The 227,302-nt window shown below is 69.1% G+C and carries 213 protein-coding genes, 3 tRNA genes, 3 rRNA genes, 3 pseudogenes and 2 riboswitches (2 of these 224 only partly in view); of the genes and pseudogenes, 86 read left to right on the top strand and 136 right to left on the bottom strand.

What is annotated here, in order from left to right; translation table 11 throughout:
• Nucleotides 1–1,853: the 3' portion of a winged helix-turn-helix domain-containing protein gene (locus FHG54_RS12905; RefSeq protein WP_233437771.1), read on the top strand. 406 nt of this gene lie to the left of the window's left edge; 1,853 of the gene's 2,259 nt are visible here — the last part of the coding sequence; the start codon falls outside the window, past its left edge; the stop codon is at nt 1,851–1,853.
• A 25-nt stretch (nt 1,854–1,878) separates the two neighbouring features.
• On the opposite strand, the gene FHG54_RS12910 is transcribed toward FHG54_RS12905, so the two are convergent.
• A complete protein-coding gene (locus FHG54_RS12910) occupies nt 1,879–2,226 on the bottom strand; it encodes a carboxymuconolactone decarboxylase family protein (RefSeq protein WP_139417631.1) in 348 nt (115 codons plus the stop codon).
• Nucleotides 2,227–2,297: 71 nt separating this feature from the next.
• Nucleotides 2,298–3,512 (bottom strand): AI-2E family transporter, encoded by a 1,215-nt coding sequence (locus FHG54_RS12915; protein WP_168197177.1) that lies wholly within the window; start codon nt 3,510–3,512, stop codon nt 2,298–2,300.
• A 248-nt stretch (nt 3,513–3,760) separates the two neighbouring features.
• Here FHG54_RS12915 and helR point away from each other — a divergent pair.
• Nucleotides 3,761–5,964: pseudogene (gene helR / locus FHG54_RS12920) on the top strand (RNA polymerase recycling motor ATPase HelR).
• Between the two features lie 23 nt (nt 5,965–5,987).
• Here helR and FHG54_RS12925 read toward each other — a convergent pair.
• Entirely contained in the window at nt 5,988–6,311 is a 324-nt protein-coding gene (locus tag FHG54_RS12925; protein ID WP_139417633.1) for a DUF7882 family protein, read from the bottom strand.
• 33 nt (nt 6,312–6,344) lie between these two features.
• Nucleotides 6,345–7,229: an SDR family oxidoreductase gene (locus tag FHG54_RS12930; protein WP_139417634.1), complete on the bottom strand. Its 885-nt coding sequence runs from the start codon at nt 7,227–7,229 to the stop codon at nt 6,345–6,347.
• A gap of 197 nt (nt 7,230–7,426) precedes the next feature.
• Here FHG54_RS12930 and FHG54_RS16385 point away from each other — a divergent pair, with 197 nt between their 5' ends.
• A complete protein-coding gene (locus tag FHG54_RS16385; RefSeq protein WP_168197178.1) occupies nt 7,427–7,591 on the top strand; it encodes a hypothetical protein in 165 nt (54 codons plus the stop codon).
• Nucleotides 7,592–7,594: 3 nt separating this feature from the next.
• On the opposite strand, the gene FHG54_RS12935 is transcribed toward FHG54_RS16385, so the two are convergent.
• The 6 genes from FHG54_RS12935 to FHG54_RS12960 form a co-directional block, all read right to left on the bottom strand.
• The gene (locus FHG54_RS12935) at nt 7,595–7,792 is read right to left on the bottom strand and encodes a hypothetical protein (protein WP_139417635.1); all 198 of its coding nucleotides are present in this window, start codon (nt 7,790–7,792) and stop codon (nt 7,595–7,597) included.
• A 105-nt stretch (nt 7,793–7,897) separates the two neighbouring features.
• Nucleotides 7,898–8,611 (bottom strand): DUF1345 domain-containing protein, encoded by a 714-nt coding sequence (locus tag FHG54_RS12940; protein ID WP_139417636.1) that lies wholly within the window; start codon nt 8,609–8,611, stop codon nt 7,898–7,900.
• 136 nt (nt 8,612–8,747) lie between these two features.
• Nucleotides 8,748–8,824 (bottom strand) — tRNA-Met (locus FHG54_RS12945).
• 68 nt (nt 8,825–8,892) lie between these two features.
• On the bottom strand, nt 8,893–9,768 hold the full coding sequence (locus FHG54_RS12950; RefSeq protein WP_168197179.1) for a class I SAM-dependent methyltransferase: 876 nt from the start codon (nt 9,766–9,768) through the stop codon (nt 8,893–8,895).
• Nucleotide 9,769: 1 nt separating this feature from the next.
• A complete protein-coding gene (locus FHG54_RS12955) occupies nt 9,770–12,679 on the bottom strand; it encodes a UPF0182 family membrane protein (RefSeq protein WP_139417638.1) in 2,910 nt (969 codons plus the stop codon).
• A gap of 59 nt (nt 12,680–12,738) precedes the next feature.
• Nucleotides 12,739–13,854, bottom strand: coding sequence for a YlbL family protein (locus FHG54_RS12960; protein ID WP_139417639.1), 1,116 nt, complete (start codon nt 13,852–13,854; stop codon nt 12,739–12,741).
• A 180-nt stretch (nt 13,855–14,034) separates the two neighbouring features.
• Between FHG54_RS12960 and FHG54_RS12965 the strand changes: the two genes are divergently transcribed.
• Nucleotides 14,035–15,396, top strand: a complete 1,362-nt coding sequence (locus FHG54_RS12965; protein WP_233437772.1) for a zinc-dependent metalloprotease — start codon at nt 14,035–14,037, stop codon at nt 15,394–15,396.
• 819 nt (nt 15,397–16,215) lie between these two features.
• Here the strand turns inward: FHG54_RS12965 and FHG54_RS12970 are convergent.
• Together FHG54_RS12970 and nudC are read right to left on the bottom strand one after the other, a co-directional pair.
• Entirely contained in the window at nt 16,216–18,030 is a 1,815-nt protein-coding gene (locus tag FHG54_RS12970; protein ID WP_139417640.1) for an ATP-dependent helicase, read from the bottom strand.
• Nucleotides 18,015–18,965, bottom strand: coding sequence for an NAD(+) diphosphatase (nudC, locus tag FHG54_RS12975; RefSeq protein WP_139417641.1), 951 nt, complete (start codon nt 18,963–18,965; stop codon nt 18,015–18,017). The genes FHG54_RS12970 and nudC overlap by 16 nt, the downstream gene beginning before the upstream one ends.
• 92 nt (nt 18,966–19,057) lie before the next feature.
• On the opposite strand from nudC, the gene FHG54_RS12980 reads away from it, so the two are divergent.
• Nucleotides 19,058–20,332, top strand: coding sequence for a phosphotransferase (locus FHG54_RS12980; protein ID WP_198165860.1), 1,275 nt, complete (start codon nt 19,058–19,060; stop codon nt 20,330–20,332).
• On the opposite strand, the gene FHG54_RS12985 is transcribed toward FHG54_RS12980, so the two are convergent.
• Both FHG54_RS12985 and FHG54_RS12990 read right to left on the bottom strand, forming a co-directional pair.
• Complete coding sequence (locus tag FHG54_RS12985; protein WP_139417642.1) at nt 20,242–23,541, bottom strand: ATP-dependent DNA helicase; 3,300 nt, start codon at nt 23,539–23,541, stop codon at nt 20,242–20,244. The genes FHG54_RS12980 and FHG54_RS12985 overlap by 91 nt on opposite strands.
• Nucleotides 23,538–26,660, bottom strand: a complete 3,123-nt coding sequence (locus FHG54_RS12990; RefSeq protein ID WP_139417643.1) for a UrvD/REP family ATP-dependent DNA helicase — start codon at nt 26,658–26,660, stop codon at nt 23,538–23,540. Before FHG54_RS12990 ends, FHG54_RS12985 begins: the two co-directional genes overlap by 4 nt.
• Before the next feature lie 93 nt (nt 26,661–26,753).
• Between FHG54_RS12990 and FHG54_RS12995 the strand changes: the two genes are divergently transcribed.
• The gene (locus tag FHG54_RS12995) at nt 26,754–26,978 is read left to right on the top strand and encodes a DUF3107 domain-containing protein (RefSeq protein WP_139417644.1); all 225 of its coding nucleotides are present in this window, start codon (nt 26,754–26,756) and stop codon (nt 26,976–26,978) included.
• A 1-nt stretch (nt 26,979) separates the two neighbouring features.
• On the top strand, nt 26,980–27,285 hold the full coding sequence (locus tag FHG54_RS13000) for a hypothetical protein (RefSeq protein ID WP_139417645.1): 306 nt from the start codon (nt 26,980–26,982) through the stop codon (nt 27,283–27,285).
• 43 nt (nt 27,286–27,328) lie between these two features.
• On the opposite strand, the gene FHG54_RS13005 is transcribed toward FHG54_RS13000, so the two are convergent.
• Nucleotides 27,329–28,048 carry a ferritin-like fold-containing protein gene (locus tag FHG54_RS13005; RefSeq protein WP_232333737.1) on the bottom strand — a complete coding sequence of 240 codons (720 nt, stop codon included), beginning with the start codon at nt 28,046–28,048 and terminating at the stop codon, nt 27,329–27,331.
• A gap of 143 nt (nt 28,049–28,191) precedes the next feature.
• Here FHG54_RS13005 and FHG54_RS13010 point away from each other — a divergent pair, with 143 nt between their 5' ends.
• Nucleotides 28,192–29,724: a DEAD/DEAH box helicase gene (locus tag FHG54_RS13010; protein WP_139417647.1), complete on the top strand. Its 1,533-nt coding sequence runs from the start codon at nt 28,192–28,194 to the stop codon at nt 29,722–29,724.
• Nucleotides 29,725–29,742: 18 nt separating this feature from the next.
• Here the strand turns inward: FHG54_RS13010 and FHG54_RS13015 are convergent, their stop codons facing one another.
• The gene (locus FHG54_RS13015; protein WP_139417648.1) at nt 29,743–30,612 is read right to left on the bottom strand and encodes a PHP domain-containing protein; all 870 of its coding nucleotides are present in this window, start codon (nt 30,610–30,612) and stop codon (nt 29,743–29,745) included.
• A gap of 53 nt (nt 30,613–30,665) precedes the next feature.
• Here FHG54_RS13015 and FHG54_RS13020 point away from each other — a divergent pair, with 53 nt between their 5' ends.
• Nucleotides 30,666–31,685 (top strand): endonuclease/exonuclease/phosphatase family protein, encoded by a 1,020-nt coding sequence (locus tag FHG54_RS13020; RefSeq protein ID WP_139417649.1) that lies wholly within the window; start codon nt 30,666–30,668, stop codon nt 31,683–31,685.
• Nucleotides 31,686–31,711: 26 nt separating this feature from the next.
• Nucleotides 31,712–33,283, top strand: a complete 1,572-nt coding sequence (locus tag FHG54_RS13025; protein WP_198169827.1) for an aminopeptidase P family protein — start codon at nt 31,712–31,714, stop codon at nt 33,281–33,283.
• Between the two features lie 15 nt (nt 33,284–33,298).
• On the opposite strand, the gene FHG54_RS13030 is transcribed toward FHG54_RS13025, so the two are convergent.
• Together FHG54_RS13030 and FHG54_RS13035 are read right to left on the bottom strand one after the other, a co-directional pair.
• Nucleotides 33,299–33,640 carry a TIGR02611 family protein gene (locus FHG54_RS13030; RefSeq protein ID WP_232331449.1) on the bottom strand — a complete coding sequence of 114 codons (342 nt, stop codon included), beginning with the start codon at nt 33,638–33,640 and terminating at the stop codon, nt 33,299–33,301.
• Between the two features lie 63 nt (nt 33,641–33,703).
• Nucleotides 33,704–34,489, bottom strand: coding sequence for a general stress protein (locus FHG54_RS13035; protein ID WP_232333735.1), 786 nt, complete (start codon nt 34,487–34,489; stop codon nt 33,704–33,706).
• Nucleotides 34,490–34,567: 78 nt separating this feature from the next.
• Here FHG54_RS13035 and FHG54_RS13040 point away from each other — a divergent pair, with 78 nt between their 5' ends.
• From FHG54_RS13040 to FHG54_RS13065, 6 genes are all read left to right on the top strand, one after another.
• Nucleotides 34,568–35,896, top strand: coding sequence for a magnesium transporter MgtE N-terminal domain-containing protein (locus tag FHG54_RS13040; RefSeq protein WP_139417651.1), 1,329 nt, complete (start codon nt 34,568–34,570; stop codon nt 35,894–35,896).
• The gene (locus FHG54_RS13045; protein WP_139417652.1) at nt 35,883–36,401 is read left to right on the top strand and encodes a DUF1003 domain-containing protein; all 519 of its coding nucleotides are present in this window, start codon (nt 35,883–35,885) and stop codon (nt 36,399–36,401) included. Before FHG54_RS13040 ends, FHG54_RS13045 begins: the two co-directional genes overlap by 14 nt.
• Nucleotides 36,388–37,581, top strand: coding sequence for an Mrp/NBP35 family ATP-binding protein (locus FHG54_RS13050; RefSeq protein WP_139417653.1), 1,194 nt, complete (start codon nt 36,388–36,390; stop codon nt 37,579–37,581). Before FHG54_RS13045 ends, FHG54_RS13050 begins: the two co-directional genes overlap by 14 nt.
• Before the next feature lie 4 nt (nt 37,582–37,585).
• Entirely contained in the window at nt 37,586–38,494 is a 909-nt protein-coding gene (locus tag FHG54_RS13055; RefSeq protein ID WP_139417654.1) for a hypothetical protein, read from the top strand.
• Nucleotides 38,495–38,592: 98 nt separating this feature from the next.
• Nucleotides 38,593–38,880, top strand: a complete 288-nt coding sequence (locus tag FHG54_RS13060) for a hypothetical protein (RefSeq protein ID WP_139417655.1) — start codon at nt 38,593–38,595, stop codon at nt 38,878–38,880.
• A 26-nt stretch (nt 38,881–38,906) separates the two neighbouring features.
• On the top strand, nt 38,907–39,284 hold the full coding sequence (locus FHG54_RS13065; protein WP_139417656.1) for a hypothetical protein: 378 nt from the start codon (nt 38,907–38,909) through the stop codon (nt 39,282–39,284).
• On the opposite strand, the gene FHG54_RS13070 is transcribed toward FHG54_RS13065, so the two are convergent.
• Together FHG54_RS13070 and FHG54_RS13075 are read right to left on the bottom strand one after the other, a co-directional pair.
• The gene (locus FHG54_RS13070) at nt 39,268–40,818 is read right to left on the bottom strand and encodes a pyridoxal phosphate-dependent decarboxylase family protein (RefSeq protein ID WP_233437773.1); all 1,551 of its coding nucleotides are present in this window, start codon (nt 40,816–40,818) and stop codon (nt 39,268–39,270) included. The two genes, FHG54_RS13065 and FHG54_RS13070, sit on opposite strands and share 17 nt — an antisense overlap.
• Nucleotides 40,815–42,206: an MFS transporter gene (locus tag FHG54_RS13075; protein WP_139417657.1), complete on the bottom strand. Its 1,392-nt coding sequence runs from the start codon at nt 42,204–42,206 to the stop codon at nt 40,815–40,817. Before FHG54_RS13075 ends, FHG54_RS13070 begins: the two co-directional genes overlap by 4 nt.
• An 81-nt stretch (nt 42,207–42,287) precedes the next feature.
• On the opposite strand from FHG54_RS13075, the gene FHG54_RS13080 reads away from it, so the two are divergent.
• Nucleotides 42,288–43,838 carry a succinic semialdehyde dehydrogenase gene (locus FHG54_RS13080; protein WP_139417658.1) on the top strand — a complete coding sequence of 517 codons (1,551 nt, stop codon included), beginning with the start codon at nt 42,288–42,290 and terminating at the stop codon, nt 43,836–43,838.
• 17 nt (nt 43,839–43,855) lie between these two features.
• Here the strand turns inward: FHG54_RS13080 and FHG54_RS13085 are convergent, their stop codons facing one another.
• Nucleotides 43,856–44,248 carry a twin-arginine translocase TatA/TatE family subunit gene (locus tag FHG54_RS13085; protein ID WP_139417659.1) on the bottom strand — a complete coding sequence of 131 codons (393 nt, stop codon included), beginning with the start codon at nt 44,246–44,248 and terminating at the stop codon, nt 43,856–43,858.
• Nucleotides 44,249–44,341: 93 nt separating this feature from the next.
• On the opposite strand from FHG54_RS13085, the gene FHG54_RS13090 reads away from it, so the two are divergent.
• Nucleotides 44,342–44,974 carry an O-methyltransferase gene (locus FHG54_RS13090; RefSeq protein ID WP_139417660.1) on the top strand — a complete coding sequence of 211 codons (633 nt, stop codon included), beginning with the start codon at nt 44,342–44,344 and terminating at the stop codon, nt 44,972–44,974.
• An 85-nt stretch (nt 44,975–45,059) separates the two neighbouring features.
• Here FHG54_RS13090 and FHG54_RS13095 read toward each other — a convergent pair whose 3' ends face one another.
• From FHG54_RS13095 to dapE, 3 genes are all read right to left on the bottom strand, one after another.
• Nucleotides 45,060–45,233 (bottom strand): DUF3117 domain-containing protein, encoded by a 174-nt coding sequence (locus tag FHG54_RS13095; protein ID WP_067875042.1) that lies wholly within the window; start codon nt 45,231–45,233, stop codon nt 45,060–45,062.
• A 141-nt stretch (nt 45,234–45,374) separates the two neighbouring features.
• A complete protein-coding gene (locus tag FHG54_RS13100) occupies nt 45,375–46,607 on the bottom strand; it encodes a hypothetical protein (protein WP_233437774.1) in 1,233 nt (410 codons plus the stop codon).
• A gap of 25 nt (nt 46,608–46,632) precedes the next feature.
• Nucleotides 46,633–47,730 carry a succinyl-diaminopimelate desuccinylase gene (gene dapE / locus FHG54_RS13105; RefSeq protein ID WP_139417661.1) on the bottom strand — a complete coding sequence of 366 codons (1,098 nt, stop codon included), beginning with the start codon at nt 47,728–47,730 and terminating at the stop codon, nt 46,633–46,635.
• A 34-nt stretch (nt 47,731–47,764) separates the two neighbouring features.
• Here dapE and FHG54_RS13110 point away from each other — a divergent pair, with 34 nt between their 5' ends.
• The 3 genes from FHG54_RS13110 (at nt 47,765) to FHG54_RS13120 (ending at nt 52,175) form a co-directional block, all read left to right on the top strand.
• Complete coding sequence (locus FHG54_RS13110; RefSeq protein WP_139417662.1) at nt 47,765–48,409, top strand: TMEM175 family protein; 645 nt, start codon at nt 47,765–47,767, stop codon at nt 48,407–48,409.
• 66 nt (nt 48,410–48,475) lie between these two features.
• Nucleotides 48,476–49,441 carry a 2,3,4,5-tetrahydropyridine-2,6-dicarboxylate N-succinyltransferase gene (gene dapD / locus FHG54_RS13115; protein WP_139417663.1) on the top strand — a complete coding sequence of 322 codons (966 nt, stop codon included), beginning with the start codon at nt 48,476–48,478 and terminating at the stop codon, nt 49,439–49,441.
• A gap of 181 nt (nt 49,442–49,622) precedes the next feature.
• Nucleotides 49,623–52,175 (top strand): penicillin acylase family protein, encoded by a 2,553-nt coding sequence (locus FHG54_RS13120; RefSeq protein WP_139417664.1) that lies wholly within the window; start codon nt 49,623–49,625, stop codon nt 52,173–52,175.
• Here FHG54_RS13120 and FHG54_RS13125 read toward each other — a convergent pair.
• From FHG54_RS13125 to FHG54_RS13145, 5 genes are all read right to left on the bottom strand, one after another.
• Nucleotides 52,160–53,470 (bottom strand): citrate synthase, encoded by a 1,311-nt coding sequence (locus FHG54_RS13125; RefSeq protein ID WP_232331452.1) that lies wholly within the window; start codon nt 53,468–53,470, stop codon nt 52,160–52,162. The genes FHG54_RS13120 and FHG54_RS13125 overlap by 16 nt on opposite strands.
• A gap of 182 nt (nt 53,471–53,652) precedes the next feature.
• Nucleotides 53,653–54,768 (bottom strand): succinyldiaminopimelate transaminase, encoded by a 1,116-nt coding sequence (gene dapC, locus FHG54_RS13130; protein WP_139417665.1) that lies wholly within the window; start codon nt 54,766–54,768, stop codon nt 53,653–53,655.
• A 2-nt stretch (nt 54,769–54,770) separates the two neighbouring features.
• Nucleotides 54,771–55,091, bottom strand: coding sequence for a ferredoxin (gene fdxA / locus FHG54_RS13135; RefSeq protein WP_056658762.1), 321 nt, complete (start codon nt 55,089–55,091; stop codon nt 54,771–54,773).
• Nucleotides 55,092–55,128: 37 nt separating this feature from the next.
• On the bottom strand, nt 55,129–55,530 hold the full coding sequence (locus FHG54_RS13140) for a DUF6113 family protein (protein WP_139417666.1): 402 nt from the start codon (nt 55,528–55,530) through the stop codon (nt 55,129–55,131).
• Nucleotides 55,527–55,976, bottom strand: a complete 450-nt coding sequence (locus FHG54_RS13145; protein ID WP_139417667.1) for a hypothetical protein — start codon at nt 55,974–55,976, stop codon at nt 55,527–55,529. Before FHG54_RS13145 ends, FHG54_RS13140 begins: the two co-directional genes overlap by 4 nt.
• Before the next feature lie 153 nt (nt 55,977–56,129).
• Between FHG54_RS13145 and FHG54_RS13150 the strand changes: the two genes are divergently transcribed.
• Nucleotides 56,130–56,939, top strand: coding sequence for an enoyl-CoA hydratase/isomerase family protein (locus tag FHG54_RS13150; protein ID WP_139417668.1), 810 nt, complete (start codon nt 56,130–56,132; stop codon nt 56,937–56,939).
• A gap of 297 nt (nt 56,940–57,236) precedes the next feature.
• Here the strand turns inward: FHG54_RS13150 and FHG54_RS13155 are convergent, their stop codons facing one another.
• The 6 genes from FHG54_RS13155 to FHG54_RS13180 form a co-directional block, all read right to left on the bottom strand.
• Nucleotides 57,237–57,929 (bottom strand): M23 family metallopeptidase, encoded by a 693-nt coding sequence (locus FHG54_RS13155; RefSeq protein ID WP_157008573.1) that lies wholly within the window; start codon nt 57,927–57,929, stop codon nt 57,237–57,239.
• Nucleotides 57,930–58,319: 390 nt separating this feature from the next.
• On the bottom strand, nt 58,320–60,224 hold the full coding sequence (gene typA / locus FHG54_RS13160; protein WP_139417670.1) for a translational GTPase TypA: 1,905 nt from the start codon (nt 60,222–60,224) through the stop codon (nt 58,320–58,322).
• Between the two features lie 234 nt (nt 60,225–60,458).
• Nucleotides 60,459–62,225: a dipeptide ABC transporter ATP-binding protein gene (locus FHG54_RS13165; RefSeq protein ID WP_139417671.1), complete on the bottom strand. Its 1,767-nt coding sequence runs from the start codon at nt 62,223–62,225 to the stop codon at nt 60,459–60,461.
• Nucleotides 62,222–63,175 (bottom strand): ABC transporter permease, encoded by a 954-nt coding sequence (locus FHG54_RS13170; RefSeq protein ID WP_139417672.1) that lies wholly within the window; start codon nt 63,173–63,175, stop codon nt 62,222–62,224. The genes FHG54_RS13165 and FHG54_RS13170 overlap by 4 nt, the downstream gene beginning before the upstream one ends.
• Nucleotides 63,165–64,094, bottom strand: coding sequence for an ABC transporter permease (locus tag FHG54_RS13175; RefSeq protein WP_139417673.1), 930 nt, complete (start codon nt 64,092–64,094; stop codon nt 63,165–63,167). The genes FHG54_RS13170 and FHG54_RS13175 overlap by 11 nt, the downstream gene beginning before the upstream one ends.
• 181 nt (nt 64,095–64,275) lie before the next feature.
• Nucleotides 64,276–65,898 (bottom strand): peptide ABC transporter substrate-binding protein, encoded by a 1,623-nt coding sequence (locus tag FHG54_RS13180; protein WP_139417674.1) that lies wholly within the window; start codon nt 65,896–65,898, stop codon nt 64,276–64,278.
• A 206-nt stretch (nt 65,899–66,104) separates the two neighbouring features.
• Between FHG54_RS13180 and FHG54_RS13185 the strand changes: the two genes are divergently transcribed.
• The gene (locus FHG54_RS13185) at nt 66,105–66,869 is read left to right on the top strand and encodes a CPBP family intramembrane glutamic endopeptidase (protein WP_139417675.1); all 765 of its coding nucleotides are present in this window, start codon (nt 66,105–66,107) and stop codon (nt 66,867–66,869) included.
• On the opposite strand, the gene FHG54_RS13190 is transcribed toward FHG54_RS13185, so the two are convergent.
• Nucleotides 66,815–67,294, bottom strand: a complete 480-nt coding sequence (locus FHG54_RS13190) for a hypothetical protein (protein ID WP_139417676.1) — start codon at nt 67,292–67,294, stop codon at nt 66,815–66,817. The genes FHG54_RS13185 and FHG54_RS13190 overlap by 55 nt on opposite strands.
• Before the next feature lie 105 nt (nt 67,295–67,399).
• Between FHG54_RS13190 and FHG54_RS13195 the strand changes: the two genes are divergently transcribed.
• Complete coding sequence (locus FHG54_RS13195; protein ID WP_139417677.1) at nt 67,400–67,687, top strand: hypothetical protein; 288 nt, start codon at nt 67,400–67,402, stop codon at nt 67,685–67,687.
• Between the two features lie 22 nt (nt 67,688–67,709).
• Here the strand turns inward: FHG54_RS13195 and gcvP are convergent, their stop codons facing one another.
• From gcvP to FHG54_RS13220, 5 genes are all read right to left on the bottom strand, one after another.
• The gene (gcvP, locus tag FHG54_RS13200; RefSeq protein WP_139417678.1) at nt 67,710–70,598 is read right to left on the bottom strand and encodes an aminomethyl-transferring glycine dehydrogenase; all 2,889 of its coding nucleotides are present in this window, start codon (nt 70,596–70,598) and stop codon (nt 67,710–67,712) included.
• A 15-nt stretch (nt 70,599–70,613) separates the two neighbouring features.
• The gene (gene gcvH / locus FHG54_RS13205; RefSeq protein WP_139417679.1) at nt 70,614–70,985 is read right to left on the bottom strand and encodes a glycine cleavage system protein GcvH; all 372 of its coding nucleotides are present in this window, start codon (nt 70,983–70,985) and stop codon (nt 70,614–70,616) included.
• Nucleotides 70,986–71,017: 32 nt separating this feature from the next.
• Complete coding sequence (gene gcvT, locus FHG54_RS13210; RefSeq protein ID WP_139417680.1) at nt 71,018–72,208, bottom strand: glycine cleavage system aminomethyltransferase GcvT; 1,191 nt, start codon at nt 72,206–72,208, stop codon at nt 71,018–71,020.
• Nucleotides 72,209–72,372: 164 nt separating this feature from the next.
• Nucleotides 72,373–72,467: riboswitch (glycine riboswitch) on the bottom strand.
• Nucleotides 72,468–72,530: 63 nt separating this feature from the next.
• Complete coding sequence (locus tag FHG54_RS13215) at nt 72,531–74,501, bottom strand: multicopper oxidase family protein (RefSeq protein WP_233437915.1); 1,971 nt, start codon at nt 74,499–74,501, stop codon at nt 72,531–72,533.
• Nucleotides 74,502–74,552: 51 nt separating this feature from the next.
• The gene (locus FHG54_RS13220; RefSeq protein ID WP_139417682.1) at nt 74,553–75,041 is read right to left on the bottom strand and encodes a DUF6220 domain-containing protein; all 489 of its coding nucleotides are present in this window, start codon (nt 75,039–75,041) and stop codon (nt 74,553–74,555) included.
• Nucleotides 75,042–75,295: 254 nt separating this feature from the next.
• Between FHG54_RS13220 and FHG54_RS13225 the strand changes: the two genes are divergently transcribed.
• From FHG54_RS13225 to FHG54_RS13250, 7 genes are all read left to right on the top strand, one after another.
• Nucleotides 75,296–75,997, top strand: a complete 702-nt coding sequence (locus tag FHG54_RS13225; RefSeq protein ID WP_139417683.1) for an NUDIX hydrolase — start codon at nt 75,296–75,298, stop codon at nt 75,995–75,997.
• Nucleotides 75,994–77,331: a quinolinate synthase NadA gene (nadA, locus tag FHG54_RS13230; protein ID WP_232333731.1), complete on the top strand. Its 1,338-nt coding sequence runs from the start codon at nt 75,994–75,996 to the stop codon at nt 77,329–77,331. Before FHG54_RS13225 ends, nadA begins: the two co-directional genes overlap by 4 nt.
• A gap of 1 nt (nt 77,332) precedes the next feature.
• Complete coding sequence (gene nadB, locus FHG54_RS13235; RefSeq protein ID WP_139417685.1) at nt 77,333–78,895, top strand: L-aspartate oxidase; 1,563 nt, start codon at nt 77,333–77,335, stop codon at nt 78,893–78,895.
• Nucleotides 78,895–79,749 carry a carboxylating nicotinate-nucleotide diphosphorylase gene (nadC, locus tag FHG54_RS13240; protein WP_139417686.1) on the top strand — a complete coding sequence of 285 codons (855 nt, stop codon included), beginning with the start codon at nt 78,895–78,897 and terminating at the stop codon, nt 79,747–79,749. Before nadB ends, nadC begins: the two co-directional genes overlap by 1 nt.
• Entirely contained in the window at nt 79,746–80,891 is a 1,146-nt protein-coding gene (locus FHG54_RS13245) for a cysteine desulfurase family protein (protein WP_139417687.1), read from the top strand. The genes nadC and FHG54_RS13245 overlap by 4 nt, the downstream gene beginning before the upstream one ends.
• The gene (locus FHG54_RS16390; RefSeq protein ID WP_157002424.1) at nt 80,888–81,043 is read left to right on the top strand and encodes a hypothetical protein; all 156 of its coding nucleotides are present in this window, start codon (nt 80,888–80,890) and stop codon (nt 81,041–81,043) included. Before FHG54_RS13245 ends, FHG54_RS16390 begins: the two co-directional genes overlap by 4 nt.
• Before the next feature lie 189 nt (nt 81,044–81,232).
• Nucleotides 81,233–82,756 (top strand): DHA2 family efflux MFS transporter permease subunit, encoded by a 1,524-nt coding sequence (locus tag FHG54_RS13250; protein WP_415858810.1) that lies wholly within the window; start codon nt 81,233–81,235, stop codon nt 82,754–82,756.
• Between the two features lie 91 nt (nt 82,757–82,847).
• On the opposite strand, the gene FHG54_RS13255 is transcribed toward FHG54_RS13250, so the two are convergent.
• Nucleotides 82,848–84,590 (bottom strand): substrate-binding domain-containing protein, encoded by a 1,743-nt coding sequence (locus tag FHG54_RS13255; protein ID WP_139417688.1) that lies wholly within the window; start codon nt 84,588–84,590, stop codon nt 82,848–82,850.
• A gap of 189 nt (nt 84,591–84,779) precedes the next feature.
• Between FHG54_RS13255 and FHG54_RS13260 the strand changes: the two genes are divergently transcribed.
• Entirely contained in the window at nt 84,780–85,427 is a 648-nt protein-coding gene (locus FHG54_RS13260) for a phosphoribosyltransferase (protein WP_139417689.1), read from the top strand.
• Between the two features lie 28 nt (nt 85,428–85,455).
• Here FHG54_RS13260 and FHG54_RS13265 read toward each other — a convergent pair whose 3' ends face one another.
• Together FHG54_RS13265 and FHG54_RS13270 are read right to left on the bottom strand one after the other, a co-directional pair.
• Complete coding sequence (locus tag FHG54_RS13265) at nt 85,456–86,271, bottom strand: putative protein N(5)-glutamine methyltransferase (protein ID WP_139417690.1); 816 nt, start codon at nt 86,269–86,271, stop codon at nt 85,456–85,458.
• Entirely contained in the window at nt 86,268–86,711 is a 444-nt protein-coding gene (locus FHG54_RS13270) for a nitroreductase family deazaflavin-dependent oxidoreductase (protein ID WP_139417691.1), read from the bottom strand. The genes FHG54_RS13265 and FHG54_RS13270 overlap by 4 nt, the downstream gene beginning before the upstream one ends.
• A 174-nt stretch (nt 86,712–86,885) precedes the next feature.
• Here FHG54_RS13270 and FHG54_RS13275 point away from each other — a divergent pair, with 174 nt between their 5' ends.
• Entirely contained in the window at nt 86,886–87,383 is a 498-nt protein-coding gene (locus tag FHG54_RS13275; RefSeq protein ID WP_139417692.1) for a hypothetical protein, read from the top strand.
• A gap of 52 nt (nt 87,384–87,435) precedes the next feature.
• On the opposite strand, the gene FHG54_RS17145 is transcribed toward FHG54_RS13275, so the two are convergent.
• The 4 genes and pseudogenes from FHG54_RS17145 to FHG54_RS13290 all read right to left on the bottom strand — a co-directional run bounded on the left by FHG54_RS17145 (nt 87,436) and on the right by FHG54_RS13290 (nt 90,617).
• Nucleotides 87,436–88,209 carry an ATP-binding cassette domain-containing protein gene (locus FHG54_RS17145; protein WP_420837428.1) on the bottom strand — a complete coding sequence of 258 codons (774 nt, stop codon included), beginning with the start codon at nt 88,207–88,209 and terminating at the stop codon, nt 87,436–87,438.
• Between the two features lie 363 nt (nt 88,210–88,572).
• Nucleotides 88,573–89,037, bottom strand: a pseudogene (locus FHG54_RS17150) (ATP-binding cassette domain-containing protein); the annotation flags it as partial.
• 115 nt (nt 89,038–89,152) lie between these two features.
• Nucleotides 89,153–89,731, bottom strand: coding sequence for a GNAT family N-acetyltransferase (locus FHG54_RS13285; RefSeq protein ID WP_139417694.1), 579 nt, complete (start codon nt 89,729–89,731; stop codon nt 89,153–89,155).
• 25 nt (nt 89,732–89,756) lie between these two features.
• A complete protein-coding gene (locus tag FHG54_RS13290; RefSeq protein WP_139417695.1) occupies nt 89,757–90,617 on the bottom strand; it encodes an Fpg/Nei family DNA glycosylase in 861 nt (286 codons plus the stop codon).
• A 349-nt stretch (nt 90,618–90,966) separates the two neighbouring features.
• Here FHG54_RS13290 and FHG54_RS13295 point away from each other — a divergent pair, with 349 nt between their 5' ends.
• Nucleotides 90,967–91,587 carry a hypothetical protein gene (locus tag FHG54_RS13295; RefSeq protein ID WP_139417696.1) on the top strand — a complete coding sequence of 207 codons (621 nt, stop codon included), beginning with the start codon at nt 90,967–90,969 and terminating at the stop codon, nt 91,585–91,587.
• A gap of 93 nt (nt 91,588–91,680) precedes the next feature.
• Here FHG54_RS13295 and FHG54_RS13300 read toward each other — a convergent pair whose 3' ends face one another.
• The 4 genes from FHG54_RS13300 to FHG54_RS13315 form a co-directional block, all read right to left on the bottom strand.
• A complete protein-coding gene (locus FHG54_RS13300; RefSeq protein WP_139417697.1) occupies nt 91,681–93,048 on the bottom strand; it encodes a hypothetical protein in 1,368 nt (455 codons plus the stop codon).
• A gap of 81 nt (nt 93,049–93,129) precedes the next feature.
• On the bottom strand, nt 93,130–93,651 hold the full coding sequence (locus FHG54_RS13305) for an RNA polymerase sigma factor (protein ID WP_139417698.1): 522 nt from the start codon (nt 93,649–93,651) through the stop codon (nt 93,130–93,132).
• Between the two features lie 101 nt (nt 93,652–93,752).
• Entirely contained in the window at nt 93,753–94,625 is an 873-nt protein-coding gene (locus tag FHG54_RS13310; RefSeq protein WP_139417699.1) for a DNA-formamidopyrimidine glycosylase family protein, read from the bottom strand.
• A gap of 131 nt (nt 94,626–94,756) precedes the next feature.
• Complete coding sequence (locus tag FHG54_RS13315; RefSeq protein ID WP_139417700.1) at nt 94,757–94,939, bottom strand: CsbD family protein; 183 nt, start codon at nt 94,937–94,939, stop codon at nt 94,757–94,759.
• Between the two features lie 337 nt (nt 94,940–95,276).
• On the opposite strand from FHG54_RS13315, the gene FHG54_RS13320 reads away from it, so the two are divergent.
• The 3 genes from FHG54_RS13320 to FHG54_RS13330 all read left to right on the top strand — a co-directional run bounded on the left by FHG54_RS13320 (nt 95,277) and on the right by FHG54_RS13330 (nt 97,792).
• The gene (locus FHG54_RS13320; protein ID WP_139417701.1) at nt 95,277–96,548 is read left to right on the top strand and encodes a glutaminase; all 1,272 of its coding nucleotides are present in this window, start codon (nt 95,277–95,279) and stop codon (nt 96,546–96,548) included.
• An 18-nt stretch (nt 96,549–96,566) separates the two neighbouring features.
• Nucleotides 96,567–97,154 carry a hypothetical protein gene (locus tag FHG54_RS13325; protein WP_139417702.1) on the top strand — a complete coding sequence of 196 codons (588 nt, stop codon included), beginning with the start codon at nt 96,567–96,569 and terminating at the stop codon, nt 97,152–97,154.
• Nucleotides 97,155–97,336: 182 nt separating this feature from the next.
• Nucleotides 97,337–97,792 carry a class I SAM-dependent methyltransferase gene (locus tag FHG54_RS13330; protein ID WP_233437775.1) on the top strand — a complete coding sequence of 152 codons (456 nt, stop codon included), beginning with the start codon at nt 97,337–97,339 and terminating at the stop codon, nt 97,790–97,792.
• A gap of 540 nt (nt 97,793–98,332) precedes the next feature.
• On the opposite strand, the gene FHG54_RS13335 is transcribed toward FHG54_RS13330, so the two are convergent.
• The 6 genes from FHG54_RS13335 to FHG54_RS13360 form a co-directional block, all read right to left on the bottom strand.
• Entirely contained in the window at nt 98,333–98,752 is a 420-nt protein-coding gene (locus FHG54_RS13335) for a PIN domain nuclease (protein WP_139417703.1), read from the bottom strand.
• Nucleotides 98,743–98,967, bottom strand: coding sequence for a type II toxin-antitoxin system VapB family antitoxin (vapB, locus tag FHG54_RS13340; protein ID WP_139417704.1), 225 nt, complete (start codon nt 98,965–98,967; stop codon nt 98,743–98,745). The genes FHG54_RS13335 and vapB overlap by 10 nt, the downstream gene beginning before the upstream one ends.
• 187 nt (nt 98,968–99,154) lie before the next feature.
• The gene (locus FHG54_RS13345; protein ID WP_233437776.1) at nt 99,155–99,793 is read right to left on the bottom strand and encodes an alpha/beta fold hydrolase; all 639 of its coding nucleotides are present in this window, start codon (nt 99,791–99,793) and stop codon (nt 99,155–99,157) included.
• 400 nt (nt 99,794–100,193) lie between these two features.
• Entirely contained in the window at nt 100,194–100,451 is a 258-nt protein-coding gene (locus tag FHG54_RS13350) for a type II toxin-antitoxin system RelE family toxin (RefSeq protein WP_139417705.1), read from the bottom strand.
• A gap of 12 nt (nt 100,452–100,463) precedes the next feature.
• On the bottom strand, nt 100,464–100,706 hold the full coding sequence (locus FHG54_RS13355) for a type II toxin-antitoxin system prevent-host-death family antitoxin (RefSeq protein ID WP_139417706.1): 243 nt from the start codon (nt 100,704–100,706) through the stop codon (nt 100,464–100,466).
• A 137-nt stretch (nt 100,707–100,843) separates the two neighbouring features.
• Nucleotides 100,844–101,602: a MerR family transcriptional regulator gene (locus FHG54_RS13360; protein WP_139417707.1), complete on the bottom strand. Its 759-nt coding sequence runs from the start codon at nt 101,600–101,602 to the stop codon at nt 100,844–100,846.
• A gap of 42 nt (nt 101,603–101,644) precedes the next feature.
• Here FHG54_RS13360 and FHG54_RS13365 point away from each other — a divergent pair, with 42 nt between their 5' ends.
• On the top strand, nt 101,645–102,133 hold the full coding sequence (locus FHG54_RS13365; protein WP_139417708.1) for a DUF6194 family protein: 489 nt from the start codon (nt 101,645–101,647) through the stop codon (nt 102,131–102,133).
• 76 nt (nt 102,134–102,209) lie between these two features.
• On the opposite strand, the gene ychF is transcribed toward FHG54_RS13365, so the two are convergent.
• Nucleotides 102,210–103,283 carry a redox-regulated ATPase YchF gene (gene ychF / locus FHG54_RS13370; protein WP_139417709.1) on the bottom strand — a complete coding sequence of 358 codons (1,074 nt, stop codon included), beginning with the start codon at nt 103,281–103,283 and terminating at the stop codon, nt 102,210–102,212.
• Between the two features lie 25 nt (nt 103,284–103,308).
• On the bottom strand, nt 103,309–104,106 hold the full coding sequence (locus FHG54_RS13375; protein WP_233437777.1) for a class I SAM-dependent methyltransferase: 798 nt from the start codon (nt 104,104–104,106) through the stop codon (nt 103,309–103,311).
• 126 nt (nt 104,107–104,232) lie between these two features.
• On the opposite strand from FHG54_RS13375, the gene FHG54_RS13380 reads away from it, so the two are divergent.
• Nucleotides 104,233–104,850: an exonuclease domain-containing protein gene (locus FHG54_RS13380; protein ID WP_139417710.1), complete on the top strand. Its 618-nt coding sequence runs from the start codon at nt 104,233–104,235 to the stop codon at nt 104,848–104,850.
• Nucleotides 104,851–104,911: 61 nt separating this feature from the next.
• Nucleotides 104,912–106,273 carry a DNA recombination protein RmuC gene (locus FHG54_RS13385; protein WP_139417711.1) on the top strand — a complete coding sequence of 454 codons (1,362 nt, stop codon included), beginning with the start codon at nt 104,912–104,914 and terminating at the stop codon, nt 106,271–106,273.
• A gap of 105 nt (nt 106,274–106,378) precedes the next feature.
• On the opposite strand, the gene FHG54_RS13390 is transcribed toward FHG54_RS13385, so the two are convergent.
• From FHG54_RS13390 to FHG54_RS16970, 4 genes and pseudogenes are all read right to left on the bottom strand, one after another.
• Nucleotides 106,379–107,758, bottom strand: coding sequence for an MFS transporter (locus FHG54_RS13390; protein ID WP_233437778.1), 1,380 nt, complete (start codon nt 107,756–107,758; stop codon nt 106,379–106,381).
• An 82-nt stretch (nt 107,759–107,840) separates the two neighbouring features.
• Complete coding sequence (gene glpX / locus FHG54_RS13395) at nt 107,841–108,842, bottom strand: class II fructose-bisphosphatase (protein ID WP_139417712.1); 1,002 nt, start codon at nt 108,840–108,842, stop codon at nt 107,841–107,843.
• 184 nt (nt 108,843–109,026) lie between these two features.
• Entirely contained in the window at nt 109,027–109,563 is a 537-nt protein-coding gene (locus FHG54_RS16965; protein WP_338025682.1) for a fructose-bisphosphatase class II, read from the bottom strand.
• A 167-nt stretch (nt 109,564–109,730) separates the two neighbouring features.
• Nucleotides 109,731–110,189 (bottom strand): annotated as a pseudogene (locus FHG54_RS16970) (fructose-bisphosphatase class II); the annotation flags it as partial.
• A gap of 26 nt (nt 110,190–110,215) precedes the next feature.
• Between FHG54_RS16970 and fbaA the strand changes: the two are divergent.
• Entirely contained in the window at nt 110,216–111,247 is a 1,032-nt protein-coding gene (gene fbaA / locus FHG54_RS13410) for a class II fructose-bisphosphate aldolase (RefSeq protein ID WP_139417715.1), read from the top strand.
• Nucleotides 111,248–111,254: 7 nt separating this feature from the next.
• Nucleotides 111,255–111,899 carry a DUF6264 family protein gene (locus FHG54_RS13415; protein ID WP_139417716.1) on the top strand — a complete coding sequence of 215 codons (645 nt, stop codon included), beginning with the start codon at nt 111,255–111,257 and terminating at the stop codon, nt 111,897–111,899.
• A gap of 32 nt (nt 111,900–111,931) precedes the next feature.
• Here the strand turns inward: FHG54_RS13415 and FHG54_RS13420 are convergent, their stop codons facing one another.
• Nucleotides 111,932–112,972, bottom strand: coding sequence for a 4-hydroxy-3-methylbut-2-enyl diphosphate reductase (locus FHG54_RS13420; protein WP_139418466.1), 1,041 nt, complete (start codon nt 112,970–112,972; stop codon nt 111,932–111,934).
• A gap of 88 nt (nt 112,973–113,060) precedes the next feature.
• Between FHG54_RS13420 and xseA the strand changes: the two genes are divergently transcribed.
• The 5 genes from xseA to FHG54_RS13445 all read left to right on the top strand — a co-directional run bounded on the left by xseA (nt 113,061) and on the right by FHG54_RS13445 (nt 117,341).
• A complete protein-coding gene (gene xseA / locus FHG54_RS13425; protein ID WP_139417717.1) occupies nt 113,061–114,314 on the top strand; it encodes an exodeoxyribonuclease VII large subunit in 1,254 nt (417 codons plus the stop codon).
• 1 nt (nt 114,315) lies between these two features.
• Nucleotides 114,316–114,564, top strand: a complete 249-nt coding sequence (locus FHG54_RS13430) for an exodeoxyribonuclease VII small subunit (protein ID WP_139417718.1) — start codon at nt 114,316–114,318, stop codon at nt 114,562–114,564.
• Complete coding sequence (locus FHG54_RS13435) at nt 114,564–115,205, top strand: DUF4245 domain-containing protein (RefSeq protein ID WP_139417719.1); 642 nt, start codon at nt 114,564–114,566, stop codon at nt 115,203–115,205. The genes FHG54_RS13430 and FHG54_RS13435 overlap by 1 nt, the downstream gene beginning before the upstream one ends.
• Before the next feature lie 25 nt (nt 115,206–115,230).
• Nucleotides 115,231–115,872, top strand: coding sequence for a carbonic anhydrase (locus tag FHG54_RS13440; protein WP_139418467.1), 642 nt, complete (start codon nt 115,231–115,233; stop codon nt 115,870–115,872).
• 98 nt (nt 115,873–115,970) lie between these two features.
• The gene (locus FHG54_RS13445) at nt 115,971–117,341 is read left to right on the top strand and encodes a class II fumarate hydratase (protein WP_233437916.1); all 1,371 of its coding nucleotides are present in this window, start codon (nt 115,971–115,973) and stop codon (nt 117,339–117,341) included.
• A 212-nt stretch (nt 117,342–117,553) separates the two neighbouring features.
• Here FHG54_RS13445 and FHG54_RS13450 read toward each other — a convergent pair whose 3' ends face one another.
• The 3 genes from FHG54_RS13450 to FHG54_RS13460 all read right to left on the bottom strand — a co-directional run bounded on the left by FHG54_RS13450 (nt 117,554) and on the right by FHG54_RS13460 (nt 121,097).
• Entirely contained in the window at nt 117,554–118,900 is a 1,347-nt protein-coding gene (locus tag FHG54_RS13450) for a PhoH family protein (RefSeq protein ID WP_232331541.1), read from the bottom strand.
• Between the two features lie 207 nt (nt 118,901–119,107).
• Nucleotides 119,108–120,226: an aminotransferase class V-fold PLP-dependent enzyme gene (locus FHG54_RS13455; RefSeq protein WP_139417720.1), complete on the bottom strand. Its 1,119-nt coding sequence runs from the start codon at nt 120,224–120,226 to the stop codon at nt 119,108–119,110.
• 85 nt (nt 120,227–120,311) lie between these two features.
• Nucleotides 120,312–121,097 (bottom strand): isoprenyl transferase, encoded by a 786-nt coding sequence (locus FHG54_RS13460; RefSeq protein ID WP_139417721.1) that lies wholly within the window; start codon nt 121,095–121,097, stop codon nt 120,312–120,314.
• Nucleotides 121,098–121,170: 73 nt separating this feature from the next.
• Here FHG54_RS13460 and trhA point away from each other — a divergent pair, with 73 nt between their 5' ends.
• Nucleotides 121,171–121,974, top strand: coding sequence for a PAQR family membrane homeostasis protein TrhA (gene trhA, locus FHG54_RS13465; protein WP_139417722.1), 804 nt, complete (start codon nt 121,171–121,173; stop codon nt 121,972–121,974).
• Between the two features lie 19 nt (nt 121,975–121,993).
• Here the strand turns inward: trhA and FHG54_RS13470 are convergent, their stop codons facing one another.
• A complete protein-coding gene (locus FHG54_RS13470) occupies nt 121,994–122,320 on the bottom strand; it encodes a hypothetical protein (RefSeq protein WP_139417723.1) in 327 nt (108 codons plus the stop codon).
• 114 nt (nt 122,321–122,434) lie between these two features.
• Between FHG54_RS13470 and FHG54_RS13475 the strand changes: the two genes are divergently transcribed.
• Complete coding sequence (locus FHG54_RS13475) at nt 122,435–122,845, top strand: DUF4307 domain-containing protein (protein WP_168197181.1); 411 nt, start codon at nt 122,435–122,437, stop codon at nt 122,843–122,845.
• 119 nt (nt 122,846–122,964) lie between these two features.
• Entirely contained in the window at nt 122,965–123,456 is a 492-nt protein-coding gene (gene greA / locus FHG54_RS13480) for a transcription elongation factor GreA (RefSeq protein ID WP_139417725.1), read from the top strand.
• Nucleotides 123,457–123,492: 36 nt separating this feature from the next.
• On the opposite strand, the gene ilvA is transcribed toward greA, so the two are convergent.
• Together ilvA and FHG54_RS13490 are read right to left on the bottom strand one after the other, a co-directional pair.
• Nucleotides 123,493–124,737 carry a threonine ammonia-lyase gene (gene ilvA / locus FHG54_RS13485; protein WP_198165943.1) on the bottom strand — a complete coding sequence of 415 codons (1,245 nt, stop codon included), beginning with the start codon at nt 124,735–124,737 and terminating at the stop codon, nt 123,493–123,495.
• Between the two features lie 4 nt (nt 124,738–124,741).
• Entirely contained in the window at nt 124,742–125,962 is a 1,221-nt protein-coding gene (locus FHG54_RS13490; protein WP_139417726.1) for an AI-2E family transporter, read from the bottom strand.
• A 105-nt stretch (nt 125,963–126,067) separates the two neighbouring features.
• On the opposite strand from FHG54_RS13490, the gene FHG54_RS13495 reads away from it, so the two are divergent.
• The gene (locus FHG54_RS13495) at nt 126,068–127,309 is read left to right on the top strand and encodes a winged helix-turn-helix domain-containing protein (RefSeq protein WP_139417727.1); all 1,242 of its coding nucleotides are present in this window, start codon (nt 126,068–126,070) and stop codon (nt 127,307–127,309) included.
• On the opposite strand, the gene FHG54_RS13500 is transcribed toward FHG54_RS13495, so the two are convergent.
• From FHG54_RS13500 to FHG54_RS13510, 3 genes are read right to left on the bottom strand one after another with little or no spacing between them, the layout of a single operon-like run.
• Nucleotides 127,221–127,949, bottom strand: coding sequence for an HAD family hydrolase (locus tag FHG54_RS13500; protein WP_139417728.1), 729 nt, complete (start codon nt 127,947–127,949; stop codon nt 127,221–127,223). The two genes, FHG54_RS13495 and FHG54_RS13500, sit on opposite strands and share 89 nt — an antisense overlap.
• Before the next feature lie 53 nt (nt 127,950–128,002).
• Nucleotides 128,003–128,878: a M48 family metalloprotease gene (locus FHG54_RS13505; RefSeq protein WP_139417729.1), complete on the bottom strand. Its 876-nt coding sequence runs from the start codon at nt 128,876–128,878 to the stop codon at nt 128,003–128,005.
• Nucleotides 128,879–128,887: 9 nt separating this feature from the next.
• Entirely contained in the window at nt 128,888–129,454 is a 567-nt protein-coding gene (locus FHG54_RS13510) for a LemA family protein (protein WP_139417730.1), read from the bottom strand.
• A gap of 164 nt (nt 129,455–129,618) precedes the next feature.
• On the opposite strand from FHG54_RS13510, the gene FHG54_RS13515 reads away from it, so the two are divergent.
• Both FHG54_RS13515 and FHG54_RS13520 read left to right on the top strand, forming a co-directional pair.
• Entirely contained in the window at nt 129,619–130,404 is a 786-nt protein-coding gene (locus FHG54_RS13515; protein ID WP_233437779.1) for an ABC transporter ATP-binding protein, read from the top strand.
• Nucleotides 130,401–131,135 (top strand): ABC transporter permease, encoded by a 735-nt coding sequence (locus FHG54_RS13520; protein ID WP_139417732.1) that lies wholly within the window; start codon nt 130,401–130,403, stop codon nt 131,133–131,135. The genes FHG54_RS13515 and FHG54_RS13520 overlap by 4 nt, the downstream gene beginning before the upstream one ends.
• Here the strand turns inward: FHG54_RS13520 and FHG54_RS13525 are convergent.
• From FHG54_RS13525 to FHG54_RS13540, 4 genes are read right to left on the bottom strand one after another with little or no spacing between them, the layout of a single operon-like run.
• Nucleotides 131,110–132,489, bottom strand: a complete 1,380-nt coding sequence (locus FHG54_RS13525) for a D-arabinono-1,4-lactone oxidase (protein WP_139417733.1) — start codon at nt 132,487–132,489, stop codon at nt 131,110–131,112. The genes FHG54_RS13520 and FHG54_RS13525 overlap by 26 nt on opposite strands.
• Nucleotides 132,490–132,544: 55 nt before the next feature.
• Nucleotides 132,545–133,792, bottom strand: coding sequence for an amino acid deaminase/aldolase (locus FHG54_RS13530; RefSeq protein WP_139417734.1), 1,248 nt, complete (start codon nt 133,790–133,792; stop codon nt 132,545–132,547).
• A complete protein-coding gene (locus tag FHG54_RS13535) occupies nt 133,792–135,072 on the bottom strand; it encodes an MFS transporter (protein WP_139417735.1) in 1,281 nt (426 codons plus the stop codon). The genes FHG54_RS13530 and FHG54_RS13535 overlap by 1 nt, the downstream gene beginning before the upstream one ends.
• The gene (locus tag FHG54_RS13540; RefSeq protein WP_139417736.1) at nt 135,069–135,665 is read right to left on the bottom strand and encodes a TetR/AcrR family transcriptional regulator; all 597 of its coding nucleotides are present in this window, start codon (nt 135,663–135,665) and stop codon (nt 135,069–135,071) included. The genes FHG54_RS13535 and FHG54_RS13540 overlap by 4 nt, the downstream gene beginning before the upstream one ends.
• A gap of 86 nt (nt 135,666–135,751) precedes the next feature.
• Between FHG54_RS13540 and FHG54_RS13545 the strand changes: the two genes are divergently transcribed.
• Together FHG54_RS13545 and FHG54_RS13550 are read left to right on the top strand one after the other, a co-directional pair.
• Nucleotides 135,752–136,678 carry a Ppx/GppA phosphatase family protein gene (locus FHG54_RS13545; protein ID WP_139417737.1) on the top strand — a complete coding sequence of 309 codons (927 nt, stop codon included), beginning with the start codon at nt 135,752–135,754 and terminating at the stop codon, nt 136,676–136,678.
• A gap of 132 nt (nt 136,679–136,810) precedes the next feature.
• Nucleotides 136,811–137,251, top strand: coding sequence for an iron chaperone (locus FHG54_RS13550; protein ID WP_139417738.1), 441 nt, complete (start codon nt 136,811–136,813; stop codon nt 137,249–137,251).
• Between the two features lie 23 nt (nt 137,252–137,274).
• Here FHG54_RS13550 and FHG54_RS13555 read toward each other — a convergent pair.
• The 10 genes from FHG54_RS13555 to FHG54_RS13600 form a co-directional block, all read right to left on the bottom strand.
• Nucleotides 137,275–137,348: transfer RNA gene (locus FHG54_RS13555), tRNA-Leu, on the bottom strand.
• A gap of 70 nt (nt 137,349–137,418) precedes the next feature.
• Nucleotides 137,419–138,825 (bottom strand): NAD(P)/FAD-dependent oxidoreductase, encoded by a 1,407-nt coding sequence (locus tag FHG54_RS13560; RefSeq protein WP_139417739.1) that lies wholly within the window; start codon nt 138,823–138,825, stop codon nt 137,419–137,421.
• Nucleotides 138,826–138,874: 49 nt separating this feature from the next.
• Nucleotides 138,875–140,119: a S8 family serine peptidase gene (locus FHG54_RS13565; RefSeq protein ID WP_233437780.1), complete on the bottom strand. Its 1,245-nt coding sequence runs from the start codon at nt 140,117–140,119 to the stop codon at nt 138,875–138,877.
• Between the two features lie 83 nt (nt 140,120–140,202).
• On the bottom strand, nt 140,203–140,757 hold the full coding sequence (locus FHG54_RS13570) for a DUF501 domain-containing protein (protein WP_139417740.1): 555 nt from the start codon (nt 140,755–140,757) through the stop codon (nt 140,203–140,205).
• The gene (locus FHG54_RS13575; protein WP_139417741.1) at nt 140,754–141,293 is read right to left on the bottom strand and encodes an FtsB family cell division protein; all 540 of its coding nucleotides are present in this window, start codon (nt 141,291–141,293) and stop codon (nt 140,754–140,756) included. The genes FHG54_RS13570 and FHG54_RS13575 overlap by 4 nt, the downstream gene beginning before the upstream one ends.
• 76 nt (nt 141,294–141,369) lie before the next feature.
• Nucleotides 141,370–142,650 (bottom strand): phosphopyruvate hydratase, encoded by a 1,281-nt coding sequence (eno, locus tag FHG54_RS13580; protein ID WP_139417742.1) that lies wholly within the window; start codon nt 142,648–142,650, stop codon nt 141,370–141,372.
• A gap of 309 nt (nt 142,651–142,959) precedes the next feature.
• Nucleotides 142,960–144,249, bottom strand: a complete 1,290-nt coding sequence (hisS, locus tag FHG54_RS13585) for a histidine--tRNA ligase (RefSeq protein WP_139417743.1) — start codon at nt 144,247–144,249, stop codon at nt 142,960–142,962.
• Between the two features lie 59 nt (nt 144,250–144,308).
• Complete coding sequence (locus FHG54_RS16400; protein ID WP_157002394.1) at nt 144,309–144,749, bottom strand: DUF6841 family protein; 441 nt, start codon at nt 144,747–144,749, stop codon at nt 144,309–144,311.
• A gap of 112 nt (nt 144,750–144,861) precedes the next feature.
• Complete coding sequence (locus FHG54_RS13595) at nt 144,862–145,539, bottom strand: nucleoside triphosphate pyrophosphohydrolase (RefSeq protein WP_139417745.1); 678 nt, start codon at nt 145,537–145,539, stop codon at nt 144,862–144,864.
• Between the two features lie 70 nt (nt 145,540–145,609).
• Complete coding sequence (locus FHG54_RS13600) at nt 145,610–146,269, bottom strand: LysE family transporter (RefSeq protein ID WP_139417746.1); 660 nt, start codon at nt 146,267–146,269, stop codon at nt 145,610–145,612.
• 165 nt (nt 146,270–146,434) lie between these two features.
• On the opposite strand from FHG54_RS13600, the gene FHG54_RS13605 reads away from it, so the two are divergent.
• A complete protein-coding gene (locus FHG54_RS13605) occupies nt 146,435–147,634 on the top strand; it encodes a Na+/H+ antiporter NhaA (RefSeq protein WP_139417747.1) in 1,200 nt (399 codons plus the stop codon).
• A gap of 212 nt (nt 147,635–147,846) precedes the next feature.
• Nucleotides 147,847–150,054, top strand: coding sequence for a sialidase family protein (locus FHG54_RS13610; RefSeq protein ID WP_139417748.1), 2,208 nt, complete (start codon nt 147,847–147,849; stop codon nt 150,052–150,054).
• Nucleotides 150,055–150,118: 64 nt separating this feature from the next.
• Here FHG54_RS13610 and mfd read toward each other — a convergent pair whose 3' ends face one another.
• On the bottom strand, nt 150,119–153,811 hold the full coding sequence (mfd, locus tag FHG54_RS13615; RefSeq protein ID WP_139417749.1) for a transcription-repair coupling factor: 3,693 nt from the start codon (nt 153,809–153,811) through the stop codon (nt 150,119–150,121).
• Nucleotides 153,812–153,934: 123 nt separating this feature from the next.
• Here mfd and FHG54_RS13620 point away from each other — a divergent pair, with 123 nt between their 5' ends.
• Entirely contained in the window at nt 153,935–154,624 is a 690-nt protein-coding gene (locus tag FHG54_RS13620) for an RNase H family protein (protein ID WP_139417750.1), read from the top strand.
• A 23-nt stretch (nt 154,625–154,647) separates the two neighbouring features.
• On the opposite strand, the gene pth is transcribed toward FHG54_RS13620, so the two are convergent.
• From pth to FHG54_RS13635, 3 genes are all read right to left on the bottom strand, one after another.
• Complete coding sequence (gene pth, locus FHG54_RS13625) at nt 154,648–155,277, bottom strand: aminoacyl-tRNA hydrolase (protein WP_139417751.1); 630 nt, start codon at nt 155,275–155,277, stop codon at nt 154,648–154,650.
• Between the two features lie 133 nt (nt 155,278–155,410).
• Entirely contained in the window at nt 155,411–156,043 is a 633-nt protein-coding gene (locus tag FHG54_RS13630; RefSeq protein ID WP_168197182.1) for a 50S ribosomal protein L25/general stress protein Ctc, read from the bottom strand.
• A 245-nt stretch (nt 156,044–156,288) separates the two neighbouring features.
• Nucleotides 156,289–156,861, bottom strand: coding sequence for a gluconokinase (locus FHG54_RS13635; protein WP_233437918.1), 573 nt, complete (start codon nt 156,859–156,861; stop codon nt 156,289–156,291).
• Between the two features lie 190 nt (nt 156,862–157,051).
• On the opposite strand from FHG54_RS13635, the gene gndA reads away from it, so the two are divergent.
• Genes gndA through FHG54_RS13655 form a run of 4 tightly spaced genes read left to right on the top strand, consistent with a single transcriptional unit; the run spans nt 157,052 to nt 159,545 of the window.
• Nucleotides 157,052–158,464, top strand: a complete 1,413-nt coding sequence (gene gndA, locus FHG54_RS13640) for an NADP-dependent phosphogluconate dehydrogenase (protein ID WP_233437919.1) — start codon at nt 157,052–157,054, stop codon at nt 158,462–158,464.
• A gap of 11 nt (nt 158,465–158,475) precedes the next feature.
• Entirely contained in the window at nt 158,476–158,829 is a 354-nt protein-coding gene (locus FHG54_RS13645; protein ID WP_139417754.1) for a YidH family protein, read from the top strand.
• A gap of 9 nt (nt 158,830–158,838) precedes the next feature.
• The gene (locus FHG54_RS13650) at nt 158,839–159,177 is read left to right on the top strand and encodes a DUF202 domain-containing protein (RefSeq protein ID WP_139417755.1); all 339 of its coding nucleotides are present in this window, start codon (nt 158,839–158,841) and stop codon (nt 159,175–159,177) included.
• Nucleotides 159,174–159,545 carry a hypothetical protein gene (locus FHG54_RS13655; RefSeq protein ID WP_139417756.1) on the top strand — a complete coding sequence of 124 codons (372 nt, stop codon included), beginning with the start codon at nt 159,174–159,176 and terminating at the stop codon, nt 159,543–159,545. The genes FHG54_RS13650 and FHG54_RS13655 overlap by 4 nt, the downstream gene beginning before the upstream one ends.
• 28 nt (nt 159,546–159,573) lie before the next feature.
• On the opposite strand, the gene FHG54_RS13660 is transcribed toward FHG54_RS13655, so the two are convergent.
• The 4 genes from FHG54_RS13660 to FHG54_RS13675 form a co-directional block, all read right to left on the bottom strand.
• Entirely contained in the window at nt 159,574–160,092 is a 519-nt protein-coding gene (locus FHG54_RS13660) for a hypothetical protein (RefSeq protein ID WP_139417757.1), read from the bottom strand.
• Nucleotides 160,093–160,112: 20 nt separating this feature from the next.
• Nucleotides 160,113–161,090, bottom strand: coding sequence for a ribose-phosphate diphosphokinase (locus FHG54_RS13665; protein WP_139417758.1), 978 nt, complete (start codon nt 161,088–161,090; stop codon nt 160,113–160,115).
• Nucleotides 161,091–161,128: 38 nt separating this feature from the next.
• A complete protein-coding gene (gene glmU / locus FHG54_RS13670; protein WP_139417759.1) occupies nt 161,129–162,571 on the bottom strand; it encodes a bifunctional UDP-N-acetylglucosamine diphosphorylase/glucosamine-1-phosphate N-acetyltransferase GlmU in 1,443 nt (480 codons plus the stop codon).
• A gap of 68 nt (nt 162,572–162,639) precedes the next feature.
• Nucleotides 162,640–162,711, bottom strand: a tRNA-Gln gene (locus FHG54_RS13675).
• Between the two features lie 115 nt (nt 162,712–162,826).
• Here FHG54_RS13675 and FHG54_RS13680 point away from each other — a divergent pair.
• A complete protein-coding gene (locus tag FHG54_RS13680; protein ID WP_139417760.1) occupies nt 162,827–163,318 on the top strand; it encodes a MarR family winged helix-turn-helix transcriptional regulator in 492 nt (163 codons plus the stop codon).
• 100 nt (nt 163,319–163,418) lie between these two features.
• The gene (gene aztD / locus FHG54_RS13685) at nt 163,419–164,657 is read left to right on the top strand and encodes a zinc metallochaperone AztD (RefSeq protein ID WP_139417761.1); all 1,239 of its coding nucleotides are present in this window, start codon (nt 163,419–163,421) and stop codon (nt 164,655–164,657) included.
• Nucleotides 164,658–164,718: 61 nt separating this feature from the next.
• Here aztD and FHG54_RS13690 read toward each other — a convergent pair whose 3' ends face one another.
• The 5 genes from FHG54_RS13690 to FHG54_RS13710 form a co-directional block, all read right to left on the bottom strand.
• Nucleotides 164,719–165,378: a methionine ABC transporter permease gene (locus FHG54_RS13690; RefSeq protein ID WP_139417762.1), complete on the bottom strand. Its 660-nt coding sequence runs from the start codon at nt 165,376–165,378 to the stop codon at nt 164,719–164,721.
• Nucleotides 165,378–166,406 (bottom strand): methionine ABC transporter ATP-binding protein, encoded by a 1,029-nt coding sequence (locus FHG54_RS13695; RefSeq protein WP_139417763.1) that lies wholly within the window; start codon nt 166,404–166,406, stop codon nt 165,378–165,380. The genes FHG54_RS13690 and FHG54_RS13695 overlap by 1 nt, the downstream gene beginning before the upstream one ends.
• A 33-nt stretch (nt 166,407–166,439) precedes the next feature.
• Nucleotides 166,440–167,357: a MetQ/NlpA family ABC transporter substrate-binding protein gene (locus FHG54_RS13700; RefSeq protein ID WP_139417764.1), complete on the bottom strand. Its 918-nt coding sequence runs from the start codon at nt 167,355–167,357 to the stop codon at nt 166,440–166,442.
• Nucleotides 167,358–167,537: 180 nt separating this feature from the next.
• Entirely contained in the window at nt 167,538–169,385 is a 1,848-nt protein-coding gene (locus tag FHG54_RS13705) for an ABC-F family ATP-binding cassette domain-containing protein (protein ID WP_139417765.1), read from the bottom strand.
• A 12-nt stretch (nt 169,386–169,397) separates the two neighbouring features.
• Complete coding sequence (locus FHG54_RS13710) at nt 169,398–170,288, bottom strand: SDR family oxidoreductase (RefSeq protein WP_139417766.1); 891 nt, start codon at nt 170,286–170,288, stop codon at nt 169,398–169,400.
• 67 nt (nt 170,289–170,355) lie between these two features.
• On the opposite strand from FHG54_RS13710, the gene FHG54_RS13715 reads away from it, so the two are divergent.
• A complete protein-coding gene (locus FHG54_RS13715; protein ID WP_139417767.1) occupies nt 170,356–171,030 on the top strand; it encodes a TetR/AcrR family transcriptional regulator in 675 nt (224 codons plus the stop codon).
• Between the two features lie 67 nt (nt 171,031–171,097).
• Here the strand turns inward: FHG54_RS13715 and FHG54_RS13720 are convergent, their stop codons facing one another.
• The 7 genes from FHG54_RS13720 to rsmI form a co-directional block, all read right to left on the bottom strand.
• The gene (locus FHG54_RS13720; protein WP_139417768.1) at nt 171,098–172,030 is read right to left on the bottom strand and encodes a 4-(cytidine 5'-diphospho)-2-C-methyl-D-erythritol kinase; all 933 of its coding nucleotides are present in this window, start codon (nt 172,028–172,030) and stop codon (nt 171,098–171,100) included.
• Nucleotides 172,031–172,039: 9 nt separating this feature from the next.
• Nucleotides 172,040–172,636, bottom strand: coding sequence for a hypothetical protein (locus FHG54_RS13725; protein ID WP_139417769.1), 597 nt, complete (start codon nt 172,634–172,636; stop codon nt 172,040–172,042).
• 21 nt (nt 172,637–172,657) lie between these two features.
• On the bottom strand, nt 172,658–173,530 hold the full coding sequence (rsmA, locus tag FHG54_RS13730; RefSeq protein WP_139417770.1) for a 16S rRNA (adenine(1518)-N(6)/adenine(1519)-N(6))-dimethyltransferase RsmA: 873 nt from the start codon (nt 173,528–173,530) through the stop codon (nt 172,658–172,660).
• Nucleotides 173,527–174,435, bottom strand: coding sequence for a TatD family hydrolase (locus FHG54_RS13735; RefSeq protein WP_139417771.1), 909 nt, complete (start codon nt 174,433–174,435; stop codon nt 173,527–173,529). The genes rsmA and FHG54_RS13735 overlap by 4 nt, the downstream gene beginning before the upstream one ends.
• 22 nt (nt 174,436–174,457) lie before the next feature.
• A complete protein-coding gene (gene metG, locus FHG54_RS13740) occupies nt 174,458–176,017 on the bottom strand; it encodes a methionine--tRNA ligase (protein WP_139417772.1) in 1,560 nt (519 codons plus the stop codon).
• Between the two features lie 10 nt (nt 176,018–176,027).
• Nucleotides 176,028–177,140: an NADP-dependent oxidoreductase gene (locus FHG54_RS13745; protein WP_139417773.1), complete on the bottom strand. Its 1,113-nt coding sequence runs from the start codon at nt 177,138–177,140 to the stop codon at nt 176,028–176,030.
• 122 nt (nt 177,141–177,262) lie between these two features.
• A complete protein-coding gene (rsmI, locus tag FHG54_RS13750; RefSeq protein WP_139417774.1) occupies nt 177,263–178,087 on the bottom strand; it encodes a 16S rRNA (cytidine(1402)-2'-O)-methyltransferase in 825 nt (274 codons plus the stop codon).
• A 51-nt stretch (nt 178,088–178,138) separates the two neighbouring features.
• On the opposite strand from rsmI, the gene FHG54_RS13755 reads away from it, so the two are divergent.
• Complete coding sequence (locus FHG54_RS13755) at nt 178,139–179,800, top strand: dolichyl-phosphate-mannose--protein mannosyltransferase (RefSeq protein WP_139417775.1); 1,662 nt, start codon at nt 178,139–178,141, stop codon at nt 179,798–179,800.
• 44 nt (nt 179,801–179,844) lie between these two features.
• Here FHG54_RS13755 and FHG54_RS13760 read toward each other — a convergent pair whose 3' ends face one another.
• Nucleotides 179,845–180,981, bottom strand: coding sequence for an epoxide hydrolase family protein (locus tag FHG54_RS13760; protein ID WP_139417776.1), 1,137 nt, complete (start codon nt 180,979–180,981; stop codon nt 179,845–179,847).
• Nucleotides 180,982–181,283: 302 nt separating this feature from the next.
• Here FHG54_RS13760 and FHG54_RS13765 point away from each other — a divergent pair, with 302 nt between their 5' ends.
• The gene (locus tag FHG54_RS13765) at nt 181,284–182,051 is read left to right on the top strand and encodes a YeiH family protein (protein ID WP_233437781.1); all 768 of its coding nucleotides are present in this window, start codon (nt 181,284–181,286) and stop codon (nt 182,049–182,051) included.
• Between the two features lie 9 nt (nt 182,052–182,060).
• On the opposite strand, the gene FHG54_RS13770 is transcribed toward FHG54_RS13765, so the two are convergent.
• From FHG54_RS13770 to FHG54_RS13800, 7 genes are all read right to left on the bottom strand, one after another.
• A complete protein-coding gene (locus FHG54_RS13770; protein WP_139417777.1) occupies nt 182,061–183,623 on the bottom strand; it encodes a class I adenylate-forming enzyme family protein in 1,563 nt (520 codons plus the stop codon).
• A gap of 39 nt (nt 183,624–183,662) precedes the next feature.
• Nucleotides 183,663–184,628 carry an NAD(P)-dependent alcohol dehydrogenase gene (locus tag FHG54_RS13775; protein ID WP_139417778.1) on the bottom strand — a complete coding sequence of 322 codons (966 nt, stop codon included), beginning with the start codon at nt 184,626–184,628 and terminating at the stop codon, nt 183,663–183,665.
• Nucleotides 184,625–185,644: an NAD(P)-dependent alcohol dehydrogenase gene (locus tag FHG54_RS13780; RefSeq protein WP_139417779.1), complete on the bottom strand. Its 1,020-nt coding sequence runs from the start codon at nt 185,642–185,644 to the stop codon at nt 184,625–184,627. Before FHG54_RS13780 ends, FHG54_RS13775 begins: the two co-directional genes overlap by 4 nt.
• On the bottom strand, nt 185,641–185,886 hold the full coding sequence (locus FHG54_RS13785) for a helix-turn-helix transcriptional regulator (protein WP_139417780.1): 246 nt from the start codon (nt 185,884–185,886) through the stop codon (nt 185,641–185,643). Before FHG54_RS13785 ends, FHG54_RS13780 begins: the two co-directional genes overlap by 4 nt.
• Nucleotides 185,880–186,311, bottom strand: coding sequence for a hypothetical protein (locus FHG54_RS13790; RefSeq protein WP_139417781.1), 432 nt, complete (start codon nt 186,309–186,311; stop codon nt 185,880–185,882). The genes FHG54_RS13785 and FHG54_RS13790 overlap by 7 nt, the downstream gene beginning before the upstream one ends.
• Nucleotides 186,312–186,401: 90 nt before the next feature.
• Nucleotides 186,402–186,725, bottom strand: coding sequence for a DMT family transporter (locus tag FHG54_RS13795; RefSeq protein ID WP_139417782.1), 324 nt, complete (start codon nt 186,723–186,725; stop codon nt 186,402–186,404).
• 27 nt (nt 186,726–186,752) lie between these two features.
• Nucleotides 186,753–186,825, bottom strand: a riboswitch (guanidine-III (ykkC-III) riboswitch).
• A gap of 26 nt (nt 186,826–186,851) precedes the next feature.
• Nucleotides 186,852–187,148 carry an antibiotic biosynthesis monooxygenase family protein gene (locus FHG54_RS13800; protein ID WP_139417783.1) on the bottom strand — a complete coding sequence of 99 codons (297 nt, stop codon included), beginning with the start codon at nt 187,146–187,148 and terminating at the stop codon, nt 186,852–186,854.
• 77 nt (nt 187,149–187,225) lie between these two features.
• Between FHG54_RS13800 and FHG54_RS13805 the strand changes: the two genes are divergently transcribed.
• Both FHG54_RS13805 and FHG54_RS13810 read left to right on the top strand, forming a co-directional pair.
• Nucleotides 187,226–188,521, top strand: a complete 1,296-nt coding sequence (locus FHG54_RS13805) for an O-acetylhomoserine aminocarboxypropyltransferase/cysteine synthase family protein (protein WP_139417784.1) — start codon at nt 187,226–187,228, stop codon at nt 188,519–188,521.
• Entirely contained in the window at nt 188,518–189,126 is a 609-nt protein-coding gene (locus FHG54_RS13810) for a CoA-binding protein (RefSeq protein WP_139417785.1), read from the top strand. Before FHG54_RS13805 ends, FHG54_RS13810 begins: the two co-directional genes overlap by 4 nt.
• Nucleotides 189,127–189,144: 18 nt before the next feature.
• On the opposite strand, the gene FHG54_RS13815 is transcribed toward FHG54_RS13810, so the two are convergent.
• From FHG54_RS13815 to FHG54_RS13830, 4 genes are read right to left on the bottom strand one after another with little or no spacing between them, the layout of a single operon-like run.
• Complete coding sequence (locus tag FHG54_RS13815) at nt 189,145–189,990, bottom strand: ABC transporter permease (protein ID WP_139417786.1); 846 nt, start codon at nt 189,988–189,990, stop codon at nt 189,145–189,147.
• Complete coding sequence (locus tag FHG54_RS13820; RefSeq protein ID WP_232333727.1) at nt 189,987–190,931, bottom strand: ABC transporter ATP-binding protein; 945 nt, start codon at nt 190,929–190,931, stop codon at nt 189,987–189,989. The genes FHG54_RS13815 and FHG54_RS13820 overlap by 4 nt, the downstream gene beginning before the upstream one ends.
• A 34-nt stretch (nt 190,932–190,965) precedes the next feature.
• Entirely contained in the window at nt 190,966–191,457 is a 492-nt protein-coding gene (locus FHG54_RS13825; RefSeq protein WP_139417788.1) for a Clp protease N-terminal domain-containing protein, read from the bottom strand.
• A complete protein-coding gene (locus FHG54_RS13830; RefSeq protein ID WP_139417789.1) occupies nt 191,450–191,701 on the bottom strand; it encodes a hypothetical protein in 252 nt (83 codons plus the stop codon). Before FHG54_RS13830 ends, FHG54_RS13825 begins: the two co-directional genes overlap by 8 nt.
• 123 nt (nt 191,702–191,824) lie before the next feature.
• On the opposite strand from FHG54_RS13830, the gene FHG54_RS13835 reads away from it, so the two are divergent.
• On the top strand, nt 191,825–192,256 hold the full coding sequence (locus tag FHG54_RS13835) for a GNAT family N-acetyltransferase (protein ID WP_139417790.1): 432 nt from the start codon (nt 191,825–191,827) through the stop codon (nt 192,254–192,256).
• An 18-nt stretch (nt 192,257–192,274) separates the two neighbouring features.
• On the opposite strand, the gene FHG54_RS13840 is transcribed toward FHG54_RS13835, so the two are convergent.
• A complete protein-coding gene (locus FHG54_RS13840) occupies nt 192,275–193,051 on the bottom strand; it encodes a GNAT family N-acetyltransferase (RefSeq protein ID WP_168197183.1) in 777 nt (258 codons plus the stop codon).
• 310 nt (nt 193,052–193,361) lie between these two features.
• Between FHG54_RS13840 and FHG54_RS13845 the strand changes: the two genes are divergently transcribed.
• The 4 genes from FHG54_RS13845 to FHG54_RS13860 all read left to right on the top strand — a co-directional run bounded on the left by FHG54_RS13845 (nt 193,362) and on the right by FHG54_RS13860 (nt 197,174).
• A complete protein-coding gene (locus tag FHG54_RS13845) occupies nt 193,362–194,042 on the top strand; it encodes a GAF and ANTAR domain-containing protein (RefSeq protein WP_139417792.1) in 681 nt (226 codons plus the stop codon).
• Between the two features lie 174 nt (nt 194,043–194,216).
• Nucleotides 194,217–194,867: an ANTAR domain-containing protein gene (locus tag FHG54_RS13850; RefSeq protein WP_338025683.1), complete on the top strand. Its 651-nt coding sequence runs from the start codon at nt 194,217–194,219 to the stop codon at nt 194,865–194,867.
• A gap of 154 nt (nt 194,868–195,021) precedes the next feature.
• A complete protein-coding gene (locus FHG54_RS13855; RefSeq protein WP_139417794.1) occupies nt 195,022–195,669 on the top strand; it encodes a hypothetical protein in 648 nt (215 codons plus the stop codon).
• Between the two features lie 101 nt (nt 195,670–195,770).
• Nucleotides 195,771–197,174 (top strand): L-serine ammonia-lyase, encoded by a 1,404-nt coding sequence (locus FHG54_RS13860; protein ID WP_139417795.1) that lies wholly within the window; start codon nt 195,771–195,773, stop codon nt 197,172–197,174.
• A 12-nt stretch (nt 197,175–197,186) separates the two neighbouring features.
• Here the strand turns inward: FHG54_RS13860 and FHG54_RS13865 are convergent, their stop codons facing one another.
• Entirely contained in the window at nt 197,187–198,083 is an 897-nt protein-coding gene (locus tag FHG54_RS13865) for an SDR family NAD(P)-dependent oxidoreductase (protein WP_139417796.1), read from the bottom strand.
• Between the two features lie 119 nt (nt 198,084–198,202).
• Between FHG54_RS13865 and FHG54_RS13870 the strand changes: the two genes are divergently transcribed.
• A complete protein-coding gene (locus FHG54_RS13870) occupies nt 198,203–198,697 on the top strand; it encodes a MarR family winged helix-turn-helix transcriptional regulator (protein WP_139417797.1) in 495 nt (164 codons plus the stop codon).
• A 66-nt stretch (nt 198,698–198,763) separates the two neighbouring features.
• Here FHG54_RS13870 and FHG54_RS13875 read toward each other — a convergent pair whose 3' ends face one another.
• The 3 genes from FHG54_RS13875 to FHG54_RS13885 all read right to left on the bottom strand — a co-directional run bounded on the left by FHG54_RS13875 (nt 198,764) and on the right by FHG54_RS13885 (nt 201,694).
• On the bottom strand, nt 198,764–199,318 hold the full coding sequence (locus tag FHG54_RS13875; protein WP_139417798.1) for a rhodanese-like domain-containing protein: 555 nt from the start codon (nt 199,316–199,318) through the stop codon (nt 198,764–198,766).
• 147 nt (nt 199,319–199,465) lie between these two features.
• Nucleotides 199,466–200,731, bottom strand: coding sequence for a M18 family aminopeptidase (locus tag FHG54_RS13880; protein ID WP_139417799.1), 1,266 nt, complete (start codon nt 200,729–200,731; stop codon nt 199,466–199,468).
• Nucleotides 200,732–200,758: 27 nt separating this feature from the next.
• Nucleotides 200,759–201,694: a DnaJ domain-containing protein gene (locus tag FHG54_RS13885; RefSeq protein ID WP_139417800.1), complete on the bottom strand. Its 936-nt coding sequence runs from the start codon at nt 201,692–201,694 to the stop codon at nt 200,759–200,761.
• A 102-nt stretch (nt 201,695–201,796) separates the two neighbouring features.
• Between FHG54_RS13885 and FHG54_RS13890 the strand changes: the two genes are divergently transcribed.
• Together FHG54_RS13890 and FHG54_RS13895 are read left to right on the top strand one after the other, a co-directional pair.
• Nucleotides 201,797–202,225: a DUF1761 domain-containing protein gene (locus tag FHG54_RS13890; RefSeq protein ID WP_139417801.1), complete on the top strand. Its 429-nt coding sequence runs from the start codon at nt 201,797–201,799 to the stop codon at nt 202,223–202,225.
• A gap of 126 nt (nt 202,226–202,351) precedes the next feature.
• On the top strand, nt 202,352–202,681 hold the full coding sequence (locus FHG54_RS13895) for a hypothetical protein (protein ID WP_139417802.1): 330 nt from the start codon (nt 202,352–202,354) through the stop codon (nt 202,679–202,681).
• Here FHG54_RS13895 and pnuC read toward each other — a convergent pair.
• From pnuC to FHG54_RS13930, 7 genes are all read right to left on the bottom strand, one after another.
• Complete coding sequence (gene pnuC, locus FHG54_RS13900; protein WP_139417803.1) at nt 202,632–203,315, bottom strand: nicotinamide riboside transporter PnuC; 684 nt, start codon at nt 203,313–203,315, stop codon at nt 202,632–202,634. The two genes, FHG54_RS13895 and pnuC, sit on opposite strands and share 50 nt — an antisense overlap.
• A complete protein-coding gene (locus tag FHG54_RS13905) occupies nt 203,312–203,734 on the bottom strand; it encodes a DUF3054 domain-containing protein (protein ID WP_139417804.1) in 423 nt (140 codons plus the stop codon). The genes pnuC and FHG54_RS13905 overlap by 4 nt, the downstream gene beginning before the upstream one ends.
• A 4-nt stretch (nt 203,735–203,738) precedes the next feature.
• Nucleotides 203,739–205,682, bottom strand: coding sequence for a thioredoxin domain-containing protein (locus FHG54_RS13910; protein WP_139417805.1), 1,944 nt, complete (start codon nt 205,680–205,682; stop codon nt 203,739–203,741).
• 154 nt (nt 205,683–205,836) lie between these two features.
• Nucleotides 205,837–205,953, bottom strand: a 5S ribosomal RNA gene (gene rrf / locus FHG54_RS13915).
• A 220-nt stretch (nt 205,954–206,173) separates the two neighbouring features.
• Nucleotides 206,174–209,281 (bottom strand): 23S ribosomal RNA (locus FHG54_RS13920).
• Nucleotides 209,282–209,772: 491 nt separating this feature from the next.
• Nucleotides 209,773–211,298 (bottom strand): 16S ribosomal RNA (locus FHG54_RS13925).
• Together the 16S, 23S and 5S rRNA genes form the textbook arrangement of a ribosomal RNA operon.
• Before the next feature lie 657 nt (nt 211,299–211,955).
• Entirely contained in the window at nt 211,956–212,774 is an 819-nt protein-coding gene (locus tag FHG54_RS13930; protein ID WP_139417806.1) for an aldo/keto reductase, read from the bottom strand.
• 155 nt (nt 212,775–212,929) lie between these two features.
• Between FHG54_RS13930 and hrpA the strand changes: the two genes are divergently transcribed.
• A complete protein-coding gene (gene hrpA / locus FHG54_RS13935) occupies nt 212,930–216,916 on the top strand; it encodes an ATP-dependent RNA helicase HrpA (RefSeq protein ID WP_139417807.1) in 3,987 nt (1,328 codons plus the stop codon).
• A 40-nt stretch (nt 216,917–216,956) separates the two neighbouring features.
• Here hrpA and FHG54_RS13940 read toward each other — a convergent pair whose 3' ends face one another.
• From FHG54_RS13940 to FHG54_RS13950, 3 genes are read right to left on the bottom strand one after another with little or no spacing between them, the layout of a single operon-like run.
• Nucleotides 216,957–217,709 (bottom strand): amino acid ABC transporter ATP-binding protein, encoded by a 753-nt coding sequence (locus FHG54_RS13940; RefSeq protein ID WP_139418473.1) that lies wholly within the window; start codon nt 217,707–217,709, stop codon nt 216,957–216,959.
• A 59-nt stretch (nt 217,710–217,768) separates the two neighbouring features.
• The gene (locus FHG54_RS13945; protein WP_139417808.1) at nt 217,769–218,761 is read right to left on the bottom strand and encodes an amino acid ABC transporter permease; all 993 of its coding nucleotides are present in this window, start codon (nt 218,759–218,761) and stop codon (nt 217,769–217,771) included.
• Nucleotides 218,761–219,654 carry an ABC transporter substrate-binding protein gene (locus FHG54_RS13950; RefSeq protein WP_139417809.1) on the bottom strand — a complete coding sequence of 298 codons (894 nt, stop codon included), beginning with the start codon at nt 219,652–219,654 and terminating at the stop codon, nt 218,761–218,763. Before FHG54_RS13950 ends, FHG54_RS13945 begins: the two co-directional genes overlap by 1 nt.
• A 141-nt stretch (nt 219,655–219,795) precedes the next feature.
• Between FHG54_RS13950 and FHG54_RS13955 the strand changes: the two genes are divergently transcribed.
• The 8 genes from FHG54_RS13955 (at nt 219,796) to FHG54_RS13985 (ending at nt 227,034) form a co-directional block, all read left to right on the top strand.
• A complete protein-coding gene (locus tag FHG54_RS13955) occupies nt 219,796–221,004 on the top strand; it encodes an MFS transporter (RefSeq protein WP_139417810.1) in 1,209 nt (402 codons plus the stop codon).
• A 25-nt stretch (nt 221,005–221,029) separates the two neighbouring features.
• The gene (locus FHG54_RS13960; RefSeq protein ID WP_233437782.1) at nt 221,030–221,863 is read left to right on the top strand and encodes an aldo/keto reductase; all 834 of its coding nucleotides are present in this window, start codon (nt 221,030–221,032) and stop codon (nt 221,861–221,863) included.
• 116 nt (nt 221,864–221,979) lie between these two features.
• Nucleotides 221,980–222,930: a DUF4349 domain-containing protein gene (locus tag FHG54_RS13965; RefSeq protein WP_139417811.1), complete on the top strand. Its 951-nt coding sequence runs from the start codon at nt 221,980–221,982 to the stop codon at nt 222,928–222,930.
• Nucleotides 222,931–222,939: 9 nt separating this feature from the next.
• A complete protein-coding gene (locus tag FHG54_RS13970; RefSeq protein WP_139417812.1) occupies nt 222,940–224,100 on the top strand; it encodes an acyl-CoA dehydrogenase family protein in 1,161 nt (386 codons plus the stop codon).
• 76 nt (nt 224,101–224,176) lie between these two features.
• Complete coding sequence (locus FHG54_RS16405; RefSeq protein ID WP_157002035.1) at nt 224,177–224,353, top strand: hypothetical protein; 177 nt, start codon at nt 224,177–224,179, stop codon at nt 224,351–224,353.
• Nucleotides 224,354–224,361: 8 nt separating this feature from the next.
• Complete coding sequence (locus FHG54_RS13975; protein ID WP_139417813.1) at nt 224,362–225,243, top strand: metal-dependent hydrolase; 882 nt, start codon at nt 224,362–224,364, stop codon at nt 225,241–225,243.
• 44 nt (nt 225,244–225,287) lie between these two features.
• Nucleotides 225,288–225,782 (top strand): cation:proton antiporter regulatory subunit, encoded by a 495-nt coding sequence (locus FHG54_RS13980; RefSeq protein WP_139417814.1) that lies wholly within the window; start codon nt 225,288–225,290, stop codon nt 225,780–225,782.
• Nucleotides 225,783–225,792: 10 nt separating this feature from the next.
• Nucleotides 225,793–227,034, top strand: a complete 1,242-nt coding sequence (locus FHG54_RS13985; RefSeq protein ID WP_139417815.1) for a cation:proton antiporter — start codon at nt 225,793–225,795, stop codon at nt 227,032–227,034.
• 12 nt (nt 227,035–227,046) lie between these two features.
• Here the strand turns inward: FHG54_RS13985 and FHG54_RS13990 are convergent, their stop codons facing one another.
• Nucleotides 227,047–227,302, bottom strand: the 3' end of a protein-coding gene (locus FHG54_RS13990; protein WP_420837429.1) for an LLM class flavin-dependent oxidoreductase. Its footprint extends 800 nt past the window's final position; the window shows 256 of its 1,056 coding nt (coding positions 801–1,056); its start codon lies off the right edge, out of view; its stop codon occupies nt 227,047–227,049.

Below are 227,302 nucleotides of genomic sequence, written 5' to 3' on the forward strand. Positions count from 1 at the left end.
CCCGAGCGCCGTTCGTGTTGATGATCGATGACCTGCACGAGATCCGCGACCCCGCCTGCATCGACGTGCTGAGCGTGGTCTTCGCGGGCATCCCCGCCGGATCCCAACTCGTCGTCGCCAGCCGCGGCGAGCCACGGCACCTGCCCCGTGCCCGCGCAGCGGGCGACGCCTTCGAGATCACGGTGAGCGATCTCACGCTGGATGCCGCCGGAGCCCAGTCGGTCTTCGCGAACACGAACCTGCCCCTCACCGACGACGATGCGCTCGAACTCGTCGAACGCACGGAAGGCTGGCCGGTCGGCGTCGTGCTCGCCGCGGCGATCGCGCGCGACGGCGACCGGCCGCCGACCACCGTCTCGGGCGATGACCGGTACATCGCCGACTACCTCTATCGGGAATCGCTCGTCAGTCTGCCGGAAGACCGCCAGCGATTCCTCCGGCGCACCGCGGTGCTCGATACGTTGTCGGCACCGCTCTGCGACGCGATCCTCGAGACCTCCGACGCCCAGCAGGTGCTCGGGGAACTGGATGCATCGAACGCCTTCATCGTGCCGCTGGATCGCAGTCGCGGTTGGTATCGATACCACGGGCTCTACCGCGAGTTCCTCCTCGGCGAACTCCGTCGACTCGAACCGAAGTGCGTACCAGACCTCCTGGCACGCGCGGCGAACTGGTTCGAGTCGCAGGGTTCGCCGGCGATGGCCATCGAGCTGCTGCTCGACCAGCCGACAGAACGCGCCCGAACGGCCCATCTCGTTGCCGCCACGGCCCTGCAGAGCTATCAGGCAGGGCAGCTCACGACCGTGCAGCGTTGGATGCGGACCATCGGTGATCCGGCGATCGAGGCGTACCCGCCGCTCGCCGTGTTGACGGGATGGGTCATGGCGCTGTCGGGGCAGACGACGGAGGCTGCACGATGGGCCTCGATCCTCGAGCACGCCTCCTTCGAGGAGAAGCCCGGCGACGGGTCGGCCTCGTTCGACTCGGCCAGGGCCATGCTCCGCTCCGCCATGTGCCAGGCCGGGCCCGAGCAGGCGCTCGCCGATGCGGAGTTCGCCGCTGCTGCGGAGCCGAGCTGGAGCCCGTGGCGCGACCTGGCACTCCGGTTGCTGGGCGAAGCCCGCCTCCTGGTCGGCGACCTCGTGGGCGCCGAGACGGCGCTGCGCGAAAGCACGGTCATCTCGACGGCGACCGGAAACACTGACGGGGTGATCCTCTGCGAAGCCGAACTCGCCGTGCTGGCCATGGACGACGGGCGGTGGGACGAGGCCGCCGGCCACGTGAGGGCGGCGAGCGACGCCATCGACGAGCAGCACATGCACGACTACGCGACCGCAGTGCTCGCGTTCACGCAAGCGGCACGACTCGCACTCCACCGCGGAGACCTCACGGCAGTTCGACGAGAACTCACCCGAGCGATGCGCGCCCGCCCCGCCAGCACCGCGGCGATACCCATGATCGCGGTTCGAGCACGGCTTCAGCTCGCCAAGCTGTTCTGGTCGACGGCCGATCACGCGACCACGCACCATCTGCTGCGTGAGATCGACGACATCCTCCTTCGCCGCCCCGACCTCGGCACGCTCGTCGAGCAGGTCGATGAGTTCCGTCGTCTCGTTGCAGTGAGCGAGCAGCAGGGCGACGGCGGCGGTCCGCCCCTCACCCCGGCCGAGCTTCGATTGCTGCCGTACCTGCAGACGCACCTCTCCGTGCGGGAGATCGGCGATCGGCTCTTCGTCTCACGCAACACCGTCAGCTCCGAGCTCGGATCGATCTACCGCAAGCTCGGCGTCTCGACACGGAGCGAGGCGGTGGATCGAGCGACAGGACTCGGGCTGCTCGGCTCAGGACTCTGAGCCGGCTCCGGGTTCCGACCCGGTTCTACCGGGTGTCGGCTTCGCCGAGCACGTCGTCGATGTCGAGGTCGTGGCCGAGCGCCAGTGCGACCTTCGGCGCGGCGGCGACGACGAGCGGCAGTCCGACGATGGGAATGACGCCGAGCAGCACGTCCACGATCTGCGTCGCCGTCGTGCCCGAGCTGATCGCCGCGTCGACCTGCGCCCCGAACGACGGCTCGGCCCCGCCGACCGAGACGAGGGCGGCGATTCTGGCGAGCGCCAGCGACTTGGAATCGAGTCGGCCCTCGACCCCCGCGACATCGCCGACATCGGTCTCGGCGAGCCGCTCGTCGTTGATCGCGAGCCGCCGGAGCCGGTCGGTGTAGTCCATCTCATCCCCCTCTGCTCGCCGTCGACGCATCCGCCTGACAGCCAACCCCCGGCACCCCAGTGCCGCATCACCTACAACGGATGATTCGCCGCCGCCGACTTCGCCGATTTCGCCGACTTCCGCTCCAGGCGCGCCGCCTTGGTCTCGGCGTCGGCCGCGGCCATGATCTGCTTCGTCTCATCGAGCTCGCCGAGCATCGGGCGCATCCACGCCATCGACGGATTGGAGTCCACGAGCATGAGCCGCACGAGCAGGCTGAGGGGAATGGCGAGGATCGCCCCGATCGGGCCGATCACCACAGCCCAGAACAGCACTGAGAAGAAGGTGATCGTCTGGCTGAGACTCACCGCCTTGCCGACGACCCGGGGCTGGATCACCGACTGGATGACGGCATTGATGACGCCGTAGACGATGATGACGGCGATGACGGTCGGCCAGCCCCCGACGAGCGCTCCGAAGATGATCGGCGGGATGATCGCGAGGAAGTACCCGATGTTCGGGATGAACGAGCAGATGAAGGCGAGCAGGCCCCAGATGAACGCGCCCGGCACCTGGAGGATGAGCAGGGCGATCCAGTTGATGACACCCTGCACGAGTCCGAGCACGGTGGTGACGACCATGTAGCGACGCACGTTGTCGCCGTAGTTCACGAATCCCGAGACGAGGAGCGGACGGATCGGCTGCAACTGGCGGTGGAGGTGCGGCAGGAACGCCGCGTCCATCGCCATGAGCAGCAGCATCGTGAAGATGACCACGAGCCCGGACACCCACCCGGTGAGTCCGCCGACGAGCCCGCCGAGGAACCCGATCAACGTCGACGGATCGAAGTCGGCCGCCATCGCGCTCACCTCGCCGGAGTCGATGCCGATCGAGTTGAGCCAGGTCGCGACGGATGTGCCGAAGGCCGCGATCTGGTCGCCGAAGTCGGCCAGCAGAGTGCCGAACTGACCGATCGCGATGAGGATGGCATAGCCGAGGGCCACGAGCAGCAGCGTCACCGCGAGGATCACCGATCCGGTGGCGATGCCCCTCGGCACCCCTCGACCTTCGAGCCACAGCCGCAGCGGGTGCACGCAGATCGTCAGCACGAATGCCAGGAAGACCGGGGCGAAGATACCTGAGATGGCGGCGAGACCGAAGATCGCGACCGTGCCGCCGCCGATGCCCATGAGGATGAAGGCGTTCCGGTGGGTGTCACGAACCGCGGTCGTTTCAGGTGAGGCTGCAGACGCATCGCGGCCGCCCGGCGCCGTGTCGGCCGCCGATCGCTTCTTCGTCCACCACATGAGGACTCCGATCCGCGTGTCGCGGAGGCGCGCACGCGAGCACACCGTACGACCGGTCGGAGCCGTAGTCATCACCCAGACCAGATGAAAGTGAACCTGACCGAGTGAGAGCGAAACGGGGCGGGTGGAGGCGAAACGATGAGGGCCACCCGTGCCCTCCACTTTCAGGATATCGCGTGCATGGGGTCTTGCGGCAAGGCCCCCTCTGTGGCGCAGACTGGGCGACCGAACCGGTGGCATCCGCTCACGTGACCAGCGCGTCGAATCGAAAGGAGCAGGCTCTGACTTCCAGTGTGTTCGATCTGCCCGACCGCCTCGCACCCAAGGCAGACCGGTCGCTCATCGCCGACGACGAACTCCATTTCGCCGCAATCGCCGAAGGACTCGAGCGCTCGATCGCCGAGGTCGGCGAACGCCTCGACGTCGTTCGCCGGCAGCCGGAGAGCCACGGTCAGGCCGCGCTCGATCGCGACCTCGAGGTCCATCGGCTGAGCGGACGCCTGCGAACCCTGCGCCGCTTCGGTCTCGACCTGTGCCTCGGCCGCGTCGTCGGCACGGATGCCGGGGAGCCGGTGTACATCGGCAGGCTCGGCCTCACGGGCCCCGACGGTCGACGGCTGCTCATCGACTGGCGCTCCCCCGTCGCCGAACCCTTCTTCGGCGCAACGCACGGCGACCCGATGGGGCTGACGAGCCGTCGGCGATACCGATGGACCCACGGCCGCATCACCGACTACTGGGACGAGGTGTTCACGCCCGATGCACTCGCCGGGCACGCCGCGCTCGACGACCAGTCAGCGTTCATCGCGAGCCTCGGCAGCGCCCGCTCGGGCCGAATGCAAGATGTGCTCGGCACCATCCAGGCCGACCAGGACGCCATCATCCGAGCAGGATCTCGCGGCGCCCTCGTCGTCGACGGCGGCCCCGGCACCGGCAAGACGGTCGTCGCGCTGCACCGCACGGCCTACCTGCTGTACTCCGACCCGCGGCTCGGCCACCGCCGCGGCGGGGTGCTGTTCATCGGCCCGCATCAGCCGTACCTCGACTATGTGGCCGACATTCTGCCCGGCCTCGGCGAGGAGGGTGTGGAGACCGCCACCCTCCGCGACCTCGTGCCCGAGGGCGCCGACGCCGCGATCGAAGCAGACCGGGCGGTCGCCCGCGCGAAGTCGTCGGTCGAGCTCGTGCGAGCCGTCGAGGCGGCGGTCGCGTACTACGAGCGGCCGCCGTCGACGGGTATGACCATCGAGACCCCGTGGGCCGACGTGTGGGTCGACGCCCGCGACTGGCAGGAGGCGTTCGATGCGCCGGAGCCGGGAACGACGCACAACGAGGCACGACTGCAGGTCTGGGAGGAGTTGCTGGCGATCCTGAGCGATCGCGGAGACGACGATGAGGTGGAGACCGAGCAGCTTCGCGCCTCGCTCGCGGAAAGTCGCGAGCTGCGCATGACCTTCAACCGCGCCTGGCCCGTGCTCGATGCGGCCGGCGTCGTGGCCGATCTGTGGTCGGTGCCCGCCTACCTGCGGCGCTGTGCGCCCTGGCTTGCGGACGAGGAGATTCGAGTGCTGCAGCGCCAGGCGCCTCGCGCGTGGACGGTCGCCGACCTCCCGTTCCTCGACGCGGCACGGCAGCGGATCGGCGACCCGGAGTCATCCCGCGACCGGCGTCGGCGTGAGGGCTGCGGCCGCCGCACAGCGCGAGGAGATGTCGCACGTGATCGACAACCTGCTCGAGGCACAGGTGCACGACGACGGCGAGGGCGTCATGACGATGCTGCGCGGGCAGGACGTGCAGTATTCGTTGATCGACGAGGCCGAGCTGCCGAGCCGCGATCCCGATGAACTCGCCGGCCCGTTCGCCCACATCGTCGTCGACGAGGCTCAGGAGCTGACGGACGCCGAGTGGTCGATGGTGCTCGCCCGTTGCCCATCGCGCAGCCTGACGATCGTCGGCGACCGGGCCCCAGGCCAGACACGGATTCACCGAGTCGTGGCGGGAGCGCCTCGCGCGAATCGGCCTCGACCACGTCGCACTCGCGAGTCTGGCGATCAACTACCGCACGCCCGAAGAGGTCATGAGCGAAGCGGAGCCCGTCATCAGAGCGGCGATTCCCGATGCCAACGTGCCGAGGTCTGTGCGCAGCAGCGGCATCCCGGTCGCCCACGGGTCGGTGTCCGAGATCGACACGGTGCTCGAGGGCTGGCTCGCCGAGCACGCCGAGGGCACGGCGTGCGTGATCAGCAGCGACGGCGTCCGCGAGGAGACGGACGGCCACGGGGCATCCGCTCGCATTCGCTCGCTCACCCCCACGCTCGCGAAAGGTCTCGAGTTCGACCTCGTCGTGCTGATCGACCCTCAGTCGTTCGGCGACGGCATCGAGGGGGCGGTGGATCGCTACGTCGCGATGACCAGGGCCACCGGGCGGCTCGTCGTGCTCACGAGCACGTGACGAGCTCGGGTCGGCGCGGCCGTTCAGTCGATCTGGAACGACTCGGATTCTGCCGGCTCCGGCACGTGCTGGAGGCCGCCGGTGCTGCTGGCCGACGCGATGAGATCCTCGATCCAGAGCCGGTTCAACGCCGGCGGCCGGTTGCCGCTGAAGACGAACTGCACCGGAATCGACTCCTGGAGCCACATCGTCGTGCGCCCGCTGCCTCGTTCGACGCCGTGCTCCCACGTGAACGCGAAGCTCTCGGACCGACGCAGCTTGGTGATGATGGCCACCCTGAGATGCGCCAACGTGCGATCGTCGATGTCGAATTCACGCAACGACGTGCCGTAGATGAGCTTTCCCATGCATCGAGAATACGTCGAACGAAGCCCCGCAGATCACAGCCCCCGACCGCCGGTCACCGGAAGGATCGCGCCCGAGACGTACGAGGCGTCCTCCGACGCGAGGTACACATAGGCGCCCGCGAGCTCGGCAGGCTGACCGGCCCGGCCGAGCGGCGTGTCGTGACCGAACTCCGGTACCTTGTCGGGCCATCCGGTCGCAGGGATCAGCGGCGTCCAGATCGGTCCGGGTGCAACGGCATTGACGCGGATGCCCCGCGGCCCGAGCTCCTCAGCGAGCGCCTTCGTGAAGGCGACCAGTGCCGACTTCGTCATCGCGTAGTCGACGAGACGCGACGACGGGTCGAATCCCTGGATCGAGGTGGTCGTGATGATGCTCGCGCCGGCCGCCATATGGGGCACCGCAGCGCGCGCGAGGAACACCGGCGCGAAGAGGTTCACCCGCATCACCGACTCGAAATCGTCAGTGGGGATCTCATCGATGCCGCCACGGTCTCGCTGGTGGGCGGCGTTCAGAACGAGCAGGTCGAGTCCGCCGAATGTCGAGCGCGCCCGTTCGATCACGTGCTCGCAATGAACCTCCGATCGCAGGTCACCGGCAAGCAGGAGTGCCGATCGCCCGGCCTCTTCGATCCAGCGTGCCGTCTCCTCGGCGTCATCCGATTCGCTCTCGAGAAAGGAGATCGCGACGTCGGCTCCCTCACGAGCGAAGGCGATCGCGACGGCCCTCCCGATGCCGGAGTCACCACCGGTGATGAGCGCCTTCCGCCCGACCAGACGACCGGCTCCCCGATAGCTCTGCTCACCGTGATCGGGCCGCGGCGCCATCTCTTCGGTGCTGCCGGGCGGGAACTGCTGCTGTCTCGGAAACGGACCGGCAGAATACTTCGTCGTCGGGTCGATGAGTCCGGAACGCGCCATGGGCTTCCTCCTCTACTCGTCTCGTCGATGTTCGTTCCTTGGTCACGCTACGGGCGAGCCTGCAAGCGCGACAGGGGTTGACAGCGCCTCAGCGCACCTCGGGATGTCAACCCCTTTCCGGGAACCCGGCGATCCCATAGCGTTCACTACATCCCGGGTCAGTCTGCTGCCCGGGAGCGACAACCGAAGGAGTCCCCATGAACATCCTGTTGATCATCGTCATCGTCGTCGCCATCATCCTCGCGATCACCGGCGGTCTCGTGCAATCGCTCCAGTTCCTGCTGTGGGTCGGTCTTGTACTCCTTGCGATTGCGGTGATCGCCTGGCTCATCCGAATGATCGCGGGACGCAACAGCGCGTGAGCGCTAGGGTCGCCGAGATCCGTCGGGGTCGTCGCGTTCCGGCCGAGCGTCGGTCTGGTTCGCTCCGATCTCTGCGCCCGCACCCTCGCCGTGAGCCGGATCGCCACTCTCATCCTGGCTCGTGACGGCGTCTTCGGGGAGCTCGGAGTCCACGTAGGCTCCGGGCTCTTCATCGGGTAGTCGGTCGTTGTGTGTGGACATGACTGGCCTCCGTCTCTGTCGTGGTCATGGTTTCCACCACCGTCGCATCCGTCTGGCACGCACTCAAGGGCTTGACATGCCGGTGCGGGCCTCACTCGAGCCGACTCAGTTCGAGAGGAAGACCACCGTGATCAGCATGGCGATGATGAAGGTGCTGAATGCGAACGCGATGAGGGTCTGCCCCGTCACGACTCGTCGGGCGAGCGTCGTCAAGATCGAGACATCGGAGGACGAGAAGGTCGTGGCGATCTGCGCCGACAGGTAGAAGTAGTCCGCAAAGACCGGCTGCGATTCATCACCGGGAAACTCGAGGCTCGGTACCGCCGCGTTCAGTCGCGCGTAGTGCACGGCGTATGCGTACACGGTGACCAACCACGCGGAGACAACGACCCCCACACCGAGCCCGTTCGCGACGGGGCTGTCGATCAGACCGGGAGACGCCAGGAGCAGGGCCACCGAGGCGAGGGCGAGAATCGCCCAGTGCACGTTGAGCGTCGGGCCCGCACCCGACAGCCTCGCCTCGAAGAGTTCGCGTCTGCGAGTCGGGGTGGTCGCCGTGATCCAGGCGTGCAGTGTCGCTGCGTCGCGGCGCGCGAAGACCCTCTGCGTCAGCACGGCGTACGTGACCGAGTAACAGATCCAGAACACGAACGACGTGACGACGACCGAGTCGGTCGAGAACCTGAAGTCGACGATGACGTGGGAGATCACGAACACGAGCACGGTGACACCCGCGGCGATGGCCATCGAGGTCCAGTTGCGCCGGGCATCGGATGCGAGCGCCGGCACACCTGACCGCGTGGTCTTCGTCACGATCACGGCCGGATCCCCATGCCGCAATTCTGCAGGGGCGGCACCCGCCCGGTCAACGAACCGCGCCGACTCATCGACGCCATGCGCCAAGCCGCTCGCGCACAAGAAAGGCCCGGTCAGAATTGCTTCTGACCGGGCCTCATGGTTGCGGGGGCAGGATTTGAACCTACGACCTCTGGGTTATGAGCCCAGCGAGCTACCGAACTGCTCCACCCCGCGGCACAAGAAGAAACTCTAGCACGAGATCTGAGCCCGTGCGAATCGAGCACGGCACGGTCGGCCCAGCTTCAGCTCTCGGCTACAGCAGCCTGCGCGCGCGGCACTGCGACGAGCTCGAACGAGAGTGGAAGCCACTGCTCGGCCGGCCAGCCGAACATGCCATCGCCGAGCTCGACCGTCGCGGGGAAGATGCGCCACGGCACCCGGTAGTGCTCCGTGAAGGTCTCGACCTCGAGGCCGGCGCCGCGAAGCGCCTCGAAGATCTCACCGAGCGGATGCATCCACTCCCAGGTGCGCGCATTGACGAGCGCGGCCTCAGGGTCGGCGTAGTCGCTCGCATCGTCGATGATGTCAGGTGTCTCGTTCACGTAGGGGTAGGCGAACGACGGCAGGCCGCCGGGCCCGCCGTCGCCGTCGAATACGAACGCCGCCGGATGACCGTCGGCGAAGTGGAAGCGGCCGCCGGGCTTCACGAACCACGACACGATGCGTGCCCACTCCGCGACATCCGGAAGCCACCCGATCGTGCCCCACGACGTGAACACGAGGTCGAACGACTCCGGCTCGGGAAGCATGTGGCGGGCGTCGTAGACGTTCGCCTCGATGAACCGGGCACGGTGCGAGAGACCGAGCTCTTCTGCCATACGGCGCGCCTCGACGACGGCCTGCGACGAGAAGTCGATGCCGACGACCGTGGCCCCGAGATTCGCGAGCGACAGCGTGTCGGAGCCGAAGTGGCACTGCAGATGCAGCACGCGCACGCCCTCGAGCCCGTCGGGGTAGAGACGCTCGATCGTGTCACGCACGATCGGGTCGAGCACGTCGCCGCCCTCGCGGAGGCGCGTGCGGTCGTACATCTCCGATGCGACGTGCACGGCGACACGTTCGTTCCAGTTCGCGAGATTGTCGTCGAGCCACTCGCCGCTGCGCAGGTCGACGCCCACGTCAGGGCTCCTTGGTGGCTTCGAGGAGCTGTGCGATGATCTCGGCGAGTTGCGCATCGGCGGCACCGTATGCAGCCCAGTCTCCTTCGGCGAGTGCCGCCTGCTTGTTCTTCAGCGCCTGCGAAGCCTGATTCAGCAGCGCCTGCACCTCGTCGCTCGGGGCTTCGGGGGTCGTCGGCTCCTCGCCGTCGCCCTCGTCGGGCGGTGTGGGCGTTGTTCCCGGCTCCACCTCGTTGTCACCCGCGTCGGCACCGGAGTCGCCGCCGAAGAGCACGTCGAGCGCGAGGTCGAGCGTGTCCTGGAACGCGATCTGGTCGCCGAACGCCACGAGCACCTTCTGCAGCAGCGGGTAGCTCGTATTGCCGGTCGATTCGACGTAGACGGGCTGCACGTAGAGCAGGCCGCCACCCACGGGCACCGTCAGCAGGTTGCCGTTGATCACGTTCGACTGGCCCTGTTTCAGCAGGTTGAGCGATTGCGAGACGGTCGGGTCGGAGTTGAATTTCGCCTGTACCTGACCCGGCCCGGGCACGTTGTCGTCTTCAGGCAGTGTCAGGAGCCTGAGCTTGCCGTAACCCTCTGCGCGTTCGCCGTCTTCGCTGCCCGCATCGGCGTCGACGGCGAGGTAGCCGCGCAGCACGTTGCGGCTCTGATCGCCGCGAGCCTCTGGAATGAACGTCGAGTAGAGCGAGTAGCTCGGCGCTTCCTGACCCGGCATCTGCATGGTCAGGTAGTAGGGCGGTTGCAGCAGCGTGCTGGCGGCGTCGGCCGTCGGGTCCTTCGGAGTCGTCCACGCGTCTTCACGCGAGTAGAACGGAACCGCCTCGGTGACGTGGTAGCGACCGAGCACTTCGCGCTGCACCTTGAAGAGGTCTGACGGGTAGCGCACATGGCTGATGAGGTCGCCCGACATCTCGCTCATCGGCTCGATCGTCGTCGGGAAGATCTTCTGCCAGGTCTGCAGGATCGGATCCTCGTCGTCCCACGCATAGAGCGTGACCGAGCCGTCGTAGGCGTCGACGGTCGCCTTCACAGAGTTGCGGATGTAGTTGACCTCGTCGAAGGCGAGCGTCGGCGCCTCAGTCTCGCTGTCGGCGATCGCATCGCTCATGCTGACCTTGTTGGAGTACGGGTACTGGTCGGAGAGCGTGTACCCGTCGACGATCCAGACGAGCTTGCCGTCGACGACCGAGGGATACGTGTCGGAGTCGAGGGTGAGGTACGGGGCGACCTTCTGCACGCGCTCGATCGGGTCGCGGTCGTAGAGGATCTGCGAATCGGTCGTGACCTGGTCGGAGAGGAAGATCTGCTCGGACTGGAACTTCAGCGCGTAGACGAGCTTCGTGAAGGCGTTGTCGAGCTTCGGTCCGCCCTCGCCCCGGAACGTCGTCTGGGTCTGGTCGCCCCCCTCGGAGCCCGACGGATAGTCGAGTTCGATCGGCTTCGCATCTTTCGGAGCCCCGACGATCGAGTACGCGGGCGAGTCCTCGCCGAAGTACACGCGCGGCTGGAAGTCGCCGAGCACGCCGGATTGCGGGATGCCCGACTGGAGGAACACCGGCTGGCCGTCGACCGAGCGCTGGTTGCCCGCGGCGGCGACGAGGCCGTAGCCGTGCGTGTAGACGAGGTGCGAGTTGAACCAGGTCTCGGCGTCGCCGAGGCCCGAGAGGTTCACGTCGCGAACCGCCACGACCATGTCTCGCGTTGCGCCGTCGATCTCGTACCGGTCGACATCGAGCGCCGACGGGAACTGGTAGTACTGCCGGAATTGCTCGAGTTGTTCGAACGCGGGGCTGATGACGAGCGGATCCATGAGTCGGATGTTCGCGGTCGTCTCAGCGTCTTCGCGGAGCGCGCCGGGTTCGGCGTCGGTCTTCGCCTCGAACGGGATCTGCTCGACGTCGGCGACGCCGTATGCGTCTCTCGTCAGGTCGATATTGCGCTGGATGTACGGCTCTTCGAGCGAACGGGCACTCGGGTCGACCTGGAAGCGCTGGACCACCCACGGGTAGAGCGAACCGATGAGCAGGCTCGAGACGACGAGCAGCGCCGTGCCGACGAGCGGCAGGCGCCATCGGCCCATGATCGCGGTGATGAAGAAGAGCACCGCGACGACGGCCGCGATCGCCGCGAGGATGCCGCGGCCGGGGATCGTGGCATGGACGTCGGTGTAGGAGGCACCTGTGATGAGCGAGCCGGTCTCGGTCACCGTCGCATACTGGTCGAGCCAGATGCTCACCGCCTGCAGCAGCAGATAGATGCCTGCGGTCACGGCGATCTGAATGCGGGCCGACTTCGAGATGACGACCTCGCGGCCGCTCACGCGGAGCGCGCCGTAGAGGTAGTTCGTCGCGATGACGAGCAGCACCGACAGCAGCACGACGGCGGAGGCGAAGCCCACCACCGAGCGGTAGAACGGCAGTTCGAACACGAAGAAGCCGACGTCGAACCCGAACTGCGGGTCGGTCGTGCCGAATGGCGTGCGATTCAGCCAGGCGAGCGTGAGCTCCCAGCGGGTGGAGGCGGAGACCCCGGCGAAGATGCCGAGCACGACGGGGATGCCGTACATCGCGAGCCGCCGCAGGGGCTCGAAGACCTCTTGATACCGGTCGAGCTGCGAGTTCAGCTTCGCGTAGACCGGCCGCGAGCGGTAGGCGATCTGGATGGATCCCCACACTGGCAGCGCCATGGCGAGGAACCCGACCAGGAAGAGCACGATGCGCGCGATCCACTCCGTCGTGAGCACCGAGAGGAACCCGAGCTGGTCGTACCAGAGCACATCGGCGTAGATTCCGGCGAAGGCGAAGAACGCGATGACGAGCACGCCGACGACGCCGATCGTGATCGCGATCGGGGCGCGTCGACGCCTGACCCTCGGTTCTTGCGGCTGTGCTGACACTCTCGGCCTCATGCTCGGTCGGGATGGGATCGGGATTCCATCCTATGGTCGGGTTCCTTTGAATGAGCTGTTCACTCGGGGCACGACGGATATGACCCGGTGACGTCGCCGTCGGCGACGTCTTCGACGATCGTCCGCGCCTGGTCGAGCGTCGAGACGGCGAACACGGTGACGCCGTCGGGCACATGACCGGTGACCTCGTCGCAGTTCGACTCGGGAGCGAGGAACCAGCGGGCCCCTGCACCCTCGGCAGACCAGAGCTTCTGACGGATGCCGCCGATCGGCCCGACTGCGCCCGCGGAGTCGATCGTGCCCGTTCCCGCGATGATCTCACCGCCCGTCATCGGGCCGCGGGTGAGCTTGTCGACGATGCCGAGCGCGAACATCATGCCGGCGCTCGAACCGCCGACGTCGTCGAGCTGCAGCTCCACGTCGATCGGGAACTCGTAGTGCATGCGCACGCCCACCCCGATCACGGTGGCGCCGCCACGGTCGACGGGCGTCACCTCGACGGTCTGCGGCTCACCGTCGCGGATGATGTCGATCTGCGCCGGAGCATCCGTGCCGTGCTCGCGCACCGCCGCCTGCAGTTCGCCGATCGAGTGCACCTCGGTGCCGTCGAGGGAGACGATCACGTCGTCCGCCTCGAGGATGCCGTCGGCGGGCGAGTCATCGAGGAGCCCTGCGACGGTCACCTCACGCGGAAAGTCGTGGCCCAGTTCGACGAGTGCGGCGGCGATCGCATCTTGTTGCGAGTCGACCATGGCGATCTCGTTCTGGGCGTCGCGGTCTTCGGACGTGACGCCGGGCGGGAAGTACACCTCGATGGGGGCGACCGAACGCGTTCGATCGAACCACGCGCCGATCACCTCGAGCCAGCTCGGCGTGCGGCCGGGGCGCCCGAGCACCGAGACCGTGAGCAGGTTGAGCTCGCCTTCGGTGGGATACGTGGTCTCATCGGGGATCTCGATGAGCGGCACCTCTTCGCCGTCGCCGTTCTCGGCGACGCCGAGGGTGTCGTAGACGGGGCCCGGTTGCGCGAACACGTAGGGGGACGGAATGAGCACGAACACGATGCCGATCACGATCGCGACGGAGAGGGCGATCCATCCGATGCGCTCGGAGAGCGGACGTCGCTCACGGCTCGTTCGCGGCGCCGACGACGGCTCGTCGGAGAAGAGGGCCATCCGTGTTCCTTCCGAGGCGACGGGTTCGTCGCAATCGCGCGCGCCGGGGCCGGCGCTGTTCGCGATGGGCGGACACCCGGAACGCCCAGCCTAGGCCATTTCCCAGACACTGTGCCGCGTCTCGGCGTTACGGTTGAACCTGACGCGACTGGGAGGTGGCCGGAGTGGCCGATCGGCAAGATGAGCCCGACGACCGGAACCCCCGAAGACGAGTTCCGCGAGATGCTGCGCGAACTGCTCTCGGGTGCCGGCGACATCGACCCGTCGAGCCTCGCCGGCGCCGCGGGCCTGCCCAATGACCCGGCGAGCATCGCCGCGCTGTTCTCGCAGCTGCAACAGGCGATGAACAAGGCCGATGACGGCATCGACTGGAGCGTCGCCCTGCGACAGGGCGAAGAGCGCGCCGCGGCCGGTCAGCTCCAGATCGACGATGAGGCACGCGCGAAGTTCGATCAGGCCTTCCAGGTGGCTTCGCTCTGGCTCGACGAGTCCGTCGACTTCGGCGCGCTGCCTGGCACCCCCGAGGTGCTCACCCGGCGCGCATGGGTCGCAGCGACGATGCCGATCTGGTCGCAACTGGCCGAGCCGGTCGCCCTCTCCATCTCCGACGCCCTCACGAGGGTCATGAGCGAGCAGGCACCCGAAGAGATGCGGTCGATGATCGAGGGGGCGAGCCGCATGATGCGCGGCGTCGGTGGAGCGCTCTTCGCGATGCAGCTCGGTCAGGTCGTCGGTCAACTCGCCACCGAGGTCGTCTCGGGCGGCGATGTCGGCATTCCGCTCCTCGATGACGGCCGGGCGGCGATCCTGCCGCAGAACGCGGCCGAATTCGGCAACGACCTCGACATCCCGACCGACCAGATCGAGCTCTACCTCGCGGTTCGCGAGCTCGCCCACGCGCGACTGTTCCGGCACGCCCGCTGGTTGCGCCTGCACCTCATCACCGCGATCACGGCGTTCGCGCGCGGCATCGACATCGACACCGAACGACTCGAGGAGCTCGCCGAGGGCTTCGACCCGTCGAACACCGAAGAACTGCGCAACGCCGTCGTCAACGGGGCGCTCATCCGCGGCAGGAGCGAATCACAGCAGGCCGCACTCGCCCGCCTCGAGACGATGCTCGCGCTCGTCGAGGGCTGGGTCGACGCGGCGACCGCCGACGCCACGGCACGCCTGCCCAAGTCCGACGCGATCGCCGAGTCGATCCGTCGTCGCCGGGCGTCGGGCGGGCCGGCGGAGTCCGCATTCGCGACCCTCGTCGGCCTCGAGCTGAGGCCGCGGCGGCTCCGGGAGGCCACTGCGATGTGGCGCGCCGTCACCGACGCGGTCGGCGTCGAGGCGCGCGATGCGCTCTGGTCGCACCCCGACCTGCTGCCGACCGCCGAAGACCTCGACGATCCGGCCCGACTCGTGGCCCGCCTCACGGGTACCGACAGCGCCGAAGCCGAGGCCGACGACGAGTTCGACCAAGCGCTCGAGCAACTCCTCCGCGGCGAGACGCCCGCAGCGCCGGGCGAAGACGGCGAAGAACCGGCGAGCTGACCGGTCATCCGGCGCGCAGACGGCGCTCCGCCTGTGGAAGGATTCCGCGACGAAGCGCGCCGTTCGGGCATGCTCTCGTCATGTCTCCGCGCATCGACCCGCGCCTCCCCGTCGTGTGGCGCTCCCCCACCGAGATGCAGCTCGGCACGACTCCGCGTGTCGTGCTGCACGACCCGGGCGAGTTCGAGCACGGGCTCATCACCGCTCTTCGCCACGGGGCGGCTCCGGCGACCCTCCAGACGATCGGCACCGGGCTCGGCGGGTCCCCCGAGGCGGTGCGCGCACTCCTGAAGACGCTCGCGCCCGCATTCGAACCGGATACCGCGGGCAGAGCGGCGGGCACGAGCAGAGCGGAGGCCGAAGCATCCGCTCGATCGCGACGAGTCGCCATCGACGCGCCACGTGAGATCGGCGACCGCCTCGCCGAGCACCTCGCAGTGCTCGGCCACGAACCGGTGTCCGCCATCGACGCCGACCCCGCCGAGACGGCACTCGCGGTCGTCGCGGCGACCTGGGTGATCTCCCCCGCGCGCCACCTGCCGTGGCTGCGCGGCGATGTGCCGCACCTCGCGGTCGTGTTCGACGACAACGGTGCCCGCATCGGCCCGCTCGTCGAGCCTGGCGACGGCCCGTGCCTGCGTTGCCTCGAACTCGCGCGCCGCGACGACGACCCCGCATGGCCCGTGATCGCGGCCCAGCTCGCCGGCCGCCCGGCAGCGAGCTGCACCCCTCGAGCCGTGCACGACGTCGTGTCGCTTGCGGCGTCCCTCATCGACGACCGGCTCCACCACGCGCACAACCCCCTTCGGGAGTCGTCGGTCAGGCCGGGGCGCCCGGGCGAGGCCTCGGCGCCGACGGCGCACCGGTGGCACTCCGAGTGCGGGTGCCGAGCTCTTGCAGGAACCTCGACGGCTCCCGTTCGCCTCGATAGCCGCCGCCCTGACGCGGCCAGCTCAGCTCGAGGCGCCGCCGTGCCCGCGTGATGCCGACATAGAGGAGGCGTCGCTCCTCGTCGATCGCGTCGAAGCCCTGTGCATATGCGATCGGGAGCATGCCCTCGGTGAGCCCGACGATGTGCACCTGGCCCCACTCGAGGCCCTTGGCCGAGTGCAGGGTCGCGAGCGTCACCGCGGCGACCGTCGGCTCGTGCTGCGCCTCGGCGCGGGCTCGCAGCTCATCGGCGAACGCTCGGAACGTCGTACCGGGCGGCGCGTCGTCGACGAGCCGGGCGATCGCGTTCAGCGACTCCCAGCGGGCGCGCACCGCGCCCGGGCCCTCGGGAGCCTGCGTGCTCCACCCGAGTGCGCGCAACACGTCGCTGACCGACTTGAAGAGCGGCTCGCCGGCGATCGTGAGGGCGGCGGCACGCAGCGCGTGCACCGCCTCGCGCACCTCGGGTTGGTCGAAGAACCGCGAGGCGCCGCGCACACGCGACCCCACCCCGACCTCTTCGAGCGCTCGCTCGAGGATCGCCGACTGCGAGTTCACGCGCATGAGCACGGCGATGGATTCCGGAGCGACGCCGGCGTCGATGCTCGCGCGAATGCGGGTCGCGACACCGCGTGCTTCGGCGAGGTCGTCGGCGTATTCCGTGATCGTCGGCTCGGCGTTCGGCTTCGGCGCGGCGGTGGTCGGCTTCGTCGTGGACCGCGACGTCGTCGCCGTGGCATCCGTCTCAGAAGAGACCGCCTCGAGCCGCAACGCGCCTGCCCTTCCGCGCATGAGCCGGTTGGCGACGCCGACGATCTCGCTCGTCGAGCGGTAGTTGCGTTCGAGACGCACGACCGTGGCGCCCTCGAAGCGGCGCTCGAAGTCGAGCAGGTACTCGGCGCTCGCCCCGGCGAACGAGTAGATCGTCTGGCTTGCGTCGCCCACGACGCAGAGGTCGCGTCGTTCGCCGAGCCAGAGCTCGAGCAATTGCTGCTGAGCAGGTGAGACATCCTGGTATTCGTCGACGATGAAGTGCCGATAGCTCTCGCGCACGTGCATCGCGACGGATGCCTCGGACTCGATCATTCCCGCTGTGGCGAGCAGCACGTCTTCGAAGTCGAGCGTGCGCCGTTCGTCTTTCAGCGACTCGTAGGCGTCGACGACCGCGAGGAACTGCTCGGCGGTGAGCTTGCCCGGCGCACCGCGGGTGGCGAGCCGCGTCGTGTAGCTCTCAGGCCCGGCGCACGAGACCTTGCGTCTCTCGATCTCGGCCGCGACGTCGCGCAACGTCGCCGTGTCGACTCGGACCTTGGCGCGCTCGGCGGCCTGCCCGAGCAGACGCCCCTTGAACTCGAGCACGCGAGGCGCGTTGCCGCCGACGACGATCGGCCAGAAGTGGTTGAGCTGCGCGAGGGCGGCCGCATGGAACGTGCGCGCTTGCACGGCGCCCGCGCCGAGAGTGCGCAGCCGCGCGCGCAACTCGGCCGCGGCCCGCGAGGTGAAGGTGAGCGCCATCACGCGAGCGGGATCGTACGTGCCCGACGCCACTCCGTACGCGATGCGATGCGTGATCGCACGGGTCTTCCCGGTGCCGGCGCCGGCGAGCACGCAGACCGGCCCGAGCAGCGCTTCGGCAGCGACTCGCTGCTCCTCGTCGAGCGCATCGAGCAGGGGGTCGGATGCCGCGGTCACGACGTCGCCCATGCGAGCCCCACTCCCTCGGGGTCGATGGGCCGGCCATACCAGCGTTCGAGCAACCAGCGTGCGATCGACGTGCCGCCCGGCAGGCCGATCTCGGCCCGCGCTGCGGTGATCTCTTCACGGGAGAACCAGCGCAGGTCGAGGATCTCCTCGCCGTCGGGCACCGCCGACGACGGCTCGGCCCCCGCCGCGATGCGGGCCGTGAAGCCCAGCATGATGCTCGCCGGAAACGGCCATGGCTGCGAGGCGACGTATTCGACCCGGTCGACGAGGATCCCGGCCTCCTCTTCGATCTCGCGCACCACCGCGGCCTCGAGCCCTTCGCCGGGCTCGACGAAGCCGGCGAGCAGCGAGTAGCGGTTCGCCGCCCACAGCGCGTTCGAGCCGAGCAGCACCCGATCGTCGTCGTCGGTCACGAGCACGATGACGGCCGGGTCGGTGCGCGGGAAATGCAGGCCGTCGTCGATGGTGCAGCGCCGCGCCCATCCGGCTTGCACGGGCACCGTCGCGGCGCCGCAGCGACCGCAGTACCCATGGCGTTCGTGCCAGTTCGCGAGCGCGACCGCCGGGGCGACGAGACTCAGATCGCGATCACCCAGCACCCCGGCGGCCTCGCGGAGCCCCTGCCACCTGGCCGCTTCGGGTTCGATCGACGCCGCGGCATCCGCGCCGAAGACCCGAAGCTCGAACCGCGAGCCGTCGTCGCGTCCGAGATAGCAGCGCAGAGTCGAAGCGGGAAGATCGCCCGGGCGCAGGAGCTCGAGGAGCGGCGCCGACCCCTCGACGCGCTCGGCGAGGAGCACCCGCCCCCGGTGCAGCGCGACGACGCGCGTCGAGGGGTCGGCGTCGAGCGACGGCTCGAGCCCGGGGTCGGCGCGCGACACGGCATCCCGGTCGATCGTCGAACGCGCGAAGACCGGCGGTGTCGGTTCGATCACGTGCCACCCCTCGATGCCGGGTCGGAGTCGGAGTCGGCCGGAAGGCGTGGCGGTCGCCCGCCGCCGCGAGTTGCCTGCTTAAGCTGATTGCCATGGCCAGACCTCCTCTCACTCTAGCCGCGTTGGCCACGGCGGCGGTGCCCGGACTCGAGGTACGGGCGGTGCGCGCACTGTCTCGCAAGAGCCACGGCGCCTTCGACGCGGTACTGCTGCGAGACACCGATGACCGCCTGCTCGTGCTGCGGGTGCCCCGCTCGCAGGGCGCCGAATCCGAGCAGTCGGCCGACCTCGTGGCGCTGCGCGCACTCACCACCGGCATCCGTTCGCGCCTGCCGTTCGACGTTCCCGAGTTCGTCGGCCAGGCGCCGGTCGACGGCACCCGCGCCGTGGTCACGAGCTACGTTCCCGGCGCCGCCCGCACCGCCGACGAGCTCACCGAGCACGACGGCATCGCGACCTCGGTCGGGCTCGCGCTCGCCGCGGTGCACGCCCTGCCGACGGGATTCATCGCCGACGCGGGTCTGCCCAGCCAGACCGCCGACGAATCGCACGACGGCGTCGTCGACCTCATCGGCCGGGCCGCCGACACCGGCCACCTGCCCGCCGCGCTCCTTCGGCGCTGGGAGGAGGCGACCGACGACGCCGCGCTCTGGCGTTTTCGCCCGACCGTTGTGAACGGCACGCTGGCCGCCGACTCGCTCCTCGTCGACGGCGACGCCGTGACCGGGCTCATCGGTTGGTCCGCGCTCGCGCAGGGAGACCCCGCGCGCGACCTGAATTGGCTGCTCACCTCGCGGGGCGACTCCGCCGAGCGAGCCCTCGACGCGTACTTCGGTGCGCGATCCGGCGAAGCCGACGCGCACTTGCCGCAGCGCGCGCTGCTGTATGGGGAACTGGAACTCGCCAAGTGGCTGCTGCATGGCGTCGAGACTCACGACGAGGCGGTCATCGCCGACGCCGTGGGGCTGCTCGACGGACTCGTCGAGAGCGTGCATGATCGGTCCAGCGAACCCCTGTCGCCCGAGACCGGGCCGATCCTCACCGTCGGCGACGTCGAACGGATGCTCGATGAGACGCCGCGAGGGAGCCGGCCGCGCGAGAACGGCTCGAACCTCCTCACCGACAGCTACGACTTCTCCGAGCTCGAGCGCCGTGAAGCCGGCGAACGCGACACCGCGCCCTTCGACGCCACCGCGCCGATCCCCCTCGATCTCTCGGATTGGGGTGATGCAACGCCCGGCGCTGCGGACCCCGTCGCGTCGGACCCCGGCGACGGTCAGCGCGACACCGACGGGGATACCGATGGCGACGCCGGTTCGGATGCCGCGACCGACGCCCAGGCCCGGCGCAACGCCGCCTCGTCGTAGATGGCGTCGGGCCTGATGACCCGGTCGTCTTCGACGAAATAGAACACCGCGTCGATCGTGTCGGGCGAGGTGCCCGCCCACTTCGCATACGCGAGCCGGTAGAGCGCGAGTTGCGTCTGCTTCAGTTCGAGATCATGCGCGTCGCGCGGCGCCTTGCCCGTCTTCCAGTCGACGACCTGATGACGGATGCCGCGCCGACCGAGCTCGCTCGACGGGTCGACGTCGTACACCGCATCGAGCTTGCAGACGAAGACGTTGTCGCCGATCGGCAGGTGCAGTTCGATCTCGACGGCAGAAGGCCGTCGGCCGCCCCACTCCGACGCCTCGAACGTGGTCTGCAGTTCGCGCAGGCGCTGCGCGGTCGGGTCGGCGACGCGTTCGTCGAGCGGAACGACCGATGCGAAGTACGCCTCGGGGTCGTCGAGCGCGTCGATCGCCCCGGCCTCGATCTCACCCGTCGACCGTTGCTCGACCCACTGGTGGAACAGGGTACCGATGCGGGTCGCCCGGTACGGCCTCTGCGGCATCGGCCTGCGCAGCTGCCCGGCGACGGCCGCGGGGTCGTCGACGTAGTCCTTGAACCGCGAAGCGGGCACTCGCACCGGCACCTCGACGCTGCCTGGCCCTTCGGCGCGACGACGACGCTCTTCGAGGAGCAGCCGGATGCGATCGGCCAGCACCGGGCCGATGCCCTCGCCACTCGGCCGATCGGCTGCAGCTCGCACCGCGTCGGCGGCGGCGGTCACCGCACGACGGCGCGCGCCGAGCGGGTCGAGCGGCCAGCTCACACGCTCGGCCCCGCCGACCCGCGGGTTCTCGTCGTGCTGTGAGGCGACCGGCAACGCCCCGGCCTCGATCACTCCGGCGATCACGAGTTCGCGCAGGAACGGGCTCGGCATGCGCGGCGCCTTCTGGCTCGCCCACCACGACCCCGACAGCAGCAGATCGCCGCGCGTGCGGGTGAGAGCCACGTAGGCGAGGCGTCGCTCCTCTTCGGCATGACGCAGCTTGTTCTCTTCGGCGAAGTCGCCGACCGCGCGGTCGAACTCGGCCTGGCTCTGGACGCCGCGCCACTGGAGCTCTGGCAATTCACCGGCGTCGCCCTTGAACTCGAAGGGCAGCTCACCGAACGACAACCACCCCTTCGACGAGCGCGGCTTCGAGGGGAGCTCGTCGCCGACCATGCGCGGGATCGCCACGACGTCCCACTCGAGGCCTTTCGAGCCGTGGATCGAGAGCACCTGTACGGCGCCGGGCTCTGGCTCGTCGTGACGCGGCGCCAGCCGGTCGCGCTGCTCGGCCTCGGTGAGCCAGCCGAGGAACGCGCCGAGCGTGGCGTGTTCCGAGACCTCGGCGAAGCCCGCGAGCAGCTCGTCGAATGCCTCGAGGCTCGGCGCCCCGAGCGGCTGCGACGCGTTCGCTGCGACCTCGATGTCGAGCAGCAGCTCTTGCTGCACGAGGCTGACGAAGTCGATGAGGCCGAGACCGGCCCGGCGTCGCAGCGATTGCAGCTGCGCGCCCGCCCGCCGCATGCGGGCGAGGCCGATCTCGCTGAAGCCGGCCAGCGCGGAGTGCGAGTCGGGCGCCACGAGCAGGAAGTCGAGGGCGTCGACGATCGACGGCGATTCGTCGGGCGCGATCGATGCGCGGAGCCCCGCCCGTACTTCGTCGCCGAGCCGCCGTGCGCCGAGATCGCGGTCGGCGAGCCACTTCGCGAGCGAGTGCAGCGCGGCGAGGTCGGCCGGGCCGATGCGCCAGCGGGCACCGCCCAGCACCCGCACGAGTTCGGAGCCCGCGGTGGGATCGTTGAGCACGCGCAGCACGCAGACGAGGTCGGCGATCACGGGCTGGTCGAGGAGGCCCGCCATGCCGAGCACGTGCACGGGAACGCCTCGGGCGCGGAGGGCCGCAGTGAAGATGCCGACGCTCGTGAAGGTGCGGCAGAGCAGCGCCCCGCTGCGATGTGCGGCCTCGTTCGAAGCACCGCTCGCCGCGCTTCCGCCGCGACCGAGGCGCTCGGCGAACCATCTCGCCACGAGATCGGCCTCCTGCTCGATCGTCTCGGCCCATGCCGCCTCGAGCCGGCCGTGCTGTGCGAACGGCGACGCAGCGAGCGGTGCCTTCGGGATGCCGGCGTCGAGCGGCAGGATCAGCGTGTTCGCGCCCTCGAGGACGACCTTCGGGTTGCGCCAGCTCGTGGACAGGTCGTAGACGGCGGCATCGCGGCCGGGTGCGAAGTCACGGCCGAAGCGCGCGAGGTTCGCGGCGCTCGCGCCGCGCCATCCGTAGATCGACTGGTCGGGGTCGCCGACCGCCATGACGGCCTGCTCGCCGAACAGCCTGGAGAGCAGGCGCGTCTGCACGACGCTCGTGTCTTGATATTCGTCGAGCAGCACGGTGCGATAGCGCTCGCGGTGCCCGGCGACGACCTCGGGGTGGCGCTCGCAGATCGCGAGCGCGAGCGCGACCTGGTCGGAGAACTCCACGAAGCCCCGCTGCTGCTTCGCCGCCGCATAGGCGTCGGCGAGCTCGAGCAGCGGCGGCAGCGCTCCGACGACGCCGAGCGCGTCGACGAACGACGTGAAGTCGGTGCGCTTGCGCGGCGCCTCGATCGGCAGCCCCTCCATCGCGAGGAAGTCGCGGGTCATGGCCCGCACATCGCGGCTGTCGGCGACGTTCTCGGCGAGCGCGCGACTGAGCGAGAGCACCGCACCGGTGACCTTGTCGAGCGAGGCGTCGAGTTCGACGAGGCGTTGGTCGGCCGATGCCGCGACGACCGACCGTGCCAGCTGCCAGGCGGATGCCTCGCCGAGCACGGCCGCGTCGGGCTCGCGCCCGATGAGCATGGCGTGTTCTCGGTAGATCGCGCTCGCGAAGGCGTTGTACGTGCCGACCGACGCGGATTCGAGCGGATCGAGCGAGACGTCGGCGATTCCGAGCGAGACGAGCTGCGCGATGCGCTCGCGGATGCGCTCGGCGAGCTCGGCCGCGGCCTTGCGGGTGAAGGTGAGCCCGAGCACCTCGGATACGTCGACATGGCGGTTGGCCAGCAACCAGACCACGCGATTGGCCATCGTCTCGGTCTTGCCGCTGCCCGCCCCCGCGACGACGATGCTCTGGCCGCGCGGGTCGGCCTCGATCACGGCGCGTTGCTCGGCGGTGGGCGCGTGCAGCCCGAGCCGCACGGCGATGTCGGCGGCGGCGATCATGCCGACACCGCCGGCACGAGGTGCACGCGGTACTGCCAGGCGCCGAATCTCGAGCGGAAGCCGAGTTCGGCCGGCCCCTCGAACTCACTGCCCGACATGGTGCGGGCGACGTTGCCGAGTCGCTCGCGGAACTCCGACTCTGCGGCGTCGTCGAACGGCTGCTGGGCGCGTTCGGTGAAGGCGTTGCCGCGCGTGGGCTTTGCGAGGTAGACGAGCTTCGCACCGCCGAGCGCGCCGCCGCTGGGCACTTCGCCGGCGCGCGCCGCCATCTGGTAGGCCGCGAGTTGCGGGTGCGCAGCGGTCTCGGCTGCAGACGGCGGCGTTCGGCCGGTCTTCAGATCGACGATCACCGTGGTGCCGTCGGCCGAGGCCTCGACACGGTCGATCGTGCCCGAGATGCGCACCCGGTCGACGACGAGCGTGAACCGCCCCTCGGCGCCGAGCAGCACCTTGCCGTCGTCGACGAAGTTCGCGAGATAGTCGGAAGCCCCTTCGGTCATGCGCCGCGCGCCGCGGAGTTCGCGTTCGGCCACCCACCCGGCGTCGAAACGCAGTTCGCGCCATCGCTCTTCGACGGCGGACCACAGGGTCTCGATGCTCGTGTCGCCGTCGTCTCTGGCGCCGGCCTCTTCGACGACGGCGTGCACGATCGTGCCGATCGAGGCGGCGAGACCCGACGGCGGAGAGGCCACGTGGTCGATGAACCAGCCGAGCGGCGACTCCTCGGCGCGATCGATCTGCGACGGCGACACCGAGACGAGGGCTTCGGGGTCGCCCTCGAGGTCGACGAGCGGCGCCGTGGTCGATGGCCCGGCGAGTCCGTACCACTCGTCGGGGTGCGCTCCGGGCACGCCCTGTTCGGCGAGCAGGGCGAGTGCTGCCGGGGCCTCGCCGCCGCCAGAGCTCGTCACCTCTTCGCGGAGGGCCCCGACGAGACCGCGCAGGTGCAGCGGGCGACGGCGGCCCGACTTGATGCGCTCGCTCGCGTACCCCATGAGCATCGAGGGCTGTTCGTCGTCGTTGGCAGTGCAGCTGAGCACGAGCTGCCGGCTCGCCCGCGAGGCGGCGAGCGCGAAGAGTCGCAACTCGTCACCGCGCACCGACGCCCGCGCCTCCGCGACCGTCTCGGTGGCCGGCAGGGGGGCACCGGAACGCGCTGCGGCGACGACGCGCGGGAGATGTGCCGCATGCAGGAGCGTGCCGCGAGGACGGAGATTCGGCCACACGCCGTCTTGCAGACCGGCGATCACGACGACCTCGAACTCGCGACCGATCACCGCGGGCGGCGTCGTCACGACGACGCTCTCGGCCGAGCGTTGCGGCGCGAGCGAGTCTTCCGGCAGCTCACTCGCGAGCACCTCGTCGACGAACCGCACGGTCGGGGCGTCGGGCTCGCGTTCGACGAACCGCTGTGCCGCCGCGAAGAGCGCGACCGCGGCGTCGAGCGCACGGTTCGCCTCTTCGGCGAGCACGCCCGTGCCGGCGGCCTGCGTCGACCACTCGGCAGCGAGTCCGCTGCCCTCCCAGATCGACCAGAGCACCTCTTCGATCGTGCCGCCTCGATGCGCGACGCCGCGAGCGGTCGCGAGCAGCTTCGACAGCCGCGCCGCACGGCGTGCAGGGGCCGCGTCGATCGTCTCGAACCCGCCCGGCGCGGCGATCGCCTCGACGAGCAGCTCGTCGGCCGTGCGCGTGCCCTCGTTCGCGAGTTCCTCGTGCCGCAGCGCGAGCCGAAGGCGCCGCAGCCCCACACTGTCGAGGCGGCCGATCGGCCCGGTGAGCACGGTCACCGCGAGCTCGGGGGTCAGCGGCTCACGATCGAGCACGAGCGAGGCCGCGGCGAGCAGCGCCGCCGCCGCGGGAGCGTCGCGCAGTGCGGTGCGGGCGGCGTTGCCGGCGGTGGGCACATCGGCGAGCGCCAGCCCGCGCTCGAAGCCGGGCACGTCGCCCCCTGAGCGCAGCACGACCGCCATCGACGACCACGGCACGCCGCCCAGGAGGTGACGCTCGCGCAGCACCGCGGCGACGGCCTGGCACTCCGCGGCGTGCGAGGGCGCTTCGATGCCGAGCACCGCGGCGAGTGGATCGACATCGGCTGTCGCGTCAGCATCGATCGCCGGTGCGGCGTGCACGGCCGAACGGTGCGTTCCGCCGAGTGCGGTGCCGATGTGGCCGCTGACCGACTGCACGATCGACCGCAATTCGGGTCGGCCGCGGTGCACGACGGGCAGGTCGAGGCGCTGCACGGCGCCCGCGCCGAGCACCGAACCGAGCGAGCCCAGGAGTTCGGCGCACCCTCCGCGGAACCCGTTGGAGGCGACGTCGGGGTCGCCGAGCGCGACGACGGTGACGCCGCGGCCGGCGAAGGCGCCGAGGAGCGCTGCGGTCGCCTCGGTCGCCTCTTGGGCGTCGTCGACGACGATGAGCCGCAGTCGCGCGAGTGCACCGAGGGCGGCGGCCGCCGTGGGATCCGTCGTGCTCTGCCGTACGATCGCCGCGGCGAAGGCGCCGAGTTCAGACGAGTCGTACTGGTTCGGGCGCAGTTGCGCCTTCACCTCGTCGTACTCCTCGAGGAATGCCGCGGCCGCGACCCACTCGGGCCGGCCGGAGCGCTCGCCGAGCGCGGCGAGCGCGGGGGCGTCGACACCGTGCTCGACGGCCCGCATGAGCAGGTCGCGAAGCTCGGAGCGGAAGCCGCGGAGCACCCGCACCTCTGGCGTGAGCGGATCGGGCCACGACGGCCCGAAGCCGTCGCGGATGCCGCCCTCGAGCAGTTCGCCGATGATCTGGTCGTGCTCGGCGCCCGTGAGCAGCGTCACGGGCACCCCCGTGTACGCCCGCACGAGCTGGAACGCGATCGAGTTCGCCGTGCGAGCGAGGGGGCCCCTCGTCGTGACGCCCAGTCGCACCGCGAGCCGGTCTCGCAGCGCAGTCGCCGCGACGCGCGTCGCCGAGAGCACGAGCACCTCGTCGGTGGCATGGCCGAGGTGCTCGATGCGATCGGCCGCGAGCTCGATCGAGAACGTCGTCTTGCCGCTGCCCGGGGCGCCGAACACGGCCGCGTGCGTGCCTGCCGCGAGCCGTGAGACGGGGGCATCGGATGTCGCGGTGACCTGCATGCCGGCAACGCTAACGGGTTCCGCCGACAGTGAACGGGCACGGGCCCGGCCGGCCCGTGTCGTAGTGTTGGCGCAACAGTAGAAAGGTGCACCGTGGACGTTCGCATCGGCATCCAGAACTCCCCCCGTGAGCTCGGCTTCGAGACCTCGCAGTCGGCCGCAGAGGTCGAGCAGGCCGTCGCTGCGGCGCTCGCCGGCCAGTCGGCGCAGCTGACGCTCACCGACGACAAGGGCGCCCGGTACGTCGTGCCCGCCGCCGCACTCGCCTACGTCGAGATCGGCTCCGAGGAGTCGCGCCGCGTCGGCTTCGTCGCCTGACATGGAGCTCATCTTCATCGTGGTCGGCGGCGCCATCCTGGGCTTCGCGATGCAGTTCGTCGTGCCGCAGCGCCACCTCCGCGGCGTCGCGGTGAGCGGGTCGATCGGCGCCGCCGTCGCCGCCGTCGTGTGGGTCGCGCTGACCTGGCTCGGCTGGCCATGGGACGGCGGATGGATCTGGGTCGTCTCCCTCGTCGCATCGGCCCTCGTGCCGGCTGCGGTGCTGTACCTCATCACACCACGCCGTGAACGGGGCGACACCGCGCTCTTCGAGCGACTCTCCCGCCCGGGTGTCGCGCGGGCCTGACCCCTGGTGAGGCACGCACCCCGACGAACGGGGCCGCGACCGCTCAGGCCGTGAGCCCGAGCGCGTCCATGCGGCGCGTGTGCGCCGCGATGAGCTCGGTGAAGACGGGCTCGACGTCGGCACCTCGGTCGCGGGAATCCGAAGCGCGCAGCGCCGATCGGGCCATCAGCAGCGTGTCGCCGACGAGGCTCCTGCCCCAGAGGGCGAGACGGTCCGAGAGGCCGGGCTCGACCTGCGATTCGATCGCGGCGAACAGTTCGTCGTGCAGCACCGCCCCCCACTCCGCCTCGTCGAGGATCACGCGCACGCGTGCGGAAAGCTCGCGGGGCAGCCCCTCGGCCAGACGCGAGAAGTAGTCGTCGAGCATGCCGGAAGTGACGTGGATGCCGAGCAGCAGCTCGTACCAGTCGGCTCCGGCGCTCGCCTGGCGGAATCGGTCGACGGCGGGAGCGAACGGGGCCATCACCTCTTCGGGGACGACCTCCAGCCGGCGGATCTCTGCGACGAGCGCGTGATGCTGCTTCAGCGCGATGCCGGCAGCGCGACTGAGCCCGGCCTTCGAGGCAAGCGAGGGCGCCGTCGCGACAGCACGCGCGAGGGACTCGAAGAACTCGAGCTGGATGTAGGCGGCCTGGCCGAGGAACGGCACCGGATCGGGCACGAGCTCCGTGAAATCGACCTTCGCGAGATCGGCCGGTGCGACCCGCGGGCGCCGCCGAGCAAGCTCAGGGCGCGGGATGCGCCGATTCGACCAGAGAACCACAGCAGACAGCTTACCGAGGCCTTCACGAGGTCTCGGATAGGGTAGAGGGTGCATGCGGGCGATGGATCCGCAGCCGTGCGCCTGGGGTTGAGAACGGGGCGCGCATCCGACCGCCACCTCGAGCACCACGAACAGGCAGACTTTTGACCACTTTCACCGACCTCGGCATCGCGCCCGACATCGTCGACGCCCTCGCCGGGAAGGGCATCATCGATGCCTTCCCCATCCAGGAACAGACCATCCCCCTCGCCCTCTCGGGCCAGGACATCATCGGCCAGGCGAAGACCGGCACCGGCAAGACCTTCGGATTCGGGCTGCCGATCATCCAGCGCCTCGGCGACGACCCCGAGCCCGGCGTCAAGGCGCTCGTCGTCGTGCCGACCCGTGAGCTCTGCGTGCAGGTGACCGAAGACCTCGAGCTCGCGACATCCGAACGCTCCACCAAGATCGTGTCGATCTACGGCGGCAAGGCCTACGAGGGACAGATCGAGCAGCTCAAGGCCGGCGCGCAGATCGTCGTCGGCACCCCCGGGCGCCTGCTCGACCTCGCCTCGCAGCGCCTGCTCTCGCTCAAGAACGTGCAGGAGATCGTGCTCGACGAGGCCGACAAGATGCTCGACCTCGGCTTCCTCGCCGACATCGAGAAGATCTTCGCGCAGACCCCCGCGGTGCGCCACACGATGCTCTTCTCGGCCACCATGCCGGGCCCGATCGTCGCGCTCGCCCGCCGCTTCATGTCGAAGCCCATCCACATCAGGGCGACCGACCCCGACGAGGGTCTCACGCAGGCCAACATCAAGCACCTCGTCTACCGCGCGCACTCACTCGACAAAGACGAGGTCATCTCGCGCATCCTCCAGGCCGAGGGGCGGGGCAAGACCGTCATCTTCACGCGCACGAAGCGTGCGGCGGCCAAACTCGTCGAAGAACTGAACGACCGCGGCTTCAACGCCGCCGCCGTGCACGGCGACCTGAACCAAGACCAGCGCGAGCGCGCCATGGCCGCGTTCAAGGCAGGCAAGAAAGACATCCTCATCGCCACGGATGTCGCGGCCCGCGGCATCGACGTCGACGACGTCACGCACGTCATCAACCACACCATCCCCGACGACGACAAGACGTACCTGCACCGCGCCGGTCGCACCGGCCGCGCCGGCAAGACGGGCATCGCCGTGACCTTCGTCGACTGGGACGACCTGCACAAGTGGGCGCTCATCAACCGTGCCCTCGAGTTCGGTCAGCCCGAGCCGACCGAGACGTACTCGTCGAGCCCGCACCTGTTCACCGATCTCGACATCCCGGCCGGCACCAAGGGCCGTCTCAAGCCGTCGTCGGCCGTCGCACCGACCCGCTCGGCGACCGCCGGTCGCAACGAAGGCGGCCGCTCCGGAGGGCGACGCTCCGAGGGGCGTTCCGAGCGATCGGATGCCGGTACCGAGCGCGCACCCCGCACCCGCAGTCGCAACCGCACGCGCGGCGGCAAGCCGGCCGGCGAGACGTCGACCGCTGCGACCGAGTCGGCGAACGCCGATGCCGCGACCGAGCTCGCCGTGAAGGAGCCCGGCACGGGCACGCACGACGGCAAGGGCCACGAGCACCACGACGGCAACGCCGCTCCCCCGCGCCGCCGCCGTCGTCGCGGCCCGCGCACCGGTGGCAGCACGCCCCAGGTGTGACGTCACGGCCCGGTTCGGCTACGGCAGCACCGGCGCCGATCCCCGGCCCTCGGCGATGATCGCCTCGACGACGTCGGGGTCGGTGCGGCACTGGCCGAGGCTGTTCGGCTTGCCGGTGCCGTGGTAGTCGCTCGAGCCCGTGACGCGAAGCCCGAAACGCTCGGCGAGGGCTCGCAGCCGCGGCTTCGCATCGGCGCGGTTCTCGGGGTGCTCGATCTCGAGCCCGAAGAGGCCCGCCTCGACGAGCTGCTCGAGTCGCGCGGGCGGAATGACACGCTCGGCGCCGCGGGTGCCCGGATGCGCGAGCACCGGCACGCCGCCCGCAGCGCGGATGAGCCGCACGCCCGTCAGCGGATCGGGCGCGTAGTGCGGCTGCGCGTAGCCCGCTCGCGGGTGCAGGATGCCGTCGAATGCCGCCGAGCGTGAGGCGACGTGGCCGCGGGCGACGAGCGCGTCGGCGATGTGCGGCCGGCCGATCGTCGTGCCCTCGACGGTCTGGGCGAGCACGTCGTCCCAGGTGAGGGCGTAGTCGCGGCCGATGCGGCGCACGATCGCCTCGGCACGGTTCAGCCGCGATTCGCGGATGCGCGCCGTCTCGGCGATGAGCGACTCGTCGAACGGGTCGATGAGGTACCCGAGCAGGTGCACGCTCGTGTACCCCTCACGGGTCGAGAGCTCCATGCCGGGAATGAGTGCGACGCCGGTCTCGGAGACGGCAGCAGATGCCTCCACCCAACCGCTCGTGGAGTCGTGGTCGGTGAGGGCGACGCCCCAGAGGCCGGCGCGTGACGCCTGCCGCATGAGTTCGGCCGGCGCTTCGGTGCCGTCGGAGACCGTCGAGTGCGTGTGCAGGTCGGCTTCTCCCGCGTCGACGGTGGTTTCCGGCATCCCCTCATGCTAGTCGCGGCATTCTCACGGTCAGCGCCCCTAGTGTGGATGGAATGCTCCCCCGCATCCTCGGCTGGGCCATCGTGCTCGGCACCGCCGTCATGGCGCTCGTCCTCCTCTGGCCGCAGGCGTTCGGCCTGCAGAACCAGTGGGTGGCCGCGCACATCGTCGCGCTTCGCGGCACGGCGGCCGCGGGCGGGATCGTCGCGCTGCTCCTCTTCCTCCTCCTCGCGCTCGCGCGGCCGCTCCGCGTCTTCGCGTTCGCGATGGCCGCGGTGTTCGCGCTCTTCGCGGCAGGCAACATCACGGTGCTGACCGCTCGCGGCTTCGGCGGTTCGACCTCCGAGGCCGGCGCCGACTCGGTGACGGTACTCTCCTGGAACACGCTGGGCGAGGTGCCCGATGCGTCGACGATCGCGGGCCTCGCGCTCGAGCGAGGTGCCGACATCGTGGTGTTGCCCGAGACGACCGAACCGCTCGGTGAAGAGGTCGCGATCGCGATGCGCGAGGGCGGCAACCCCATGTGGGTGCACACGGCCTCCTACGACGACATCGCGAAGGCCCGCTCCACGACGATCCTGATCAGCCCCGACCTCGGCGACTACGAGGTCGTCTCGGCGAACGCGCCCGGCCCGCCGGGCAACACGAACACCGTGCCGAGTGTCGTCGCCGACCCCGTCGACGGTGACGGCCCGCGCATCGTCGCCGTGCACGCGGTCGCACCGATCCGGTGGGAGCTGCGCAACTGGCGCAGCGACCTCGACTGGCTCGCTGAGCAGTGCGCCGGCGACGACGTCATCATGGCCGGCGATTTCAACGCCACGGTCGATCACTTCGCCGGTCACGGCATCGACGGCGGTGACCTGGGGCGATGCACGGATGCCGCGGCGCACGCCGGCGCAGCGGGCCTCGGCACGTGGCCGACCGACGTGCCGCCGTTCTTCGGCAGCCCGATCGACCATGTGATGGCGACGCCGAACTGGAGCGTCGAGGCGTTCGAGATGCTCGAGAGCCACGACGACGCCGGCAGCGACCATCGGCCGGTCGTGGCGACGCTCGTCGCGGCCGATTGACAGGAGGCGGTGCGAGAATGGTCGGCATGGCGAACACCAGCGACACCTCGACAACTGAGACGGCGGCTCCCGCGACGACCGAGAGCGACGAGAGCGGTCGCAACGCGAACCGTTCGACGACACCCGGCTCCGAGGGCTTCAAGAACTTCATCGGCAGCGGCTGGGCCGAGCGCGACGAGACCCTGCCGCAGGCGCGCGAGCAGGCGTCGTTCGCCGCTGCACGCCGGGCGAAGGTCTCGGCGGCGTTCACGGGCCGGCGACTCATCGTGCCCGCCGGCGACATGAAGCAGCGCGCGAACGACACCGACTACCCGTTCCGCGCCCACTCGGCCTTCGCGCACCTGACCGGTTGGGGCTCCGACTCCGAGCCCGGCGCCGTGCTCGTCTTCGAGCCCACGACCGACGGCCACGAGGCCACCGTCTACTTCCGCGAGCGCGCGGGCCGCGACTCCGAGGAGTTCTACGCGAACCCCGCGATCGGCGAGTTCTGGATCGGCCCGCGACCCTCGCTCGCACACGTCGCCGCCGACCTCGACCTCGCGACCAGGGGGCTCGAGGAGTTCGACCGGGTCATCGACGCCGTCGACACGGCGACCCTCGTGGTTCGCGAGGCCGACGCATCCGTCACCGAACGCGTCGATCACGCGCGAATCCGCTTCGCCGCCGAGCAGGCGCTGTCGACGAATGCCAGCGACGCTCCGTTCTCGCTCGAGGTCGGCGGTTCGCACGAGCCCGACGCCGAGCTCGCCCAGTCTCTCTCCGAGCTTCGGCTCGTGAAGGACTCGTTCGAGATCGCCGAGATGCGTGCCGCGATCGACGCGACGCAGCGCGGCTTCACCGAGGTCATCGAAGAGCTTCCCCGCATCACCGCAGAGGTTCGCGGCGAGCGCGTCATCGAGGGCGTCTTCGCGACACGCGCCCGGCTCGACGGCAACGACGTCGGGTACGGTTCGATCGCCGCCGCCGGCCCGCACGCGACCGTGCTGCACTGGACCCGCAACGACGGCCCCGTCGTGCCCGGCGACCTCGTGCTGCTCGATGCGGGCGTCGAGATCGACAGCTACTACACGGCCGACATCACCCGCACGTTCCCGGTGAACGGCACGTTCTCCGACGTGCAGCGTCAGGTCTACGAGGCCGTGCGCGAAGCTGCCGATGCGGCCTTCGCGATCGTGCGCCCCGGCATCGTCTTCCGCGAGGTGCACGCCGCGGCGATGCAGGTCATCGCCCGCAAGACCGCCGAGTGGGGCTTCCTGCCGGTCTCGGCCGAGGAGTCGCTCGAGCCCGACAACCAGTTCCACCGCCGCTACATGGTGCACGGCACGAGCCACCACCTCGGCCTCGACGTGCACGATTGCGCGCAGGCGCGACGCGACATGTACATGGACGGCGTGCTCGAGGCCGGCATGGTCTTCACGATCGAGCCCGGTCTCTACTTCCAGCCCGACGACCTCACCGTGCCGACGGAGTTCCGCGGCATCGGCGTGCGCATCGAAGACGACATCCTCGTCACCGCCGATGGCGCCGAGAACCTCTCGGCCGGCATCCCCCGCACGGCCGACGAGGTCGAGGCGTGGGTGCGCGGCGCCGCCGACTGACCGACGACGCGGCGGTCAGGCCGTCGGGCGAGCGGCCCGGCGCGCCTGCCACCACGCCCAGAAGCGGGCGAGATGGCGCTTGACGAACGCGGCGACGCGCTTCGCCCAGGCGAACTCGGTGCCGAGAACGGCGAGGCCGAGGAAGACGATGAGCCACCCGGGCCCCGGCAGCGGCACGAGCAGCAGGCCGAGGGTCGCGATGAGGCCGCCGAGCACGGCGACGACGATGCGGTAGGCACGGCGCAGGCCCGGCCTGCCCTCGATGCGCCGGCGGACGCCGCGGAGCAGCCGCATGATCGGCCGGTCGGGTCGCTCGCCCTCGGCGATCTCCGCTGCGATCTCGTCCTGCGTCACCATGCGGTCACGCTATATCGCGAGTCTGGGACTCAGCCTCGAATCCGGGCGAGGGCTCGCCGGCGCTCAGCGACCGGACGCCGGCGGCTCCGATGCCGGGGGTTCCGATGCCGGCGGCTCCGATGCCGGTTGCTCGGTCGACCCGGAATCGGATCCGTCGCCATCGGCCTGCGGTGCAGCGGATGCCGCGTCGTCGGCGCCGGGCGTCGGCGCGAGCTCCCCGTAGCGCGGGCGAGCGGGCGCCTGCGAGGAACGGGCGGCCTCTGCGGCGGCGCGCTTCGCGGCATCCGTCGCCTCGCCGTAGCTGAGCGGCCGACTGCCGTTCTCGAGCGGAGCGGACGTGGCGGGCCGCTCGGGGGCCGGTGCATCGACGCCGAGCACGCTGCGGGCGCGATCGATGTGCGCGTTCGCGGCGATGATCGCGTAGCGGGCCGCGAGCACCTGCCCGACCGAGGTGAAGTCGCGGCGACGGCGGTTCAGCGAGTACGAGACGACGCCGAAGATCACCCCGAACCCGGCGCCGATGAGCACGGCCGAGATGAGGATGCCGACCGAGGCGCCGGTCGGCGCGAAGATGAAGAACAGGAGGCCGAGGAATGTTCCGAGCCACGCGCCCGACAGCGCCCCTGCGGCGGCGGCGCGGCCCCACGTGAGCTTGCCCGTGATGCGCTCGACGCTCGTCAGGTCGGTGCCCACGATCGCGAGCTCCTTCACGGGGAACTCGGCTTTGGCGAGCGTGTCGACGGCGGCCTGCGCCTCGGCGTAGGTCTCGAAGCTCGCGACCGTCTCCCCCTTGGGCATGGTCGGATATGCTCGGCCCACTCGGCCGCCGAACGGCGATTGACTACTCACCCGGCCATTCTTCCACGATGCACGCGTCGGAAGCCGGGAAGGCGCCTCGCACGCGGCATCCGGGACTAGGTTGGAACCGTGAGTGCCACGAGAGTCTTCGTCGCCCGACTCGCCGGGTGCGCCGTATTCGACCCCGCCGGTGATCGGGTCGGCAAGGTGCGCGACGTCCTCGTCGTGTACCGCAAGAACGACCCTCCGCGCGTCGTCGGCCTCATCGTCGAGATTCCCGGCAAGCGCCGCGTGTTCCTCTCGATCGGCCGGGTGACCTCGATCGGCGGCGGGCAGATCATCACGACCGGCCTCATCAACCTGCGCCGCTTCGAACAGCGCGGCGGCGAGGTGCGCGTGATCGCCGAGATGCTCGGTCGCAAGGTCGCGTTCACCGACGGTTCCGGGGACGCCACGATCGAAGACGTCGCGATCGAAGAGCTCGAGCCAGGCGAGTGGCAGGTCGACCAGCTCTTCGTGCGCCGCCCGAAGGGAGCTTCGCCGTTCTCGAAGGGCCAGTCGGCCTACGTGACGTGGCGAGAGGTGCGCGAGCTCACGACCAGCGGTGAGGCGCAGTCGGCCGAGCACCTCATCGCGAGCTATTCCGAACTGAAGCCCGCCGACCTCGCCAACACGCTCCTCGATCTGCCGGTGCAGCGCCGTCAGGAGGTCGCCGAAGAGCTCTCCGACGACCGGCTCGCCGACGTGCTCGAAGAGATGCCGGAGGCCGACCAGGTCGTGATCCTCGCCGGTCTCGGTGACGACCGGGCCGCCGACGTGCTCGACCACATGCAGCCCGACGACGCCGCCGACCTCATCGCGCAACTCCCCGAAGAGCGCGGCGAGCACCTGCTCGAGCTCATGGAACCCGAAGAGGCCGACGATGTGCGCTTCCTCCTCTCCTACGGGCCCGACACCGCCGGCGGTCTCATGACGACCGAGCCGATCATCGTCTCGGCCGACGCGACCGTCGCCGAGGGACTCGCGCTCATCCGCCGCCACGACCTGCCGCCCGCTCTCGGCGCCGCGATCTGCGTGACGCTGCCGCCGTACGAGCCGCCCACCGGGCGATTCCTCGGCTTCGTGCACTTCCAGCGCATGCTGCGCTATCCCCCGCACGAGCGCCTCGGCACCCTCATCGACCAGGGCCTCGAGCCTGTGCGTGCCGACACTTCGGCCGCCGAAGTCAGCCGCATCCTCGCGAGCTATGACCTCGTCTCGGTGCCCGTCGTCGACGAGAAGCATCGACTCGTCGGGGTGGTGACGATTGACGACGTGCTCGACTACCTCCTGCCAGATGACTGGCGAAGTCATCCCGAAGACGCCGAGGTGGGGCGCCGCGCAGCCGCGCGTGCCCAGATGACGACGGGGAGCATCCCCATCCCACACGGAAGGAGGGCGGGAGATGGCACGCGCTGACGACGAGCGTCGATTCGACACCCCGAAGGGCACCCGCCGCTCCAGGTCCTTCCGCGGCTCGGGCGACAGCGACCGCTTCGGTCGCTTCACCGAGTGGGTCGCGCGCGGCATGGGCACCCCCGGGTTCCTGCTCGGGCTTTCGGTGTTCGCGATCGGCTGGATGGGGTGGAACACCTTCGCCCCCGAGGAGTTGCGGTTCGACTCGTTCGCGATCGGCTTCACCGCCCTCACCCTGATGCTCTCCCTGCAGGCCTCGTACGCCGCGCCCCTCATCCTGCTCGCGCAGAACCGCCAAGACGACCGCGACCGCGTGCAGATCGAGCAGGACCGCCAGCGTGCCGAGCGCAATCTCGCCGACACCGAGTACCTCGCCCGCGAGGTCGTGGCGCTTCGCCTCGCGATGAAAGACCTGGCGTCGCGCGACTTCATCCGCTCCGAGCTGCGCTCGATCATCGAGGAGCTCGACCGACGCGACGAGGAGGAGGCGGAGCATGCCGGCCGCTGAGCCCGGTGCCACAGACCCGGCCGCGCTCGAGGCGGCCGTGCGTTTCGCGCTCACCGGCGTCATCGACCCCGAGATCCGCAAGCCCGTCACCGATCTCGACATGGTCGATCACGTCGTCGCCCTCGACGGTGGTCGCGTCGAGGTCGGTATCCGCCTGACGATCGTCGGATGCCCCGCCTCCGACCGCATCGAACGCGATGTGCGAGCGGCCGCCGAATCCGTCGTCGGCGACGGCAACGCCGAGGTCGTGCTCTCGGTCATGACGCCCGAGCAACGCTCCGCCCTCACCGAACGCCTCCGCGGCGGCCGTGCTGCGCGCGGCAACCCCTTCGGGCCCGGCAGCCTCACCCGGGTCATCGCGGTCACGAGCGGGAAGGGCGGGGTCGGCAAGTCGACGATCACCGCGAACCTCGCCGTCGCGCTCGCGGCCCGGGGTCTCTCGGTGGGGCTCGTCGATGCCGACGTGCACGGCTTCTCGATCCCCGGGCTTCTCGGTCTCGTCGACGATGCCGGCCTCGCCGCCCGGCCGACGCGGGTCGACGAGATGATCCTGCCGCCCGTCGCGCACGGGGTGAAGGTCATCTCGATCGGCATGTTCGTCGAACCGAGCGAAGAGGGCGGGCGCGCGTCATCCGTCGCCGTCGCCTGGCGCGGGCCGATGCTGCACCGCACGCTGTCGCAGTTCCTGACCGACGTGTACTTCGGCGACCTCGACGTGCTGCTCGTCGACCTGCCGCCGGGCACAGGCGACGTCGCGATCTCGCTCGGGCAGTTGCTGCCCAACGCCGAGGTGCTCGTCGTGACGACCCCGCAGCCCGCGGCAGCCGACGTCGCCGAGCGTTCTGGGGTCGTCGCGCGACAGACGGGGCAGAAGCTCGTCGGTGTCGTCGAGAACATGGCCGGGTTCGCACAGCCCGGCGGCGAGGTCCTCGACCTCTTCGGCGCCGGCGGGGGCGCGATCGTGGCCGAACGTCTCTCGGAGGGCCAGCCCGTACCCGTGCCGCTCCTCGCGAGCGTGCCGCTCAGCGTGGCCCTTCGCCGCGGCGGCGACGAGGGCATCCCGGTCGTGCTCGCAGAGCCCGATGACCCCGCTGCCCGCGCGATCGAGCAGATCGCCGCGCAACTCGCCTCGGTGCCGCGCTCGCTGGCCGGCCGACGTCTCGATGTCACCGTGCGGTGAGCGGATGTCTCGCGCCCGTCTGAACCGTCGACGCGCGAGCTCCGTCGCCGCCGCCTTCGCTGCCGCCCTCGCGCTCGCCGCGTGCACCCCCGCGGCGACACCCCTGCCCGAGGGGCTCTCGGCGCAGGTCAAGCAGGGCCGGCTCGATGTCGAGGCGCGCCGACTCGTCGTTCGCATCGAGAACGCCGGCGGTGTGCCGGTCACGGTCGAGCGGCTCGAAATCGCCTCACCGAGCTTCACCCCCGCCATGGTGCGCGACGAACCCTTCGAGGTCGGAGCCGACGACGCACTCGAGATCCGGGTGCCGCTCTCCGAGACCGACTGCGCCCCGAGCGGCGGTGACGCCGACAGCAGCGACGTCGCGGCGCCCGTCGCGACAGTCGTCCTCGACGTCACGACCGAGTCCGGCGCGGCATCGGGCGAACTCACGGCAGACGACCCCTTCGACACGCTCGCACGGGTCGTCGCCGCCGACTGCCTCGCCGAGTCCGTCGAGCGCGTCGCTGCGATCGTGATGCCCGAGCACCTTCGCGTGATCGGCAGCGGCACCGAGCAGCGCGCGTTCATCGACGTCGAGGTCGTGCCCGCGGCATCCGCCCGACCGTCTGATGACGTCGAGGGTTCGTTCGTGATCGACCGCGTCCACGGCACGACCCTCCTGAGTGCAGAGAGTGGGGCCGAATGGCCGCTCGGCATCGAGGTGGCCGCCGGCGGCGATCCCGTCACGATCACGCTGCCGGTTCGGCCCGCCCGCTGCGACGCGCACGGGGTCGCCGACGACAAGCGAGGCACGATCCTGCCGTTCGAGATCCGCACGAGCGATGGGCGAGCGGGCCGGCTCGACCGTTCATCGGGCGACGCGCTGAAGGCCGAGCTCTACGCCTACTACGGCGAGCGGTGCGGGCTGCAGTGACGGCAGCGACCCTGCAGCATCCTCATCAGCGCACTCGAACCGGTGCTCGAACCGGCGCTCGGACCCGTGCTCGGACCCGTGCTCGATAGAATCCCGGAATGAGCACGACGAACCCTGATCCCGCCCCGCTCTCCGACGAGTCGCGCGCCCAACTGCTCAATGCCGAGGTGGCGAGATACGCGCAGCGCGGATGGACCGTGCAGTCCGTCGTCGCCGGTCAGGCCGTGGTCTCCAGGAACAAGCGCATCGGCTGGTTCTGGAACCTCATCCTCGTGCTCCTCACCGGCGGCCTCTGGCTGATCTACGTCGTCTATCGCGCGCTCAACCGCAAGGTGCTCACCGTCGTCATCACGGTCGACGCCGCGGGGCGGATCCGCACGAGCTGATCGCCGCAGCGGCGAAGGAGGATTCCATGGCGATTGCTGCCGACTGGATCGAGCATCGGCGAGGCGACGGCGAACTGCTCGGGTGGATGCGACCCGACGGTGAGGGCTTCGTCGTCATCGACCTGCTCGGCCGCCCGTTGACCGATGCCGTCGACTGGCTGAGCGCTGAAGAGACACTCGAGGCGACCGGTATCGGCTACCTCGCCGAACTCTACGAGCTGCGGCTCGACGACGGGCGCTGGATTCGCGTGCGCATCACCGAGGCCTCCTCGACGGTGCTCCGCGTGAAGAACGACGACTTCGGCGCGATCGACGTGCCGACCGTCGAGTACGAGCTGCCATTCCCGATCGACGACCGGCTCCGCCCACTGACCGGTGAGCGGGCGTTCATCCTCGATCCCTGACCGGCTCCACGACCCGCGCGAGCAGCTCGATGAGCAACCGCTCGGTGAGCTGGGGCGGCAGCTCTTCGACGAGCGCCAGCACCGGTGCGAGCGTGTCGGGCAGGGCGCCGGCCGAACCCGTGGTCTCGTCATCCGGAGCGACGCCGCCGAGCAGCCCGAACGCGCGCAGGAGACCTGCCGCGCTCTCCGAGTCGAGACCGGCGGATGCTCCGGCGAGCGCGTCGAGACCGCCGGGCACCGAGTCTGCGAGCGCTGCAACGAGAGCCGCCCCGTCGACGGCCGGCTCGCCGCGCACGGCGTCGGCCGCGGCGACGAGTGCCTGCGACAGCTCGCCGACCACGGTCTTCGTCACGGGTGTCACCGTGAGGTGGGTCGTGTGCGGCAGGCGCGTGCCGTCGGCCTGGGTGAGGGCGGGTTGCAGTTGCAGGTGCCAGCCGGCCGCGCGCGCGGCATCCGCCCAATGGTGCGGGTCGACCCGGCGGCCGGCCGGCACCGACTCGTCGGTGGCGACGGCGAAGAGCGGGCCCGTCGGCTCGCCGACCACCGTCAACCCCTCGATGCCCGCGACGACCTCGCGCAGCGCGCCGGTCGCGCGCGCCGCCTGCGCGGTGAGGCCCGTGAATCCGTCGTCGCCGAGCGCCTCGATGATCGCCCACGCCGCGGCGAGCGGTCCGGCGGGCTTCGAGCCCATGAGCGTCGGGTTCACGACGGGGTAGCCCGGCCACGCGGTCGTCGCGAAGTACTGGAACCGCTGCCGATCACGCCCCCTCGTGAGCAGCACCGAAACGCCCTTCGGCGCGTACCCGTACTTGTGCAGGTCGGCTGAAAGGCTCGTGACGCCGGGCACCGACAGGTTCCACGCCGGCAGTTCCTCGGGCCAGAAGGCGAGTGCGAAGCCGCCGATGCACGCGTCGACGTGCAGGGCGATGCCCCGCCGGGCGGTGATCGCCGCGACATCCACGACCGGGTCGAGCGCCGCGAACGGGTACGACGGCGCGCTCACGACCACGAGGGCCACGTCGTCGCCGAGCCGCTCCTCGATCGCCGTGGCCGAGACGGCGCCCGTCGCCGGGTCGACGGGCACGAGATCGAGCTCGAGCCCGAAGTACTCGGCCGCCTTGTGGAACGCGGCGTGCACGGTGACGGGAGCGACCACCCGCGGCACCCGTGGCGTGCCCGCACGAACCGAACGCCACAGGTCGCGGGCCGACTTGACCGCGAGCAGGCAGCTCTCGGTGCCCCCCGAGGTGACCGAGCCGGCGATCTCGTCGTCTTCCGCCCCGCCGAGCACCCGCCGTGCGAAGCCGACGACGCCGACCTCCATTGCGGCGACGGAGGTGAACGTCGTCGGGTCGAGGCCGTTGACCGGCTGCACGAGCCTCGCGGCATCGGCTGCGAGCTCGTCGAGTTCGGCGAGGCCGGAGTCGTACACGTACGAGAGCACCCGGCCCCCGTGCGTCGGTGCGTCGGCAGCGCGCAGCGCCTCGAGTTCGGCGAGGATCTCAGGTGCATCGCGACGAAATCCGTGCATCATGCCACCGTCTCCGCAGTCGGTGCGACGGCGTCGGCCTCGATATCGCCGCGCCGGAGCGGGTACCTGCGCAGCGCCACGAGGCTCGCGGCCACGAGCAGCGCGGGGATCACGCTGAAGCTGATCGCGATGCCCGCGATCGCGGCCGGCGACTGGGTCACCGTCTGGGAGCCGGTCGACTCCGCGTAGCCCGTCATCGCGAGCACGATCGTGAGCACCGTGGCGCCGAGCGCCATGCCGGCCGTCTCGCCGGCGGTCCAGACCCCGCCGAAGCTGCCGGCGCGGCCGATGCCGTGCGTGCTGGCGTCGTGCGAGATCACGTCGGGCAGCATCGCCATCGGCAGCGACTGCATGCCCGCATAGCCCGCGCCGGCGAGCGCGACGGGCACGTAGACCCAAGCCCCGGGCCCCCAGATCATGCCGACGAGGCTGAGCGCCGCGAGGCCGAAGAGCGTGCTCGCGAGCGCGAAGCCGCGCTCTTTGCCGACGCGGGCTGCCACCGCCTGCCAGACCGGCGCGAAGAGCACGGCCGGGCCGATGAGCGCCACGAAGAGCAAGGTGACCGCTCGCTCGTCGCGGAGCACCCAGGTCGCGACGAACTGGGCACCGGCGAGCATGAGTCCGGTCGCGAGTCCCTGCAGCACGAATGCGGCGAGCAGCGCGCGGAACGCGGCGCTCCGCCGCAGCGCTGCGAAGCCCTCGGCGTAGCCGGCACGGATGTCGCGGCGCGGCGCGGCATCCGTCGATGCACTGAGCTCGGGCGCACCGGCCTTCGCAGCCGTCGTCGCGGCGACGAACATGCCCGCGCCGATCACGAGGCCCGCGACGAGCGCCATCACGAGGTACCCCGTGCGCTCGTCGTCGAAGGCCGCCCGCACCTCGGGGCCGCCGGCGCCGAAGAGCAGGATCGCGAGCGTGAGCACGACGACGCGCCAGGTGAGCAACCGCGTGCGGGCGTCGTAGTCGGCGGTGATCTCGGCCGGCAGCGCGACGTAGGGCACCTGGAAGATGCTGAACGCCGTGGCCGTCGTGAGGAAGGCGAGGAACACCCAGATGCCGGACGCCCCGGGGTCGAGTCCGGCCGGCACCGCGAAGGTCGCCGCGAATCCGACGGGCAGCGCGAGGGCGCCGACGATCATCCAGGTTCGGCGCGTGCCGGTGCGCGCGAGCGCTCGGTCGCTGCGCTCGCCGATCCACGGGTCGATCACGACATCCCACACCTTCGCGGCGGTGACGACGAGTCCGGCGACCAGTGCGGTCACCCCGAGCGTGTCGGTGAGGTAGTACACGAGCACGAGGCCGGGCAGTGTGGCGAAGCCCCCGGTGCCGATGGATCCGATCGCATAGCGGGTCACGACACCGCGGGACAGGGTTCGCTCCGATGCGGCCATGGAGGCAGTGTACTCACCCCCGACGGGCCGCATTCGGTCTCGCCGGAGAGCGAAGTGGGTCATTTGACCTAGACTGTGCGCATGCGTGCCCAAACCGTCTCCCCCGCCCTGTTCGCGAGCCTCGACGACGATGTCGTCGCTTCGGGCTCCGAGACCGTCTCCGTGCCGACCCCGTCAACGGGCGAGACTCTGCATGAACTGCCGCGTTCGAGCGCCGACGACGTGCGCGACGCCTTCGCCCGAGCACGTCTCGCACAGCTCGCGTGGGCCCGCGTCGGCTTCGCCGAACGCCGTCGCGTGCTGTTGCGGGCGCACGACCTCATCTTGGAGCGCCGCGAGATGCTGCTCGACCTCATCCAGCTCGAGAGCGGCAAGACCCGCGGCCAGGCGTTCGAGGAGATCTTCGCGGCGGTCTCCGTCACCCGGTACAACGCACTCGCGGCCCGCAAGGTGCTCCGCAGCCGCCCCGTTCGCTCAGGCCTGCCGACCGTTGCGACCAGCCGGGTGCGATACCGCCCGAAGGGCGTCGCGGGCGTCATCACGCCGTGGAACTTCGCGCTCAGTCTCGTCGCGATGGACGTCATTCCCGCGCTCGCCGCCGGTTGCGGCGTCGTGCAGAAGGCCGACGACCAGGGCGCCCTCTCGATCCTCGCGCTGCGACGCGCCTTCATCGACGCCGGCGTTCCCGCCGCGCTCTGGGCGGTCGTCGCCGGGCCGGCGGCCGAGGTCGGCGAAGCGCTGACGGATGTCGCGGACTTCATCTGCTTCACGGGCTCGACGGCCACCGGCCGCACGATCGGCGAGAAGGCGGGCCGACGCCTCGTCGGCGCCTCGCTCGAACTCGGCGGGAAGAACGCCCTGCTCGTGCTCGACGATGTCGACCCCGGGCAGGCCGCGGCGAACGCCGCGCACGCCGCCTTCTCTGCCATGGGCCAGCTCTGCGTCTCGGTCGAGCGCATCTACGTGCAGCGGAAGGTCGCCGGCCCGTTCCAGCGTGCGCTCATCGAGCGACTGCGGGCAGCTCGGCTCGGCTCGGAGCTCGACTTCGACGCCGACTTCGGATCGCTCGCGAGCGCCGCGCAACTCGCCCGGGTGCAGGCGCATCTCGACGATGCGGTCGAGAAGGGCGCCGTGGTGCTCGTCGGCGGCAAGCACCGGCCCGACATCGGACCGTGGTTCTTCGAGCCGACGGTGCTCACCGGCGTCACGCCGGACATGCTCGTGTACGCCGAAGAGACCTTCGGGGCGATCGCCTCGCTCTACCTCGTCGATGGCGACGACGAGGCTGTGCTCGCGGCCAACGCGGGCGACTACGGCCTGAACGCCGCCGTCTTCACGCGCTCCGCCGGCCGGGCGCGCCGTGTCGCCGACGCGATCGAGGCCGGCAGCGTCAACATCAATGAGGGGTACCGCGGCTCGTTCGCCTCGGTCGCCGCGCCGATGGGCGGCGTCAAGCAGTCGGGCCTCGGTCGGCGCAATGGCGAGGCGGGTATGCTGCGCTTCGTCGAGCCCGTCACGATCTCATCGACGACCGGCCTGCTGCAGCTGCCGCGCACGGGGCGGGAGTACGAACAGCAGGCACCGCTGCTCATGCTGCTCGCCCAGGCGCTGAAGGCACTGCGGCTGCGCTGAGCGCCCCGCAGGGCCGCTCAGGTCGCTTCGGAGTCGAAGGGTGCCGGCTGCTCGGGACCGAGCGGTTCGCGCCCCCGCTTCTGCTGCAGGTAGGCCGAGTTCTCGCCCGCAGAGGTTCGTGCCACCGTGGGCGTCGGGGCCTCCTCGGCGAACGGGTCGACGTCGGTGAGCGCCTCGCGGATGATGCGTCGCGGGTCGTACTGGCGGGGGTCGAGCTTCTTCCAGTCGACGTCGTCGAAGTCGGAGCCCATCTCGTTGCGCATGCGGTCTTTCGCGCCGTTGGCCATGTCGCGCAGCGATCTGACGAGCCGGCCGAGTTGCGCCGCGTAGTGCGGCAGCCGCTCGGGCCCGAGCAGGAAGACGGCGATCACCCCTACGATGAGGAGCTTCTCGAACGTCAGACCGAACACCCATACAGGATAGTCGGCGGCGAGGCGACTGGGAGACACGCCGTCGGCACCCTAGGCTGAGGGACTGAGAGAGATGCATCCGGGAGACGCCACGTGACCGATCACGACCTGAACTGGAAGTACGTCGACGACTCGGTCGCCGTGCCCGAATCGATCGCAAGGGCTCGCCTGCAATCGCTGGAGCTCGGCATCGATCCGGTGTCGCCGGCCATCGGCGCGCAACTCGCCGTGCTCGCCGCGGCATCTCGCGCCGAGTCGATCATCGAGGTCGGCACCGGTGTCGGCGTCTCTGGCCTCTGGATGATGCAGGCGGCCCGGCGCGCCCTCCTCACGTCGATCGACACCGAGACCGAGTATCAGCAGCACGCCCGGCAGCATTTCGCCGACGCGGGCGTCGCGGCCGCGCGTGTGCGGCTCATCGCCGGTCGCGCGAGCGAAGTGCTGCCGCGCATGAACGAGAGCTCGTACGACATCGTCTTCATCGACGCCGACGCCCCGTCGGTCATCGAGTATGCGGAGCACGGCCTTCGCCTGGCCAAGCCCGGCGGCATCGTGCTCGTCGCGCGTGCGCTCTGGAAGGGCCGGGTGTCCGACCCCGCGCGCCGCGACGAATCGGCGAACGCCTACCGCTCGCTCATCTCGGAGCTCGCGACGTCGACGGCCGTGGCCACCGCGATCTCGCCCGCCGGCGACGGCCTGCTGCAGATCGTCAAGCTCGGCGTCTGAGCTCCGGCCGCCGCACAGCGCAATCGAGACCGCACAGAGCAATCGAGCCCCGAGGGATCTCGGGGCTCGATTCGAGTGACGTGACTCAGGCGGGATTCACGACGCCGCCGAGGACGTCGTAGAGCTCCTTGGCCTCAGCATCGTTCACCGAGACGACGAGGCGCCCGCCACCCTCGAGTGGAACTCGAACGATGATGAGTCGACCCTCCTTCACGGCCTCCATCGGCCCATCTCCGGTGCGTGGCTTCATGGCCGCCATTGAGCTCCCCTTTCGTGGCTGAGATTCCATTATCTGCCAATGCGGGCGTTGCTGAGAAATCGCCGCGAGCCTGTGGACAACCTGATCGTCGACTTTCCACAGCTCGACGACGTTTCACACGGGCGCGGACACCCGCTCCGATCAGGGAGGCGTCCAGTCGCGGCCGTCGATCCCCCACGCGATGAGCAGCCAACCGAGCTGCAGCAGCAGGGAGAGCGCGACCATCCCCCAGCGATAGCACCGCGCCCGCGGCTGCGCCACGGCACCGACGAGCGGGAACATCGGCGCGAGAAGCCGGAAGGTGCTCGACTGCGGAAAGAACACTGCGAGCAGGTACAGCGCGTAGCTCGCGAGCCAGAGCCGCAGGTCGACCCCGAGACGCCGCACCGCCGGCAGGAACAACGTCACCGCGAACGCCACGATGAGTACGACCACGACGATCGTGCCGAACGGCTGGCCGAGCCACCAGTCACCCGACTGGAACCACGCGGTGAACGGCACGAGCTCCTGGTACCCGATGTAGGCCGAGCGCCACGCGAGTTCGGTCGCGGTGTAGCCGTGCAACTCGCCGGTCGCCGCCCACACGATGCCGGGCCACGCGAGCCCGATGAGCCCGGCGAAGACGGTCACGGATGCCGCGAGCACCCGTTCCCGCATCGGGAACGGGTCGCTCCTGCGCGTGTACCAGCGCCAGACCCAGTGCAGTCCGAGGGTGAGCGCGAATGCGAGCGCCCCCGGCCGCGTGAACGCCCATACGGCGAGCACCGGCACGAGCCATCCGTATCGTCGATCGACGAGCAGGAGCAGCGCGAGTGCGAGCCACAGGAGGCCGAGCGATTCGGCGTACCCGAACTGCATGATCGGCGAGACGGGTGCGACCGAGAAGAGCACGACGGCGAAGAGCGCGCGGTCGGGTTCGAGGAAGCGCGACATGAGCCGGTGGGTCACGAGCGCGGCTCCGAGACCCGCGGCGAGCGACACGACGACGGATGCCACGTTCCACGGCACCCCGAGCCAGGTCACGACGCCGACGAGCACCGGGTAGACCGGAAGGAACGCCCATGCGTTCTCGGCGACCTGCCCCGCCTCGGTCAGGGGCAGCTCACTCGGGTACCCGCCGAGCCAGATGATCTGGTACCACCGGGCATCCCAGAGGTTCGCGTAGTCGAAGTAGTCCGGTCGCGCGGCCGTCCACGGGTTCGAACCCTGCACGCCCGCCAGCACGAGCACCATGACCGTCGTGATCGCGCGGGCACCGAGGAAGATCAGGGCGACCTTCGCCCACCACGGCGCGAGCCGCCAGCGCACGCGCGGCGAGCGGCGCGTGGCGCGGAAGGGGTCGGGGTCGCGAAGAGCGGCCGACGACGTGCTCATGCGTTCCCCGTTCGGATCGCGCCGCTCAGGCGGTGACGCCGGTCAGCCAGGCGCGGAGCGCCGTCTCGGTGTGCCGGATCTGCCGGACATCGACCCGTTCATCGTCGGCGTGCGCCTTGAGGGGGTCGCCGGGGCCGAAGTTCACCGCCGGGATGCCGAGGGCGCTGAAGCGAGCGACATCCGTCCAGCCGTACTTGGGGCGCGGCTCTGCGCCGACCGCGCGCACGAACTGCTGCGCGAGCGGATCGTCGAGTCCGGGCCGTGCCCCTTCTGCGCTGTCGACGATCGCAACGTCGAAGCCGTCGAAGAACGAGGTCACGAGGGCGGATGCCTCGGCCACGCTGCGGCTCGGCGCGAAACGGTAGTTGACCGTGAGCACGGCCTCGTCGGGAATCACGTTGCCCGCAATGCCGCCCGAAACGAGCACGGCGTTCAGCCCCTCGCGGTAGGCGAGCCCGTCGACCTCGACGGTCTCGGCCTCGTACTCCGCAAGCCGCGTGAGCGCCGGAGCGAGCTTGTGGATGGCGTTCTCGCCCACCCAGCTGCGCGCCGAGTGCGCCCGCAGCCCGGCGGTGCGCACCTCAGCGCGGAGGGTGCCGTTGCAGCCGCCCTCGACCTGCCCGTTCGACGGTTCGCCGAGGATCGCGAAGTCGCCGGCGAAGAGGTCGGGCCGGTTGCGCGAGAGTCGGCCGAGTCCGTTCAGCGATGCCGCGACCTCCTCGTTGTCGTACCACATCCACGTGACGTCGACGACGGGTTCGGTGAGCTCGAGCGCGAGCTTCAGCTGCACCGCGACGCCGGCCTTCATGTCGACCGTGCCGCGCCCCCACAGGTAGTCGACGCCGTCTTCGGTCTCGAACCGAGTCGGCACGTTGCCGTTGATCGGCACGGTGTCGAGGTGGCCGGCGATCACGACCCGGCGCTCGCGACCGAGGTTCGTGCGTGCGACCACGGTGTCGCCGTCGCGGAACACCTCGAGGTGGGACGCCCCGGCAAACGCCTGTTCGACGAGGTCGGCGAGCAGCGTCTCATCGCCCGACACGCTCGGCACATCGCAGATCGCCTGCGTGATGGCGACGGAATCGGCGGCCAGGTCGAGCGTGAGCGGCGTGTGGGCGGGCATCCCCCGAGTCTAGGCGTCCGAGTAGGCTGAGCGCGTGATCAGGCGGCGGCAGCACCCGGATGCGACTCAGGCCACCACGCGCCTCGAGGCGTTCACCGACGGCGTGTTCGCGATCGCCGCGACGCTGCTCGTGCTCGACCTCACGACCCACGCCCTCGGCGAGGTCGACAGCGACGCCCAACTGTGGGCGGCACTGGGCGGCATGTGGGAGCTGTTCCTCAACTTCGGGGTCAGCTTCATCGTGCTGTGCCTGCTGTGGATGACCCATGTGCAGCAGTTCGAGAGCATCGCCCGGGTCGACGCCGTGATGACCTGGCTCAACAACGGCCGACTGCTGTTCGTCGTGCTCGTGCCCTTCACGACCGGTGTCGCGACCGAGTACTCGGAGTACTACGCCGGGCGCATGCTGATGCCCATCACCTTCTTCCTCGCCATCCTGTTCAGCTGGCTGCAGTGGCGCTGGGCCGTGCACCACCGCAGCGACCTGATGCCCGACCTTCCCGAGCAGGATGTGCGCACGCTCGATCGCGGATCCCTCAGCGCGGTCATCCTCGCCACCTCGGTGGTGGTGCTGTCGCCGTGGCTCGGATCCGCGGCGTTCCTGATGTTCACCCTCGACAGTCTGCTCACGCGGGCGTTGCGCACGCGCAGTGCCGGAGCCGGGACCACGACCGGCTGAACGACGGCGTCACGCGGAGTCGCCTTCGTGAGTCACACGTGCCCACTGCCTCGATACGCTTGACGCATGCCCGCGAACGATGCTTCCACCCCTCCCGCCCGCACCGCCCACGGCGCCGGTCTCGCAACCGTCGCGGCCGACGGCACCGTGCTCGACGCGTGGTTCCCGAACCCCGAGCTCGTGGGCGAAGGCGGCGCCGAGGCATCCGCTCTCGCACCTGCCCACCTCGAACTCGCCCGGCCCGACGACCGACGCAACGTCACCGTCGAGGCCGTCGACTTCACGATCGATCTCGACGCAGCCCCCGACGGCACGGCCGACGCGTACCTGCGCCTGCACCTGCTCTCGCACCTCGTCGTGCGGCCGAACACGATCAACCTCGACGGCATCTTCGCGCACCTGCCCTCGGTCGTGTGGACGAACGGCGGGCCGGTGCATCCCGACGACTTCACACGACTGCGCCCGGCGCTCCAGCGTGCCGGAATCCACGCCGAGGGGCTCGACAAGTTCCCGCGACTGCTCGACTACGTCACACCCGACCGCGTGCGCATCGCCGACGCCGCCCGCGTGCGACTCGGCGCGCACCTCGCACCCGGCACCACCGTCATGCACGAGGGCTTCGTGAACTTCAACGCCGGCACGCTCGGGGCGTCGATGGTCGAGGGGCGCATCTCGCAGGGCGTCGTCGTCGGCGACGGCAGCGATATCGGCGGCGGCGCATCGATCATGGGCACGCTGTCGGGCGGAGGCACGCAACGCATCGAGATCGGCGAGCGCGCGCTGCTCGGCGCGAACTCGGGCATCGGCATCTCGATCGGCGACGACAGCGTCGTCGAAGCGGGCCTCTACGTCACGGCGGGCACCAAGGTCGTGCTGCTCGGCGGCAAGGGCGAGCGGCCGAGCACGGTCAAGGCGGTCGTGCTCTCGGGAGTGCCGAACCTGCTGTTCCGCCGCAATTCGCTGAACGGCCAGGTCGAGGCCCTCTCCCGCTCGGGCGACGGCGTGCAGCTGAACACCGCTCTGCACGCGTAGCAGCTCCGGGCACGCGACCCGGCCCGGCACTCCCACATCACAGCCCTGCAACGACCGCCCGCAACGGCGGTCGTCTCCGCTACAGTTGTTCACTCGGGCCGCCATGGGGCGGCCCTCTGCTTGCACATCACGAAGGAGTGGCGTGGGTACCGACGCATCGCGAACCAGTCGGCATCGAGTGATGAAATTCGTCATCGGCCTGCTCATCACCGTGCTCGTGCTCGCGATCGTCGCGGCCGGACTCGGCTGGTGGACCGTGCATCGTTCGTTCCCGACCCTGAACGGCGCCGTCGACGTTCCGGGGCTCGGCGCCGAGGTGACCGTCATCCGCGACGATGCCGGCATCCCGCAGCTCTACGCCGAGACCGACCACGACCTGTTCTTCGCGCAGGGCTACGTGCACGCGCAAGACCGCTTCTGGGAGATGGACTTCCGCCGGCACGTCACCTCCGGGCGCCTCGCCGAGCTCTTCGGAGAATCGCAGGTGGGCACCGATGCATTCATCCGCACCCTCGACTGGCGGGGCATCGCAGAACAGGAGTACGAGGCGCTCGCATCCGCCCCGAAGGCGTACTACGACGCATACGCCGAGGGGGTCAACGCCTACCTCGGCGAGCGCAGCGGTGCCGACCTCTCGCTCGAGTACGCGGTGCTCGGGCTGCAGAATCCCGGCTACTCCCCCGAACCGTGGACGGGCGTCGACTCGATCGCCTGGCTGAAGGCCATGGCGTGGGATCTCCGCTCGAACCTCGGCGACGAGATCGACCGCGCGATGCTGTCGACCGCGCTGCCGCCCGAAGAGGTCGCCCGCCTCCATCCCGAGTTCCCGTGGGGCACCATGCCGACGATCGTCGGCGAGCAGCCGGCAGCAGCGCCCGCCGGGCTGTCGTCGACCCGGCTTCCGGGCGACGTCGACGCCTCCGAGACGGATGCCGCCGCGGCATCCGCGCCCGTGTCCGACTACGTCGCGGCCCTCGCCACGCTGCGCGCGACGATCGACGGGGTGCCCGAGCTGCTCGGCCCTGAGGGCGGTGACATCGGCTCGAACTCGTGGGTGGTGTCGGGCGCGCTGACCGAGTCGGGCCTGCCGTTGCTCGCGAACGATCCGCACCTCGGGCCGACCATGCCGTCGATCTGGACCCAGATGGGCCTGCACTGCGTCGAGATCACCGAGACCTGCGGCTTCGACGTCGCCGGGTTCTCCTTCTCGGGGCTGCCCGGAATCGTCATCGGCCAGAACGCCTCGATCGCGTGGGGCTTCACCAATCTCGGGCCCGACGTCGCCGACCTCTACCTCGAACGTCTCGACGGCGACTCCTACGAACTCGACGGGGCGCTCGTGCCGCTGACACTCCGTGAGGAGACCATCGAGGTCGCGGGCGGCGATCCCGTCACGATCACGGTGCGCTCGACCGATCGCGGCCCGATCGTGACCGACATCAGCACCGACTTCGGCGAGGTCGCGGCGCAGTTCCCCGCGGCATCCGGCCAGCCCGACGGCACGTACGAGGTCTCGCTCCAGTGGACCGCGCTGACGCCGGGCACGACCGCCGGCGCGATCTTCGCGCTCGACCGGGCGCAGGACTGGAACGGGTTCCGCGCGGCCGCCGCGCTCTTCGACGTGCCGGCGCAGAACCTCATCTACGCCGATGTCGCGGGCAACATCGGCTATCAGGCTCCCGGCCGCATTCCCGTGCGCACGTCCGGCGACGGCACCCTCCCCGTGCCGGGGTGGACGAGCGAGAACGGCTGGTCGGGCACGATCCCCTTCGATGAGCTGCCGTCGGTGCTGAATCCGGCGGCCGGCTACATCGTGACCGCCAACAACGCGGCCGCGGGCCCCGACGGGCCGATGCTCACGAAGGACTGGGACTACGGGTACCGAGCCGCGGGTATCGACCGCCTGATCCGTGAGCGCATCGACTCGGGCGAGAAGTTCACGGTCGACTCGCTCGCCGAGATCCAGCTCGACACGGCGGATGCGAATGCCGAGGCATTCCTGCCGGTGATCGCCTCGCTCGAGGTCGACGGTGATGCCGCCCGTGGCGCGGAGCTGCTCGGCGGCTGGAACGGCAACGCCGATGTCGACAGCGCACAGGCGGCCTACTTCGCCGTGTTCTGGCGCACGCTGCTCGATGACATGTTCGGCGAGTTGCCCGAGGCCGCCCTTCCGCAGGGCGGCGACCGATGGTTCAACGTCGTCGGCACCCTGCTCGGCGAGCCCGACGCGGCGTGGTGGACGAACGAAGACCTCGGCGTCGCCGGCCGTGACGCGATGATCGCGAACGCGCTCGACGCCGCGTGGAAAGAGGCCGAGCAGCGCATGGGGTCGAACCCCGACTCGTGGCGATGGGGTCGGCTGCACACGCTGACCCTCACGAACCAGAGCTTCGGGGAATCGGGCATCGCACCGATCGAGTGGCTCTTCAATCGGGGCCCGTACGAGCTCGGCGGCGGCTCGGCGATCGTGAATGCGATCGGCTGGGACGCGAGATTCGGCTACGCCGTCGACTGGGTTCCCTCGATGCGCATGGTCGTCGATCTGGCCGACCGCGACGCTTCACGCTGGATCAACCTGACGGGCGCCTCGGGTCACGCGTTCCACGCGAACTACGCCGATCAGGCACCGCTCTGGCAGCGGGGCGAACTGCTCGACTGGCCGTTCACCCGCGAGGGCGTCGAGGCCGACGCACGCGACACGTTGACGCTGCAGCCGGCTCAGGCCGAGGGGTAGTGCCGCTCGGGCTCCCCGATGTAGAGCTGCTGCGGGCGGCCGATCTTCGTCTGCGGGTCGAGGTTCATCTCGCGCCAGTGGGCCATCCAGCCGGGCAGGCGGCCGATCGCGAAGAGCACGGTGAACATGCGCGTCGGAAAGCCCATCGCCTTGTAGATGACACCCGTGTAGAAGTCGACGTTCGGGTAGAGCCGCCGCTCCTTGAAATAGTCATCTTGCAGGGCGAACTGCTCGAGCTCCTTCGCGATGTCGAGCAGCGGGTCGGCGACGCCGAGCCCGGCGAGCACCTCGTCGGCCGACTGCTTGACGATCGTCGCGCGCGGGTCGTAGTTCTTGTAGACGCGGTGCCCGAAGCCCATGAGCTTCACGCCGTCTTCCTTGTTCTTGACGCGCTCGACGAACTTCTCGACCCCTTCGCCGGAGTCGCGGATGCGGCCGAGCATCTGCAGCACCGCTTCGTTCGCACCGCCGTGAAGCGGGCCCGAGAGCGCCTGGATGCCGGCGGAGATCGAAGCGTAGAGGTTCGCGCCGGTCGATCCGACGAGTCGCACGGTCGACGTCGACGCATTCTGCTCGTGGTCCTCGTGCAGGATCAGGAGCCGGTCGAGCGCGGTGGAGAGCACCGGATCGACGCCGAACGGCTCGGCCATGTTGCCGAAGTTCAGCTTCAGGAAGTTGTCGACGAACGACAGCGAGTTGTCGGGGTACAGGAAGGCCTGGCCGATCGACTTCTTGTGCGCGTAGGCCGCGATCACGGGCAGCTTCGCGAGGAGGCGGACCATGGTGAGTTCGACCTGCTCGGGGTCGTTCGAGTCCGTCGAGTCCTCGTAGTACGTCGAGAGCGCAGACACGGCGCTCGAGAGCACCGACATGGGGTGCGCGGTGTGCGGCAGCGACGAGAAGAAGCGCTTGAGGTCTTCGTGCAGCAGCGTGTGGCGCCGGATCTTCTCGTCGAACTCGCCCAGCTGGTCGGCCGTCGGCAGTTCACCGTAGATGAGCAGCCACGCGACCTCGAGGAACGTCGAGTTCGCCGCGAGTTCTTCGATCGGGTAGCCGCGGTAGCGGAGGATGCCCTGCTCGCCGTCGATGTAGGTGATCGCCGACCGCGTCGATGCGGTGTTGACGAATCCGTAGTCGAGCGCGGTGAGGCCCGTCTGCCTTGTCAGCGTCGACACGTCGATGCTCGAGTTGCCCTGCACCGCGCGCTGGACGGGCAGCTCGGCCGTCGTACCGCCGTAGCTGAGGGTCGCGGTCTGAGGGGTCTGTCCTGCCGCATTCTTCACGACGTCGCTCACGGCGCCTCCTGTGATCGTCACTAGCGCGGTCACCTGCCTTCCGGTCGCGGCCCTCAGGGCGGCCGCGGCCCGATTACAGCCTAGACGGGCGCCGGGCCAACTGTCGCACTCGCCAACAGATCGCCGCTTCCGTTGGTGGGAATCACAGCCGCAGGCCTCGCCTCAGCACGAACGAGCGGATGTCACGCCGGTGCGGCAGCTCGGAGCCGCTCGGAGGCGGCCGAGATGCGCTCGTCGGTCGCGGTCAGCGACAGCCGAACATGTTCGGGATGGTGGGGGCCGTAGAAGATGCCGGGGCCGGCGACGATGCCGAGGTCGGCGAGCCGCCCGATCGACTCCCAGGCCGCGCGGCCCTCGGTCGCCCAGAGATAGAGTCCGGCCTCGCTGCGATCGATGCGGAATCCGGCTGCCTCGAGCGCGGGCTTCAGCAGGTCGCGGCGTGCGCGGTATCGCTCCTTCTGCTCTGCCACGTGCACGTCGTCGCGGAGCGCGGCGATCATCGCCGCCTGCAACGGTTGCGGGAGCATGAGCCCCGCGTGCTTGCGCACGGTCGTGATGCGCCCGATGACGGCTGCGCACCCCGCGATGAAGGCGGTGCGGTACCCGGCCATGTTCGACTGCTTCGACAGCGAATAGGCGACGAGCACCTGGTGACGGCTCTCGCCGACGACCCGCGGGTCGAGCAGGCTCGGAGCCGGGGCATCCGCCCACTCGCCCTCCCACCCGAGCTCGGCGTAGCACTCGTCGCCGACGATGATCGCGTCGAGTTCGAGGGCACGCTCGCGTGCGGTGCGCAGTTCGTCGATCGTGAGCACCCGGCCGTCGGGGTTGCCTGGGCTGTTCAGCCAGACGAGCTTCGTCTCGGCGGGCCACTCGGCCGGGTCGTCGGAGGCCATCGCCGTGGCGCCGACGAGCACGGCGCCCATCTCGTAGCTCGGGTACGCCGCCCGCGGGTGCACGACGACGTCGCCCTCGCCGAGTCCGAGCAGGAACGGCAGCAGTGCGACGAGCTCCTTGGAGCCGACGGTCGGCAGCACATTGGCCGACGTGAGCCCGGTGACACCGCGGCGACGGGCGAACCAGTCGATGATGGCGCTGCGCAGTTCGTCGGTGCCGATCGTCTGGGGATAGGCGTGGGCATCGGTCGCGTTCGCGAGCGCTGTTCGCACGAGCGCCGGGGTCGGGTCCACCGGCGAGCCGATCGACAGGTCGACGACACCGTCGGGATGCACGGCGGCGCGCTCACGGAACGGCACCATGAGGTCCCACGGATAGTCGGGCAGCTCGCCGCGCGCCATGCTCAGTGCGCCTGAGGAGGGAGCACCGCGATCACGGGGTGATCCTTCGGGATGACGCCGATCTTGGCGGCACCGCCGGGCGATCCGATGTCGTCGAAGAACTCGACGTTGGCCTTGTAGTAGTCGGCCCACATCTCGGGCAGGTCGTCTTCGTAGTAGATCGCCTCGACCGGGCAGACCGGTTCGCACGCCCCGCAGTCGACGCACTCGTCAGGGTGGATGTAGAGCGAGCGTTCACCCTCGTAGATGCAGTCGACGGGACACTCGTCGATGCAGGCGCGGTCTTTGACGTCGACGCACGGAAGGGCGATGACATAGGTCACGGTGTTCGCTGTCCCTTCGAGAGGATGGGACTCCAGTCTAGGCGTCGCGCAGGGTCTCGGCGTCGCGCGGCCGGGGCTTCGGCAGCTTCGGCCAGGCGACGACGAGCACCGCGATGAGCGCAGGCGCGATCGACCACACCGTGCCGGTGAGGTCGCCGACGATGAGCACCGAACCGCCCGGACCCGGAAGTGTGAGCACGGCGACCGCGACGACGATGCCGGCACCCGCTGCTGCGGCGGCCCCGCGCCCGCCGGCGACGAGCCTGATTCCGAGCAGCAGGCCCGCGACGCCGACGAGGGCGGCGACGAGCCCCCACGGAACCGCGATCTCACCGATGGTCCACGACGTGCGATGCCCGACCGTGCCGAGTGCGCCGTAGAAGAGCCCGATCAGGAACGCGACGACGATCGTGCCGATGCGGCTGCCGCGACTCGTCATTTCGTCTGTGGCGTGACCGTGTACGAGACCGCCTCGCCCTCACCGGCCACGAGCACGAAGTACTCGCCGTTCGAGTACACGACGGCGCTCGCGCCCTCACCCGACAGTGTGGTGTCTTCGGTGAAGCCCGCGGCCTCGAGCTTCGCCGCCGCGTCGGCGACGGGGTCGGCCGCGGTCGACGCGATCATCACGATCCAGCCTTCGCTGCCGCCCGCGCCGGCGGCGAAGGTGATGTCGCCGTCGACGAGTGCGACCGATTCGGGAAAGCCGTCCGGCAGTTCGCCGCCGAGGCTGACGTCGCCGCCGGTGGCGCCCTCGACGGCGTCTTCGACGCCCTGCTCGACGAGGTCGGCCGGGTTCGGGAAGCAGGCGGAAAGACCCGTCACGGCGAGCGCCGCGATCAGCGCGGCAGCGCCCAGACGACGGCTGGTGGTGGACTGTCGCATGGTCGACTCCTCGTATGCAGTGGTCTGGTATCGGGGCGTGCACGGCGCGCATCGAGGCATCCGATGGCCCCTTCAGGAATTCTATCGGGCACGCGGGGCGGATGCCGTAGCGTGGAGCGCGACACGGAACGGGCCGTGCGGAGAGGATCGACGATGGCCGAGCCCAGCACCCAGGAGAACGGGCCCGACGTGCGCGTCGAGCGCGACGGCGGCATCGCGATCGTGACGATCGACCGGCCGAGGGCGCTGAACGCGCTCTCCCCTGAGGTGCTCTCCACGATCCTCGGCACCTTCGAGGCGCTCGCCGCCGAGGGCAGCGACGTACGCGGGGTACTGCTGACCGGCGCCGGCGGACGCGCCTTCGTGGCGGGCGCCGACATCAGGGCGATGGCGCAGTTCACACCCGAACAGGCTGAAGAGACGGCCCGACTCGGTCACCGGGTCGCCGCAGCGATCGAGGGGCTCGCTGCCCCCGTCATCGCGTGCGTCGACGGCTTCGCACTCGGCGGTGGCCTCGAACTCGCGCTCGCCTGCGACTTCATCTACGCAACGGATGCCTCGAGCTTCGGGCAGCCCGAAGTGCATCTGGGGCTCATCCCGGGGTTCGGCGGCACCGTGCGTCTCCCCCGTGCCGTCGGCCTGGCCAGGGCGAAGGAGCTCATCTACACCGGACGACGCATCGACACGGCCGAGGCCCTCGCCATCGGACTCGTCGCTCGGTCGTTCGCCGATCGCGAGTCGCTCTTCGCGGGAGCTCGGGCGACGCTCGACGAGGTCGGCGCGAACGCCGCACCCGCGGTCGGTCTCGCCAAGCGCGTGCTCGTCGACGCGGCCGGCCGGCGCACCGAGTCGGCGACGGAGCTCGAAGTCGCGGGCTTCGGCGACGCATTCCGCACACAGGACATGCGCGAGGGCGTCGCGGCCTTCGTCGAGAAGCGCGAGCCGGAGTTCACCGGCGCCTGAGCCGCGCACGCACGCACTGCTTCCGCGCGACGCACCTTCCTCGCGCGCACGCGCGCCTTCCGCGCACGCACCTCTTCCGCGCGCACGCACCTCTTCCGCGCGCACGCGCGCCTTCCGCGCGCACCCATGTAGGACGAAGCCACCTTTGTAGGACACACCGATATCGGCGCGTCCTACACAGCGCTCTTCGTCCTACAGTCCTCTAATCACCGGCCAGCTCTGCTGACCAGTCCCACAGCTGCTGACCAGTCCCGCGTCTGCTGACCAGTCCCACAGCTGGGCGGCCTGAGCCGCGCGTCAGCCGAGGCGGGCCGACAGCCAGGCGAAACCGTCGAATCGCACGCCATCCTCGCCGAACATCTCGAGGTGCAGGTGCGGGCCGGTCGACTGACCGGTCGAACCCACGAGCCCGATGACCTGGCCGGCCGTGACCTGTTGCCCGACCGAGACGGTCATCGACCCGATCTGCATGTGCCCGTACGAGCTCGTGATGAGTTCGCCGCCGATGTTGTGCTGCACCTCGATGTTGACCCCGAGTCCGCCGCCGTTCTCGGTGGCGAGCACCACGACGCCGTCGGCGATCGACATCACGGGGGTGCCGTTGCCCGGGTTGAAGTCGACGCCGTCGTGATTCGTCGAGCAGCCCGAGCACGGGGCCGCACGCGGGCCGAAGCCGCTACTGCGGTTCTCAGGGGTCAGCACCGGCCAGACGATCGTGTCGGTGTCGACGAGTGCGACGTTGCCGAGACTCGCGACCTCCGACACGATGGGCGGCGGCGCCGCCACGACGTCATACGGTTCGGCCGCCAGCTGCGACATGACACCCTCGCCGCCGACCTCGACCGTCTGCGGGGTGTACTCGATCGTGTCTTCGGCCGGGGCATAGACCGAGGCGCGGGCCTCCGTGTCGGTCGCTGAGACCGCGAGTGACGGCAGGCTCGTGGCGACCATCATGGCCGCGGCGAACGACATTGCGATGACTGAGAACATCGGCCGCAGCGAGCGCCTCGGGCGATGCGCGCGCACCGCGGAGGGTGTGCCGCCGGGTCCGGTCGGGTCATGCGGTGCGCCGGCGACGGAGCGGCGGGCGGTGCGAAGGCGGGAGGGGCTGGGGGCGGCCGCGCGGCGGCCGTGCTTGGGGGGAATCATATGGGGGTGCGTTACGTATTTTCCGAGTCGAGTGCGAGACAACCTCAGTTACGGTACGGATCGATTCTGAGAAAAGCCTCAGATGCGCATGCATAGAACCTGCGAGCGGCGCACTCAGGTGCACTCAGGTGCACACAGGTGCACCAGGCACACGCAACGCACACCGAGACAACAAGCGGATGCCGCCGGGCCGATCAGCCCCGCGGCATCCGCTCATGCAGAAGTCGTGTGTCAGCCCTGCTTCTTCAGGCGCGACGTCGCACGTGCACGCGCCGTGGCGTCGAGCTCGACCTTGCGGATGCGCACGGCGGCCGGCGTGACCTCGACGCACTCGTCTTCGCGGGCGAACTCCAGGCACTCCTCGAGCGAGAGTTGGCGCGACGGCGTCATCGACTCGAAGGTGTCGGCGGTCGACGAACGCATGTTCGTCAGCTTCTTCTCTTTCGTGATGTTGACGTCCATGTCGTCGGCGCGGGAGTTCTCGCCGATCACCATGCCCTCGTAGACCTCTTCGGTGGGATTCACGAAGAAGGTCATGCGCTCCTGCAGGGCGATGATGGCGAACGGGGTGACCACACCGGAGCGGTCGGCGACGATCGAACCGTTGTTGCGGGTGACGATCTGACCGGCCCACGCGTCGTAGCCGTGCGAGATCGCGTTGGCGATGCCGGTGCCGCGCGTGGTCGTCATGAACTCCGTGCGGAAGCCGATGAGCCCGCGGCTCGGCACGATGAATTCCATGCGCACCCAGCCGGTGCCGTGATTCGACATGTTGTCCATGCGCCCCTTACGGGCGGCGAGCAGCTGGGTGATCGCGCCGAGGTACTCCTCGGGAGCGTCGATCGTGAGGTGCTCGTACGGCTCGTGGGTCTTGCCGTCGACCTGCTTCGTGACCACCTGGGGCTTGCCGACCGTGAGTTCGAAGCCCTCACGGCGCATCTGTTCCACGAGGATCGCGAGCGCGAGCTCGCCGCGGCCCTGCACCTCCCACGCGTCGGGGCGGCCGATGTCGAGAATCTTCAGCGAGACATTGCCGACGAGCTCTCGGTCGAGTCGGTCCTTCACCATGCGGGCGGTGAGCTTGTGGCCCTTGACCTTGCCGACGAGGGGCGAGGTGTTCGTACCGATCGTCATCGAGATCGCCGGCTCATCGACCGCGATGATCGGGAGCGCGCGCACATCGTCGGCGTCGGCGAGGGTGTCGCCGATCATGATGTCCTCGAATCCGGCCACGACGGCGATGTCGCCGGGGCCGGCACTCTCGGCCGGGTAGCGGTCGAGGGCCTTCGTCAGGAAGAGCTCGGTGACGCGAACATTCTGCACGGAGCCGTCGTGCTTGACCCAGGCAACCGTCTGGCCCTTCTTGATCGTGCCGTGGAAGACTCGGAGCAGCGCGAGACGACCGAGGAAGGGTGAAGCATCGAGGTTCGTCACGTGCGCCTGGAGCGGGTGCTCGTCGTCGTACGTCGGCGCGGGGATGTGCTGCAGAATCGACTCGAAGAGCGGCTCGAGGTCGTCGTTGTCGGGCAGCTCGCCGTTGCCGGGCTTGTTATGGCTCGCGGCGCCGTTGCGCCCTGAAGCGTAGACGACCGGCACATCGAGGATCGCGTCGAGGTCGAGGTCGGGCACGTCGTCGGCCATGTCGGAGGCGAGGCCGAGGAGCAGGTCCTGGCTCTCGGCGACGACCTCGTCGATGCGCGCATCGGGGCGGTCGGTCTTGTTGACGAGCAGGATCACCGGCATGCGGGCCTCGAGGGCCTTGCGGAGCACGAAGCGGGTCTGCGGCAGCGGCCCTTCGCTCGAGTCGACGAGCAGCACGACGCCGTCGACCATCGACAGACCGCGCTCGACCTCGCCGCCGAAGTCGGCGTGACCCGGGGTGTCGATCACGTTGATCGTGATCGGACCGTCGGCAGCGTGCGTGCCCCTGTACGAGATCGCCGTGTTCTTGGCGAGGATCGTGATGCCCTTCTCGCGCTCGAGCTCGTTCGAGTCCATGGCGCGCTCTTCGACGTGCGCGTGCGCGTCGAAGGAGTTCGTCTGGTTGAGCATCGCGTCGACGAGCGTGGTCTTGCCGTGGTCGACGTGCGCGACGATCGCGACGTTTCGCAGGTCATTCCGGGTGGCGTTGGCCATGTTTGGTCCTCGGGGTGCCGGCCGCCCGTCGCCCCCGAGCACGAGATCAGCGCACGGAGACAGCGTGGAAGCGCTGAGATGAAGGTCTGTGGGGAGCGCAGGATGCCGCAGTCACGGCGTGCGCCCATCCAGCTTACAGGGTCGGGCGACCGCGAAGCTGAGAACGCACGTGCGCCCGGCCTCCGATCCACTCGGAGCCGGGCGCTCGCGTACTGCTGTACGCCAGCTCGGCGTCTAGGCTCCGAGCTGGATGTTCGCACCGGGGATCGCCGCGAGGAGATCTTTCGTGTACTGCTCCTGCGGGTGGTCGAACACCTCGTCGGTGGTCGCCGACTCGACGATCTTGCCGCGCTGCATCACGCAGACCCGATCGGCGATGACGCGCACGACGGCGAGGTCGTGGGTGATGAAGAGGTACGTCAGACCGAGTTCTGCCTGCAGATCGGCGAGCAGGCGCAGGATCTGCGCCTGGACGAGCACGTCGAGCGCGGAGACCGCCTCGTCGAGCACGAGGATCTCGGGCTTCAGCGCGAGCGCACGCGCGATCGCGATGCGCTGACGCTGTCCGCCCGACAGCTCGTTGGGATACCGGCCGACCAGCGTTCGCGGCAGCGACACCTGCTCGAGCAGCTCGAACACACGCTCCCGGCGGGAAGCGTTCGTGCCGACTTTGTGCGTGAACAGCGGCTCCGAGATGGTGTTGCCGATGTTGCGAAGCGGGTTGAGCGTGCCGTACGGATCCTGGAACACCGGTTGCATTCGACCGCGGAGCTCGAACAGCTCTTTGCCGCTCGTGGCCGCGAGGTCCTTGCCTCCCACGACGATCTTCCCGCTCGTGGCATCCTCGAGCTTCAGCAGCAGCTTCGCCACGGTCGACTTGCCCGAGCCCGACTCACCCACGAGCGCCATGGTGGTGCCCTTGGGGATCTGGAACGAGACCTGATCGACCGCGGTGAACTCGCCCGAACCCCGGATCTTGAAGACCTTGGTGAGGTCTTCGACCACGATCGCCGGCGGAGCGGATTCTGCAGCGGCGAGCGCTTCGGCGCGGGCTTCCGCCGTTGCGAGCAGGTCGATCGAGTCACCTGCCGCACTCGCTGCGTCGTCGGACATCGAGGACTCGGCCGCCGAGATCGATCCTGTTGCCTGGATGCGGCGCGAGGCGAGACTCGGCGCCGCGGCGACGAGTCGCTGCGTGTACGGATGCTGCGGGTTCTGCAGGATCTGGGCCGACGGGCCGGATTCGACGATTCGGCCCTTGTACATCACGACGAGCTGCTCGGCGCGTTCGGCCGCGAGGCCGAGGTCGTGCGTGATGAACAGCAGCGTCGTGCCGAGCTCGCGGGTGAGCGACTCGAGGTGATCGAGGATGACCCGCTGCACCGTGACGTCGAGCGCGGAGGTCGGCTCGTCGGCGATGAGCAACTGCGGGTTCGCTGCGAGGCCCATGCCGATCAGCACGCGCTGGCGCATGCCGCCCGAGAACTGGTGCGGGAACTGCTTGAGCCGCCGGTCGGCGTCGTGGAGACCCGCCTGCTTCAGCACCTCGATCGCGCGCTTCTTGACCTCTTTGCGCCCCGTGGCGATGCCGTTCGCCTGGATGGCCTCCTCGACCTGGAAGCCGATCGACCACACGGGGTTGAGGTTGGACATCGGGTCCTGCGGCACGAAGCCGATCTTGCGGCCGCGGATCCCCTCCATTTCCTTCGCCGACGCCTTCGTGAGGTCTTGGCCGTCGAGGAGGATCTGGCCGCCCGAGATGTGGCCGGTGCCGGGCAGCAGGTTGATGATCGCGTGCGCCGTGGTCGACTTGCCGGAGCCCGACTCACCCACGATCGCGAGGCTCTGCCCCCGGTACAGGGTGATGTTGGCGCCGTCGACAGCCTTGAGCACTCCGTCTTGGGTGTTGAACCCGACCTGCAGGTTCTTGATCTCGAGGAGCGGCCGCTCCTCGCCGGCCGAGCTGTCGTGCATGCCGGCTCCGTTCGTGGTCTCGCTCATCGCTGGGCCCTCGCCTTCGGGTCGAGCGCGTCACGGATGACCTCGCCGAGCATGATGAAGCTCAGCACGGTGATCGACAGCGCGATGGAGGGCAGGATCAAGGTCTGGGGTGCCTGGCGCAGGTCGTTCTGCGCCGCCGAGATGTCGTTGCCCCACGACATCGTCGTGCTCGGAAGGCCCACGCCGAGGAAGGACAGACTCGCCTCGGCGACGATCGCCGCCGCGAGCGAGAGCGTCGTGATGACGATGACCGGCGCGATCGAGTTCGGCAGCACGTGGCGGAGCAGGATCCTGAACTTCGAGACGCCCAGCGCGGTGGCCGCCATCACGAAGTCGGAGTTCTTCACCCTGAGGATCTCGGCTCTCAGCACACGTGCCGTGGATGGCCAGGCGAAGAGGCCGATCGCGAGCGAGATCACCCAGACGCTCGCGTACTTCGACATCACCGACATGACGACCACTGCGGCGAGGATGTAGGGGATCGAGAAGAAGATGTCGCCGATTCGCGAGAGCACCGAGTCGATCCATCCGCCGTAGAAGCCGGAGAATGCCCCGAACACGATGCCGAGGAAGGCCACCAGGAAGGTCACGATGAGACCGACTGACAGCGAGGTCGACGTGCCGTGGATGATGCGCGAGTAGATGTCGCAGCCCTGTTTCGTGAAGCCGAGCGGATGGCCCGCGGTCGGCCCGCCGTTGCTGTTGGCGAGCTGGCAGTCGTTGTTCGGGGGAACCTGCGTGAACCAGTTCGGGAACAGTGCGACGACGACGACCAGCACGATGAGTGCGGCAGAGATCCAGAACATCGGGCGCTTGCGAACGTCGGCCCAGGCATCGCGCCACAGGTTCGACGGCTTGCCCTCGGTCTTGACGGAGTCGATCGCGACGAGCGGCGTCTCTTCGAGCGGAGCGACGAAGTGCTCCTGATTGGGTCGGGTCTTACTTGGCATAGCGGATCCTCGGGTCGAGAACGGCGTAGAACAGATCGATCAGCAGGTTCACCACGAGATAGATCAGCACCATGATGGTGACGAAGGCGACGACGGTCGGGTTCTCTCCCCGGATGATCGCCTGGTAGACGGTGCGGCCGACACCCGGCACGTTGAAGATGCCCTCGGTGATGACGGCGCCGACCATGAGCACACCGAAGTCCACCGCGAGGTAGGTCACCACGGGGATCAGCGAGTTGCGAAGGATGTGCACGGGGACGATGCGCCGGCGGGAGAGGCCCTTGCTCGCGGCGGTGCGAACGAAGTCTTGACCCTCGGTCTCGATGACTGACGACCTCGTCAGTCGAACGATCTGCGCGAAGCTGCCGGTCGCGAGTACCAACGCCGGTAAGACGAGCTCAGACCATGGCGCACCGAACCCGACAGTGGGCCGGAACCACCCGAGCTGGATGGCGAAGACGTACTGGGCCACGAAGCCCACGACGAAGATCGGGACCGAGATGAGCATGAGGCTGACCACGAGGGCGCTCGCATCGAAGATGCCGCCCTTGCGCAGGCCCGAGACGAGGCCGACCGAGATGCCGGCGACCATCAGGAAGAAGACCGAGAGCATCGCGAGCCGGAGGGTCACCGGAAAGGTCTGCGCGAGGATATCGGCCACCGGCTGACCCGAGAACGAGACGCCGAGGTCACCGCGAAGGATGTTGCCGAGGAAGAGCAGGTACTGGACGATGAACGGTTTGTCCAGGTTGTACCGCGCCCGCAGCTCCTCGACCACGGCCGGGGGCGGGGTCTTGTCGCCGAAGAGCCCGACGACGGGGTCGCCCGGCATGGCGAAGACCATGAAGTAGATCAGGAAGGTGGTGCCGAGCAGCACAGGGATCACCTGCAGCAGTCGGCGCACGATGTAGCCGGCCATTGATCAGGCCCCGCAATTCGTGGATGTTGACATGTCGAAGAAACCTCACCGCTATGCGAGTTCGTCACACGATGCTACGCCGATCGGGTTCGCATCGGGTGAATACGTGGGGATGGGGCGGCAGCCGATCGGCTGCCGCCCCACAGGTGACTCAAGAAACCCGAGTCGACCTGAACGAGAACTACTCGCTCTTGGTGATCTGGTAGTAGAGCGGTACCGAGTTCCATCCGTACTGGACGTTCTCGACCTGCTCGCTCCACGCTCCGTTGACGGTGCGGTACCAGAGCGGGATGGCGGGGAGGTCCTTGAAGAGGATCTCCTGCGCCTGCTGGAACTTCTCGTTCGCGGCATCGATCTCAGTCTCGGCGAGACCCTCGGTGAGGAGGGTGTCGAACTCGGGGTTCGAGTAGTCGCCGTCGTTCGAGCCCGCACCCGTGCCGTAGATCGGTCCGAGGAAGTTGAACAGCGCCGGGTAGTCGGCCTGCCAACCCGAGCGGAACGGGGTCTGGATAGCGCGGTCGGTGACCGAGGTGCGGAACTCGGCGAAGGTCGGGAACGGGTTGCCCGATGCCTCGATGCCGAGGTTGTTCTTCAGCTGGTTCGCCACAGCGTCGACCCAGGCCTGGTGGCCGCCGTCGGCGTTGTACCCGATCTGGAATGTTCCCGTCCAGGGCGCGATGGCGTCGGCCTGAGCCCAGAGGTCTTTGGCTGCGTCAGCGTCGAAGTCGAGCACGTCGGAACCGGGGATCTCTTCGGAGTAGCCGTCGATGACCGGCGACGTGAAGTCATGGGTAGCCGTAGCGGCGCCCTCGAAGATCACATCGGTGATCTCTTCACGGTTGATCGCCTTCGAGATGGCAGCGCGGCGGAGTTCACCCTCTTCGCCCGAGAAGTGCGGCAGGCGAGCCGGGATCGTGAACGACTGGAAGATGGCCGCGGCCTGGTTGACCGAGCGGTCGCCGAACTCGTCTTCGTACGTGCCGAGCGCGCTCGGCGGAATCTGGTCGACCACATCGACGTTGCCGCCCTGGAGGTCGGCGTACGACGCGTCCTGCGTGGCGTAGAAGATGATGTCGAGTCCGCCGTTGGCGGGCTGGCGGGGGCCCTGGTAGTCGGGGTTCACGACGAGGTCGATCTTCTCGTTGTGCTTCCAGGCGCCTTCGCCGTCGAGCATGTACGGGCCGTTGCCGATCGGGTTCTCGCCGAAGGCCTCGAGGTCTTCCCATGCCGACTCGGGCAGCGGGAAGAACGCCGAGTAGCCGAGGCGCAGCGGGAAGTCCGACTCGGGCTGCGACAGCGTCACCTCGAAGGTCAGGTCGTCGACGACCACGAGACCCGGCAGTTCGGGCACGTTGACGTCGTAGCTGAAGCCCTCGATCGACTCGAAGAAGTAGCTCGAAAGCTGGGCGTTGTCGAGCGCCGCGCCGTAGTTCCACGCGTCGACGAACGAGTTCGCCGTGACCGGCTCGCCGTTCGAGAAGGTCTGATCGGCTTTGATCTTGATCGTGTAGTGCTGCGCGTCTTCGGTCTCGATCGACTCGGCCATGTCGTTGACGGGGGCGCCGTCGGCGTCATAGAAGATCAGGCCCGCGAAGATCGAGTCGAGGATCTTGCCGCCGCCGACCTCGTTCGTGTTGGTCGGGATCAGCGGGTTCTGCGGCTCTGAGCCGTTCGTCGTGATGATGGCGGTGGAGCTGCCGGACTCGTCTGTAGCGCCGGTGTCGCCGCTGGTGCAGCCCGAGAGCGTGAGCGCTCCCGCAGCCGCAAGAGCAATGGCGACCACGCCAATTCTCTTGATCTTCAATGTTCCTCCTGTGGGATGTGCGTCGACAGCACGGCTTCTGGCCGCACTGGAGCGCTGGTAGATCGAGACTATGAAGCGCGCCACCTCGAAGCAAACCAGAACGGCAAACCGTTACCCACGCGCAACCTAGCGACGCCCCGTCCGCCGGAAATCGCCGCGGCCCCGCAGCATTCTTGCGTTCGGATCGCTCATGCGAGGATTGCCGCATGTCTTCCGCGGCGCGCCTTCGACTCGAGGTCGGGATCGTGTTCGGTCTCTCGCTCGGTGCCTCCGCCGTCTACTCGATCGTCTCGATCGTGGCGAAGTTGACCGAGGAGACCCCGCTCGGCGAGCAGACCGTCGCCCTGAACCCCTCACGTGCGCCGCGTGAATGGCTCGACTTCACCTACCAGTTCCTCGACGTCTTCTTCGGCCTCTTCGCCGTCGCGCTCGTGCTGTACCTCTTGTGGGCGCCAGGCACGAATCCGTTCCGCCGCATCGGGCTCGACCTGTCGAGACCCGGCCGCGACGCGGCATCCGGAGTGCTGCTCGTGCTCGCCATCGGCGTGCCCGGTCTCGCCCTCTACGCGCTCGGCCGCGCGCTCGGCCTCACTGTCGCGGTGGAGGCCTCACCGGCCGACTGGTTGTGGTGGACGGTGCCGGTGCTCATCTTCCGAGCGCTCGAGGCCGCGCTCGTCGAAGAGGTCATCGTCGTGGGCTACCTCTTCACGAGGTTCAGGGAACTCGGTGTCGGACCATGGGCGACGATCGTGTCGAGCGCGCTGCTTCGCGGCACGTACCACCTGTACCAGGGCATCGGACCGTTCTTCGGCAACGTCGCGATGGGGGTCGTCTTCGGCTGGTGCTACCAGCGCTGGGGCCGCACGATGCCGCTCGTCATCGCGCACTGGATCCTCGACATCGTCTCCTTCGTCGGCTACCCGCTCGCGGTGGGCTGGTGGCCGGGGCTCTTCACCGTTTCGACCGGCTGAGAGCGACGATTCGCGTGCCCCGCGCGCAGCGTGCGCGGCACATGCTCGCTTCGGCCGAGCACGACCACGGTCGCGGGCATCGGCGGCAGCGCTTCCTCGGCGGCCTCGACACGCAGGTCGGGATCGGTGCCGCGCACGCGCGCCAAGTCGAGCCCGCTGCGCCGCGACGGTGTGCAGACCGTCGAGTAGTAGCCCTCGTCGCCGAAGGCGCCCCCGCCGAAACCGGTGATCGACTGGGCTCTGCGCAGCGCCTCGGCGGTGGCCGGGTCACGTCGCTCGAGGAGACCCGCGCGCTGCTCGAGCCCGAGGCCGCGGCCCGCGAGCACCGTGGTGCCCACGAGCAGCCCCACGAATCCGAGGGTGGCGACCACCCCGATGAAATCGACGAACATCATGCCCCCTGCTTCGAGAGAACCGGGTGCCATGACGGAACCCGCTGAGAAATTCGAGAGAACCTCAGTGTACTCCCGGGGGTTGCGAACGGGGTGGCCCGGATCCGCCGATTCGCGAGGCTCGCGAGGCTCGCGAGCATGGAGGAGTCCTCAGTCGAGGGCACAGGATTGAACGGAACCATGCTCCTCGCCCAAGCCCTCGCCGTGGGCCTCATCGCGGCCCGCGCGACCGACCGCCGCTTCGGCATCGACCGGGCAGCACGACGAGAGGCGCAGCGCCGCGAAACCGAGGTGCTCGCGGCCGAACGGCGCTTGCGCGCGCCTCGCGCCAGGCGACACACCCTTTCTCAGGAACCGCCCCCCGAAATCGCACTCTTCTCAGGAGAAACGGGCCGGTTTCAGCCGAACCGGCCCGAAGACTCCTGAAAAAAGTGGATGCGGGGTGAGGTCAGGCGAAGGCCTCGATGGGCGGGCAGGCGCAGACGAGGTTGCGATCGCCGTAGGCCTGGTCGACGCGGCGCACGGGCGCCCAGTACTTGCCCCGCACGAGCGAGTGCACGGGGTAGACCGCCTGCTCGCGCGTGTACGGGTGCGTCCACTCCCCCGTGATGACCGACTCCGCGGTGTGCGGCGCGTTCACGAGCGGGTTGTCGTCGGCAGGCCACTCACCCGAGGCGACGGCATCGGCCTCGGCCTTGATCGCGACCATCGCCTCGACGAAGCGCTCGAGCTCTGCCAGGTCCTCCGACTCGGTCGGCTCGACCATGAGCGTGCCCGCGACGGGGAACGACATGGTCGGCGCGTGGAAGCCGTAGTCGACGAGGCGCTTCGCCACGTCGTCGACGCTCACGCCCGTCGCGGCCGTGAGCGGGCGCAGGTCGAGGATGCACTCGTGCGCGACGAGGCCGTTGTCGCCCGTGTAGAGCACCGGGAAGTGCTCGCGCAGCCGCGATGCCACGAAGTTCGCCGCGAGCACCGCGGTCGCGGTCGCCTGCTTCAGGCCCTCCGAGCCCATCATTCGCACGTACGCCCACGAGATGGGCAGGATCGACGGGCTGCCGTACGGCGCGGCAGAGACCGGTCCGCCGCCGTGCACGAATCCGCCCGAGTGGTCGGCACGCTGCGCCATCGGATGCCCCGGCAGATACGGCGCGAGGTGCGCCTTCGCCGCGACCGGGCCGACGCCGGGGCCACCGCCGCCGTGCGGAATGCAGAACGTCTTGTGCAGGTTCAGGTGCGAGACGTCGCCGCCGAAATCGCCGAACCGCGCAAAGCCGAGCAGCGCGTTGAGGTTCGCGCCGTCGACGTAGACCTGGCCGCCCGCGTCGTGCACCGCCTGCGCGATGTCCTTCACCTCGTGCTCGTACACGCCGTGCGTCGACGGGTAGGTGATCATGAGCGCGGCGAGGGTCTCGGCGTGCTCGGCGATCTTCGCCCGCAGGTCGTCGAGGTCGACGTTGCCGAGCGCGTCGGTCGCGACGACGACGACCCGCATGCCGGCGAGCACTGCGGATGCCGCATTGGTGCCGTGCGCGCTCGAGGGGATGAGGCAGACCGTGCGCTCGTCTTCGCCGTTGGCGTGGTGGAAGCCGCGGATCGCGAGGAGGCCGGCGAGCTCGCCCTGACTGCCCGCGTTCGGCTGCAGCGACACGGTGTCGTACCCCGTGACCTCGGCGAGCCAGGTCTCGAGCTGCTCGATGAGGCCGAGCGACCCGACGGCGTCGGCCGCTGGCGCGAACGGGTGCAGGTTCGCGAAGGCGGGCCAGGTGACGGCCTGCATCTCGGTGGCCGCGTTGAGCTTCATGGTGCACGAGCCGAGCGGGATCATGCCCCGGTCGAGTGCGTAGTCGCGGTCGGCGAGCTGCTTCAGGTACCGCATCATCTGCGTCTCGGACTGATGCGTGTTGAAGACGGGGTGCTCGAGATAGGAGGAGGTGCGTCGGAGCGCCTCGGGGATGGCGTTCGGCAGCGAGCCGCTGCCGGCACGGAACGGCGCGTCGTCGAATCCGAAGGCGCGAACGACCGCCTGCAGGTCTTCCCAAGTGGTCGTCTCGTCGACGGAGACCTGCACGGTCGCGTCGTCGGCCTCCCACACGTCGATGCCCAGCGCTCGGGCGCGCTCGACGACGTGCTTCGCAATGCCCGGCACATGCACGCGGAGGGTGTCGAAGTAGGCGTCGTGGGCGACGTGCTGCCCGATCTCCTCCAGCCAGCCGGCGAGCAGGCGCGCTTTCGCGGCGACCTGCGTCGCGATGTGGCGGATGCCCCGGGGCCCGTGGTACACCGCGTACATCGACGCCATCACCGCGAGCAGCACCTGCGCGGTGCAGATGTTCGAGGTCGCCTTCTCGCGGCGGATGTGCTGCTCACGGGCCTGCAGGGTGAGGCGGTACGCCGGCGCGCCCGCGACGTCTTTCGAAACGCCGACGAGGCGCCCGGGCAGCTGACGCTCGAGCCCCGCGCGCACGGCCATGTAGCCGGCGTGCGGGCCGCCGAATCCCATCGGCACGCCGAAGCGCTGCGAGGTGCCGACGGCGATGTCGGCTCCGAGCTCACCGGGGCTCGTGATGAGTGCGAGCGCGAGCAGGTCGGCGGCGACGACGACGAGGCCGCCCTGCGCCTTCGAAGCCGCGATGACGGATGCCGGGTTCCACACGCGGCCCGAGGCGCCCGGGTACTGCACGAACAGACCGAAGTGCTCGCCGAGGTCGGCGACATCGGTCGCTTCGCCCAGGTCGGCGACGACGAGCTCGATGCCCACCGCCTCGGCGCGCGACTCGAGCAGCGCGAGCGTCTGCGGAAACAGGTCGGCGTCGACGATGAAGCGGTTGGACGTCGACTTCGATGCGCGCCGAGCGAGGAGCATGCCCTCGACCACCGCGGTGCCCTCGTCGAGCATCGACGAGTTCGCGGTGTCGAGCCCCGTGAGGTCGCACACGAGGGTCTGGAAGTTGATGAGCGCCTCGAGCCGGCCCTGCGAGATCTCGGGCTGGTACGGAGTGTAGGCGGTGTACCAGCCGGGGTTCTCGAGCACGTTCCGCTGGATCACCGCGGGTGTCACGGTGCCGTAGTACCCGAGCCCGATCATCGAGGTGCGAACGGTGTTCTGCGAGGCCAGCGAGGCCAGTTCTTCGAGCGCCTCGCGCTCGGTCGCCGCGGGGGGGATCGCCGAGTTCAGCACATCTCCCATGCGGATCGACGTGGGCACCGCGGCGGCCATGAGGCTATCGAGCGAGTCGTAGCCGAGCTCGGCGAGCATGAGCCCGTGGTCGCTCGGGCTGGTGCCGATGTGGCGTCGCCCGAAGGCGTCGAGGTCGAAGGCGGAGGAGACGGTCATGTGGTTCTGCGGTCCTTACTCGCCGACGAGGGCGCGGTACTCGTCGTGCGTGAGAAACGTCGGAAGGCTCGAGGTGGCCACCTTGATGAGCCAGCCCTCGCCGAACGGGTCGCTGTTGACGAGCTCTGGCGCGTCGACGACGGCCTGATTGGCCTCGACGACCTCGCCGTTGACGGGGGCGAAGAGCTCGCCGACCGATTTCGTCGACTCGATCTCGCCGACGACGGTGCCCTCGGTGACCGTCGTGCCGGCCGCCGGCAGGTCGACGTAGACGACGTCGCCGAGCTTGTCGGCGGCGTAGTCGGTGATGCCGATCGTGGCGACGTCGCCGTCGACGGCGATCCACTCGTGTTCTTCGGTGTAGTGCAGTGCGGTCGTGTCGGTCATGGCGTGCTCCTTGCGATGAGTTGGTTGCCGAGTCAGGCGGTGCGCTTGTAGAAGGGGAGGGCGACGACGGATGCCGCGACGCGCGTGCCCCTGACGTCGACGTAGAGTTCGCGGCCCGGTTCGGCGGCGTCGGGCGCGACGAACGCCATGGCGATCGGGTGGCCGAGCGTCGGCGACAGTGCCCCGCTCGTGACCACCCCGACGCGGGCGGCCGAAGCGTCGGCACCGTCGAAGACCTCGTAGTCGGCGCGTGCCGCGCGGCGGCCCTCCGCGGCGAGGCCCACGAGCACCGGGGCATCCGCTGCAGGCCCCTGCTCGATGGCCTCGCGGCCGACGAACGCATCGGGCTTGGCGAGCGCGACGACACGGCCGAGACCGGCCTGCACGGGCAGGATGTCGCGACTCAGCTCGTGCCCGTAGAGCGGCATGCCCGCCTCGAGGCGGAGCGTGTCGCGGCTCGCGAGGCCGCACGGCGTCACTCGCGGCCCCCCGGTCTCGGCGAGCGCCTCCCACAGTCGAGCAGCACGCTCGGGGGCGAGGTAGAGCTCGAAGCCGTCTTCGCCGGTGTACCCGGTGCGTGCCACGAGCACGGGTTCGCCCTCGAACGTGGCGGGGAAGGCGCGGTAGTACTTGAGGGCGTCGAGCTTCGCGTCGAAGTCCGCTTCATCGTTGCCCGGCCCGTCGACGCCGAAGCCGGGGGTCTCGAGCAGCACCGATCGCGCGTCGGGTCCCTGAATGGCGATGAGCGCGATGTCGTCGCTCTCATCGGAGACGATCGTGTCGAAGCCCGCCGCGCGAGCGCGAAGCTCTTCGGCGACGACCGCGGCATTCGAGGCGTTCGCGACGACCATGAACCGGTCGTCGCCCGTGCGATAGACGACGAGATCGTCGATGATGCCGCCGTCATCGGCGAGCAGCAGCGAGTATTTCGCCTGCCCGATCTCGATCGCCGAGAGCCGGCCCGCGAGCGCATGGTCGAGGGCAGCGGCCGCACCCGGCCCGATGAGCACGATCTCGCCCATGTGCGAGAGGTCGAAGAGCCCGGCGGAGCTCCGCACGGCACGGTGCTCGGCAAGGTCGCTCGAGTAGCGCACTGGCATCTGCCAGCCGGCGAAGTCGGTGAAGCTCGCGCCGGCCGCGCGGTGCACGGCGTCGAGCGGGCTGCGCCGCTCGGAGACGTCGGCGGATGCCTCGGGGCTTGCGGTACCGGGTTCGTTGGTCACGAGAGTTCTCCAGACGTGCCGGCGCGAACCGGCGTGGTCACGGTCGCGGAAGCGACACCGTGTGGGAACTCCCCCTCTGTCATGAGCCTGAGAGTTTCACGCGATCGCGCTTTCACCGTGGGCGGGAGGCCGCAGGCGTGCGGATTCCACTTTTCAGAGCGGCCTCTGTCATCGCGGTGTAGTGACCTGAGAGATTGGCGGGGAGGCTTGCTCCTTCGGTGCCGGCTCGAACTGCTGCCGGCTCTCCCGCGACGCGTCGATGGCCCGGTATGAGATTGTGCTCCGATCCTAGCAGCGGGGCACCGGATGCCGCGTGGCTCTCTCACTCCGGACGATTCGCGTGTGCGCCCCCGTGTTCGAACGGCGTCGTGACACCCGTATAGGCGAGCGACATCATCATGCCCTGCGCGGCGTGCTCGAGGTCGTGGCAGTGGTCCATCCAGATGCCGGGGTTGTCTGCGCGGAGCGCGAGCTCCCAGACCTCACCCGGCCTCACGTCGACCGTGTCGAGCCAGAGCGGCGCCCCCGTCGCGGCCTCTCCGTCGCGAGCGAGCACGAGCACGTGGTGGCCGTGCACGTGCATCGGGTGCACGTCGAAGCCGCGATTGGCGACGGTGATGCGCATGAGGTCGCCCTCGTGCACGACGAGCGGCTCGATGTGCGGGAAGACCTGCCCGTTGACGGTGTATGCGTAGATCGGCGCACCGCCGACGAACCGCGGCATGCGGTCGAGCACGAGCACGCCCTCGGCGGTGAACGGTCCGAGCTCGGGCCGGGCCGCGTCGCCGTAGGCGAGCAGATCGAGCTCCGGTGCGGCCTCGATCTCCGAGGGCGCCCCCTCCGAGGTCGATGTCGCGTCGTCGCCGGGCGGCACGAACGAGATCACGGATGCCTCGGAGGCATCCGTCTCGAAGCGCACGGGCGCTTCGGGCATCGTGAAGACCAGGTCGGCGCGGGCGCCCGCGCCCAGGCGCAGCGCCTCGCCCCGCACCTCGGCGCCGCCCTCGACATCGAGGCCGTCGACCGCCGAGATGCGGAACGGCGCACCGGCGACGAGCACTCGCAGGGGCGAGCGATCGGTGTTCGCGACCCGGAGCCGCACCGTGCTGCCCGGCTCGGCGTCGATCTGCTGCGGCCCGTCGATCTCGCCGAGGAACACGGCGCCGCCCAGCGTGTGCACCGGCACCGAGAGATCGAGGTCTTCGGCGACGCCGCCCGCGGGTTCCACGACGAGCATCCCGTAGAGACCGCGCCGCACCCCCTCCGATCCGGCCTGGTGCGTGTGGTACCAGTACGTGCCGGCGGTGTCGGCGACGAACCGGGAGGTGAAGGTGCCGCCGGGCGCGACCGCGTTCTGGGTGACGCCTGCGACGCCGTCTTCGCCGTTCGGCACGTCGTAGCCGTGCCAGTGCAGGGTGACGCCGCGCTCGATGTCGCGGTTCGCGAGGGTCGCCTCGACGAGATCGCCTTCGGTGACGCGAAGTTCCGGGCCGGGCAGGGAATCACCCCCGAAGCCCCACGCCTCGACCGAGTCGCCGCCCGCGAGTTCCACCGTGTGATGTGCAGCCGTGAGTTCGAAGCGACGCACCTCGCCCGGGGCATCCGCCGGTGTTCGGAGCGTCTCGACCGAGCGGGAGGCGACGGCGCCGTCGTTCGCATCGACCACGGCGGCGGCGCCGTGCCCGTGCCCAGTGCCCGCCTCGAGGGTCGGCGCGGCGGTGTCGGAGAGCCACGACCAGCCGATGCCGGCGACGAGCAGGAGCGCCAGGAACCCCGCGAATCCGGCGACCGCACGCCGGCCGCGATGCGCGAGGAGCGCCCAGGTGAGACCGGTGCCGAGTGCGACCGCTGCGAAGAGCAGGAGCGCCGCGACGGGTTGCGGCGGGTAGCCGATGAGCCAGGTGGCGAGCGCCGCGGCGGCCATCGCGTAGCCGCCGCCGAGCACCAGCGTGCGACCGGCCACGGGCCGCCGGCCGGTGAGCCACCACACGAGTCCGAGCACTCCGGCCGCGAGCCCGATGAGCTGGAGCGGGAGGGCGATGACGATCTTCTCGCCGGCGAACCACCAGCCTCGGCCGGCGAGCACCAGCGCGAGGGCCACGGCGCCCGCGAGAGCGAGGGTGCCGCCCGCGACGAACGCGAGCACCGGCATCCGCTCACGGGGAGTGCGTGCCGATCGCCGACTCCTCGGCGTTGCGTCATCCGGCGCCGGCCCGACGGCGCTGAATCCGGCGGCGAGCCAGAGTGCAGCGCCGGCCAGGCCGGCGACGGCTTGCAGCAGCAGGAGTGCCACGTTACTCAAGAGAGAGGATCCTCGCTGCCTGGACCTTCGCCCCGTGACGGATCAGGCGCGCGGAGCGGTGACGGTGTCATCGACCGGGCCGGTGCCGTCGACGGCCGAGTCGCCGGGCTTCGCCGGTGCACCCTCGCGCACGAGCCGGTGGGCGCGCACGATCATCAGAACGCCGAGGAGCAGCACTGCCGTGCCGATCACGCCGTGGAGCGACAGGAACAGGGTTGCGCTGAGCGGCACGGGCTCGCCGGGCCCCTCGAGGCCGAAGATCACCCCGGTGAGGATGAACAGCACGGTCTGGAAGAGGATGAGCACGAGCGGCAGCACGCTGAGCCAGATCGTGCGCTTGCCCGCCCGCGCGAGCGCGGCGCTCACGATCAGCAGGATCGCGAGGATCGGCAGCACGATGCGGCCGTTCGTGCCGTGCCAGGCGAAGAGCTCGTCCTCTGGGTTCGAGAACACCCCGACGGCGGCGAAGTAGAGCTGGAGGACGACGGCGGCGGTGAACAGCCACGCCACGATCTGGAACAGTTTGCGCATCAGGCGATTCCTCTCAGGAATGACCGGCGCACACCGTGAACGCCGGGACTGCACCATGCTGGCGCCCGTAGGGCGGCGTCACCTCAGTGGTAGTACCGATGTCATCGCCGCGGCGATCCCCCGTTCGGGGTACGCAGACACCCCTCGACCGGCTCAACGCCCGCGCCGGGACGACTGGCGTTCTGGTCACGCTGACTGTAAGCTGCCGTCGGACCTGGTTCGAGTCAGATTGACTCGAAGATCGGAGGTGATGGATGCCACCGCACGACGCCGCCGCTGTGCGCCTCGCCGTCTCGACCGTGATCTTCGCGCTGCGCCCCGACAGCTCGGGCCGGCCGGTGCTCTGGACCCCGCTCGTGCGCCGCACCCGCGACCCGCAGCTCGGTCTCTGGGCACTGCCGGGCGGCTGGCTGCCGCCCAACGAGGAACTGGAGGCCGTGGCCGCACGCACGCTGCGTCTCACGACCGGCCTCGCGCCCACCTATCTCGAACAGCTCTACACCTTCGGCGAGGTCGACCGCTCCCCCGGCGTCCGCGTGGTCTCGGTCGTCTACTGGGCACTCGTGCAGAGCGACGAGGCCGCTCGCGCCGTCGCTGGGCCGAACGTGCGCTGGGTGCCGGCCGACACGCTGCCCGCGCTCGCCTTCGACCACAACCGCATCGTGGAGTACGGCCTCTGGCGTCTGCGCACGAAGCTCGAGTACGCCCAGATCGCGCACGCCTTCCTCGGCGAGACCTTCACGCTCGCCGAGCTGCGCGAAGTCGTCGAAGCCGTGCTGCAGCGCCCGCTCGACCCGGCGAACTTCCGCCGCACGATGCTCGCCTCGGGCCGGCTGCGAGAGACCGGCGAACGAATGGCCGGCGCCCGGCACCGGCCGCCGAAGCTCTATCGCTACGAGACCGCCGCCGCGGCGCAGACCCGTGAACCGTTCATGAAAGAGAGGCCGGCATCGTGAACCCCACGACCGAGCAGACCAGAGCCGCGGCATCCGTCGACCGCACCATCAGACTGATCACGGCCGGGGCCGCCGCCGGCGAGTCGTGTTCGCCCGAGCTCGCCAAGGGGCCGTGGGAGTTCGACGCGGGCCCCGTCGCCTACGGTCCGGGCTCGTCGATGAGCGACGTCATCCCGACGGGATCGCCGCGCCAGGGCGCCCTTCCCGAGGCGTACCGCACGGCGTCCGCCGATGAACTGCACGCACGCATCCGCGCCGCGAAGGCGACGCTCGGCGACCGTGTCGTGGTGCTCGGCCACTTCTATCAGCGCGATGAGGTCATCGAGCACGCCGACTTCGTCGGCGACTCGTTCCAGCTCGCGAACGCCGCACTCACCCGGCCGGAGGCCGAGGCGATCGTCTTCTGCGGGGTGCACTTCATGGCCGAGACGGCCGACCTGCTCGGAGCGCCCGGGCAGGCCGTGATCCTGCCGAACCTCGCCGCGGGCTGCTCGATGGCCGACATGGCCGACGAGAGCTCGGTCGAAGAGTGCTGGGAGCAGCTCGAGTCGGTCTACGGCGACCTGACGGCGGTCGACGCCGACGGCAGGGTTCCCGTCATCCCGGTCACGTACATGAATTCCTCGGCCGCGCTCAAGGGCTTCGTCGGGCGACACGGCGGCATCGTCTGCACCTCCTCGAACGCCCGCACCGTGCTCGAGTGGGCCTTCGAGCGCGGGCAGCGGGTGCTGTTCTTCCCCGACCAGCACCTCGGTCGCAACACTGCGAAGGCCATGGGCGTGCCGCCCCGGCAGATGCCGATGTGGAACCCCCGCAAGGCGCTCGGCGGCAACGGCGCGGGCGAACTGGGCGAGGCCCGCGTCATCCTCTGGCACGGCTTCTGCTCGGTGCACCGGCGCTTCACGGTCGACCAGATCTCGCAAGCGCGCATCGACCACCCCGGCGTGCAGGTCATCGTGCACCCCGAGTGCCCCATGCCGGTCGTCGATGCAGCGGATGCCGCCGGCTCGACCGACTTCATCGTGAAGGCGATCCAGGCCGCGCCGGCCGGCTCGACCTTCGCGATCGGCACCGAGATCAACCTCGTGCAGCGCCTCGCGGCCGAGCACCCGCAGCACACGATCTTCTGCCTCGATCCCGTGGTCTGCCCGTGTTCGACGATGTACCGCATCCACCCCGGCTACCTCGCATGGGTGCTCGAGGAACTCGTCGAAGGCCGCGTCGTCAACCGCATCACGGTCGGCGACGAGGTGGCGGAGCCGGCGCGAGCGGCACTCGAGCGGATGCTCGCGGCGAAGCCGCCCGTGGCCGCGCAGCCGGTCGCCGGAGCCTGAGATGGCACGCGTGCTCGTGATCGGCGGCGGCATCGCCGGGCTCTGGGCTGCGGTCAAGGCCACCGATGCCGGGCACACGGTCGAGCTCGTCACGAAGACGGAGCTCGCCGAGGGCAACACGCGCTACGCGCAGGGCGGTATCGCCGCGGCGCTCTTTCCCGACGACTCGGTCGAGCGCCACTACGCCGACACGATCGAGTCCGGCGCGGGCCTCGCCGATCCGGCAGCCGTGCGGGTGCTCGTCGAGGAGGGCCCCGACCGGGTTCGCGACCTGATCCGCTTCGGTGTCGCGTTCGACCGGGGCGAGTCGGGTCTCGAGCGTGGCCTCGAGGCCGCACACTCGCGCGCGCGCATCCTGCATGCCGGAGGCGATGCCACCGGGGCCGCGATCGAGCACGCCCTCGTCGGCACGGTGCGACGCCGCGCCGTCGCGATCGACGAGCAGACGATGCTCGTCGACCTCATCGTCGAGGGCGGCCGCGTGGTCGGCGCACGACTGCTCGCGGCATCCGGAGCACTCATCGAACGCCGCGCCGACGCGGTCGTGCTCGCGACCGGCGGCAGTGGATGCCTCTATCGGCATACGACGAACCCGGCCGTGGCGACCGGTGACGGCGTGGCCGCAGCCTGGCGTGCCGGCGCGCGCGTCGCCGACCTCGAATTCACCCAGTTCCACCCGACCGCACTCGCCGCACCGGGCACGCCGCTCATCTCCGAAGCCGTGCGCGGCGAGGGCGCGGTGCTGCGCGATGCGAGCGGACGCCGCTTCATGCTCGACGTCGACCCGCGCGGCGAGCTCGCTCCGCGCGACGTCGTGGCCCGTGCGGTCTGGCGGCGATCGCTCGAGCAGGGCGGAGCGCCCGTGCTGCTCGACGCGACGGCACTCGGCGGCGAGATGCTCGCACGGCGCTTCCCCGGCCTCGACGCCGTCGTGCGCGCCGCGGGCTTCGACTGGGCGCGCGAACCCGTGCCCGTGACCCCCGCCGCGCACTACGCCATGGGCGGCGTCGCGACCGACCTCGACGGGCACACGAGCCTGCCTGGCCTCTTCGCGATCGGTGAGGTCGCCCGCACCGGTGTGCACGGGGCGAACCGGCTCGCGTCGAACTCGCTGCTCGAGGCGGCCGTCTTCGCCGAGCGCGCCGTACGGGCCCTCACCACCGGAACCACCGGAACCACCGGAACCACCGGAATCACCGGAATCACCGGAGCGTCGGAGTGCCGCCTCCTTCCGGACCACCGCGAGGTCGGGGGTTCGGCGAGCGCTTCCGGCTGTTCCGGCGCATCGCCGGTCGACCGCGAAGAGCTGCAGCGGCTCATGTGGCGCTGCGTCGGGCTCGAACGCGACGAGGCGGGGCTCTCCGAGGCATCCGCTCGACTCGAAACCTGGCGCGCACCCGAACTGCACGACCGATGCAGTGCCGAAGATCGCAACCTGCTCGATCTCGCACGACTCACCGTCGCAGCCGCACGCGCTCGTCGCGTGAGCTGCGGCGCGCACTTCCGCACCGACGATCCCGCGGTCGCCCCGCTCCCCGCCCAGCTCGACCGAGAGGCCGCCTGATGACCGACGCGCGAGAGATCGACCGGATCGTGGGGGCCGCCCTCGACGAGGACGCCCCGTGGGGCGACCTCACCTCCGAGACGCTCATCCCCGCCTCCGCCACCGCGACCGCCGAACTCGTGACGCGCGAGGCCGGCGTGCTCAGCGGCATCGAGGTGTTCGCAGCGGCGTTCCGGCTCGTCGACCCCGCGGTCGTCGTCGAGCGTCTCGCGACCGACGGCGAACCGTTCGAACCGGGCGCGGTGCTCGCCCGGGTCAGCGGCCCGGCCCGCGGCATCCTGCGCGCCGAACGCGTCGGTCTGAACCTCGTGCAGCGCATGTCGGGCATCGCGACGCTCACCGCCCGCTACGTCGCCGAGACGGCCGGCACGCGAGCGCGCATCGTCGACACGCGCAAGACGACGCCGGGGCTGCGCAGCCTCGAGCGCCAGGCGGTGCGCGACGGCGGCGGCCGCAACCATCGCCGCTCGCTCTCCGACGCGGTGATGGCGAAGGACAACCACCTCGCGGTGCTCACCGCGGGCGGTCACGACCTCGCCGCCGCGCTGCGGGAGGCACGCGATCGGATGCCCCACACCGCCCACCTCGAGGTCGAGGTCGACCGGCTCGAACAGGTCGAGGCCGTGCTCGCCGGCGGCGCCGACACCGTCATGCTCGACAACTTCACGCCAGACGAACTGCGGGCGGGCGTCGCGCTCATCGCCGGGCGCGCGGTCGTCGAGGCCTCCGGCGGCGTCTCGCTCGAGACCGTGCGCGAGATCGCCGCGACGGGCGTCGACGTGATCTCGGTCGGCGCCCTCACGCACTCGGTGCGCTCACTCGACCTCGGCCTCGACGTGGTGGTCGAGACGTGATCTTCCTCGACCATGCGGCGACGACGCCCGTGCGCCGGGAGGCACTCGAGGCGATGTGGCCGTTCCTCGCGGGGTCCTTCGGCAACCCCTCGAGCCACCACGCGCTCGGCGACGAGGCGTCTCGCGCACTCGCCGCCGCGCGCGCCAGTGTCGCCGCGGTCGTCGGCTGCCGCCCCGGAGATGTCGTCTTCACGAGCGGCGGCACCGAGGCCGACAACCTCGCGGTGAAGGGCCTCGCCCTCGCGAACCCACGCGGGCGTCACCTCGTGATCTCGCCGATCGAGCACGAGGCGGTGCTCGAGTCCGCAGCGTACCTGGCGCGCGTGCACGACTTCGAGATCTCCGAGGTCGCGGTCGACGCCGGCGGCCGCGTCACTCCCGAGGCGCTCGCCCGGGTCATCCGGCCCGACACCGCCCTCGTCTCGGTGCAGCTCGCGAACAACGAGATCGGCACGGTGCAGCCGATCGCCGAGCTCGGCGCCGTCGCGCACGCCGCCGGAGCGCTCATGCACACCGACGCCGTGCAGGCGGCAGGCTGGCTCCCCCTCTCGATCGACTCGCTCGGCGTCGACGCCCTCTCGCTCGCCGGCCACAAGGTCGGCGCCCCGAAGGGCACCGGGGCGCTCGTCGTGCGCGGCCGGCTCCAGCTCGAGCCGGTGCTGCACGGCGGCGGGCAGGAACGCGGCCGCAGGTCGGGCACCGAGAACGTCGCCGGTGCAGTCGCGTTCGCCGCCGCGCTTCGGCTGGCCGAGGCGGAGCGAGCGGATGCCGCAGCCCGCGTCGCCGCACTCGGCGCCGAGTTCACCGCCCGGGTGACGGCCACGGTGTCAGCCGCGCAGACGACCGGAGATCCCGAGCACCGCCTGCCGGGCACGGTCTCCTTCGTCTTCCCGGGTACGAGCGGCGAGGCGGTGCTGCTCGAACTCGAACGCGACGGCGTCATCTGCTCGAGCGGCTCGGCGTGCGCCGCGGGCAGCGACGAGCCCTCGCACGTGCTCACGGCGATCGGATTGCCGGCCGAGCTCGCGCAGACGGCGGTGCGGTTCACGCTCGGCGCTGCGACGACGGCCGACGAGCTGACGGATGCTGCGGCATCCGTCGCTCGTGCCGTGTCGGCGGTACGCGGTATCCTGGCAACATGAGCGATTCGACACCGGCCCGCGACGACGCGACGCCTGAAGCCGACGAAGCCGCTGAGCAGCGTCTCGAAGACGAGCTCGCTCCCGAAGAGGAGCTGCTGAGAGGCCTGCTCCCCGATCCGGCTCCGACCGACGGCCCGGCACCGGCCCCGTAGGCCGTCCGACCAGGCCGGCCGCCCGACCGGGATTCCCGCCCGACCTTCGCGAGCCGGTACGCGCGGTTCCATGCGTTCCGATCGATGTCGGAATCCGGGAATAGCGAGTCACCCGGCACGGGTTGACCAAACGTACTCGACGCAATTCCCCGGCGCAGCTGTGCGCTGACTTCGATTGGACCACCTTCCTTGACTGAACGCGCCGTCCCCGAACTCCGTGACCCCGGAACCGCCCATGCCGGCGATTCCGCGACCCACGAACACCACGAACACTCCGATGTCGAGGCGCTGCACGGCGCCCGCAACAACCGGGTCATCTGGCTCCTGCTCGCCGCCTCGTTCGTCGTCATCCTCAACGAGACGATCATGGGCGTCGCCATCCCGCATCTCGTCGACGACCTCGATATCTCCCTCTCCGCCGCCCAGTGGCTCACCACCGCCTTCATGCTGACGATGGCCGTCGTCATTCCGATCACGGGCTTCCTGCTGCAGCGCTTCGCGACACGGCCGATCTTCATCGCCGCGATGAGCCTCTTCTCAACCGGCACGCTCATCGCCGCACTCGCCCCGGGCTTCGAGGTGCTGCTCCTCGCCCGAATCGTGCAGGCCAGCGGCACGGCCATCATGATGCCGCTGCTCATGACGACGCTCATGACCCTCGTCGCCCCGAGCGATCGCGGCCGACTCATGGGTCGCGTCTCGATCGTGATGTCGGTGGCACCGGCGATCGGGCCGACGATCTCGGGCCTGATCCTGCATTCCCTCTCCTGGCGGTTCATGTTCTGGCTCGTGCTGCCGATCGCGCTCACCATGCTCGTCATCGGCATCCGTCGGGTCGAGAACGTCAGCGAGCCGCGCGTGATCCCGATCGACGTCTTCTCGGTCGTGCTCTCGGCGTTCGGCTTCGGCGGACTCGTCTACGGACTCAGCCTGATCGGCGCCGAGACCGCCGGCAGCGCGCTCGGCGCAGCGCCCATGTGGATCGCCCTCGGGGTCGGCGCCGTGGCGATCGCCGCGTTCATCTGGCGTCAGCTCGTGCTGCAGCGCACCGATCGCGCGCTGCTCGACCTGCGCACCTTCCGCTCCGGCAACTTCGCGATCTCGATCGGCCTCATGACGATCATGATGGCGGCGCTCTTCGGCACGATCATCCTGCTGCCGATCTACCTGCAAGACGTGCTGCACCTCGACTCGATCATGACCGGGCTGCTGCTCCTGCCGGGCGGGCTGACCATGGGCCTCCTCGGGCCGATCGTCGGTCGCCTCTTCGACCGGCTCGGGCCGACTCCGCTGCTCGTGCCTGGCTCGATCATCGTGAGCGCAGTGCTCTGGTCGCTCACGCTCGTGACCGATACGACGTCGCCATGGCTCCTCCTCGCGGCGCACATGGCGCTCTCGGCCGGCCTCGCATTCATGTTCACGCCCCTGTTCACCTCGGCGCTCGGGTCGGTCCAGCCGAAGCTCTACTCGCACGGATCCGCGCTCGTGGGCACGGTGCAGCAGGTCGCCGGTGCCGCAGGCACCGCGCTCTTCGTGACGATCATGGCGGCGCAGTCTCTGACGGCGTCGACCGCGGGGGCGACGGTCGAGGCCGCTGCGGCATCCGGCGTCCGCTCGGCGTTCCTCGTCGGGGCGATCCTCTCGCTCGGGGCCATCGTCGGCGCATTCTTCGTGCGCAAGCCCGCCGACATGATGGAGGGCGCGTCGCACTGACGCGCTGCGGCGACACGCGGTTGCGCTGACCGCAGACCACGACGGGGGTCCGGCATCTGCCGGGCCCCCGTCGTCGTTCAGTCGACCGGTGTCAGCCGCAGTTCGGCCGACAGCTGCGCTGCGTGAGCGCGTCGACCAGCACGACGCCGAGGTCTTCGGGTTTCGTGGCCGAGTACGCAGCCCCCTTCGTCGCCTGGGTGATGCGTTGCATCGCGTCGAGGTCGATCTCGGGTCCGATGCCGATCATGATGACGGGCACCGGCTTCGTCGGGTCGTCGATCTTCGCAAGTTCGGCGAGCAGCGTCTCGAGGTCGATGCCGTTCTCGTCTTCGTTCTTGCCGTCGGTGAACAGCAGCACGGAGTTGACCTTCTCGGGGTCGTACGTCTCGCGCACTCGCTGCACGGCGGCGAGCGTCGTGTCGTAGAGACCGGTCGCTCCTCCGAGCCGCGCCGGCAGCGACTGGATGACGCCGGCGATCTGCTGGGAGTGCGCGGCGTCGCCGAGCGGTGCGATCGGCGACAGTTCTTCATAGTCGAGTTCGCCGTTTCGCGCGGTGGAGAAGACCCACACGCCGAGCTCCACCTCGCCCGAGAACTTCTGCATCGCCCCGACGGCCGCCTGCTGGAAGATGTCGATGCGGCGCAGGCCGTTCTCGGCGGGCTCCTCCATCGAGCCCGACACGTCGATCACGGCGAGCATGCGCGAGCGCAGGGTGAGCACCGACCAGCTGCGGAGGATCTCGAGCTGCGCGGCTCCGTCGAGCGCCGTCTGCGCCTCGGGCGCTTCCGCCCCGAGACCTGCGATGTCGAGTTCGCCCGAGCCGTCGGGCGCGCGGAAGCCGGCGGCGGCGAACGTCTTCGCGCTGTCGCGAACGGCCGCCTCGAACGCATCGAGCAACTCGGCCTTCGACGCATCCGCCGATTCGGAGTCCGCCGAATCCGAGGAGTCCGCCGAATCCGAGGAGTCCGCCGATTCGGAGCCCCCCGCGGCATCCGTCGCGGTCATGCGCACGAAGGGGTAGTCGAGCGAGACCGTGCCGTCGACGGGATAGGCGGCGACGAGCGACTCCGTGGGGTCGTCGAGGTTGTACGCGGCGACCTGCGCCTCGGTCGTGACGACCACGACGGGCTCCTGCCCGGCACTGGCAGCGCCGAATGCGGCGCTCGTCGAAGCAGGGATGGACTTGCTGAGGGCGACCATGGCGCCGGCGAACTGGCGCGGGTCTTCAGGTGCGGAGTGGGCGCGCAGCGTGAGCAGGCCCGCGAGACTCGCAGCGGATGCCTCGGGGTCGGGCAGGATCGTCGGCAGCGTGCCGCCGAGCACCCGTGCCCAGCTCACCGGTTCGGCCGCGATCTCGGTGGCCTTCGTCGACGCGCCGGCGAACACGACCGGCGACGTGGCGATGGACTCGCGCGCCTCGACCGCCGGCTGCGACTGGCCGAGTGAGGAGGCGGTCGCGTTCATACGGTCGAGCCAGACGCTCGAATCGGGAACCCAGACGTCGGCGTCCATGCCCCCAGATGCGGCGACTGCAGCGGTGTCCGCGGAGTCCTGTGCGGTGATCTCGGTCGACACGCACAGCTCGGAGTCCTGATCGAACTCCTCGGCGATGTCGGTGAGCGCCGGCGCGATCGAGGTGTCGGCGACGACGACGAGTTCCTCCGGCTCGGCGCAGCCCGTGCCGGCCGAAGCGAAGAGCGGGTTCAGGTAGTCGCCGACCCACAGGAAGACGCCGCCGGCGACGACGCCGACCACGACGATGGCTCCGATGATGGACAGGATGAGCTTGCGGCCCGGCTTCTTCGCCGATGCCGCGACGGTATGACGTCCCACGGGCACTCCAAGCCGACGAGTGGGGGTCTCGTCGAATCCTCGGTTCGGGTTCCCCCAGATGGGGGAAGGATTGGTTCAGTGTAAACGACGAGTTCCCAGAAGCGAATTTCACTCGGATTTCGCGTATCGGCCACGTCCTTCGCCCTCTTGGCGCCGCGGCACCTCGGTGGCAGCATTGAAGGGAGCGACATGGAGCACTTCACCGATCGGGCCGACGCCGGCCGGCGGCTCGCCGAGGCACTCGGCGCGGTCGACCTCACGAGGCCGGTCGTGCTCGGCCTGCCGCGCGGAGGGGTGCCCGTTGCCGCCCCGGTCGCGGCAGCGCTCGGCGCGCCGCTCGACGTGCTCGTCGTGCGCAAGCTCGGGGTGCCCGGGCAGCCCGAGGTCGCGATGGGAGCCATCGGCGAGCAGGGTGCTCGGGTGCTGAACGAGGACATCGTCGATTCGGCCTTCGTCTCCCCCGGCGAGCTGCGCGACATCGAGCGCGTCCAGCGCGCCGAGCTCGAGGCGCGAGTGAAACGGTTCCGCGGCGGCGCACCGCCCGTGCCGCTCGCGGGCCGCACCGCGCTCATCGTCGACGACGGCGTCGCGACCGGTGCGACGGCGCGGGTCGCGGCACACGTCGCGAAGGCCCGCGGCGCCGATCAGGTCGTGCTCGCGATGCCGGTCGGGGCGCCCGACGCCGTCGGCTCGCTCGCCGCGGACCCCGCCATCGACGAGATCATCTGCCTGTCGATGCCGCGCGGCTTCATGGCGGTCGGCATGCATTACCTCGACTTCGCACAGACGAGTGACGAACAGGTCGCGTCGCTGCTCACCGCAGCACGCAGAGGGTGAGGTCGGCGAACGAGGTCGGCGAATGGGGTCAGCGCACGCCGATGACGATGGTCGCGTCGGCCTCGGCATCGTGCATGATGCGGGCGACGAGTCCGCCCTTCTCGAAGAACTCCGCCGCGACCGGCGCCTGACGCTCGCTCGTCTCGATCAGCAGTGCTCCGCCGGGCGCGAGCCATGAGCGGGCGGATGCCGCGACCCGGCGATGCACGTCGAGCCCGTCTCCCCCGCCGTCGAGGGCCATGCGCGCCTCGTGGTCGCGCGCCTCGGGAGGCATCATGGCGATCGCCTCGCTCGGCACATACGGCGCATTGACGGCGAGCACGTCGATGCGGCCGCGGAGTTCGGCGGGCAACGCGTCGTAGAGGTCGCCCTCGACCACGACGCCGCCGAGCGGCTCGAGGTTCAGTCGCGCCGCCTGCACGGCGACGGGATCGAGATCCGCGCCGACGAGGTGCACGGTGCCCGCGGCATCCGCCATCGCCGATGCAACCGCCGCACCGATGGCGCCGGCACCGCAGCAGAGATCGACGACGACCGGGATGCGCGCGTCGTCACCCGCCGCCGGTGCCACGGCGGCGAGCGCCGCGAGACGCGCAGCCTCGCGCGCCAGGAACTCGGTACGGCGCCGCGGCACGAAGACGCCAGGCAGCACCCGCAGGCGCAGGCCCGCGAACTCCGCCCAGCCGAGCACCTGCTCGAGGGGCTCTCCCGCGACCCGGCGCTCGACGAGTGCCTCGAGCTCAGCGCCGCCTGCTTCGGCCTCGAGCAGGGCCGCCTCGTCTTCGGCGAACACGCAGCCGGCCGCGCGCAGGCGCGACACGATCTGGATCTCCGTCGGCGTCACTCGAGGTGCAGCCTGACCATCGGTATCTCGGGATGGGCCTCGCCGGTGGCATCCTGAATCGAACGCTCGAGCACCGCCCACGTCGCTGGGCGCCGCTCACCGTACCGCTCGAGCAGGCGGCGACTCTCCTCGGTGCCGAGGAGCTCGGCACGCGCCGGCACCCGGCGGCGCCACCCGATGCTCACTCCGCAGCGGGGTTCGGCCTCGAGGTTCCGGTACCACTGCGCACGCGTGCCGAAGCCCGAGGCGACGACGACGCGATCGGGCGCCTCGCGGTCGGCCGCCTCGATGACCACGAAGCGCGATTCGCCGCTCGTGCGACCGCGATGCTCGAGCAACAGCAACCGGCCGCCGAAGATGAATCCGAATCCCGCCCGGAAGATCGCGATGGGCAGGCGCGCCATCCATCGCGTCGTCAGAAACGTCGCGCCGATATCCATATGCATCAGCCTCTCACGTTGTCGGAGCGGGTCGCGGGAGAGCGCCGCGACGAGACTGACTGAGTAGACCACCCGGCCGGATGATTCCGCACCGCACCCGGTTCCGCAAGGCGTTGCCCGCAACGAGTCCGGCGTGCTTGTCTGAACGAAACCGACCTGAGGAGGCGGATCACTGTGGACACCAGCACGATCGTCTGGATCATCATCGGGGTCGTCGTCATCATCGCGATCGTCGTGGTCGTCGTCATGATGACGACGGGCCGGCGCCGCAGGGAGGCTCGAGTCGAAGCCGAGCGTCGGCAGGCCGCCGACCTGCGGCAGAGCGCGGCCGAGACCACTGCGGCCGCGCAACAGCGTGAAGCGGATGCCGCGAGGTCTGCGGCCGATGCCAAGCAGGCCGAGGCCGAAGCCACGCAGGCGAGGCTCGATGCCGATCGTCTCGCCAGAGAGAGCACCGACAACCGCGCCGACGCAGCCGGTCTCCGCACCGAGGCCGACGATCGCCTGAAGAAGGCCGACACGTTGGATCCAGACGTCGAGACACGCGACCAGACCGATGCGACACGCGACCACACCGATGCGACACGCGACCGGACCGATGACGCGGCGCGCGACCGGACCGATGCGGGGCGCGACGACGACCGCCGCCCCGGAGGTGCGACTCCGCTATAGGCGAGCGCGTTGTCGTCATTGCGCTCGACCGAGCGACGGCCTGTCTCGAAGCTCAGTGGTCGGTGACCCGCCCCGCTTCGACGTGCCAGCGGCGGTCGAGGCGCACGTGCTCGAGCATTCGGCGATCATGCGTGACGAGCAGCAGCGTGCCCTCGTACGACTCGAGCGCCTCCTCGAGCTGTTCGATCGCGGCGAGGTCGAGGTGGTTCGTCGGCTCGTCGAGCACGAGTACGTTGACGCCGCGCCCCTGCAGCAGCGCGAGCCCGGCGCGCGTGCGCTCGCCCGGTGAGAGGGCATCGACCGGCCGGAGCACGTGATCGGCCTTCAGCCCGAACTTCGCGAGCAACGTGCGCACCTCGCCGCTCGAGAACTCGGGCACGAGTGCTTCGAAGGCTTCGGCGAGCGGCGCATCCCCGGCGAGCTGGGTGCGAGCCTGGTCGATCTCCCCGATCGCCACGGATGCCCCGAGACTCGCCCTGCCGGCATCGGCCGCACGCCGTCCGAGCAACAGCGACAGCAGTGTCGACTTGCCGGCGCCGTTCGGGCCCGTGATGCCGATCCGCTCCCCGGCGTCGACCTGCAGGGAGACCGGCCCGAGGGTGAAGTCACCCTGCCGCACCACCGCCTCGTCAAGGGTTGAGACGACCGAACTCGACCGCGGCGCCCGACCGATCGTGAACTCGAGCTGCCACTCCTTGCGCGGCTCCTCGACCTCGTCGAGCCGCGCGATGCGGCTCTCCATCTGCCGCACCTTCTGCGCCTGCTTCTCGCTCGACTCGGAGGCGGCCTTCCGCCGGATCTTGTCGTTGTCGGGCGACTTCCTCATCGCGTTGCGCACGCCCTGGCTCGACCACTCGCGCTGCGTGCGAGCACGTGAGACGAGGTCGGCCTTCTTCGCCGCGAACTCCTCGTAGTCGTCGCGTTGCTGACGTCGGGCCGTGGCCCGTTCCTCGAGATAGGCGTCGTAGCCGCCGCCGTAGATGCGGTTCGAGTGCTGGGCGAGATCGAGCTCGAGCACTCGAGTGACCGAGCGAGCGAGGAACTCGCGATCGTGGCTGACGAGCACGACGCCGCCTCGGATTCCGCGCACGAACGCCTCGAGCCGCTCCAGTCCGTCGAGGTCGAGGTCGTTCGTGGGCTCGTCGAGCAGCACGAGATCGAAGCGCGAGCAGAGCAGTGCCGCGAGGCCGACCCGAGCGGCCTGCCCGCCGGAGAGCGAGGTCATCATGGATTCGCCTGAGAGCAGCGCGTCGCCGCTGAGGCTGACCCCGAGCTCGGCGAGCACCGCCGGCAGCCGCTCGTCGAGGTCGGCCGCCCCCGAGGCGAGCCATCGTTCGAGGGCCGCAGAGTACTCGTCGGCCGGATCCGGGGCGCCGGGCGCCGCGGCATCCGTCGACCCCAGTGCCAGCGCCGCCGCATCGAGGCGAGCGGATGCCTCGGCCGCCCCGGTGCGTCGCGCGACGTACGCGGCGATGGTCTCGCCTTCGACCCGCTCAGGCTCCTGCGGAAGCCAGCCGACGAACGCGTCGGCCGGCGAGAGGTGCACGGTGCCGGCCTGCGGTTCGAGTTCGCCGGCGAGGATGCGAAGGAGCGTCGACTTGCCCGCGCCGTTGACGCCGACGACGCCGACCACGTCGCCCGGGGCGACCGTGAGGTCGAGGCCGTCGAAGAGTGCACGGTGGGCGTAGCCACCGGCGAGGCCCTGGGCCACGAGTGTTGCGGTCACCGGTCAACTGTAGTCAGCCGGCTGTGAGGCACCGCATCGGGAGTCAGCGTGACGCCCGCCATTCCTCATCGAGGATGGCGTACGTCAAGCCATCGATCCATCCGAGCTCTGCGTGCCACGAGTCGCGCACACCCTGCTGCTCACGTCGCATGCCGAGCTTCTCCATGACACGCCATGAGGCGACGTTGTCGGCGTAGCAACCGGCAGTGACCCGATGCACTCCGAGCTCGCCGAATGCGAGGTCGAGCAGCGCGCGGGCGATGTCGGTGGCGTAGCCGTTGCCGGCGTGCGCTGGATCGAGCATGTACCCGATACCCGCCTCGGCGCGGCGCCATGGGCCCTGATCGACGTGGCTCTGGCCCATGCCGTCGGTGATCCAGAGCGAACCGGTGCCGATGACCTCGTCTCCGATGACGGCCACGGCGGAGTGATCGTTCGGGTCGTCGACGCCGCCGAGCCAGTTCGCACGGAAGACCTCGGGATCGACCTGCGTGCGGAGCAGCCACCGGATGACCTCCGGGCGGTTGCGCCATTCGAGGATCTGGTCGAGATCGGCGTTCGTCGGTTGCCGCAGCGTCACCCGCCCGGCTCGGCGCGGCCATCGCACGTCGGGAGTCGTCATGCCTCCTGCATATCAGAGTCGCCGGCTACTTCACGAGCCGGGAGAGCACGCGATCGGCGAGCGGCTTGCCGCCCGTCTGGCAGCCCGGGCAGTACTGGAACGTCGAGTCGGCGAAGATCACCTGACGGATCGTGTCGCCGCACACCTCGCAGGTCTCGCCGGTGCGCCCGTGCACGCGCATCGCCCGGCGCTTGGCGTCTTTGAGTTCGGCAGGCGGGCGACCGGATGCCGCGGCCACCGCCTCGGCGAGTGTGTCGCGCATCGCGTGGTAGAGGTGCTCGACCTGCTGGGCTGTGAGCTTCGCCGCGAGCGCGTAGGGCGACATCTTCGCCGCGTGCAGGATCTCGTCGGAGTACGCGTTGCCGATGCCCGCGAGCACCGATTGGTCGCGCAGCACCCCCTTGATCTGCGTGCGGCGCCCCTCGAGCACGGCGGCGAAGTCGGCGAGCGTGAAGTCTGATGCAGTGGGATCCGGCCCGAGCCGCGCGATGCCCGGCACCTCGGCCGGATCGCGCACCACGTACACCGCGAGCGACTTCTTCGTGCCCGCCTCGGTCAGGTCGAATCCCGAGCCGTCGTCGAGCCGGACCCGCAACGCGAGCGACGACCTGCCGGGCTTCACGAGCGTCGACGGCACCTCGTCGTACCACCGCAGCCAGCCGGCGCGCGCGAGGTGGAAGACGAGGTGATGCCCGCCCGTGTCGAGGTCGACGAACTTGCCGTGCCGACGCACCCGCTCGATGCGCTCACCCTCGATGGCCGACAGCGGCGGGTCGAAGGTCTTGAGCGCCGAGATCGCCGCGACCCGAAGTGACGCCACGGCGTGCCCGGTCGCCCGCCCGTCGAGGAACGCGACGAGCGCCGTGACTTCGGGAAGCTCTGGCACACGACCATCGTGCACCCGACAGACGACATCGGCACCGGCGCGTCTCCCTTTCGCCGATCGTCACTGGCAATAATGACGTTTCATGATTATTACGGACTGTTTTCGATCAACTCTTGACAGATCGTTTCACGATCGTGCAAAGTGACGGAACACACTTGATCATTCATACGGCATCGACGCCGGCCACGCTTCTGTGCGGTCGCGAGCGCCGTGAAGGAGCTCGCGCATGATCCAATCGCCTGTCCTGCAACGGTCACTGCTGACCGGTGCACTCCCCGACGGGCCGTTCGCCGCCACCTCATCGGCGGAACCACGTCAATCCCCCATCCCCACCACGAGGAGAACTGAAATGAGCAAGTCTGGATTCGTCGCCCGGTGCGCCGCGGTCACGGTCGGATCGATGCTGCTGGCCGGCGTCGCCGGCATCGCGATGGCAGCCGAGCCCGACGATGCCGGCGTCGACGTCAACGTCTCGATCGCCGAGATCAACGAACCCGGCGTCCTCGCCATGAGCGTCGCCGACACCACCACCACCCTCACCGAAGAGGGCTCGACGGCGACCGTGCGCCAGTTCACCGGCACACTGCCCACCGTCACCGTCACCGACACCCGCACCGCCGACGAGATCCCCGACGACGCCTTCTGGTCGGTCGTGGGCTCCTCGACCGACTTCACCGGCGACGCCGGACAACCCACCATCGGCGCCGGGCACCTCGGCTGGGCCCCGAACCTCATCGACGGCGGCAGCTCCGGCCAGGTCTCCCAAGGCGAGCAGGTCGACACCGTCCTCGACTCCGGACCCGACAACGTCGGCCTCGTCGACCAGGAGCTGCTGGCCATGGCCTTCGACTCCGGCGACATCGCCGCCGAAGGACAGTGGACCGCGAACGCGAGCCTCTTCCTCCGCACCCCCGCAACCGTCGCCGCCGGCGACTACACCGCCCGCCTCACCCTCTCCCTCTTCGAATAAGAAGCACGAGCTTCGAAGCGGAGCACGAGAACGCCCGAGACCGGGGCCGTGGATGGCAACCTCCACGACCCCGGTCTCGTCGTGTGAGGAGTGCTATTCGAAGTCGAGTTCGGCGTCTGCAACCGCGACGACCGACCACGTGCCGCCGTCGGCGTCGGTGAACTCGTACGCCGGAACGACGAGCACGCTGCCGTCTGGCTGCCACTGGCTCGAGAGCCCGAGCCGCACGCCGACGATCTCGACGTCGTTCACGGGCCACGCGAGGGTGCTTCCGGCCGCCGGGGTCGCGGGCGGCTCGGTCGGCGCCGCCCACTCCTCGACCATCAGATCGGTCGGCGCACCCTCCCCGGCGAACGGCATGGCGGTCATCTGCGCGCCGAACCGCGGGTCGGAGAGCCGCTCGAACCCGGCTTGCTCGCTGACGATGTCGTAGTCGCCGATCGAGACGAGCTCGGCGAGCGCCCCCGAGGCGCTGACGATGCCGGCCTGTGCGAGGTCGAGCGTCCACGCCTGGTCGATGCGCTGCCCGTCGACGACGGGCCATGCCTGCGCCATCCGCGTCACCGCGCCCTCCCACGTCTGCGAGGTGTACTCGAAGGCGTCGGCGTCACGCCCGGTCGCCGCGATGAGCGACCGCAGTGCATCGATCGCCGCCGCCTCGCTCGGCAGCTCGGAGGCCGGCGGCTGGCAGGCCGGCATCTCGGGAATGGTCATCTCCGGTGCGGCCGGTTCGGACGCACCCTGCTCGGGTACAGCCTGCTCGGGCACGGCCGGCTCGATCGCTGCCGGCCCGCAGCCCCACGGGTTGACCTGCGGGTTCGAGTACGAGAAGCCGAGTGTGCCGTCGAGCGAGACGTAGAGGGTCGGGCCGGTGCCGTCGGGCGAGCCGACCGTCCAACTGCCGTTCTTCGACTCCGGGGTACCCCCGACGCCGAGCGCCGCAGCCAGCTCGGCAACGGTCTCGGTGTTCGATGCACCGCGTGCATCGAACGCGTACGCGGCGGCCGAGCCTCCGGCAGTGGAAAGACCCGAGGCGCTGAAGCTGTTACGGCCGAGTCCGTAGGGCATCATCATGCTGCTGACGCCCGGTGCGGTCGTCATGCGGCTGCCGGCGTCGAATGTCGCCGCCTCCTGCTGCGTCGGGCCTCCCTGGGCGCCGCTCATCGGCAACGAGATCGGCGGTGCGGCAGAGAGCTCGGGTTGCCCGCCCGTCATCGCGCCCAACCCGAACCCGGCGCCGCCGACGATCGCGACCGAGGCCGCGACCGCAGCGATCACGGGCCAGCGCGGGCGGCGGCGCGCCCGCGCGGCGGTGAGATCGGCGACCTCGACCGGGGCCGCCGACACCCCCGTCGCCTGCGCGATGACGTCGTCACCGAACTCCGCACGTGGTTCGACCCCTGCAGCGGGGTCGGCGGCGCGCAGCCGCGCAACCGGGTCGAGCTCGTTGTCGTCGTTCATGTCGAACACCCTTCGTGCGTGCGGTTCACTTGGGGATATGTGCCGGGGCGGCCGAACCTTGCAGCGCAGGTACGACCACGCTCAGAACGACATCCGCTGGCCCCACGCCTCGCGGAGGCGCTTGCGGGCGCGTGAGAGCGCAGCATCCGCTCCGGAACGGGAGATGCCCAGCACCTCAGCGAGTTCCTGACCGTCCAGCCCCTCCCAGGCATGCAGCATCAGGATGCGACGGTCGCGCTCGCCGACGCTCTCGAGCGCGCCCCGCAGCTCGGCGTCGAAGAGCGCGCTGAGTTCGGGGTCGTGTTCGATCCGCACGCTTCCGCTCTCGGGCACCTCATCGACGGGGAGGTCGACGTGCTTCCGGCGTGCGTTCGCGAGCGTGAATCCGGCGGTGCGGTAGAGCCACGGCAGCACCGCCTCGCGCGGCACGTCGGCACGGCGACGCCACGCCGTCGCGAAGACCTCGGCGGCGAGATCCTCCGCGTCCTGGCGCGGGCCTCGGCGGGCGAAGTAGCGCACGAGGGCGGTCGAGTGCTCGCGAACGACCGCGGTGAACCACGCGGCATCCGCGCTCGTCACCGACTGGACTGCGGGCTCGGGCATCGCCACCTCCTCGGCTGCATCTGCGCGGGCTGCGGTGCTGGCGATCCTCACACCGGGTATGTGTCGCGTCAGCCGCGAGTCTTGCATGGCACGAGAACGAACTATTCCGCGGCGCGCAGCGGCAGTCGCTCCCCGCCCGTCTGGCACGTCGGGCAGTACTGCGCCGTCGTGCCCCCGAACGAGAAGTCGGCCACGGTGTCGCCGCAGACCGGGCAGGCAGCACCGGCCCGGCCGTGCACCCGCATCGAGGCGACCTTCGTCGCTTTGAGCTGATCGATCGGCACTCCGCGCTGACGCTCGATCGCGCCGGCGATCGTGCCGACCGTCGCATCGAACAGGCGATCGAGTTCGACTTCGGTCAGCGATGCGGTGTGCGCCACGGGCGAGATCTTCGCGAGGTGCAGGATCTCGTCGGAGTAGGCGTTGCCGATGCCCGCAAGCGACTCCTGCTCCTGCAGCACGGCCTTGACCTGCTTGCGTCGCCCGGCGACGACGCGGTCGAAGTCGGCGCGTGTGAAGCCGGCGTCGGCGGGGTCGGATCCGAGTTTCGCCACTGCGGGCACCTCGCGCGCCTCATCGACGACCCAGCAGCCGAGCGACACCCAGTCACCGGCATCCGTCAATTCGACGACGGTGCCATCGTCGAAGGTGAACGCGACGAGCGTGGGCGGGGCGTCGCCATCGGTGCTTGCATCGTCTCGGGCGACGGATGCCTCCGCAGCGCCGCTCGCGTATCGTGCCCAGCCGTGACGGCCGAGCGACACCACGAGGTGCTGCGCATCGCCGACGTGGAGGTCGACATGCTTGCCGTGACGTGCAGCGCCGGTCACACGTTCGCCGCGAAGCGATGTCGGCGGGCGGGCGCGCGTCTTGGCGGTACGGAACTCCACAACGTCGACGTCCGTGATCTCACGGCCCGCCAACCGCTCGCCGAGATTCTCGACGAGCGCCTGCACCTCGGGCGACTCGGGCATGCCGCCAGCTTCGCACAGCGGCCTGCGGCGTGGTAGCCAACGGCGCGGGTGTCGCGCCCCCAAGCGCGACACCCGCTCCCCCTGCAGACTCACACCTCGGGAGGCGTGGTCTGGCCTTCAGTCGTGCGGCACTACCTGGTGCCGTCCTTGAAGGCGTCCTTGGCCTTCTCTGCTGCCTGCTTCGCGTCAGCCTTGACCTGGTCGCCCTTTCCTTCGGCTTCGAGGCGCTCGTTGTCGGTCATCTTGCCGATGCCCTCTTTGGCCTTGCCCTTGATTCGATCAGCGGTGTTGCCGAGATCGTCCTTGGCACTCATGGCGTCCTCCTCCGTCGGTTCGGCTCCTTCGCACCTGTTCGGTGCGTCGACTCTTCGACGGTAGGCCCGCGGGTTCGTGCTCGACAACGGGTTGACAGTGGGGCGGCGGGCGCCTACGGTCGCGCGGATGCCGGTGGGTGCCGACGGGCGCTTCTCGCCATTTGGCATCGTTGACGGCACGTCCACTGAACATCTGGACAGAACCAGTCGACGAAACAAGGATTGAGGCATGACGACACCAGCGATTCCCGACGGTGACAGACTCGCCAAGATGACCATTCGCGAAGGCTGATTCCACGGCCGACTCGCGCTGACCGCACCTCGACGAGAGATGAGCATGCAATCCCCGATCACCGAGTATCTTGCCGACATCATCGCCGCGACGAACCACGTCGATTCCGGGGCGGTCGCCGACTACATCCCCGAGCTCGGTGCGGCCGATCCGAACCGCGTCGCGGTCGCGATGAGCACAGTGAACGGCACGGTCTACGCCAGCGGCGATGCCGAGCACCGGTTCACCATCCAGTCGATGTCCAAGCCGTTCGCCTACGCGTTGGCGATCGAGACCCACGGGCTGGAGACGGTTCTCGATCGCATCGGCGTCGAGCCCAGTGGCGAAGCATTCAACGAGCTGTCGTTGGACCCCGAGACCGGCAAACCCCGCAATCCCATGATCAACGCCGGAGCGATCACAACCCACTCGCTCATCGGCGACGACGAAGATGCGTGTGTCGATCGGATGCTCGCGCTGTTCTCACGCCTCGCTGAACGCCCGATCGAGATCGACGAGGTCGTTGCCGCCTCTGAACTCGAGACCGGCGATCGCAACCTCGGACTCGCCTATCTGTTGCACGCTTCGAACGCCCTGCGGCAAGATCCCCGAACAGTCGTCACCGGCTACATCCGCCAATGCGCGGCATCGGTGAACGTGCGCGACCTCGCCCTGATGGCTGCCACGCTCGCGAACGGCGGGGTGCAGCCGAACACCGGCGAACGAGTCTTCAGCAGGATGGGCACCAGGCACCTGCTCAGCGTGATGACCTCGTGCGGCATGTACGACGCCGCCGGAGACTGGCTGACCACGGTGGGGATTCCCGCGAAGAGCGGGGTCGCCGGCGGCATCATCGGCGTCCTCCCGGGACAAGTCGGCGTCGCCGTCTTCTCGCCACGCCTCGACGCGCACGGAAACAGTGCACGAGGCGTCGAGATGATGAAGCTGCTCTCCGACGACCTCGGCTTGCATCTCATGGAAGCGAGCCGGCCGGCGCGGTCATCGTTGCGCGAGACGCGAACCACCTCGGTGGACGGACGACCGGCGACGGTCTACGTGCTGCAGGGTGACCTCGTGCTCAGCAGCATCGAGTCGCTCGTGCGGGAGCTCATCGACAACCCACCCCCGACCGAGCTCGTGGTCTTCGACATGAGCCGCGTCGACGAGGTGCTGCCGGTGGCCCGCCGAACCTCAGCTGAGACGGCAGCCAAGCTCATCGACGAGGGGCATCAGATCGCCCTCATCGACCCTGAGAACACCATTCCCGGCTTTCGCGACAGTCATGGGCGCGCGGTCGAGCGCTGGACGAGCGAGCACATGGATGCAACGGATCGATAGAACAACGGAACGAGAACTATGCCGTCGCACGACGCACGCCGCCCAGAGGCCCACATCCGACTTGACAAGGTGCTCGATGCGGCGAGGGTCGTTTCCGAGCGAATGAAGATCCCGGCTGAGATGATCACCTTGCACGGCCGTCTACGCGACGCCACCTTACCGGAAGGCGCGACGCTCCAAGGGCCCGGCCAACATACGCTTCGTTGGGGAGCGTTCATGCTCGCCTACGCCCCCTTGGAGGCATTCTTCAACGCGGTGCTGCCACCGACAGACAACCGCCCGATGCCACTGAACGTCGATAAGATCCGCCAAACTGCACAGCGGGAACACGATGTGTCGCTCTTCACGAAGCGGTGGAGCCTGTGCACGCTCGTGCCGCCGACGGCGCCTGAAAGCGGTCAGTACTGCGAATGGCGTCGCTATCGGGGCACTGAGGAGACACGAACGTACCTCGCTGATATGAAGTCGCTCCGCGATCGTCTCAGTCACGGCGCAGATCCGTTCTCATCGACCAACCGTTCCGGGGCGATGTGGTCCACCCAGAAGGGTCCGTCACTCCGAATGATGGGGGTTGAGGTTTCCTGCAAGCGAGTTGCGATGTCGTGACCCACACGATCGAGGCCTACGGCGGTGCGATCGAGCAGGTCCCCGCGTGGCCGCGACCTGATCGCTTCGAAGGGATGCCCCCGCTCCCGCCCGACGGCTACACGTTTCGTACACCCTTGCATTCGAAATCCGAAGGTTGAGTCAATCATCACTGTCTCGAAGGTGCGTGACGCGTACGGTGCGTGACGCGTACGGTGCGCGATCAGCGGAATACATCGAGCTGTTCGGCGGGATCGACGCCGCGGCCGAAGCGGATCGGACCGCTGTGCTCGCATGGGCGCCGCTTTCGGATCGGACAGGCCGAGCACCTCGACGTCGATGACGAAAGCCTCGGCGGCATCCTCGCGTGGTACTCCCTCATCCACATCGATCCAGCGCTCATCAACTCCGCCCTGACCGAGTTCGCACGTGGCCTCCGCCCGGGCGGCGGGTTGGCACTCGGCTTCTTCGAGGGGCCGGAACTCGCATCGTTCGACCACGCCGTGACGACGGCCTACTACTGGCCGCTGGAGCTCTTGTCCGCGCGCATCGAGGCGTGCGGGTTCACGGTCACCGGGGCAGACCGGCGCACCGCTCCCCACGCGCGCACGCATGGCTTCATCACTGCCATTCGGAAGCCGCACAGCACCAACGGTTGACCACCGCACCGACCGCGATCGAGGATGATCCCGCATCGCCGCAGGCCCGGCCCTCGAACCTCTCACCCGCGTCCCTGAGAATGGAGTTGAACACGTTGCCGTACTGGTTGACGAGTCCGCAGCTGCTTCGAGTCTCTCGCGAGAGCATCGTCCACGATGCGACGATCGAGTGGCAGCTGATCGAGGACTACCGCTGGGCGGTGCCAATCGTGTGCCCAGCGTTCGGTACGGCTGAAGCTCGAGCGAACGACGCGTTCGAGGCATTGTGCCTCGTGCGCGAACAGTTGGAACCGTACGGGTGGCGAATCGGCCTCGCCGGATCACAGGTGGACGTGTGGCCCAGCGGCATGGCCCGGGACCAGGGAGCGGATCGGGTGGGAGCACTCGCTGACGATCCTGAAGGACCGGATCCGGCACACAGGGAGATCCAGGCACACGAACCAGACGTTGATGCGGAACGCGACTACACGTTGAAGCGGAACTCCACCGGGTTCCGGCACGTACGGCCGTCTCATAACCTGATGGCACGACCCAGACGAGTCAGACCAGTGCGAGCGTCTCCACGGGCTGCCCGGTGACCTCAGCAATGAGCTCGAAGTCCTTGTCAACGGCCAAGACCGTCAGCCCAGCCTTCTCCGCGGTCGCTGCGATGAGCAGATCCGGGATGGACGGGGCGCGATGCTGGCCACGGTCGGCAAGGAGCATCTGCACCTCGAAGGCGCGGTCCTCCATCGCGGGTGTGAGGTGCTCGATCGGCATGAGCGACAGCGGGGGCAGCCCGAAAGCCTCGCGACCTGCTTGACCTGAACGGGCAGAGAAGCCAAGTTCGAGCCGCGTCACCGGCGAAAGACGCAGCAGCCCACGCTCGATGCGCGAGTTCCACTCAGCCAAGCTCTCCGCTTGACCTCCCTGCATGCGCACGTATGCCGACTTGTCGACCAGCCAGCTCGTCACCGCCACGCCGCATCCATCACGTCAGGATCGGCAAGGTCCTCGAACGCCGCCGCCGAGCGACTCCAGTCATCGGCAGTGACCGTCGCGGCGACCGGAGTCGAGGCGTCCTGCTCGAGTCGCCGACGAAGGAACTCGTTGCGCGATAGTCCGAGGGCCGCCGCCTCAGCATCGATGTGCTCGACGGCAGCCTCACTCAGTCCACGGATCAGCACGTTCGACATCGTGACCACCTCCAGAAAAATGATATCGCGATATCACTCGCGGAGTCGAGCGTCGCCCGTCCGAACAGCAAGCCAGTGCAGTTCATTGATCCCGTCTGACGCACCTCGCGCGGCATGAAGGTCACAGTGCACAGGGCGCAACTAGACGTTGAAGCGGAACTCCACCACGTCGCCGTCGATAACAACCTCAGTTGAGCCAGCGGGTGAGCACGTCGATCCACTCGTCGAAAGCGTCGAGGTGGGCATCATGACTGCCACCACTGAGGTCGACTCGAACAGTGGAGGGTCGGCGACGCACGAGCTCATCCTTGGCGGATGCCGAGAACATGCCCTGAGACGCGAATTTCGCGAGCGTGGGCACCTTCAATCCCTCCCATTCGGGCCAGCGCGACTCGTGCACAGCCTCGAGCGTGCGTTGCACGATGTCAGCATCGAACCGTGGCATGAGCCCCTGCTCGGTGACCTCGAGGTCAGCGATCCACGCGTCGACGATGGCATCCTCCCCGAGAAATGACCGCGCCGCGGCATCTTCCGGAAACGGTGTGGGCCACGAGGCGAACCAGCGTCCGATCGCGGCAGCCTCTTCCGGATCGTCGCTGCCGGCGACATGCCCCTCGAGCATCACCAGGCTCCGGACGCGGTCGGGTTGCATGACTGATGCGAGAAAGGCCGTGTGCGCGCCCATCGACTGACCGACGAGGACACACCCCTCCCCCGGCGCGAAGGCGTCCATGACTACCACGACATCGCCTACGAATGCGGCACGCGACAGATCATCCGGCCTGCGCGTACTCCGACCATGGCCACGCTGATCAACCAACAGCACGCGAGTCCCTTGAGCGCTCGCCCGGTCGACAAGAGCTCCCGAGAGCTTCCTGCCAAGCCGTGAAGCAGAAGCACTACTGACCCCTCACCACCGAGATCCGTGACAGAGATCGTCACTCCACGATGATCGAGCATTCGTGTGGTCACCCCGCTCATCGGCGAGCACCCTCAGCTGTGGTCGCAGGACCGGCCGAGGCGATTCGCCGACAAAGCCGTTCACCCACACGACGGCATCGTCGACCGGGTGCAGTACATCCACGCCTTCAGCGGCCTCCGATACAGCGGATGCCATTGCTCCGCTGCTGCAATCACCGGCAGCCAATGCTGTTGCCGCTGGTACTCACAAAGCCGTACGCAGGTATCCCGGATCAGCTTGCCTTCGGTCTGCTCGCGTGGTCGCGTCATCGATAGACCTCCCGGCGGTGACCGACTCGCAGCACCAGGACCACAAGCTCATCATCCTGGACGTCGTAGATGATCCGGTAGTCGCCGACGCGAATGCGGAACTCGCCGTCACCGCCGCTCAGCTGCAGACTTCCCGGCGGACGAGGATCTTCTGCGAGCTCTTGGATCGCAGCCTTCAGGCGTGCAGCAACCTGTGGATGAAGCCCACGAAAGGTCTTCGCGGCTCCCCGCGCGATGATGATCCGGTACGTCACGTCAGCCCGGGATCAAAGCCCAAGCTCTTCCATCAGTTCTTCGAAAGGAACACGAGGCTCCTCGCGCGCTTCCGCTGCCGCGCGAATGTCAGCCTGGTCCTCCAGCGCCTGCATGGCACGGTCGAAGAACTCGGGCGACACGACGACAGCACGACGACCCGCACCGCGGGAGGTGATCTCGACAGGCTCACGCTGCGCAGCGGCGATGTAGTCGCTCTGCTGGCTGCGGAACTGGGAAAGAGTCGCTGAAGTCATGTATCTATCGTACGACTTGTACAAGTTGTACGCAAGGTTCGTGCATGCCCTCGAGTGCCTCAGAGGTTGAACCGGAACGCGACTACACGTAGAACCTGAACTCCACCACGTCGCCGCGGTTAGCAAGCCGGAGGTGACTAACCACAGTGACTCATGGCGTTGCCCGGGGCAGGCGATTCCAGCAGCTCAGCGAGATCCGCGCCGGCTCGAAGAAGCGCGACCGAGCGAGCGGCGATGTTGCTCAGCTGACTGCGGAGCGCCTCCCGGGCGTCGGTGGCGCTGTCGAGGTCGCGGAGGGAGACCATGACGCCGTGGATCGCGGGAATGCGGTAGCCACCCGCGCGAAGGGCAGCGACGACCCGTGCATCCCTCACAGCACCCGGCGGGTAGCACCGCACCGACTGAGACCCGCCACGCTCGGGCGCGACCAGCCCTTCCGCCTCCCAGAAGCGGAGCGTCGAGGCGCGCACGCCGAGAGCAGCGGAGAGTTCCGTGATGCTCATCGAGTCGCCCGGAACGACGGGCGGCTCGTCTGCGCTTTCATCGACGATGGAGTCCAGTGCGCGAAGCGCAGCGAGAGCGTCCTCTCGCTGCCGCGCAAGACCGACGTGGAGCACCACGATCCGGGCGACGGCTTCGTCGTGGGGCAGGCGTCGGATGTCTTGCATCGTTGCGCGCGCGGCCACAGGACCGACCGAGATCGCGAGGTCACGGTAGGCACGCAGCGCGGTGACATGAATCCGGGTGAACCGCCGATACCCGTTGCTCTGTCGAGCAGATGACGGAATCACTCCCAAGCGCTCGAGGTCGCGAATCTGTTGCACCGAATAACTGGAAGCTGCGGCAACCTGACTCGTCGTGTACCACTCAAGCTCCGAGCCAGTCGTTCGCGCCACGTGGACAACCCTCCATAAGCACTTCAACTCCACACTTGAAGCATGAACATGACACAGATCCTCTCAGAGATCCGAACCTTCGACGGCCTCCTCGAACTCGCCCCGCTGCCAGGGAGCGAGCATCCGACGGTCTCGTGGGGCGACCACTTCTTCTACTACGCCCCGGACGGCCAGGTGCCGCGCAACCGTCAGCCCTACGCGACGATCGTCACGAAGAACTACCCGGACGACGAAGAAAGCCGACTCGACGACGAGGACCGGTGGCGACTGAACATCCACGTCGGAACGAACATCTTCACCGACCTCCTCGGCCACCAGCCTGACGAGATCGACGAAGCCGCTGTGGATTACAGTGTCACGGACACGTTCCTGCCGCACCCTCTGTACGGCACATACGGGTGGGTGTGCATCGTCAACCCGGCCGACGCCACCACCGAACGAGCTTTGGAGGCTCTGCGCATCGCCCATCAGGACGACCAGCGACGCGTCGAGCGCCGCCAGAGCCGAGGCGACGCCTCGCAGAACGGGTAACCGTGGTCGCCGACAACACGCTCGCCAAGCTGTGGGTCATCGCCTCAGCTCCGGGTCCTCGGCGGCCCACAGAGGTTCAGTTCGAAAAGCGGAACTCCACCACGTCGCCGTCGTGCATGACATAGTCCTTGCCCTCCATACGAGCCTTGCCCTTGGCGCGGGCCTCGGCGACTGAACCGGTCTCGACGAGGTCGTCGAACGAGATGACCTCGGCCTTGATGAAGCCGCGCTCGAAGTCGGTGTGGATGACGCCGGCGGCCTGCGGCGCCTTCGCCCCCTTCGGGATCGTCCAGGCGCGCGACTCCTTGGGCCCCGCCGTCAGATAGGTCTGCAGGCCGAGCGTGTCGAACCCGATGCGGGCGAGCTGGTCGAGGCCCGACTCATCCTGCCCCGTCGAAGCCAGCAGTTCCGCGGCGTCGGCCGGGTCGAGGTCGATGAGCTCCGACTCGATCTTCGCGTCGAGGAAGACGGCCTCTGCGGGCGTGACGAGCGCCGCGAGCGCGGCCTTCTTCGCGTCATCCGTCAGCACCGCCTCGTCGACGTTGAAGACATAGATGAAGGGCTTGGCCGTCAAGAGGCCGAGTTCCCTGATGGGTGTCAGGTCGACGGATGCCGCGGAGAGCGGCGTGCCCTTCTGCAACTCCTCCTGCGCGGCCTTCGCCGCTTCGAGCACGGCGGGGTCGATCTTCTTGCCCTTGAGTTCCTTCTCGTATCGCGGGATGGCGCGCTCGAGGGTCTCGAGGTCGGCGAGGATCAGCTCGGTGTTGATCGTCTCCATGTCGGCCTTCGGGTCGACCGCGCCCTCGACGTGCACGACATCGTCGTCGGTGAAGCCGCGCACGACCTGAGCGATCGCATCGGCCTCGCGGATGTTGGCGAGGAACTTGTTGCCGAGGCCCTCACCCTCCGAGGCGCCGCGCACGATGCCGGCGATGTCGACGAACGACACGGCAGCGGGCAGGATGCGTTCGGAGCCGAAGATGCCGGCGAGCGTCTCGAGCCGCGGGTCGGGCAGGTTCACCACGCCGATGTTCGGTTCGATCGTCGCGAACGGATAGTTCGCCGCGAGCACCTGGTTCTTGGTGAGGGCGTTGAACAGGGTGGACTTGCCGACGTTGGGCAGGCCGACGATGCCGATAGTGAGAGCCACGGGGGTCTATCGTACCCGGGCGCGCCTAACCGGGCAGCCGCGTGCGGTAGCAGTGCGTGACGTACGGCACTTCGAGCTCGTCGGCGCCCGCGAGGTCGGGATGGGTCTCGAGGAGTGTCTCGAGGGCTGCACGCGTCGCATCCTGCTCGGCACCGGACGCGGTGATGTAGTACGAGCGCGAGCGCACCAGATCGAGAAACCGCCGCCGAGACATCCGCTCGACCCATTCGACCGTGTATTCCTCGATGGCGCCGAACGGCGGCCCGACCGCGACGTACGTCTCGAAGGTGGTGCTCGCATCGCGGCGTTCGTGCATGATCTCGCCGGCCTGGCGCAGCCAGTCGGCACGGATGTCGCGGCTGTTCCACGCGAGTCCCAGCACGCCGCCCGGCCGCAGCACCCGTGCGATCTCGGGGATCGCCCGCGAGGGGATGAACCAGTGCCACGCCTGCCCGGCGACCACGGCGTCGACCGCACCGTCCCCCAGGGGGATGTCCTCGGCCGTGCCGAGGATGCGCGGCACGCCGGGCACCGCGGTTTCGAGTTCGTCGAGCATCTCCTCGACCGGATCGACCGCGATCACCTCGCGGTCGAGGGCGACGAGCGCCTCGGTGAGCTTGCCGGTGCCAGCACCGAGGTCGAGCACCCGCGTCGCGTCGCCGATCAGCCAGGCGATCGCGTCGGCCGGGTACCCGGGCCGGGCCCGGTGGTAGACGGATGCCGCGGCGCCGAACGAGCGCGCACTCTCTCGCGTCGCGGGGTCGGCCGGGTCGGCGACGAGCCCGGGTCCGGGGGTCGCTCCCGCGTCTTCGTGCATTCTCATGCTCCGCTCCCTGAGCTCATCCCCGCTCCACCACCGCCATTCCATGCCCTGCCGGGGCATCCGTCAACCTCGGTGTTCTCGGCGCGGGCACCCGGCCGTGTCGGGCGGGCATGCGACGATGCCTGTGTGCCAGTGGACTTCACCGCGATCGACTTCGAAACCGCCAATTCCTCTGGCGCCTCCGCGTGCTCTGTGGGAATGGTGAAGGTGCGAGACGGCCGAGTCGTCGAGCGCGAGCATCGCTACATCCGCCCGCCCTTCCCGCACAATGAGTTCTCGGAGTGGAACGTGCGCATCCACGGCATCACCCCCGAGCAGGTGGCCGATGCCGACGACTGGTCGGTGCACCTGCCCGCGCTGCGGGAGTTCGCCGGCGACGACCTGCTCGTCGCACACAACGCCGGCTTCGACATGGGCGTCATCGCCAAGACCTCGACGGCGCTCGGCCTCCCGGTGCCCGACTTCCGCTACCTCTGCAGCCTGCAGGTCGCCCGGCGCACCTACCACCTCGACTCCTATCGCCTGCCGGTCGCGGCGATGGCGGCGGGCTTCGAGGGGTTCTCGCATCACGACGCCCTCGCCGACGCCGAGGCGTGCGCCGCGATCATGGTGCACGCCGCTGCACGCCACGACGCCGACGACCTCGAACGGCTCGCGCACATCACCCGGGTGAAGGTCGGCGCGATCGGGCCCGTCGCCACGCACGAAGACCGGGCGGCGCACGGCCCGATGGCGCTGCAGTAGGGTCTCGAGACCCTCCGGCGTCGTCACCCACGATGTCGGCGGCTCCTGCGACACTGTCGACATGGACATCTTCGCCCTCATCATCGGCCTCCTGACCGGCGGCGCCATCGGTGCACTCGTCGTCGCGCTGCTCATGCAGCGTCGCACCGCGCGTTCGGCCGCCGAGGCGCCGATCGCCGAAGATCCGGCGCTCATCGAGGCGCGTCTGCAGGCGCAGCTCGCCGAGGTGCGCGCGGGTGAAGAGGCCGCGAAGTCACTGCTCCGCGAAGAACTCGCCGCCACCCAGGCGACCGCCGAGGCGCTCCGCGAGCAGATCGTCGCCGCCCAGCACCAGCAGCGTGAGATCGTCGAGCAGCACCGCACCGAGCAGCAGGCGCGTGAAGCGCGCGAGGCCGCCGAGAGCAAGGTGCTCCAGGCCCTCGCACCGGTGAAGCAGTCGCTCAGCGACATGCAGTCCAAGGTCACCCAACTCGAGTCGCAGCGCAGCCTGCAGCACGGCGAACTCAGCCAGCAACTGAAGTCGGCCGCCGAGTCCGAAGAGCGACTGCGCTCCACGGCGGAGTCCCTGGCCTCTGCGCTGCGTTCCAACAGCACTCGCGGGGTGTGGGGTGAGACCCAGCTTCGCAGTGTCGTCGAGGCCGCCGGCCTCATCGAACGGGTCGACTTCGATGTGCAATCGAGCATCTCGAGCGACTCCGGCCACGGTCGCCCCGACATGGTCGTGCGTCTGCCCGGCGGCAAGTCGATCGCCGTCGACGCGAAGGTGCCGTTCAACGCCTACCTCGAAGCGAGCCAGATCCCAGCCACCGCTGGAGGCGCCGATGGCGCGCAACGGGCGGAGTTCATGAAGCAGCACGTCGCGGCCGTGCGCGCACACATCACCGCGCTCGGCTCGAAGGGCTACTGGAACGGGCTCGAGGCCTCCCCCGAACTCGTCATCGCATTCATCCCGAGCGAGTCGCTCGTCTCCGCGGCGATGGAGGCCGACCCGACCATCATGGAGTTCGCGTTCTCGAAGCGGGTCGCGCTCGCCTCGCCGGTCACGCTGTGGTCGGTCCTGAAGACGGTCGCGTTCTCGTGGCAGCAAGATGTGCTCACGAACGAAGCGAAGACCTTGTTCGACCTCAGTCGCGAACTGTACTCGCGCCTCTCGACGACAGCGGGCCACATCGAGAAGCTCGGCCGCACCATCGAGCGCAGCGTGAAAGACTACAACGCGTTCGTCGGCTCACTCGAGCGCCAGGTGCTGCCCACCGCGCGCAAGCTCGGTGCGCTCGACGAGTCGAAGGTGCTCGCGCCGCTCTCGGGCATCGAAGAGGCACCGCGCGAACTCACGGCGTACGAACTCGTCTCCACCACCGGGGCCGACCTCGACCCCGAACTGCGCCGCCAGCTCGATGCGCCTGCAGATGAGCAGCACTGACGAGCAGCACTGACGAGCAGCACTGACGAACGGCCCTGACCAGATCCGACGAGCCGGCCCGCCCATCGGTGGGCCATGAGACCCGCGCCCCGGTCGATCGGTGGATCATCCGGCTTCGGAGTCTGCGCGCATACCGCCGTCAGATCGAGGTACCTCATCGACGGGCGGCTCGAATCCGGCCGCCGCTCCGGCACCGGTCACGGGTTCGGTGTCGACGGTCGCGTCGAGCGGGTGTGCGAGCTCGTCTCGGCCGAGACGGGCGAAGGCGAGCGTGCCGATCGCGAGCAGCGGCGACACGAGTCCCGCGATGAGGAAGGCCGGCGCGATGCCGATCCACTCCCCCACAGGGCCGGCGACGGCCATCGAGATCGGCATGAGTGCGAGCGAGACGAAGAAGTCGAGGCTCGACACACGCCCGAGCATCGAGGGCGGCACGCGACGCTGCAACAGTGTGCCCCAGACGACACTCGCCCCCGAGAACAGCAGTCCGCAGATGAACAGGGCTGCGACCATCACCCAGAGCCACGAGGTGAAGCCGATGATCGCGAGCGGGAGCCCGCCGAACCCCCAGGCGAGGATCATCAGCGTGAGGTAGCGCCGGGGTAGCCGCATCGAGGCGACGGCGAGCGAGCCGATGGCCCCGCCCACGCCGAACGCGGCGAGCGCGAGCGCGAACGCGCCCGCACCGCCGCCGGTCTGATCTTTCACTGCGAACGGCAGCAGCACTTCGACCGGGCCCATGATGACGAACACGAGCAGGATCGAGAAGACGAGCGTCGCGAACAACCAGCGGGTGCGCAGCAGGTACGAGAAGCCGTCGCGCAGGTCGATGAAGGTCTGGCGCACCGGATGCACCGACGGACCATCGATCTCGCGCCGCACGGCGGTCGTGCGCATGACGCCGAGCACGGCCGCCGCGACCACCTGCAGGCCGGCGACCACCGCGAAGGCGAGCCACGGCCCCTGGACCGCGATGAGTGCGCTCGCCACCGCCGGGCCGGCCGCATTCATCGCCGTCGGGCGAAGCACGCCCTCGATGCCATTGGCGGCGAGCAATTGCTGCTCGGGCAGGAGGGCAGGCAACCACGCCGAGTACGCGGGGTAGAAGAACCCGTCGGCCAGACCCAGTACGAACGAGATGACGGCGAGATGCCAGACTTCGACGACCCCGGTGATGGCGAGGAACGTGGCGACCGAGAATCCGGCGCCCCGCACGACCTCGACCATGAGGAGGATGCGGCGCTGCGGGATGCGGTCGGCGGCGACACCGCCGAAGAGCACCGCGAGCACGAGCCCGAGGCTCGATCCGACGGCCACGAACGAGAGGTCGATGGGCGTGCCCCCGAGCTCGACGACCTGCCAGACCGCGGCGACGATCCACGCCCCTGCGCTCAGGAGCGACGCTGCGAGGGCAGCAGTGAGCAGCCGGTACTGCCCCGAACCGAACGGCATGAGTGCGCGCGGAAGTCGAGCGGTGGTGGTCACCCGTCCATCATGGCGCGGGCCGACGTCATCGGCGCTGCGCCGGGAGCGAACGCCTCAGGCGGATGACCACTCGCCATGGAGCTCAGAGCACGTCGTCGACGAGCCACTTCTCGACGAGGTGGTCGGCCCGCACGCGCCGGATCGTGCCCGACTTGCCGCGCAACACGATCGACTCGGTACGGATGATCGGCCCCTTGCGCGAGACGCCGTCGACGAGTTCGCCGTCGGTCACGCCCGTCGCGACGAAGAAGGTGTTGTCGCCCCTCACGAGTTCGTCGAGTTCGTAGACCTGGTCGCAGTCGAGGCCTGCGGCCTCGCCGCGAGCTCGTTCGGCGTCGTCGCCCGGGGCGAGCCGCCCCTGCATGAAACCGCCGAGCGCCTTGATCGCACACGCGGTCGTGATGCCCTCGGGGCTGCCGCCGATGCCGACGCACATGTCGATGCGCGAGTCGTAGCGCGCCGCATTGATACCGCCGGCGACGTCGCCGTCGCTGATGAGACGGGTGCCGGCGCCGGCGGCGCGGATGTCGGCGATGAGCTGCTCGTGACGCGGGCGGTTGAGCACGGCGACCCGCATCTCGCCGACCTGCTTGCCCTTGGCCGCGGCGAGCGCCCGCAGATTCTCGCCGATCGGCCGGCGGATGTCGACGACGCCGATGCCCGCGGCATCCGTGACGATCTTGTCCATGTAGAAGACGGATGACGCGTCGAGCATCGAGCCGCGATCGGAGACGGCGATGACCGAGAGCGCGTTCTGGCGCCCGGCGGCGGTGAGCGAGGTGCCGTCGATCGGATCGACGGCGATGTCGCAGGCAGGCCCGCGGCCGTTGCCGACCCGCTCGCCGTTGAAGAGCATCGGCGCTTCGTCCTTCTCGCCCTCGCCGATGACGACGACGCCGTCGAAGTTCACCGTGCCGAGGAACGCGCGCATCGCGTCGACGGCAGCCCCGTCGGCGCCGAGCTTGTCGCCTCGACCGACCCAGGGGTACGAACGGATCGCGGCGGCCTCGGTCGCCCGAACGAGTTCGAGTGCGATATTGCGGTCGGGGTGCAAGAACAGACTTGCGGTGTCGGTGCTCACCATGGCGGGTCCTCCGGGGTGGATCGGTTGCGGCCCTGTTCCGACCGCGGCGTCGGTTCAGTTCGAGACTAACGATGGACGCCGTCGCGGCGGCCGGGAACGGAGCGAATCGCGGTGAAAGATCGTGCATTCTTACGATTCGACGTGAATCGCACGACGACGGTTCGTGTGGAATCGCGCATGCGCCTCAGGTGCCGGAGTGGTGCGCCTCAAGCAGGTCGGCCCATCCGCTGTGTCGGCCACCGGCCGCCCACCAGTGCACGCGCACGCCCGCCGCCATCGCCCGCGCACCGGGAAGCCGGATCCCGATCTCGCAGTCGGTGACCGCCGCGACGAGCAGCTCTGCTGGCGTCGAGCACAGCGCATCGAGGTCGAACACGCCATCGAACGCGGGCCGGCCGGCTCCACCGAGGTGGGCGAGCACCCGGCTCCGCTCGCCGGCCGACTGCGGCGCGAACCGGGCGAGCATCGAGCCGCCGAGCGCCCGAGCGCCGGCTGCGACGATGACGCCTTCTGGTGCGCCGCCGATGCCGATCACCGCGTCGAGGCCGGGAACGCCGCGCTCGCGTTCGTCCGCAGCGCGAGCGCTCGCGGCGGCGCCGTGCAGTGCACGCAGGCTCCGCTCGACATCGCCGTGCTCGAACACCTCGACGGCGGCGCCCGCAGCACGCACCGGGCGATGTGGTCGCGGTTCCGGGGGCCGGTCCTGCACGGCGACTCGCACGGCCGACGGCGCGACGCCGCGCAGCTCGGCCGCCGGGCCACGAGCGACGGCACGGCCGCGAGGATCGCGTCGGCCGAGGCATCCGCTGCGGTGATGCCCGGCACCCAGGTGACGAGCTTGTCGAGGTAGTGCGCGGGGCCGAGGTCGAAGAATCCGCCGCGCGGCACGGCGGCGATCACGGCCATCGCGCCCGGAAGACCTGCCGCGGCGAGCCGCGTGCCGTCGACCGGGTCCACTGCGATGTCGATCGCGGGATGGCCCGCTGCACCGGCCGCATCCACCGTGCCGGCCGCCACCGCGCCGACCGCCACCGCGCCCGCCGGGCCTGCCCCGAAGCGCTCACCGAGGTGGAGCATCGGCGCGTCGTCCTTCTCCCCTTCGCCGACGACGACGCGGCCGTCGACCGCGGCGCCGGTGAGTGCGGCCCGCATCGCAGCGACCGCCATCGCATCGACGGCATCGCCGTTCCCCGAGCCGAGCAACGGGAGGACTGCGCCGGCGGCTGCGACGACCGCACGGCGGAACGGCGCGGCGTCGGGCGCGGGGAACGCGGCATCAGAAGTCGGCACCGTCCCATCCTGCCGTGATCCTGAGTCACCCTCGCAACTCGGTAGACTCGACGTCACACCCCATCGTCGTTCGAAGGAGCACCATGCCCATCGCCACCCCCGAGCAGTACGCCGAGATGCTGGACACCGCGAAGGCCAAGGGCTTCGCGTTCCCGGCGTTCAACGTCTCCTCCTCGCAGACGCTCAACGCGGTGCTGCAGGGCCTCACCGAGGCGGGCTCCGACGGCATCATCCAGGTGACGACGGGTGGCGCCGACTACTTCGCCGGGCACACCGTCAAGGCTCGCGCCACCGGCGCGCTGGCGTTCGCGAAGTTCGCACACGAGGTCGCGAAGAGCTACCCGATCACGGTCGCCCTGCACACCGACCACTGCCCGAAGCCCGCCCTCGCCGACTTCGTCTTCCCGCTCATCGAGGCTTCTGAGGCTGAGGTCAAGGCCGGCCGCAACCCGATCTTCCAGTCCCACATGTGGGACGGCTCGGCCGTTCCGCTCACCGAGAACCTCGAGATCGCGCAGGAGATCCTCCCCCGCATGAAGGCGATCAACGCCGTGCTCGAGGTCGAGATCGGCGTCGTCGGCGGCGAAGAAGACGGCGTCAAGCACGAGGGATCGAACGAGGCCCTCTACACCACGCTCGACGACGCGATCGCGACCGTCGAGGCGCTCGGCCTCGGCGAGCAGGGTCGCTACATGGCCGCCCTCACCTTCGGCAACGTGCACGGCGTCTACGCGCCCGGCAATGTGAAGCTGCGCCCGGCGCTCCTCAAAGAGATTCAAGACGGTCTGCAGGCGAAGTACGGCACGGCCGCGAAGCCGCTCGACCTCGTCTTCCACGGCGGCTCGGGCTCGACCGACGCCGAGATCGCCGAGGCCGTCGCCAACGGCGTGGTGAAGATGAACATCGACACCGACACGCAGTACGCGTACACGCGTGCGATCGCCGACTACATGTTCAAGAACTACGACGGCGTGCTGAAGGTCGACGGTTCGGTCGGCAACAAGAAGCAGTACGACCCGCGCGCCTGGGGCAAGGTCGCCGAGACCGCCATGGCCGCCCGCGTCGGCGAGTCGACGCGTCAGCTCGGCTCCGCTGCCCAGTCGATCAGCGCATAAGGCACGGATGTCGCAGAACGAGGCCGCTCGAACGCCCGACGAGTCGGGCGACACCGCAGCGACGCACGGCACGGCGGCGACCCCGCCTGCCGCGTCGTCGGCGTCCCGCGACGAGCGGCCTCGTCCGCAATACGGCGAGTACGCCCCAGAAGGGTGGACGTGGACGCCGCCCGTCGATGAGCGCGCGGCGGCCAGCACCGAGCCCGCGATCGCGGCGCCCGTCGCCGCACCGGCAACGCCTGCCTCAACGCCCGCGGCGTCGGCCCGCCCGGTCGACCGAGCGTGGACCATCACGCTGCTCATCTTCGGAGTGTTCGGCGCGCTCTACAACGGCCTGGTGCTCTTCCAGCTCCCGTCGACGGCCCTCGAGTCGGCGAAGCTGTCGGCGTCGATGCTCGGTGTCGATGCTCCGGCCGACTTCGTTCCCGGCCCGGCCGTGCCGACGTTCATCTTCGTCGGCATCGCCCTGCAGGTCGTGTTGTGGATCGGAGCCCTGCTCTGGTCACGATCGCGCCTGCGCGCCGGTCGCACCGCGTGGTGGATCCCGCTTCTCGCCGGCGTCGCGGCGTTCGTCGTGGTGCTGGTCGTCGGCATGCTCGTGTTCGCGAGCGACCCCGGCTTCCTCCAGTCGCTGACGCCCGCTCAGCTCTAGCTCGGCCGAGCCGGATCTCGTCAGGCGCGGAATCAGCGCTGCGCGCGGCTGCGCCCGCCGATCGCACGAGCGTCGGTCTTGCCGGCGAGGTCTTTGCGCAGCTCTTTCGGCAGCGAGAACATCAGGTCTTCTTCAGCCGTCTTGACCTCGGCGACCTCTCCGTAGCCGGCATCGGAGAGGGCATCGAGCAGCTCTCTCACGAGCTCTTCCGGCACGGATGCCCCGCTCGTCACGCCGACCGTCTCGACGCCGTCGAGCCACTGCTGCTCGACTTCGCTCGCGAAATCCACCCGGTAGGCCGCCTTCGCGCCGTACTCGAGCGCGACTTCGACGAGCCGCACACTGTTCGAGCTGTTGGCCGAACCCACCACGATCACGAGATCGGCGTCTTGCGCGACCTTCTTGATGGCGACCTGGCGGTTCTGGGTGGCGTAGCAGATGTCGTCACTCGGCGGATCTTGCAGGTTCGGGAACCGCTCGCGCAGGCGGCGAACGGTCTCCATGGTCTCGTCGACCGAGAGCGTGGTCTGCGAGAGCCACACGACCTTGTCGGGGTCTTGCACCTCGATGTCGTCGACGTCGTCGGGGCTGTTGACGATCGTCACGTGGTCTGGCGCCTCGCCCGCCGTTCCCTCGACCTCTTCGTGGCCTTCGTGACCGATCAGCAGGATCTCGAAGTCGTCGCGTGCGAAGCGCACGGCCTCGCGGTGCACCTTGGTCACGAGCGGGCAGGTCGCGTCGATCGCGTGCAGGCCTCGGTCGGCGGCGGAGTTCACGACGGCCGGCGAGACGCCGTGCGCGCTGAAGACGATGTGGGCGCCCTCGGGCACCTCGTCGACCTCTTCGACGAAGATCGCACCCAGCGCTTCGAGTTCGGTGACGACGTGGATGTTGTGCACGATCTGCTTGCGCACGTACACCGGGGCACCGTAGTGCTCGAGCGCCTTCTCGACGGCGATCACGGCTCGGTCGACGCCGGCGCAGTAGCCGCGCGGCGCAGCGAGCAGCACCCGCTTCTGTCCGGGGACCGGGTTATCCTTGAGCCGGCCGCGCACGCCCGGAACTCTTGGCATGCCGAGGCCGATTCGAGGGGTGTCCGTAGTGCTCGTCACGGTGCCCATCCTACGCGGCTGAAGCGTACTGACGGCTGGGAGGCCAGACATGACGGATGCACCGGCGACACGCGATGCTCCGTGGCCGGTCGCGCTCCTCTCCGGCAACCTCAAGCAGTACATCGATCGGCTCGGCACGGTGTGGGTCGAGGGCGAGATCACGCAGTGGGGCGTCTCCGGCGGCAACGTCTACGGCAAACTGAAAGACCTCGACGCCGCGGCGACCCTGTCATTCCAGGTGTGGTCGTCGGTGCGCGCGCGGTTCTCCGAACAGTTCAAGCAGGGCGACCGGGTCATCGCACTCGTGAAGCCGAACTGGTGGGTCAAGGGCGGCTCGCTGTCGATGCAGGTCTTCGAACTGAAGCACGTCGGCCTCGGCGATCTGCTCGAACGCCTCGAGCGCCTGCGCGCACAGTTGACGGCCGAAGGGCTGTTCGAGGCGGCGCGCAAGCGCCGGCTGCCCTTCCTGCCGGGCGTCATCGGTCTCATCACCGGCAAAGACAGCGACGCTGAGAACGACGTGCTTCGCAACGCCCGCCTGCGCTGGCCCGCCGTCGAGTTCACAGTCGTGCACGCCGCCGTGCAGGGCGACCGCACGGTGCCCGAGGTCGTGGCCGCGATCGAGCGGCTCGACGCCGACCCCCGGGTCGAGGTCATCATCGTCGCGCGCGGAGGCGGCGACTTCCAGAACCTGTTGGGGTTCAGCGACGAGCGCGTCGTGCGCGCGGCCGCCGCGGCATCCACGCCCATCGTCTCGGCGATCGGGCACGAGGCCGATCGGCCGCTGCTCGATGACGTCGCCGACCTGCGGGCCTCCACCCCGACGGATGCCGCGAAGCGAGTGGTGCCCGACGTCAACGAAGAGCTCGTGCGCGTCGAGCAGGCCCGCGCACGGCTCGGCATGCGACTGCAGGCGATCCTCTCCCGCGAGATCGACCGCATCGGTCACCTGCGTTCACGCCCGGCGCTCGCCGAGACCTCGTGGATCGTCGACCGACGCGCCGAAGACCTCACCCGGTGGGTGGCGCGCGGAGCCGAACTCGTCGAGCGCACGATCGACCGTCAGACGCACCGGGTCGCCGAACTGCGCGGGCACCTGCGGGCCCTCTCGCCGCAGGCCACGCTCGACCGCGGCTACGCGATCGTGCAGGGCGACGACGGCCATGTCGTGCGGGGCCCGGCCGGGGCGCCCGACGGCGCAGAGGTCACGGTCACGCTCGCCGACGGCGCGTTCGCCGCGGTCTCCCGCGGGGCGGTGCCCTCGGTGCACTCTGCCGAAAGCCGCGTCGCCGATGCCGAATAGAATGGACGTCATGCCAACCCCCGCGGAAGTCTCCGAGCTGAGCTACGAGCAGGCGCGCGACGAACTCGTGCAGGTCGTCGGCGAGCTCGAACAGGGTTCGGCGACGCTCGAGCAGTCGCTCGCGCTGTGGGAGCGCGGTGAAGCCCTCGCCGCCCGCTGCGAGGAGTGGCTGATCGGTGCGAAGGCGCGTCTCGACGCCGCACGCGCCGGCGCATCGCCGGGCGCTTCCGCCGACGGCGGTGCCCGCTGATGGCGACCCGCCCGCCGCGGGTGGTCGCCGAACTCGGCCGGCCCGAGACCCCCGAAGAGACGTCTGCCCGCAAGGCGGAGAACTCGCGCAACCACCGACAACGGCAGACGCTGCGCAACCTCCTGCTCGCGCTCGGTGCGAGCCTCGCGGTCATGCTCCTCATCGTGCTGATCGTCCCCCGCAGCGACACCCCCATCGAGCCCGATGTCGACGTGGCATCCATCGCCCAGCAGGCCCAGGTCGCGAGCAACGACCCGCTCGCCGTGCCTGACCTGCCCGGCGGCTGGCGCGCCAACGCCGCCGAGCTCCGGGTCAGCCAGACCGACGAGGTGACCGCATGGTACGTGGGCTACCTGACCGCTGAAGACGAGTACATCGGCTTCTTCCAGGGACTCGACGCGAACCCGACCTGGGTGGCCGGGCTCCTCGAGCGCACCCTCGCCGCGGGCACCACCACGATCGACGGAGTCACCTGGACGGTCTACGACAACCGCGACTCGACCGACGACGTGGGCAACGCCAGGTACGGTCTCACCACCGAAGCCGGCGACAGCACGTTCGTGCTGCTCGGCACCGCGACCCCCGAAGAATTCGAGACCCTCGCGTCGGCGCTCACGCCGACGATCGACGAGCAGAACTGAAAGGCACGACGTGACTCCGAAGCCGATTGATCGCCCCACGACGCCGGCGGAGACGTGGCGCGAGCTGCGACGCGGCAATGAGCGGTTCACCGCGGGCGCACCGGAGCATCCGCGTCAAGACATCGATCGCCGTACCGCGCTGGCCAACACCCAGGCCCCACTCGTCGCGGTCTTCGGATGCAGCGACTCACGCCTCGCGGCCGAGATCATCTTCGACGTGGGCCTCGGTGATGCCTTCGTGGTGCGCAACGCCGGCCAGGTGGTGACACCATCGGCGCTCGGCTCGCTCGAGTACGCCGTCGGCCTGCTGAACGTGCCGCTCATCATCGTGCTCGCTCATGACCAGTGCGGTGCAGTGCGCGCCGCGATCGACTCGCAGGCGGCCGACGCGCCGCCCCTGCCCCCGCACATCGCCGGCCTCGTCGAAGCGATCGTTCCGGCGGTGCGCAAGGTCGCCGGCGCCGACGACGGGGCGGTCATCGAGTCGGCGCACGTCGACGCCGGATTCGTCGGCCGCGAACACCTGCGCAACACCGTCACCGGGCTCGTCGACGGTTCCGAGATGATCAGCGACGCGATCGCAGCGGGTACGCTGGCTATCGTCGGCGCGAACTACCGACTGTTCGAAGGTCGCGTCGAGACCGACATCGTCATCGGCCGCATCTGACGCCGTCACCCGGCACGCCGCAGACCGGCACTCGCAGAACCGAAGGGGAGCACACCGTGGTGGACAACGCCGCCGACTATCGCATCGAGCACGACACGATGGGCGAGGTGCGGGTGCCCGCATCGGCGCTCTACCGGGCACAGACCCAGCGAGCCGTCGAGAACTTCCCGATCTCGGGCGCGGGCCTCGAGCCCCAGCAGATACAGGCGCTCGCACGCATCAAGAAGGCCGCCGCACAGGCGAACGCGCAGCTCGGCGTGCTCGACTCCGCCATTGCCGAGGCGATCGAAGGCGCCGCCGACGAGGTCATCGCCGGCGTTCACAACTACGCCGAGCACTTCCCGGTCGACGTGTATCAGACCGGCTCCGGCACCTCGTCGAACATGAACATGAACGAGGTGCTCGCCACCCTCGCGACGGGCCGGCTCGGCAGCGCGGTGCACCCCAACGACCACGTGAATGCCTCGCAGTCGTCGAACGACGTCTTCCCGACATCCGTGCACATCGCGGTCACCGCAGCACTCATCGACGAGCTCATCCCGGCGCTCGACCATCTCGCCGTCGCCCTCGAGGCGAAGGCCGCACTGTGGGCCGGCGTCGTGAAGGCCGGCCGCACCCACCTCATGGACGCGACCCCGGTCACGCTCGGCCAGGAGTTCGGCGGCTACGCCCGCCAGGTTCGGCTCGGCATCGAGCGCGTGCGCACCGCCCTCCCCCGCGTCGCCGAGGTTCCGCTCGGCGGCACGGCCGTCGGTACCGGCATCAACACCCCGGCCGGTTTTCCGCAGCTCGTGATCTCACTGCTGCAGGCCGAGACCGAGCTCCCGATCACCGAGGCCGCCGACCACTTCGAAGCCCAGGCCAACCGCGACGGACTCGTCGATGCCTCCGGCGCGCTGCGCACGATCGCTGTGAGCCTCACGAAGATCGCGAACGACATCCGCTGGATGGGCTCCGGCCCGAACACCGGTCTCGGCGAACTGCGCATCCCCGACCTGCAGCCCGGCTCCTCCATCATGCCCGGCAAGGTCAACCCCGTCGTTCCCGAGGCAGTGCTCATGGTGTGCGCACGCGTCATCGGCAACGACGCGACGATCGCGTGGGCCGGGGCATCCGGAGCCTTCGAACTCAACGTGCAGATTCCCGTCATGGGCACGGCGCTGCTCGAATCGATCCGCCTGCTCTCCAACTCGGTGCGAGTGCTCGCCGACAAGACCATCGACGGCCTCGAGGCCGACGTCGACCGCACGACCGCCCTTGCCGGCATGTCGCCGTCGATCGTGACCCCGCTCAACAAGCTCATCGGCTACGAGGCGGCGGCGAAGATCGCGAAGCACTCGGTCGCAGAGGGCGTCACGGTGCGCGAGGCCGTGATCGCCCTCGGCCACGTCGAGCGCGGCGACCTGACGGTCGAGCAACTCGACACAGCCCTCGACCTGCTGTCGATGACGCGCCCGCCGCAGGCCTGACCCCGGGCGAATCGCCGCGCGTCTCACCCCGGGCGAATCGCCGCGCGATCGCACACTGTAGGACGAACGCGGCAATGTAGGACGCCGCCACGTGCGGGCGTCCTACATTGCCGTCATCGTCCTACAAACCCCCTGGCGCTGCCACGATCTGACGCCCGAACGATCGACGCCCCAACGGCCTGGCGCCCGAACGCCCTGACGCCGTGGCGCTCCTACGCCAACTCGTGGCCGTCGAGCATCTCGGAGACGAGTGCCGCGATCGCCGAGCGCTCCGATCGACTGAGCGTGATGTGGGCGAAGAGCGGATGCCCCTTCAGCGTCTCGATCACGCTGGCGACGCCGTCGTGGCGGCCCACCCGCAGATTGTCGCGCTGGGCGACGTCGTGCGTGAGCACCACCCGCGAGTTCTGGCCGATGCGGGAGAGAACGGTGAGCAGCACGTTCCGCTCGAGCGACTGCGCTTCGTCGACGATCACGAACGCGTCATGCAGCGAACGACCGCGGATGTGCGTGAGCGGCAGCACCTCGAGGATGCCCCGGTCGATGACCTCTTCGAGGACGTTGTCGGAGACCACCGACCCCAGCGTGTCGAACACCGCCTGGCCCCAGGGGTTCATCTTCTCGCCCTGGTCGCCCGGCAGGTATCCGAGCTCCTGGCCGCCGACCGCGTACAGCGGGCGGAACACCATGATCTTCTTGTGCTGCTGCCGTTCGAGCACCGCCTCGAGTCCGGCGCACAACGCGAGCGCCGACTTGCCGGTGCCCGCGCGCCCGCCGAGCGAGAGGATGCCGATCTCGGGGTCGAGCAGCAGGTCGATCGCGAGCCGCTGCTCGGCCGAGCGCCCGTGCAGTCCGAAGACCTCGCGGTCGCCGCGCACGAGCCGCACCTCGCGCTCGCCGACGACCCGGCCGAGCGCGGAGCCCCGATCGGAATGGATGACGAGCCCCGTGTTGATCGGCTGCTCGAGATCGGCGCCGACCGTCAGTCGCTCCTGCTCGTAGAGCTTGGCCATGTCGACCGAGCCGAGGTCGAGTTCGGCCATGCCGTTCCAGCCCGAGTCGATCGCGAGCTCGTGCCGATACTCCGCGGCGTCGAGGCCGATCGAGGCGGCCTTCACGCGCAGCGGCAGATCTTTCGACACGACCGTCACTGCAAGGCCCTCGCTCGCGAGGTTGAGCGCACACGCGAGGATGCGGGAGTCGTTGTCGGAGAGCCGCAGACCCGACGGCAGCACGCTCTGGTCGGTGTGGTTCAGTTCGACGCGGAGGGATCCGCCGTCGCCCACCGTGATCGGGAAGTCGAGTCGCTCGTGCTCGATGCGCAGCTCATCGAGGATGCGCAGCGCCTGCCGGGCGAAGTACCCGATCTCGGGGTCGTTCCGCTTGGCCTCGAGTTCCGTGATCACGACGACGGGCAGCACGACGGCGTGCTCGTCGAAGCGGAACAGTGCCTTCGGATCCGAGAGCAGCACCGAGGTGTCGAGCACGTACGTGCGCTCCTGCTGTGCTGCCGCGGCCCCCGCCGCGAGATCGGTCGACTTGGAGGTAGAGAGTGACACGCCAGCTCCCGCCCCGAGCAAAGCTCGGCATTCCGCGCCGGCGGTGATCCTCCCACGAGCGGTTCACGAGCCGACTCGAACAGATGATTTACCTGTTGAGCCGAACCTACGTCCGTCTCGCGAGAACGCGGGAAGCGACACGCGGCAGGTCATCTCCCGTTCACATTCGAACAGCGGATGCCACGTGCCCGAGTCCGTCGACGCGTATCAGTAGCTCGCCGCCGTGGCGTAGGAGACGAACGCGGCGCGCAGCATCTCGAGCGTCTCCTCGGAGGTCGCGGCGTGCACCGAGAGCCGGATCCGCCCCTGCCGCATCGTCGCCGTGACGCCGTGGTTGTGCAGCGAGGCGGTGAGCAGGGTGACCTGCTCGGCCGGTGGTTCGAGCACCACGATGCCCGCGCGCTCGCGCTCGTCGCGCGAAGAGACGACGGCGATCGCGAACTCGTCGGCGAGCTCGATGGTCTGGCTGACCCGCACGGCCATCGCGGCGTTGATCTCGGCGACGCCGACGTCTGCGATCTCCTCGAGACTCGCGGCGAACCGGGCCTCGGCGACCGGGTCGGGGTTCGAGATACGGAAGGCGCGCGCGTCGGACGCCGGCGGCGGCACCTCGCCCCATGGCTCCTCCGTCTCGGTGCCCGTGAAACCCGAGAACACCGGTGTCAGCTGCTCGAGCGCTCGCGCAGAGAGTGCCATGAACCCGGTGCCCCAGCCCGCGCGGCACCACTTCTGGCCACCGGTCAGCACGACGTCGGCGACCTCCCACGGAGCGTCGACGACACCGAAGCCCTGGATCGCATCGACGATCAGCAGTCGATCGCCGATGACCTGCCTGATGCCCTCGATGTCGCAGAGATAGCCCGAGCGTGAATCGACGAGGCTCACCGCGACTGCGGCGACATTCGATTCGAGCTGCCGGCGGATCTGCCCGGGGGTCACCTTGCCGTGGTCGGTCTCGAGCCACACCGGTTGCACGGTGTGCAGCGCCTCCTGCGCCCGCACCGCCGCGATCGGCAGGCTCGGGAACTCGCCGGCCGACAGCAGCACGCCGCCGGTGAGGCCGAACATCGCATGCATGATGCCCGTCGTCGTGTTGGACTGGAACACGATGCGGTCGGCCGGGAACCCCGTCACGGCCGACGCCGCGGCTCGCACCCGCGCGTCCTGCTCATCGAATTCGTCGAGGCTGCCGTGACGGGCACGCTGCAGCAGCTGGATGAAGACGAGCGACTCCTCGGCCGCGTCCGTCGAGAGCGGGCCCACCCGGCCGTAGTCGAGGTAGCCCGGTTCCTGGGTGAACCCCGAGGTGAAATCGTCGATGGTCACGTGTGCGTACCCCTTTCGTCGAGGCTGAGTCGATCGAGTCTGGGTCGATCGGCGGACAGCGTCTGCCGGAACATGGCGGTCCGGGTCATCCGCCGAATCTGCGATGGCGTCTGGTGTAGTCGCGAAGGGCGCGCAGGAAGTCGACCTTGCGGAGGTCGGGGCCGAGTGCCTCGACGAAGTAGAACTCGCTGTGCGCCGACTGCCAGAGCATGAAGTCGCTGAGCCGCTGCTCGCCCGAGGTGCGGATGACGAGATCGGGGTCGGGCTGCCCGCCGGTGTAGAGGTGCTCGCCGATGAGGTCGGGCGTCAGCCGCTCCGCGAGGTCTTCGAGGCTGCGGCCCTCGGCGTGGTGCGACGCGACGATCGAACGCATCGCGTCGGTGATCTCCTTGCGGCCGCCGTAGCCGACGGCGAGGTTCACGTGCAGGCCGCGCTTGTCGGCGGTTCGGTGCTCTGCGGCATCGAGCGCCGCGACGAGCGGCTCGGGGAGACCGGTATCCGACCCGACATGCTGTACGCGCCAGTCGCGGTAGTGCGAGAGCTCCTCGGCGAGTTCGGCGATGATCTCGATGAGGTCGGCGAGCTCGGCGCTGGGCCGGTTGCCGAGGTTGTCGCTCGAGAGCAGGTAGAGCGTGACCGTCTGGATGCCGGCGTCGTCGCACCATTCGAGGAACTCGCGCATCTTCGCCGCACCCGCACGGTGCCCGTGGGCAGCGGTGTCGTAACCGAGCTGCTTCGCCCAGCGCCGGTTGCCGTCGATGATCATCGCGACATGACGCGGCATGGCCTCGGGGTCGAGTCCGCGCCGGAGCCGGTTCTGATAGAGGCGGTAGAGGATGCCGCGACCGAGGGGCTGATCGCTCGTCTGCACGGGACTACGCTACCCCTCCGGCGCATCCGACGCTCACAGCCGGCCGTGACCGGCGAGGTCTTACGCTGTGACCATGACCTCGAAGCGCCGCCACGCATCACGCGATGCCGTGGAAGACCTCTCTCGCCCCGTCGCCGAGGACGACCCGAGCGACCTCGCGGTCACGCGTGACGAGCACGGCTCCGACCTGCCGAACATCCCGCTGCTCGACGACTCGCTCTCCCACGCCGAAGAGGTCAAGCCGAGCTGGCGTGGCTGGATCCACGCCGGCACCTTCCCCGTGACGATCGCGGCGGGCATCGTGCTCATCGTGCTCGCCGAGGGCGCCCCTGCGAAGTGGGCCTCCGCCGTCTTCGTGCTCTCGTCGATGCTGCTCTTCGGCAACTCGGCGCTCTACCACCGATTCGACTGGCAGCCGAAGACCAAGCTCCTGCTGAAGCGCATCGACCACGCCAACATCTTCCTGCTCATCGCGGGCACCTACACGCCGCTCGCGATCCTCGCCCTTCCGCCCGACAAGGGCTGGCTGCTGCTCGGCATCGTCTGGGCGGGCGCGCTCGCAGGCATCGGCTTCCGCGTGTTCTGGATCGGTGCACCGCGGTGGCTCTACGTCGCGCTCTACCTGTTGCTCGGCTGGGCGGCCGTCATGTACCTCGGCGACCTGCTCGCCGCGAATGCCGCGATGATGGTGCTCGTGATCGTCGGCGGCCTGCTCTACACGGGCGGCGCGATCGTCTACGCACTCAAGAGACCCAACCCGTGGCCCGGGGTCTTCGGCTTCCACGAGATCTTCCACACCTGCACGGTGCTCGCCTTCATGTGCCACTGGACGGCGACCCTGCTGATCGCGATCGCGCCGGTCTTCCACGCCGGCTGAGCGTCTCGCGAGACCTCGATCAGCGAGCGGATGCCTCGTCGGGGCCCTGATCGGACGGTCGGGGCTCGGAGGAGCCCTGGTCTTCCGGCGGCAGCGCGCCCGAGGCATCCGTCATCTGGCCGTCGGCCTCGGCCATCTCGGCATCGCGCGCCTCGGCCGCGAGCCGCTCGCGCACGTCGATGCGGTAGTTCGTACGGCGGATGCGGCGGACCATGTCGAGGATCAGCAGCAGCACCACGAGCATGATGAGGAACGTGATCACGAATCCCCAGATGCCGGGAGTCACCGTGTCGGGGTCGAACTCCTCGTCTTGCGCCAGGAAGGTCAGGGCGGGCAGAACGAGCATCGGGACTCTCTTTCACGCTTGCACGGATTCACGCCTGCACGGGCGGGTTCTCAGCCTCACGTGGCGCGTTAGGCTTGAGGTCAAGCCTAGACGATCGACCCCGAGGAGCCCGCGGTGACTGCGCCCCAGCACGACGCGCTCGACGCGCGCTACGGGCGCACCCGCTCGCATCGCACCCGCGACCGGCTGCTGCTCATCGGCGGTGCCGTCGCCTTCGCGATCGTGCTCGTCGCCTGGGTGATCTGGGCCGGACTCGACGGTCAGAAGCCGCAGATCGAGGTCACCGACACGGGTCACCGCCTCATGAACGACGAGCGCGCGGTCGAGGTCAGCTGGAACCTCTCGGTGCCGCCCGGCAACGAAACCGCCTGCGTCGTGCAGGCGCTCAACGAGGATTTCACCGTCGTCGGCTGGAAGGTCATCGAGGTTCCCGCTTCGGAACGACACATCCGCACGCTCACCGAGACGGTGCGGGTCGCTCAGGAGGCCAACACCGGTTTGATTTACGAATGCTGGCTCACCTAAAATAAGAGATTCGCTCCGACGACCGTCGGGGCGTCACGTCTATCCGGCGTGCGGCAGCGAACATGCAGCCGCGCCGGAAGCCGGACTCGGGCCGGCAACCCAGACACGGAGTGTGCATCATGGCGCAGGAAGCCACCGTCACCTGGCTCACCCAAGAGGCCTACGACCGCCTCGCAGCGGAGATCGAGCAGCTCTCCACCAACGGCCGCGAAGAGATCGCCAAGCGCATCGAAGCCGCGCGCGAGGAGGGCGACCTCAAGGAGAACGGCGGCTACCACGCCGCCAAAGACGAGCAGGGCAAGATGGAGGCGCGCATCCGTCAGCTCAAGGAGCTGCTCCGCACCGCCGAGGTCGGCGACGCTCCGGAGTCCACTGGCGTCGTCGAGGCCGGAACCGTCATCACCGCGATCATCGCCGGTGACGAAGAGACCTTCCTCATCGGCAGCCGCGAGATCGCGGGCGACTCCGAGCTCGATGTCTGGAGCGAGCAGAGCCCGCTCGGTGCAGCGATCCTCGGCCTGAAGATCGGCGAGAAGACCAGCTACACCGCGCCGAACGGTCGCGAGATCGCGGTCGAGGTCACTGGCGTCGAGACCTGGGGCGGCCAGTAGTCGGTCGGCGCCCGACGTGAGCTGCGCTGCGGCCGACTACTCGTTGTAGACGACGGGCTCGTATCCCGCTCGCCGCAGCACCTCGACGACCTCGGTGCGGTGCTCGGGCCCGCGCGTCTCGACCGAGAGCTGGAGCTCGACCTCCGAGATCTGCAGTCCCGACCCGTGGCGGGTGTGCAATACCTCGATGACGTTCGCGTTCGCCTCGGCGAGGAGCTCGGCGATGCGTGCGAGCTGGCCGGGGCGGTCTGGCAGGCCGATGCCGAGCGTGAGGTACCGGTCGGATGCTGCGAGCCCGTGCGCGATCACGCGCTGCATGAGCAGGGGGTCGATGTTTCCGCCGGACAGGAGGGCGACCACCGGCCCGTCGGAGGCGATCTGGCCCGTCATGATCGCGGCGACTGAAACCGCGCCGGCGGGTTCGACGACGAGCTTCGCGCGTTCGAGGAGCACGAGGAGGGCGCGGGCGATGTCGTCTTCAGAGACCGTCACGATCTCGTCGACCGCCTCGCGGATGATCTCGAAGTTCAGCTCACCGGGTCGGTAGACGGCGATGCCGTCGGCGATCGTCGGCACGACGGGCACCCGCTGCGGGGAACCCGCCGCCAGGGATGCCACGTACGGCGCCGCGTTCTCAGCCTGCACCCCGATGACGCGGATCGTCCGCCCGAGCTGCGCAGCACGCTGCTTGACGGCGCTCGCGATGCCCGCGGCCAGGCCTCCCCCGCCGATCGGCACGACGATGGTCGCGACATCAGGGGTCTGCTCGAGGATCTCGAGACCGAGCGTGCCCTGGCCTGCGATCACGTCGGGGTGGTCGAACGGCGGAATGATGACGGCCCCGGTCTCGTCGGCGAACGCGGCCGCCGCTTCGAGCGTCTCACCGACCGAGTCGCCGCGAAGCACGACATCGGCGCCGTAGGCACGGCTCGCCTCGAGTTTCGGCAGCGCGACGCCGACCGGCATGAAGATGGTCGCGCTGATGCCGAGCTCGCGGGCGGCGAACGCCACGCCCTGGGCGTGGTTGCCGGCAGAGGCGGCCACGACCCCGCGAGCACGCTCCGCCTCGGTCAGCGCCGCGATGCGGTGATAGGCGCCGCGGAGCTTGTAGGAGCCCGTGCGCTGCAGGTTCTCGCACTTCAGGTAGACGGGTACGCCGAGCTGTCTCGCGAGGAATCGGGACGACTCCATCGGCGTCTGGCGGGCGACGGCCGACACGATCGCACGGGCGCGCTCGAAATCGTCGAGGCCGGGCCCTGCGATCGTGGTCGTGGTCGTCACTGGCTCATTCTCCTCGTGTGTAGGCGGGGCGTTGCGGCACCGTGCGCCAGAGCGCCGATCGCACCGGCGGCGGCGGATCGGCGTCGTTCTTCCACGACCCGCTCGCGACCGAGAGGATCATGACGTTCAGGACGGCGGCGACCGGCACGGCGAACAGGGCGCCGGGGATGCCGGCGAGGAGCGATCCCGTCGCGACGGCGACAACGACGCCGAGCGGATGCACCTTCACGGCGGTGCCCATGATGAGCGGCTGCAGTACATGACCCTCGACCTGCTGCACGAGCAGCACGATGCCGAGCATCACGAGCGCGATGACGGGGCCGTTGTAGACGAGCGCGACGAAGACCGCGAGCGCGCCCGTGACCACGGCTCCGACGATCGGGATGAACGAACCGAGGAAGACGAGGATGGCGATCGGCACGGCGAGCGGCAGGCCGAGGAAGAAGGCACCGAGGCCGATGCCGATCGCATCGATCGTGGCGACGAGGATCTGCACCCGCACGAAGTTGCCGAGGGTGGCCCAGCCGGCCTGGCCCGCGGCGTCGATCGCCGCGCGCCCCCGGCGCGGGAAGATGCCGACGATCCAGTTCCAGATGCTGCGACCGTCGATGAGGATGAAGAGCGTCGCGAACAGCGCGAGGAGCATGCCCGCCAGGAAGTGGCCGAGGCTCGAGCTCAGCGAGAGCGCTCCGCTCACGAGCAGGCCGCTGTCTTGCTGCACCGAGCTGATCACCTGCGCGACGACGTCGTTGAGCTGCTGCTCGGTGATATGCAGCGGCCCCTCGAGCAGCCACTCCCGGAATGCGTCCCAGGCGACGAGCGACTGCGCTGCGAGCTCGTCTGAGCCCCGCACGATCTGCGAGATTCCGAGGGTGAGGAGGCCCCCGACCACGATGAGGGCGGAGAGCATCGCGGCCGTGACGGAGAGCCACTTCGGCCAGCGGTGCTTCTGCAGGAAGCCCGAGAACGGCACGAGCAGCGCGCCGACGAGCACGGCGACGAGGATCGGGATGACGATGAGCCGCAGCTGGATGATCAGGAAGACCAGCACGGCGAGCACGCCGCCGATGAGCAGCAGCCGCCACGACCAACCGGCCGCGAGCCGCACCCCGAACGGAATGCTGCCCGTGACGTCGCGCGGGGCGGCCTCCGGCCGCTGCGCGGCCGGTGACGTCGTCGACGTGCGCGACAACCGGCGTCGTTTCCGCGCCGAGGGGTCTGTCATCGTCCCAGTCTAGGCGGGGCATATGGCCGGGGCCGCATGGGCAGCGGATGCCGCGGGCTCACCGTTTCCGGCAGTGTCGGTCGTTCCCGCTATCGTCGACGGCAAATGGTCGACATCGTCAGTACAGCCCTCGCCCGCCGCATCGCACTGGCCGCGCAGGGGTTCGCGCGCCCGCTCCCCGCGGCCCCCGGCACACGCGCCGTCAACGGGGTCATCGATCGACTCTCCCTGCTGCAGATCGACTCGGTCAACGTGTTCGAGCGCAGCCACTACCTGCCGGCGTTCAGCCGGGTCGGCGCCTATGACCGCGCCGCGCTCGACCGCATCACCACCGGGCGCCGGGGGCGCATGGTCGAGTACTGGGCGCACCAGGCCGCCTTCATCCCCCGTGAGCTCTGGCCGCTCTTCCACTTCCGCCGCGCGGCGTTCCGTGCCAATGGCAGCGATTGGGGCGGGTGGGTCGCTCAAGACGCCCCGCTGGCCGAGTGGCTCAGGGCCGAACTCGCGGCGAACGGCCCCATGCGGGCGAGCGAGATCGAGCACGACGCCAACGAACGACGGGGGCCGTGGTGGGGCTGGTCCGACGTCAAGCGCACGCTCGAGATGATGTTCCGCACCGGCGACGTCGTGTGCGTCGAGCGGCGACGTTTCGAACGCGTCTACGCGCTGCCCGAGCAGGCGCTGCCCGGCGAACTGCTCGACACCGCCCCGCCCGAGGCCGACGCGGTGCGAGAGCTCGTGGCGCTCGCGGCATCCGCTCAGGGCATTGCGACCGAGGCCGATCTCGCCGACTACTGGCGCATGAAGCGTGCCCCCGTGCGGCAGGCCATCACCGAGCTCGAAGAGGCCGGAGTGCTGCTGCCGGTCGAGGTTCCCGGGTGGAAGACCGGGGCGCGTCAGACACCGGCCTGGTTGCATCGCGACGCGAAGCGGCCGCGCCGCATCGAGACCGCCGCGGTGCTCTCGCCGTTCGACCCGGTCGTGTGGTTCCGTCCGCGCACCGAGCGGCTGTTCGACTTCCACTACCGCATCGAGATCTACACGCCCGAGCCCGACCGCAAGTTCGGGTACTACTCGCTGCCCGTGCTCATGGACGACCGCGTGGTCGGTCGGGTCGACCTGAAGAGCGACCGGCAGGCCGGGGTACTGCGCGTGCAGTCGGCCTGGGCCGAGCCGGGGGCGCCGGCCGACACCGCAGCACGGCTCGTGCCGGTGCTGTGGCGAGCAGCCGCCTGGCAGGGTCTCGACGACGTGACCGTCACCGGGCGGGGTGACCTCTCCCCTGCCCTTGCTGCCGAGCTCGGCGCAGACGATCCAGCAGCGACGGCAGCTCACCCATGGCCGTGAACGTCGTCACGGCGCCGGCCGCGACCAGTGCCGCCGGTGACGTGCTCGTCGGGCCGTCCGGGGTGAAGCCGAACACCGACGCACCCGCTGCGACCCCGGCGGTCACGCCCGCGACCGAGTCCTCGACCACGGCCACCGTTGCCGGATCGACGCCGAGCGAGTCGGCCGCCGCGAGGTAGACATCGGGAGCCGGCTTGGTTCGCGCGACCTCCATGCCGCTGAAGACCCGGTTCCCGAACGCCCTGTCGAGCCCGGTCGCACGGAGCTGGAACTCGACCTTCGCACGGTCGGCGCCGGTCACGCACGCGAAGCGATCGCCGACCCGCTCGCGAACCCCCTCGATCGCCTCGAAGATTCCGTCGACGGCCTCCAGCCCGCCGCGCAGTGCCTCGTTCCGTCGTTCTCGGAACTCGTCGAGCCATGCCTCGTCGATGCGAACACCGGTGTGCTGCTCGATGATCCGCCACTCGTCTTTCAGCCCACGCCCGATGAAGCGCCTGACGCACTCCTCGTCGGTGATCTCCCAGCCGAGCTCGTGCAGCATCCCGTGCAGGACTCGGTTGGTGATGGGCTCGGAGTCGACGAGAACTCCGTCGCAGTCGAAGAGCACGGCGGAGAACGGGGCGTGGTGATCTGACATCGCGCGACCACACTACCGCTCCGGGCGGCACCTGCCGCCCGGGCTCGCACAGCCTAGAACGCGCCGCCCATCTGCTCGAGTCGCTTGATGCGCTCGGCGATCGGAGGGTGCGTGGCGAAGAGCTTGTCCATGACGCCGGGCTTCAGCGGGTCGGCGATCCAGAGGTGCGCCATCGACGAGTTCTGCCGCTTCATGGGGCGCCCGTAGGCTTCGAGCTTCTCGAGGGCGCTGGCGAGCGCGTCGGGGTGCCTGGTGGTCATCGCGCCCGTGGCATCCGCGAGGTATTCACGCTGGCGAGAGACGGCGAGTTGCACGAGGCTCGCGACGAGCGGGGCGATGAGCATCGCGACGAGACCGAAGATCATGACGATCGGGTTGCCGTTGTTGTTGCCGCGACCGAAGAACGCCATGCGCACGAGCATGTCGGAGATGAAGCCGACGGCGACGACGAGGCCGAACACGATCATCGAGAGCCGGATGTCGTAGTTGCGCACGTGGCCGAGCTCGTGGGCCATGACGCCCTCGAGCTCGGCGTCGTCCATGATCTCGAGGAGGCCGGTCGTCGCTGCGACCACCGCGTGCTCGGGGTCACGGCCGGTCGCGAAGGCGTTGGGCGCGGGGTCTGAGATGACGAACACGCGCGGCATCGGGGTGCCGGTCGTGATCGAGAGGTTCTCGACGGTGCGCCAGAGACGCGGGTGATCGGCCTTCGAGTGCAGCTCGACCGCTCCCGACATCGAGAGCGCCTGCCGGTCGGCCGTGAAGTACTGGAACAGCGCGTACGCGCTCGCGATCACCACGGTCACGATGACGATCGTGATGTTCTGGTAGATCGCCGCCGCCAGCCATCCCAGCCCGCCGATGATGGCGAGGAAGAACAGGATGATGAAGACCGTGTTGCGCTTGTTCTTGGCTATCGCGCGGTACAACGCCGACCCTTAGAACTGCACGCGCGGCGGTTCTGCGATCGCCGCGGGCTCCGTGACTTCGAAGAAGTCGCGCTCGTGGAAGCCGAGGCCGCGCACGAACAGGGTGTTCGGGAAGACCTTGATCTTCGTGTTGAGCTCGCGCACGCCGCCGTTGTAGAACCGTCGGGACGCCTGGATCTTGTCTTCGGTGTCGACGAGCTCGGCCTGCAGCTGCAGGAAGTTCTGGCTGGCCTGCAGCTGCGGGTACGCCTCTGCGACCGCGAAGATCGACTTCAACGCCTGCTGCATGTGGTTCTCGGCGGCACCGGCTTCGGCCGGGCCCTGCGCCGACAACGTCTCGGCGCGCGCCTTCGTGACGGACTCGAAGACCGATCTCTCGTGCGCGGCGTAGCCCTTGACCGCCTCGATGAGGTTCGGGATCAGGTCGGCACGACGCTTCAGCTGCACCGTGATGTCGCTCCACGCCTCGTCGACCCGCACGTTCAGCGTGACGAGGGAGTTGTAGGTCGCCCAGAGGTAGATGCCGATGATCACCACGAGCGCGACGACGATGATGACGGGGATGAGCCATTCCATGGCACGGACTCCTAAGCGCTGAGCGATGTTTGCTGTGAGGTCGAGTGTACCGAGCAACCCTCGGTGCGAGCTGGGCTTCCCATGAGACTCGGAGGAAACCGGAGGGGCCTCTCCGGGCGAATACGGCGTTGACAGCGTGGCGCACGCGGCGAATGATTCAGCACATGACGACGAATTCGGATGCCGCGGCCGCAGCAGCGCCCGGCGCCGCGGTCATCGTGCAGAACCTGACGGTGGTTCGCGGCGCCACGCCGGTGCTCGACCGGCTCTCGCTCGCCGTGCCACGCGGCCGCATCATCGGGCTGCTGGGTCCGAGCGGCAGCGGAAAGACGACGCTCATGCGTGCGATCGTGGGCGTGCAGATCGTGAAGTCCGGCACGATCGAGGTGCTCGGCCTCCCGGCGGGGAGCCGGCCCCTCCGCACCCGCATGGGGTACGTCACCCAGCAGGCGAGCGTGTACGACGACCTCTCGGTGCACCAGAATCTCGCGTACTTCCGTCGCATCCTCGGCGCACCGGCATCCGATGTCGACCGCGTCATCGAACGCACCGAGCTCGGCGCGGTCGCCGGCCGACTCGTGGGCTCGCTCTCGGGCGGGCAGCGCAGCCGGGTCTCATTGGCCGCTGCGCTGCTCGGCGCACCGCAAGTGCTCGTGCTCGACGAGCCCACCGTCGGGCTCGACCCGGTGCTCCGCGTCGAATTGTGGGCGCTGTTCCGCAGCCTCGCCGACGACGGGGCGACGCTCCTCATCTCGAGCCACGTCATGGACGAGGCGAAGCGGTGCGATCGTCTCCTGCTCCTCCGCGAGGGTGCGCTGCTCGCCGACGACACCGTGCAGGGCGTACTGCAGGTGACCGGCACCGATGACGTCGAGCAGGCGTTCCTCCGCCTCATCGAGCGAGGCGAGCCCCACCTCCGGCCCGCGAGCGAACCGGAGCCGCTGCGATGAACCTCTCACGCACGTTCGCGACCGCCGGTCGCGTGCTCGGCCAGATCCGCCACGACCCCCGCACGATCGCGCTCCTCCTCGTGGTGCCGAGCCTGCTCATCGGCCTCGTCGCCTGGATCTTCGTCGACACCGACCTCTTCACCGACATCGGCCCGGCGATGATCGCGCTCTTCCCGTTCATCGTGATGTTCCTCGTCACGAGCATCTCGACGCTCAGGGAACGCCGCAGCGGCACCCTCGAACGGCTCCTCTCGATGCCGATGGGCAAGGGCGACTTCATCCTCGGCTACGCGCTCGCGTTCGGTCTCCTCGCCGTGTTCCAGACGGCGATCGCCGTGTCGTTCGCCGTCTGGGTCTGCGGGCTCGAGATCGAGGGCTCGATCTGGCTGCTCTTCGCCGTCGCGGTCGCCGACGCCCTGCTCGGCACCTCCCTCGGACTCCTCGCGAGCGCGTTCGCGCGCTCGGAGTTCCAGGTCGTGCAGTTCATGCCGCTCATCGTCTTCCCGCAGATCCTGCTCGGCGGCATCTTCATCCCGCGCGATCAGCTGCCCGAAGCGCTCGAGGTCATCAGCGAGTGGCTGCCACTGAGCTTCGCGATCGATGCACTGCAAGCCGTCGCTGCCGACTCCGAGAGCGCGGCGTGGATCGCGGCGAAGCTCGCCGTGATCATCGCGTGGATCGTCGGGTCGATCGTGCTCGGCTCGGTCACGCTGCGCCGGCGGACTCCCTAGCCGTGTCGTCGGCAACGATGTCGGCCGCGACACCGTCGCCGAGCACGTGATCGAGGTAGGCGTTCGAGAATCGGCGATCGGGATCGAGCTCATCGCGCACCCGCAGGAAGTCGTCGAACCGGGGGTACACCTCGCGCAGCGACTGCGCGTTCTGGGTGTGCAGCTTGCCCCAGTGCGGCCGGCCGCCGTAGCCGCGCATGATCTCCTCGACGCCCGCGAAGTACTCGCGGTGGTTCTCACGGAAGTAGCGGTGCACGGCGATGTAGCCGCTCTCGCGCCCGTACGCGGTCGAGAGCCAGTTGTCGTCGGATGCGGCGGCACGCACCTCGATCGGAAAGCTGATGCGCCAGCCCTTCCGCTCGATGAGCGCCCGCACCTCGCGGAACGCGTCGGGCACGGCTTCGAGCGGCACCGCGTACTCCATCTCACGGAACCTCACGCTGCGGTGCGTCGTGAACACGGCGGGCGAGAAGTCGCTGAAGTCGCGGTCGCCCGAGTGCCTCGTGACCGCCTCGGTCAACCTGGCGAGTGTGGACGTCGTGCCGGGCGCCACGCGACCGGTCGCGGCCACCGCCCGGAAGAGCCCGTTGGCGAGCACCTCGTCGTCGAGCCACCGCGACGCACGGCCCAGCGGACGGCGCGGCGCGTCGCCCGGAAGTCGCGTGTTGGTCTTGGTGAGCGCCGTGGCCGTGTGCGGGAACCAGTAGAACTCGAAGTGGTCGGCGTCGCGAACGAGCTCATGCCAGTGGTCGAGCACTTCGTCGATGGGCCTCGGCCGCTCGACGGCGTGCAGCACGTACCGCGGCACGAGCTGCAGGGTCACGTCGACGAGCACGCCGAGCGCTCCGAGGCCGAGGCGAACGGCGGGCAGCAGCTCTGGGCGCTCGGACTCACTGACGGTGATGAGCTCGCCGGTACCGGTCACGAGGCGGGCGGCGACGATCTGAGTTGCGAGGCCGCCGAACCCGAGACCCGTGCCGTGCGTGCCCGTCGAGGTCGCCCCCGAGATCGTCTGACGGTCGATGTCGCCCATGTTCTCGAGGGCGAGGCCGTAGGGCGCGAGCAGTTCGGGCAGTTCGTGCAGGCGAGTGCCTGCGCCGAGAGTGACCCGGCCCGTGGCGGCGTCTGCGTCGAGCACGCCGCTGACGCCGGTCATGTCGAGCTGCACGCCGGGCGTGACCGCGATGCCGGTGAAGCTGTGGCCCGATCCGACCGGCTTGATGCGCAGGCCGGAGGCCGCGGCGGCCGCGACCGCCCGCTGCACTGCCTCGGCGCCGGCCGGACGCTCCACGCGGAGGGGGCGCACCGCCTCCGTGCGACTCCAGTTGCGCCACACGGCTCCCGTCGCGGTCATTCGATCGTCCTCTCCACGCGTTCCTGCTCGCTGCGCCCGTCGGCTCCTGTCTCTGTCACAGGAACGCCTTCCCCTCGCCCCGATAGCTCGGGATGGTATCGACGACTTCGCCCGCATCGACCAGGGCGAATTCGTTCAGATGTTCTGCCAGCTCGCCCGACTTCGTATGGCGCAGCCACACCCGGTCGCCGACCTTCATGCGCCGGGCCGCCGCGCCGCTCACCGGGCTCTGCACCTCTCCGGCCATCTCGCGCGGCTCCAGCACGAGCCCCTCCGGCCAGGCGATCTTCGGGAGCCGGTCAGGTGCGGGCGGGCCTGAGGCGATCCAGCCACCGCCGAGGATCGTCGCGTGATCGCGGCTCGGTCGGCGCACGATGTCGAGCGCCCAGGCGGCGGCGGGTGCGGGCGTGAAGTGCTGGTATCCGTCGAAGAGGTGCCCGCCGAAGATGCCCGACCCTGCCGCGATCTCGGTCACCGAGGCATCCGCCGCCGTGGCCTCGAGCGAGCCGGTGCCACCGCCGTTGACGAACTCGAGCGGGGCGATCTCGCGCACGGCGGCCACCGCGCGGCCGCGGCGTTCACGCAGCTCGGGCATCGAGCGCGACTGCATCCAGCGGTTCACGGCACCGTCGATCGGCCGGCCGGCCGGACGGTTCACGACTCCGGCGATCTGCGCCTCGTAGGCCATCATGCCGACGAGTTCGAAGCCGGGTCGCTTCACGATGTACGCGGCGAGCGCTGCGGCGTCTTCCGGCGCGTGCACCGGCGACCGGCGGACGCCGAGGTGGCCGAGCAGCGGCGCGTTCCACGACGCGTCGAGCTCGAGGCACACGCGAATCGATTCGCGCCTGCCCGGCGGCAGCACCGCGTCGACGAGGTCGAGCTGGGCCGGCGAATCGACCATGAGCGTCACCCGGCGGGCGAGCTCGGGATCGGACGCGAGCCTGCGGATGCTCGCCCGCTCGGCCGTCGGATAGCCGACCACGATGTCGTCGACCGCCTCGGCGAGCCAGAGCGCCTCGGAGAGCGTATATGCGAGCACGCCGTGGTAGCCGGGCATCTCGAGCAGCGCTTCGACGATGCCGCGCACGCGCAGCGACTTGGATGCGACGCGGATCGGCGTGCCGTTGGCGCGCCGCAGCATGTCGAGCGCATTGTGCCGCAGCGCACCCAGGTGGAGCGCGCCGACGGGAGCGTCGAGGTGCGCGGTGGCGGCGGTCAGCGACGGCCAGTACCGTTCGGGCCGCAGCCAGTCCGCGGCATCCGTCGCCGGCGTGCCGGTCTTGAGGAGATCGATGGTCATCAACGTACGCTCCTGACCTGGGCAACGGCGAAGGCGCCGGCGAATGAGAACGCCGCGCCGAGGAGGAAGACGAGCATGAACGAGCCCGAGACCACGACCGCGGCGGCGCCGATCATCGGGGCGATCGCCTGCGGCACCGCCGAGGCGATGTTCATGATGCCGAGGTCCTTTCCGCGTGATGCGGCGTCGGGCAGCACCTGGGTCGCGAGGGCCTGGTCGACGGAGAGGAAGCAGCCGTAGCCGAGGCCGAGGAGCCCCGCGGCGACCATCGCGACCGTGAGGTCGGGGAAGAGGCCGAGCATCAGCGCCGCGATGCCCTGCAGCGCCGAGGCGATGAAGACGAACAGCTTGCGGCGGCCGAGCCGGTCGGAGAGCTTGCCGAGCAGCAGCGAGGCGCCGATCACGAACACCATGTAGATGAGCGTCAGCACGATGAGGTTGTCTGCTGCGTTGGCATCGTTCAGCTGGAACATCAGGAAGTAGAGCAGCAGGCTCGTGCCGAGCGCGTTGCCGACTGAGACGAGCACGCGGCTGAGCAGGGTCCAGCCGAAGTCGGGGTGCTTGCGAGGGCTGATCCAGAACCCGGTGAGCATGCCCTTCGCGGTGACCCGCTCGCGCTCGATCGGTGCGAGCGGCTCGTCGGCGCGGAACAGGAACGGCACGGTCAGCACGACGAGAATCACCGCGAGCAGCACGTAGCCGAGCGAAGCGTCGGTGACGAGCTCGGTCACGAGCACGAGACCGACGATGATGCCGACCGCCTGCGGCGCAGACATCCAGCCCGAGACGAAGCCGCGCTGATTGACGGGCACCTGGTCGGAGATCGTCGCGGTGAGCGCGGCGGTCATGATGCAGAAGCCGACGGATGCCGCGACCCACGTCGCCCCGATCGCCCAGATCTCGGTCTGCACGCCGAGTGTGACGAGCGAGAGGCCGAAGACGATCGCGCCGATCGCGATCCACGGCCGACGACGGCCGAACCGCGAGGTCGTGCGGTCGGAGATCGCACCGGTCAGGGGGTAGGCGATGATCGTCGCGATCGCGGCGATGCCCGAGATCGTGCCGAACGCGACGACGCTGTCGACCCAGTTCTCGGGTTGGAGCTGCGCATCGATCTGCGCGGGGAGCAGCAACTGCACCGGCGTGAGCTGAGCCATCCAGATGCCGAGCCAGACGGTCGCGAACGAGGCGATCCAACCGGCGGAGACGCGGCGGACCGGCTCGCCGAGCGCAGCGGTCGTGGGATGCGCCGCAGGGGACGCGGAATCGAGGCTCGTCATCGGGGCTCGGCCATTCTCGAGAGGGCGTCGGCGGCCGCGTGCGCGATCGCCCGTGCGACATCGTCGTCGCGGGTGACGAGCCACGTGAGAGTGAGCCCGTCGGTGAAGGCGATGAGCACCCCGGCGACCTGCGCGACCGGTGTGGTCCACACCGCGCCCGCGAGTTCGGCGGCCGCTTCGAGCGATCGGCCCGCGAGCTCGGAGTATCGGGCATACTGCGCAACGGCGAGCGGGTGCCGCTCGGGCGACCGCAGCGCGTACTGGGTGAGCTCGAGCATCGCCTGCTCGTGCTCGGGATCGGCGCGGAGGTGATCGAAGTAGCGCAGCAGGCCGGCCTCGAGGGTCTCGCGGAGGCCGAGTCCCTGGAGGTCGCTCGGCAGCACCGCCTCCTGCTCGCTGGCGACGACCGTCGTGATGAGCTCGTCGATGAGCTCGTCGCGCGAATCGAACGCGTAATGGAAACTCGCGAGCGACATGCCGGCCTCGGCCACGATCGCTCGGGTCGTCGCGTGCGCGATGCCGCGCTGCGACACCACACGCAGCGCCGCCTGCACGAGTGCAGCGCGCCGCTCGGAAGCGGGAATGCGGGCCATGCGTCTCCTCTCGACACCTTCGACGACTGAAGTGGGACAAACGTCCCAGTTGCCTAAGTATGCACGAAAACCGTTACTCTCGCAGCATGCGCCTCGGAGTCCTCGACGTCGGTTCCAACACGGTGCACCTGCTCGTCGTCGAAGCGCACGCCGGCGCGCGCCCCATTCCGACAGCCTCGCACAAGTCGGTATTGCGCCTCATGCGCTATCTCGAACCCGACGGCTCGATCAACGCCGAGGGCGTTGCCGCGATCCTCACCGCGGTGGGCGGCGCGGCATCCGCTGCTCGCGAGGCCGGGCTCGACGAACTGCTCGCGTTCGCGACCTCCGCCATCCGCGAAGCCGCGAACGGCGAGGCAGTGCTCGATCTCGTCGAGCGTGAGACCGGCGTGCACCTGCAGGTGCTCTCGGGCGACGACGAGTCGCTGCTGACCTACCTGGCGGTACGCCGCTGGTACGGCTGGTCGGCCGGGCGCCTCCTGGTCTTCGACATCGGCGGCGGGTCGCTCGAGCTCGCGCAGGGCATCGACGAGGTGCCGGATGTCGCGCGGTCGCTCCCCCTCGGCGCCGGGCGCTCGACGATCTCCTTCCTGCCCGACGATCCGCCCTCGCCCGAACAGGTCGCACGGCTGCGGGCCCACGCGCGCGACGTGCTCGCAGAGGCCGTCGAGCCGTTCGCGTCCCTGCCCTCGCCGAACCACGTCGTCGGCTCCTCCAAGACGATCCGCTCGCTCGCCCGGCTCGCCGGCAGCGTCGAAGACGGCTTCGGCGACTCCGAGCGCAGCATCCTCACCCGTGATGGGCTCGACGATTGGACGCCGCGGCTCGCGAGGATCCCCGCCGACGCCCGGCCCGCTCTGCCGGGAATCACCGCCGACCGCACGTTCCAGATCGTCGCGGGGGCGGTCGTGCTCTCCGAGACGATGCGCGCCTTCGGCGTCGACGAGCTCGAGGTCTCACCGTGGGCGCTCCGTGAGGGGCTCATCCTCAGGAGACTCGACCGGCTCGTCTGAGGCGCTCGACCGATCAGGAGTGCGCCCGATCGATCAGGAATGGAGAAGCGCTCGGGCGCGGCATCCGAATAGCCTGAAGTCGACGCCCCGCTCATCGCGCGGCACGGAGCGAGAACCGGAAGGATCACGACGATGGCGAAGACCGACACCTCCGACGGACTGAGCAAGGAAGAACGCGACGCGGTCAAGCAACGCGCCAAGGAGCTTCGCGAGCAGCAGAAGGCCGGCAAGAACCGTGCAGCAGGCGAGAAGGCGGTGCTCGACGCGATCGCCGCACTCGAACCCGAAGACAAGCCGCTCGCCGAGGGGTTCTACAAGGTCGTCAGCGAGGTCGCGCCCGCGCTCGTGCCCAAGACGTACTACGGCATGCCCGGCTTCGCGAACAGCGACGGCAAGATGCTCGTCTTCATCCAGCCCGCCAAGAAGTTCACGACGCGCTATGCGACGATCGGGTTCGAAGACCGCGCGAACCTCGACGACGGCGACCTGTGGCCCGTCGGTTTCGCGGTGCGCCGCTGGACGCCCGCAGTCGAGGCAACGGTCACCGAACTCGTGCGCAAGGCCGTCGGCTGACGCTGCTCACGCCGCACCGTCGGTGCTCCCGCTGGGACTCGAACCCAGACTGAAGCGAGTTTAAGTCGCCTGCCTCTGCCGATTGGGCTACGGGAGCGCGGCGCCGCCCGGAAGGGCGGCGCCGCGTCACAGCATAGCGGCGCATCACGGCGCCGTCCGGGTCGTCGCTACTTGGCGGCGACCGCCTCTTTCTTGGCCGAAGCACCCGATTTCGCGGCGGGCGCGGCCGTCGGGGCAGGAGCCTCGACCGCCGGGGGCTTCGGACGTGCGGCGAACAGCTCGAACTGCGCTCGCGGCTGCTGCACGGCGCTCAGCGAGACGATGTCACGGCCGAGCCAGAAGTTGTTCCACCAGCCCCAGAACACGCGGAACTTGCGCTCCCAGCTGGGCATGGCCAGACCGTGGTAGCCGCGGTGCGCGAACCAGGCGATGAGGCCCTTCAGCGCGAGCTTGCCCGACTGGAACACGCCCGAGCCGATGCCGAGACCGGCGACCGCACCCAGGTTCTTGTGGAAGTACTCCTTCGGCTCCTCACCTCGGAGCACGGCGACGATGTTCTTCGCGAGCAGCTTGCCCTGGCGCACGGCGTGCTGTGCGTTCGGCACGCAGTAGCCGCCGACGCCGCCGCCGCTGAGGTCGGGCACCGCCGAGATGTCACCGGCCGCCCAGGCGTCGGCCACGAAGTCCTCGTCGTCGCCGACGCGGAGGTCGGCGCGGGTCTTGATGCGACCGCGCTCTTCGACGGGCAGGTCGCTCGAGCGCACGATGGCGGGGTTCGCCATGACCCCGGCCGTCCAGACGATGAGGTCGGTCTCGAAGCTCTCGCCCGTCGACAGTTCGATGACGCCGTCGACCGCGCTCGTGAGCTGCGTGTCGAGGTGGATCTCGGCACCGCGCTGGGCGAGGTGCTTGATGACCCAGTGGCTCGTCTCGAGCGAGACCTCGGGCATGATGCGCCCCATCGCCTCGATGAGGTGGAAGTGCGTCTCATCGAAGGTGAGCTGCGGGTAGTACTCGAGCAGCGAGCTCGCGAACGAGCGGAGCTCGGCGAACACCTCGATGCCCGCGAACCCGCCGCCGACCACGACGAAGGTGAGCAGGCGCTCGCGCTCGGGACCGGGGGGAAGGTTCGAGGCCTTGTCGAAGTTCGTGAGGACGCGGTCACGGATGGCGACCGCCTCTTCGACCGACTTGAGTCCGATCGCGTTGTCGGCGATGCCCGGGATCGGGAAGGTGCGCGAGACCGCGCCGCCGGTGACGACGACGACGTCGTAGTCGAACTGCCACGGTTCACCGAACTCGGGCGTGATCGTCGCAGTCTTCGCCGCGTGGTCGATGCGGGTGACCTTCGCGGTCACGACGTTCGTCTTCTTCAGGTGCCGGCGCTGCGCGACGACCGAGTGACGCGGCTCGATCGAGCCGGCTGCGACCTCGGGCAGGAACGGCTGGTACGTCATGTAGGGCAGCGGGTCGACGATCGTGACCTCTGCCTCGCCGTTACGCAACCACTTCTCGAGCTTCCACGCCGTGTAGAACCCCGCATAGCCACCGCCGACGATGAGAATCTTGGGCACGGTGAATGGACTCCTCAGTTTCGGAATGTGCGGGCTGAATTTCGTGCGATCACTGCTCGCGATTGCGGACAGTCCGCCTGGTATGCCGAGTGGCGCCGATGCCCAACAGCGCTGCTAGCGTACCAAACCCTGCAACAAGTGAGAGCGGCACGGTGATGTAGGCGAGCGTCCACTGCGTCGGAAGCAGTGTCTGACCGCCGTCGGAATGGGGTAAGGGAGGATCGGCGACCGGCACGATCGGTTGCGTCTCGCCACTCTGGTCGGGCGCCTCGACCTCCGCTCGACGGTGCAGAGTGATCCAGTCCGCAAGGGAACCGAGCGGGTTCTCGTCGACTTTCGGCACGTCGGTCGTCAGCGCGACGACCGGGTCGATCAGGCCGTACCCGTAGAGCGCGCTCGGCACCTTCTGGCCGTTGGGGTCGGCGGTCTTGATGAGTCGATTGATGACGTTGGCCGCGTCGAGCTCGGGGAACTCCGACCGGATCAGGGCGACGAGGCCCGACACGATGGGCGCGGCGCCGCTCGTCCCGTCCCACTGCACATGGCTGCCGTCGGGCAGGATGCCGACGAGATCCTCGCTCGGTGCGGCGACGGCGATCGAAATGCCCTGTGAACTCGCGTCGAAGCTCGCATTCTTCGCCTTGTCGACACCAGCGACCGCCAGCACGCCGGGGATCGTCGCGGGTGCACCCACCTGGCTCGTGCCGCTGCCGCGGTTTCCCGCCGCCGCGACCACGACGACGTCGTGGTCGAACGCGTACATGAACGCGTCGTCCCAGCTCTCGGGCCAGTCGGGAGTGTTCCGCGTCAAGGACATGTTGATCACGTCGGCGCCGTTGTCGACCGCCCAACGCACGGCCTCGGCGATCTGCTCGTCGTTCGACTTCACCGCCCCCGTCTCCTGACCGAAGGCCACCGAGACGGTGAGCAGGTCGGCCTCGGGGGCGGTGCCGATCACGCCGCTGCCCTCCCCCGTGCCTCGACCGGCGATGAGTCCGGCGACCATCGTGCCGTGCGTCGAGTCCTCGCCGACCGGGGTCTGCCCGTCGGGAGTGCCGAGGCCCGAGACATCCGTGCCGCCGACGACCGCACCGCGAAGCTCGGCGACGTTTCCGTTGACGCCCGTGTCGATGATCGCCACGGTGACGCCCTTGCCGCGCGAGGTGTTCCACGCAGTGGTGAAGCCGTAGTCGGTGAGCCAGTACTCGTAGTCGCGCACGAGGTCGGCGCGCGCGGCGCCGCCTCCGGCGAGCGCGAGCATCGTCGCTGCCGCGATGGTCGCCAAGGCCTTCACGACGAAGGACGCCTGCTTGCGGGCGCGCGGGGCGCGATCCGAACGCGCGCGGCGTTCGGATCGGCCCGGTCGCGATGTCAGGATCACCCGGCCGGCCCTCCGGCGGCCTCGGCGACAGGCGCGTCGTCGACGCCGTAGTCGGGGCAGCGGCAGACGTCGGGCGACCAACTCGAACGCTCGAGCGCGATGTCGCCGATCGGGTTCGCACCGGGGCCGGCCGCGAGAGAGTGCGCAACGAGTGCGTGCAGGCACTTGACGCGGCTCGGCATGCCCCCCGCGGAGATGCCGTCGAGCTCGGGCACGACGGCGATCGAATCGCGGTCGGCGAGGTAGTCGCGGTGGGCCCGGTCGTACGCGCCGGCGATCTCGGCGTCATTCGCGAGCAGGTCGGTGCACTCGACCATGAGCTGCGCGGCCTCGAGGAACGACATCGCCGCAGTCGCCGCTTGATGCGAGAGGTAGTAGAAGGTCGGGAACGGCGTGCCGTCGGAGAGACGCGGGGCGGTGGCGACCACCGTCGGCGCCCCGCACACGCACCGGGCGGCGATGCCGACGACGTCACGGGGTTCGCGCCCGAGCTGCGCCGTGACGATGCGCAGATCGCGCTCGCTGACCGGTTCGAACGGCGGGCGGGTCATCGGTTCTCCTCGGCGGCTGGCGCGGCTGGCGGGGTCGTGGACGCCGGATCGACAGCCGGCGCTGCGTCGGGAGCGAGCCCCGCGGTGAGCACCGAGTCGAGGAGCGTCTGCATCCAGTCTCCCTTCGATTCGGTCACCTCGGCCGAGACCCCCGCTGTGGTGTCCGTCTTCGCCGCTGCCGTTCGGTCGTCGATGACGAGGTAGCTCACCTCGCCCGGCATCACGTAGTACAGACGCTCGCGCGCCTGGGTCACGATGAACGTGTCGTCGTTCCAGCGCTCGCGTTCGTCGCGAAGCCGCTGCACCTCCTCCTCCTGCGCGGAGACGGCGGCGCGAAGCTCGGCGATCTGCTGCCGTTGCTGTGCGAACGCCGCGATGGTCGGCGCGAGCACCACGACGGCGAGCACGAGCACTCCCATCATGATGAGGGAGAAACCTGAGAAACGGATGCCGCTGAGCCAGCCGGCACCGCCGGAACCGCCGGAACCGTCGGGCCGTCGTGGGGCGCGGCCGGAGCGACCGGTCTCGTCTGGCATCGCCCCTCCTCATCGTCTGGCCCGGAGAACAGCGACGGGGGCGGCCACTCGGCCGCCCCCGTCACGCGTCTGCTGTCTAGGCCGTGTAGCGAGGGAACGCCGTGCGGCCGGCGTACACCGCAGCCTCACCGAGTTCCTCTTCGATCCTCAGAAGCTGATTGTACTTGGCGACCCGCTCACTCCGGGCGGGCGCGCCCGTCTTGATCTGACCGCAGTCGGTCGCGACGGCGAGATCGGCGATCGTCGTGTCTTCGGTCTCGCCCGAGCGGTGCGACATGACGGCCGTGTAGCCCGAGCGCTGCGCGAGCTTCACGGCGTCGAGCGTCTCGGTCAGGGTGCCGATCTGGTTCACCTTGACGAGGATCGAGTTGCCGGTGTGCGTGGCGATGCCCTGGGCGAGGCGCTTCGGGTTGGTGACGAAGAGGTCGTCGCCGACGAGTTGCAGCTTCGTGCCGAGCTCGGCCGTGAGGGCGGCCCAGCCGTCCCAGTCGGACTCGTCGAGCGGGTCCTCGATCGACACGAGCGGGTACGCGGCTGCGAGCTCGGCGTAGTACGCGTTCATCTCGGCAGAGGTGCGGTCCTTGCCCTCGAACTTGTAGACGCCGTTCTCGTGGAACTCGCTCGCCGCGACATCCAGGCCGAGGGCGATGTCGGTGCCGAGCGTGAAGCCGGCCTTCTCGATCGCCTCGGAGATGAAGTCGAGTGCTGCGCGGTTGTGCGCGAAGTCGGGAGCGAAGCCGCCCTCGTCGCCGAGGCCGGTCGAGAGGCCCTTGGCCTTCAGCAGGCTCTTCAGCGCGTGATAGGTCTCAACGCCCCAGCGGAGGCCCTCGGAGTAGGTCGGGGCGCCGATCGGCAGCACCATGAACTCCTGGATGTCGACGCCGGTGTCGGCGTGCGCGCCGCCGTTGATGATGTTCATCATCGGCACGGGCAGCACGTGGGCGTTGGGGCCGCCGAGGTAGCGGAAGAGCGGCAGGTCGGCGGAATCGGCCGCGGCCTTGGCGACCGCGAGGCTCACGCCGAGAATGGCGTTGGCGCCGAGGCGGCTCTTGTTCTCGGTGCCGTCGGCTTCGACCAGGGCGGCGTCGACGAGGCGCTGGTCGGCGGCGTCGAGGTCTTCGATGGCCGGACCGAGGTCGTCGAGCACGGCGTCGACGGCCTTCTGCACGCCCTTGCCGAGGTAGCGGTCGTTGTCGCCGTCGCGCAGCTCGTACGCCTCGAAGGCACCGGTCGATGCGCCCGAGGGCACCGCGGCGCGAGCGAGCGAGCCGTCGTCGAGCAGCACCTCGACCTCGACGGTCGGGTTGCCGCGCGAGTCGAGAATCTCGCGAGCGCCTACAGCTTCGATGAATGCCACAGTGAACTCCTCTGTGATGGGTGGGGTGGGCAGCGGACGACTCCGTCGTGATCCGCTGTCAGTCTAGTAATGCTCACACCCGCTAGTAATGCTCACACCCGGACTTCATTTCGCCCCGCTCTCCCCCTCCCCTCTCCCCTCGCGTATGTAGGACGAAGCGCGCTCTGTAGGACGCAACGCCGCCAACGCGTCCTACCAACAGCCGGTTGTCCTACAAAGCCGAAGTGCGACCGACGCCTCGACCAGGGTGCGACCGACGCCTCGACCAGGGTGCGACCGACGCCTCGACCAGGGTGCGACCCGGCGCCCCTACGCGGAGAGTTCGCGGAACGCGAGCGACGCGGCTTCCGTCGTCTCGGCGCCCACCTGCGCGAATGCGTCGAACCCGTCGGCGGTGACGCGGTCGAGCAGGGCGCGCAGGTTCTTGACCCGGCGTTCGAGGCGCACGCGGGTTCCGGATGCCACGAGCTCGCGCTTCAGCTCGAGCAGCCGCCCCGGCGCGACATCCACGTCGTAGACGAGCACCACCGCGCGCGGGCGCTCTTCGTCGCGCACGGCGAGCAGGTCGACGATGCGCTCGAAGCCGATCGAGAAGCCGCACGCGGGCACCTCCTGGCCGAGGAAGCGCCCGATCATGCCGTCGTACCGCCCCCCGCCGCCGAGGGAGTAGCCGTGGTCGGGGTGGGCGATCTCGAAGATCGTACCCGTGTAGTACCCCATGCCGCGCACGAGGGTGGGGTCGAACTCGATCGCCGCGTCGGGCAGGCTCTCGCGCAGCGCGAGCAGTTCACCGTACGCATCGAGGTCGAGCCATGAGGGCGCGGGCGCACCCTGCCCACTCTGCGACGACTGGCGATCGGCCAGGTGCCAGTCGGCGGCGGTGAGCGCCTCGAGTTCGGCCGCGACATCCGCGTCGCCCGTGACGATGCCGAGCCCCGCGAGCTCGGCCGCAACTCCCTCGGCACCGATCTTGTCGAGCTTGTCGATCGTGATGAGCGCACGTTCGCGGAGCTCATCCGGAACGCCCCACGATCCGAGGATTCCCGCGAGGATGCGCCGGTCGTTGAGCCGGATCGTGCAGCCGCCGAGACCGAGCGCATCGAGCGTCGCAACGGTCGCGGTCAGCAGTTCGAGTTCCGCGAGCGGCCCGGCCTCGCCGATGATGTCGATGTCGCACTGCACGAACTGCCGGTAGCGGCCCTTCTGCGGCCGTTCGGCACGCCACACCGGCGCGATCTGGATCGCCCGGAACACCGGCGGCAGCGCCGCGCGGTGCGTCGCATAGAACCGCGCGAGCGGCACGGTCAGGTCGTAGCGCAGGCCGAGGTCGGCGAGCGAGAGCGCGTCGCCGGATGCCGCGGCGCGCTCGAGGTCGTCGGTGCCGAGCGCGCGCTTCATGACGGCGAAGGCGAGCTTCTCGTTGTCGCCGCCGAGTCCGGCGTGCAGCCGAGAGGAGTCCTCCATCACGGGCGTTTCGATCTCGTCGAAGCCGTGCGCCGCGTAGACGCCGCGGATCACGCCGAGAGCGTGCTCGCGACGGGCCTTCTCGGCGGGGAGGAAGTCGCGCATACCGCGCGGAGGGGTGACGGATGCGGCCATGCCGACCATTCTTCCAGCACGCGGGCGTCGGTCGCGGCGCGCCGGTCGGGGCGTGCGCCTCAGCCCGCGTCGAGCTCGATGCCCTTGGCCGCCGCCGCGCGGCGCAGTGCGTCGGCCTCGTCGATGCCGACGCCGACGTAGATGCGCAGTCCGTCGGCGTCGTCGCGCACGACGTACTCGACGTCGGTCGTGACGACGAGCTCGTCGTTCGCATCGAGGTAGCTCCATCGCACACGCACCATCGAGATGACCTCGGTGAGGGCGCTCACCGCACGAACCTCGGGCACGATCGATTCGAAGCCGAGCCGACGATAGAGCGGAAACGACGAGGAGAGGCCGGCCGCCATGTCGGCACGGCTCTCGAGGGCGCCGGCGAACTCGTCGGTGATGACCATGCCGGGCAGACCCCAGAGCCGCGCGGTCGCCTCGGCGTCCAAGTCGCGCTGCGCCTCGGCGTAGCGGTCGAAGAACTCCTCGAGCCGCCAGTCCTCGATGCCCATGGATCCCCCTCCGACGTCGATGTCTCGTCCGAAGGTACGCCCGCGGGGCGGCATCCGCGAGCCCCGCACCGGCGCGTCAGGCGCCGCGTCCGGCGGCGCGTCAGCCAGCGCGTCAGCCGGCGCGCGGCGCCTCGGCGGCGCGCACCTCGTTCTCGAGCCCCCGCACGACGACACGCAGCGCGCGCTCGGCATCGAGACCCTGCACGCGAGCGGAGGCCACGAGCCCGAGCAGCGCCGCGCCGAGTTCCTCCTCCGTCGCGGGAGAGAGCGGCGCGGGCGCTGCGCTCGGGGCCTGCGCCGTCGCATGCGTCACGCCGACCTTCTCGGCCTTGCCGAGCACCTTCTGCGCGAGCGCGAGCGCGGGCATACCTCGCGGGATCCCGTCGAGCACGCTCGTGCGGTGCGGCTTCTCGTCGGCCTTCAGGTCGTCCCAGAACGCGACCACGTCATCGGCCGTCTCGGCCTCGCGGTCGCCGAAGACATGCGGATGCCGCGACACCATCTTGGCCGTCATGTGGCGCGCGACGTCGTCGATGTCGAAGCGTTCGCCGTCGGTGTTGGCCGCGAGGTCGGCATGGAAGAGCACCTGATAGAGCACGTCGCCGAGCTCCTCGATCATCTCCTCGCGACTGCCCGACTCGATCGCGTCGATGAGCTCCCAGCTCTCCTCGACGAGGTACTGCACGAGGCTCGCGTGGGTCTGATCGGCATCCCACGGGCAGCCGCCCGGGGCACGGAGCAGGGCAACCGTGTCGATGAGTTCGTCGAGTCCGGAATGCGCAGCGCCCATACCGGCAGCCTAGGTGCACCCCGCCGCGAGGGCATCGGCGAACACGTGGCGCCGGCGCGCTCAGGCGTGCTCAGTGCACGACGGCGAGCAGGACGCCCACGATGATGAACAGCACGCCGAATACGCCGTTGAGCGTGCGCTGGCCGCGCACCGAACGGGTGAACCGCCGCAGGCTGTGCGCTGCAACCGCGAAGAAGCCCCACATCACGATCACGTCGACCACCACGACGGTCAGGCCGACGACCAGGTACTGCGGCAGGAGCGGCAGTTCCGGGCGGATGAACTGCGGCAGGAATGCGAGGAAGAACACGATCGCCTTGGGGTTCAGGAGGTTCACCCAGAGGCCGCGGCGGAACATCGACCAGCGCGACTCGGCGCGCGCGTTCCGCGCCCGCCCTGCGGCATCCGCCGTGCTTTCATCCTCGCCCTCGTCGACCGGCGGCTGCGGCTTCGCGAGCAGTTGCCGGATGCCGAGGTAGACGAGGTAGGCGGCGCCCGCGTAGCGGATGACCTCGAATGCGACCGGCGAACCGGCGACGAGCACGCCGAGGCCGGCCGCGACGATCAGGATGTGCACGATCAGCGCGGCCTGCTGCCCGATGATGCCCCAGATCGAACGCCGGAACCCCGCGTTGAGGGAGTTGCCCATCGTGTTGATCGCGCCGGCGCCCGGGGTGAAGCTGATGACGAAGCAGGCTGCGAGGAGCGTCGCCCAGAGCGAGAGGGTCACCGCACCAGCGTAGGCGCGGCGATCGGCCCTGACCGTCCGTCGCCCGTAGACTGCCGGGAGGAGTGCCGGGAAGTCTGGTCGGCCGACGGGAGACCGTCGTCACCGCCTCGCCGACCTCGTCCGTGCTCCCGCAGCTCGTGCACGCGACTTCCTTGGAGTCCACACATGAACTTCCTCCGCTCCGAGCGCTGGGCAGCCGCCCTCCTCCTCATCGCCGCCGCGCTCGGCCTGCTGGTCGCGAACCTCTCGTTCGGGCCGGCGCTCATCGAGCTGAAGGATGCGCACCTCGACCTGCCCTGGCTCGGCCTCGACCTGTCGGCGGGTCACTGGATCAGCGACGGCCTGCTCGCGATCTTCTTCTTCATCGTCGCGGTCGAGCTGAAGCGCGAACTGGTCATCGGCGAGCTCAACACCCTGTCGAAGGCGCTGCTGCCGGCGATCGCCGCGGGCGGTGGGGTCGTCGTGCCTGCCCTCATCTTCCTCGCGTTCACTGCGGGCACCGAGACGGCCGACGGATGGCCCATCCCCACCGCGACCGACATCGCCTTCGCCCTCGGCGTGCTCGCCATGTTCGGCACGTGGATCCCGACCCGAGTGCGGGTGTTCCTCCTCGCGCTCGCGGTGCTCGACGACCTCATCGCGATCCTCATCATCGCGTTCTTCTTCACCGCCGACGCGAACCTCGCGTCGATCGGCTTCGCGGGCATCGCGATCACCCTGTTCGGCGCGGTGAGCCGCATGATGAAGCCGCGATCGGCGTGGATCCTCGCGCGCCGGCCTCAGTGGCCGATCGTGCTCGTACTGATCGTGCTCGGCGCGCTCGCCTGGTACTTCGTCTTCCAGTCCGGCGTGCACGCGACGATCGCGGGTGTCGCGCTCGGCCTCGTCATGGCGCGTCGCCCCGGCGGGCGTGCAGTGCATTCGCTCGAACCGTGGTCGAACGGCGTGATCCTGCCGCTGTTCGCCTTCTCGGCTGCGATGGTCGCGGTGCCCCAAGTGACCCCGAGCGAGCTCGACCCCGCGTTCTGGGGCATCCTCATCGGATTGCCGGTCGGCAAGATCATCGGCATCATGCTCGCGGGCGGCCTCGGCGCACTCGTCATACGGCGCAGCTCGGGCACCTCGCTCACCCTCGGCGACCTGTTCGTCGTCGGCGCGCTCGGCGGAATCGGCTTCACGGTGTCGCTGCTCATGAACGAACTCGCCTTCGCCGGGCTGCCCGAGGTCGCCGATGAGGGCACCCTCGCGGTGCTGCTCGGTTCTGGCGTGGCGATCGTCGTCTCGGCCGTCGTCGTGAGCCTGCGCTCGCGTCACTACCAGCGGCACGGGGGCCACGCGGGCGTGGGCGGCGCATTCTCGCGCTGAGCCGCGCACCGTCGGAGCGGGCGGTGCCACGTCATCGAGCGACATCCTCTTGACCGCCTCCTCGCACGCCACTATTGTTCGAGTCGGACGTGTGACATCAGACGTCCCAACAGCTCGGCAGTGTCGCTGGCGGCCATCCCGCATTCGGGGGTTTCGACCGCGCCGGTCACCGGCGACACGCGCTCGAGCCCGCACCGACCGGAAGGAACGGAATGACCGGATATCTGAGCAGAGCAACGCGGCCCATGCTCGCCCTGGCTGCCTCCATCGCGATCGTGGGCGGTGTCCTCGCCCCAGCGACCTCGGCGTCCGCGGCGCCCGCACCGGACTACGACATCGCCCCGGCGACCGGCGGCCCAGGGACCTACACGGAGCAGCAGCTCGCGACCAACGGGCAGGGCGGGTTCCCCAACTACCGCATCCCCGCGCTGACGGTCACGAACAGCGGCGACGTCCTCGCGTCCTACGACGGCCGCCCGACCGCCGCGGACTCACCTGGGCCCAACTCGATCCTCCAGCGACGTTCCGCCGATAACGGGGCCACCTGGGGCGCGCAGGAGGTCGTCTCGGCAGGAAAGGCGACCGCGCCGATCGAGGGCTACTCCGATCCGAGCTACATCGTCGACCGCGAGACCGGCACGATCTTCAACTTCCACGTGAAGTCCTACGATGCCGGCTTCGGCAGCTCCCAGCCGGGCGTCGACCCGGCGGCGCGCAACGTCATCCATGCGAACGTCGCATCATCGACCGATGACGGGCAGACGTGGTCGCACCGCACCATCACCGCCGACGTCACGGCAGATCCGGGATGGCGCTCACGCTTCGCCGCTTCGGGCCAGGGCATCCAGTTGAAGTACGGCGAGCATGCCGGCCGCCTGCTGCAGCAGTACACGATCATCAATGGATCCGGCCAGTTCCAGGCCGTCTCCGTCTACTCCGACGACCATGGCGAGACCTGGCAGGTCGGTGCGCCGGTTGGCACCGGCATGGACGAGAACAAGACCGTCGAACTCTCCGACGGCCGCATCCTGCTCAACTCCCGCGACTCCGCCCGCTCCGGCTACCGCAAGGTCGCATACTCGACCGACGGCGGCGTCACGTACGGCCCGGTGACCATCGACAACGAGTTGCCCGACCCGACCAACAACGCTTCGATCGTCCGCGCCTACCCCAATGCGGCACAGGGTTCCGACGAGGCCAAGGTGCTGCTGTTCTCGAACGCCGCGTCCACGTCATCACGCACCAACGGCATCGTGCGCATCAGCTACGACGACGGAGAGACCTGGCCGCAGGCACGCGTCTTCCAGTCGGCAGGCATGGCCTACTCGACGCTCGCAACGCTGCCCGACGGCAAGATCGGCCTGCTCTACGAGCCTGACGGCGGCAACGGCGGCATCCGCTTCGCCAAGTTCGACCTCGACTGGCTCCTGGCAGCGCCCGTCACCCAACCGGGCGCCATCGAGGTCACGGGCGGCACCGTGACGAACCCGAAGACCGGCGCCTACGTCGTCGGCGACATCGTCAACTACACGTACCGGGTTGCGAACCTCTCGAGCGCGATCACGACGGTCTCCCCCACCGGCAACCTCGAGCGCTTCGACCCGGCCGCCGGGGCACCGAACTGTCGCTACCGCAACCTCCCGGCGAACGGCTCGTACACCTGCACTTCGGCTCGGCACACCGTCACGCAGGCCGACCTCGACGCCGGATCCTTCACGCCCGTCACGACGTGGACCTCCACCTCCGGCGAGACCGTCACGACCGTGGAGCACTCGGGCCAGACCCTGTACTTCGGGGTGCCGGGCACGATCACCGTCGACGGCGGCGAGCTGGCCGACCCGCAGGAGTTCTACGCGGTCGGCGACGTGCTGCGCTTCAACTACACCGTGCTCAACGCCTCGAACGCCGTGACCAACGTCGTTCCGACCGGCAACCTGGCCGGCCTCGACCCGGCGCAGGGCACGCCGAACTGTCGCTGGCTGAACCTCGCCGCGGGCGGGTCGTACACCTGCACCTTCGCCCACCATGTGGTCACGCAGGCCGACCTCGACGCCGGATCCTTCACGCCCGTCACGACGTGGACGTCGACGTCGGGATCGGACGTGACCGTCGTGCCGCACACCGGCGCGACCGTCGAGCTCGGCGCGCAGCCGTCCGCCGTGGAGGTGACGGCGAGCAGCCGCTGCCTGGCCGGCAAGGTCTACCTCGCGGTACGTGCGAAGAACGTCGGTGACGAAGCGGTCGACATCACGCTGCAGACGACGTTCGGCGAGCGCAGCTTCGCTGCGGTGGCGCCCGGTGCGTCCGCGTTCCACGCGTTCGCCACCCGTGCGGCCGCCATCGACGCGGGCGCTGCCAGCGCCACCGCGGCCGATGCCGCTGCCGTCGACGCCGAGTACGCGGCACTGAGCTGCCGCTGACGCCGACGCTCGGTCGGTGCGGCGCGTGATGCGCTTCGGGGTGCGTCCGGCTCCCTGAAGCGCATCACGCGTTCGCGGTCGCGGCGTCCGCCGCCGGTGTCTCGGGCATCGGGAAGATCGCCGTGATGAGCCGCGACACCCAGTCGATGAGGTCGGCGTCGCCCGGCAGTTCACCGTTCGTCACGGGGAACGGCACGAGGATCACGTCGTTCTGCGCGAAGTGCTTGGCACCCGGATACATGCGCTCGAGTCGCACGCGGCGGGAGTCGGGGATGCCGGCGGGCGCGATGCGCAACTTCGAGCCCGTGGCGATGACATCCGAGAGCCCGGCACGCTGGGCGTCACGGCGGAGCCGTGAGATCGCGACGAGGTGCTCGACCTGCTCGGGCGGCTCGCCGTACCGATCGACGAGTTCGTCGAGCACCTGGTCGATCTGCCCGTCTTTGGCGGCCGGCCCGCTCGCCGCCGAGAGCTTCTGGTAGGCCTCGAGGCGCAGGCGTTCGGAATCGACGTAGTCGTCGGGAATGTGCGCATCCACGGGCAACTCGAGCCGGAGCTCGGTCTGTCCGGTCGCGACGTCGCCGCGGAAGGCCGAGACCGCTTCACCGATCATCCGCAGGTAGAGGTCGAAGCCGACGCCGGCGATGTGTCCGGCCTGCTCGGCGCCGAGCAGGTTGCCGGCACCGCGGATCTCGAGGTCTTTCAACGCCACCTGCATGCCGCTGCCGAGTTCGTTGTTGGCGGCGATCGTCGAGAGCCGGTCGTGCGCGGTCTCGGAGAGCGGTTTCGCGGGGTCGTACAGGAAGTACGCGTAGGCACGCTCGCGCCCTCGGCCGACGCGGCCGCGAAGCTGGTGCAGCTGCGAGAGCCCGTACTTGTCGGCACGGTCGATGATGATCGTGTTCGCGTTGGAGATGTCGAGCCCCGTCTCGATGATCGTCGTCGAGACGAGCACGTCGAACTTGCGCTCCCAGAAGTCGACGACGATCTGCTCGAGCACGTGCTCGTTGAGCTGCCCGTGAGCCACGGCGATGCGCGCCTCCGGCACGAGTTCGGCGAGCTGCGCCGCGACGCGATTGATCGAGGAGACCCGATTGTGCACGAAGAAGATCTGACCCTCGCGCAGCATCTCGCGGCGGATCGCCGCGGCGACCTGCTGCTCGGAGTACGGCCCCACGAAGGTGAGGATCGGGTGGCGATCCTCGGGCGGGGTGGCGAGCGTCGACATCTCGCGGATGCCGGTCACCGCCATCTCGAGCGACCGGGGGATCGGCGTGGCACTCATCGCGAGGATGTCGACGTTCGTCTTCAGCTTCTTGAGCGCGTCCTTGTGCTCGACGCCGAATCGCTGTTCCTCGTCGATGATGACGAGGCCCACGTCTTTGAACTTCACCTTCTCGGTGAGGATGCGATGGGTGCCGATCACCAGGTCGACCGTGCCGTCGGCGAGCCCGGCGATCGTCTCGCGCGCCTCCTTGTCGCTCTGGAATCGGCTGAGCGCGCGCACGTGCACGGGGAAGCCCGCGAATCGATCGCTGAACGTCTCGAGGTGCTGCTTGACGAGCAGCGTCGTCGGCACGAGCATCGCGACCTGCTTGCCGTCTTGGATCGCCTTGAAGGCCGCGCGCACGGCCACCTCGGTCTTGCCGAAGCCGACGTCGCCGGCGAGCAGCCGGTCCATGGGGATCGACCGCTCCATGTCGGCCTTGACCTCGTCGATCGTCTGCACCTGGTCGGGCGTCTCGGTGAACGGGAACGCCTCTTCGAGCTCGTGTTGCCACGGCGTATCGGGCCCGAACGCGTGCCCCTTCGACGCCATGCGCGCCGAATAGAGCTTGACGAGCGAGACGGCGATGTCGCGCACGGCCTTGCGGGCGCGGCCCTTGGCCTGAGCCCAGTCGCTGCCGCCCATCTTCGAGAGCGACGGCGCCTCGCCGCCGACATAGCGCGAGAGCAGATCGAGCTGGTCGGTCGGCACGAAGAGACGGTCGCCGGCGTGCCCGCGCTTCGACGGCGCATACTCGATGACGAGGTATTCGCGCACCGCCGTGGGCTGCTGCGCCATGCCCGCGGTGCGGCTCGGACCGGTCGGCCGCGCCCCCGTGGCGACCTCGCGCTGCACCATCTCGATGAACCTGCCGATGCCGTGCGTCTGGTGCACGACGAAATCACCGGTCTTCAGTTGCAGCGGGTCGACGACGTTGCGCCGCCGGGCCGCGAGCTTCTTGCCCTGACGCGCATCGTAGCCGGCCGCACGCCCGTAGAACTCGGACTCGGCGATGAGCCCGAGTCTGACTTCGGGCACCTCGTAGCCGTGGGCGGCGTCGGCCTGCACGAGGTAGGCGACGCCGGGTTCGAGCTCGGTCGGCACGTCGTCGACGATGCGGGCCGCGAGGCCTGCTTCTGCGAGCACGTCACGAGCGCGCTCGACGAGACCGTGACCGGCGGATGCCACGACGAACGTCCACCCGTCACGCAGGCGTTCGGCGGCGTGATCGATGGCCCCGGCCACGTTGCCCTGGAAGCTCGGCATCGCGTTCGCCGCGAGACGCACCGTGGCGGAGGCACCGGTCTCGCTGGAACCGGTCGCTCCGCCGGCAGCAGCGGCCACGACCTCTGCGGCGTCGCCCATGTCGAAACCCGAGAAGTTCCACCACACGCGCTGCGGGTCGGGCTCGCCCGGGGCACTGAACAGCGCGGCATCCCGAAGCCGGCGCACCGTCAGGAAGTCGCCGGCCGCGAGGTCGATCGGTGCGGCGGCGCCGACGGTCGCGGCATTCCACGCCGCCGCGAGGAACTCGCGGTTCGTCTCGCCGAGGCTGACCGCACGCCCGGCGACGCGCTCGGGCTCGAGCACCGCGACCGCTGCGCCCGGCGGCAGGTAGTGCGTGAGTGGCACGAGCCGCTCGAGCAACGCCGGGGCGAGCGACTCCATGCCCTCGACCGGGATGCCCTCTGCCACCTTCTCGAGCAGCCCGGCGAGGCTCGGGAACTCGTGCACCATCTCGCGGGCGCGCTGCCGCACGGGCTCGGTGAGCAGCAGCTCGCGACTCGGCGGGAGCGCCACACGCTCGACGGCGTCGGGGAGTGAACGCTGGTCGGCGACCGAGAACGCGCGCAGCTCTTCGACCTCGTCACCGAAGAACTCGACGCGCACTGGGTGATCGGCGGTCGGCGGGAACACATCGAGGATGCCGCCGCGCACGGCGAACTCACCGCGCCGGCCGACCATGTCGACGCGCGCATATGCGAGGTCGACGAGCTGTACCGCGAGCTCGGCGAGGTTGTAGCCGCGCCCGCCGGCGACCAGCTCGATGGGCTCGAGCGACGCGAGATTGTCGGCGAGGGGTTGCAGCGCGGCCCGCACCGAGGCCACGACGATGAGCGGATGCCGCGAACCCGCGAGCGCCCAGTCGTGCATGCGCCGCAGGGCATGGAGCCGCCGGCCGACCGTCTCTGCCGAGGGGCTGAGACGCTCGTGCGGCAGCGTCTCCCATGCCGGGAACTCGATGAGTTCGGCTTCCGGCAGGTACGGAGACAGCGAGGCCCGAAGCGACTCCCCCTCGCGGCTCGTCGCCGTGATGGCGAGCAGCGCGGGCGGGAGGCCCGCCTCGGCGCGACGCTGGAGGAGGCCGGCGAGGAGCGGCGCGTCGAGCCCGGCCGGCGCCGAGAAGTCTGCGTTCCTCTGGGCCTCAGCGAGTGCGGCGTCGACGGTTTCGGCGCGCGAAAGCGCCGCGAGAAAGCCCTGGAGGTTCACCCGTCGAGTCTACGCGGCCCCTCCGATGCCCACGCCGGTCGTTCCGTCCTCGCCTCGCAACCGCCTCAGCTGCTACGGCCGATACGATGGGCGCCGCAGACGAAACACCAGGAGGTCCTCCGCATGATCACCGCCGCCGCCGATGGATCGGCGCTCGGAAACCCCGGCCCTGCGGGTTGGGCCTGGTACGTCGACGACGGCTGCTGGGCGGCCGGCGGCTGGAAGCACGCCACGAACAATCAGGGTGAGTTGAAGGCGGTGCTGGAGCTGTTCCGCGCGACAGCGCACCTCGACGAAGAACTTCTCGTGCTGTGCGACAGCCAGTACGTGATCAACGCCGTCACGAAATGGATGGCGGGCTGGAAGCGCAAGGGCTGGCGCAAGGCCGACGGCAAGGCCGTGATGAACGTCGAGCTCCTGCAGGAACTCGATGCCGAGCTCGCGGGGCGTCGATACCGCTTCGAATGGGTGCGGGGGCATGTGGGGCATCCGCTCAATGAAGCCGCCGACGAACGCGCACGCGGTGCGGCGACCTCGTTCCAGCGCGGCGCCGACGTGCCGAACGGTCCGGGCTGGAACATCGAATGCGAATCCGCCGTCTCGAGCGACCCAGCGGCGGGGCCCGCACCGGCCTCCGAATCCGTCGACGGCGACGCGCCGGATCTCGACGATGCGCTCTTCAGCCTCGACGAGGAGCCAGAGGCCTGGCACACCGTCACCCTCGCACTCTCGACCGAAGACATCGACCGGCTTCGGGTTCGCGCCCAGGCCGAGGGCCTATCGCCCGAAGAGTTCCTCCGGGGACTCATCTGATCGGCCTCGACCGACGTCCACGCTCAGCTCGGCGCGTGGAACCGCTGCTGCGCGGCGACCAGTCCGAGGTCGGCGACCGCCTCGACGGCATCCGCGGCATCCGACAACAGGTTCGGCAACGCCGAACGCTCGGTGCTGGAGAAGTCTTTCAAGACGAAGTCCGCGGCGTCCTGTCGGCCGGGCGGACGGCCCACACCGACACGCACCCGTGTGAACTCGTTGCCGATCGCCTTGGCGATATCGCGTAGGCCGTTGTGCCCGCCGTGCCCACCGCCGTGCTTCAGCCGCACGGTGTCGAACGGGATGTCGAGTTCGTCGTGCACGATGATCAGACGTTCGGGCCCGCGCGCGTAGAACTTCAGGAGCGCCGAGACCGGACCGCCCGAGGTGTTCATGTAGCCGTTCGGCTTCGCGATGACGAGCTTCGGGCCGCCGGGGCGGAGGAACCCCTCCGCGACGCGCGAGGGCGTCTTGTGGGTCTTGAACGAGGCGCCGAGGCGGCTCGCGAGTTCGTCGGCGACCATCTGGCCGACGTTGTGCCGATTGCCCGCATACTGCGCGCCGGGGTTGCCGAGCCCGACGACGAGCCAGGTGTTCTCGGCCACGGCGTCATCTTCTTTCGGGCGGGGGCGCAGTCGGTCGAAGAGTCCCATGGGTTCCTCCGATCGCCGGCATCATGCGAGAGCTGCAGGTGCGAGAGCCGCACAACAGCACGGGGCCTGCGGCCCCGCAATCCGAGCGTACCCGGATGCGGCGGCGCAGGCCCGTGCCTCGTGTGCTGTCGCCCTACTCGGCCGACTCGGCGGCGGCTTCTTCGCCCGCGACCTCGGTCGCCTCGCCCTCGACGGCCTCCTCGGCAGGCTCCTCGCCGAGGTCGACCTTCTGCGGGATGTGCACGTTGACGACGAGCGACTCGGCGTCGGAGACGAGCGTCGCGCCCTTCGGCAGCTCGACCGCGGCGGCGAAGATCTGGGTGCCCTCTTCGAGGCCCTCGACGCTGACGACGACGTTCTCGGGGATGTGGGTCGCCTCGACATCGAGCAGCAGCGTGTGCAGGTCGAGGTCGGCGATCGTGCCGGGGGCGGTCTCGCCCTCGAGGTGCACGGGCACCTCGACCTGGACCTTCTCGCCGCGCTTGATGACGATGAGATCGAGGTGCTCGATGATCTGGCGCACCGGGTCCTTCTGCACGTCCTTCACGAGGGCGAGCTGGCTCTTGCCGTCGATCTGCAGATTGAGCACCGCATTGGCCTTACGCAGGAGCAGGCCGATCTGGTGCGCGGGCAGCGCGATGTGCGTCGGCTCGGTGCCGTGGCCGTAGAGCACTGCGGGGATCTTGCCGGCGACGCGAAGCTTGCGCGCCGCGCCCTTGCCGAACGAGTCGCGCGCGTCTGCGATGACCTTGTTGTCTTCATCCATGATGTCTCTCCTTGCGGGCTCACGGCCCAGATCGGGTGTCTGTTGTTCTCGACTCGAACGCGCGCAGTCGAACTGCACTGAAGCGTGAGGAAAAGCCGTGGAGCCTGCTCCTACCGCGTCGATCACGGATGCCGACTCCGGTCTCGCGACCGGCGCGTGGCATCCCTCGCCGAAGTCCAATGGACGAGTTTACAACGCTTCGGGCGATTGTGCTGACACCGGCGCACTCATCGCCACTCGCACCGTCAGCCGATCGGCCCCATCGTCAGTCGCGAAACGGCATCGTCGAGGATCTCGGCGACCGGCCGGTCGATCTCGACCGCGATGCCCGGTTCGTCGGGTTCGAGCCGCTCGAGCGCTGCCAGTTGCGAGTCGAGCAGGCTCGTCGGCATGAAGTGGCCCGTGCGCCCTTCAGTGCGAGCAGCAAGCACGTCGCGGGTTCCGTACAGGTGCACGAACCGCACCTGCGGTGCGCTCGCGAGAATCATGTCGCGGTAGGCGCGCTTCAGGGCGGAGCACGCGACGACGAGGCCGGTGCCGGCACGGCCTGCCTGCGCGAGTGCGGCCCCGACGGCCTCGAGCCAGGGCCGGCGATCGTCGTCGTCGAGCGGGATGCCCGACGCCATCTTCCGGACGTTCGCGACGGGGTGCAGGTCGTCGGCGTCGGCGAACGGCACGCCGAGCTTGCGCGCCAGCAGCACGCCGATCGTGGACTTGCCCGCCCCTGAGACGCCCATCACGACGATGGCTGGCGCCTCGTGCCTCGACTCGGTCGACGCGGTGGACTCCGCTCGACTCTGCTGCTCCATCTCGATCATCACCTACCGGAGGGTCTTCGGCCGTTCTCGCCAACGTTAGCGTGCCGGCACGCACCTCGACCCGTTCCGTCTCCCGGCGCAACAGTGAGCCGCGCTCACAGTACGCTGGAGGCGACCCCAACCCCGCTCGAAGGAGATATTCGTGCCTGAAACCGCATCTGCAAACATCGGCGTCGTCGGCCTCGCGGTCATGGGGTCGAACCTCGCCCGCAATCTCGCGAGTCGCGAGGGCAACACCGTCGCCGTGTTCAACCGTTCGCCCGAGCGCACTCACACACTGACGAGCGAGCATCCCGAAGCCGGGTTCGTGGCATCCGAGAGCTACGACGACTTCGTCGCCTCGCTGGCCAAGCCCCGCACGGCGATCATCATGGTGCAGGCGGGCAAGGGCACCGACGCGGTCATCTCCGAGCTGGCCTCGCGATTCGAGCCCGACGACATCATCGTCGACGGCGGCAATGCGAACTTCCACGACACCATCCGCCGCGAGCACGACATCGCGCCCACCGGCATCCACTTCGTCGGTGCCGGCATCTCGGGCGGCGAGGAGGGTGCGCTCAACGGCCCGTCGATCATGCCCGGCGGCTCGGTCGAGTCGTACAAGACGCTCGGCCCGATCCTCTCCTCGATCGCCGCGGTCGCCGAGGGCGAGCCCTGCGTCACCCACGTCGGCACCGACGGCGCCGGCCACTTCGTCAAGATGGTGCACAACGGCATCGAGTACGCCGACATGCAGCTCATCGCCGAGGCCTACGACCTGATTCGCCAGGGCACGGGCAAGTCGCCCGCCGAGATCGCCGACATCTTCGCCGCGTGGAACACGGGCGAGCTCGAGAGCTACCTCATCGAGATCACCGCAGAAGTGCTGCGCCAGACGGATGCGGCGACCGGCGAGCCGCTCGTCGACGTCATCCTCGACGAGGCCGGCGCAAAGGGCACTGGCGCCTGGACCGTGCAGAACGCCCTCGACCTCGGTGTGCCGACCTCGGGCATCGCCGAGGCGGTCTTCGCCCGCAGTCTCTCCTCGAAGCGCGCGCAGCGCGACTCGGCATCCGACCTGCCCGGCCCGGCCGAGGCCTGGAAGGTCGCCGACGCCGACGCCGACGCGTTCATCGAAGACGTTCGCCTCGCGCTCTACGCCTCGAAGATCATCGCCTACTCGCAGGGCTTCGACGAGATCATCGCCGGCGCCGAGCAGTACGGCTGGAAGGTCGAGAAGGGCGACATCGCGAAGATCTGGCGCGCCGGATGCATCATCCGCGCACGATTCCTGAACCGCATCGCCGAGGCCTACGCCGACGACCCCGCGCTCGTCGCGCTCGTCGTCGCCCCGTACTTCCGCGACGCCGTAGCGGGCGCGCAGGAGGCGTGGCGGCGGGTGGTCGTGATCGCGGCGCAGTCCGGCATCCCGACGCCCGCGTTCTCGTCGTCGCTCGCCTACTACGACGGCCTCCGTGCACAGCGCCTGCCCGCTGCACTCATCCAGGGCCAGCGCGACTTCTTCGGCGCTCACACCTACCAGCGCGTCGACCGTCCCGGCGTCTTCCACACGCTCTGGTCGGGCGATCACTCGGAGATCGAGACCACCCCGTCCTCGCACTGAGGCGGCCGGCCATGCGCGACCCGAAATGGCGTGACGAGGGCGACGAGCCCGACTACCGGTTCACGCTCGCCAACGAGCGCACCTTCCTCGCCTGGATCCGCACCGCGCTCGCGCTCCTCGCGGGCGGCGTGCTGCTGCACCAGTTCGCGACCGAACTGGATCCCCGGCTCGTCGTCACCGTGCTGTCGACCGGGCTCGGCGTGGTCGCCGCCGTTCTCAGCGTCATGGCCTACACCCGCTGGCGCGCGAACGAGATCGCGATCCGCAGCGGTCGCCCGCTGCCGTTCAGCTGGGTGCTGCCCGGTCTTGCCGCGGTCTGCCTCCTGACGAGCGCCGTGCTCGTCGTCCTGCTCCTCGTCACCTGATCGCCTGACATGGCCGCGCACAGCATCCCAGCCACGGGCGATCCGGGCCTCCAGCCCGAACGCACCGCGCTCTCCTGGAGCCGCACGGCGCTGGCCCTGGCCGTCAACGCGCTGCTCTCGCTTCGCGCGGGATTCGTCGTCGGCGAGCCGTGGCTCGTCGTCGTCGGGGCCGTGCTGTTCGCGGCATCCGGGGCCGCGGTGGCGGTCGGCACGGTTCGCCGCAGGCAGCTGGCCGGCGATCGGCTCGTGATCACTCCGCCGCGCTGGGCGCTCGAGGGCGTCGCGGCGGCGACCCTGCTCGCGAGCCTCGGCGGCATCGCCTCGATCTACGCGGGAGGCGGCGCATGAGCGAGCCGCATCCCGAGCTGATGGGCGACGACGGCGACGACGAGGCGCGGGGCCCCGTCTACGGTGAGCGACGCCGCCGGGTCATCCGCGTCACGGTGCTGGTCGCCATCGGAGCGATGCTCCTACCCATCGTGCTCTCGATCTTCGGCACCGCCCAGTCGGCCGCGCAGCGAGCCTGCGCGGTGTACGCCGCCCAATTCGACTCGGATGCCGCGGGCGGCCGCGTCGCGTTCGAGCTGTTCGCTCGCGGCGGGCCGGGTTGGCAGTGCTTCTCGGTCACCGCGAACGGCGGCGAGACCCTCATCGCCGTGCTCGGACTGCTGCCGGGTGCGCCTCGCCCGATCGGTCCCGACGAACGCGACGTCTGACGTCAGTGGGCCTGCGACCCGTCGCTGCTCACCCTGCGGAAGCCTCGTCGGGGAACACCCGCTTGTACTTGCGACCGTCGGGCAGCTCGACCGTCTCCGCGCGCAGGAGTCCGCGCGTGACCCGCTGGTAGATCGCCTGCGGCGTCACGCCGAGCTTCGCCGCGGCCTCCGCGACCGAGAGCCCGGGCAGCTCGGTCGGCGCGCTCGAAGGGCGGTCGCGCTTGCGCTTGCGGCTCGCCTCGTGCCGAGCGGCGATCTCGTCGTCGTCGCCCGCCCAGCGGTACTTCGCCGCATTGGGGCTGAGGCCCGCGGCGTCCGCGATCTGGCTCCAGGTGCGCCCGGCGCCCAGCGCGTCGCGCACCGAAGCGAGCGAGGCGGGGTCGGCTTCGAGGGCTGCGACGAGCGCACGGATGCCGCGGAGCCGCTCGAGCGGCGAGGCATCCGTCTCGTCGTCGGAACGGCCTGCACCGGTGACGTCGCCATGCAGCGCGTCGAGCGCCACGAGTTCGGCGAGCGCGCGAGCGGTCTCGTCGGAGAGGAACGACACGGCGAGCTCGGCCAGACGGCCTACGCCGCGCCGTCGAACATGCTCGTGACCGAGCCGTCTTCGAAGACCTCGTGGATCGCCCGGGCCAGGAGCGGCGCGATCGGCAGCACCGTGAGGCGGTCCCAGCGCTTCTCTTCGGGGATCGGAAGGGTGTCGGTGACGACGACCCGGTCGATGACGTCGGACTGCAGGATCTGCGTCGCAGGCTCGGAGAAGACCGCGTGGGTCGCGGCGACGACGACGCCCGTTGCCCCGTTCGCCTTGAGCGCTTCGGCCGCCTTCACGATCGTGCGCCCCGTGTCGATGAGGTCGTCGACGAGGAGGCACACCCGGCCCTCGACCTGGCCCACGATCTCGTGCACCGAGACCTGGTTCGGCACGAGCGGGTCGCGACGCTTGTGGATGATGGCGAGGGGGGCCCCGAGCTTGTCGCTCCAGATGTCGGCGACGCGCACCCGGCCCATGTCGGGCGAGACGACCGTCAGCGTCGACGGGTCGAGCGAGTTCTTGAACTCCTCGAGCAGCACGGGCATCGCGAAGAGGTGGTCGACGGGTCCGTCGAAGAAGCCCTGGATCTGCGCCGCGTGCAGGTCGATCGACATGATGCGGTCGGCACCCGCTGCCTTGAACAGATCGGCCACGAGGCGTGCCGAGATCGGTTCACGCCCGCGCCCCTTCTTGTCTTGCCGGGCGTAGGGGTAGAACGGCGCGACGACCGTGATGCGCTTGGCCGACGCGCGCTTGAGCGCGTCGATCATGATGAGCTGCTCCATGAGCCACTCGTTGATGGGCGAGGTGTGCGACTGGATCACGAAGGCGTCGCAGCCGCGCACGCTCTCGTCGTACCGCGCGTAGATCTCGCCGTTCGCGAAGGTGCGCGCATCGGTGGGCACCAGGTCGGCGCCGAGTTCAGCAGCGATCTCGTTGGCGAGCGAGGGATGCGCCCGCCCCGACACCAGTACGAGGCGTTTCGAACCGGTGGTCTCGATTCCCGACATGTCTCGGTGTGTCCTCTCCACCCGCCTGGGCCGGTGTGTCACTCGGCGGCGGGGCCGGATGCCTCGGCGGCGTCCGCTGCCTCAGCGGCAGCGGAGCCCTCTCGATGCGTCTGGACCCATCCCTCGATATTGCGTTGCGGGGCGACGTTCACCGCGAGGGCGCCCGCCGGGACATCTTTCCGGACGACCGTGCCGGCCCCCGTGTAGACCCCGTCAGCAATCCTAACGGGCGCGACGAACACCCCGTGCGATCCGGTTCGCACATGCGAGCCGATCTCGGTGCGGTGCTTGTTCACGCCGTCGTAGTTCGCGGTGATCGAACCGGCGCCGATGTTGGAGTGCACGCCGATCGTGGTGTCGCCGACGTAACTGAGGTGCGGCACCTTGCTGCCCTCTCCGATGTTCGCGTTCTTCGTCTCGACGAACGCGCCGATCTTGCCGTCGGCACCGAGCACGGTGCCCGGGCGTAGGAACGAGAAGGGCCCGACGGTCGCCTCGGCGCCGACCACCGCGAGGGTGGCATCGGTGCGCTTGACCTCGGCGTTCTCGCCGATCTCGCAGTCGATGAGCGTCGTGTCGGGGCCGATGATCGCGCCTGTGGCGATCACCGTCGCGCCCTTCAGCTGAGTTCCGGGGCGGATCGTGACATCGGGCTCGATGCGCACGGCGAGGTCGATCCAGGTCGTCGCGGGGTCTTCGACCGTGACGCCGTTCAGCTGCCAGCCGCGCACGATGAGCGCGTTGAGGCGAGCCGCCGTCTCGGAGAGCTGCGCCCGATCGTTGATGCCGGCGACGAGCCACGGCTCGGAGACGGGAACGGCCTCGACCTCGGAGCCGGCGGCACGCAACAGGCCGATCACGTCGGTGAGGTACTTCTCGCCCTGCGCGTTGTCGGTCGTGAGGTTCGCGAGCTGGTCGCGGAGCGCGGCCGCCCCGAACGCGTAGATGCCCGCGTTGATCTCGGCGATGGCGCGCTCCTCGGCGCTCGCGTCCTTCTGCTCGACGATGCGGTCGAAGAGGCCCGCGGCGTCGCGCACGACACGGCCGTAGCCGGTCGGGTCGTCGTAGACGGCCGAGAGCACGGATGCCTCAGCGGCATCCGCCCGATGCTGCTCGAGGAACGCGGCGAGCGTGTCGGCGTTCAGGAGCGGCACATCGCCGTTCAGCACGAGCACCTCGCCCTCGAAATCGGCCGGCAGGGCGGCGAGCGCCTGTTCGACGGCACGGCCCGTGCCCGGCATCTCGTCTTGATCGACGACGATCGTGCCCGGCAGTTCGCGCTCGACGACCTCGGCGACGAGGTCTCGCTCGTGACGCACCACGGCGATGATGTGCACCGCGTCGAGGGCGCGCGCCGTCGCGAGCACGTGCGCGACGATCGGTGCGCCGGCCAGAGGGTGCAGGAGCTTCGGCACGGCCGACTTCATGCGAGTGCCCTGACCTGCTGCGAGAACGATGATGGCGAGGTTCTGATCGGTCATTCGCGCGTATTCCTAACGGTGCGGTCTGCGGGTACGTGGGCGGTGGATGCGACTGGCTGCTGTTCCGGCTCCGCCACCAGGATTCGAACCTGGACCGAACAGCTCCAAAGGCTGCCGTGCTGCCGTTACACTATGGCGGATCGCTCGGGGCCGAGCCCGTGTGCGACAACCAGTCTGCCATGAGCGAGCCCATGCTCCGCGGCATCCACCGTCAGTTCGGGCGCCGGCCCCGCACGTCCGCGAGATAATGACTGGATGACCCATGCTGACGAGGTCGACCGGATCGTCGACGACTGGGAACGCGAGCGCCCAGACCTCGACTTCGCACCGCTGCAGGTGCTCTCGCGCGTCGCGCGTCTCGCGAAGCACCTCGATCGTGCACGCCGGCAGGCCTTCACCCGGTCTGAGCTCGAAGCCTCGGAGTTCGACGTGCTCTCGGCGCTCCGCCGCGCCGGCGCCCCGTACCGGCTCTCGCCGAAGCAACTGCTGCAGCAGACACTCGTCTCGAGCGGCACGATGACCAACCGCATCGACCGTCTCGTCGAGCGCGGCCTCGTCACGCGTCAGACCGATCCCAACGACGGGCGCGGCATCCTCGTCGAGATGAGCGGTGCGGGCCTCACCAGGGTCGACGCGGCGATCACCCGCCTCGTGGATGCCGAGGCCGAACTGCTCCGAAGCCTTCCTGCGGCCGAGCAGAAGCGGCTCGCGGGGCTGCTGCGCAAGCTCAGCCTCGGGTTCGACTGAACTCACCCGCCCGACCACCGCTTGCTCTCACGCCGCGGTCGTCGACGCATCCCCTTCGTCGGGTTTTGAGAATGATTATCATTAACGATACGGTGGCGTCGTGAACACACTCAACAGACGATCCCCCGTTCGATTCGCCGCCGTCGCAGCGCCCGTGCTCGCGCTCGCACTGACCGGCTGCTCGAGCCCGGCGGGCGGCGAGCACGACGCAGCGGCCCCCGACGAACACGCCTCCGAGACCGAAGTGAGCGCGCCACGGGTCGTCGTGAGCTACGACGGCGGACTGCTCGTGCTCGAAGGCGACTCACTCGAACCGGTCGACGAGATGCCGCTCGACGGCTTTCTGCGCCTGAACCCCGCCGGCGACGCACGGCACGTCATGGTGTCGACGGATGACGCGTTCCGCGTGCTCGACACCGGGGTGACGATCGAGGCGCACGGCGACCACGCGCACTACTACGCCGGCGCACCCGAGCTCACCGACATCGAGTTCGCTGCGGAGCATCCCGGACACGTGACGACACACGCCGGCACGACCGCGCTCTTCGCCGACGGCACCGGGCGCGTCGAGCTCTTCGACCCCGCGACCCTCAGCGGAGGCCGGCCCGAGTCGACCACGTACGAGAGCCCTGCCGAGCACCACGGGGTCGCGGTCGCCCTCGATGACGGCGGCCTGCTGACGACACTCGGCACGAGCGAGACCCGAACCGGCGCGGTCGTGCTCGATTCCTCGCACACCGAGATCGCTCGCACGGAAGACTGCCCCGGCGTGCACGGCGAGACCGTCGCCGCCGATGAGGTCATCGTCATCGGCTGCGAGAACGGCGTCGTGCTCTACGCCGACGGCGTCTTCACGAAGGTCGCCTCCCCCGACGCCTACGGGCGCATCGGCAACCAGGCCGGCTCGCCCGAGTCGGCGATCGTGCTCGGCGACTACAAGGTCGATGCCGAGGCAGAGATCGAACGACCGCAACACGTGAGCCTCGTCGACACCGACACGGCGACCATGCGACTCGTCGAGCTCGGCACGAGCTACACGTTCAGGTCGCTCGCGCGCGGCCCGCACGGCGAGGCCCTCGTGCTCGGCACCGACGGGGCGATCCACGTCATCGATCCGGTCGCCGGCGTCGTCTCGTCGCGGATCGACGTGATCGCGCCATGGACCGAGCCGGTCGACTGGCAGGAGCCGCGCCCATCACTCGAGGTTCGCGGTCACCGCGCGTACGTCACCGACTCCTCGACTTCGACCGTGCACGTCGTCGACCTCGAGTCCGGGCAGATCACGGCGAGCGCCGAACTGCCGCACGTACCGATCGAGCTGTCGACCGTCGGCGACTGAGGCGGGCGCTCCGCGGCTGCGCTGACCCGGGTATTGCACGAGCCCGATCGGGGTTCGGCACCTACCGGCGCATGACCTTGCGGGCCAGCCAGTTGCCGAAGAACTGCGCACACTGCACGAAGATCACGATGAGCACGATCGCCGCCCAGGTGATGACCGGTTCGAACTGGCGATAGCCGTACACCTGGGCGAACGTGCCGAGACCGCCGCCGCCGATGAAGCCCGCGACGGCGGTCATGTCGATGATCGCGACGAGCACGAAGGTGTAGCCGAGGATGAGGGGGCCGAGCGCTTCGGGCAGCACGACGGTGCGCAGGATGCGGAACGGACCTGCTCCCATCGCGCGCGCAGCTTCGATCACGCCGGGCGTGACGGTGAGCAGGTTCTGCTCGACGATGCGGGCGATCGCGAACGACGCGGCGATCGAGAGCGCGAACACGAGTGCGGCGTTACCGATGCCGGTGCCGATCACGTATCTTGCGAGCGGCTGGGCCGCGGCGATGAAGATGATGAACGGGATCGGCCGGAAGAAGTTGATGACCACGTTCGTGACGTTGAACACCACTCGGTTCGACAGCAGGCTGCCGGGCCGCGTCGTATAGAGCACCATGCCGAGCAGCAACCCGGCGAGCCCGCCGAAGAACAGGGTGAGGGCCACCATGTAGAGCGTCTCGACCGCGGCGACCCAGAACTCGGGCCCGAGCTCGAACAGGCGATCCATCACGACACCTCCGTCACGTCGACGCGGGCGGATATCTCGGCGAGCACCGCGTCGACCGCGGCATCCGCGCCCCTGATCGCGAGGGTGAGGTGGCCGAAGGCTCGCCCCTGGATGTCGTTGATGCCGCCGTAGACGAGCTCGAACTCGACGCCGGCGGTCGCGAGCGCGACGAAGACCGCGGCCTGCGAGGCGTCGCCGTCGCGGAACGAGATCGTGACGATGCGCCCCTCGTGGCGTTCGCGCAGCACGTCGAGCTCGGCAGGTGACGGGATGCCCTTCACGACGGTCGCGACGAACCGCTGCGACGACGGGTTCTGCGGGTTCGAGAACACGTCGAAGACGTCGCCGTGCTCGATCACGCGGCCGCCGTCCATGACGGCGACCTTCGTGGCGATCGACTGGATGACGTCCATCTCGTGGGTGATGACGATGATCGTGACCCCGAACTCGCGGTTGACTCGCTTGAGCAGCTCGAGCACCTCGCCCGTCGTCTCGGGGTCGAGCGCGCTCGTCGCCTCGTCGGCGAGCAGCAGGCGCGGCGAGGTGGCGAGCGCTCGGGCGATGCCGACGCGCTGCTTCTGCCCGCCCGAGAGCTGGTCGGGGTAGTTCTTCGCCTTGTCGGTGAGCCCGACGAAGGCGAGGAGTTCGTCGACGCGCGCCGCGATCTCGCTCTTCGACGCCCCCGCGACCGTCAGCGGGTAGGCGATGTTGGCCCAGACGGTCTTCGAGTTGAAGAGGTTGAACTGCTGGAAGATCATGCCGATGCCGAGGCGGATGCCGCGGAGCTCGCGCTCCGGCATCGTCGTGATCTCGCGGCCGTCGACCTCGATCGAACCCGAGGTTGCGGGCTCGAGCGCGTTGACGAGCCGCACGAGCGTGGACTTGCCCGCGCCCGAATAACCGATGATGCCGTACACGTCACCGGGTTCGATCTCGAGGCTCACATCGTCGATCGCGACGACGGGCGAGCCTCCCTTGCCGGGTGCGGGGTACGTCTTCGTGACGTTGCGCAGGGCGACGAGCGCCATGGTGTCGTTCTCCTCAGGCCGAAACTCGGGAGATCAGCCCTTGGCGGCCTTCGTGTCGGCCTCGACCTTCGCGAGCGACTCCTCGAGATCTGCGACGGGGGTCTCGACCGAGACCCCGGTGCCGCCCGAAGCCTCGAGCAGGCCGGCCTGCACCTCGGCGTCGGTCTGGAAGATCTCGACGAGCTTCTGGTAGGTCGCGTTGTCCTTGTCGTCGGCGCGCGTGGCGAAGATGTTGACGTAGGGCAACGCGTTCGGATCGCTCGGGTCGTCCTGGGCGATCGCGTCGTCGAAGGTGAGGCCGGCGTCGGCGACGAAGTCGTTGTTGATGACCGCCGCTGCGAGGTCGGGCAGCGAGGTCGGTGTGAGCGAGGCCTCGAGCGCGGTGACCTCGACCTTCGACGCCGATTCGTCGATGTCGGCGAGGTCGGAGAAGATCGAGCCGCCGCTCTTCAACTCGATGAGGCCGGCCGACTGCAGCACGAGGAGGCTGCGGGCCTGGTTCGAGGCGTCGTTCGGCACGGCGACCGTCTCGCCCGCGGGGATGTCCTTCACCGAGTCGTACTTGGTCGAGTAGAGCCCCAGCGGGTAGATGGCGGTCGAGCCGATGGGCGCGAGGTCTTCGCCGCTCGACACGTTGTAGTCGGCGAGGTAGACGATGTGCTGGAACTGGTTGAGGTCGAGCTCGCCCTCGGTCGTCGCCGGGTTCGGCTGGGCGTAGTCGGCGAAGTCGACGATCTCGATCTCGATGCCCTCATCTGCCGCGGCCTCCTCGAAGGCGGGCCACTGCGGGTCGGCCTTGCCGACGACGCCGATCTTGATGACGTCGTTCGCGGTGTCGCCGCTCTCTCCCGCTGCCGGGGTCGCGCATGCTGCGAGACCGAAGACGAGCGGCACCGTTGCAAGAGCGGCGATGAGCTTCGTCTGACGCGAGGACTGGTGCTGACGTGACATGGTGGTTCCCTTTCGCTGTTCGCACGCGACCGGGTGCTGCCCGCGTGGGGCAGGCATGGCTCCGCCACGGTTGGTAACGGTGGGGGCTTCGATGCCGCGATCGCGGGTGCACATCAACGTTAGGCGAAGATTCTTTACCTGCTCGCCGTCAGGTCACATCGCGTCACAGCTTCTGCGACGCTAGACCTCCAGCGACTCGGAAACTTCGAGCCAGCGCGTCTCGAGGTCGGCGACGGATGCCTCGAGCTCTCGCAGGCCGTCGCCGAGTTCCCCCAGACCGACGTAGTCGCCCTGGTCATGCACTGCGAGCTTCTCGTGCTGCGCCGCGATCTGCGCCGACAGCTTCTCGAGCTTGCGGTCGATCGAGGCGAGCTCCTTCTCTGCATTGCGCTTGTCGGCGCCCGCGAGCGAACTCCCGCCGCTCCCGGTCGCCGCCGCGGCTGCAGCAGGCCGCTGCGGCGTCGACGTGACCGGCGACGCGGCGGCCGCGGCATCCGACGCCCTGCGCAGCTCGAGGTACTGCTCGACTCCCCTCGGCAGGTCGCGCAGGTGCCCGTCGAGGATCGCGAACTGGCGATCGGTGACGCGCTCGATGAGGTAGCGGTCGTGCGAGACGACGAGCAGCGTGCCCGGCCAGGAGTCGAGCAGGTCTTCGATGGCCGCGAGCATGTCGGTGTCGAGGTCGTTCGTCGGTTCGTCGAGGATGAGCACGTTCGGCTCCTGCAGCAGGATGAGCAGCAGCTGCAGGCGACGCTTCTGACCGCCAGAGAGGTTCTTCACCGGCGTCGACAGCTGCGCCGTCGTGAAACCGAGGCGTTCGAGCAACTGCCCCGGCGTCATCTCTTTGTCGCCGACCTGATAGCTCGAACGCTGCTCGGCGACGACCGCGGAGACTCGCGAGTCGGCCCAGTCGGTGAGCTCGTTCAGCTCTTGGCTGAGGGTCGCGATGCGCACCGTCTTGCCGCGCTTGACCCGGCCGCTCGTCGGTTCGACGGCGCCGGTCACGAGCCCGAGCAGCGTCGACTTGCCGGCACCGTTGACGCCGAGGATGCCGGTGCGCTCGCCGGGCGCGATGCGCCATTCGACGTCGTGCAGTACCGTGCGGGTCGCCGGCTCTCCGGTCACGGGGTCGGTCATCGGGAACTGCACCGACACGTCGATGAGGTCGACGACGTCTTTGCCGAGGCGCGAGACCGCGAGCCGGTCGAGTTCGACCGTGTTGCGAATGGGCGGCTCGTTCGCGATGAGCTCGTTCGCCGCGTCGATGCGGAACTTCGGCTTCGAGGTGCGCGCCGGGGCCCCGCGACGCAACCACGCGAGCTCCTTGCGCATGAGGTTCTGGCGTTTCGCCTCGGTTGCCGCGGCGGAGCGGTCGCGCTCGACGCGCTGCAGCACGTACGCTGCGTAGCCGCCCTCGAACGGCTCGACGATTCCGTCGTGCACCTCCCACGTCGCGGTGCAGACCTCGTCGAGGAACCAGCGGTCGTGGGTCACGACGACGAGCGCCCCGGAGTCGGCGGGCCAGCGGCGCTTCAGGTGCCCGGCGAGCCAGGCGATGCCCTCGACATCGAGGTGGTTGGTCGGCTCGTCGAGGAAGACGACGTCCCAGTCGCCCACGAGAAGCGCCGCGAGGCCGACTCTGCGGCGCTGGCCGCCGGAGAGGCTCGCGATCTGCCCATGCCACGGCACGTCGCCGAGGAGACCCGCGATCACGTCGCGTACCTTCGCATCGCCCGCCCAGACGTGTTCCTCTATACCGCCGACGACGAACTCGGCGACGGTCTTTCCGGGATCGACGACATCGGACTGATCGAGCGTGCCGATGCGGATGCCGCGGCGATGCGTCACTCGCCCGCCGTCGGCCGCGAGCCGGCCGTCGAGGAGCTTCAGGAGCGTGGACTTGCCATCGCCGTTGCGGCCGACGACGCCGATGCGGTCACCCTCGTCGATACCGATCGTGACCTCGTCGAAGACGACGCGCGTCGGGAATTCGAGGTGCAGGCGCTCGGCGCCCAGAAGATGTGCCATGTCCCTCCGAGCCTAGCCCTGAACGCGGTCGCCCCTCATTCGAGCGACGGCCGACCAGAACAGCATCCGCGCGACCGCGAGCGGGCCGTAGCGCACGCCCTCGGCGTAGGGCCCCTCGCCGCGGAGCACGACGTCGGCCCCGCCGTCCACGAACAGGATCTGGCCGGTCGTGAACGCGCTCGACGGTGCGATCAGCCACGCGATCTGCTCGGCGACCGCTTCGACAGGGCCCGGCATCCCGAGGGGCTGCGGTAGCGCCGTGGCGAGCACCTTCGCCTGGGCGTCGCTCGCGAGCACGGTCGCCATCGCCGTCTCGGTCGCGACGAGTCCCGGGGCGACCGCGTTCAGCAGGATGCCGCGTCCTGCCCACTCGTCGTCGCTCGCGTGCCGTCGCACCCAGCGATTGAGTGCGATCTTCGTCGAACGGTAGATCAGGCTCCCTCGCCCAGCGGCGACGAGCCGGTCGGCGACTGCGACCGCGGCCGCCTCGCCGCCGCCGAGCAGCGTCTCGATGAGCGCGTCGTCGCCGGCCGAGAGCGCCGATGCCGAGGACACGGCGACGACGCGCGGTGCGGCCGACGCCGCCAGCAGCGGGCGGAGCCCCTCGATCACGGCGATCGTGCCGAAGAAGTTCAGCCGCACCGAGAGCGCCGTCGGGACACCGACGCCGGCGACGAGCGCGAGTCCGTCGACGCCGTCGGGCGCGAGTGCTCGCACCGCTTCGACGAGTCGGGCGCGCCCCTCGGGCTGCGAGAGGTCGGCGTTCACCTCGACACCATCGCCGAGCCCGCATCGAATGACTCGCGCGCCGCGCTCGGCGAGCATCTCGGCGACTCGTGCACCGATGCCACTGTCGGCACCGGTGACCACGTACACCCGTTCGGAATGACCTGTCGATTGCATTGCGTCAGTATTGCATTAATGCAGTTATGTATCCATACATGAATGCACCGCCCGCTACACTCGAGCCATGACGACTCGAAGCATGGCGAACGGCGATGCGACGCAGGCCGTCGCGAGCGAGGGAACGTCTCGTGACACCGGGCGGCGCGAGCGGAAGCGGCGGACGACACGTGACGCGATCGCCGCCGCGGCAACCGAGCTGTTCGTCGCACGCGGGTTCGCGCAGACCACGATCGCCGAGATCGCCGATCGTGCCGATGTCGCCCCCCGCACCTTCTTCCTGCACTTCGCATCCAAGGAGGACGTGCTCTTCCACCACCTCGAGCACTCGTTCGACATCGCGGCCGATGCGGCTCGCTCCATGCCCGACTCCGCCGACGCCTGGGCGGCCGTGCAGCAAGCTGTCGGAGCGCTCATCGAGACGCTCGGCACCCCGAGCACCGATGCGCTCGCTCCGATCAGGGCGGAACTCGCACGGCGGTCGGGAGGACTCCCCCCGTCGCTCGCGGTGCGCCTGCACACGACGCAAGGTCGCATCCTCGACGCGGTCCGCGAGCGGTACGGCGAGCGCGCGATCGACGCGGCCCACCTCGGCGCCTGCATCGGTGCGGTCAGTGCGAGCGCCGTCGACGCACTCGCGGGCAGCACCACGACGGCCGGCGACCCCGGCGCACTCGACGACGCTCGCGCCTCGATGCGGCACGCGCTCGAACGCGCCGGCGTGGGATTCCGTCGCGGCTGAGCTGAGAGCGCGAGCTCAGCCAGCTCGAGCGCCCCGTCGCGCCACCGCAGGTCGGTGCCGGCGAAACTCACGCCGAGATGATGCGTGCCCCGTGCACTGCGCCGTGCACCCGCACGGCATTGAGGCGCGCGGCCGAGAGGGCGACCTGCAGTTCGAGCGCCGAGTCGGTGTCGTCGACCAGGAAGGCGATCGTCGGGCCCGACCCCGAGACGATGCCGGCGAGCGCGCCGTGTGCTTCGCCGATCTCGAGGATCCCGCCGAGTCCGGGAGCCAGACTCAGCGCCGCCGCCTGCAGGTCGTTGTGCAACGATTCGGCGAGCAGGTGGGCATCACCGGCACGGAGCGCCTGCAGCACCGCCGTGTCGACGACCGGCGCTTCGCTGTCGTGCACGAGGCCGAGACGACCCTCCCGCTGGCGATCGAGTTCCCGGTAGACGGCCGGGGTCGAGAGACCGAACTCGGCGACCGCGAGCACCCAGTGGAACGACCCGGTCGCGAGCGCCGGGCTCAACTGATCGCCGCGGCCGGTGCCGATCGCCGTGCCGCCTGAGAGCGCGAACGGCACATCGGCGCCGAGCTTCGCGGCGAGGGCCTGCAGATCCTCCTTCGGGAGGGCAGTGCCCCACAGCGCATCGCACGCGATGAGTGTCGCCGCAGCGTCGGCCGAGCCGCCGCCCATGCCACCCGCGATCGGCACATGCTTGTCGATCTCGAGGTGCACCCCGCCCGGCACGCCCGCGGTTCGCGCGAGGAGTTTCGCCGCCTTGATGGCGAGGTTCGAGCGATCGGTCGGCAACCCCGAGGTGTCGACGCTGCCGCCGAACGCGACGCTGAACCCATCGTCGGGCCACGCACGTACGTCTTCGTAGAGCGAGACCGCCTGATACGCCGTGGCGACATCGTGGTAGCCGTCGGCCTGCACCGCTCCGACACGCATGAAGAGGTTGATCTTGCCGGGCGCCCGAACGTGCACTGCTTCGTCGGTCGCGGCGATCGTCATGAGTCCACGCTAACCGACCGCTTCGACGGGCACCGAGTCGAGCCAGCCGCGGAGCATCGTCTTCGACTCGGCGAGGCCGTCGCCGCTCGCCATGCGGCCGCGCACGAGACCGATCGCGGTCTTTCCCGCGCCCCGCGAGGTCGCCGAAGCGAGCACGAACTCGCCGCCCGCGAGTGGGAACCGGGCGGTCGGATGCTTCGCACCGAGGTTCAGGGCGAGCGGTTCGACACCGGTCCGCGCCGTCACGACCTCGGCGAGCGCACGCAGCGCCGGTCCGACCTCGGCGGCGATCGTTCGGGTGACGCTCACCTCGAACGTGCCGTCCTGCCGCTGACCCGGCAGACGGATGCCTCGTGCCTGCTCGTACCCGACGGTGACGCCCTGCGCCCACCACGGGTCGACCCCCTGCTCCGTCACGAGCCAGTGCGCGATCGCCTGATGCTTCCACCCCGTGCCGCCGGCCGCGTCGAGCAGGGCGAACCACTCCTCGCGCTTCTTGCCCGTGGCACTCACGACCGCGTCGTCTCCGACCGCTTCGGCGCTGCCTCCGACGGCGCGGCCGCTTCCTCGCTTCGCCATGCCCGCCACCCCCGTGTCCGTCCCCACGGCACCAACGCTAGCGCGAGATCACACCGCGCGCGCGATGCGCAGGAAGTCGGCGACGGTGAGCTGCTCGCCACGAGCCTGCGGGTCGACTCCCGCGGTCTCGAGCACGGTGGTTGCCTGAGCCGAACCGCCGCCGAGCGCCGTCCCGAGTGACTGCCGCAGCATCTTGCGTCGCTGCTGGAAGGCCGCATCGACGAGGGCGAACGTCGCGACCCGCTCTGCCTCGGTGCCCGGGGCATCCGCTCGCTCGAAGCCGACGAGCACCGAGTCGACGTTCGGCACGGGCCAGAAGACCATGCGCGAGACCTGGCCGGCCGTTCGCCAGTCGCCGTACCAGGCGGCCTTGACGCTCGGTGCGCCGTAGACCTTCGAGCCGGGTTCGGCGGCCAGGCGGTAGCCCACTTCGGCCTGCACCATGACGATGCCCGACTGCAGGGAGTCGAAGTGCTCGAGCAGGTGCAAGAGCACCGGCACCGAGACGTTGTACGGCAGGTTCGCGACGAGACGCTCGGGCGCGCCCGGCAGTTCGGTGACGCGCATCGCGTCGTCGGTCACGACCGTGAGCACGGTGCCGGGCTGCATGATCGCCGCGGTGTGCGGCAATTGGGCGGCCAGGCGCTTGTCGATCTCCACGGCGATGACGGATGCCCCGGACTCGAGGAGCCCGAGCGTCAGCGAGCCGAGCCCGGGGCCGATCTCGAGCACGGTCTCGCCTGCCTGCACCCCCGCGGTCTGCACGATACGCCGTACGGTGTTCGCGTCGTGCACGAAGTTCTGCCCGAGCTTCTTCGTCGGCGTGACGTCGAGCAGTTGCGCAAGGTCACGGATCTCCGACGGCCCGAGCAGGCGCGGCTCGGTCGCGGCGTCCTCGGCAGCGTGCCGATGCGCGTTCACGCCGTCGCCTCCATCACGGGCTCAGTCTGCCACGGGCCGTACACCGCCACGGTGTTCGCCGCGAGCCGTTCGCAGAACTCATCGAGCGGGGCTTCCAGCACCTCGGCCATGAATCGCACCGTGTGCGGCACGAGGTAGGGGGCATTCGGGCGGCCGCGCAGCGGCACGGGCGTCAGGTACGGGGCATCCGTCTCGACGAGGATGCGATCGCGCGGCGCGACCCGCAGCGCCTCGCGCAGGTTCTCGGCGTTCTTGAACGTGACGTTGCCGGCGAACGAGAGGTACCAGCCCTCGCCCGCCGCGAGGCGCGCGAGCTCCTCGCCGCCCGAGAAGCAATGGAAGACCGTGCGGTCGGGTGCGCCGACACGGCGAAGCGTCGCGACGACGTCGTCGTGCGCCTCGCGATCGTGGATCTGCAGGGCGAGCCCGTGCCGCTTCGCGATGTCGATGTGCGCCTCGAACGAGCGGAACTGTGCGCCCCGCCCGTCGTCGCCGGTGCGGAAGAAGTCGAGCCCGGTCTCGCCGATCGCGCGCACCCGCGGGCCGGCTGCGAGTTCGTCGATCACGGCGAGCGCCTCGTCGAGCGTGCCGGATGCCTCGAGGTCGGGCGCCTCGTTCGGGTGCAGCGCGACCGCGGCGAGCAGCCGCGGCTCACGCGCCGCGACCTCGGCAGACCAGCGGCTCGTCGCGACATCCGTGCCGACCTGCACGGCACCGGCGATGCCGACGGATGCCGCGCGCTCGAGGTGCTCGTGCACGTCGATGGGCAGCGCGCCGTCGGCGATCTCGAGGTGCGTGTGGTTGTCGTACACCGCCACAGGCAGCGGCTCGGGCGCCGGCGGGTACTCGGCGGCACGGCCGCCGTCGGAGCGGGTGCGAAGGTGTGCGGGCGAGGGGTCGCTCACGCCGCTGTTGCTCCGCACCGCATCATTCCGCCACCTCGACACGCGGGAAGAGCGCTTCGAGCGGCGCGACCTGCGTGCCCGTCGCCCACTCGTTGGCGCGGTCGATGCGCTGCTCCTGCACGGCACCCGGGGCGCCGAGCGCGGTCCAGAGCTTCGCGGTCGCGATCGGCAGCACGGGCGAGAGCAGCACGGCGAGCGTGCCGAGGCCGTGGTAGGCGGTGGCGAGCACCGTCTCGAGTCGGTCGCGCTTGGCCGGATCCTTCGCGAGCATCCACGGCTCCTCGGTCGTGAGGTAGCCGTTGAGCGCGTCGACGAGCTCCCAGGCGGCGCCGATCGCGTCGTGGATCGCGAGACGATCGATGGCCTCCCACGACGCATCCGTAGCCCGCTGTTCGACCGCACCGATCTCGAGGTCGGCGCCGGTCAGGGTGCCGGCGGCGGGCACGGCGCCGTCGCAGTAGCGGGTGATCATCGCCACGACCCGCGAGGCGAGGTTGCCGAAGCCGTTCGCGAGCTCGGCCTGGTAGCGCGCCGCCAGGTCTTCCCACGAGAACGAGCCGTCTTGACCGAATGCGATCGCGCGCAGGAAGTAGTAGCGGAACGCGTCGGAGCCGAAGGTCTCGGTGATCTGCTCGGGGGCGATGCCCGTGAGCTTCGACTTCGACATCTTCTCGCCGCCGACGAGGAGCCAACCGTGACCGAACACGCCCTTCGGCACCTCGAGCCCTGCGGCCATCAGCATGGCCGGCCAGATCACGGCGTGGAACCGCAGGATGTCTTTCCCGACGATGTGCTGCGCGGGCCAGCGACGGGCGAACTCCTCGTCGTCCTGCCCATAGCCGGCGGCCGTGACGTAGTTCAGCAGGGCGTCGAACCACACGTAGACGACATGCGTCTCGTCCCACGGCACCTTCACGCCCCAATCGAACGTGGAGCGCGAGATCGAGAGGTCGGCGAGCCCCTGCTTCACGAATGAGACGACCTCGTTGCGCGCCGATTCGGGCTGCACGAAATCGGCCCGATCCTCGTAGAGGGCGAGCAGCTTGTCGCCGAAGGCGGACATGCGGAAGAAGTAGTTCTTCTCGTGCAGCAGCTCGACCGGCTTGGAGTGGATCGCGCAGACCAGCTGACCTTCGTACTCCCCGGCCCCCGGCACGAGTTCGGACTGCTGCTTGTACTCCTCGCAGCCGACGCAGTAGTAGCCCTCGTACTCGCCGGTGTAGATGTGCCCGTCGTCGTAGAGCTTCTGCAGGAACTTCTGCACGTTCGCCTCATGGCGCTCGTCGGTCGTGCGGATGAAGTCGTCGTTGGCGATGTCGATCGTCTCGAGCAGCGGAATCCACGCCTCGGCCACGAGCTTGTCGGCCCACTGCTTCGGGGTCACGCCGTTGGCGGTGGCGGTGCGCAGGATCTTCTGGCCGTGCTCGTCGGTGCCCGTGAGCATCCAGGTGTCTTCACCCGCCTGGCGGTGCCAGCGCGCGAGCACGTCGGCGGCCACCTCCGTGTAGGCGTGCCCGATGTGGGGCACGTCATTCACGTAGAAAATGGGCGTGGTGATATAGAACGAGGAGCCGTCGGCCATGCCGTCAATCCTACGGGCGAGCGGATGTCCCGGAGTTCCGGTTACGCCGTCGCCGGCGCACGCTCCCGTCGCCGATGGCAGGCGGCACCGCCTCCTCCACCTCCATGTGCTCGTGCGGGGTCGCCACGCCGAGCGTCACGTCCTGCTCCTTGATGCCGGGTTCGTGCACTCGCTGCCCGGGGTAGTCGACGACCCGCAACCCGAGCACGATCTTGCCCGGCGCCTCGCGGCGATCGAGCGCCCGATAGGCGTCGGCGACGGACTCGAGCGGGAAGACGTCGGCGATCGGCAGCCGCACCCGTCGCGCGGCGACGAGAGCGGCGACCCGGCCGAGCGCCACGACGTCGCCGGGCGAGACCTTGACGACGTCCTGCTCCTGCACGGCATCCCAGTCGAGCACGGTGAGGATCCGCGTTCGCGGCACCCCGAGCGCGATCGCCTCGCCGCTCTGCCCGCCGAGGAAGTCGAGAAAGCCCGTGATCGGCCCGGGAGCGACCAGTCGCACGCGATCTGCCAGGTCGGGCCCGTACTCGACCGGCAGCACCCCGAACTGCCGCAGGAAGTCGAACCTCGTCTCGACGCTCGTGCCGATCACCGTGGCGCCCCGCATTCGGGCGAACTGGGCTGCGAGACATCCGACCCCGCCTGCGGCGGCCGTGATGACGATCGTGTCGGCCGACGAGAGGGCGAGCGCCTCGACCGCCGTCCATGCAGTCGTGCCGGCCACGTAGAGGGAGCCTGCCACCTCCCACGTGAGCTCGGGCTGCTTCGCCAGGAGTTGGCGTTCGGGCACGACCACATGGCTCGCGTGAGCGCCGCGCTCGACGAATCCCATCACCTCGTCGCCGCGCGAGAACGCCGACGCTCCCGGGCCCGCCGACACGACGACGCCGGCGAGGTCGTGCCCTTGCGGCGAGGGAAGCGTCACTGGCCAGCGCTCGGGATGGTCGCCGCGCCGGAGCGAACTCTCGACCGGGTTCAGCCCGGTCGCGAACACCTCGACGAGCACTTCGGCCTCGCCCGGCACCGGCATCGGTGTCTCGACGATCTCGAGCACCTCCGGTCCGCCGTGCTCGGAGAATCGGACGACAACGGCAGGGTCGTCGGTCGGGTCGTGAGTCATCTCGCACCTCCACCGCTCTGCGGTACTGCCATTGTGCGCCCTCCCCGAGGATTACGACAGGGCTGGACGCGGTGCACCACGACCGGTAGGCACCCGGCGGCACGACTCGGAGGCCGGCTGAGTCAGCCTCCCTTGCGTGCGTGCAGGGCCGCCTCGTAGAGATCGCGCGTACTGAGGCCGCTCTCGGCCGCGACGAGGGCGGCGGCGTCCTTCATGCGGGTTCCGGATGCTGCGAGCTCGAGCACCCGCGCGAGCGCGTTCTCGGGGTTCGCCTCCTGTTCGGCGGCGCCGCCCACGACGATCACGATCTCTCCCCGCACCCCGCCCTCGGCCCACGTCGCGAGCTCGCCGAGCGGGCCGCGTCTCACCTCCTCGTAGAGCTTGGTGAGTTCACGGCAGACAGCGGCCGGCCGATCGGCGCCGAACGCCTCGGCAAGCGAGGAGAGACTCGCCGCGAGTCTCGACGGCGCCTCGAAGAAGAGCAATGTGCGGCGATCGCCCGCGAGCTCGGCGAGCCGGCGGCCGCGCTCCCCCGCCTTGCGCGGCAGGAACCCCTCGAAGGCGAAGCGGTCGGTCGGCATTCCCGACACGGCGAGCGCGGTGATCACGGCCGACGGCCCTGGGATGGCCGTGACCGTCACGCCGGCGCCGGCCGCTGCGGCGACGAGCGGGAACCCCGGATCCGACACGGTCGGCATACCGGCGTCGCTGAGCACGAGCAGGTCGGCGTCGCGAGCGAGTTCGACGAGTTCGGCGGCCTTGTGCCGTTCGTTGTGCTCGTGCAGGGCGATGAGCCTCGGCCGGTTCTCGATGCCGAGACCGGCGAGCAGCCGCTGGGTCACCCGGGTGTCTTCGGAGGCGACGACGACCGCGTGCTCGAGCGCGTCGCGAAGTCGGGCGGAAGCGTCGCCGAGGTTGCCGATGGGCGTCGCCGCGAGGATGATCATGGCCTCAAGCATGACACCAGGCCGGCCGCCCGCCTCGTTTAGGGTTGGCGCATGGGAGTGGAGCCGGGCGCCGTCGAGACACGCGAGGAGCGCACCGACGAAGCTTCCGCTCACGACGAGGCATCCGCTCACGACGAACCCGTGGCGGAACGCCGCGGTTCGCGGCTCGACGACTGGTGGGGCCGGGTGCTGTCGACGCCGCGCCGGCGCACCATCTGGTACTGGGGCGGCCCGATCCTCGTCACGTTGCTCGCCGCCGCGCTGCGATTCTGGAACCTCGGGAACCCGCAGACGCTCGTGTTCGACGAGACCTACTACGTCAAAGACGCCTGGACCCTGTTGCAGAACGGCTACGAGTCGAGCTGGCCGGAGGGGGCGAACGACGAATTCGCCGCCGGCGACACGGACGTCTTCAGCGACGACCCCGCCTACGTCGTGCACCCGCCGCTCGGCAAGTGGATGATCTCGCTCGGCATGGCGGCGTTCGGTGCCGGCGACGCCTTCTGGTGGCGCGCTTCGACCGCGCTCGCGGGCACGATCGCCGTCTTCCTGATGACGGTCGTCGCCCGGCGACTCTTCGCGTCGACGATCCTCGCGGTCATCGCAGGCCTGCTGTTCGCGGTCGACGGCAACGCGATCGTGATGTCGCGTGTGGCCCTGCTCGACAACTGGGTGATGTTCTTCGCGCTCATCGGGTTCTGGTTCGTGCTGCTCGACCGGGGCAGATCCGCCCGCCTGCTCGACGAGCGGCTGGAGTCCGCCCGCGCATCGGGACGAGAACCGCACTACGGGCCCGCGCTCTGGGCTCGCCCGTGGGTCGTCGCCGCCGGCGTCGCGTTCGGCGCCGCGACCGCGGTGAAGTGGTCGGGTCTCTGGTTCCTCGCGGCGTTCGGCCTCTACCTCGTCATCGTCGACGCCGTCGCCCGCCGCCGCGCCGGAGTGCCGTTCTGGCTCTCGGCGTCGATCCTGAAGCAGGGACCGGTCAGCTTCCTGCTTCTCGTGCCCGCCGCCGCCGCGGTGTACCTCGCGTCGTGGACGGGCTGGCTCGTGACGGCCGGCGGGTACTACCGGCACTGGGCCGAAGAGGCCGGCAACGCCGCGACCGGATGGCTCTCATGGGTGCCGCTCTCACTGCAGAGCCTCTGGCACTACCACGAGGCCGCCTACGGGTTTCACATCGGCGTGCACGGCGAGCATCAGTGGCAGTCGAACCCGCTCACCTGGCTCGTCATGATGCGCCCGACGAACATGCACTTCGCAGCGACGGACGATGGCTCCGGCGGCTGCGGCGGCGACACCTGCTGGTCGTCGATCATCGGGATCGGCAACCCCTTCATCTGGTGGGCCGCGGCCGCCGCGTGCCTCTACCTCGTGTATCGGCTCGTGCGCTACCGGGAGTGGCAGGTCGGGGCGATTCTCGTGGGACTCGCGGCCGGTTACCTGCCGTGGCTCGGCTACCTGGACCGCACCGTCTTCCAGTTCTACTCGATCGCGTTCGAACCGTTCACCGTGCTCGGGCTCGTCTTCGTGATCGGGCTCGTGCTGGGGCGTCGCGACGATCCATACTGGCGGCGCGAGCGCGGCGTCGCCATCGTCGTCATCTACCTCGCGTTCGTGCTCGCGATCTCGGCGTTCTTCTTCCCGATCTGGTCGGGCATGCCGGTGACGCCCACGTTCCGGCAGCTGCATTTCTGGCTGCCGAGCTGGAGCTGACGGCACCGCTCACGTCTCGGCCGACGCCCCGCTGACGAAGGGCATCACCCACGGAGCGGCCGGAAGAACTCGTGCATGGCGGCGGCGACCAGGTGGGGCGACTGCTTCACGGTGAAATGTCCTCCGCTCGGCAACTGCTGCCAGGCACGGATGTCTCGGTAGGTGCGCGCCGCGTAGCTGCGCGGGAACCCGCGTTCACCGTGCTGCACGGCGACACCCACCGGCACGTCGACGAACGGCATCGGCGCGGTGTCGAAGCGGTCGTCGAAGTACGCACGGAACGACGTGCCGATACTCTGCGTCGCCCAGTAGAGGGTGAGCGTCGTGAGCACGTCGTCATCACTCCACGCGGCACGATAGGCGTCGTCGCCGCCGCTCCAGGTGCGGAACTTCTCGACGAGCCAGGCTGCGAGGCCCGTGGGCGAATCGTTCAACCCCGCGGCGAGCGTGTCGGGCTTCGACGACTGCAGTTCGCTGTAGGCCGACTCCCCCTGCCATCTCGAATCGAGCCATGCCCGGAACCCGGTCTCCTCCTCGGTGAGATCGTGGCGCCGCTCCTCCGAGGGAAACGCGGCGTGGGTCGCGAAGAGTCCGAGCACCGATTCGGGGTGCAATGCCGCAATCCAGTCGCTCACCCAGGTGCCCACGTCTTCGCCGTAGCTCGCGTAGCGCTCGTAGCCGAGCACGTCGTGCATGAGTGCGTGCCACTGCTCGGCGATCTCGTTCGCCACGAAATGCGCTTCGCCGGGCGCATCGGAGAACCCGAAACCGGGCAGCGACGGGATGACCACATCGAAGGTATCGCCCGCGAGACCGCCGTGACGCGACGGATCGACGAGATACGGCACGATCGGCAGCATCTCGGCGAAGGTGTACGGCCATCCGTGGCTGAGGATGATCGGCACGGGCGCAGGGTCGCGCCGCTCCGCGCGAATCCAGGCGAAATGCACGCGGCTACCGTCGAGATCGGCGGTGAACTGCGGTATGGCGTTCAGCGAGCGCTCGATCGAACGCCAGTCGAACGGCCCACCCCAATATGCGAGGAGGCGTTCGAGCTCGACCGGATCGGTACCGGCCGACCACGGTGCTCCCGGCGTCGGCGCCGGCAATCGGCGCCGGGCGATGCGGTGGCGCAGGTCGACGAGCACGTCGTCGTCGATGTCGATCGTGAACGGCTCCATGCGGTGACGCTAGCGCCGACCTCCGACAGCCGACCGGTGACGGCCGACCCCGATACCGGCATCGAGGCCGAGGTCGGCTAGCTTGGTGTCCGTGCGTCGTGTACTGCCGGGACTCGTCGTCGCGGCATCCGCGGCACTCATCGCGTGGCTCTCGCATCTGGCCTTTCCCGCTGTGCCGCTCACCGCTGCCGTCGCACTCGGTATCGCCGTCGGACAGATTCCGGCCCTCCGCCCCGCGCTGGGGCGGTGCTCTCGCGCCGGGTCTGGCGGTCGCCGCACGAAGCCTGCTCCGCATCGGCATCGTGCTGCTCGGATTGAAGCTCAGCCTCGTCGACATCGCCTCGCTCGGTTGGATCTCGATCGCAACGACGGTCGCGGTGGTCGTGCTCACGTTCGTGGGCACGATCGGCCTCGGCCGTGCGCTCGGCCTGCCCGGCCACCAGCCGTTGCTCGTCGCAAGCGGATTCTCGATCTGCGGTGCCTCGGCGATCGGCGCGATGGGCGCGGCCGTGCGCGCGCGCGATGAAGAGCAGGCCGTGCCGGTCGCGCTCGTCACCCTGTGCGGCACCCTCGCCATCGCGGTGCTGCCCGCCCTGTGGCATCCGCTGGGCCTTTCGAACCTGCAGTTCGGCCACTGGGTCGGCGCCGGCGTGCATGACGTCGGCCAAGTGGTGGCGACCGCGCAGATCGCCGGCACCGCGGCCCTCGCCGTCGCCGTCGTCGTCAAGCTCACCCGGGTGCTGATGCTCGCCCCGATGGTCGCGATCACCGCTGCCGTCGAACGACGAAGGGCAGCGGATGCCGCGGGCCCCCGCCCCGCGATCGTTCCGCTCTTCGTGGCGGGCTTCCTCGCGGCCGTACTGCTGAACACCCTCGTGCCGCTGCCCGAGTGGGTGCGCTCGGGCGCCGACGCCGTGCAGACCACCCTGCTCGCGATGGCGCTCTTCGCGCTCGGCGCGTCGATACGGCTCGGCGAGCTCGCGACCACGGGCTGGCGAGCGCTCGTCGTCGGGCTCACCTCGTGGGTGCTCGTCGCAGGCCTCGCCTACGGTGCCGTGCTGCTCGGCTGACGTCGCTGGCTACCCGGCGTCGAGCTCGATGGCTCGCGCATGCAGCGCGTGCCGGTCGATCTTGCCGACCTTGTTCCGCGGCAGCTCGGTGACGAACGTCCACCGATCCGGCACCTTGTACGCTGCGAGCCGCTCGGCGGCGAACGCCGCCAGATCGTGCTCCGTCGGAGGAGCCGGCCTTCCGTGCTTCAGCTCGACGAACGCGTGCACCAGCGCCCCGAGACGTGCATCCGGGGTGCCGACGACTCCGCTGAGTTCGACGTCGGGGTGCGCATCGAGCACATCTTCGACCTCACCGGGTGCGATGTTGGAGCCGCCCTTGATGATGATCTCCTTGATGCGCCCCTGGAAGTAGAGGTAGCCGTCGTCCTGCCGGCGGCCGAGATCGCCGGTGCGCAGCCAACCGTCGACGAAGGTCGCCGCCGTGTGCTCCGGGTCTTCCCAGTACCCGGTCATGACGGAGTCGCCGCGGATCCAGATCTCTCCGGTGCGGCCTGCGGCGACGTCTTCGCCGGTGGGGTGCTCGGCCGGCGTGACGACGCGGACCTCGACGCCGTCGCGAGGCACGCCGATCGAGCCGCGCTCGATCGGCCCGAACGACGGGTTCATGACGGCGCCCTCGCACTCGGTCAGCCCGTAGATCTGGTTCAGCTCCAACGCTGCGACCTTCGCGAACTCCGTGTACAGATCGGGTGAGATCTGGTCGCCGCCGCACTGGATCTCGCGGAGGCAGCCGAAGTCGACGTCGTTCGCCCGCGGATCCACCACGGCGTCGAGGAGCTGAGCGGGCAGCAGGATCGTGCGTGTCGGTCGCTGCGCCTGCAGTGCGTCGAGGAACAGCTCGGGGTCGCTCTCGGCGAGGATCACGACCGTGCCGCCCACGAGGAGCGTCGGGAACGCGACGCCGACCGCGGCGCCCGCGTGACAGATCGCGGTCGCCGCGAGGGAGATGTCATCGGCGGTCAACTGCTGGGTGGCCACGCGCCCCGACGCCGTCGCGAGGATCGAACGGTGCGTGTGGGTGACGCCCTTCGGTTTGCCGGTGCTGCCCGAGGTGTAGAGGATCATCGCAGGGTCGTCGTCGGCGACCGACGGCCAGGCGGTCGGCTTGCCGTCGTGCTCGTCTCCCGCACCGACCGCGTCGACGACGTCGGTCCAGGTGTTCACGGCGCCCGCGGGCACCTCGCCGTAGACGTAGACGCCGGCAAGGCTCGGCGACGACTCCTGCACGTTCTGCACGATCGGCAGCAGCGGGCCGTCGACGATCAGCAGTTTCGCCGCGCAGTGGTCGACGGCGAAGACGACCTCGTCGGTCTGGAACCGGTGGTTGAGCGGAACCGCGATGGCGCCGACGCGGAAGCACGCGAGATAGAGCTCCACGAACTCGGCGCGATTGCGCATGAAGATCGCGACTCGGTCGCCGTGCGCGACTCCCAGCGAGAGCAGCCCCCGGGCCGACCGATCGACCGCGTCGGCCAGCGCACGGTATGACGTGGAGGTTCCGTTGAAGACGAGCGCGGGCTTGTCGGGTGATGCTGCAAGCCCGCCGTGCAGGAGGAGATTCAGCGACATACGCGAAACCTACCAGCCGGTCGTCCCGACCCGGAGGGGTCACACCCGGAGCACGAGCTTGCCGCGCACGGCGCCCGACTCGAACTGCCGGATCGCCTCCGCGGCATCCGCGAGGTCGAAGGTGCGATCGACGACGGGAGTGACTTCGCCCGCCTCGATGCGACGGGTGAGCTCGGCGAGGTCGTCACCGTTCCGCTTCGCCGCGAGCGGGCGGAGATGCTGCGAGACGAACGGGTTCATGAGCGACGCACGGATGATGCGCCCGAACGGTCCGAACACCTTGCCGCCGCTGCCCGAGGAGAGCACGAGCGTGCCGTGCGCGTCGAGCGAGTGTCGGATCCTGCCGAGCGGATGGTCGGCGACCATGTCGAAGATCGCGTCGTAGCGGCCCATCGCCTCGGTGAAGTCGTCGCGGGTGTGGTCGACCACGTGGTCGGCACCGATCGCACGTACGTGGCCGGCCTTCGCGCCGCGACAGACACCGGTCACCTCGGCGCCCATCGCCTTGGCGAGTTGCACGGCGAACCCGCCGACGCCGCCCGATGCGCCGTTGACCAGCACGTGCCGGCCCGGGCCGACATCGGCCAGGCGCCAGCCCTGCAGCGCGGTCGTGCCCGACACCGGCACGGCGGCCGCATGGATCGCGTCGAGGTTCGCCGGCCGCCGGGCGACGAACTCCTCGCCGACGGCCACGAACTCGGCATAGCCGCCCTGCTCGGACTCGGCGTAGACGGGGTCGCCGAGGCGCCACCTCGTCACGGCCGAACCTGCGGCCTCGACGATGCCGGCGACGTCTCGTCCGATGATCGGGCGTCTCGGATGCCGCAGGCCGAACGCGAGGCGCACGGCACCCGGTTCGCCCCGCATGAGCAGGGCGTCGCCCGCACTCACCGCGACGGCCTGCACCCTGATGAGCACCTCGTGATCGGCGACGGCCGGCGCCTCGACCTCGGCGAGCTCGAGCACCTCGGGCCCGCCGTAGCGGCGCTGCACGATCGCCCTCATGACGCTGCCTCGGGTGTCGCGCGCGTCTCGAGCAGCACCGGTGCCATGGCCACGACGACGTTGCCGGCCTTGTGGCCGCCGTCGACGCGGCGGTGGGCCTCTGCGATCTTCTCGAACGGCAGGATCCGGTCGATGACCGGCACGATCGCGCGCGACGCGGCCAGCTCGCCGATGAGCGCCAGGTCGGCCGACTTCGCCGCTTGCGTGCGGAGCCCGGTGAACAGGATGCCGGCGCGCCGCCCGGTCTCGGTCGACCTCGCGTGGCGGGCGCGCAGCAGCACCGGCGGCGTCGGCACGGTCGAGAGGTAGATGCCGTCGCGCGTCAGTGCCGGTCGGCACTCGCGGAACGTGCGTTTGCCCACCGCGTCGAAGATCACGTCGTACCGGCCGCCGGCGTCGGTGAAGTCTCCCTGCGTGTAGTCGATCACGCGGTCGGCACCGAGCGAGCGCACGAGTTCGAGGTGGTCGGTGCTGCATACGCCGACGACGGCGGCGCCGAGGTGCTTCGCGAACTGCACGGCTGCCGAACCGACCGTGCCCGACGCCCCGTTGACGAGCACCGTCTGCCCCGCCCGCACTCGCCCGCCGTCGCGCAGGAACGGGATGGCGGTGAAGAAGCCGTCGAGCATCGACACGGCATCCGCTCCGTCGAGTCCGCCGGGGATTCGCGCGACCACCCCGTCTTCGGCGACGCGCACGAGTTCTGCGTGCGCGCCGGGCGAGGGCGACAGGGTGCCGTACACCGGGTCGCCGGGCACGAACCGCCGAACACCCGGTCCGACGCGTTCGACCACGCCGGCGAAGTCGTACCCGAAGATCTGGTGCCGCGGCCGAGTGAGTCCGAAGAAGAGTCGGGCGAAGGCCGGTCGCCCCACCCGGTTGGTGCCGTCGGTCGAGCCGACGGTCGACGCCTCCACACGCACGAGCAGCTCGCCTTCGGCCACGACGGGATCGTCGACCTCGCGGATGCGCACCACGTCGGGCCCGCCGTATCGTTCCACCACTGCAGCTCTCATGACGCCGTCTCCTCCGACTCCGATGTCGACCCGGGGTACTGGAACACGTCGTCGAGCGGGACCCCGAACACCCGCGCGATCTGGAAGGCCACCTCGAGCGACGGCGAGTACCTGCCCTGTTCGATGGCGATGACGGTCTGCCGGGTGACGCCCAGTCGTTCGGCGAGCTCGGCCTGGGTCATCTCACCGCGGCGGAAGCGCAGCGATCGGATGTCGTTGGTGACCCGCGTCGGCTTCACCACGTCGGCACGCCCCTGCGGTAGGCGACGAGTTTCGTGATGCTCGAGACCACTGCCGAGAGCACGAAGCACAGGTAGATCACGTTCGCGATCCAGAACCAGTCGGCGCGGAACATCGCGAGCACGAGCGCGGCGAGCGCACCGATCACGACGAACGAACCCCCGACGCGCTCGCCGAGCCGGTCGATCTCGCGGTCGCGCACGTCACCCTTGGTGCTGTCGCTCGGCGAGAACATCTCGACCGCGATGCGCCCCACGATCGAGGCCACGATCGCGCCGCCGATAGTCCAGAGCATGACGGGCACGTAGTCGATCTCGTCAGCCGGCGTGCCGCCCACGAGCGGCGGGAGCACGAACGTCACGTACACCGTGAACCCGACGACGGCGACCACCAGGTAGACCCAGGTGCCCTTCTCCTCGTATGACATGCGCCGACCCTTCATGTACAGAATTCTTGACACACCCAGTGTCAATCAAGTTCGACACCGTGTCAAGGATTTTTTACACGCAGCTGACCGTCAGTGGCCGCCGTCGACGAGCTTGAGGCCGACGACGCAGCCGACGAGCCCGGCGATGAGGGCGAGCTTGACCCACGAGACATCCATGTCGCCCGTGATCATCGCCCAGATGACGGTGAGCGCGGCGCCGATGCCGACCCAGACGGCGTACGCCGTTCCGGTGGAGATGTCGCGCATCGCCCACGCGAGGCCGCCCATCGAGAGCGCGAGTGCCGCGAAGAAGACGACCGACGGCCAGAGCTTCGTGAAGCCCTCGGACTTGCCGAGCGCGGTGGCCCAGACGGCTTCGAGCACGCCGGAGACGATGAGGATGACCCATGCCATGTTGTTCACTCCCAGAACGGTGTTCGCACCGTGCCAGTCTTGTCGCGTTCCGGGTACTGGGTTCCCTCGTCCGGGGCGGCCGGGATGTGTTCGGCGACCTGGCCAGAGGCTACCGAAGCACCCTGATCAGGCCCTGTGCACCTCGGCGAAATGCCCGACCACCGGAAACGGCTCGTAGAACCCGTGCAGCAGGGCGCGCCAATGCCCGTACTGCGCCGAGCCTCGGAATCCGATCTCGTGCGCCTCGACGCTCTCCCAGTGCACGAGCAGCAGGTACTCGTTCGGCGTCTCGATCGAGCGCGAGAGCAACAGGTCGACGAACCCGGGCATTGCCGCGATGATCGACTTCGCCTCGGCGAACGCGGCCTCGAAGTCGGCCTCGCGGCCCGGGACGACGGGAAGGATCGCGTGTTCGAGGATCATGCGGCCCACGGTAGCGCGTTGCCCTGCGTTACGCGGCCGGGCCCGTGGCGGCGGCCTCGCGCAGTAGCGTTGCGAACATGGCAGACCGCGAATACGGCTTCAAGACCCGCGCCATCCACGCGGGCAACATCCCCGACCAGGTGACGGGCGCACGCGCGCTGCCGATCTACCAGTCGAGCGCGTTCGTCTTCGACGACACGGCCGACGCGGCCGCCCGCTTCGCCCTGCAGAAGTACGGCAACGTGTACTCGCGCCTCGCGAACCCGACGGTGGCGAGCTTCGAGGAGCGCGTCGCGAGCCTCGAAGGCGGCCTCGGCGCCGTCGCCACCGCGAGCGGCCTGTCGGCGCAGTACATCACCTTCGCGAGCCTCGCGGGCACCGGTGACCACATCGTCGCTTCGGCGAGCCTCTACGGCGGTTCGATCACGCAATTGGATGTCACGCTCCGCCGCTTCGGCATCGAGACGACCTTCGTGCAGTCCGCCGATGCCGCCGACTACGCCGCAGCGATCACCGACAAGACCAAGGCGATCTTCGTCGAGACGATCGCGAACCCGTCCGGCGAGATCGCCGACCTCGAGGCACTCGCCGACGTGGCGCACGCCCACGGCATCCCGTTCATCGTCGACTCGACGATTCCGACGCCCTACCTGAACCGCCCGATCGAGTGGGGCGCCGACATCGTCACGCACTCGGCGACGAAGTTCCTCGGCGGGCACGGCACCACGCTCGGCGGCGTCGTCGTCGAGTCGGGCCGCTTCGACTGGCACTCCGACAAGTTCCCGCTCTTCGGCCAGCCCGTGCCGAGCTACGGCGGCCTCCAATGGTCGGGCAACTTCGGCGAGTACGCCTTCCTCACGCGGCTCCGCGCCGAGCAGCTCCGCGACATCGGCCCCGCGCTCGCGCCGCACTCGGCGTTCCTGCTCGCGCAGGGCGTCGAGACCCTGCCGTACCGCATCCAGGCGCACATCGACAACGCGCGCACGGTGGCCGAGTGGCTGGAGGCGGACCCGCGCATCGAGCACGTGTGGTGGGCCGGCCTCGAGAGCCACCCGCACCACGACCGCGCCCTCAAGTACCTGCCGAAGGGGCCCGGGTCGGTGTTCAGCTTCGAGGTCAAGGGCGGCCGCTCCGTCGGCCAGGCGCTCATCGAGAACGTCGACCTCGCGAGCCACCTCGCCAACATCGGCGACGCGAAGACCCTCATCATCCACCCGGCCTCGACGACGCACGCGCAGCTCAGCGAACAGCAGCTCGTCGACGCGGGTGTCCTGCCGGGGGTTGTGCGACTCTCAGTCGGCATCGAGGATGTGGAGGACATCATCGAAGACCTCGACCAGGCCCTCACGATCGCGACGGGAGGCACGCGATGAGCACAGCGACCGATGACGCGGCACCCACTGCCCTCGAAACCGGCGATCTCGAGACCGTGCGCCTCGTCAACGGCCTCTCGTGCGAGCTGCCCGCGAGCTCGCCACTCGCGAAGCTCCTGAAATCGCAACGCACCTGGAGCGGCCCCGACGCGAAGCAGCGGCTCAAGATCCTGAACGCGGCGAAGTCGGTCGCGATCGTCGGCGCCTCTCCCAAGCCGCAGCGCTCGAGCTATTTCGTCGGCACCTACCTGCAGCAGTCGAGCGACTACCGGCTGTACTTCGTGAACCCCAGAGAGACCGAGATCCTCGGCCGGCCGGCCTATGCGAGCCTCGCCGATCTGCCCGAAGTGCCCGACATCGTCGTGGTGTTCCGCCGCGGCTCCGACATCCCCCAGGTCGTCGACGAGGTCGTCGCCTCGGGCGCGAAGACGATCTGGGTGCAACTCGGCATCTGGAACCAGGAGGCCGCGTACGACGGCGAGGCGAAGGGCCTGACCGTCGTCATGGACCGCTGCATCAAGGTCGAGCACGCACGCTTCCACGGCGGCCTGCACCTGCTCGGCTTCGACACCGGCCAGATCACGGCGCGCAAGACCGTTCGCTGAGCGCGAGCGTGTCGGGCGCTAACCCACCCGCCGCATGGCCTGCTCGCGGCGCTCGGCGACGCGCGACCCCGACTCCCGCCGGGCCATGCGCCGCAGCACGATGGGCGCGAGCACGAGCCCTACGATCGCCCATGCTCCCAGCACCGCGGCCGTCTCGAGCTGCCGCCACGACTCGCCGATCTCGACGACCACAGCGTCATCGGGAAGGAACGCCGCGCGCATTCCGAGGCCGAGCCAGTAGATCGGGAACACCTGGGCGATCCACTGCAACCAGTCGGGCAGGCCGGTGATCGGAGCGAAGATGCCCGAGATCGCGATCAGGCCGAGGACCGGGAGCGAGAGGTATCCCGCGCCGCGCGGAGTCGCGATCGCTGATCCGAGGATCACGCCGATGGCCTGGGTCGCGACGAGACCGAGCACCAGCACCCACGCGAAGGTGATCCACGAGGACGGGTCCGAGATCTCGAGGCCGTCGACGAGGAAGACGCCGGGGATCAGGATGATGGCGAGGTACGCGAGGATCGTCGCCGAGATCTGCACGAGCTTGCCGACGAGGTAGGCCCGGATCCCGTTCGGCGTCGCCTTGGCGCGCAGGAGTGTGCCGTCTTCGCGATCGGCTGCGAGCTGCTGCACGACGAGCAGCATGCCCAGCGCGACGAACATGCCGAGCGCCCCCGGGAGGATGATCGTGCCGATTTCGTACCCGGTGGTTCCGATGGCGACGTCGCGGAGGAAGAACACCGCAACGAGGGTGGCCACCGGCCACAGCAACTGGCCGACGAGTTCCATGCCGGTGAAGGCCTGCCGGAGTTCCACCAGGCCGCCCCAGACGCCTGCACGGAGGGCGGGCGTGACGGCGGTCATCGCGATGCCCCGTTCGATTCGAGTTCGGTCTCGACCGGCCCGGCGTCGTCGGCGGCGGCGGCGGCGGACTCGGCGTTCCGCACGAGCGCCAGGTACGCGTCTTCGAGGGCGGCGCGGCGGAGCTCCAGTTCTCGGACCCCCGCCCCGTCTCGGGCGAACAATTCGCGCACGAATGCAGTCGAGTCGGGAACGTGTCGCACGCGGCGCTCCCCTGCGTGAATCCAGCGCACTTCGTCGTGACCGGCGATCTGCCGTGTCAGTTGTTCGGAGGTGCCGTCGGCGACGATGCGCCCGCGGGCGAGGATGATGATCCGATCGGCGAGCTTCTCCGCCTCGTCGAGATCGTGGGTCGTGATGAGCACCGTGGTCTCGAAGTCGTCCCGGATCCGCTGGACCAGACCATGGAAGTCGCGTCGCGCCTTCGGATCGAGTCCGGTCGTCGGTTCGTCGAGGAAGACCAGCTCGGGGCGGCCCACGAGACCGATCGCGACGTCGAGCCGTCGTCGTTGGCCGCCCGAGAGCACCTTGATCGGCCGCTCGGCCTGCTCGGTGAGCCCGACTGCCGCGAGGAGGTCGTCGACGTCCCACGGTCGGCGGATCCGCGCCGTCGAGTACGGCTCGTAGAGCGAGCCCTGGAACGCGAGGAGTTCGCGCACCCGCCACTTGGGGTGGTCTCGCCACGACTGCAGCACGATGCCCATTCCGGCACGCCACTGCTCGGTGCCGCGAGCCGGATCGACTCCCAGGACCTCGACGCGCCCCGCCGATCGCATTCGGAAGCCCTCGAGGATCTCGATCGTCGACGTCTTGCCCGCGCCATTCGGTCCGAGCAGTGCCGACACCTCCCCTCGTCGCACCTGGAACGACACGTCGTGCAGTACATCGGTCGTGCCGTACCGCATTCGAAGCCCATCGACCTCGATCGCAAGGTCGTCGCTCATCGCCATCACCGCCCGCTTCCCCGTCAGTCGTCCGTCAGCGCCGCTCGAGGGCGCCGATGAGTGCAGCTCGATCGACGCCCGCGTAGGCGAGCGCACGCGGGACGGTGCCGAGATCGGCGCGCAGGATGCCGATGAGCGCGTCGGCGACCGCGAGTCGTTCTCGCTCGGCCCTGCCCCGGCCTCGATGCGCTGTGAAGTCGGCACGCCGCAGCGCTTCGCGCACCGTCGCCCCCCAGGTCGGCCGCGATCTCCGCGTGGCGGCGAGTCGCTCCTCGGCGACGGGTTCGATGCCCGCTGCGCGCAGCGACCGTTCGCGTTCACCGCGGAGCGCGGCGTCCACGCCGTCGTGGTCGAGACCGAATTCGGCGAGCGTGCGGCCGGCGACGTCGTGGCCCGCGGAGATCGCGAGCAGCAGGTGCTCGGCCTCGACGCTGGACGCGCCGCGGTCGATCGCCTCGTCGATCGCGTCGGTGATGACCTTCTTCAGCGTCGGGTCGAGTGCCTCGTCTTCCAGGCGGTCAGGCATTGCGTCTCCTCAGTTCGACGCCGGCGACTTCGAGCCGTCGGTGATGCTTCTTGTGCACGGCTTGCCGGGTGACGCCGAGCGCCTCGGCGACCTGCGTCCAGCTCCAGCCGGCGCGCATCGCGCGCTCGACGGCCGCGTCTTCGAGACGGTCGGCGAGCTCGCGCAGGGCGACGACTGCGGCGAGGTCGTCGGCTTCGGCGCCGGTGGGGTCGGGACTCTGCTGAATCGGCGGGGGCGGGGTCATAGAAGCAACGTAGGTTGCTTATCTCGATTTGTCAACCATAGTTGCTTATTCCCTCGCTTCGCGCAGGCCACCGACCTCGAATTGGCCGTTGCTCCGTGCACGACGCTGCGATTGCATCGAAGGATGCACGACGACTTCGAGTTCTCCGCCGACCCCGCACGTCTCGACCTCGATCGGGTGCACACCTGGCTCGCCGACGAGTCGTATTGGGCGACGGGTCGCTCGCGTGCCGCGCTCGAGGCCGCAGTCGCCGCTTCACGCAACTACGGCATCTACGACGCCGCGAGCGGCGCGCAGCTCGCGTACGCCCGGGTCATCACCGACGGGGTCACCTTCGCCTGGCTGTGCGACGTGTTCGTCGATGCCGACACGAGGGGTCGCGGCATCGGCGTGGCGCTCATCGAGCGGATCATGGCATCGCTCGAACCGCTCGGGCTCCGACGCATCGGCCTCACGACCGCCGACGCGCACGGACTCTACGAGCGGTTCGGGTTCCGTCCGCTCGACCAGCCGGAGCAGTGGATGGCCCGCATGGCCCCGATCGCCGCGGAGTGACCGCGACGGCGAGTCGGCTCAGGCCGCGCCCGACTCGCGCTCGACCTCGTCAGCGGCGAATGCCTCGACCTCACGCCCGTAAGCGATCATGAGGAAGCTCGTGCCGTCGGGACGTTCGAACGTGAACTCGCGCTCGTGCAACCGCTCGAATCCGAGGCGCTCGTAGAGCCGCTGCGCGGAGAGCATGTCGGGCCCGGTGTTCAGCACGACGCGCTCGATGCCGCGGATGCGCGCGAGCCGGAGCACGTGCGCGACGAGCACCTCGCCGACGCCACGGCGACGCGCCTCAGCTGCGACGCCGAGGAACCGGAAGTCGAGCTCGCCCTCGCGAGCGAGCGGCGAGATCGCGGCGGCGGCCACGGGAGTGGAGACGGTGCCGAGCAACGCGCCGGTCGCGGCATCCGTCGCCACCCAGACCTGGTGCTCTCGTGCGCGCTCGGCGACCGCGACGATGTCGGCGCGATAGGCGTCGCTCAGCTCGAAGTCGCACGCGTAGGCGGCTTCGACGAGCCCGGTGACCGCCTCGACCTCGTCGGGGCGCATGAGCCGCACGCGGAGGTCGGCCCGCTCCTGCAGCCCGAAGCTGTAGGCGAACGCCACGACCTCGCCGAATCGCTCGTCGCGCTCGGGCACCCGTTCGAACCCGAGCCTCGCGTAGAGCGCCTGAGCACGGAGGTTGCGCTCACCGGTGTCGAGCAGCAGCGCGTCGGCACCCCAGCCGAGCGCGGTCTCCATGCTCGCCCGCATCAGGGCCTCGCCCATCCCGGCACCCTGGGCGACGGGGTCGACGGCCACGAGCCGCACCTCGGCCTCGTCGCCGACCGCGACCCGCGAGTACGGCGCCCGCGGCGCAGCACGCTCGCCGTGCCGAGCAGTCGCTCGCCGTCGCCGGCGGCGCCGTCACCGCCACGGGCGACGGCCACGAGCACGGCACCGGATGCCGCGCGCCCCGAACCGGCCAGATCACGAGCCGCAAGACCGTTCGCTGACCGCTCGCCAGAGCTGTCCCTTCTGGCGACGGGCTTGCCCTGACGCACCTTCTCGTCGAGAGTTGAGGTGCAGCCGGCGCGGTTCCGTCCGGTTCGGTCGAGTATGAGAGCGACGGATGAGCGACGACGGCACGGAGGCTCGGACAGAGCCGGGTGACGCGCCAGCGGCGGCCGCGGCACTCTGTGCACGGTTCATCGAACTCCTCCCCGTGCAGGGCGTGTCGATCTCCGTGGTCGGGGCGCCGGCGCATTCGACGATCGGCGCGAGCGACACCGTCGCGGCGCGAGCCGAGGAGTTGCAGTTCGAGCTCGGAGAAGGGCCTCACTGGGAAGCGCTGCGCGGCGGTCAGGCCGTTCTCGTTCCCGACCTCGACGAGCGCGACCAGTCGTGGCCGGTGTTCGGGGCCGCGGTGCGCGAACTCGGCGTCGGTGCACTGTTCGCATTCCCCATGTTCATGGGCGCGGTCACGGTCGGGGTGGTGGACATGTACCGTTCCACTCCCGGCGGGTTGGATGCGAGGGCGATCGCCACAGCCCGCACTCTCGCTGCATCGACCGCGGGCGCCGCCTTGCGCCTCGCCGCCCGATCCGCGAGCGAGGATTCAGTTGCCCGTGGAGCGTTGACTCCCGAGATGCGACGCGAAGTGCACCAGGCGACCGGAATGATCCTGGCGCAGCTCCAGGTGACGGCCACGGAGGCGTTCTCCCGGCTGCAGGCGCATGCCTATTCCACGGGCCAGACGGTAGAATTCGTAGCGCACGAAGTGGTGGCGAGACGATTGAGTTTTCGTAATTGATCAGTATTCCGTGAGTGAGCAGTACGAAAACGAATGGCCCTCGCGGTCGTGTCAGGAGGATAGGTGGCGATCATGACCGAGAGTTCGAGAGAAGCGCGACTCAATACCGCGTTCGTCACCCTCGCCGATACGTTGACCGACGAGTACGATGTCGTCGATCTCCTGCACACCCTGATGAACGAGACCATCGAAGTCGTCGATGCTCAAGCCAGCGGATTGATGCTCGCGAACGGCCACAACGAGCTGGAGCTCGTTGCCTCGACCAGTGAGCGGGCGGACTTCGTCGAAGTCATGCAGTTGAACGCGGGTTCGGGGCCATGCGTGCAGTGTTTCGGCGAAGGCAGAGCCGTCTCGGTCGCCGATGTGAGCGAAACGGGCGCTGCTTGGGCGGAGTTTCGCGCTGCGGCCCTCCTGCAGGGCTTCCACAGCGTGCACGCAGTACCTCTTCGACTCCGCAGCGAGACCATCGGGGCGATGAACCTCTTCCGCACAAGCACCGGTGTGTTGAGTGACCGGGATGCGGCCGTCGCTCAGGCGCTCGCGGATGTCGCCACGATCGGCATCCTGCAGGAGCGGATCATCCGCGAGACCGCTATCGTCACCGAGCAGCTCCAGCGCGCGCTCGACAGCCGGATCCTGATCGAACAGGCCAAGGGTGTGGTTGCAGAGTCCGCCGGAGTTGAGATGGAGGAGGCATTCGCGATGCTTCGCGATCATGCTCGCTCAAGCAATCTCACCCTGCGCTCCGTGGCCGAAGGCGTCGTCGGTCGCACCGTGGATGTCGCCGGCCTCATGCGTGTGCCGAGAGCCGCGTCGACACCGTAGCCCGCCCGATACACCCTGGATCACTTGTACACAACCCCTTTCTGACCGGGGGTTGCAGAGGTACCATGCGAATCGCAGGTGATCGTTCTCTCTGGCCCTCGGGGCGCGCATCGCTGGAACTCAATGGAGTACCACGTGATGGAAGAGGAACGACATGAAGAGCAGAACGCCTCCATCATCGTCGAAGGTACACGCGCGCAGCGTCTCGGCACCTCCGCATGATCGTGCCGATCTGCGGGCAGGGTACGACCGCGAAGAGGCCGTCGCTCTCGAGAATGAACGGTACGGCGGCGTCAACGTCGGTTCCGCGTTCCTCGGGTGGGTCACCGCCACCGGCGCGACGGTGGTGCTGATCGCCCTCGTCGCCGCGGTCACTGCGCTGGTTGCCGCCATGACCGGCGGGGTCGCCGAAGCGGCAACGGATGTCGGCGGAAACCTGCGGGCCGCCGGCATATGGGGGGTCGTCATCCTGTTGGTGATCTGGTTCGTCTCGTTCTACTGCGGCGGCTACGTCGCGGGGCGGATGGCCCGTTACAACGGGGCGCTTCAGGGCGTCGCCGTCTGGGCGTGGGCGGTGGTCATCGCACTCATCATGACCGTGGTCGGGCTGATCGCGGGGCAGAACCTCTCGGTGCCGGCCGGCGCGAGTCCGACCCTGCCGTTCCCGGAGGACCAGGCCGCGATGGCGGCGGTCGTCTCGAGCATCATCGTCGCGGTCGTCGCGTTGGCCGGGGCGATCCTCGGCGGCTTGGCCGGAATGCGGTTCTGCCGCACAGTCGATCGGGAGGGCCTCGGCGAGTGAGCCGGCCAGGAGGCTGCATCAGGCCGATCGGCCCGACTCTGCGCAAGATCCTGCGACCACACGCCGGATACGTGCGCGGGTGCTCGGCGTAGCCTTGACGGGTGACAGCGTTCGTCTCCACCCTCGATCTGTTCTCGATCGGGATCGGCCCATCGAGTTCGCACACCGTCGGCCCGATGCGGGCGGCGCGTGCGTTCGCCGAGCGACTCGAGAGTGAGGGCTCACTCGATGGGGTCACCCGCATCGCGTGCTCCCTCTACGGCTCGCTCGGGGCCACCGGCCTCGGGCACGGCACCCCCGATGCGGTCATCGCGGGCCTCGCGGGCCTCGAACCCCATGACTGCGACCCCGACGAGGTGCGCGGCGCGTGGTCCCGCCTCGGCGACGACGGGGCGGAAGTGCGCATCGCCGGTACCCACCCGATACGGATGCTGCGCAGCGACGTCTCGCTCGAACCCCGCACCCGCCTGCCCGGCCACCCCAACGCGCTGACGCTCCGGGCTTGGGGCGACGGGCCGCTGCCCATCGCCGAAGACACGTACTACTCGGTCGGCGGGGGCTTCATCCGCCGCGAGGGTGAACCCGCGTCCGAGGCCGAGGCGCTGCGGCATCCGCTGCCGTATTCGAACGCCGATGAGCTGCTCGCACTCTGCGAAGAGCACGGCGTCTCGCTGTGCGACGTCGCTCGGCACAACGAGGTCGCCGTGCACGGCGAGCAGGGCATCGACGACGGGCTCGACGCGATCTGGGCGGCGATGGCCGAGTGCGTCGCCAACGGCCTCGCCACCGGCGGCACCCTGCCGGGCGGGCTCCGGGTGAAGCGCCGCGCACCGCTCGTGCGACAGCGCCTCGACGAGTACGACCGCGACGAAGACGACAGCGCCGAAGAATCCAGCGCCGCTCAACACCGCGACACCTCGACCGAGTGGCTGCACGCCTTCGCTCTCGCGGTGAACGAGGAGAACGCCTCGGGCGGGCGGGTCGTCACCGCGCCGACGAACGGTGCAGCGGGCATCATCCCCGCCGTCGGCCACTACTACCTGAAGTTCGTACCCGGTGCGGATGCCGCCGGCATCCGCCGCTACCTGCTGACCGCCGCGGCGATCGCCTCGCTCGTGAAGAAGAACGCCTCGATCTCGGGCGCGGAGGGCGGCTGCCAGGCCGAGGTCGGCTCTGCATGCGCGATGGCGGCCGGCGGGCTCTGCGCCGTGCTCGGCGGCACCCCGCGGCAGATCGAGAACGCCGCCGAGATCGCGATGGAGCACCACCTCGGGCTCACGTGCGATCCCGTCGGCGGGCTCGTGCAGGTGCCGTGCATCGAACGCAACGCGATCGCCTCATCGACTGCCGTCTCCGCCGCCCGACTCGCGTTGCACGGCGACGGCACCCACGTCGTCTCCCTCGACACCGTCATCGAGACGATGCGGCAGACGGGCATCGACATGATGAACAAGTACAAGGAGACGAGCGAGGGCGGCCTCGCGGTCAACGTCATCGAGTGCTGAGCCGGTTGCCGTTCAGTTCGGGAGTCCGACGAGGCGTGCGCTGTCGTTCCACAGCGCACGGGCCAGATCGTCGTTTCGGCCCATCGTCGAGGGGTCGGTCCAGATGATCTCGCCTCGGCGCAGCGCCGCATAGGACGCGCCGCCCGGGCAACGTTCGGCGCCGAGCGCGAGCTTCGCCAAGGCCGCACCGGCCGCCGCGCGCGAGTTCAACGTGGGGACGAAAGTGCGCAGCGGGGTTCCGAGCGGCGTTCCGAGAAGAGACCAGGCGAAGCGGCGGGGCATCGAGAGGCCTCGTGCGAGCCCGGTGCCGAACACCTGTCCCGGATCGAACGCGATCGCCGAGATATGCCGGGCCCGGATGTCGTGGTGCGCATTCAACGAACGCACCGTGAGCACGCCGCACAGTTTGGAGGCGGTGTACGCGTGCTCACCCGCCTCCCGCGGCGACGCTGCATGGAAGTCGTCGCGATCGGGGTGGGCGAGCAGATCGGCCGAGGCATGGCGGGGCACGACCAACCCGGCGTGGTTCTCGGGGTCGTGCGTGCCGCTCGTGGTCAGCACGATGCGGGCTCCTGCTCCGAGCGACGGCATCAGCAGCCGCAGCAGCAGGTAGTGGGCGAGATGGTTTGCGGCGAAGGTCGTCTCGTAACCGTCGACGGTGCGGTGCGTATCGTCGCCGCGGATCGTCCCCGCATTCAGCACCAGGGAGGTGAGCTTCGACTCGCCGAGTCGCTCGCGCACGCACTCGGCGAAGGCGCGCACCGAGCTCAGTTGTGTCAGGTCGAGGGGGATGGCATCGGCCGACGGCGCACGCGCACCCGAGAACACCCGAGCCCCCGAGCTGGCGAACCGCTCGAGAGAGATGGCACCGAATCCTGAACTGCCGCCCGTGAGCCCGATCGTCGTCATGATCGTTCGCCTCCGCCCGCTCAGTGTCTTCCGTCTCGTCGTCTTCCGTGTCTTCGTCAAGTATGCACCACATGTGATAATCACTCAAGAGTTCTATACCGACGCTGTATTATCACCGTATGGCCACGACGAAGCCCGCTGCTCTCAAGAGCCTGCGAGACCATCCCTCCTTCCTGCTCTCCCAGTTGGGCTTCCGGTCCGACGAGCGGTTCGCGAAACGTCTCGAACCGATCGGCATCAGCGCCCGGCAGTTCGGGGTGCTGCGCGCGCTGGCAGCGACCGATGGGCAGTCACAGCGGCAACTGTCCGCGACGCTGCGGATCCATCGCAACGTCATGGTGGGCATGATCGACGAACTCGAACGCCGCGGGCTCGTCGAGCGCAGACGGCATCCCGACGATCGACGCGCGCACGCAGTCCATCTGACCGCCGAGGCCCGCGAGCTCCTACCCCGGGTCGAAACCGTCCTGGACGCGTGCGATCAGGACCTCCTCGGCGCGCTCGACCAACGAGACCGCGAGAAGTTGGCGACCTTGCTCCAACGTGCGATCGACAGTGCCGGTCTCGCGCCAGACGTGCACCCGGGGTACAACGCAATCGAACCGGTCACGTGAGTCGTGCCCGAGCCGCCAGAGCCGCCCGAACGTCTTCGCACGGACGCGATTCGGGCACCCGCCTCGTCAGCAGGCGCAGCTGACGGCACCGTGGGCGACCGCGCGCCCGCCGAGCCCCGACTCGGCGACGTTGGTGAGCGGGTCTGCCGCAAGCTGCGCCGGCCCGCCGGCGGCGTCGTAGGCGAACCCCTCGCGTACCCAGTACTCGAATCCGCCGAGCATCTCCTTGACCGGGTGGCCGAGCAATGCGAACTCGAGCGCGGCACGGGTGGCCCCGTTGCATCCGGGCCCCCAGCAGTAGACGACGACCGGCGTGCCGGCAGCAATCCGCGACGCGGCCTCGGTCGCGATTCGCCGACCCGGCAGGTGCAGGGCGCCGGGCACGTGCCCCTGGGCCCACGAGGCATCACTACGGGTGTCGACGAGCACGAAACCGGGGTCGGACCGCGGTTCCGAGCCGGCGAGCGCGGCGGCAACGTCCGAGACGTCGGACTCGAAGCCGAGTCGGCCCCGGAAGTGCGCGATCGCCGCGTCACGGCCTGCGATGTGCGCAAAGAGCGCGGGTGCCGGTGAGGGTGCAGTTGCTGCGGCCGGCGGCGGGGTCGTGGTCGTCTCGGTCATGCTCTTCACCCTGTCACCCGGCAGCGGTCGAGGGCAGGAGAAATCACGCCGTCGTGGCGCGACATCCCGCCACTGGTCACCGTCGGCGCAGGCGGACGACACGTCGTCCCGCGAGACGATGGGCGTCGCTCGGGATGACGCTCGGGCTCAGCCCGCGAAGAAGGCGGTGACTGCGGCGCCGAGCGCGACGAGGTCGTCGACGTGTGCGAGCTCGCGCGCCGAGTGCATCGAGAGCAGGGGCACGCCGACGTCGACCGTGCGGATGCCGAGTCGGGTCGCCGAGAGCGGGCCGATCGTCGAACCGCACGGGATCGAGTTGTTCGAGACGAACGGCTGCGTGGCGACCCCGGCCTGTCGGCACACCGCGGCCCACAAGGCCGCCCCTTCTGCGTCGCTCGCATAACGCTGGTTGGCGTTGAGCTTGAGGAGCGGGCCGCCGCCCAGCACGGGACGGTTCACCGGGTCGTGTCGATCGGGATAGTTCGGGTGCACCGCATGGCCTGCGTCCGAGGAGACGATCCAGGATGCCGCGTACGCACGCCGACGCTCGATGTCGCCGGCACCGAGCCCGGCGCCGATGCGCACGAGCACGTCGTCGAGGAACGGGCCGCTCGCACCCGATCGCGACTCCGAGCCGAGCTCCTCGTGATCGAATGCCGCGAGCACGCTCACGTGGCCGGCGTCGCTTGGCGCCTCGAGCAGGGCGACGAGTCCGGCGTAGACCGAGCTCAGGTTGTCCATGCGGCCCGACGCGAACAGGGCATCGCCGAGTCCGAACCGCGCCGGCGCCTGCGTGTCGGCGGCGAGCACGTCATGTCCGACGATGCGCTCGGCGTCGACCCCGGCCGAGGCCGCGAGCACGTCGAGGATCTCCCCTGAGCCGCCCGCACCCCAGATCGGCTGCACATGACGCTGCTTGTCGAGGGTGAGACCCTTGTTGACCTCGCGGTCGAGGTGGATCGCGAGCTGCGGAATGCGCAGCATGGGCCCGGTGCGCACGAGATGCGTTGCACCGTCGTCGGTGACGATGCGGCCGGCGAGTTCGAGTTCGCGATCGAGCCACGAGTTCAGGAGCGGCCCGCCGTAGACCTCGACGCCCACCTGCAGCAACCCCTCTGAACTCGTGGTCGGGCGCGGCTTCAGCTTGAACGACGGCGAGTCGGTGTGGGCGCCGAGCACCCGGAACGGTGTCGCAGCATCGGCGGTCGCCGGGGCGACCCAGGCGACGACGGCACCGTCGCGCACGACCACGTGGCGGCCACCGACCGGCCACTCGTCACGTTCATCGAGCCGCTCGAAGCCGGCGGACTGGAGGCGCCGGGCGACCTCGGCGGCGGCGTGGTACGACGACGGGGAGGCGCGGACGAAGTCGGCGAAGTCGGCGATGTAGGCGTCGGTGGGCGTAACGGGCATCCCCCTATCCAACACCCGCGGTCGTCGCTACGCGAACCGCACGACCGCCTGCAGTCGCGATCGCACCTCCATGACCTCGGTGCCGCCGAGATGCGGCGACCCCGGAAGCCCGTCGCGCACGGCGCTCGCGAGACGTGAGCGCCGCACGAGTGCGACGACGGCACCCCGATTGGTGCCGCCGAGTTCGAGGGGTTCGTCGGCCTGCTCGTCGGGGACGACGATGACGAGCGCGGTCGCCTTGACCTTGGCGGCACGCCCGATGGCCTTGGCCCGGGCCGCGAGCGCACGCACCGGCCGCTCGCCGCTGAGCGATTCGCCGACGAGTTCGCCGCGCTTCATCGAGACGATGCCGCCCCAGTCTTCCGACTGGATCGCGAAGAGCCCCGTCGGGCCGAGCACGAGGTGGTCGAGCTTCGGCGGCAGATCGCGACCCGCGGCATCCGTGGCCACGTCGTGCCAGACCGTGTAGGCGATGCCGAGCGTCGAGAGCGTACGGGCGCTCGCCTCCTCGGCGAGCGCGTTGGCGAGCACGTGACGGATGTCACGGGGCGCACTTCGCACGAAGGCGGGGTCGTACGGGTCCTCGAGGTTCACCCCGCGACCGGCCCACTCACGGATCAGCCCGAGGTACCGCTCGCGCGACAACCCGCCGGGGTGTCCATAGGTGCGGGCGAGCGGACGCGAGTCGCGCCGCGGCCTCGGCGCTGCCGGGGCCCACGCCTCGTGGCTCGGCGCGGGTGCAGCGCCGCCACGGGCGCCACGGTCGAAGAGCGCCCGTGCATCGGGGGTGCCGACGAGTTCCCAGGCGAGCTGCACGGCGTGGAATCGCACGACGTCGCCGCCGGTGTCGGGGTGAGCGCTGCGGAGCGCCCGGCGGTAGGCGAGGCGAAGTGCCGCGTCGTCTGCATCAGAGGGGACGCCGAGCACCTCGTACGGGGAGGCGGAGAGCGGACTTTCGGGCATGGGCTCGCTTTCGATGTGCGACCACGACAATACCGCGGGTCGCCTGTGCACGGGTCTAGACTGCCGACCATCGGGGCCCGAACGGGCTACGGGAGGGCCGGGTTGCTCGTGGATATCAACTATTGGGCGGTCGCCGTCGCCACGTTGTCAACCATGGCGGTCGGCTCGATCTGGTACACGCCGAAGGTGTTCGGCAACTACTGGATGCGTGTGGCGAAAGTCGACGACTCCGGCGAGCGCGGGGCCGTCGGCCCGATCCTCACCACGCTCATCGTGAGTTTCATCTCGGCCTGGGTGCTCGCGATCGCGGCTCAGGTCGCGTGGACGGCGCTCGGCGGCAGCTACCTGCTGATTGCCGTCACGACGGGCATCATGCTGTGGGCCGGATTCACCGCCGCGCGCTTCATCACCCACGACGTGTTCGAGGGGCGTCCGGCCGGCCTGACCATCCTGAACATCGCACACGAGTTCGTGACCGTGGTCGTGATGGCGCTCATCATCGGCGTGTGGCCGCCGGCCGGCACCGTCTGAGACCGGGCGCACTCGCACGTCATCGATTCGTCATCTGGCGTCCACGTCGGGTTGCGCTCTGTAACCCGTTGGTCACACGGTGCGTTTAGCGTTGATTACGATCGGAACAGGCGAGGGGAGGCGCGAATGACAGAGACGACACTCGAGCGACTGCGGCAAGATGCACGCGACGAACTCGCCGCGCTCATCGAGCTCCGCTGCCGTCTCGGCGAGGACCCGTGGGTGTTCCTGCCCGACCTGCCCTCCGTCGACGAGCAGGTCGTCGCCACACTCCGTGAAGATCGCCTCCACTCCGAACGCTGGCGCACGATTCGTGCGCGCGCCTATCACCCGGCCGCTCGCGGCGGCGACATCGCGAAGTTCGAGTTCGAGTTGCTGCGCGAGATCGCCCTCGAGCACCCAGAGCTCAGCTCTGCGGTGTGGTCGGTGCTCGACCGGGTGCCGTCGCGCTGGTGACGCGTTGCACGCGCATCCAGGTGATGAATCCGAAGATCGTGAACAGGCCGTAGAACACGTAGAGCAGCGCCGAAGCGTAGTACCCGGCACTCACGAGCAGCGGCACGCCGACGATGTCGACCGCGACCCAGATCAGCCAGAACTCGGTCCACCCCTTGGCCATGCCCCAGGTGGCGAGCAGTGACCCCATGAAGATCCAGGCATCGGCCCAGACCGGTTCGAACGAGCCGAGGGCGCGGAAGACCGGCGTCAGCACGAGCGTGCCGCCGACGAGTGCTGCGCCGAGCAGGATGCGCGCCCGCATGCTCGCCCACCTCGGCTCGACCGCCGTGGCGCTCACCTGCCGGTGCTGCGACCAGCGCACCCAGCCGTAGGTCGACACGGCGATGAACATGAGCTGCCGCCCGGCCTGGCCGAGAAGGTTCACCGGGTTCGGCGTCTCGAAGAGGGCGCCCATGAACACCGTGAAGAGCAGTGCGTTGCCCACGATGCCGACCGGCCACGCCCAGACCTTGCGCCGGAGGCCGCCGAGTGCGCTCGCGAGCCCGAACACGTTGCCGACGATCTCACGCCAGAGAACCACCTGGTCGCCGATCACGAGCTGTGCGTCGAAGAGCCACTCGATGGGGCTCATGACGAATCGGTTCGGGCTTCATCGACCGCTGCTCGCGCACGCGAACGGCGGGTCACGAGCAGCGCGATGAGTCGCCATCCCAGCAGGAAGGCGGCGAGCGTCAACGTCGCGACGATGATGAAGGCGAACTGCGTGCCCTGACCGCTCACGACACGCAGCAGCATGCCCCCGAGCACCGTCACCGCCCAGACCGTGACACCGGTCGGCCATACGGCGAGCGGATGCCTCCAAGCTCGCGCGACGAGCCAGCCTGACACCAGCGCTGCGAGGAACGGCCAGGCCGTGCCTGCGATGCCGGCGAAGTCGATCCCCTCAGCATGGGTTCGCCGACCGATCGACACGAAGACGATGACGAGCACCGCATCGAGCAGCAGTGCTGTCACGATCGTTCCGGCACGGGCGTTCGCGGACTGCGTCATGCTCTCATCGTACGGATCCAGGGGGTGCGCCGTGCGGCCCGAGCGCGCCGAGCATCGACGCTTCGCCCACCGGCAGCGCGCAGACGAACGCCTCGCAGCGGTAGGCGACGGCCTCGCCCCTGCGCGCCGTGCGGCCCTCGAACAACGCGAACCCCGCCTCGGCGAACTCGCGCGCCTGCCGCTCGTCGACGATCAGGGCGACGGATGCCTCGTGCCCCCGTGTCGCCGAGATCAGCTCTCGCTCGGCGTCGCCGACGAGAACTTCCGCGTCACCATCGGCGTCACGATCGGGAACGACGGTCACGAGTTGCACCACCGGGGCCGCGAGCCTCGCCATGAGTGCGAGTGCGCCGCCGAAGGCGATCGGCCGCGTCAACGCGATGCCGGACACCGAGGCCATGGCGGCGACCGCCGCGGCGAGGTAGGCATCGCCCGCGCCCAGCAGGTACAGCCGCCACGCGGCATCCGCACACGCCGTGAGCCCTGACGGGGTCGCACCCTCCGCCGGGTCATCCGGCAGTTCCAGACCACGGGCTCGCAGCACGGGATCCCCTCCTCCGGGCGCTGCGAACGGGAGCCGCCCGTCGCCGTCGGCGACCTCGTCGATGGCTTCGTTCGCGGCCGCCATCGCAGCATCGACGAGCGCCCTGGCGGCGACCGCGTAACGCGGCTCACCAGTCGCCGCGGCGAGATCGAGCAACCCGCCTGCGAACATGCCGGTGTCTTCGAGAGTCGCGACGGCGCCCGATGCGCGGCCGTCGAGCGATGCCCGCACGAGACCGCCGTCCGGCCGCACATGAGAGGCCAACAGCAGCTCGGCGGCGCGGCGAGCGCCGGCGAGCGACGTCTCGGCATCGCGCACGAAACCGTGCCGTGCGAGCGCGCTGATCGCGAGACCGTTCCAGCCGGTGAGGACCTTCTCATCGAGCGACGGCGGGGCCAGCCTCGCCCGCCCCTCGGCGTGCTGACGGTAGTACCCGCCCTCGCTTCGCACGCCGTCGATCGTACTCTCGGAGTCCTGGGCGCTCGCGAAGCCGCCTCCCGGCAGCTGCATCCGCCCGGCGAGGAAGCGCGCCACCCCGTCGGCGATCGCCGTCGCGTGTTCGTCGGCGGTCCGGCTGAGCTCCGTCGCGACCCGCAGGAGGAGGGAGTTGTCGGTCAGCATTCGCTCGTAGTGCGGCTCCGTCCAGTCCGCCTTCGTGGCATAGCGGAAGAAGCCGCCGTCGATCGGGTCGCGGAGCGGCGAGGCGCCCATGAGCCGCATGGTGCGTGCGGCGAGCGATCGACCGGGCTCCCCCGCCGCGACGAGGAACTCGAGCACCGGAGCCACCGGGAACTTCGGCGCACCGCCGAATCCGCCGTGGCTTCGGTCCTCCTGCGCGCTGAGCGCGCCAACCGCGGCCTGCAGCAGATCGGCACCCGGCAACGCACCGCCGGTCGGTGCAGCGGATGCCGCGGCCAGTGCCTCACCGACCGCCGACGCCGTCTCGTCGAGCTGAGGGCGGCGCTCACGCCACGCTTCGGCGACGGCCGCGAGCACCTCACTGAACGACGGCCCGCCGCGCAGGGCCCGGGGAGGGAAGTACGTGCCCGCGTAGAACGCCCGCCCGTCTGGCGTCGCGAAGACCGTGAGCGGCCAGCCCAGCTCGCGCGTGAACGCCGATGCCGCCGCGAGATAGCTCGCATCGACGTCAGGATGCTCCTCGCGGTCGACCTTGATCGCGACGAAGCCGTCGTTGAGCAGCGCCGCGACCGCCGGGTCGCTGAAGCTCTCCCGCGCCATCAGGTGGCACCAGTGGCACGTGGCGTAGCCGATCGAGATGAGCATCGGCACGTCGCGGTCGCGTGCGGCGGCGAACGCCTCCTCACCCCACGGGTACCAGCCGACCGGGTTCGACGCGTGCGCACGCAGGTAGGGGCTCATGGCTTCGGCGAGACGACTGCCCATGTACCTCAGACTAGTGACCGCCGTCTGCTCGGCGCCGGGAACGCGAAAAGGCCGCCCGAACGGGGCGGCCTGCTGAGATGCTGCACTCACGGCGGAGAGGCATCTCTGAAGCGAAGAGAGCCGCCCAACCTTGGGCGGCTCTCTTCGAAATAATGTCCGGCGGTGTCCTACTCTCCCACAGGGTCCCCCCTGCAGTACCATCGGCGCTGCGAGTCTTAGCTTCCGGGTTCGGAATGTGTCCGGGCGTTTCCCTCGCGCTATGGCCGCCGAAACTCTAGAACCAACGGGCCCCGGTGTTGTTGGGGTGGTTGGTGGTCTCGGTGACCGCACCGTGCCGTCCCCGGGTGTGTGGGGGGTTGGGTGGTGCGGGTGTTGTTTCAGTGTTGAGTTGTTGGGTTTCCGTCTGAAGGGAACCACAGAGTGGACGCGAGCGATCGTTGGCCACACACACGGCCTTTACATGAAATGTGTTCAAACATGTGTGTGTAGTGATTATCAAGTTATCGGCTTATTAGTACCGGTCAGCTGCGACAGTCGTTAGTCCTGTCTTCCACATCCGGCCTATCAACCCAGTCGTCTGGCTGGGAGCCTCTCACCCCGAAGGGTATGGAAATCTCATCTCGAGGCCGGCTTCCCGCTTAGATGCTTTCAGCGGTTATCCATCCCGAACGTAGCTAACCAGCGGTGCTCCTGGCGGAACAACTGGCACACCAGAGGTTCGTCCAACCCGGTCCTCTCGTACTAGGGTCAGATCCTCTCAAATTTCCTACGCGCGCAGCGGATAGGGACCGAACTGTCTCACGACGTTCTAAACCCAGCTCGCGTACCGCTTTAATGGGCGAACAGCCCAACCCTTGGGACCTACTCCAGCCCCAGGATGCGACGAGCCGACATCGAGGTGCCAAACCATGCCGTCGATATGGACTCTTGGGCAAGATCAGCCTGTTATCCCCGAGGTACCTTTTATCCGTTGAGCGACAGCGCTTCCACAAGCCACTGCCGGATCACTAGTCCCGACTTTCGTCCCTGCTCGACCTGTCAGTCTCACAGTCAAGCTCCCTTGTGCACTTACACTCGCCACCTGATTGCCAACCAGGTTGAGGGAACCTTTGGGCGCCTCCGTTACTTTTTGGGAGGCAACCGCCCCAGTTAAACTACCCACCAGGCACTGTCCCTGAACCGGATCACGGTTCGAAGTTAGATATCCAGAGTGACCAGAGTGGTATTTCAACAATGACTCCACCGACACTAGCGTGCCAGCTTCATAGTCTCCCACCTATCCTACACAAGCCACACCGAACACCAATACCAAGCTGTAGTAAAGGTCACGGGGTCTTTCCGTCCTGCTGCGCGTAACGAGCATCTTTACTCGTAATGCAATTTCGCCGAGTTCGCGGTTGAGACAGCTGGGAAGTCGTTACGCCATTCGTGCAGGTCGGAACTTACCCGACAAGGAATTTCGCTACCTTAGGATGGTTATAGTTACCACCGCCGTTTACTGGGGCTTAAATTCTCAGCTTCGCTCCGAAGAGCTAACCGGTCCTCTTAACCTTCCAGCACCGGGCAGGCGTCAGTCCGTATACATCGTCTTGCGACTTCGCACGGACCTGTGTTTTTAGTAAACAGTCGCTTCCCACTGGTCTCTGCGGCCCTGCAGCGCTTCCCCAAGCAAGTTGGTTCACGCCTCAGGCCCCCCTTCTCCCGAAGTTACGGGGGCATTTTGCCGAGTTCCTTAACCACGATTCTCTCGATCTCCTTGGTATTCTCTACCTGACCACCTGAGTCGGTTTGGGGTACGGGCGGCTGGAACCTCGCGTCGATGCTTTTCTCGGCAGCATAGGATCACCCACTTTTCATCCGCATCGCGTCTCAACCATCTGGACCGCGGATTTGCCTACGGTCCGGTCTACACGCTTGCCCCGGGTCAACCATCGCCCGGGTTGGGCTACCTTCCTGCGTCACACCTGTTAATACGCTCACTCCACCAGATGGGGTCGCATGCCGCCACACGATCGTCCCCGAAGGGATCCACGCGTCTTGGGATGCTTAGCACTCCTGATTTCATGTGGGCGGTTCTTCGCCGGTACGGGAATATCAACCCGTTGTCCATCGACTACGCCTGTCGGCCTCGCCTTAGGTCCCGACTTACCCAGGGCAGATTAGCTTGACCCTGGAACCCTTGGTCTTCCGGAGGACGGGTTTCTCACCCGTCTTTCGCTACTCATGCCTGCATTCTCACTCGTGTGGCCTCCACGGCTGGATCACTCCGCCGCTTCACTGCCCACACGACGCTCTCCTACCCATCAACACGGCTGGACCACGAAGGCCTACCACAAATGTCAATGCCACAACTTCGGTGGCGTGCTTGAGCCCCGTTACATTGTCGGCGCGGAATCACTTGACCAGTGAGCTATTACGCACTCTTTCAAGGGTGGCTGCTTCTAAGCCAACCTCCTGGTTGTCTGTGCAACTCCACATCCTTTCCCACTTAGCACGCGCTTAGGGACCTTAGTTGGTGGTCTGGGTTGTTTCCCTCTCGACGATGAAGCTTATCCCCCACCGTCTCACTGCTGCGCTCTCACTTACCGGCATTCGGAGTTTGGCTGACGTCAGTAACCTGTTGAGGCCCATCGGCCATCCAGTAGCTCTACCTCCGGCAAGAAACACGCAACGCTGCACCTAAATGCATTTCGGAGAGAACCAGCTATCACGAAGTTTGATTGGCCTTTCACCCCTATCCACAGCTCATCCCCTCCATTTTCAACTGAAGTGGGTTCGGTCCTCCACGCGCTCTTACACGCGCTTCAACCTGGCCATGGATAGATCACTTCGCTTCGGGTCTAGGACCTGCGACTGAATCGCCCTATTCAGACTCGCTTTCGCTACGGCTACCCCACACGGGTTAACCTCGCCACAGATCACTAACTCGCAGGCTCATTCTTCAAAAGGCACGCTGTCACCCCAACAAGGAGGCTCCAACGGTTTGTAAGCAAACGGTTTCAGGTACTATTTCACTCCCCTCCCGGGGTACTTTTCACCTTTCCCTCACGGTACTTGTCCGCTATCGGTCATCTGGGAGTATTTAGGCTTATCAGGTGGTCCTGACAGATTCACGCGGGATTTCTCGGGCCCCGCGCTACTTGGGATACCTCTCCGGGCCGCCAGGCATTTCGACTACGGGACTCACACCCACTCCGGTCCGCCTTTCAATGCGGTTCGTCTATACCCGACGCGTCACCGTGACTGCACGGCAGTACAATCCGAAAGGTCCCACAACCCCGACCATGCAACCCCTGCCGGGTATCACACATGGCTCGGTTTAGCCTGATCCGCGTTCGCTCGCCACTACTGACGGAATCACTATTGTTTTCTCTTCCTGTGGGTACTGAGATGTTTCACTTCCCCACGTTCCCTCTACCCGCCCTATATATTCAGGCGGGAGTCACCAGGTCACCCAAAGGGCCTGGCGGGGTTTCCCCATTCGGAAATCCTCGGATCACAGCTCGTTTATCAGCTCCCCGAGGCTTATCGCAGATTACGACGTCCTTCTTCGGCTCCAGATGCCAAGGCATCCACCGTTTGCTCTTAGAAACTTGAAATCACATGAGATCGAATCGTGCAACACCACCCACAGGGCGATGCTGCAAAAATTGACCAGTGAACACGCCGACCAACACACCCGAAAGCATGCCATCGGCGTCTCACCTATTGTGAAACAGCCCAAACGGGCTGCTTCTAAGATGCTCGCGTCCACTATGTAGTTCTCAACAGACGGCCAGAACCCCCACACCCACCAACAACACAGCTGGCATCAGCGAAGGCCTGTAAGAAACCATCACCCCGAACCGAAGTCCAGGAATCGTCCGGTCCCTCAGGACCCAACAGCGTGCAACGTACCCGACCGGCCGGCCCCAACCCTTCCAACCACCCCCCGAAGGAAGCGGCGTACTAAGTCTGAACCAGACAGACGAGCACCCATGTCCAATGTTCCACCCATGAGCTGCCAGCAGACCCAATCTCATACTCCGAATGAGCAGAGCCGGCCTGATCTGGCATGCCTGGACCACCAAAAGTGGCCAGTGCTCCTTAGAAAGGAGGTGATCCAGCCGCACCTTCCGGTACGGCTACCTTGTTACGACTTAGTCCTAATCACCGATCCCACCTTCGACGGCTCCCTCCACAAGGGTTAGGCCACCGGCTTCGGGTGTTACCGACTTTCATGACTTGACGGGCGGTGTGTACAAGGCCCGGGAACGTATTCACCGCAGCGTTGCTGATCTGCGATTACTAGCGACTCCGACTTCATGAGGTCGAGTTGCAGACCTCAATCCGAACTGAGACCGGCTTTTTGGGATTCGCTCCGCCTTACGACATCGCAGCCCTTTGTACCGGCCATTGTAGCATGCGTGAAGCCCAAGACATAAGGGGCATGATGATTTGACGTCATCCCCACCTTCCTCCGAGTTGACCCCGGCAGTCTCATATGAGTTCCCACCATGACGTGCTGGCAACATACGACGAGGGTTGCGCTCGTTGCGGGACTTAACCCAACATCTCACGACACGAGCTGACGACAACCATGCACCACCTGTAACCGAGTGTCCAAAGAGTTCCACATTTCTGCGGCGTTCTCGGTCATGTCAAGCCTTGGTAAGGTTCTTCGCGTTGCATCAATTAATCCGCATGCTCCGCCGCTTGTGCGGGCCCCCGTCAATTCCTTTGAGTTTTAGCCTTGCGGCCGTACTCCCCAGGCGGGGCGCTTAATGCGTTAGCTACGACACGGAAACCGTGGAAAGGTCCCCACATCTAGCGCCCAACGTTTACGGCATGGACTACCAGGGTATCTAATCCTGTTCGCTCCCCATGCTTTCGCTCCTCAGCGTCAGTTACGGCCCAGAGAACTGCCTTCGCCATCGGTGTTCCTCCTGATATCTGCGCATTCCACCGCTACACCAGGAATTCCATTCTCCCCTACCGCACTCCAGTCTGCCCGTACCCACTGCAGGCCCGAGGTTGAGCCTCGGGATTTCACAGCAGACGCGACAAACCGCCTACGAGCTCTTTACGCCCAATAATTCCGGACAACGCTCGGACCCTACGTATTACCGCGGCTGCTGGCACGTAGTTAGCCGGTCCTTTTTCTGCAAGTACCGTCAAGCCCGAAGGCCCTTCTTCCTTACTAAAAGCGGTTTACAACCCGAAGGCCGTCATCCCGCACGCGGCGTTGCTGCATCAGGCTTGCGCCCATTGTGCAATATTCCCCACTGCTGCCTCCCGTAGGAGTCTGGGCCGTGTCTCAGTCCCAGTGTGGCCGGTCACCCTCTCAGGCCGGCTACCCGTCGACGCCTTGGTGAGCCATTACCTCACCAACAAGCTGATAGGCCGCGAGTCCATCCCAAACCGAAAAACTTTCCACCCCACACCATGCGGTGCAAGGTCCTATCCGGTATTAGACGTCGTTTCCAACGCTTATCCCAGAGTCCAGGGCAGGTTACTCACGTGTTACTCACCCGTTCGCCACTAATCCCCCCAGCAAGCTGGAGATCATCGTTCGACTTGCATGTGTTAAGCACGCCGCCAGCGTTCGTCCTGAGCCAGGATCAAACTCTCCAAAAAAAATGGTTCCCAACACCCAAAGGCATCAGGGAGTTCGTTCACTGACAGAGAAACAACTGACTATCCAAAATCAAATTGTCCATCAATCAAAGGAATCCCACCCCACCAAAACGGCAGGGACAGGGTTCAAAAATTGGCATTGAACATAGTGCACGCTGTTGAGTTCTCAAGAAACGGACGCACCCGAGTTTCGGCCTCACGACCTGCCCTCAGGGCAACCTGTCTACTGTACCACTTCGCCTGCCGGACTCGATCACTCGATGTCGTTCGGCACGGTGAACCGCGTTCCAGCACAGTGATCTGAAGATCACTTGGCTTGAACCGCAGTTGATTCACACAACACGAACCTGATCCGAAGATCATCTTCGTTCCGAAGTGGGGTTTTCATCTTAGGCTTGAAATCACCGAGTCGCAATGCGACTTCGAGGCTATTTGGCTAAGAATCTCGCCGTCTCGGCGCAGAAGCCCGATCTCTCGGTTTCTTCCCGCACCGCCGTGGCGATGAGTAAGAATCTACGCGGCCCCGGCACCCCTGCCAAATCCAGCTCGCATCCCGGGCGTGTCGCGCCGAAACGCGCAGACCTGCGGCCTCCGTCAGCGCTGAGACGACGGCCGGTGCCAGCGCCGGATCCAGTGCGGCCAGGCGACTCATCGCGGTCAGTCGTCGGGGTGCGAACCCACCCGGCCCTCACGCTCGAGTGCCGTGATCGCGCCCATCTCGGCCTCGCTCAACTCGAAGTCGAAGACATCGAAGTTCTCGGCCATGCGCGCGCGACGGTTCGACTTCGGAAAGATGATGTGGCCGCGCTGCAGGTGCCAACGGATCACGACCTGGGCGGGGCTCTTGCCGTGCGTCGCGGCGGCGCCGGCGACCTCGGGCAGCTCGAAGAGCGGGTACTTGCCCTGACCCAGCGGGCCCCACGCCTCGATCGCGATGCCGTGCTCCTCGGCGAACGCCGTGGTGGCCGGCTGCTGGTGAGCAGGGTGCAGCTCGATCTGGTCGACGGCCGGCACGACGTCGGTCTCGGTGAGCAGCCGCTCGAGATGGCCCACGAGGAAGTTCGAGACGCCGATCGAGCGCGCGCGACCGCTCTCGCGCAGTTGTTCGAGCGACCGCCAGGCCTCGACGTACCGGTCGTCCTTCGGCGACGGCCAGTGGATCAGGTAGAGGTCGGCGTAGTCGAGACCCAACCGTTCGAGGCTCGCATCGAATGCATCGAGCGCCCTGCCGTGGTCGTCGTTCCAGAGCTTCGTCGTGATGAAGAGCTCTTCACGCTGGAGACCTGATTCGGCGATCGCGGCGCCGACGCCCGCCTCGTTGCCGTAGATGCGGGCGGTGTCGATGTGGCGATAGCCGACCTCGAGCGCGTCGCTGACGATGCGCGTCGTTTCGTCGGGATCGACCTTGAAGACGCCGAAACCGAGTTGCGGAATCGAGTGCCCGTCGTTGAGCTGGATGCGGGGAACGGAAGCCATGTTCCATCCCACCACGAGTGCACGCGGTCGACATGGCGGTTCGCTGCCCGCGAATCAGGCGGAGCGCGACGTGACGGGCCCACCGGCGTCTCGACCTCGGTCGACATGAGGCAGTTCTCCCACGACACCGTTCACGCCGCATACGATGGAGGGCTGTGCTTGCTGCGATCACCTACCCCGCCGAGCTGCCGGTCTCCCGGCAGCGCGAAGAGATCGCGCGCGCCATCCGTGAGAACCAGGTCGTCATCGTCGCCGGCGCGACCGGCTCCGGCAAGACCACGCAGCTGCCGAAGATCTGCCTCGAACTCGGCCGCGAGTCGATCGGCCACACGCAGCCGCGGCGGCTCGCCGCCCGCACGATCGCCGAGCGCATCGCCGAGGAACTCGGCGAAGAGGTCGGCGGGGCCGTCGGCTACCAGGTGCGGTTCACCGACAAGGCGACCGCATCGACCCGCATCAAGCTGATGACCGACGGCATCCTGCTGAACGAGATGCACCACGACCGGATGCTGCGCCGGTACGACACGATCATCATCGACGAGGCGCACGAGCGCAGCCTCAACATCGACTTCCTGCTCGGCTACCTCAAGCAGTTGCTGCCGAAGCGCCCCGACCTGAAAGTCATCGTCACGAGCGCGACGATCGACCCCGAGAGCTTCGCCAGGCACTTCGCGGATGCATCCGGCGAACCGGCCCCGATCATCGAGGTGTCGGGCCGCACGTTCCCCGTCGAGATCCGCTATCGCCCGCTCGTGGCCGAGGACGCGGCGAGCGACGACCCCGACGAGGCCGCCGGCCCCGCACACGGCGGCCGGACCGCGGCCGACGACAAGGACTACCTGCAGGGCATCATCGAGGCGCTCGACGAGCTCGACCGGGAGTCTCGCGGCGACGTACTGGTCTTCCTCTCCGGCGAGAACGAGATCCGCGACGCCGAAGAGGCCGTGCGCGGGCACTACTCGGGACGCGGGGCATCCGTCACCGAGGTGCTGCCGCTCTACGGCCGTCTCTCGGCGGCCGACCAGCACCGCGTGTTCCAGCCCTCGACCGTCGCCGGGGTCAGGCGCCGGGTGGTACTCGCGACGAACGTCGCCGAGACGAGCCTCACGGTGCCGGGCATCAAGTACGTGATCGATGCGGGAACCGCGCGAATCAGCCGCTACTCCGTGCGCTCGAAGGTGCAGCGGTTGCCGATCGAGGCGATCTCGCAGGCCTCGGCGAACCAGCGCTCTGGCCGGTCGGGCCGCACGAGCGACGGCATCGCGATCCGCCTGTACTCCGAAGAGGACTTCGCGAATCGCGCGGAGTTCACCGAGCCCGAAGTGCTTCGCACGAATCTCGCGGCGGTCATCCTGCAGATGATCTCGCTCGGCCTCGGCGATATCGAGGCCTTCCCGTTCCTGACGCCGCCCGACGCCCGCGGTGTGAAAGACGGCGTCGAGCTCCTGCGCGAGCTCGGGGCCGTCGACGCGGCAGGTTCCGGCAACGGGCCGCGACTGACGAAGGTCGGGCGGGCGCTCGCGAAACTGCCGATCGAGCCCCGATTCGGCCGAATGGTCGTGGAGTCGAAGCAGCACGGGGTGAGCCGCGAGGTGCTCGCGATCGTCGCCGGCCTCACGATCCAGGATCCGCGGGAGCGTCCGCTCGAGCGACGCCAGCAGGCCGACGAGCAGCACGCCCGCTTCGCCGATCCGACGAGCGACTTCATCACCCTCCTGAACCTCTGGAACCATCTCGAGACGCAGCAGCGCGAGCTCGGTTCGAGCGCGTTCCGGCGCATGTGCAAGAACGAGTTCCTGAACTACCTGCGCGTGCGCGAGTGGAACGACGTCTACCGGCAGTTGCGACAGATGAGTCGGCCGCTCGGGCTCGTGATCGACGACAGCCCTTCGGCGGGCCCGGGGAAGGGTGTCGACCTCATCCACAAGTCGCTGCTGGCGGGCCTGCTCAGCCACATCGGCCTGAAGGACTCCCCTGCGAGCTCGACCCGGTCGGGCACCCGCGGGCCCGCGGCATCCGGCGGTCGAAAGCCCAAGGGCGAGTACCTCGGTGCCCGGCAGTCGCGCTTCCTGATCTTCCCCGGCTCTGCGCTTGCGAAGAAGCAGCCCGACGCGATCATGAGTGCCGAGCTCGTCGAGACGAGCCGGCTCTTCGCGCGCATGAACGCGGCGATCGATCCGGCCTGGGCCGAGCCGCTCGCGGGCTCGCTCGTCAAGCGCAGCCACAGCGAGCCGCACTGGGAGAAACGCCAGGGAGCCGCCGTCGCGTACGAGAAGGTGACGCTCTACGGTGTGCCGATCGTCGCACGCCGGCGCATCCAGCTCGCCCGTATCGATCAGCCGTACGCCCGCGAACTCTTCCTCCGGCACGCGCTCGTCGAGGGCGACTGGCCGAGCGACATCCGCCGCGACCGGCTCTTCGATTTCGATCGGCAGAATCGCAAGCTCCGCGCCGAGCTCGAGGCCGTCGAGGAGCGCAGCCGCCGACGCGACATCCTCTTCGACGACGAGGCCGTCTTGGAGTTCTACGACGCGCGCATCCCCGCCGACGTCACCTCGACCCGGCTCTTCGAGACCTGGTGGCGCCAAGCGAAACAGGACTCGCCCGAGCTGCTGACGATGACGGCCGAAGCGCTCGCCCCCGAAGCCGCGCCCGCGATCGACGAAGACGCGTTCCCGCCGAGTTGGCGACAGGACGACCAGACGTTCGCGCTGCACTACCGCTTCGAGCCCGGGGCATCCGACGACGGCGTCACCGTGCAGCTGCCGCTCGTGCTGCTCGCGCGGCTCCGCCGAGAGGGCTTCGACCGGCAGGTGCCGGGTCTCCGCACCGAACTGGTCACTGCCATGATCAAGGCGCTGCCGAAGGTGATCCGCCGCAACGTCGTGCCCGCGGCCGACTGGGCCGCGAAGATCGTCGCCGAACTCGGCGAAGCGGATGCCCCGGCGGGGCTGTCGTTCGCAGGCGAGGTCGCCGCCGTGATCACACGTCTCACGCACACGCCCGTGACGGGCGCCGACTTCGCGATGGACCGCGTGCCGGCCCATCTGGTGATGTCGTTCCGCGTCGTCGATGGGCGGGGGAAGCAGCTCGCCGTCGGCAAGGACCTCCGGGGGCTCCAGGCGCAGCTCGCCGACCGGGCCCGAGATGCCGTGGCCGACACCTTCGCGGGGCCGGCGCGAGGCGAGCGCGGGCGACGCGGCCCGCGGCCCGTCGACAGTGCCGGCGCGATCACCCCCGGCTCGGTCGCGGCCGCCGGCGAATCGGCGCGCTCCGGCATCGAGCGCAGCGGCCTCACGAGCTGGGACTTCGCCGAACTGCCCCGCTTCGTCGACACGACCGTCGGCGGCAACCGGGTGCGCGCCTACCCGGCGCTCATCGACGACGGGCCCTCGGTGAGCATCAGGCTGCTCGCGACCCCCGAGGAGCAGGCGCGGGCCATGCCCGGCGGCATCCGTCGTCTGCTCATGCTCGCGACGCCGTCACCCGTCAACTACGTGCAGCAGCACCTCACGGGCAACGAGAAGCTCATCCTCGCGACGAGCCCGTACCCGGCGACGACCGCGCTCTTCTCCGACTGCCTCGTCGCGTGCATCAACGACGTGCTGTACCGCGTGAAGGATGACGGCATGCTCTTCACGAAGCTCGAGTTCGACACCGTGCGCGATCGCGTCTCGGGTGTGGTCATGGACACCATGTTCGAGACCGTCGGCCTCGTCGCCAGCACCCTCACCGCGCTCCGCACCGCCGAGAAGACCGTGAAGTCGGCGACGAGCATGGCGCTGCTGCCGGCCCTGAGCGATGCCAAGGAGCAGCTCGCAGGGCTCGTCTTTCCCGGTTTCGTCTCGCGGACGGGGCTCGAGCGGCTGCGGCACGTGCCGCGCTACCTCGAAGGCGTCACCATGCGCGTCGGCAAGCTCGCGGGCAACCCGGGTCGCGACCGGGTGTGGATGAACGAGGTGCAGACCGCGCTCGCACGGTTCGCCGACGCGGGCGGCACGATTCCGCCGGCGCCGGATGCACCGGCGAACGTCGTGCGCGCGCGCTGGCTCATCGAGGAGCTGCGCATCAGCCTCTTCGCGCAGGAGCTGCGAGCGGCCGAGAGCGTGTCGCTCCAGCGCATCACGAAGCTCCTCGCCTGAGCGGGCCGGGCCGGGCCGTCCGCGCCGTCGTCCTCGCGGCTTACAGCACCTTCGAGAGGAACGCCTGCGTGCGCGCGTGCTGCGGGTTCGCGAGCACCTCCCGCGGGTCGCCGGTCTCGACGACGACACCGCCGTCCATGAACACGAGCGTGTCGGCGACTTCACGGGCGAAGCCCATCTCGTGCGTGACGACGATCATGGTCATGCCGGTCTTCGCGAGTTCCTTCATGACGTCGAGCACCTCGCCGACGAGTTCTGGGTCGAGCGCCGAGGTGGGCTCGTCGAAGAGCATGAGCTTCGGATCCATCGCGAGTGCCCGCGCGATGGCCACGCGCTGCTGCTGCCCGCCCGAGAGATGTGCGGGGTAGTAGTCGGCGCGCTCGGCGAGGCCGACTCGGGCGAGCAGCTCATGGGCGCGATCCCTGGCCTTCGACTTCGACACACCCTTGACCTGGACGGGTGCCTCCATGACGTTCTCGAGTGCGGTCATGTGCGGGAACAGGTTGAAGCGCTGGAACACCATGCCGATGTCGCGACGCTGCTTCGCGGCATCCTTCTGATGCAACTCGTGCAGTCGATCACCGACTTCGCGGTAGCCGACGAGGGAACCGTCGACCGAGAGGCGCCCGCTGGAGACCCGCTCGAGGTGGTTGATGCAGCGCAGGAACGTCGACTTGCCCGAGCCCGAAGGGCCCACAAGGCAGAGCACCTGGCCGCGCCGCACTTCGAGGGAGATGTCTTTCAGCACCTCGTTGGAACCGAAGCTCTTCGAGACGTGTTCGGCGAGCACCATCGGCGGATGGGACGCCGTTTCGGGCTCGCCCGCGGCCGTCGATGCCGCAGTCTGTTCGCTCATCGAGCGTCTCCTCCGTGCTTGGCGGCGATCGCCGCTTCGGCGATCTCTGCGTCGACCGCATTCATCGCGCCGGTGACCGGACCCGGTCCGTTGTCTGGGCGTGCACCGACCCCGCGCGCGAAGCGCTTCTCGAGGAAGTACTGCCCGACCATCAGGATCGAGGTGATCGCGAGATACCAGATCGACGCGACGATCAGGAGCGGCACGGGTGCGAAGATCGCGGCCGAGATGTCGCGTGTGCGCGTGTACAGCTCGAGCGTGAACGGTACCGCGGTGACGAGCGAGGTCGTCTTCAGCATCGAGATGACCTCGTTGCCGGTCGGCGGGATGATCACGCGCATCGCCTGCGGCAGCACGATGCGGCGCATCGACTTGCCCCAGCCCATGCCGAGCGCGGTCGCCGCTTCGCTCTGGCCGTGATCGACCGACAGGAGGCCGGCACGCACGATCTCGGCCATATAGGCCGACTCGTTGAGCGCGAGGCCGATGACGGCCAGCCAGAAGGTGTTCAGCAGCGCCGTCGTCGGGAACGAGATCCACGGCTCCATGAACGGCACACCGAGGTCGATCGAGGTGTAGATCGTCGAGAGCAGGCCCCAGAACACGAGCTGCACGTAGACCGGGGTGCCGCGGAAGACCCACAGCCAGACCCATGCGATCGCCTTCAGCACGGGGTTCTCCGATTGGCGCATCACCGCGAGGATGACACCCAGCACGACGCCGATGACCATGGCGAGCACCGTGAGCAGCAGCGTGTACCCGGCCGCTTGCGAGACGCGCTGGTCGAAGACGTACTTGCCGACGGTCGGCCAGTCGAACGCCGCGCGCTGGGCAGCGTCGATGACGACGACGGCGACGATGGCGAGCAGTACGACGGCGAATGCGACGCGCCACGGATGCTTCACCCGCACGATCTTCGTGGGAACCTGGCCGGCGGCGGCGCTCGCCGGCGCGGGCGACGCTGCCCGGCCGGACGACGAGTCGTTCATCAGGTGCCCGCGTTGATCTCGATCGTGTCGACGGCGCCCGACTCGACACCCCACTCGGCGAGGATGTCACCGTAGGTGCCGTCGTCGATGAGCGACTGCATCGCGGCCTGGATCGCTGCGGAGAGCTCGGAGCCCTTCGCGACCGGGAAGCCGTACGGTGCAGAGTCGAACACCTCACCGGCCGCCTCGAGCTTTCCGTCGGTCTGCGCGATCGCGTAGCCGGTGACCGGCGAGTCGGCGCTCATGGCGTCGGCCTGGCCGAGCACCACGGCATTCGCCGCTGCATCCTGCGTGTCGAACGGCGTGATCTCGATCGCCGGCTTTCCGGCGTCGGTGCACGCCTGGCTCTTCGCGGGGAGTTCATCGGTGTGCTCGTAGGTCGTGGCCTGCACGGCGACCTTCAGACCGCAGGCGTCGTCGGGGTCGACGGTTGCGCCCGCCGGAGCTGCCCACAGGATGCCGGCGCTGTAGTAGTCGACGAAGTCGACCTGCTTCTGGCGCTCGGCGTTGTCGGTGAAGCTCGACATGCCCATGTCCATGGTGCCGCCGGTGATCGACGGGATGATCTTGTCGAAGCTCGCGATCTCGTACTCGATCTCGAGGCCGAGCTTGTCGCCGAGCGCCTCGACGAGGTCGACGTCCCACCCGATCGGGTTGCCGGCGTCGTCTTTGTACTCGTTCGGCGGATACGCGGCATCGGTGCCGACGCGGAGCACGCCGGCATCGGCGATCTCGGCCGGCAGCAGGGCGGCAGCGGCCTCGTCGACCTCGATGGCGGAGGCCGAGTCATCGGCCGGCGGTTCGTCGCCGCCGGTCGTGTTGTCGACACAGCCGGTGAAGAGGAGGACCGCGGCGGCGGCCACGGCGGGGATGAGCAGGCGTCGGGTGTGCATGTGATGACCTCTGTCGTTGCGGTGATGATCGACGACGAAGAGGATTCGGCCACGTCGCCGCTACAGACCGAGCATATTCCACTCCGGCAGGCGGCATCCGGCGGCGATATCACGATTCGGCCCTCGATAGAGTGAACGACCGTGGGAAGCTACACCGATCTGCTCAGAACCTCGGGCGTCGCACGCATCATCGCCGCCCAGCTGACCGCGCGGTTCCCGTCGGGCATGCTCTCACTCGCATTCCTTCTGCACGTCGAGCAGCAGACGGGCTCGTACGGTGCCGCCGGGCTCGTGCTGGCGTCCACCTCGATCGGTCAGGCCGTCGCCGGGCCGCTCACGAGCCGGTTGATGGGCCGGCTCGGCATGCGTCCCGTGCTCATCGCGACCCTGGCGGTCTGCGTGACGGCGGTCGTGGCGATCGCCCTGCTGCCGCTCACGGTGCCGCTCTACATGACGGTCGGGCTGGTCGCCGGTCTCGCGAACCCGCCCGTGCAGCCGGCGGTGCGCACGATCTATCCGAAGATGGTCAACTCCCGCCAGCTCACTCCCCTCTTCTCGCTCGATGCTTCGGCGCAGGAGATCATCTGGGTCGTCGGGCCCGTGGTCACGACATTCGTCGCAACGCAGATCGGCACCGTCTGGGCGATCCTCCTCGCAGCCGCGCTCATGGTCGCGGGCGGTGTCTGGTTCATCTCCTCACCCGAGCTCGGCCGGGTGAGGATCCCCCGCTCCAAGCGACGCTTCGGCGTCGTGCTCGCTCGACCGGCCGTGCTGCTCGCGACGATCGTCGGCTTCCTGCTGATCGGTGCCACCGCGGCGATCGAGGCGGGGGTCGTCGCCGTGTTCGGCCACGGCGGCGCCGAAGCGGGCATCGTGCTCGCGATCTTCGCGGGCGGCTCCCTCGCGGGCGGCCTCTTCCTCGGCCATGTTCCGATCGGCCCGTGGTCGACGGCCCGTCGCATGTTCATCGTGTTCGCCGGCACCGCGCTCGCTGCAGGGCTCATGGACTTCTGGTGGCTCTCGATCACGCTCTTCATCGCGGGCCTCGGCATCGCTCCTGCGCTCGCAGTGCTCTTCGCGATCGTCTCCGCGAGCGTGAAGTTCTCGGACACCGCAGAGGCCTACGGATGGGTCGGAACCGGCCAGCTCATCGGCGCAGCCCTCGGTTCCGCGCTCGCGGGATTCCTCATCGACTCCAGCGGTCCGCAGGGCGCCTTCTGGGCGGCGACCGCGCTCGCCTTCCTCGGCTTGATCGTGCCGGTGATCGGGCGACGCTGGCATCCTGATCTGCGGGGACGCGACGCGAGCCCGATCCCCGACACCGAGCCCGTGCCCATGCAGCCGAGCTGACAGAGAGACGGAGAGCGACAGAGAGATGCCACGACCGATCCCACCCGCACCGCAGGTGACGCTTGCCGACGGCTCGGCCATGCCCCAGCTCGGTTACGGCCTCTACAAGGTGCCGGCGACGGATGCCACCGGCCTCTGCCTCGACGCGATCGACGCGGGTTACCGGCACCTCGACACCGCCGCCTTCTACGACAACGAACGCGAGGTCGGCGAGGCGGTTCGCGCCTCGGGCCTGCCACGCGACGAGCTCTTCGTGACGAGCAAGGTGTGGAAGGACGACAACGGCTACGACCAGGCGCTCCGGGCCTTCGACGACTCGATGGCGCGCTTCGGCCTCGACGTGCTCGATCTCTTCCTCATCCACTGGCCGGTGCCTTCCACCGACCGATACGTCGACACGTGGCGCGCGCTCATCAGACTGCGCGACGAGGGTCGCGTGCGTTCGATCGGCGTCTCAAACTTCCACGCTCACCACATCGAGCGCCTCGTCGACGAGACCGGCGAAGCCCCGGTGATCAACCAGATCGAGCTGCATCCCCGGCTCCCGCAGACGGCGCTGCGCGCGTTCCACGCTGCCCGCGGCATCCGCACCGAGGCGTGGTCGCCGCTCGCCCGGGGCCGCGTGCTCGGCACGCCCCTCCTCGACGAACTCGCCGCGAAACACGGCCGCACCCCGGCGCAGATCGTGCTGCGCTGGCACGTGCAGCTCGGCAACGTCGTGATTCCGAAGGCCTCCTCACCCTCGCGCATCCGCGAGAACCTCGACGTCTTCGGTTTCGAGCTCGACGCAGACGACCTCGCGGCGATCGCCTCGCTCGAGACCGGCGAGCGCACCGGCCGCGATCCCGACGACGACTGACGTCGACACGCCTGCCGTGCTTTTGAACCCGTGGTCGCGCGAGCGAAACCGGATCGTGATCTGACTCCCAGCCGGGTTCCAGACATCGGGTTCCGGCCGTGCAATACCGTGTGGCCATGAGACGACGACTCGCACCGACGGCGGCCGCGGCGGCCGCACTCACCGCACTCCTCCTCGCCGGGTGCTCGGCCGGGCAGGACTCCGCATCGATCGAGCCCGGCTCCATGCCCCGGGAGGGCGCGCCGGACTCGTCGCAGTCGCTCGACGGCGGAGAAGCCGCGGGCGACGCTGTGAAGTCCGAACGCAGCGTCATCACGACGGGCCGGATCTCCGTCACCGTCGACGACCCGATCGCATCCGCTGAAGAGGCGGCCGACATCGCCGAGCAGTCGGGCGGGCGCGTCGACAGCCGCAGCGAGACGCCCGGCACCGACACGCAGACGCCGAGCGCTCAGCTCGTGCTGCGTGTGCCGGCCGATGAGCTCGACGCCGTCGTCGCCGACCTTCGTGAGCTCGGCGACGTCAACTCGGTGTCGATGGAGGCCTCCGACGTGACGGCGCAGCGCCAGGACCTTGACGCCCGCATCGAGGCGCTGACCGCCTCCGTCGACCGGCTCCGGGAACTCCTCGCCACGGCGACGTCGATCACCGACCTCATCGCGATCGAGTCCGAGCTCACGACCCGGCAGGCCGAGCTCGACAGTCTGACCCAGCAGCGCGACTTCCTCGTCGACCAGGTCGATTACTCGACCCTCAGCGTCGACCTGGTCACGGCGGCCCAGTCACCCGCCGCAGTACCCGGGGACTTCTGGAGCGGCCTCGCCGCCGGTTGGGGTGCGCTCCTCGTCTTCGGAGCGTGGCTCGGCGTCGCGATCGGCGTGCTGCTGCCGTGGCTCCTCGCGGCGGCCGTCATCGCCGCGATCGTCGTCGCGATCGTCATGGTGTCGTCGAGACGCCGACGTGCCGCCCGAGCGGATGCCGCGGCATCCGTCGCACCGCCTGCGTCGCCGGCGCCGGTACCGACCCCACCCGCATCGACCCCGTCGCACGACGCGCCCGAGGCGTAGTCTGGCGGCGTGACGACGCCTGAGACCCTCCTGACCGACGAACTGCTCGACCGCATCCGCGAGCGCGCCGCCGGCTACGACCGCGACAACGCCTTCTTCGACGACGACCTCGTGGAGCTCCGCGAGGCCGGTTACCTGAAGGCACTCGTTCCCGTCGAACTCGGCGGTCTCGGCTGGAGCTTCGCCGACGCCGTACGCGGCCAGATGCGGCTCGCGGGCGCCGCGCCGGCCACGGCGCTCTCGGTCAACATGCACCTCGTCTGGACGGGAGTCGCCAAGGTGCTGCGCGAGCGCGGCGACGACTCGCTCGAGTTCGTGCTCCGCGAAGCGGGCGAAGGCGAGATCTTCGGCTTCGGCATCAGCGAGGCGGGCAACGACCTCATGCTCTTCGGCTCCCGAACGGTCGCCGAGCCCCAATCCGGCGGCGGCTATCGCTACACCGGTCGCAAGATCTTCACCTCCCTGTCGCCGGCGTGGACCCGGCTCGGAACGATGGGCCTCGACACCGCCTCGGGCGACGGGCCGAAGCTCGTCTACGGCTTCATCGACCGGGACGACCCCGACGTGCGCATTCTCGACGACTGGGACACGATGGGCATGCGTGCGAGTCAGAGTCGCACGACCGTGCTCGACGGAGCCTTCGCGGCATCCGACCGCATCGTTCGCCGGCTCGACCCCGGGCCGAATGCCGATCCCCTGATCTTCGGCATCTTCGCGAACTTCGAGCTGCTGCTGGCCTCGGTCTACGCGGGCATCGGCGATCGGGCACTCGACCTCGCCGTCGCGGCAGCGCACCGACGCACGTCGATGAAGAACGACGGCAGACCGCTCTCGCAGGATCCCGACATCCGCTGGCGCATCGCCGATGCCGTACTCGCGCAGGAGGCCATCGCCCCGCAGCTCCTCGCAATCGCGCGCGATCTCGACGAACTCGTCGACCACGGCTCGTTCTGGTTCGCACGGCTCGTCGGCGTCAAGGTCCGCGCGACCGAGACCGCCAAGCACGTCGTCGATCAGGCGGTGCGCGTGGCCGGCGGCTCGGCGTACTTCGCCGGCTCCGAACTCGGTCGCCTCTACCGCGACGTGCTGGCGGGCATCTTCCACCCGTCCGACGACGAATCGGCCCATTCGACGGTCGCCAACGCCTGGCTCGGCCCGATCGACTCGTGAGCCCGATCGCGGGTCGGCCGGCCCGATAGACTTGGCGGGCGGCGCGGATCGCTGCCACCGGAACCAGGAGGTCGTTGTGAACGTCGTCTCTTTCCTCATCTCGATGGGGCTCTTCGTGTTCGGCCTCTGGCTGATGGGCTCTGCGCCCGACGCGACCGCGTTCCAGGCGGGGCTCTTCTTCGGCGGCATCCTCAGCGTCTCCCTCGCGGTCGCGATCCCGTTCCACGTGCTCGGCCGCAGCGACGGCGTCTGAGGCGCGGTGTGCTGCCATCGCGCGACACCCGGGTCACGTACCCCGCCGGCGCGCTCGACGCCGAGAGCGTCGTGCTGCACGTGGCGCCGGCGCTCGACGGACTGATCGCCGTCGTCACCGAATCGACGAGTTTCCACCCGGTCGATGCCGCCTGGCCCGATCAACCGGCTGACTCGGGGCGTCTCGTCGTCGACGGCGCCGATGTTCCCATCGTCGACGCGGTGGTCGCGGCGACCGACGGCTCGGCGTTCCTCCTCGGCGCCGATATCCCGGTGCGGAGGGGCACCGAGGGCTGGACCTTCCTCGTCGCCCACCTCGTGCCCGAGGGCGGCGCCGCGATCGCAGAGGGCGACGCCGTGACCGTGCGAGCGGATGCCTCGGCGCGCCGCGCGCTCTCGATCGGACACACCGCCTGCCACGCGGCATCGCTCGCCCTGAACTCGGCGCTCGCCGGCAACTGGTCGAAGCCCGCACGCGAAGACGCCCTCGGCGCACCCGACTTCGACGGCATCGCGATCGCATCGAGTCGCATCGTGCCGGGGGGCTCGGTCGACGTGTACCGCCTGAACAAGTCGCTGCGCCGCGCCGGGTTCGACACGGCCTCGGTCGCCGCCGACGGGCTCGGCGAGCTCGCGGCATCCGTGACCGCCACGATCGCCGGCTGGGCCGCGGCAGGGGCGACCGTTCGCATCGAACGCGACGGTGACGGGCTCACCGACCGGCGCTCCTGGGTCGCCGAGCTGGCGGGCTCCACTGCCCGCATCGCCTGCGGCGGAACCCACGTCGCCTCCCTCGACGAACTCGGAGCGGTGCAGGTCGGGTTCGAGGCCGGCGACGACTGCGGCACTCCCGTGCTGACCATGCGCACGCACGCCGCATCGCCGCGCTGATCCCGGCTGCCGAGACACCCTCGCGCGGGGTTACGATTGCGAACGTGGGAATACGCATCGAGAAAGTCGACCTGCCGGGAATCGGCATGCGACACGACCTCATCACCGAGAGCGGCCGGCGCATCAGCGTCGTGTCGCATCGTGACGGTGAACGCGACCTGGGCCTCTTCGACGAAGACGACCCCGACGCCTGCCGCGACTCCATCCCCCTGAACGACGACGAGGCCGCCGCACTCGCCGACGTGCTGGGCGCCTCCGTCATGCTCAGCAGGCTCACGAGCCTCAGCGACGAGACGGCAGGGCTGTACACCGAGCAGATCGCGCTGCCGACGGATTCGCCGTACCTGAATCGCACGCTCGGCGCCACGAAGGCCCGCACCCGCACGCACGCCTCGATCGTGGCGATCGTGCGCGACGGAACCGTCATCCCCTCCCCCACGCCGGCAGAGACGCTGCGCGCCGGCGACGTCATCGTCGGTGTCGGAACCCGTGAAGGACTCGACGGGGTAGCCCGCCTGCTCGCCAACGGCCCCGACTGAGGCCGGGCGCATGCACGAGACCACGCTGCTCCTCATCGAAGTCGGCGCGCTGCTCCTCGGCATGAGCCTGCTCGGTCGCCTCGCACTCGCGCTCGGCATCTCGCCCATCCCCTTCTATCTCGTGGTCGGACTCGCATTCGGCGAGGGCGGGGTCATCGCCCTCGACGCGAGCGAGGAGTTCTTCCAGACCGGCGCCGAGATCGGCGTCATCCTGCTGCTCGCACTGCTCGGGCTCGAGTACACGGCATCCGAGCTCTTCGGCAGCCTCAGGTCGGCACGAACGGCCGGCCTCATCGATGCGGCGCTGAACGCCCTGCCGGGTGCGGCTCTCGCGTTGCTGCTCGGCTGGGGGCCGGTCGCCGCGGTCGCCCTCGCCGGCGTGACGTGGGTCTCGTCGTCGGGGGTCATCGCCAAGTTGCTGCGCGACCTCGGCAGGCTCTCGAACCGCGAGACGCCCGCGATCCTCGCCCTGCTCGTGATCGAAGATCTCGCGATGGCGTTCTACCTGCCGGTGCTCTCAGCGCTCGTGGTGGGCATGAGCCTCCTGCAGGGCGCTGTGTCGGTCGCGGTCGCGGTGAGCGTCGTCGCCCTCATCCTCTATTTCGCCCTGCGGCACGGACACTTCATCTCCCGCCTCTTCCCCGCCGATCACTTCGAGCCGCTGCTCCTCGGCGTGCTCGGCCTCACGATGCTCGTCGCCGGACTCGCTGCAGAGGTGAGCGTGTCGGCCGCCGTCGGCGCGTTCCTCGTGGGCATCGCCCTGTCGGGGCGGGTCGCAGCGAACGCGAGCCAGGTGCTCACTCCGCTCCGCGACCTGTTCGCCGCGATCTTCTTCGTCTTCTTCGGGCTCTCGACGGACTCGTCGGCGCTGCTGTCGGTGCTGCCGGCGGCGCTGGGCCTCGCCATCGTGACGATCCTCACCAAGCTCGTCACCGGCGCCTACGCGGCCAGACGCGCCGGAGTCGGCACTCTCGGTCAGTGGCGCGCCGGACTCACACTGGGGCCGCGCGGCGAGTTCTCGATCGTCATCGCCGGACTCGCCGTGGGCTCCGGCGTGGTCACCCCCGAGTTCGCCCCGCTCGCGACCGGCTACGTGCTCATCACGATCGTCGCCGGCACGTTCCTCGCTCGCGTGCCCGACGCCGCGTGGTTTCGAGCAGCGGTCCGCCGGCGGCGGGCGGCATCGGGCACGGCACCTGTGCCACCCGTGCCACCTGTGCCACCCGTGCCACCTGTGCCACCCGCTGGCTGAGCGGAGTGCGCGTCAGTCGGCGAGCAGTTCCCGCACGCGAGGCACGACCTCGGCGGCGTAGAGCTCGATGCTGCGCATCATCGACTCGTGCGGCAGCGCACCGTTGGAGTACTTCAGGTCGAAGCGGCTCGCCCCGATCGCTCGCATCGCACCGGCGATCTTCACGGCGACCTGCTCGGGCGCCCCGGCATACAGGGCGCCGTTCGGGCCGGCCTCGCCCTCGAAGTGCTCACGAGTGACCGCGCCCCATCCGCGCTCGCGACCGATG

It is taken from the genome of Agromyces laixinhei, from assembly GCF_006337065.1.
Taxonomy (GTDB): Bacteria; Actinomycetota; Actinomycetes; order Actinomycetales; family Microbacteriaceae; genus Agromyces; species Agromyces laixinhei.

Excerpts from the sequence above, each read along its gene's own strand:
- FHG54_RS13895 (WP_139417802.1), top strand. The coding sequence starts at position 202,352 with ATGACAGAGACGACACTCGAGCGACTGCGGCAAGATGCACGCGACGAA.
- FHG54_RS13815 (WP_139417786.1), bottom strand. The coding sequence starts at position 189,990 with ATGACCGCCGTCACGCCCGCCCTCCGTGCAGGCGTCTGGGGCGGCCTG.
- FHG54_RS12990 (WP_139417643.1), bottom strand. The coding sequence starts at position 26,660 with ATGCAGGTCACCGCGACATCCGATGCCCCCGTCTCACGGCTCGCGGCA.
- FHG54_RS13845 (WP_139417792.1), top strand. The coding sequence starts at position 193,362 with ATGAGCGACGACGGCACGGAGGCTCGGACAGAGCCGGGTGACGCGCCA.
- FHG54_RS13795 (WP_139417782.1), bottom strand. The coding sequence starts at position 186,725 with ATGGCATGGGTCATCCTCATCGTCTCCGGCGTGCTCGAAGCCGTCTGG.
- FHG54_RS12915 (WP_168197177.1), bottom strand. The coding sequence starts at position 3,512 with ATGTGGTGGACGAAGAAGCGATCGGCGGCCGACACGGCGCCGGGCGGC.
- FHG54_RS13165 (WP_139417671.1), bottom strand. The coding sequence starts at position 62,225 with ATGAGCGAGACCACGAACGGAGCCGGCATGCACGACAGCTCGGCCGGC.
- FHG54_RS13620 (WP_139417750.1), top strand. The coding sequence starts at position 153,935 with ATGATCACCGCCGCCGCCGATGGATCGGCGCTCGGAAACCCCGGCCCT.
- FHG54_RS13810 (WP_139417785.1), top strand. The coding sequence starts at position 188,518 with ATGAGCACAGCGACCGATGACGCGGCACCCACTGCCCTCGAAACCGGC.
- FHG54_RS13325 (WP_139417702.1), top strand. The coding sequence starts at position 96,567 with ATGCCGTCGCACGACGCACGCCGCCCAGAGGCCCACATCCGACTTGAC.
- FHG54_RS13300 (WP_139417697.1), bottom strand. The coding sequence starts at position 93,048 with ATGAACGACGACAACGAGCTCGACCCGGTTGCGCGGCTGCGCGCCGCC.
- FHG54_RS13650 (WP_139417755.1), top strand. The coding sequence starts at position 158,839 with ATGGCCGCGCACAGCATCCCAGCCACGGGCGATCCGGGCCTCCAGCCC.
- FHG54_RS13595 (WP_139417745.1), bottom strand. The coding sequence starts at position 145,539 with ATGGGCGCTGCGCATTCCGGACTCGACGAACTCATCGACACGGTTGCC.
- FHG54_RS13530 (WP_139417734.1), bottom strand. The coding sequence starts at position 133,792 with ATGACCATCGATCTCCTCAAGACCGGCACGCCGGCGACGGATGCCGCG.
- FHG54_RS13835 (WP_139417790.1), top strand. The coding sequence starts at position 191,825 with ATGCACGACGACTTCGAGTTCTCCGCCGACCCCGCACGTCTCGACCTC.
- FHG54_RS13420 (WP_139418466.1), bottom strand. The coding sequence starts at position 112,972 with ATGCCAAGAGTTCCGGGCGTGCGCGGCCGGCTCAAGGATAACCCGGTC.
- FHG54_RS13775 (WP_139417778.1), bottom strand. The coding sequence starts at position 184,628 with ATGAGGGCGATCGTGCAGCGCCGCTACGGCGGGCCCGAGGTGCTCGAG.
- FHG54_RS13715 (WP_139417767.1), top strand. The coding sequence starts at position 170,356 with ATGACGACTCGAAGCATGGCGAACGGCGATGCGACGCAGGCCGTCGCG.
- FHG54_RS13015 (WP_139417648.1), bottom strand. The coding sequence starts at position 30,612 with ATGCCGGAAACCACCGTCGACGCGGGAGAAGCCGACCTGCACACGCAC.
- FHG54_RS13495 (WP_139417727.1), top strand. The coding sequence starts at position 126,068 with ATGGTCGACATCGTCAGTACAGCCCTCGCCCGCCGCATCGCACTGGCC.
- gcvP (WP_139417678.1), bottom strand. The coding sequence starts at position 70,598 with ATGACCGTCTCCTCCGCCTTCGACCTCGACGCCTTCGGGCGACGCCAC.
- FHG54_RS13710 (WP_139417766.1), bottom strand. The coding sequence starts at position 170,288 with ATGCAATCGACAGGTCATTCCGAACGGGTGTACGTGGTCACCGGTGCC.
- FHG54_RS13120 (WP_139417664.1), top strand. The coding sequence starts at position 49,623 with ATGAAATTCGTCATCGGCCTGCTCATCACCGTGCTCGTGCTCGCGATC.
- FHG54_RS13520 (WP_139417732.1), top strand. The coding sequence starts at position 130,401 with ATGAACCTCTCACGCACGTTCGCGACCGCCGGTCGCGTGCTCGGCCAG.
- FHG54_RS13445 (WP_233437916.1), top strand. The coding sequence starts at position 115,971 with ATGGGCGAGGTGCGGGTGCCCGCATCGGCGCTCTACCGGGCACAGACC.
- dapC (WP_139417665.1), bottom strand. The coding sequence starts at position 54,768 with ATGGCGCGCGGCGAGCTGCCCGACTATCCGTGGGACCTCATGGTGCCG.
- FHG54_RS13960 (WP_233437782.1), top strand. The coding sequence starts at position 221,030 with ATGCCACGACCGATCCCACCCGCACCGCAGGTGACGCTTGCCGACGGC.
- FHG54_RS13700 (WP_139417764.1), bottom strand. The coding sequence starts at position 167,357 with ATGTCACGTCAGCACCAGTCCTCGCGTCAGACGAAGCTCATCGCCGCT.
- FHG54_RS16385 (WP_168197178.1), top strand. The coding sequence starts at position 7,427 with ATGAACATCCTGTTGATCATCGTCATCGTCGTCGCCATCATCCTCGCG.
- FHG54_RS12955 (WP_139417638.1), bottom strand. The coding sequence starts at position 12,679 with ATGAGGCCGAGAGTGTCAGCACAGCCGCAAGAACCGAGGGTCAGGCGT.
- FHG54_RS13545 (WP_139417737.1), top strand. The coding sequence starts at position 135,752 with ATGCGCCTCGGAGTCCTCGACGTCGGTTCCAACACGGTGCACCTGCTC.
- FHG54_RS13070 (WP_233437773.1), bottom strand. The coding sequence starts at position 40,818 with ATGATGCACGGATTTCGTCGCGATGCACCTGAGATCCTCGCCGAACTC.
- FHG54_RS13045 (WP_139417652.1), top strand. The coding sequence starts at position 35,883 with ATGGCACGCGCTGACGACGAGCGTCGATTCGACACCCCGAAGGGCACC.
- FHG54_RS13830 (WP_139417789.1), bottom strand. The coding sequence starts at position 191,701 with ATGACCCCGCCCCCGCCGATTCAGCAGAGTCCCGACCCCACCGGCGCC.
- FHG54_RS12970 (WP_139417640.1), bottom strand. The coding sequence starts at position 18,030 with ATGGGCGACGTCGTGACCGCGGCATCCGACCCCCTGCTCGATGCGCTC.
- FHG54_RS12985 (WP_139417642.1), bottom strand. The coding sequence starts at position 23,541 with ATGATCGCCGCCGCCGACATCGCCGTGCGGCTCGGGCTGCACGCGCCC.
- FHG54_RS13515 (WP_233437779.1), top strand. The coding sequence starts at position 129,619 with ATGACGACGAATTCGGATGCCGCGGCCGCAGCAGCGCCCGGCGCCGCG.
- FHG54_RS13510 (WP_139417730.1), bottom strand. The coding sequence starts at position 129,454 with ATGGAATGGCTCATCCCCGTCATCATCGTCGTCGCGCTCGTGGTGATC.
- FHG54_RS13540 (WP_139417736.1), bottom strand. The coding sequence starts at position 135,665 with ATGGCCCGCATTCCCGCTTCCGAGCGGCGCGCTGCACTCGTGCAGGCG.
- FHG54_RS13720 (WP_139417768.1), bottom strand. The coding sequence starts at position 172,030 with ATGACGATCGCCGCGACCGACGAAGCAGTGCACGTTCGGGCGCCCGGC.
- FHG54_RS13690 (WP_139417762.1), bottom strand. The coding sequence starts at position 165,378 with ATGGATCGCCTGTTCGAGCTCGGGCCCGAGTTCTGGGTCGCCGCGGTC.
- FHG54_RS13430 (WP_139417718.1), top strand. The coding sequence starts at position 114,316 with ATGGACGTCATGCCAACCCCCGCGGAAGTCTCCGAGCTGAGCTACGAG.
- FHG54_RS13225 (WP_139417683.1), top strand. The coding sequence starts at position 75,296 with ATGCCACCGCACGACGCCGCCGCTGTGCGCCTCGCCGTCTCGACCGTG.
- FHG54_RS13150 (WP_139417668.1), top strand. The coding sequence starts at position 56,130 with ATGGCCGAGCCCAGCACCCAGGAGAACGGGCCCGACGTGCGCGTCGAG.
- FHG54_RS13385 (WP_139417711.1), top strand. The coding sequence starts at position 104,912 with ATGGACATCTTCGCCCTCATCATCGGCCTCCTGACCGGCGGCGCCATC.
- FHG54_RS13435 (WP_139417719.1), top strand. The coding sequence starts at position 114,564 with ATGGCGACCCGCCCGCCGCGGGTGGTCGCCGAACTCGGCCGGCCCGAG.
- FHG54_RS13020 (WP_139417649.1), top strand. The coding sequence starts at position 30,666 with ATGCTCCCCCGCATCCTCGGCTGGGCCATCGTGCTCGGCACCGCCGTC.
- FHG54_RS13080 (WP_139417658.1), top strand. The coding sequence starts at position 42,288 with ATGCGTGCCCAAACCGTCTCCCCCGCCCTGTTCGCGAGCCTCGACGAC.
- FHG54_RS13220 (WP_139417682.1), bottom strand. The coding sequence starts at position 75,041 with ATGCGCAAACTGTTCCAGATCGTGGCGTGGCTGTTCACCGCCGCCGTC.
- FHG54_RS13605 (WP_139417747.1), top strand. The coding sequence starts at position 146,435 with ATGAACTTCCTCCGCTCCGAGCGCTGGGCAGCCGCCCTCCTCCTCATC.
- FHG54_RS13355 (WP_139417706.1), bottom strand. The coding sequence starts at position 100,706 with ATGACTTCAGCGACTCTTTCCCAGTTCCGCAGCCAGCAGAGCGACTAC.
- FHG54_RS13175 (WP_139417673.1), bottom strand. The coding sequence starts at position 64,094 with ATGGCCGGCTACATCGTGCGCCGACTGCTGCAGGTGATCCCTGTGCTG.
- FHG54_RS13140 (WP_139417666.1), bottom strand. The coding sequence starts at position 55,530 with ATGACGAGTCGCGGCAGCCGCATCGGCACGATCGTCGTCGCGTTCCTG.
- FHG54_RS16400 (WP_157002394.1), bottom strand. The coding sequence starts at position 144,749 with ATGGGCATCGAGGACTGGCGGCTCGAGGAGTTCTTCGACCGCTACGCC.
- FHG54_RS13060 (WP_139417655.1), top strand. The coding sequence starts at position 38,593 with ATGAGCACGACGAACCCTGATCCCGCCCCGCTCTCCGACGAGTCGCGC.
- FHG54_RS12965 (WP_233437772.1), top strand. The coding sequence starts at position 14,035 with ATGAGCCCGACGACCGGAACCCCCGAAGACGAGTTCCGCGAGATGCTG.
- FHG54_RS13375 (WP_233437777.1), bottom strand. The coding sequence starts at position 104,106 with ATGAGAATGCACGAAGACGCGGGAGCGACCCCCGGACCCGGGCTCGTC.
- FHG54_RS13820 (WP_232333727.1), bottom strand. The coding sequence starts at position 190,931 with ATGAGCGACGACCTTGCGATCGAGGTCGATGGGCTTCGAATGCGGTAC.
- FHG54_RS13665 (WP_139417758.1), bottom strand. The coding sequence starts at position 161,090 with ATGTCGGGAATCGAGACCACCGGTTCGAAACGCCTCGTACTGGTGTCG.
- FHG54_RS13965 (WP_139417811.1), top strand. The coding sequence starts at position 221,980 with ATGAGACGACGACTCGCACCGACGGCGGCCGCGGCGGCCGCACTCACC.
- FHG54_RS13610 (WP_139417748.1), top strand. The coding sequence starts at position 147,847 with ATGACCGGATATCTGAGCAGAGCAACGCGGCCCATGCTCGCCCTGGCT.
- FHG54_RS13065 (WP_139417656.1), top strand. The coding sequence starts at position 38,907 with ATGGCGATTGCTGCCGACTGGATCGAGCATCGGCGAGGCGACGGCGAA.
- FHG54_RS13155 (WP_157008573.1), bottom strand. The coding sequence starts at position 57,929 with ATGTTCTCAGTCATCGCAATGTCGTTCGCCGCGGCCATGATGGTCGCC.
- FHG54_RS13320 (WP_139417701.1), top strand. The coding sequence starts at position 95,277 with ATGCAATCCCCGATCACCGAGTATCTTGCCGACATCATCGCCGCGACG.
- FHG54_RS13945 (WP_139417808.1), bottom strand. The coding sequence starts at position 218,761 with ATGAACGACTCGTCGTCCGGCCGGGCAGCGTCGCCCGCGCCGGCGAGC.
- FHG54_RS13850 (WP_338025683.1), top strand. The coding sequence starts at position 194,217 with ATGAACGAGACCATCGAAGTCGTCGATGCTCAAGCCAGCGGATTGATG.
- nadC (WP_139417686.1), top strand. The coding sequence starts at position 78,895 with ATGACCGACGCGCGAGAGATCGACCGGATCGTGGGGGCCGCCCTCGAC.
- FHG54_RS13655 (WP_139417756.1), top strand. The coding sequence starts at position 159,174 with ATGAGCGAGCCGCATCCCGAGCTGATGGGCGACGACGGCGACGACGAG.
- fbaA (WP_139417715.1), top strand. The coding sequence starts at position 110,216 with ATGCCCATCGCCACCCCCGAGCAGTACGCCGAGATGCTGGACACCGCG.
- FHG54_RS13365 (WP_139417708.1), top strand. The coding sequence starts at position 101,645 with ATGAACATGACACAGATCCTCTCAGAGATCCGAACCTTCGACGGCCTC.
- FHG54_RS16390 (WP_157002424.1), top strand. The coding sequence starts at position 80,888 with ATGAGCGATTCGACACCGGCCCGCGACGACGCGACGCCTGAAGCCGAC.
- FHG54_RS13635 (WP_233437918.1), bottom strand. The coding sequence starts at position 156,861 with ATGATCGAGATGGAGCAGCAGAGTCGAGCGGAGTCCACCGCGTCGACC.
- FHG54_RS13185 (WP_139417675.1), top strand. The coding sequence starts at position 66,105 with ATGTCTTCCGCGGCGCGCCTTCGACTCGAGGTCGGGATCGTGTTCGGT.
- FHG54_RS13490 (WP_139417726.1), bottom strand. The coding sequence starts at position 125,962 with ATGACAGACCCCTCGGCGCGGAAACGACGCCGGTTGTCGCGCACGTCG.
- FHG54_RS13950 (WP_139417809.1), bottom strand. The coding sequence starts at position 219,654 with ATGCACACCCGACGCCTGCTCATCCCCGCCGTGGCCGCCGCCGCGGTC.
- FHG54_RS13695 (WP_139417763.1), bottom strand. The coding sequence starts at position 166,406 with ATGGCGCTCGTCGCCCTGCGCAACGTCACGAAGACGTACCCCGCACCC.
- FHG54_RS12960 (WP_139417639.1), bottom strand. The coding sequence starts at position 13,854 with ATGGCCCTCTTCTCCGACGAGCCGTCGTCGGCGCCGCGAACGAGCCGT.
- FHG54_RS13880 (WP_139417799.1), bottom strand. The coding sequence starts at position 200,731 with ATGCCCGTTACGCCCACCGACGCCTACATCGCCGACTTCGCCGACTTC.
- FHG54_RS13260 (WP_139417689.1), top strand. The coding sequence starts at position 84,780 with ATGGAGCACTTCACCGATCGGGCCGACGCCGGCCGGCGGCTCGCCGAG.
- FHG54_RS13000 (WP_139417645.1), top strand. The coding sequence starts at position 26,980 with ATGGAGCTCATCTTCATCGTGGTCGGCGGCGCCATCCTGGGCTTCGCG.
- FHG54_RS13755 (WP_139417775.1), top strand. The coding sequence starts at position 178,139 with ATGGGAGTGGAGCCGGGCGCCGTCGAGACACGCGAGGAGCGCACCGAC.
- FHG54_RS13145 (WP_139417667.1), bottom strand. The coding sequence starts at position 55,976 with ATGCGACAGTCCACCACCAGCCGTCGTCTGGGCGCTGCCGCGCTGATC.
- FHG54_RS13100 (WP_233437774.1), bottom strand. The coding sequence starts at position 46,607 with ATGAGCACGTCGTCGGCCGCTCTTCGCGACCCCGACCCCTTCCGCGCC.
- FHG54_RS13095 (WP_067875042.1), bottom strand. The coding sequence starts at position 45,233 with ATGGCGGCCATGAAGCCACGCACCGGAGATGGGCCGATGGAGGCCGTG.
- FHG54_RS13905 (WP_139417804.1), bottom strand. The coding sequence starts at position 203,734 with ATGACGCAGTCCGCGAACGCCCGTGCCGGAACGATCGTGACAGCACTG.
- FHG54_RS17145 (WP_420837428.1), bottom strand. The coding sequence starts at position 88,209 with ATGAGGAAGTCGCCCGACAACGACAAGATCCGGCGGAAGGCCGCCTCC.
- metG (WP_139417772.1), bottom strand. The coding sequence starts at position 176,017 with ATGGCCGACGGCTCCTCGTTCTATATCACCACGCCCATTTTCTACGTG.
- FHG54_RS13190 (WP_139417676.1), bottom strand. The coding sequence starts at position 67,294 with ATGGCACCCGGTTCTCTCGAAGCAGGGGGCATGATGTTCGTCGATTTC.
- FHG54_RS13645 (WP_139417754.1), top strand. The coding sequence starts at position 158,476 with ATGCGCGACCCGAAATGGCGTGACGAGGGCGACGAGCCCGACTACCGG.
- FHG54_RS12910 (WP_139417631.1), bottom strand. The coding sequence starts at position 2,226 with ATGGACTACACCGACCGGCTCCGGCGGCTCGCGATCAACGACGAGCGG.
- FHG54_RS13630 (WP_168197182.1), bottom strand. The coding sequence starts at position 156,043 with ATGGATGAAGACAACAAGGTCATCGCAGACGCGCGCGACTCGTTCGGC.
- FHG54_RS13295 (WP_139417696.1), top strand. The coding sequence starts at position 90,967 with ATGAGCAAGTCTGGATTCGTCGCCCGGTGCGCCGCGGTCACGGTCGGA.
- FHG54_RS13075 (WP_139417657.1), bottom strand. The coding sequence starts at position 42,206 with ATGGCCGCATCGGAGCGAACCCTGTCCCGCGGTGTCGTGACCCGCTAT.
- FHG54_RS12980 (WP_198165860.1), top strand. The coding sequence starts at position 19,058 with ATGGCCAGACCTCCTCTCACTCTAGCCGCGTTGGCCACGGCGGCGGTG.
- FHG54_RS13550 (WP_139417738.1), top strand. The coding sequence starts at position 136,811 with ATGGCGAAGACCGACACCTCCGACGGACTGAGCAAGGAAGAACGCGAC.
- FHG54_RS13310 (WP_139417699.1), bottom strand. The coding sequence starts at position 94,625 with ATGCCCGAGTCGCCCGAGGTGCAGGCGCTCGTCGAGAATCTCGGCGAG.
- FHG54_RS13770 (WP_139417777.1), bottom strand. The coding sequence starts at position 183,623 with ATGTCGCTGAATCTCCTCCTGCACGGCGGGCTTGCAGCATCACCCGAC.
- FHG54_RS13790 (WP_139417781.1), bottom strand. The coding sequence starts at position 186,311 with ATGTCATACGAGGAGAAGGGCACCTGGGTCTACCTGGTGGTCGCCGTC.
- glmU (WP_139417759.1), bottom strand. The coding sequence starts at position 162,571 with ATGACCGATCAGAACCTCGCCATCATCGTTCTCGCAGCAGGTCAGGGC.
- FHG54_RS13745 (WP_139417773.1), bottom strand. The coding sequence starts at position 177,140 with ATGACTCACGACCCGACCGACGACCCTGCCGTTGTCGTCCGATTCTCC.
- FHG54_RS13195 (WP_139417677.1), top strand. The coding sequence starts at position 67,400 with ATGGAGGAGTCCTCAGTCGAGGGCACAGGATTGAACGGAACCATGCTC.
- FHG54_RS13825 (WP_139417788.1), bottom strand. The coding sequence starts at position 191,457 with ATGCCTGACCGCCTGGAAGACGAGGCACTCGACCCGACGCTGAAGAAG.
- FHG54_RS13985 (WP_139417815.1), top strand. The coding sequence starts at position 225,793 with ATGCACGAGACCACGCTGCTCCTCATCGAAGTCGGCGCGCTGCTCCTC.
- gcvH (WP_139417679.1), bottom strand. The coding sequence starts at position 70,985 with ATGACCGACACGACCGCACTGCACTACACCGAAGAACACGAGTGGATC.
- FHG54_RS13575 (WP_139417741.1), bottom strand. The coding sequence starts at position 141,293 with ATGCCAGACGAGACCGGTCGCTCCGGCCGCGCCCCACGACGGCCCGAC.
- FHG54_RS12925 (WP_139417633.1), bottom strand. The coding sequence starts at position 6,311 with ATGGGAAAGCTCATCTACGGCACGTCGTTGCGTGAATTCGACATCGAC.
- FHG54_RS13885 (WP_139417800.1), bottom strand. The coding sequence starts at position 201,694 with ATGCCCGAAAGTCCGCTCTCCGCCTCCCCGTACGAGGTGCTCGGCGTC.
- FHG54_RS13800 (WP_139417783.1), bottom strand. The coding sequence starts at position 187,148 with ATGATCCTCGAACACGCGATCCTTCCCGTCGTCCCGGGCCGCGAGGCC.
- FHG54_RS13025 (WP_198169827.1), top strand. The coding sequence starts at position 31,712 with ATGGCGAACACCAGCGACACCTCGACAACTGAGACGGCGGCTCCCGCG.
- FHG54_RS13805 (WP_139417784.1), top strand. The coding sequence starts at position 187,226 with ATGGCAGACCGCGAATACGGCTTCAAGACCCGCGCCATCCACGCGGGC.
- FHG54_RS13030 (WP_232331449.1), bottom strand. The coding sequence starts at position 33,640 with ATGGTGACGCAGGACGAGATCGCAGCGGAGATCGCCGAGGGCGAGCGA.
- FHG54_RS13865 (WP_139417796.1), bottom strand. The coding sequence starts at position 198,083 with ATGACGACGATCGGGCTCACGGGCGGCAGTTCAGGATTCGGTGCCATC.
- FHG54_RS13680 (WP_139417760.1), top strand. The coding sequence starts at position 162,827 with ATGACCCATGCTGACGAGGTCGACCGGATCGTCGACGACTGGGAACGC.
- FHG54_RS13415 (WP_139417716.1), top strand. The coding sequence starts at position 111,255 with ATGTCGCAGAACGAGGCCGCTCGAACGCCCGACGAGTCGGGCGACACC.
- greA (WP_139417725.1), top strand. The coding sequence starts at position 122,965 with ATGGCGCAGGAAGCCACCGTCACCTGGCTCACCCAAGAGGCCTACGAC.
- FHG54_RS13910 (WP_139417805.1), bottom strand. The coding sequence starts at position 205,682 with ATGGGCAGTCGTCTCGCCGAAGCCATGAGCCCCTACCTGCGTGCGCAC.
- hisS (WP_139417743.1), bottom strand. The coding sequence starts at position 144,249 with ATGGCCGCATCCGTCACCCCTCCGCGCGGTATGCGCGACTTCCTCCCC.
- FHG54_RS13535 (WP_139417735.1), bottom strand. The coding sequence starts at position 135,072 with ATGACGAGCCTCGATTCCGCGTCCCCTGCGGCGCATCCCACGACCGCT.
- nadB (WP_139417685.1), top strand. The coding sequence starts at position 77,333 with ATGGCACGCGTGCTCGTGATCGGCGGCGGCATCGCCGGGCTCTGGGCT.
- FHG54_RS13315 (WP_139417700.1), bottom strand. The coding sequence starts at position 94,939 with ATGAGTGCCAAGGACGATCTCGGCAACACCGCTGATCGAATCAAGGGC.
- rsmI (WP_139417774.1), bottom strand. The coding sequence starts at position 178,087 with ATGATCATCCTCGCGGCGACGCCCATCGGCAACCTCGGCGACGCTTCC.
- FHG54_RS13780 (WP_139417779.1), bottom strand. The coding sequence starts at position 185,644 with ATGAGAGCTGCAGTGGTGGAACGATACGGCGGGCCCGACGTGGTGCGC.
- vapB (WP_139417704.1), bottom strand. The coding sequence starts at position 98,967 with ATGTCGAACGTGCTGATCCGTGGACTGAGTGAGGCTGCCGTCGAGCAC.
- FHG54_RS13305 (WP_139417698.1), bottom strand. The coding sequence starts at position 93,651 with ATGCCCGAGCCCGCAGTCCAGTCGGTGACGAGCGCGGATGCCGCGTGG.
- glpX (WP_139417712.1), bottom strand. The coding sequence starts at position 108,842 with ATGGTGAGCACCGACACCGCAAGTCTGTTCTTGCACCCCGACCGCAAT.
- FHG54_RS13855 (WP_139417794.1), top strand. The coding sequence starts at position 195,022 with ATGAAGAGCAGAACGCCTCCATCATCGTCGAAGGTACACGCGCGCAGC.
- FHG54_RS13285 (WP_139417694.1), bottom strand. The coding sequence starts at position 89,731 with ATGACGACTCCCGACGTGCGATGGCCGCGCCGAGCCGGGCGGGTGACG.
- FHG54_RS13470 (WP_139417723.1), bottom strand. The coding sequence starts at position 122,320 with ATGCTCGTTCTGCCCGCCCTGACCTTCCTGGCGCAAGACGAGGAGTTC.
- FHG54_RS13870 (WP_139417797.1), top strand. The coding sequence starts at position 198,203 with ATGGCCACGACGAAGCCCGCTGCTCTCAAGAGCCTGCGAGACCATCCC.
- FHG54_RS13705 (WP_139417765.1), bottom strand. The coding sequence starts at position 169,385 with ATGGCACATCTTCTGGGCGCCGAGCGCCTGCACCTCGAATTCCCGACG.
- gndA (WP_233437919.1), top strand. The coding sequence starts at position 157,052 with ATGGGGTCGAACCTCGCCCGCAATCTCGCGAGTCGCGAGGGCAACACC.
- FHG54_RS13050 (WP_139417653.1), top strand. The coding sequence starts at position 36,388 with ATGCCGGCCGCTGAGCCCGGTGCCACAGACCCGGCCGCGCTCGAGGCG.
- FHG54_RS13500 (WP_139417728.1), bottom strand. The coding sequence starts at position 127,949 with ATGTCAGATCACCACGCCCCGTTCTCCGCCGTGCTCTTCGACTGCGAC.
- typA (WP_139417670.1), bottom strand. The coding sequence starts at position 60,224 with ATGGCCAACGCCACCCGGAATGACCTGCGAAACGTCGCGATCGTCGCG.
- FHG54_RS12930 (WP_139417634.1), bottom strand. The coding sequence starts at position 7,229 with ATGGCGCGTTCCGGACTCATCGACCCGACGACGAAGTATTCTGCCGGT.
- dapE (WP_139417661.1), bottom strand. The coding sequence starts at position 47,730 with ATGCCCGCCCACACGCCGCTCACGCTCGACCTGGCCGCCGATTCCGTC.
- FHG54_RS13570 (WP_139417740.1), bottom strand. The coding sequence starts at position 140,757 with ATGACCCGCCCGCCGTTCGAACCGGTCAGCGAGCGCGATCTGCGCATC.
- pnuC (WP_139417803.1), bottom strand. The coding sequence starts at position 203,315 with ATGAGCCCCATCGAGTGGCTCTTCGACGCACAGCTCGTGATCGGCGAC.
- FHG54_RS13940 (WP_139418473.1), bottom strand. The coding sequence starts at position 217,709 with ATGGTGCTCGCCGAACACGTCTCGAAGAGCTTCGGTTCCAACGAGGTG.
- FHG54_RS13760 (WP_139417776.1), bottom strand. The coding sequence starts at position 180,981 with ATGGAGCCGTTCACGATCGACATCGACGACGACGTGCTCGTCGACCTG.
- FHG54_RS13875 (WP_139417798.1), bottom strand. The coding sequence starts at position 199,318 with ATGACCGAGACGACCACGACCCCGCCGCCGGCCGCAGCAACTGCACCC.
- xseA (WP_139417717.1), top strand. The coding sequence starts at position 113,061 with ATGACGGATGCACCGGCGACACGCGATGCTCCGTGGCCGGTCGCGCTC.
- dapD (WP_139417663.1), top strand. The coding sequence starts at position 48,476 with ATGCCCGCGAACGATGCTTCCACCCCTCCCGCCCGCACCGCCCACGGC.
- FHG54_RS13930 (WP_139417806.1), bottom strand. The coding sequence starts at position 212,774 with ATGGCTTCCGTTCCCCGCATCCAGCTCAACGACGGGCACTCGATTCCG.
- FHG54_RS13170 (WP_139417672.1), bottom strand. The coding sequence starts at position 63,175 with ATGCCAAGTAAGACCCGACCCAATCAGGAGCACTTCGTCGCTCCGCTC.
- FHG54_RS13525 (WP_139417733.1), bottom strand. The coding sequence starts at position 132,489 with ATGACCGCGACGGGAGCCGTGTGGCGCAACTGGAGTCGCACGGAGGCG.
- FHG54_RS12935 (WP_139417635.1), bottom strand. The coding sequence starts at position 7,792 with ATGTCCACACACAACGACCGACTACCCGATGAAGAGCCCGGAGCCTAC.
- pth (WP_139417751.1), bottom strand. The coding sequence starts at position 155,277 with ATGGGACTCTTCGACCGACTGCGCCCCCGCCCGAAAGAAGATGACGCC.
- FHG54_RS13055 (WP_139417654.1), top strand. The coding sequence starts at position 37,586 with ATGTCTCGCGCCCGTCTGAACCGTCGACGCGCGAGCTCCGTCGCCGCC.
- FHG54_RS13270 (WP_139417691.1), bottom strand. The coding sequence starts at position 86,711 with ATGGATATCGGCGCGACGTTTCTGACGACGCGATGGATGGCGCGCCTG.
- trhA (WP_139417722.1), top strand. The coding sequence starts at position 121,171 with ATGACCTCGAAGCGCCGCCACGCATCACGCGATGCCGTGGAAGACCTC.